This window comes from Desulfohalobium retbaense DSM 5692 (assembly GCF_000024325.1).
GTDB classification, from domain to species: domain Bacteria; phylum Desulfobacterota; class Desulfovibrionia; order Desulfovibrionales; family Desulfohalobiaceae; genus Desulfohalobium; species Desulfohalobium retbaense.
This window is the reverse complement of sequence record NC_013223.1, coordinates 1671021-1901706: the sequence shown is the minus strand read 5'-3', so window position 1 is coordinate 1901706 and position 230686 is coordinate 1671021. Positions and strand designations below refer to the sequence as shown.

Below are 230686 nucleotides of genomic sequence, written 5' to 3'. Positions count from 1 at the left end.
GGTCCATCACGCCCGGCTGGTGCACACGGCTACGGAGATCAAGTTTCAAGTCTCTCAGGCCCATATCTGGCTGGAAGAGGGACTTCTCGGTGACCCGACGGTAGAGCGGGACACGTTTATGACCCATCTGGACCAGGCCGAGGCCCTGGCGGTAGCCATGCTCGAAGGGGGAATGGGGGCCGGGGAGCCGTTGCGCCCGGTCCAGACTGCCGGACTCCGCCGGGAGATCCGTTCCCTGAGGGGCTCGCTTGCGCAGTACCGTTCCCAGTCGCTGGAACGCTGGGCCCTCCGGGAGCAGGGCACGGCCCAGGTGGGGTCGCCGAGGGATCAGCGCCTCGACAGCGTCTATCAGGAGGTCGTCGAGAGCAATCAGGCCATGATTGAGGCCTTGCACAGCAAAATACGTTTTGATCTGGCCCAATTCTATTGGACGCTTTTCGGTATTCTGGTGTTTGTCACCGTTTTGGCTGTATTGAGCTGGTATTCTCTGCGCCGGTATATAGGCCAGCGCAACCGGGCAATTGCCTCTTTGAGCCGAAGTGAGGAGGATCTGCGCACGACCTTGATGTCCATCGGCGACGGCGTGATCAGCACGGACACGCAAGGGCGCGTTACCAGGATGAATGAGGTCGCCCAGCATTTGACCGCATGGGACGAGAAAGAAGCGCTGGGACGGCCGTTGGAAGAGGTGTTCGCTATTGCCAACGCCCTTACCGGCAAAGAGGTCGAAGCGCCGATCCATCGGGTCCTGCGGGAGGGGATGGTGGTCGGGTTGGCCAACCATACGGTCCTCACAGCCCGCGACGGGACCCGGCGTCAGATTGCGGACAGTGCTGCGCCCATCCGCGTCTGTGACGGGGAAATCACCGGAGTCGTCCTGGTCTTTCGTGACGTCACTGAGCAATACGAGCAGGAACGACGGGTTCAGGAAAGCGAAACCCGCTTCCGGGCCCTCTTTGAACTCATGGGCCAGGGAGTCGTCTTCCATGCACCGGATGGCCGGATCGTTGACGCCAACCCCGCCGCGCAGCGCATCCTGGGGCTGACCCTTGACCAGTTGCAAGCCCGCCGTCCTTTCGATCCCAGTTGGAAGTGTGTGGACAGTGACGGCCAAGATTTCCCGATGTCAGAGCATCCGGCCATGGAGGTCCTACGGACCGGTGAGGCTGTGGCCGGTGTGGTCATTGGAGTGTTTCACCCCGGCCGCCAGAAATTTGTCTGGATCCGCGTCAGCGCTGTGCCTCTTTTTTCCAGAGACAGTGGAAAACCCCTCGAGGTCTTCGCCTCCTTTGAGGACATCACGGAGCTTAAAGAGGCCGAGGAGGCCCTGCGCTCCAGTGAGGCGGAGCTCCGGTATCTCTTTGACACCGCTCCGGTGGGTATTTTCCGGACCACCTCCACGGGCCGGGTCCTCAAGGTCAATCCGAAGATGGCCGAGATCGTGGGCTGCGACTCCCCGGAACAGGCCTTGGAACGGTACCAGGATCTTTTTGTTGATCTCTATGCCGATTCTGAGCGGCGGAGTGTTTTTCTTGACCGCTTACAGCGCGAGGGCGAGATCCTGCAGTTCGAATATGAAGGATTTCGCCGCAACGGCGCCCGGCGGTGGTTCATGATGAACGCCCGTTTGAGCGGCTATCTCGAGGATGGGAGTTTTCTCATCGACGGCTTCACCTCAGACATCACCGAGCGCCGGGAAGCCCAGGAGCGTATCCAGCACCTCAACCTTGTCTTGCGGGCCATCAGGGAAGTAAACCAGCTCATCACTCGTGAGAAGGACGCCGAACAACTCCTGCGCAAGGCCAATCAACTCATGGTCGCCCACCGCGGCTACAGCAGCGCTCTGGTCATCCGGACCGACGCCAACGGGAGGCCCCAGACCTATTACCATGCCGGTGAGGATAATTCGCCGATCTTCCAACCGCTGGCAGAGCACATCGAGGCCGGCATGTTGCCGCCGTGTTGCCGGCTGCTAGATTCCAAGACCGAGGTCCTGTTCGTCCCCAAGGCCGAGGGCGCCTGCGCGGGGTGTCCCCAGGAAAACACGTGCCAGACCTTTGACACCTTGTGCGTGGCCCTGCGCTATGCAGACCGCTTTTTCGGTTACATTGCCGTGGCCCTGCCCCAGGGACGTGGCTATGATCCTGAAGAACAGAATCTCTTTCAGGAAGCGGCCAACGACGTCGCGTTTGCCCTGTATACCATCGAACAGGAAGCCCAGGTCAAGCAGGCCACGGCTGAACGGGAACGCATGGAAGATCAACTCCAACAGGCGCAGAAGATGGAAGCGGTGGGACGGCTGGCAGGCGGGGTAGCCCACGATTTCAACAATATGCTCAACGTCATCCTCGGGTATACCGACACCTCGTTATTGCAGATGGATCGTGGCCATCCCCTGTATGAAGCCATGACCCAGATCCATCTGGCGGCAGAGCGCTCCGCAGACCTGACCCGTCAACTCCTGGCTTTTTCCCGCAAGCAGATTACCCAACCGCAGGTGTTGAACCTGAATACGCTTTTGGAGAATCAATCGAAGATGCTGGACCGCTTGATCGGCGAGGATGTCGAACTGCAGTTTGTTCCGGCCACGTCGTTGTGGAATGTGCGCCTCGATCCCTCCCAACTCGATCAGATTCTGGCCAATCTCGTGGTCAACGCCCGGGACGCCATGCCCGAAGGCGGGACCATCACCATAGAGACCGGCAATGTCGTGCTGGACGAGGCCTACTCCAGCCGCCTGCTCTCCGTGGAGGCCGGGGAATATGTGCTCCTGGCGGTCAGCGATAGCGGCAAGGGGCTGCCCCCGGAGATGCAGGAGCAGATTTTCGAACCCTTTTTCACCACCAAGAGTAAAGGGGAGGGGACCGGCCTCGGCTTGTCAACGGTCTATGGTATCGTTCAGCAAAATCAGGGTTTTATTCACTTGTATAGTGAGATGGAATCGGGAACGACCTTCAAGATCTATTTGCCGCGGGTCATCGAAGAGGCTGTGCAGCCGACCCAAGAGGAGGATCACGGTCCTCTGACAGGCCGGGAAACGCTTCTGGTCGTCGAGGATGAGGAGCAATTACTGGAGTTGATCGGGTCCGTGCTCGAAGAATACGGTTACACCGTGCTCGCCGCCGGAAGCCCGCAGCAGGCGATGGACTTGGCTGCCAAGACGAAGACGCCGATCGAGCTTATGCTGACCGACGTGGTCATGCCGGGAATGAACGGCAAGATGCTGCGCGCCCGGATTCAGGCGGAGCACCCAGAGATCAAGACGGTCTATATGTCCGGCTACACAGATAATGTCATTGTCAAACAGGGCATGGTCGAGCCTGGGCTCGCCTTTATCCAGAAACCGTTTTCCATGGAAGGACTCGCCCGCAAGGTGCGCCGGGTACTCGACGCTGACGAATAAGGTCTCCTGCCCGGGGCAAGCGGCTCCAGACTGCAAGCAAGACGGTTCCGAATCACGGGGGCCGTCTTTTTTTGAGCGCAAGCGGCAATGTCTTGCTTTTCATGGGGAAATCGACTATGAGGATTTTTTCTCAAATCATACTGGAGGAGTGTCTCATGCCGATCCGCCGAATTGTTCTGTTTGTTGTCCTGCTCTGTCTTTTCAGCGCCGGTGGCGCGATGGCTGAAATGACACCGGTCCGCCTGGCCCACGCCACCTGGGTGGGGTATGGACCGTTGTATATCGCCCAGGAAAACGGGTATTTCGAAGACGAAAATATCGATATGGACCTCTTTATCATCGAGGACGAGGCCCAGTACGCTGCCGCGTTGGCCTCGGGCAATATCGACGGCCTGGGCAACGTCATCGACCGTGAAGTCATCCACTTCGCCAAAGGGACTTCGGAAGTGGTTGTCTTTGCCATGGATGAATCCGCCGGCGGGGACGGGATCATCGCCACTGAGGAGATCCAGAGTGTTGCGGATCTGGCCGGCAAGGACATCGGCCTCGACAAATCCTCGACCTCCTATTTCTTTTTCTTGAGTATCCTGGATAAATACGGTGTCGACGAGCAGTCCATGACCTTCCACGAGATGGGCTCCTCCAACGCTGGCGCGGCTTTTGTGGCCGGCAAGCTCGATGCCGCAGTGACCTGGGAGCCTTGGCTCTCCAAGAGCGATCAGCGCGAGGGCGGCCACGTGCTCATTTCCAGTGCGGAGATGCCCAAGACTATTGTCGATGTCGTGGTTCTCAACAGCGACTTCGTGGCCGAGCACCCTCAGGTCCCCGCCGGTCTGACCCGGTCCTGGTTCCGGGCCATTGACTGGTATCGAGCCCATCCTGACAAGGGCAATGCCATTATGGCCGAGGCGATGGGGCTCAGTACCGAAGAGATGGCCAGCATGGCCGAAGGGGTCCGCTTTATCGGCGAAAAGGGGAACAAAACGTTTTTTGACCCCTCGACCTCCGGCAATATTTACGAGGTGGCAGACCGGGCCCTGGATTTCTGGCGCTCGAAGGGCATTATCCAATCGCCGGTCAAGGCCGAGGAATTGGTGACCTCCGAATACGTCAACCAGGTTGCTGACTAGTCGTATGGCTCAAAGCCGCCTCTTTGCAAAACACGGCAAAAGGACAGGGTTGATCGCCCTGTCCTTTTTGGTGTTGTTGGCCCTGTGGGCCCTGGCCGCCTATAGCGGCTGGGTCAAGGAATTGTTCCTGCCCCGTCCCGATGCGGTCCTGGGGGCATTTGTGGAGATGCACCGCGAAGGGGTCCTCCTGGCCTACACCTGGGCCTCGACGTACCGGGTCATGGTCGGCTGGGCCCTGGCAGTACTGTTTGGCGTTCCCCTGGGGCTGGCCATCGCCACGTCGAAGCGCACTGCGGCGATCTGCGCACCGCTGATCGAATTCGCCAGGTATTTGCCGGTGGTGGCTCTGGTCCCTTTGACCCTGCTCTATTTCGGGATCGGTGACGCCCAGAAATTTGTGGTCATTTTTCTGGGGACCTTTTTCCAACTCGTGCTTATGGTCGTCGATTCCGTGGCTGCTGTGCCAGCGGATCTGACCCGAGCGGCGGCCACGCTGGGGGCATCCCGGGCCCAGTCCTATCGTTTGGTGCTCTTTCCCGGCGCGTTGCCTGGTATTCTGGATAATCTCCGGATCACCATCGGCTGGGCCTGGACCTACCTGGTGGTGGCCGAACTCGTGGCCGCCAATTCCGGGCTGGGGTATATGATCCTGCGGGCCCAGCGGTTTCTGGCCATCGACCGTATCTTCGCCGGGCTGATCATTATCGGTCTGCTCGGACTGGCCACGGACTGTCTGTTCAAACTCCTCACCCGGCTGGTCGTACCCTGGAGCGAGAAACAGTGATGCGCCCACTTGGAGAAGGAACCTTCGCTGACTGTTGAAAAATTCCGTATAATGCAGGTCGTTCAAAAATCCCAAGGGACGGCGACACAACGTTCAAGTTCGCAGCGTACGTATCCGTACGTGCAAGGGGGAACGTTGTGCAGCAGCGAAGCCATTGGGAGATTGTCAACGGCCTGAGAGAACCGTTCACGGATTCGAAGGAAAGGAAAGGTATGCCGCTTTTGGCTTTGGATGCGATGGGGAAGGTTTTTGACTCCGCCAAAGGGCCGGTCCACGCCCTGGAAAATATCGACCTGGAGATTGCGACCGGGGAATTTGCCGTTGTGGTCGGTCCCAGCGGGTGTGGCAAATCGACCCTGCTCAATATCGTGGCCGGACTCGAAGAGGCCAGCTCAGGCAGTGTCCGCCTGCAGGGCCGGGAGATCACCGGTCCCGGCGCGGAACGGGGCATGGTCTTCCAGTCCTACACCCTCTTTCCCTGGCTCACGGTGCGCAAGAATATCGAGTTCGGTCTCAGACTCCGGCAGGTGCCGACCGCGAAACGGCAACGCATCGCCCGGCGGTATCTGGAACTGGTCGGGCTCACGGATTTTGAAAACGCTTTGCCCAAGGAGTTGTCCGGGGGCATGAAGCAGCGGGTGGCCATTGCCCGGGTGCTGGCCAATCAGCCCCAGATGCTGTTGATGGATGAGCCTTTCGGCGCCCTGGACGCTCAGACCCGGCTTATATTGCAGGAGCTTTTGCTCGATGTCTGGCGTGAAGAGGAATCGACCATCCTGTTTATCACCCACGATATCGACGAAGCTATTTTGCTGGCGGACACCGTCTATGTCATGTCCCGCCGCCCCGGGGCGATCAAAGAGCGTATCCCGATCCCCCTGTCGCGTCCCCGTGACCACGAAGCGACGCTTTCGCCAGAATTTACACGCATCAAGCGAGAGATCATGGGGCTGTTGTGGGAGGATATCGGCTGAGGCTCCGTCCGCCCCGCAGTCTTGAAGGTCTTTGCGCGATCGCATTCAGGTGAGACACGCAGAAAGCCCCCGGCGGGAGTCGCCGGGGGCTTTCTGCGTCCAAGCAGGCGGACAGAAGTTATTCGGATTGGAAATAGGCTGAGGGCTGCGCCCCGCAGATGGGACATTTCTCCTCAGGCTGGCCTTCCATGGTGTGCCCGCAGACGCTGCAGATCCAATAATCGACCTCCGGCAGGCCCGCGGGATTGTCCAGGGCCTTCTGGTAGAGTTCGGCGTGGACCTTTTCGGCTTCATTGGCAAAGCCGAAGTAGCGAGCGGCGGCGTTTTCCTTTTCGCTTTTGGCCTGTTCGATCATTTCGGGGTACATGGTGTTGAACTCGTAGCTCTCCCCGGAAATGGCGTCCTTGAGGTTGTCTTCGGTGCTGCCGATGCCCTTGAGCAGGCGGAGATGGGCGTGGGCATGGATCGTTTCGGCCCTGGCCGCAGCGCGAAAGAGTTTGGCCACCTGCGGATAGCCCTCTTTGTCCGCCTTCTCGGCGTAGGCAAGATATTTGCGGTTGGCCTGGGATTCGCCGGCAAAAGCCGTCTTCAGATTGTCTTTGGTCTGGGACATACATGCTCCTTTGTTGGACTGGTTTCGCGGCCAGTCGTTGAGGCGTTGCGTACGTTATCGAATTAAGAGAGGAATTTCACGATCTCAGTGAGAGGTAGCAGGACTCCGGAGAGGACACAAGACGAATTGTCCGCAGGAGATCTCAAGGGGGTGAGCACCGCGTTGCACACGCTTTAAATGGCAACAGAGCGGAAAAAGTAAGCCTTTTTATGAATTTGGGTGGGAATGGGAGTACGGGACAGGCCCAAAGCAAAGCCGGGACCCGATCAGGCCCCGGCTTTGCCCGGAAGGAGGATTGCTACAACAGAGGACAGGGCCACAGTGCAGAGGGAAAACACAATTGCAGAATATCAAAGTCCTTTTAAAAAAACAAGAATCCCGTTTGTGTGAAGCGATGGTTCCCCAGAGGCGGGTACCGTATGGTTGCCCTTTCTGGGCAGCGGCCGGAACCTGGTGCCTGCGCCTGAGATCGAGACCTCCCGAATGATGCCTTGTCTTCCTGGGCGTTGTGTTGCAATGCTTATATCCAATGCCGGGCCGGCGGGGCATTGATGCAGATCAAGGCAGTGTCACGCCGGTGCGGGAAGCGGTGGACACTGCTGGAATTATTTACCAAATGGATAGACATGGTATGCAAACGGTGGACAGGTTGCGCGAGATCGCTTTTTTCCAGGACCTTGATGCAAACCAGCTGGCCCTGCTGGCTCGCGAGGCCAGGGTCAAGGTCTTCAGGCCGGGGGAGATCATCGTCAGTCAGGAGGAGCCGGTCCGCGCCTTCTATCTCGTGCTTTCCGGACAGGTGAAAATCTACCGCAGTTCTGCGGAGGGCAAGGAGCAGACCTTGTATCTGTTCGGCCCGGGGGAGCCGTTTTGTCTGTGCGCGGCTTTTGAAGAGCAGGGATATCCAGCCAATGCCGCGGCATTGGAATCCAGCGAGATTGTGATTCTGCCGGGACGGACCTTTGAAAATCTGGCCCGGGAAGCGCCGTCGCTGATTTTTCCTATGCTTCTGGTCCTTTCACGGCGGCTCAAGGAATCCATGCAATTGGTGGAAACCCTGTCGCTCAAAGAACTGCCGCAACGGGTGGCGACGTTTTTGCTCCATGCCGCGCCACGGGTGGCTGACGGGGAGACCCTGGATATCCGATTGCCCCTGACCCATCGGGAACTGGCCAAAATGCTCGGAGCTACCCCTGAAGGACTCTCCCGGGTCTTCAAGCGGTTGCAGAATCGGGGGCTTGTTTCGGTCAACGGCCGGGCCATCCGGGTCCATGACCGGGCGGGGTTGGAACGTTTGAGCCACGGAGTGGAGTGAGTCGTGTCACCCAGAAGGGGCAAAGGGGCACGGAGCTGGATGGAGAGCAGAAAAAGGAGAACACCATGCGATTTTGTCTGTTTGCGTGGATAGTTGTGGGGGCGTTATTGCTGCCCCACGGCGTGTTGGCTGCCCCGGAGACTATCGTCCTGTTCCCTGAAGGGGGACAGGTGACGGATGTCCGCGAGATCGCCGGCGAGTCTCAGGAGATTGTCTGGGAACTTCGAGGGCAGGTCGCACCGGATTCGGTGCGGGTCCGCCTCCCCGACGGCGGGACCATTGAAGGGCTCCAGACGTCGCGGGTCGAACTTGAGGCCGAGGAGGTGGCCCCGGAGTTGGTGAGCAAGGTGGAGACCGCCAAGCGCCAGTTGGAGAAGCTTCGGGTCCGTCAACAGGCGGCCGAGTCCGAGGTCGCCTTGATTCAGGGGCTCGCTGATGCCGGTGAGGTCGACTGGGAACAGAGCACGTCCTGGCGGGAGCAGCTGGAGGCGGCCTTGCACCGTTCTTCGGCGCTCGGAGAGGATATCGCCTCTATCAATGCGACCCTGACCGCGGCCCAGGACGAAATCGATCGACTGCTGCAGCAGCCGCGGTGGCGGGTGCAGGTACGCATCAGCGAGCTTCCCGCCGGTGGGGCAGAGGCTGAGCTGCATTACCGACTGAACGACTGCGGCTGGGATCCGTTGTATCGTGTTGAAGGCCTCTCCGAGCAGGGAGAGGTCCGTTTTACCTGGCGGGCTCGAATCCATCAGCAATCCGGCCTCAAATGGAGCGGCGTGGATATGACTGTGGCCACGGTACCGCCGCGGACCCGTTTACGGCCGCCCGAGGTGCCGGACTGGATCATGCGCCCCCAGCCAGAGGTGCGCCCCATGGCCAAACAGGCCGGGGAGACCGCGATGCTGGCCGCTGAAGACTCCCGCAGTGCCCGCGCTCCACACCACACGGCTGCGACGGGATTTTCGCTGTGGCACGTCGGCCGGATGGATCTCGCGGACGGTGAACAGCAGGTGGTCACCCTTGAAGACCGGACCCTGGCGGCCGAGTTCACGCGTCTGGCCCGCCCGGAGCGCAGCAACCAGGTCTTTGTCCGCGCCGCCTTGGCTTCCCCGCTCGAGCGCGATCTGCTCCAGGGACCAGGACAGTTCTTTCTCGACGGGGTTTTTCTGCGCCAGCAGCGCCTGGACGCGGTGGGGCAGGAGCTCTTTTTTGGCACTGATCCCTTTGTGCAGGCCAAAATGCGGTCGCGAACCATTCAGTCCGGCGACGAAGGGGTTCTGGCCCGACGGCAGACCCGGCGTTGGGAATGGGATATCGCCCTGACCAACAAACGGCAGCGGCCCGTGGATGTCCGGGTGGAACTCGCCGCGGCCCAAAGCCGTCACGAGGATATCCGGGTGGAACAGGAGTTTTCCACACCAGCCAAGCGCCAGGAAAATCGGTACTTCCTGGATTTGACCGTGCCGGCGCAAGGCGAGCGTGAGGCGCGAATGACCGTGCGGGCCGAGGCGCCGAAAGACATGCCGGTCTGGTGGGGCCGATAAGCCCCCACCCCGGACAGTCACCCTGGATCCACGAGCCCATTTTGTGGCAGGGGAGACATCTTGACCAATTCTGATGCACCCGAGACGGAGGTCGGACCCCTGTCAAGGAGGAAGCCATGAGCTTGGATCGTCGTACCTTTTTGAAATGGCAGGCCGCCACGGCCTTGTCGCTTGCCGGTTCCTGTGCGGCGGGCCCCCTGTCGGTCTGGGCCCAAAAGCCCCCGGACCTGGCCGTGATTCAGGGCGGCCCGGAAGCGGCAACCCGTGCGGCTGTCGAGGCCTTGGGCGGCATGGGCCGTTTTGTCCGTCCCGGACAGCGGGTGGTGATCAAACCGAATATGAGCTTTGACAATCCCCCGGAAATGGCGACCACGACCCATCCCGCCGTGGTCAGCACCCTGGTGGCCCTCTGCCAGGAGGCCGGAGCCGATACGGTCATGGTCCGCGACCACACCTTGCGCGGGGTCGAGCAATGCCTGGAGCACACCGGCATCCGAGAGGCCTGCCAACCTTTGTCCGGGAGCGACGTGCGCGGTGTCAATGTCCCGGACGGGTTCGCGCCGACTTCGATTCCAGGGGCGACTCACTATACTGAAACCGCTGTCATGGGGGAGGTTCTGGAGGCGGACGTGCTCATTGCCGCGCCGGTGGCCAAACACCACGGCAGCACCGGGGTCAGCTTGTCCATGAAAGGCATGATGGGACTTATCTACAACCGGGGTGAGCTGCATTGGCGGTACAATCTGCACACGGCTATTGCGGATCTCATGCGGCTTTTGCGGGCGGATCTGACGGTGATCGACGTGACCCGGGCCTTGACCACCAATGGTCCCAGTGGGCCGGGCGAGGTCAAGCAGATGGATACTGTGGTGGCCTCCACGGACATGGTCGCCGCCGATGCCCAGGTCGTATCCATGGTCCCCTGGTACGGCCGCAACATCACTCCGGACAAGGTCGAGCATATTCGGGTGGCCCATGAGTGGGGCCTGGGCCGTCTCGATATCGATAATCTGCATCTGCACCGGGCGGCGGTGTGAACCGGATACGTCGCTGGTCGCAGGCAGGATTTCTGATCCTTTTTCTCGCCGGTGTTGCGCTGGCGTTCGGGGCTTTTGTGCCCTGGAGCCCGCTTGCCGCGTTCATCCGTCTCGATCCGCTTCTGTTTCTGGGCCAGGCCGTGACCAGGCTGGACTGGCCGCCGGGTCTGCTGCAGGTCGGTGTCCTGGTGGGAGTCACTCTTTTCCTGGGACGGATTTTCTGCAGTCATGTCTGCCCGCTGGGCACGACCCTGGCTCTGGTGGCCTGGCTGACCCGGGCGAAGCGGGGCAAGCGGTTCCAGCCACCCGAGACGTGGCGGCGGGGCAAGTATGTAGTCCTGATCGCCTTGATCGTGGCCGCTTTCTGGGGCGTGAACCTCACCCATTGGGGGGCGCCACTGTCCCTGGCCACACGATTGTATGCCCTGGTGGTCTGGCCGTTTGTCCAATTCGTGAGCGACAACACTGTGCTGCCGGGACTGACCCCGCCGGAGCTGGTCCGGGTGGCGCATAGCGGCGCCCTGCTCGTGCTGCTTGGCGGTATTCTCGGACTCTCGGTGCTGGTACCGCGATTTTGGTGCCGCTATCTCTGTCCGGCGGGAGCGCTTTTGGCGTTTCTCGGGCGCTGGTCCCTGGTTCGGCGTGGGGTTGGGGAGCACTGCACCCATTGCGGCCGGTGCGCCCAGCAGTGCCCGGTGGGTATCGGCGAAGACGGGGCTGTGGCGGCGGGAGAGTGTCTGAATTGCGGTTTGTGCGTGGCGCAATGCCCTGAAGAGGTCATCGGTTTTCAGACCGGGGGACAGCAGCGTGCGCCGTTTTGGCCCCGGCGCCGTCAGGCGCTCGGGGCAGCGCTCGCAGGGACGGCTGCGGCCTTTTTTGCCGGGACCGGACTGTGGGCCTACCGCGGCGAGCGGGAAAAGGGCCAGCCTGTGGCTGAAACCCTGGTCCGTCCGCCGGGAGCGTTGCCCGAGGGGGCATTTCTCGATCGGTGTGTCCGTTGCGGGGCCTGTCTGCGGGCGTGTCCGACCAATATGCTCCATCCCCAATGGGGCGAACAGTCCGGACTGGGGGCCTTCGCCCCATTAGCCGTGGCCAGGCGAGGGCCGTGCGAAGCGCGCTGCACAGCCTGCGGCGAGGTCTGTCCCACCGGAGCCATCCGGTCCCTGCCGCTTACGGAGAAGCTCTGGGCCAAAATGGGCACGGCGCGTCTGCTGCCCTCCAAATGTCTGGCCTGGGAGTGGGACCGCTCCTGTCTTGTCTGTGACGAGGCCTGTCCCTTCGGGGCCATCGATCTGCGCCGGGAACCGGGGCAGAAGGTGGCCGTGCCCTATGTCCTGGAAGACCGTTGTACCGGTTGCGGCGCCTGTGAACACGCTTGCCCGGTGCAGGGGCAGGCGGCCATTCAGGTCACCCCGATGGGGGCCCTGCGCTTGGACAGCGGCAGTTTTCGCCAGCGCGGCCGCCAACTCGGGCTGGACATCAGCCGCACTCATGACAAAGACCGCGCTCTTTCCTCCGATCCTCATTCAGCGCCCGACAGCGGGCAGTTGCCGCCGGGGTTCTCCTCCTAGCTGGCCTTTACCAATCTCCCACTGGCCGCAAAGCTGCAATACGTTCAAACAGCGAGCACCGCGTCATTCCACGCTTCTTGTTTGTGAGAAATATTCTCTACGTCGTTTTGTGCGCTTTTGCCGAGAGCACGCCGTGCCCCACGATGTGATGGGCAAGTACCTGGCACGGTCTTTGTCTAGGCGGATTCGCCGTGACCGGTCTGGGTCGACAGGACGCGGTCCTTGAGCACTTTCTGGTCGTAAGCTTTGAGGACATCGTCCTTGGTCAGAATGCCGACAACGGTGTTGTCCTGGTCCACGACCGGAAACATGGAGTAGTGGTATTCCTCAAAAAGGTGCAGGGCTTTCTCGACGCTGTCGTTGCGCTCGACGGTGATCACATTCCGGCTCATCAGGTCCCCCGCGCTCAGGTGGTCCTTGTTGGCCTCGAATTGGAGCAGGGCCTTGCGCAGGTCCCGCAGGGAGAGCACACCGGCGAGTTTGTTCTGCTCCTGTTCGACCACGAAGTGGGGAAAGGCGGTTTGCTCCGTGGCCGCCACGATCGCTCCCAGGGTCGCGGTGATGGGCAGCCGGGGCACACTGCGGCGCATGACGTCGCAGACGCAGAGATTGCGCAGAATGCCGACGTCGTGGCCGCGGACAATGTCCATGCCGTTGCGCAAAAGCTTGAGTTCGTAGACGGAGACCCCGAACAACAAGCGGACCACCAGCGTCGCGCTTATGCAGGCGACCATCAGCGGCAAAATGATCTGATAGTGCAGGGTGAGTTCGAAAATGGTCACAATCGCGGTGATCGGGGCCAGTGTCGTTCCCGAAACCACCGCACCCATGCCGGCCAGGGCAAAGAAGGCCGGGTGGAGATCATGGGCCGGCCAGACCACAGTGGCCCCAAGCCCGACTACGGTGCCCAGCGCCGCCCCCAGAAAAAGCGAGGGGGCGAAGATGCCGCCGCTCATGCCCGAGCCGATGCAGATGGCGGTGGCCGCCAGTTTGGCGGCCAGAAGGACCAGTGCCATTTGCAGCGGCAGTGAGTTGGCCAGGGCGTCGTTGACCGTCTCATAGCCCACGCCCATGACCTGGGGCAGGCTCAGGGCCAGACAGCCCAAAAGCAGCCCGCCGATGGCCGGGGAGAGCCATTGGGGCAGGCGCAAGCGTTGGAAGATGTTTTCCGTGGCGAAAATGCTGCGCACAAAGACGATGGACACCAGACCGGCGAGGATCCCCAGCACGAGATAACCGAGCAATTCCGAATAGCTGCCGAGTTCAAACGGCACGACGCGGAAGGCCGGAAAGTCGCCCCAGAAGATCCGGGAGAGCACCGAGCCGGTGATGGCGGCGATCACGATGTGGCTGATGTAGGAGACCTCGATATTCATGAGGATGATCTCCAGGGCGAACAGGGAACCGGCGATGGGGGCGTTGAAGGTCGCCGCTATACCGGCGGCCGCGCCGCAGGCGAGGCAGAGGCGTCTGAGTTCCGGGCGCAGACCGAAGAATTGGGCCAGTGAGGACCCGACCGAGGATCCGATTTGGACGATGGGACCTTCGCGGCCGACCGAGGCGCCGGCAGCCAGCAGCAGGCTGGTGATCAATCCCTTGAGGAAGGTCACCCGGTGGCGGATGGTGCTCTGCCGGGTGGTTACCGACAGGATGACTTCCGGTACCCCCGGGCCCCGGGCCTCGGGGACAAAAAAGGCAATAACCGGTCCGACGACGAGTCCGGCCAGGGTCGGTACGAGCAGGACCATCCACCACGGCGCGGCCTGGACCTGTTCGACGAGGGAGGCCCCGCCGGGCCACAAAAGGAATTGGAACCCTTCGATACAGGACCGGAACAACAAGGCTCCGACCGCGGCCAGAAACCCGATGGCCACGGCAAAGCCGAGCAGAGAGATGTCCAGGGGTTGGGCCCCGGAAAACGGGGGGCGCCAGCGGGTCCACAAGGAGTGCAGGAAAGAGAGAAAACGCATGGTTGCTCGCTGAATGTGCTGTTTGCCGGCATTGCATTCGGCCGGGGGATTTGCCCTTGCGTGTGCAGTACACAGATGCTACCCGCGGAGCCTGCGTTTGCCAACGAACAAAATCCGTCAGGAGTAACGAATGATTTCAGCGCGTACGTGCCAAGTGCACAAAAAGCTTGCCATTTTCGGTGCGGCCCTGCTCGCGGTCTGCCTTCTCGGCGGCCTGAATGCCGCAGTGGCCCAAGACAAGGGTGCGGATTCGGCCCAGAAGCAGGAACTCCAGCAGGCCCAGCAACAGGCTGAGCAAGCCACAGCCAAGCTGCGGGAGATCCAGAAGGTCGTTGTCAAGAATGACTCGGCCCTGGAAAAGGAGCAGCAGGATCTGATGGCCCTGCAACAGAAGAAGATGGAGCAGTATACTTCCGAAAATGCCACCAAGCGGGAAAAGATCATGGCCCTGCTCAAGGTGCGCCGGGACAAGGAACTGCAGCAAAAGCGCCAGGCCTTCAATGAAAAGCTGGTCAAGGCCATGAAGAAAGAAGATCCGAAAACCGAAGACTACATCGCTGAACTGCGCAGCGCCCGGAAAAAGATCATGGAGATCCGCCGGGCCCAGCAGGGCGGTCAGCAGAAGATGATGCCCAAAAAACAGGCCCAATAACCGGGCCGTTGGTTGGGATGGAAAAGCCCCCGGGAGCAGGAATGCTCCCGGGGGCTTTTTTTTTTTGCATCCTCTGGCCGGATCCGGATCAGTAGCCGCCCTGGCCGGGTAGGGTGTACATGGTGGTGCTGCCGCTGGACCAGAGACTCAAGCGCCCCTCGTTGACCATCTCGGTTACCACTTTTTTGGCCTGGCGCGGCTTTTCATCCAGGATCTTGGCCAGATCGTTAAAGTAGAATTTGGACTTATTGGACGATTTTTTCTGGAGTTCGGCCTCGAGCTTGTCTTTGGCTTCCTCGCCCAACATACCGGGTACTCCTTTTCCCGCGCCCTCTGGCCAAGGCGCCAGACCCGCAGGCGCGGCATCGGGCATTTAGCTGCTAGTCCTTGAATTGCTTGGCTTCGTTTTCAGTCAGGTCTTCCATGGGCATATCGCAGCAGGTCAGGTCTCCGTCTCCAGCCTGCTTGACCTCGACGACATTGCCACACAGCGTACAGCGGTAAAATTCACCTTGAGCGGGCATAAGCTCCTCCTTATTTGAACTTTTTGGGGTTCATTGCAGGACCTAAACGGCACGCCGGACAGCGTCAACAGCAGATTTTCAACTCGGAGGATTATTGATGGGAAATACAGGTTTCTCCTCCTGAGACAGGAGACACCGTTCTGCCTTGACGAAGATCTTTTTCCAAAAGGGATAAGGCGTCTGCTGCGAGTCACGCCAGGAGCCGGTTCCCTCAAATTCCAAAGGGCGCAAATCATCGAGAGCGTGGGCCCCATGCTCTAAGCCAGACCGCGGCCAAAATTTGAGAAACAGGAGAATGAGGGAAGGTCATTTTTCATTGGGGCAGAATAGCGCTTTCCGTCAGGTACTCCTGGACCCGGCCCAAGGCGGTGCCAAACATTTTGGCCCCCACTAGCGAAGCGAAGGCGTCTTCGGAATTGCCGCAGAGTTCAGCAAACGCCGGCCCGATCACATTGACTGGTTCGGTGCCTTGCGGGGCTTGACCCATGGCCTGGAGGTAGGTGTCCAGGCGCTGCTTGAGAAGCTCGAAATAATCGAAGTCCTGTCCGGTGAACAACTCCGCGCTCTGAGACAGGGTTGTGGCAAATTCCCGAACCGGTTCCCAGAAGGAGCGCAGAATCTGCTGCTTCAGAGGGCTTTCTTCCAGGTAGTAGGCAATGGACCAGCCGACACTGATGATCTTCAAAAGCTGGAGTTCATATTCCACTGTATTGGCCGCGGTCTGTTCGGATTGGAAGACCGTCTCCACAAGCCATTTCATGTCCTCCCGGTCAACGGCATAGTTGAAAAGGTCTTCTCCGGCGGCTTCCGGAAGCGAGGGCGTCTGCTCACTGGACATACATGTTTCCTGCTGGTTTTTCGGTTTGCGGTGTGCATTCACGATGTTGGCAGTCCAAGGGACAGCGAAGGCCACCGTGTTGCGCGAGAATCTTACAGCTTCGTCCGGCATCCGACAAGGCAAAAGCCAGAGGGAACAATATGAACCGGCCGGCCCAAAAACGGACCGGCCGGAAGAAGACCCTCGAGATATTGTCGCTGTTGATGTCGTTTATTGGGATTGACTCTGGATGTTTTGCCAAAAACTGCACAAATAGTCCCCGCATTCTGAAGTATTGACCGTGGCCAGTCGAAGTTGCAGGAGCTGCTGCTGGAGAGACCCACCGCTTCGGAAGCAGATATGTCGATTGTCGTATAGGGATGCCCTGCGACTGAAGCAGTTCACTTCTCGTCCAATTTGTGAGACTAATAATTCGTGCACAAGCGAAGCGTTTTTTTGTGTGATTTTGACGCCATAGATATGGACAGGGTAGATTGTTCCACCACAATCCTGCATCAAGATGACGTTTTGATCGGTAACGTCGACAATTTTTCCTTGAAGACATTCACCGTTCGCCGATAGGGCGAATGACAGAAGCGCCCCAAGAAGAAATACGAGTCCAACAAAACTCTTTTTTGATGTCCGCATAAGCACATCCTCCCTCCATTAATGTGTCTGATATCTTGAGGGTCTTGAAAAGAATTTGCCCTGATTGAAAAAAATGCAGTGTGTAAAAACTTTTTTAGGTATTTTACAATTGATTTTTGTCATCTTTCTGGTAACAGATAGGATACTGCAAAGTGAAAAATACATTTTTTTTCAAAAAAGCGTCGAAGTGCTCTTCCGAGCTATGTGAGGGGAGAGCGCCTCCATATGCCCCGGGCGGAAGGCCCTTCGCTTTCAGGTTTCGTCATCAGGCAGCCTCTGATCAGCGATGGAACTGGAACCGATCCAAGTGCCATCAGCCCGGGGGAGAGGAGAATCATATGTGCCCGCAGGCTACCAATCAGGCGAAATTTGCCCGGCCGGCCCTGTCCCAGGTCGTGCCCCGGGCTCGCCTTTTTGACCGCCTCAGGGAGCATGGGCGGTCCTCTTTTCTTTGGATTGCCGCCCCGGCAGGCTTCGGCAAGACTACCCTTGTCGCGAGCTATCTCGAGGCGCAGGAGGTCCCATCTGTCTGGTTCCGTCTGGACGGTGGGGACGGGGATCCAAATTCCTTTTTCCTGACTCTGGAGCAGGCGGTGCGGTTGGTGTTTCCCGATGCGCCGGCATGTGTCGGGCCTCGCTTTGAACAGCCCCTGTCTTCTTTGTCCCGGAATTTTTTTTCGCACCTCTCCCTGGTCTGCGCGCCCCAGACCTATCTCGTCTTCGACAATGCTCATGAACTCGAGGACAGCCACGAATTTTGGGAAATGCTCAGCACCGGCCTTGCCTGCGCGGGTCCAGCCCTGCGGGTGGTGTTTATGAGCCGCTCCAGCCCCCCGGATCCGTTTGTCACTCTTCTTGCCAGTGACCGGCTCCGGGAACTGCCGGCCGAGGAACTCCGCCTCAATCGGGAGGAAGTGGTGGAAATGGTCAGACGGGACCCGCCCCAGGCTGGTATCGGCAGTGCACTCATTCCCAATCTTCTTGCGGCCTGCAACGGGTGGGCGGCCTGTTTGCGGCTCGTTCTGCGCCATTTGCGGTTTGCGCCGTTATCGGCCCAATGGGTTGATCTGGACCGGCCGCCACCTGAATTGGTGACCTATTTTTCGACAGAACTGTTCCAGGCCATCGACCCTGATTTACGCTGCTTTCTCCTCAATCTGGCGGTTTTTCCCTGGTTTGACGCTGACATGGCCACACGTCTGACTGGGGTGGCGGAGGCCGCGTCCATTTTGGAGCGGATGGCCGGGGAGAGTTTTTTCACCTCAGTGCACCGTTCGGCCCCGGATGCGCCTTCCATCTATATTTTCCATTCCCTGTTCCGGAATTTTCTGCGCGTCGAGGCCAGAAAGATCTTTTCTTCTGAACAGTGGCAGGACCTCTTCCAGCGCGCCGGGAGGCTGTTGGAAGAGGCTGGGGATGCAGAAGCAGCCATCAACGCCTACAGTGCAGCCGGGGACACCGAAGCCTGGGTGGCGACCGCCTTGCGACACGCTCCGTCCTTACTCGCCTCGGGGCGGCACAAGAATCTGGAGCGGTGGCTGGCTCCCTTACCGGCGCAGTGCCAAAAGCGCTGGCCGTGGACGGTTTTCTGGCTGGCCGGCAGTCGATTTCCGGAATCCATTGCCCAGAGCAGGGACCTCTACGCCCAGGCCCTGGATCTGTTTCAGGATCAGGGAGACCACCGGGGGATGCTTCTGGCCTGGGCGGGGCGGATGGCCTGTCTCATCCATGGCCAGGCGCCGCGGCCCGCTGTCGTTTCGGCTTTGGAGCTGTTCGACACCGACCTGACCACGTTCTATTCCCTGGAGAAAGACGAATGGACCCGGGCCGTGGTCGCTGCAGCGGTGTTTCTGGCCAAGGTCCTCTGTGCCCCTGAACCGGAGACCATCCGGTGGGGTGAGACCGCCCTCGGCTTCGCAGAGCGTCTTCAGGCAAAAGACCTGCTCATTCACGTCTGTTTCGGCGCTGTGTTGTATTTTTTGCCTCGCGGGGAAAACGAACGGCTGGCGGGCCTGATCACGCAGGTACGATTTCAGTGCTCCGTGCCAGCGTTGCCGGCGTTGCCAGCTGCAACGCTGCTGGCCACGGACATGCTGGGACGGATGACCCAGGCCCGGGAGGAAGAGGCCCTGGCCTTGGCGACACAAGGATTGCAGCTTGTGCGGCAAAGTGGGGTCACCCTTTTTGAGGCCTTTTTTTTGGGCTATAGTGCGGCCTGTGCCATGAATACTGGAGATCTTGAGGCGGCCGAGCGTTTTTTGGACTCGATGGCCAAGGCTTCGCTTGCGACCCGGCGGTGGGACCGTTCACTGTATTGTTTTCTCAGCGCCCGGTTGTCTCTGCTCCGGGGAGCCTATGCCGATGCTGAACGGTGGGTTCGTCAAGTGCTCGACCGGGAGGAAGACGAGGGGCCCCTTGGCACCCTTTGTCTGAGTCTGGTGGGCGCTGCCCAGATCGCTTTTTGTCTGGGATGGAGGGAGCAGGCGGAAGAACGACTCGCCCAGGCCGGCGTTTTGGCCCGCCAGTATCAGTTCACGCTTGCCGAATGGGCTGCGGCAATGGCGCAGGCGTATTGGGCGCTGGCCGAGGGCGACCGTGACAGCTGCCGCGCCGTATTGAAGCCGGCGCTCGCTCTTGGGCGGCGGAACATGCTGTACGTCACGCTTGTCGATGTCCCGGCCCAACTCGCCGAGGTCTGTGTGGCGGCTTTGGAGGAGGGGATGGAAGTCCCGTATGTCCAACGCCTGGTCAGACAACGGCGGCTGCTCCCGTCCCGTCCGCCTCTGCATGTCCAGAACTGGCCCTGGCGGTACCGGATTTTTACCCTGGGCGTGTTTGCCGTGCAGCGAAATGAGCGGGAAATGCGTTTCGGCGGAAAAGCGCCGCAGCAAACCCTCAATGTGTTGAAAGCCTTGATCGCCTGTGGGCGTGAACAGGTTCCCTGTCACCTGCTCAGTGATCTGCTCTGGGAGGAAGCGCCAGGTGACGCCGCGCACAACGCCTTGAAGACCCAGGTCCACCGACTGCGCCGGCTGTTGGGCGACCCCAAGGTCCTGACCTGGCAGGGTAAGCGGCTGAGTCTGGACCCCTCACTGGTCTGGGTGGATGTCGGGGCCCTGAGCAGCATCTTTGAGCGGTTCGGAAGCGGGGAACTGGCCCTCGCCCCAACCGATGTCGTGCGGCTGGTGTTGGATCTCTATAAAGGACCGTTTTTACCCGAGATCGAGGAGAGTTGGGTCTTTGAGCCAAGGCGGAGGTTTGCGGCGTTGTTCAGCCGCGTTGTGACCGCACTCGGCCGGAGACTGGAGGAGACGGGGCAATGGATGGAGGCGCTTTTTCTCTATAGTCAGGCCCAGGAACGGGAGGCGAATGGGGGGAGGTGGGACAAGCGGATCGAGTACGTACGGGGCAAACTCAACGGGGGAGCGCTTTGATTCGTTCCGGAAAATGCTTAAGGCCGCAACTTTTTCAGTTGGCTGCCAGGCTTGAGCTTGTGTCGCTTTGCTCTACCATGGGGAGATTGGTAACGAAGGCTAGAAACCGAGGCCGTATTTCTGATCAACGACTGCATTGGCAAAAGCGGTCCGGGCGAGGGCGTCCATTCTTCTGCCGTTTTTGCGGCACCAGTCGCAGAAAGCATCCGGATCGATAGTGACCCGCTCGACCTTGTATTGTCGTCGCGAGAGGGCTGTTGCAGCGTCCTCAGAGGCGGTCAGCCAGTCTTCATAGGATGTTTGGAATTCAGCCCCGTCATCAAAGATGTCTTTCAGGCGGTCGTAATCTTCGCGCCGATACCACGGGATGCCGATAGGGATTTGCCAGGACGACATGGCCCACCTCTGGGTTGTGAATAGCAGTTTAAAACAGGAGCACGGATATGGAAAAGAGGCGCTAGACAAAGAAAAACTCTTGTCTGCGCCCATGGCGTCCAGGATGTTTGCAATCGGGGGCAAGGTGCCAGAGCCCCCGGGGTGAAAGGCGGTGTTTTACAGCGCAACATCCCGCTCAAGACGCGCATTTTCAAAAAAGAAAAAGCAGAAAAAAAATTGTGCATCATCGGCGTGGCACACAGCTTTGTCCCCATTATGCGGACAATGAACACGACCTTGAACATAAAGTCAAGATGGATTCCACTGCTTTGGGCCATTGGGTCGCCGGACAATCGTCCTGGGGGCGGCAGGTTTTTCTCTGGATAAAAGCCCCGATTCTGCATGCGATTGCAGAACCGGGGCTCGAATGCGGTGTGTTCAATGGAAGCGCAGCGCGTTGTGCAGGCGGCTCAAAGATTCCAAACCGACCGGGAGACTCCAGGCTTTTTTGCGCCCCATCAGCGCCACTGTACCTGCAATTCCTGCCTGGGGGGAATCCGGCGGTAGGAGAAGCGGGGGACGCCGAGCATGAGAGCGCCGTAGACACGATGCCCTTGGGGAAGGTCCAGGACATCCACGAGAGGCTGATACTGCTGGGCAGCGGTCATGAAGAAGCCGGCCCAGCAGCCGCCCAGACCGAATGCCGGGGCGGCGGCCTCGATATGCGCCAGGGCAATCGAGCAGTCCTCAACCGGTTTGAGAGCCTGCTCCGAAGCATGGGCGACTACCAGGCAAGGGGCGTGGCGGTTGATCATGTCTTTGCCGTTGTCAAAGGCGTGCACGATTTCCGGGAGGAGGTTCTTGTGCCGCATCCAGTCCACGACCAGGCGCGCCAGATTGTGGATGGCCTCGTGGTCCTGGAAGACGATCCAGTGCACCGGCTGGCCGTTGCGGGCTGACGGCGCCCAGCGGGCAAGATCCAGCAGCGATTCCAATGTCGGCCGGTCCACCGCCTCCTCTTTGTAGACCCGAATGGAGCGGCGGCTGCGAAAATGGTAGAGGATCTGCTCTTTGGAAGGAGCCCATGTTCTGTCCACCGGGTCGCACCATTCAGGGCCTTGGCCGTCGAGGCTGATGGCCTCGCCAGGACAGATGGCCACGCAATGGCCGCAACCGATACACAATTCACCGGCGCCATCCACTATTTCGGGGATCCCGTCGGGGTGGTCCCGGAAGAGCCCAAAGGGGCAGGTTTGGACACAAATCCCGTCTTGCAGGCATTTTTCAGGGGTGATTTGGATTTGGTGCATGTCGTTGCTCCTTGAGGCTGAGGTTTGCAGGCCCAGTGTGGGATGGCTCGTCACGTTTTGCAATGAATAGCGTTGGCAGTGGGGTCCAGAATGGGGAAAGACCCAGCTAGCCGGTTGGTGGTCTCGCGTATACACGGTATTGGAGCAAGAGCGTATGGGACGTCTGGTGATGGCAATTGGTGTGGGAATCGTGGTTGTCGGGGCGGTACTGCATTTCGCGCCCTGGCTTTTGAACTGGTTTGGAAAACTGCCGGGGGATATCCGGTTTGAAGGCGAGCGGACCAAGGTGTTTCTTCCTATCACGTCGATGATCGTGATCAGTCTCGTGGTCAGTCTGCTGCTCAATATTTTCCGGCGCTGAGGCGGCAGGGACCCGCTTGGGCCGGGATGCGGCAAGCACAAAAAAAGGGTTTCAGCAAAGAAGCTGAAACCCTTTAATAATATGGCGGAGAGGGTGGCAACCAAAAAGGGCTTTTAATGCTTTAGAATAATGAAATAAGTCAAAGAACTTCTTTTTATGTTACTCACAAAGTTACTCACATTGGCGTGCGGCTAGTGAGTCATTTGCCCTTCCCGAGAAGTGGCTAAGGCCTTTCAAATTTCCTCCCTTCTAGTTTTTCTACGTCCTGTCTTCAAGCTCTATTTCTCCCTGTCGTTGCTTGAAATCATTCTTCTTGGCTGGTAGCAACCAATGCTGATTATCCGGAAACCCCTATTTTTTCGGAGGCAGCATGGCACAAAAGCTTGATGTACCAAGCGCTCAGACCTCGTGGGAAGATGTCGCCTACTCGAATATGATCCAGACTGAAGCTCTGGCTCAGCTTCTGGTTGAAAAAGGTATTTTGACCAAGGATGAGTTTAGTCGCAAGGTCGAAGAGATTCACGCCACCTTCATGGCTCAGCAACCCCACCCTGGGCAAAGCGAGGCCTGACATCTCAGATCTTTCCTTGGTGTATATCTGTGCGTTGCTCCATCCTCTAAGTCAGCCAAACGAGGCGCCCATGGCTCCCTATACGTACATCGATCCCCAAACCGGCCTTTTGAGATCCACCAAGCGGTATCTTGAAGCAGGGGCAATGATCCAGAAAGTCCGGCGGACCCGGAAGATGCTTCAGACCATGTCTAGAGAAGATTTGGATCTTTACGATCTCTCTGGGGTGCTGGACAGCACTCTCAAAGAGGCCCAGGAGATGCTCAAGGAGTTCAAGTATGAGACGCTTTATGGCTAATCCCCTGATTGCCTTGGGAAGATTTGTCCTTGTCTGGTTTATCATCCTTCTCTCCCCGGGCCTGGTTTTTTCCTGGACAGGTAAGGCGGTCCATATCAAAGACGGCGATACGATCGTGGTCTTACGAGACCATACTGAGGTCGACGTGCGCCTGTATGGTATCGACTGTCCGGAAAAACGCCAGCATTTTGGGACCAGAGCCAAGCGGTTTACTGCTAAGATGGTCGGTATGCAGCGCGTGGAAGTCCAAGAAATGGATGTTGACCGCTACGGTCGCGTGGTCGGCCTTGTCGCCTTGGCCGGTTCAGGGGAAAGTCTTAATGCGGCATTGCTCTATAATGGCCTAGCCTGGGTTTATCATAAGTATTGCGGACAAGATTTTTGTGGCCGCTGGATCACCTTGGAACGAAAGGCGAAGCTCGCCAAGCGGGGGCTGTGGGGGCAACCAAATCCGATCCCCCCTTGGGAGTGGCGGCATGGTGGCCGTTCTGGTAGCCAGAGTAGAAGCGGGGCTGGTGGCGACAAGGATTGTAGCGATTTTTCGACCCAGGCCCAGGCGCAGCGGTTCTTTGAGGCCCATCAACCCGGCGACCCCCACCAGTTGGACGGAGATGGGGACGGGCAGGTGTGTGAGGGGTTGCCGTGAGTCGGGTTTGGTGCGAACCTTGAGCTGTCAGCTCATTGCCGCCAGGTTCGCGACGTAGTCAAAACAGGGTGTTAGAGAGGAATTCTGGTTCTTTGACAATTGAATCGATTTTTTTGAAAAAGGGTTCGCGGTGATAGGGCCGAAAACCCGGTTGCAAAGCGAATTTCTCGGCTAAGCGTCTCAACCACACTGCAAAGTGTGGCCCCATTGAAGCTGGTTCCAGCCGCCGGGGGTGCTCCAGTTGACGAAGTCTCAACCACACTGCAAAGTGTGGCCCCATTGAAGCATCTACACGCTGTTCCACCATGTTCCGCTGCTCTGGTCTCAACCACACTGCAAAGTGTGGCCCCATTGAAGCACCGATTTCACCGCCCTGACCAATGACGGCGACAAGTCTCAACCACACTGCAAAGTGTGGCCCCATTGAAGCGACAAGAACGACAGGTCCCTGTTCAGGGCCGCCGGTCTCAACCACACTGCAAAGTGTGGCCCCATTGAAGCTGGTTCCAGCCGCCGGGTGTGCTCCAGTTAACGAGTCTCAACCACACTGCAAAGTGTGGCCCCATTGAAGCCGGCACATCGGATGCGACCCCTTGGGCCGGGGCAAACGTCTCAACCACACTGCAAAGTGTGGCCCCATTGAAGCTTCATCACTGCGTATTTTGTGGGCCGCTCCCATCGTCTCAACCACACTGCAAAGTGTGGCCCCATTGAAGCACGGTTGGCGAGTCGGTCAGCAACGGCTCTGGCGTGTCTCAACCACCACCAACATGTCTCAACCACACTGAAAAGTGTGGCTCCATTGAAGCGTCACCGGTGCGCTGCCACCTGAGCCGTGCGTGTAGGTCTCAACCACACTGAAAAGTGTGGCTCCATTGTTCCCAGGCCGTTCCGTGAACAGAGGATTTTATTCCAGCGGCTGGAATAGTCCCAAGCCAAAATGGCCCCGTGCGCCAAGCGCAAAAGGGCCAGGTACCGGTGAGTCGAATCGCAGGATGCACCCATGCCCGCGGAAGGGGCGTTCCTCTCTTTTGCCTCGGGTAAATTCCATCCACCTGATCGGCTGGGGGCCGTTCATGGTCCACTGAATCCAGTTGACCTCTTGTGGCTGTGGAAGAAAATGGAAACGGCATTCACGCTTTATCTCCCCGGTAAGCCACCCCCAATATGTCCCTCTGCCTTTGCGAAAATGCCGAGCTGTGACAAAAGGGGTAACACTAATCCAGGTTTTTGCATGTTTGGGGCGTGCGTTTTTCTGGACAGATGTCAGGATTAGGCTTGCATCTGGTTTGCCATGGGGCTGCCAGATGGAGCGCAGTCGATCCAGAGCCATCAATTCTGTGGAATCAAACGGCTCATCGGCCGTAATGAGTAGATGGTCAATTCGTCCGTCGTTGTCTTCGTCAAGGGGGAGAAAAAAGGCGTGTTTATGGTTTTCAAGCGGTAGCCCATCAAGATTTTTTCCACTAAACTTGGCTGAGACCTTTTCTGGATCATCACCCTGGGTCTTTCGGTGTATCCCCATCAATTTGGCCCTGACCCGTTCAGCAAACAAGATCGTTTCCCGGACATGAGGACGGACCTTTGAATGCACAGCGTATTTTATATGCCGGTAGTCGCGTTGTGTTCTCGCTCTGGTTTCCTCAAGGGAGGACTGGTTAAGCTTGGAGCGTTTCCGGGCATAGTCAACCCAGGCTAGGGCAGGGGGAGTACTCCAGCCCTGCTTCAACAGATCCTGCGTCGAAAGGCACAGGGCGTCAAACCAAGACACCCGTTCACTCACAGGTAGGGCTTGGTAATCCCCTTTGGGTAGTACGCAAGCGAGTTTTTCGATTTCATACTGGGGGTCCTCAGGGGCCACATCACTCGGCAGGCAATCCCATTCTGCGACTTCGGGGAGGTCCTTCAATCCTACTGATACCCAAGATTCAGACCTACCTAGATAATTGATTTCAGCCACGAGTGCTGTCAAGTCAGATCGCGTCTGTGCGTCCAACTTATGGTCAAAGGCTATGTAAAGTATTTCTTCCCGTCCTAAAGCCACAAACGAGTCGAAAATTTTTTGTTTTTTGGAAGCATCCTTTTGGTTGCTGCTCATAAAGGAACGGATATGAGCTGTTGTAGCTGGTGGCAATGTATAGAATGGCTTACCGCTGATTGCCACTAGGACGGCTTCAATCCTTGATTGGGACCAGTCAGGGAAGCGGCGTTTTTGGATGTCGATAAGCGTCCTGGCGAGCCTGTACGGCGAAGGAGGCCATTCCGCCTCACCTTCGTTGACATTGCGTCCCCATGGATTGGCGTGATATCGTCCTGCTGGAAAAGAGAATTCAAGAGCCAGCATACCTTACCCGCTCGTGTTCTGGTTAGTTTCTTTTGAGACGGTTTGCGTTGATATCTTCGTCACGGGAGGGGAAGCGAACATCTCTTTGCAATTTTCGATTTTTTCCTGAATTGCTTTAAGTAGTTCTTCAGAGGTAGGAATCACAAAATCTTTTGGCCTTGAAACAGTTAAATCGCTATTTTTGAGTTGCAAATCGCACGCCGTGCGCAGCCGCAAACCTCCCTCCAGAAAAAGCCGGATTTTGAGCAGTCCCAAAGCAATCAAGAGTTCCTCGGCATTGTCCCCGAGTTCGTACGATCTGATCATGCCCAGATCAAAATTGAAAAATACCTTTATCGCAGAGGCCGTGTACTCCATCCGCTGGTAGGGGACATTGCCATAGACGTCTTTGTCATATTCCTGAGCGCGGATTTTTCCCGAGGGATCAATGGGGTTGTTCTTCACTCCGCCGTAGACGACTTCTCTGGCATCAATGGCTTCTATAAACCCGGTAATCGCACGGGGTATTTTTATTCTGCCATCCTCGAGGTTGGCCAGAAAAACCCCATGGAGAAGCGAATTGACGTCATATTTGAAAATGGTTTTGGCGATTTTCCGCCAATCAATAGGTTTACCTTTCGCGTAATCCGCCTCCTCCTTGAAGGTCTGCTGGAACTTCGCGTCCGTAATGATAAACGGGGAGTTCAGTCGGTGGGCCTCCATCAGGGAGTTGGTTTTGGCATTACTTTCGCCCTCAAGATCAACTTTGACATAAGAAAGCCCCTTTAGCTCTTCAATAAGTTCGCCACCGGGATCTATAATAGTGTTTTCTAGTCTGTTGGCCATTGATTGAGCCGATTCTAGCAGTATCTTTCTGGTCCCATCCGGGAGTTGATAGGTTCCTGCGCCAATGTCTGGAAATCCTGTTGGCTGGAACCGATCACCTTGAACAGGCTCGAGTTCAGCCTCCATCAGTATTCGTTTCGAATTTTTTAGTTTTTCAAGCATGGGTCTCTCCTGTTATAGTTGTCCTTTCAAGAACCAAATTTTCAAGAATGTGCTGATCTTTGACTGGCAGCATCAAGCTCGCCAATAGCCGTTGTGGTTCCAATTCCTCTTCAAAGTAGATGGGGAATGGGTGGAGATTTGAGATCCGAAGGCGTTGGGTAGCTTTGTTGCAGGCTTCATCTACGCGGTGGGCCTGGAGGAGATGGGAAATGCTTTTTTCACGTTTAAAGCTGTGGCCTTTTATTTTATTTGGATGGTGTAGTAGCTTCAGCAAACACCATGTCCTTGATAAAACAGTTTGTTGGGTGGGTTTTTCCCACTTATTCCGTATTGATTGTATCCCTGACTTGCGCCAATTGATCAACGTAAATCCCCATAAGAGGTCCTCGAGCAGATCGTCCTTGGTCTCCTGGTGCAAAAAAGGCATTACATCATATGGGGAAAGTTCCAGATTTCCCATAAACGGAATATTTGACACTGATTTGCGCTCAGCATCCATGAGGCGATACGTGAGCACGTTACCTAGCTTTTCGGTGAGGTCGCTTCCAAACCAGTGCTGCTGAGAGTCTCGGTCCTCCCAGTGCCACGGCGCTTGAGCCCTGACTCCAGCCATATTGCTTCTTATGGGGCCGACTTTACCGGTGCTGTGGATTGAAGCCAGTGCAGCAGCAATCCGGGTTTCGGGGCTCCCATCATCACTTTTTATAATCCATTGCGGGGATAGGCCAAATAGAGGCTGAGGCAGTTTTGGATCTTTGTCGCGATCACGAAGGGCAATACGTTTTTCCATTTGCCCTAGCGATCTTACAATTTTGAGAAATTGCACGGGATCGGGCTGCAGAGTGCAATTGAAAATGTTTTGGTCGATTTTTTGTCGCGCCTGAAGGAAAGACGTCGGTGGTTTTTTGAAGGCGCGCAGAAATTGATCCAATTTGGAAAGTAATGGGTCAAGTTCATTTACAAGCTCCAAGGATGGCTTGAAGCGCACCGCGATTTTCCCTGCAGGTAGGGCGACCTTATTCTCCCCTCGCCGTTTCAAAAATCCATAGCGTTCAAAGGCCGTGATGCCTCTATCAACGCCCAACGTGCCAACAGCCCGGGAAAATTCGAGCCCTGATTTGGCTTGGCGCTTGCCAATTGAACAGCGACCTTCAGAGAAAAGTTGTTTGATCTCCCCGTACCTGGCTGGTTGATTCCAGAGAGGCATCCAGATTTCGGTTTCCGGACCTTCGGGTTCCGTATATACGTTTGACGTGAATCCTACAGGGGAAAACCTGACGGTAAACGGGCTCGTCAATGTTGAACCTGTTGAAACGCCTTGTCTTTTGCCCACTGAACTTGCCAGGAGAAGTGTCCCCTCAATGGTCAGGATGAAATCCCAAGGGGAGGCGGTGAAGTCCTTGGCTTCAATCCCCATGCCTTGGTTGTACCCCCCGGCACGTCCCGGGTCGAACTGCCCGATTTTCGTCTTGGGGAGCCCTTCGACCGAAGTCCCCCATAGGGACGCGGATAAAAATTTGCGAGAGGCAGATTGGTCACTTCCAAGCAACAGGGCAGAGATTTTTTTCATAAAATTGTTACCGAAGTCGAGCCGGGCGTCATTGCCTCCTGAGCCAAGAACCTGATGATACGAAATTTCACCGTCGGCGTGGATTGCACATAAGGCATCCAGCCACTCCAAGCAGGCATCTGGGAGTCTGCTCCGACAAAGGGGGAGAATGATTTTCTTTGTTTGTTCCCTGATATCCTTGGTGTATACGGTTCTGGCTTTCTTGGCGGTGTTCCAGAGCTGTTTATAAACCTCCGCCTTTTCACTGGCACGGGAAGAGAGATCCACCAACCGCATCCCCAGAGGGTCCCCGCCTTCTGTAGTTTTCACTTTTTCGGCTAGGTTGGTAATATTGTTTTGCAGCGTGAAAAGTTCATCCTGTTTTTTGCCAGGGTTGCTGGAGCTAATCATGCCTTGCAGCGCCGCCATGAGTTCCCTAACGGTATTTACGTTTTTACCCCACTCCGGCCAGCTTGAGACGGCTTCGATGGCTTCTTTGTAAATCCGGAAGCGTGAGTCCCCGGTTTGCACAATCGCCTCTAGGCCCTCAGTGTTGTCTCCGGGATAAAAACTACTTCCGCCGTTCCAGGGGGTGATGATAGGAGTTGGCGTGTACTGCTCACAAAAAAAGGAGGTGAGTTCCTCAGGGGCAAGTCTAGTGTGTACCCGGAATGTCCCTTTGTCCCACCAAGCTGTTACATCCGGGTCCTTTTGCTCAGCTACAAGCCTGAAGACTGCCAACCCCTTGAGATAGCTCCCTAAGGGCCGGGTCGAACATCCGGGTAGTGTATATTCATGCATGACTAGAGTCCTGATTCCTGCTTGCACGCCAATCGGCAATCCTGAGCAGAGCTTCAAGATATGCCAGCTTAAAAGGTCCCAGACGTTGGCTGTCTCTTAGTTTCAGCGTGCGAGACAGCCAACTTGGACCTTTAGCTCCTTCCCCCAATTCCATAACCGAGAGATCCAGTGTTGTTTCCGACATGACCGTGCCATTACCAAGCTCTGCCTCCGGTAGTACATCTCCATCCCATATCCCTTTGGCAAAGCGTTTTTCCATTTGATCGGGCTTAGTTTCGTTGGGTAGGGACCTGATTGTTAAACGGAGCTTTCCATGGTGGGCAGCAGCCAAATAAACAGCCAAGTCAGGTAAACCGTTTTCGATCATTGCAAGGGCTGAAGCGAGTTCATGCCTGAATCCTCTACGGGAATACGTTACATTCCCCAAGAAGGTTTTTCCCCAAAGCTTGTTTTGTTCTGGAGGTGTAGTGTTTTTAACCATGGCTTCCTGGAAAACTGGATGGGCTTTCCCCGAATCGTGCCAACGGGCGGCAAGTTTCAGGGCTTCTATGCTTTCATAATCATCAAGGGGTAGACAATCGAGAAGTAAATCCAATTCGTTGACCACAGCCTGAACATGGTCAGATAACGTCTGCCAGCCCATGGAGGTAATAGTGTCATCGTCATGCGCTTCGAATGGTTTTTCCCTGGTCGGTAGAGGGGCGGGCACATCATTTTTATTGCCAGTCCATCCGAGTTCAGCGCTATACCCCCCTGCGGCAGTATCCAAGAGGATGGTTAAACCAGGGTACAATTCTTCATTTCTCCATATGCGTTGCCACTCTTTTTCCAAATAATCCCATCTCCATTTTTTGAGGTCAGGAGCACTTTGTAGCGAAGTAATTGGAACATTGCAAAGCTCCTGTTTGGCGGGAGCGGGCTCGAGCGCTGAGGGTTCCTTTCCGTCCAAATAGCGCCAAAAGACTTGGAGGGAATAATCGTCTACATCCCTGATAAAGCGTGAGACATCGATATCCGCACCGGCAATGTCCGGGGTAGTATCGAAAAGGTCTACAAGGTCCTTTTTTCTCAATACGTGCAGATATTGTGGGTCGTTATTGGGGGCGGGTAGTGTGGAGGGTTTTGCATTAAGCAGACTTTCGAGAATATGGGTGGCCTTCAGAAGTTCATCTGCTTTGTAGGGAGCAGAGTGCCCCTTTTTGGTTATATCCAGACCTAGCCAGTATATTTTGGCGTCGTTTTCATGGCCATCACGGTTACAGCGTCCAAAACGCTGGATCAATGAAGCCCACGGGGCCAAGTCCGTGATCAGGGTACTAGAGCTGACATCGACACCGGCTTCAATGACTTGGGTGGTTACACAGATTGTCCCCTGCTCGTTGACCGGGGAAAGGAGTTTCTCGATAGCATGGGCTTTGTCCTGGGCCCGGAATCGCGAATGAATCAGTACGAGATCGCATTTAGGTTTATGTTTTTTGAGATGTTGGAAAAGGGCTTGGGCCCGTTTGACTGTGTTGAGAACTACCAGGGTGCGAGTGCCAGCTTTGTGGCATTCCAGAGCGAATTGCGCCAATTTTTTGGGCTCGTTTGAGCTGCACGGAGCCTTTTCAAGCGGCTTGGAGGCTTCAAGCCGCTTTGTGACAGCGCTATGTGTAAGGTCTGATTCGCTTAATGATTGAGAAACTAAAGAATCCACACGTGGAGAGAAATCAATTGTCGATAGCCAGCTTGGACGTAAGGTGGCACTCATCCAGACTGAACGAACTGGGAATGCGGACTGGAAATGCTCACGAAAGGCTTGAAGTTGTGCGGTTGTAGCCAAGCCCTCTCCCATGAGTTGGATTTCATCCATCACCCATAAGCAGTCATTGTTTAGTAATCCAAAGTGTACGGGCCAGCGAAAGCGGCTCATGGAATACCCACGGTTAAGGGCTCTGGAGAGAAGCTGATCCTGTGTGCCGATAAGTATTTGATCGCGCTCGGGCATGGCATCCCAGTTTTGATCGACGTCTCCCCCCATTAATAAATGGACCAAGGGCCGACTTGCCTCGGTGTAAATATGTTGTTCCGTCAGAGCATTGACCCACTGCTCAGCATGTGCCGCCGTTTGTTCCACCAGTACACGCATAGGTAGGCAATACACCAACCGGCGGGGTGTCTGAGGGTCTTGCTGCAATCGCTTATAAATCCAGGTTGTTATGATAGCAGCGGTTTTCCCCAACCCAGTGGGAATATCGACTATGTCCGGCCAATCTCGATGGGCAAGGGCTACCTGGTAGGGGTAGGGATGTAGATCATTCCCAACTGTTTGCTTGAAGAGTGAAGTGAAGTCCATATTAAAACCTATACTTCAGGTGTGCTGGAAAGTCTTACCATGTTTCAGATGATAACTAAGTAGGGTTGGGCAACTAGCTAGAAATAATTTTGGCGAACAACGCTGATTATCATGCCCATCTCCTTGTTCACAATGTGGGTTCAGCGAGATTTCATTTATTAGATGGGCAACATATTCCAAAAATATAAAAAAAAGAGCAAAAATATAGACTGCTGTATCACAGCAATGTTAATACAGCAAGTTGCAATTTTAAAAAATAAATAGAAATTAAATTTTTATGGCTTTAAAATAATCTTTGGAAATTGAGTTTTGTTTCATTGTCTACCAGGTAATCTTAAAAAAATAGAAAGAAAGCTATAGTTTAATTATAATCTATAAAGCATTTTGCAGACAAAGTTTGGATATTTTATTCAAGGTCAAATTCACCTGAATTTAATCTAAATTCTAAATTATCACATACAGTATCTCTTTTAGATCCCTTGTCAATAAATTTACGTGCTTCTTGCATGGCCTGTCTATCTAATAGGTCTTTCTCAGATTGAGACATGCCGCCTTCTGCTTTGATTGTATTAACTAGTTTTTTAAGTTCGGCACTATTACGCCGGTTGTATTTCTCTACAGCCTTATGAATTCCGGGGTCATCACTGTGTTTAAGACAGAGCGCTGCAGCACCTATTGGCTTAAGTGCTGTCAACATTTTGTCGTGAATCGCTTCGATCTCTGGGCTGCTTTGTGCACTAACTATTAAATCTCCCAACAGGCCACGAACACCTCTTGGATGTATTTGTCGGGCTCCTACAAAAATAAGGGCAACTATCCCAATGGCGATCCACATGAATGGCGAAGACTTTTTTGGGGCTGATTTTTCTGTGGTCATGGATTTTTCTCTTTGTAGGTTTAGCTAAAATGTGCGCGGTTTTGTGCCTCGGATCTAGTTATATGATTGTTTGCGTATCTCGGCGCAAACTAAAGGTGCCCAAAAAGTTGGGCGACGAAGGGGCGGCGCTTTTTGAGGCTCAAGTGAAGTTCCATTATTAGGCTTTTACCATAGACCTAACTCCTGCAACTCTTGTTTCAATGCTTCCTGTTCTTTTTGTGCCATTGCTGTCCAATTTTCCGATCCAGATACTTGATCGAGAAATGCTTTAGCACGATCTTCTATATCTTGATTCTTATCAATGGACGACATGTCAGGGCCTTTGTCAATTGGCCCAACACCTTGCTGCCAATCAGCTAGTTGGATATAGGCAACTTTCAAATACTCTTTAATTTCGTCATTGCCTGAGCTTTTTAGTTCCGAAATAATCGCTTTTTTTATAGTGTTTTTGGGAAAAGGCAACTTATTTTCATCTGCCACGCAACCAGGCTTAGGGGCATCGTACTCAATTGCCTTTCCATATTCCTGAATTATAGACACAATATTATTATCTTGAGACTGATTTTTTTTGTTACTTAATCCTTCTCGAGGCCAATCTTCTACATGATTTTTAGGTGGGTATTTTTTATCAGTTAAGTTTTCTTCATGATCAACTCTCTTCATATTGTCTTTGAAACCATAAGCTAGCCATCTAGACACAACGCTCACGCCTAATGCCCAGAAAAACGGTTCCCATGCCCCATCAGAAAAGATCACCATTGCGATGAAATATAAAGCTGCGAATGAAGCACATATCCATAACCATCCGAAAATGCATGCTATAATTTCAAGAATGGCGAGTTTTGGCTTTGTTTCCATAAGTATTACTCCTTTGGGCCTTAAGGCCTTGACTCAGTCGTTACTTTTTACGTTCGGCTGAAGTCTTTTGTTGAAAAAAAATGAGAAGTTAAATTGTTAAAGCTATCGGTGGTCGTATCTTTCCAATCCGCCCCACTGCGCCAGGGGATACAGTTTCCCCCATTGTCTAGACAAAATTTGGGGTCAGTTAAGATGGAAGACCCTACCGGTGGGAGGACTGTGAGATGCCCCCTAAGCTCCCCACCCCGAGGGGGTGGGGGAGGCTACCCTGAAACACCCCAGGGGGTGGTCAGATTTGCGTTATCACGCCTGATCAATTTTGGGTTGTAACTACGACCACACGCTTATGGTTGACCATTTTTCCTTTTTGCCACCGGAGCCATTGCGTTATTTTGGGGCTGCCGTAAAAAGGCGTCCGGGGGTACTGCTCGTCAATGAAACACATGAAGTGTTCGTTGCGGCTCGTGTTCCGCCGGGGCTGGTAGTAATAGCTGGATCTGTTTAGCCCTAGCAGTTCGCATTGTCGATAACCCGGAATTTCAGAGAGCCCGAGGTTAATGGCGCCGCGCTTGGCCTCAAAGTCCAATTCCAGATTTTTTTTTGAGCCAGTCTAGCTCAACCTTCAGCTAACCGATTTCCTGGTGTAGCGCATCCTGCAGGGCACTGGAATCTTTGCTTTTTTGTCTTTATTCTTGAGAAGTTCCGGTAGCTCATCCAGCAGATGCCTCTTCCAATTGGTGGTCTGAGTAGGATGAACACCCCAATTGCTGGCCAACTCGGCCATGGCCTGATCGCCTTTGACTGCCTCTAGGGCGACCTTGGCTTTGAAATTGGGGCCGTGCTTCTTTCGCTGAGCCATGTGCTCCCCCTTTTCTGAACAGGTTTTTGTTGCGGGTAGTGTCGCCTTAATATCCTGTCCAGGTTTCGGGGGGGGCTATATTTTTTGCAAAAGCACTTGATAGCGCATGGTTAATTGGCATTTGCTGACCCGTTACATCTCGAGCGTTTTTTTTCAACCATTTCAGTCTATGGTCAAGCTTGGTACCCAGTTTCATACCCAATGCGTATGGAATTGGGCATTTTTTTTGTGGAAAAGTCTGTGGAAAGCATTTCTTATTTGTGGATAAAGTATGGATTATATGCATAACTTGCACATGGCCTGCTTAAAAAATAGCCCTCCCTGAGAAACTTCCTCAGGAAGGGCTCGTTTTATGCCGCAAGGCTACACAGGTAGTTCTGCAAGCGCTGCAATAATTGGGAATCTTGTTCGCAGCGATTGAGGTTCTCCAACTGGTCCCCAATCTGGTCGGATGAGAGCTCCTTCAGACTGGCGGTGTACTTTTTCTGGAGGTATTGCTCATACTCGCTTACATGCTCAGCTAGACCTAAGGCCCGAAGCTTCTCCAATATCTGATTTATTCCCTCGTAATGTTTATCCCCCACCTCGCCCTTGAGCAGTTTGAGAATTTCAACTTCAGGTTTTTTCTGCTCATGGCCTGAGCCATCCAGCCACTGACGTAAACCTTCGCCCGTCTGTTCATGCGGTTTAAAAAAATCCCCGTCAAAAAGCCCGGTTCGGTCTTTACTGGCCACGGCGATGTGGCCCTCCACCGAGAGGTCGAGCACGGTAGTGAACTCATACTCCAGCCCGTCGCGCTGAACGGGTGCCAGACCGACCTTTACCGGCCTCACCTTTCCGGTCTTCTCATCCTTGAGCATATCGTAGTGGGTTTTGGTGCGCATGGTCACGATCAGGTGCAGACCGGATTGGAGCATGGCGTCGACCAGGGCGTTATGCTGGGGCGTGGCCTCCCGCCAAGCCGCAAAGTTGTTGCGCATGACCTTGTTGGCTTTGTCTACGATCTCTAACACCCCTCCCTGGCCGGCCCAGGCGTGGGACAGGGAGTCGATGATCAGGATCTCGTACCCTGCCGCCTCAGCTTCGTTCAGGGCGTTGATGTAGGCTTGGGGCTCAAAGGGCGGGCTCAGTTGCTGCACGTCATAGTCCACCAAATCGGCGTAAAGTTCCCCTGACCCGCGCTCGGTGTCGATCATGGCCACCTTGCCACCCAGACCCTTGGCCAACAAAAGACTGCTATAGGTTTTGCCGCTGCCTGAGGGACCGACTAAGGCCAACCGTAATTTCGCCTGCTGCCGTTTTGCTGTCCGAAACATATCGATCCTCCTTTATCTGATGTAAGCGACCTTGCGGGTATGTAAGGACGCACCGGGGATAGCCTCTCCGGCCTTCAGCGCGTTCAGGATCTCCCGCTTTCTCGCTTTGTACGTCACCACCTCTTCGACAAATTCCCGGGGGACCTCGCCCAGGCTACGGACCTGGACGGAGTCCACATTACGCAAGCTGATGGACCCCAGGCGGCCCTTGAGGCGCTGGAGCCCATTTTCCTCCATGAGCCAGCGCAGATACTCCCGAAATCCTTCCAGGCGGTTCTCTATGGCTTGCCGTCTGGCCTTGATTCGCTTCTCCTCGGTCTTGAGCCATTCGATTTCGTTTTTGCGCTTGCGAACCGCAAAGGATATCCCGTCGACCTTGGCCTCCTCCTGGATGCCCAGATCGCGCAGATAATCCAGAGCGACCTCTTGTTGCTCCCCATCCAATTCATCAGCTACGGTCAGGATGGTACTGATTTCGTGTTCAATCGCGGCGAGATTGGTCATGGTATCCTCCTTTTAAAAAAAGCCCGGGGGACGATCCCCGGGCCAGATGGTTACATGCCGGTGTAGGCGCAACTGGGGCAGACAAGGCGCCTAGCGCTTTGCCGGATGACGATGTCGTTGACCAAGGGGTGGCCCGGACACAATGTCACATGGTGCCCACAGTCGAGCTGGAGCTTGAGACCGCTGTAGGGGCGCAAGAGTGCCCACAGGGCCACGGCGCTTTGGTACTGCTGGGCTTGTGCGCTGGTCATGGCAGACCTCCTGAGAGTGGGAAGGGATGAACTACGCAGCTGGAGGCAGGGCGATAGCTCCGCCTGGGGCGGGCAAGCGATAGGTCTCGACCAAGTCGTTGATGATCCTGGAGCGGTGACTGATCTGGTTTAGGGACTGGTCCCGGATAGTCTGTGTTAGTGCCCCGTGGAAGCTGTACAGACTCTGTCCGTGGCGGCTGGCCTCATCCTCGTAGGCCTCGACAAAACGGCTGAAACGCCCTCCCGGGAAGGCGCCACGCTGCAAGGCCTCATAGGTCAAACACTGCATGTCCCGCCGGGGGAGCGGCTTTGCTTTGAGCCCCTCCTGCCACTGTTCCAGGGATTGCAGGCGGCTGATGGTCCCAAGCAGGGCCCGGTTGGCGATGGCCCGGAGTTCGTCGAGATCAAGCCCTTTGGTGTGGCGTCTGAATTCGAGGAAGTCACCGGTGAAGACCAAGTTGGAACAGACTATGGTAAACGTCCCCGCCGTAATCCCCACCGCGAATTTCTTGGCCACCGAATTACGAAACCCGATCTCCCAGCTCGAACCATTCCTGCTCTGGTCCAAGCGATAGGAGGCAAAGACGTTGGCCCCGTCTTGGGTCAGTTCGAACCGTTTGCGGACAATGCCCAACCCCTGGCGTGAGATAGCGGTTTCCACGGTATCGATGACCTGGTTGTGGGGCACTGGATTCCAGGTTGCCGTGCCGGGCACGACAGGAACGGCTCGGACTTCTGCTTCGGTTACTTGGTTGGCGCGCATAATTCCTCCTTGCAATTAAGCAGTTTCTTCCAGCAATTGGACCACCGTTGCTTCGTTTAAACCTGAGCCGCCCTGTTCACTTGCCTCGTTGCGACGCTCGCGAAGCCAGGTTTTCAGGCAATAATCATTGCAAAAGTCCAAACCTGGCTGATCGGCCGCGTGCAGCTCCACAGCGCCCTTCTCAGTGTTTTCGGCAAGGATTTGGCCGGTGACATGGATATGATGAACATCGCCCAACAGGGAGCGTCTCAGCGCATCATTTTTGAGCTCAGCACCGCATTGATCACATTTGGTGACTGTTACCTTGGCCATAGTTCTCTCCTTTGTTGATGAGGTGAAAAAAAAGCCCGGCCTTTTCATCGGCCGGGCTGGTGCGTCGTGGATGTTTGGGGTGCGGTTAAAATGGGATGTCGTCCAGTTCGCTCGAGGTGGGGGCACTGGACTGCGAGACAGGTACGGAGTCGACCGGGGGGGTGTCCATAGCAGCCGCAAAGGGATCAGAAGCCTCAGAGCCGAGGTGCTCGTGGATCTCATGGACTTTGAGCCGCTTGGCGCTGCCTATGACCGTGTACTGCTCTTCTCGTTCATTGCCTTCCTTATCGATGAAATTCCGAGTTCGAACATGGCCTTCAGCGCTGAGCCGGGCGACCATGCTGCGCTTTTTCATGGCTTCGTTGGCGTGGTCGGCCAGTTCGCCGTAGAAACGGATTTTGTGCCAGGTCACTGACTCGTCTTCATGATTGATTGCCACCGAGGTGACGTACATGGATGGCAGGACCATGTCCTCGTGCACCGGGGTCTCCGGAAAATAGAGGGCATAGTCTGGTTTGCCGGTCCAGCAATTTGTGAACCGCCGCCATGTGTAGTCGTCACGAATGATGTCCTGGCAGGATGAATAGATTGCTGTCTGCGATGTCATAAAAGCCTCCTTTTGAATAAGTGATTCAGACCTGCAAGCGGGACCAATAAAAAACGAGGCGTAAGGAAAAAGCGAAGGCGGTAGAGGAAGAGAGGGAGGGCGAGCAACGCAGACTGCCGACTGGGAGGCTTGTAACTGAAGCCGGAAGAGGGGGACGAATAAGGGTTTGACCCCCTATTTAGGGGTAAAGGGCATAATATACATGTCTCCCCGGCAACAGGTTTTCAAATTTGTATTATTTTAGTAGACAATAGTAATAATTATTGTTATTTGATAGCTAAACACAAGGCAAACACAGGAGGGGGCGCATGAGCACCAGTCCGGATACGCCAAGAAATGTGGGACGCCCACCGAGTTTTGAGAGCCCTGAGGAGATGGCCACTTCTATTGACGAGTATTTTTTGCGGTGTGATGCCGAAAACAGGCCCTACACTGTGCCTGGGCTCGCGAGGGCGCTGGGGTTTAGCACCCGCAAGTCGCTATGGGATTATGAGGGGAAGCCCGAATTCGTAAACACGATAAAAAGGGCTAAGCTCCGGATCGAGGAGCAGCGAAGTGAGCAGCTCATCATGCGGCAGAGCAACTGCACCGGGCTCATTTTCGATTTGAAGAACAACTTCGGCTGGCAGGACAAGTTTGACCAGGAAGTCACCGCCCGGGTCAGCAACTCCATCGAAGAACGGACATTGGCCTGTATGCCCCCAGAGCCCAAGGATATGAACGAGTGGCGCCAATGGTATAATGAGCAAATGGCACATCGCCCAGGAGGGCAGGAGCAAACGCCAACAGAGCCCGAAAAGGGCTTGGAATGAAGACATTGAACTAGGCGCTCTAAGGCGACCAGAGACAGCAAGGGACAGCTACAGGACGGGGCTGTTTTTCGGTAACTTTTTGATTTATTTTGATATGACAGCGGTGACGGGGAAATCCCCCTCTTTTTGGTCAAAAAAAAGAGGGGGAGGGGGAGAAGAAGGAGTGGAAAAGAGGAAAGGGTTGGGATTTTTTGCTGTCCATGCTGTCATTATTGGATTTTTACTTGTATTTACAGATAAATAAAAAGGGACAGGGGAAGAACAAGGATTGTCCTCCCCTGTCCCAGTGCTGACCCGGTTGGGTGGGTTAGAGACTCTTTTGGATTTCGATAGTTTCTCTCACTCGGTGGAGAGTTTCGATGCGAATTATCCGTTGTCCTTTTTTCCTTTGCCCTTTGTCGATTTTAACCCCAGCTTCTTCAAGTAGAGCTCGAATGAGGTTTATGTGTTGGCTAAGCTGTGCTGGGTTCTTGGGCCAGCGAGGATGTGACTTACTCGAGTCACTGGCATGGTCATTGAGCCTTTCCAGCAACTCGGTCGCTGTTCCTTCCCACACACCATCCTCATAAGCGATATCTTTTAGGTGGTATGCGACCGGGTCTTGGTCCAGCGCTATATTAGCCATGTCATTTACGTGATTTAAGTAGGTAGTGCGGAATTCCTCAGCCGTGAAGGGAATAGCCTCACTTAGGCATGCGGCATAAACCCAGCGAGCAAAATCCGCCATGCGCGGAAGCTCGTCCAGTTGGATGGCAGGCAATTTGTCGATAGCGGTCGAGGCAGCGTCACACAGTGCTCCCAGAATAAGTGGCTGCAACTTAGAGATGTTCTCGAAAAGATCCGCTTCTGTTTTGCGTTGATATCTAGGAATACGTTTCAGATGTATCCTGATCGATCTGTCGATAGCATCTTGCCGAAGTAAACTATTTTCTATACCGTTCAAAATGATTGGGCTTTTCACTGAACACGTAACTAGCTCTGTGTCAGTATACAGTTTACGGCTAAACATGCTGCCGCCGGTCACTGCTTGGCAAAGAGCATTAGATTGATCTATAGATACGCGCGAAACATTGTCAAAATTCAGTATCCGAAAGTTATAAGAGGCTCTTAAAAGTTCTGTAGGGTCTTTTGGTAAATGCATCCCATAGGATGAAGATGGGTCAATTAAGGATTGAATTGTTTTTGCAATGGTTGATTTTCCAGATCCAGGGTCGCCCTGAATATAAAGAAGTGGGGTGTTCACTTTTGGGTTTATACTCGATAATAGCCAAGATACAACCAGTATTCGTTCTTCATGACCAATATCGAGTATGTTCATCAGTTCATTGATATTGCTTCCTGAAGTTGGTACAGGGAGTGGTTTCAAGTGGTCTAATTTCCGAAACAAGACAGGGGCTGATTTCGTCATTCGCCAGCCCGTGGAGTCAATTTCAATGACTTGGCCTTGGTCGTCGCAAAGATCTAGATAAAGTTTTTCCTCATGGTGGCCAGACCTGACAAAGGTTTTTCGAGCCGCCCCTTCTGCAAAGGCTATTGCGGTGATTTGTCGGATCGCTGCGTTGAGAGCTGTTTCGCCAGGGGTGCGGCCATACTGGTCTCTGAATTTGTACGCGAGGTGGAGTTTGAAAGCCATGCTATTAACCGGTAGTATCTCAAAATGGTTTTTTCTCTCCACTCTGATGTATGTGGTCACCTTAGAGCCTTCCTCATAGAACATCTGATCGCTTGGCGGGGCGAGACTGACAAGCAGGTCTTGATCTGAAGTCCGCCGATTTCCCCGCCCCTGGCGTTGGTTCGAAGAGCGTGATCGATTTTCGTTGGCTGCTCGCCCGAGTTGGAGAGGAGTTGATACACTGTTTGGACAATCCTCGCATATTTCAGGAAATTCCTCTCGAAGCCGAGAGCATGTCGGGGGGCCGGCGTCCCTCAGCGCATGTTCAATTTTTCGCTGTGTCTCCTCGTAAGTGTATTGGGGATACGGTCTGCTGTGCTCGTGACACAAAGTTTCGCCGTCTTCGCAGCGAGCAAGGATGCCAATCAAGGGATACCAGGCCGGTTCCGGCAGGGTTTCTGCCTCGGTACATCCGTGCTGAACAAAAGAGCATTGATCGAAGATCTTTTCGAATTCAGCCGGTGAAAAATCTTCCTCATTCGCTTTAGTTGCTTGAGATGGAGATTTTTGAAATTCATCAGCGAATGTTAGGAATTCTTCAAAATCATTAGGGTTATATCGTAGCTCTTGAGATTTATCCTCAAGGATGCAAGCTTGCACAGCTGGTTCATTCTTTTGGTTGTAAGTTCCTGGAACTCGCAAGACACGATCTATGTTGCTGATTGTGTCAATTTCCCATTCTTTTTCACTTGCATACCTATGAAATGTTTTTTCGAAACTCTTCCACATATTTTTTGCACTATCTTTCTCCTTCTCACTATCAAAAATCCATGGCTCTTTAAAAAACCAGTAGGCGTGTATTCCCCCTCCTGAATGGACGATCATGGAAGGTGAGAAGTCAGGAATGGAGTATGCCAACTGAAATGCTTCGCTAGTCGTTTCCGGTAATTTTTTTTGAGCGTGTCCATCTCCTTTTATGTCAATATCTAGAGCAAATCCAAACAGTCCGACTACATCTTCTTGTGCTCCTTTTGCTTGCCTTGGCAGTCCAGGTTTCTGAAAACCAATTGGCATATATATATGGTTGCCCTGGATATTGTCCTTAATTTTTTGCTTAAGATCTTCCAATTTATCTACTTGAAACCTTTTAATATTTATTTTTTTGGTTTTGGCGTTAAATATAAAAGCATGGGTTTCAGGAATGGAGCCATCAGGCAATTCAATATCAGAGTCTGGGATCAATGCCTCTAAATAGGCGTTAAGGTGATTAGGGTTTGTTGTTTTTTGAATATCCATAATATTATCTCCGTTAAGTTGTCTTTTTAGTAACAAGGACCTAGCTAGCTCATCGGAAGTGGCTGGTCTCTTGACATTCTTTTAGCTCTGGGCCATTGATTTTTGTGAGGGATGTTTACCCCTTTTTTCTGTTAACCTCCGCCGACAGTGCCAGTGTCGGCGGAGGTTTTTTTCGTTGCCTTTCATTGGAGCACCCCCTTTTGGTCTTGAGATTTCTCTTCTGCGCTGGTCAGGCCCTCAATAAAGGCGTCAATGTCCTCTTCGCGCCAGCATGTGGTCCGCGGCCCGAGTTTAATTGGTTGCGGGAAGATCCCCTTCTTGACCCCGTTCCACCAGCTTGTTCTGCCCACGGGAACGCGGTCGAGGACGTCTTTTAGGCGCAGCAACTTGTTGCCAGTTTTCCGCATAGTTTCCTCCATTTACGATTTTTTGGGGTTTGATAAGGTGTTGGGCCTTGGCCTTCGCCGTCCAGCTTGCTTAAGTAGCTAGGGTATACGAAAGGCCGTATGGTCCGGGGGACTGTTTCCCTATTTATACTTGTTTGTTTATTTTTGTCCAAATGGTTACAACGGTTGCCGCGTTTGATCATTAAAAAATATTGATTTCGGTATGTTAAATTTTGCCCCAGCAAGGTCAACCTGTTTGGTCGGGATGGTTTTAGGTGGGGTAAGCAAGGGTATTTTGGTCAAAAACTGCCCAACTGAGACGGCTAGAGGCACCTACCCGACAGGCACCCGGCCCTGTGGCAGGTCAGGACCAGGTCAGAAGGTTCTATAGGAATGAGATTGTCATGGCTCATTGCCTGCCGAGTCCGAAAGATAGACGGTTGTTGCTTCAAAATGTGAGAATACTAGATATTCGACCAAGTGGTCGTGCGGAGCGATTGGTAAGGTTCGCACGCGACCGCTGTGTGGGAACGAATCTGTAAAAGAGGAAAATCAAGACGAGTCTGGATCTGTGGAGGACGGATGGGCGAGTAGTAATGGGGTCCCGTGCAAGAAGGGTCGGCAACCGCAAAAATGGCTGCTCAAAGAGGCTCCATTAGGGGGGCAAGGATGGCTTCATTGGGTGGACATCGATGCCAAGAGCACACGATACGGGTTGAGGAACTGGAGGCTGATGGCAGTCATGTCGCCTTTGGGCGGATGTCCGAGAGGGAATACAGTTTCCCCTATTGGGGACGGTGAAGCTCAGAGAGAAAGATCGCCTACGAGCTATAAGCTTCTCTGGACTGATTTGGATAACCAAATGCAAAGATACAAGGTATGTAGAAGGGGGACTTTAAAGAAGATCTTTATTGGTGAGTTTATCGAGATAGTCAGCCCAGGCCTGCATCATTTTGCGGCGTTCTTCCAGGTATTCTGCGTGGTTATATGCTGCACGCACTCCGTTTTTTTCGGTATGTCCCAGTTGGCGCTCGATTGCATCCGGATGCCAACCTAGTTCGTTTAGGCGTGTCGAGGCCATCGATCTGAAACCGTGAGCGGTCATTTTCTCTTTGGAGAATCCAAGTTGTCGTAGTGCGGCATTGATGGTGTTTTCCGACATGGGCTTGTTTTTATCTCTCGCAGAGGGGAAGACGTAACGACCTGTGCCTGTGAGCGGGTGGATTTCGTTAAAGATTGCGCAAGCTTGATGCGCAAGAGGGATGATGTGCGTCTTGCGAAGTTTGGTTTTGGCGGGTGGCAGGCGCCACTCTTGGTGGGCGAGATCAATTTCGTCCCATTCTGCTTTGCGTAATTCGCCGGGGCGGACAAAAACAAGGGAGGCCAGCCTGAGGGCGCAACGTGTGACAAAATGCCCTTGGTATTCGCTGATAGCGCCCAGTAGGGCTGGGATCTCAGAGGGGTTGGTGATAGCCGCGAAGTGATTTTCTTGGCGAGGTGTCAGGGCGTCTCTCAGGTCGCTTGCCGGGTCGCGGCTGGCTCTTTCGTTGGCCACTGCAAATCGGAAGACTTGACTAATAATCCCGCGCACCCGGTGGGCAAGTTCGATAGCGCCGCGATCCTCTATGCGACGCAAAAGAGGAAGTATATCGAGGGGGGTAACGGAATCTATCGGCTGAGAGCCTATCCAGGGAAAAGCATTTTGTTCGAGCCGGGTGAGGACAGTGGCTGCATGGCCCTCTGTCCACCGGCTTTTGAATTTTTTGTGCCATTCCCTGGCGACCGCCTCAAAGCTGTCATCTTTAGCAGCGTGTCGTGCTTGGCGGAGATAATTCGAGGGGTCGATGGAGGAAGCAACAAGGGCGCGCATCTCGTCGCGTTTTTCCCTTGCTTGTTTGAGGCTGATATCTGGGTAGCGGCCCAAGCTGACCATTTTGGGTTTGCCATGAAATCGGTAGCGAAAGCGCCAGCGGTAAGCGCCTTTCGGTGGGATCTCGAGATAGAGCCCTCGTTCGTCATTCAAACGATAGAGTTTTTCTCGAGGCTTAGCGGCCTGGATGGCTTTGACGGTGAGCGCCATGTGAGTAACTCGATAGCCGTTGAGTGTTAGCTTGAGTGTTACTCACATTGTTACTCACATGAAGCCTGGGCTGTCAATGGATTTCGTAGAACGTCATGGAATAAAAAATCCCAAGAAAGTCAGTGTTTGAAGCCCTTTATGGGCAGCACTGAATTTCTTGGGATAAGATATTGGCGGAGAGGGTGGGATTCGAACCCACGTGCCCCGACAAAAGGACAACCCGATTTCGAGTCGGGCGCGTTACGACCGGACTTCGCTACCTCTCCTGAAACTCTCGAAAAGTGTATTTGTCATGCCTTGCCGCGGCGCTGGCGGAAAAAATCCTGCAACAGGGCGCGGCTTGTCGCGGCGTGGGCCGTGGTCTCCCGGACCCAGAACCTGTGGTTGAGCCACGGCAGGTGCGGTCCTTCCAGCTGGGAGACGATGGCGCCGGCTTTCGGGTCCCGGGCGGCGAAAACCACCCCGGCCAATCGGGCCTGGATAAGGGCCCCAAGGCACATGAGGCACGGTTCCAGCGTCACCGCCAGAATCGCACCGGGCAACCGGTAGTTGCCGACACTTTGGCAGGCCCGGCGCAGGGCCACGATTTCGGCGTGCGCCGTGGGATCGCTGTCGGTGATGGTCCGGTTGCCGCCGCGGGCGAGAACCCGCTTGTCCGGGTCGACCAGAACCGCGCCGATGGGAACTTCACCGTGGGTCTGGGCGGCTCGGGCTTCATCCAGGGCCAGTTCCATGACCGTTTCCCAATCCGCGTCCGGAGGCAGAAGCGTATACTGGACATCAGCCATAGTGTCAACGAGCAGCCGGTTCCGGCTTATTGCCCCTGCAGGAAACGCACCCCGTTGGTGAACAGGGCGGTGCCCGGAGTGCCGGTTTCGCCGCGGGTCCAGGCTGGATGGTTGGTCGCATCGTTGTAGGCTTCCGGGTGGGGCATGAGCCCGAAGATCCGCCCGGAGGGATCGGTCAGCCCGGCGATGGCCAGAGGCGATCCGTTGGGATTGGCCGGGTAGCTCTGGGTCGGTTCTCCGGTCTCGTCCGTATACCGCATGGCGATCAGATTGTTCTCGACCAGTTCCTGCAAAAGGGCCTCGTCGCGGACCACGATTTTGCCCTCGCCGTGGCGGATGGGCAAAAACAGCCGCGGCAGATCCCGGGTGAAGACACAGGGGGATTGCTGGGGGCAGGCGAGGTGGACCCAGCGGTCTTCAAACCGGGCCGAATCGTTGTGGCCCAGACTGACCTGGCGTTCCAGGTACCGTCCGCCGGCAGCCGGGAGCAGGCCGAGTTTGACCAGGAGCTGAAAGCCGTTGCAGATGCCCAGGATCAGCCCGCCACGCTGGTGCAGATCGAGGATGTCGTCGAGCAGGAGCCGGCCACTGCGGGTCTGGGTGTGCTTGAGGCGCAACGCTGCGGCCTGGGCCGCGCCGAGGTTGTCGCCGTCGAGAAATCCGCCTGGAAAGACGAGGAAATTGAAATCGGCAATGCAAACCCGTTCGGCAACGAGATCGGCCAGATGAGCGATCTCGACCCGATCGGCCCCGGCGATGCGGGCGGCGTATGCGGTTTCCCGTTCGCAGTTGGTTCCGTATCCTGTGAGCACAAGGACATGAGCTTCTTGCATGGAGCGCCTCTATAACGAATGTTTCCCGCAGGCGGGCCGTGGTGGACACGGGTTCGCTGCGAGAGTGCGGGACAGGGCCTTTCCTTGACAAGCTGAAACGGGCTTGCGTAGAAATACGTTTTTGCTGGAATGGCTCTTACGCCGTGCCCTGGGCTGTCGTCAACTGGCGGGCCCATTTTTTATGTCCACACTTCCGAAGCCGAGGGAGGTGGCCCTGGGGCACGGTTCTTGGAAAGCAGTCCGAATTGGTATAGGTTCATTTTTTTGCAAAGTCGAACAAGGCGGGGTGTCATGCGGACCAAATATATTTTCGTGACCGGCGGTGTGCTCTCGTCCCTGGGCAAGGGACTGGCGGCGGCTTCTGTGGGAGCCCTTCTCAAGGCCAGGGGCCTGAAAGTAACCATCCAGAAGCTCGATCCATACATCAATGTTGACCCGGGGACGATGAATCCCTTCCAGCACGGTGAGGTCTATGTCACCGAAGACGGCGCGGAAACCGACCTCGATCTGGGCCACTATGAACGGTACCTCGACGAGTACATGGCCCAGAGCAACAATTACACCTCCGGCAGCATCTACCACACCGTGATCACTAAGGAGCGCCGCGGGGATTATCTCGGTGGCACCGTGCAGGTCATCCCCCATGTCACGGACCAGATCAAACAAGCTGTAACCGGCGCGGCCCGCAACGACGAGGACGTGGTCCTCATCGAGATCGGCGGGACGGTCGGGGATATCGAAGGGCTGCCCTTTCTGGAAGCTATCCGCCAATTGCGCTCGGATCTGGGCAAGGAGAATGTGCTCTACATCCATCTGACCCTGGTGCCGTATATGCGGGCCGCCGGTGAAGTCAAAACCAAGCCGACTCAGCACAGCGTCAAGGAATTGCGCAGCATCGGCATCCAGCCGGATATCATCCTCTGCCGCACCGAGGTTCCCCTGGAGCAGGACATCAAGGACAAGATCGCCCTGTTTTGCAATGTCGAGCCCGATGCGGTCTTCACCGCCATCGACGTGCGCCACATCTACGAACTTCCGCTGTCGTTTTATACTGAAGGATTGGATCAGAAGATCGCCATCATGCTGAGGCTGCCGGCCAAAAACCCCGACCTGGCGCCGTGGCGGCAATTGGTGGACAAGCTGCACAATCCCAAGGGCGAAGTCCGCATCGGCATCGTCGGCAAATATGTCGATCTCAAAGAGGCCTACAAAAGCCTGCACGAGGCGCTGACCCACGGTGGATTGGCCAACGATCTGGCCGTGGAACTGGTCTACGTCAATGCCGAGGATCTGGAAAAAACCAGTGATCCGGCTTCCCTGTTGCAGGATCTCGACGGCATTCTCGTGCCCGGCGGCTTCGGCAGCCGCGGAGTGGAAGGCAAAATCAAAGCCTGCGGCTATGCCCGGCAGAACAAGATTCCTTTTTTCGGGATCTGTCTCGGTATGCAGTGCGCGGTCATCGAGTACGCCCGCAACGTTTTGGAATTGGGCAAAGCCCATTCCTCGGAATTCGACGCCTGCACCCCGGATCCGGTCATCTATCTGATCACCGAATGGTTCGATCACCGCCAAAACTGCATGCAAAAGCGGGACAAGGACTCGGAAAAAGGCGGCACCATGCGCCTTGGTGCCTACCCCTGCCAGTTGCGCCCGGACAGCAAGGCCATGCAGGCCTACGGTCAGGAGCTGATCCAGGAACGCCACCGGCACCGGTATGAATTCAACAACGACTACGGCCCCCAATTCGAGGAAAACGGCCTGGTCCTGAGCGGGACCTCCCCGGATCATGAGTTGGTGGAAATCGTGGAAATGCGCGACCATCCCTGGTTCGTGGCCTGCCAATTCCATCCGGAGTTCAAATCCAACCCCATGCGCCCGCATCCGCTTTTCCGGGAATTCATCCGCGCGGCCAAGGAGCGCAAAGGAGTCTAGGTGACTGGAGCAAGCGATCTTTTCTCTTTGTCCCGGCGCTCTTTGTTTGCCATTGTCGGGCCATGTGCTCTGGAAGAGCTGGAACTCGGCCTGCGGGTAGCCGAACGGCTGGCCGCCATTCAGGACGAGTTGGGCATCCCTCTGGTATTCAAGAGCTCGTTCGACAAGGCCAACCGGAGTTCCGTGGACAGTTTTCGCGGTCCCGGTCTGCAGACCGGCCTCGAATGGCTGCAGCGGATCAAAGAGGCTTCCGGTCTGCCGGTGGTCACGGACATCCATGCCCCGGAACAGGCCCGTCCCGTGGCCGATGTGGCCGATGTCCTCCAGATTCCGGCGTTTTTATGCCGCCAGACCGACCTGCTTCTGGCCGCGGCCAAGACCGGGCGGATCGTGAACGTCAAGAAGGGGCAGTTTCTGGCGCCGTGGGATATGGCCAATGTTGTGGCCAAGCTCGAAGCCGGTGGGGGGGAATCCATCTGGCTGACCGAGCGGGGCAGTTCGTTCGGCTACAACAACCTCGTGGTCGACATGCGTTCGATCCCGATCATGCAGGACACCGGCTGGCCGGCGGTCTTCGACGCCACCCATTCGGTGCAATTGCCCGGCGGACAGGGAACGCGTTCCGGCGGGCAGCGGCAATTTGTCGGGACCTTGGCCCGGGCTGCCGTGGCGGCCGGCTGCAACGGTATTTTTCTCGAAGTCCATCCCGACCCGGACCACGCCCTGTGCGACGGGCCGAACAGTTTGGCCCTTGACGCGCTGGCCGGAGAACTCCGCCGCCTCCTGGCGGTACGGGAGGCTGTGCATGGAAACTAGGACACGGGCTGAACAGATTCGGATGCTGGTCCTTGATGTCGATGGCGTGCTTACCGACGGCGGCCTCTATTACTCCCAGGACGGAACCATCGGGAAGCGGTTCCATGTCCAGGACGGCCTGGGGATCAAGCTCGCCCAGGCGGCTGAACTGGAGATCGCCGTCGCCACTGGCTTGGACGCCGGAGCCGTGCACACTCGGGTCCGGGAACTTGGAATCACTGAATATTCCTTTGGGCGAACCAACAAGGTCCCCTTTGTCGAAGACATCCTTGAGCGGCGCGGCTGGCAGTGGGCCAATGTGGCTTTTCTCGGCGACGACTGGGTCGACGCCGCGGTCATGAACCGGGTGGGGCTGAAGATGGCTGTGGCCAATGCCCAGCCCGAAATCATTGCCCTGGCCGATTGGGTCAGCAGCGTTCCTGGAGGGCAGGGCGCGGTGCGTGAGGCGATTCGTTTTCTCCTCACGGCCCAAGGGCGCTGGGAGGCGTTGTGGCGGCAGTGGGCCGGCTGAAAGCAGTGGCCGCGGCCATCATCCTGATGGGCATGGCGGCCGGCGGCTGGCTCGGCTGGACATACTGGCAGAACCAGCCGTCCGAGACCACTGGCCCGAGCCTGCCCGTGGACATGGCCATGCGCTCGGTGCATCTTCAGGGCGGAGAACAGGGCCGGCAGGAATGGGATCTGCGGGCCGCCAACGCCACGTATGACCGGGACCAGGGGATGGTGGACCTGGAGCAGCCGGTGCTGACGTTGCCGATGCAGGACGGCCGGGCCGTCGTGCGGGCCTCCCGGGGCCGCTACAACCAGGATAACGGCCAGGCGACCATGTGGCCTGATGTCCAGGCCGAATACCAAAACGGCACAGTCCGGGCGCAGAAGGCCGTGTTCGTCCGCCAGGAGGATCGCCTGGACCTGGAGGAGGATGTGGTTTTCGACTGGCCGGGGCTCCATGTGACCGGGAAGTCGGCCCAGATCCTTCTGGAAGCGGAAACCGTTGTCGTTGACGGCGGGGTCCAGGCGGAACTGCACTCCCGCGTTCAAGCTCCTGACGAGGATGGAGAATCATGAGAAGACGACTATTGTTCCTTGGTATGCTGGCGGCGGTGCTGAGCATGGCCTCTCCCCTGGGAGCCCAGCAGGGCGAGCAAACCGCGCCCATCAAAATCACCTCGGATACCATGCGCTACGCCCACGCCGACAAACAGGTCCGTTTCAAGGGGTCTGTGCATGCGATTCGGGATACTTTTGAGTTGTGGTCCGAGACCTTGACCGTGTTTCTCAAGGCCGGGGCGGCAGACACCGCTGAAGGCGGCATGGGCATGGGCGGTGACCAGAGCATCGACCACCTCGTGGCCGAGGGCGATGTCCGGCTGCAGGAGGGCAACCGGACCGGCTATTGCGACACGGCCTGGTTCTATCCCGACGAGGGGATGCTGCGTCTCGAAGGATCGCCGCGCCTGGAACAGGGAGAAAACAGCATCAGCGGCAGTGTGATCAAGATGTATCTCAAGGAGAACAGGAGCGAAGTCATCGGCGGCGACTCCGGGCGTGTCGAGGCCCTGTTCTATTCCCCTGAGGAAGGCTTCGGCGATGCAGACAGCGGAAATTGAGGCCCGTGACCTTTGCAAGCGGTTCGGGCAGCGCCAGGTCGTGCGGGATATCTCCCTGCGTCTGGATCAGGGCGAGGTCGTCGGTCTGCTCGGGCCCAACGGGGCCGGCAAGACCACGACCTTCTATATGCTGGTCGGGATCATTAAGCCCACCCAGGGGCAGGTTTTTGTCAACGGCCGGGAAACGACCCAATGGCCCCTGCACGATCGAGCCCGGCACGGCGTGAGTTATTTGCCCCAGGAATCCTCTGTGTTCCGGAAGCTCACGGTGCGGCAGAATCTGGAAATCATTCTGGAATACAGCTGTTCCAGCCGCAAGGAGGCCCGCGACGAAGCTGATCGTCTGCTCCAGGAACTCGGGATCGCCAAACTCGCCGATCAGAAGGCGATGCACCTTTCCGGCGGCGAGCGCCGCCGCCTGGAGATCGCCCGGGCGCTGATCCGCAAGCCGACATTCATGCTCCTGGACGAGCCCTTTGCCGGCATCGATCCCCTGGCTGTCGACGATATCCAGCAGATTGTGGCCGGTCTCAAGAACCGGGGGATCGGGGTCTTGATTTCCGATCACAATGTCCGGGAGACGCTGCGAATCTGTGACCGGGCCTATCTGGTCTACGAAGGCCAGATCATCCTTGACGGCACTCCGGAGACCATTGTTGCCGATGCCAAGGCGAGGCAGGTCTATCTCGGCGAAAAATTTGAATTATAGTTGTCCTGCGGCGCTTTGGTGCTGTGTCCTTGCCACCGGGCAAGTCGGGACGTTACCGGCCTGGGAAACCACCAAATGTGGGCCAACCCGCCTGTCATGACGCCCCTGCCGAATTCTCCGGCCGTTCTTCGCCGCCCACTGCCCGCCCAGCCAGAAAGTTCGCGTGCAATTGCATCTCCGCGGCTTCTGTGGCACATCTGGAATTGACGGAGATGGAGGGAACTAGGCGTGCGATTCCGCCACGGGGGACATCAGAGCAATTGCTGCGATCCTCGACAGCCTGCACACAACGAGACAGCCCCATGTCAACCGACGAACGACATCCGCTCATGAACACCAGTGATTCCCTACGTTTCCTCGAGAGAGACAGATATCTCCTATGGGCTTAGAACTTCGGCAACAATTGAAACTTTCCCAGCAGCTGGTCATGACCCCCCAGCTGCAACAGGCCATCAAACTCCTGCAATTGTCACGCGTGGAGCTGCAAGAACGTGTGGAGCAGGAGCTGATGGAGAATCCCATCCTCGAACTCCAAGAAGACGAGTCCGCGCCAGACAATGCCCCTGAGACCGAGTCCAAAGGGGAGGAACACACCCCGATGGACATGGGGGAAAAGGATCTGGCGCGTAACGCCGACTGGGAAGACTATCTCGGAGTGTTCTCCACCTCTTCCGGGGCCAGTCGCGACGCGGAGATTCCTGAAGAACTGCCTTCCTACGAAACCCGCTTTTCCGCTGACCATACCCTGGAGAGCCACCTCCTGTGGCAACTCCATCTCACAGAACTCAGCCAGGAACACAAAGAGATCGGCGAGGCCGTGATCGGCAATCTCGGTCCCACGGGCTATCTGTTGGCCAGTACCGATGAATTGGCCGCCAGCACTGGGGCAACGCCTGAAGCGATTGACGAAGTCGTCGGATTTGTCCAGCGTTTTGATCCCGTAGGGGTGGCCGCCCGCTCCGCCAGCGAGTGCCTGCTGGTCCAACTCGAGACCGCTGGGGAAGAAGACCCCATTTTGCTCTCCCTGGTGCGCGACCATCTCGAAGATATCGAACGCCACCGCTTCAAGCCCCTGTTGCGCAAGTTCCGGATCACCCAGGAGGACCTGGAAACCTATATCCAGCTCATCCGGGAATTGGACCCCATGCCCGGCAGCAGTTTCGGCGGTGCCACGAGCCCGTATATCAGCCCAGACGTCTACGTCTATAAGGATGAAGACGAGTTCGTCATCCAGCTCAATGAAGAAGGGCTTCCCAACCTGCAGATCAGTCAGTACTATATGGAGGCCTTCAAAGGACGCGGCGGGCAGGAAAAGGAGTACTTCCAGGATAAGATGCGCTCGGCGGTCTGGTTGATGAAAAGTCTCTATCAGCGGCAGCTCACCCTGTACCGGGTCATGGAGAGCATCCTCAAGTTTCAGCGGGAATTTTTCGAAGACGGGGTTTCCAAGCTCAAGCCGCTCATTCTCAAGGATGTGGCCGAAGATATCGAGATGCACGAATCCACGGTCAGCCGGGTGACGACAAACAAATACGCGGCCACGCCGTTTGGTCTTTTTGAACTCAAGTTTTTCTTCAACAGCGGCCTCGGCCTTGACGGCGGTGGCCAAGTCGGTTCGGAGAGCGTCAAGGCGGCGATCAAAAAGATGGTCAGCGAGGAAAATCCCCGTAAGCCCTTGAGCGATGAGAAGATCGTCTCCGAATTGAAAAAAGAGCTCCAGATCAATATCGCGCGGCGAACGGTGGCCAAGTACCGGACAGCGCTGGGAATCGCCTCTTCCTCTAAGCGAAAACGAATGGTATAACTCCTCCCAGCTCAGGTGGGGATTGAATTTGCACAAGCGGTGCCCTCGGCATCCAAAACAAAGGAGCGCCTATGCAGATCAGATTCAATTTCAAAAGTTTCGAGCCGTCTGATCACCTCCGGGATTATGCAGAGAAGCGTTTTGATAAATTGAATAAATATATCCACGACACCGAATCGGCCGACATCCAGGTCAACCTCGAAGTTGAAAAGATTCGCCAAATGGCCGAAGTTGTTGTCAATGCTGACGGAAACAAGCTGTCGGCCTTCGAAGAAAGCGAAGATATGTACTCGACCATCGACATGGCCCTGGACAAGGTCGAGGCGCAATTGCGGAAAATCCGCGACAAGGCCAAGAAAAAGCACCGCATGGAAGACACCAAGCCGGTGCGCATGGATGTCTTTTCGTATGTGGCCTCGGAAAGCGGCGAGCAGGTTCGGAACATCGTCAAGACCGATCATTACGAACCCAAGCCAATGACCGTCGACGAAGCGGCCATGCAACTGGAAACGCTGGAATACGAATTCCTGGTCTTCTACAATGCCGAGAATGACAGCGTGAATGTGATCTACAAGCGGCGCAACGGCGATTTTGGACTGATTGATCCGGGGATGTATTAATGCAACTCAACGAGTTCCTTGAGGGGGAGCTGATTCTCCCTGACCTGACGGCCCGTGATAAGGCCGGGGTGTTGGAGGAATTGGTCACCCCTCTGGGGCATAAATGGCCGCAACTGGATCTGGAGAGCGCCAAAGCGGTGCTCCTGGAGCGGGAAGGACTTGGCAGCACCGGCATCGGCGACGGCATTGCCATCCCCCACGGCAAACTGGACGTTCTGGACGAGGTCTCCGTGGTGGTCGGGCGCAGCCTGCCGGGCGTGGAGTTCGACGCTCTGGACCAGAAACCGTGCCACATCTTCTTTCTTGTCATGGCGCCTGAACACGTGGCCGGGATGCATCTGCGCATCCTGGCCACTATTTCCAGGACGCTCAAGGACGAGGTCTTTCGGCAGAGCTTCATGCAGGCTGAGGGCAAAGAGGGCTTGTGGCAATTGTTGCAGGCGACTTAGGCTGCTGGACTTTGATCTGAGCGATCCATTCGAGGTCCCGGTCAGGCGTATTGCCTCCGGGACCATGGGGCGTTGCTCCTGTTTTGAGGGCCTTGAATTGCAACACTGAGCGAAGCGTGTATGTCTCCCTGTCGCCAAATTCCCCTTGTTTTGCTGGCCGGGCTGGCCGGAGCCGGCAAAAGTACCGGCCTCAATGTCTTTGAGGACCTGCGTTTCTTCTGCGTCGACGGCCTGCCGGTGCGGATGGTCGAACGGATGGTCCGCTTTTTTTGTAATGAAAATCCGAGAGGGTACAGGGGATTGGCGGTTGGAATCGATGTCCGCCAGAGCGACTTTGCCGCCGAATGGGAACAGCTCAAACGTACCCTGGAAGCCGAAGGTGTGACCCCGCAGCTCATTTTTTTCGAGGCCCGACCAGAGGTTCTTATCCGGCGTTACGCCACGACCCGACGCCCCCATCCGCTCGAATCCCGAGACATGGGGCTCGAGCAGGCTTTGGAGCACGAACGGGCCCTGCTCGAGCCGTTGCGCGACCGGGCGGATCTGGTAGTGGATACCTCAGAGTTTTCGGTGCACGACCTGCGCCGCCATCTTCAGGACAAGTGGCAGTTTCTGGAGGAGACCACCCACGGTCTGCGGGTCTATCTGACCTCGTTCGGCTTCAAATACGGTGTCCCCTCGGATGCTGATCTGGTTTTTGATCTCCGCTTTTTGCCCAATCCCTATTTCGAGCCGGATCTGCGCCCGCTGACCGGCAAGGACGGGCCGGTGGCCGCCTATGTATTGGACAGCGATCCGGGGGCAGGGTTTATCGAGCGGTTCATCGATTTTCTGGACTATCTTCTGCCATTGTATGCGGCCGAAGGCCGATACCGGCTGACCCTGGCTCTGGGGTGTACCGGAGGGCGGCACCGTTCGGTGGCCGTGACCGAGGCCCTGGCCAAAGCGCTGGGCAAAAACCAATACGAAGTTTCCGTGGAGCACCGGCACTGGGAACTGGGCTGAAGGGAACCAGGCAGGATCAGGATGCTGTGTGCCTGACGAAAAAAACGGTCACAGAGATGAGGAAGCATATGGTTGGTGTGATTGTCGTCACCCACCTTGATCTGGGTGAAAAGCTGCTCAAAGCGGCCGAAAATATTCTGGGACCCCAGGAGATGTGTATTACGATCAGCCTGGACAGTTCCACGGACATGGATGAATCCATGCAGGCCCTGAAACAGGCTGTCGAAGAAGTGGATGTCGGTAGCGGGGTGCTTATTTTGACCGACATGTTCGGAGGTACACCGAGCAATCTGGCCATGTCCCTGCTCGGCGCCGGTGACTATGAAGTCATCACCGGGGTGAATCTTCCCTTGCTGCTCAAGCTGCTGGGGAACCGGGAAATGGAGCTGCAGGAGCTGGCCGTGGAAGTGAAGTCCGCCGGCCGCCAAGGCATCCTGGTGGCCGGGGAAGTCTTGCGACGCAAGGTGTCCAATGGATGAGATGATGTATTGGGTTCGGATCGACAACCGCCTCGTGCACGGGCAAGTTATCGAGAATTGGCTGCCCTACACCCGGGCCAAGGCCCTGGTCGTGGTCAACGATGATCTGGCCCATGACGACCTGCGCCAGGAAATTATCGGGCTGGCCATTCCCGCAGGGATCCGCCATTTTTTCCTGACCGTCGATGCCATTCCCCAACTCATCAACGGCCAGTACCGGCTTGGCAATGCCGCGAACGTTCTTTTTCTCTTTGCTACCTGCGCTGACGCCTGGCGCGCCTTCGAACTCGGTTTCAGCTTCGATCACCTCAATATCGGCAATATCCATTACGGTCCGGGCCGGCGGCAAGTCTGCGACCACGCCGCGTTGAGCCGGGAAGACATCGCCTGCCTGCGCAGTTTTTCGGTCAAAGGCGTGGAACTCGATTTTCGGTGTGTTCCGAACACCCCGGTACAGGTCAAGGAATTATGGTAACTTCCTGCGTCTCGTTCGTTTTGGCCATGAGTTTTTTTTTGGCCTGATTTCATTGGCCCGCTTTGTGGTCAATATCGGGTTTTTGGACCGGCCGCTGTCGTTTGCTCTGTTGTGGGGCCTGGTCACCGGCCAATGGGAACTGGCCGCAGGCATCGGTGTTTTTTGTGAACTCTTCTGGCTCGATCTCTTTCCCGCCGGGACCTATATCCCCCCGCACGGTCAACTGGCCGTTGTCTATTCCCTGACCACTGCGCATTGCCTGGGCCTGTATCGTCCTTGGGACCTTCTGCCGGTCCTGATCATCGCCCTGCTCGCGGCACGATGCGGTGCCCGGATCGAGAACTGGCACCGGGGCATGCAAAATACCCATTACAATCAGTTGCTGCAGAGCGTGCGCCAAGAAAGCGGACTGTTCGCTCCCGAACGGTTCGTGCTGCGTTCCGCGATACAGCTGGTCCTGCTCAATGGGTTCTTTTTCTTTTTGATCACCCAGAGCTCTGTCCTCGGCATCGCCCGGCTGCGGGCCTGGTGGCCGGTGGCGCCGTTCGAACTCCAATGGGCTCATGTCTGGGGGGTGGCCTTGCTTGGGGCTGTGGCGGCCCTGCGGACCAAGACCGCCTATTCGCTCTGGGGTGTGGGCCTGGCGCTCATGACCATCGGCGCTCTGTTTCTTCCAGCCGTCATATTCCCTGGGCAGACCTTCTGAGTTGCCCTGTCCTCGTTGCCACTCTGGCTGCTGCTTGGCCGGGGATGCCAACGCCGCGAATGCGCTCCGTTTCCAGACAGGAACCAGAAAATGAAAAGGGAGCACAGGTATCCCTTGGCCCAGTGTCTCTTGACCGTCTCCTGATACCTGAGAGCTTTCCTTCGTGACCAGGTTTTGGTGCTGCCCTCGGAGTCCAGTGTGGGGCAACGTCAGGCTGGAAGGGAATTCAACCGCTGGGATATTCCCGAACCGGCCTGGACCAGGCATGCGCACGGATTGCGGTTGAGAAATTTTGAACACAGCCCGGCGAGCGTTGTCTGGGCGCCTCAGGGCCGGAAACCCCGGCATATCCCACGTTTGCTCAAATAGGGGTGGGGGTTTCGAATTGCCGCTGGCGACAAAACGGCCCATCTTTCACTTGGCAGCCGATTTCTTTTGTGCTATTTGGCACAAAGTTTCGCTGCTTGGGGCAAATGCCTTGGGAAGATACTGGGAAAATAACATCTTAGGAGGTTACTATGCCGGTTTATGTTGTAGGACACAAGAGCCCGGACACCGATTCGGTCTGCGCCGCGATTGCCTTGGCCGATCTGAAGAGCAAGCTTGGTCTGGAGACCGTGCCGGGCGTCCAGGGCGAGCTCAGCCCTGAATCGAAGTTCGTTTTGGACAAGTTTGGTGTCGACGCCCCGGAAGCGGTGGCCGACGCCACGGACAAACAGGTCTTCCTGGTTGACCACTCTGATCTGTCCCAGAGCCTGGACAATCTGGACAAGGGTGAACTGCTGGGCATCGTCGACCACCACAAGATCGGCGACGTAACCACGCCGAACCCCGTGGAAGTCTGGACCTGGCCCGTGGGCTGCACCTGCACCGTGCTCAAAGCCATGTATGATTTTTATGGCGTGGAAATCCCCAAAAATATCGCCGGGATCATGACTTGCGCCATTTTGAGCGACACCGTTATCTTCAAGTCTGCCACCTGCACTGACGCGGATAAGCAGGCCGCTGAAGCCTTGGCCAAGGTTGCCGGTCTGGGCGATCTGACTGAATTGGGCATGGAAATGTTCAAGGTCAAATCGGCCATCGAAGGGACCCCGGTGCGCGAATTGGTCAAGCGCGACTACAAGAATTTCGACATGAATGGCAACAAGGTCGGCATCGGCCAGTTGGAAGTCGTGGATCTGTCCCTGCTCGACAGCGTGAAGGGCGACCTGGCCAAGGATATCCAGGCCCTGAAGGACGAAGACAGCAACCATTCCGTGTTCCTCTTGTTGACCGACATCATGAAGGAAGGCTCCGAGATGCTCATCGTCTCCGACGATGCGTCCGTTGTCGAAAAGGCTTTCGGTGTGAAGCCCGTCGACGGCAAAGCCTGGCTTGACGGTGTCATGAGCCGTAAAAAGCAGGTTGTGCCGAATTTCGAAAAGGCCTTCGCCAGCTAAGGTTTCTCGGCTTCGCAGAGTGTGCTGTGTCAGCCCGGCTGGGTCCGCCCGGTCGGGCTTTTTCTATGCGGCGGTTCGTCCCCTGGTTTTTGACTTTCCTGGCAAATCCTGAACAATGGGAAGCGAGGGACGGAACCGGAGTCAGACAAGCTTCAGACGCAGCAAACCGACTGTTGAAAAAAAAAATCTTCTACCGCAGCCATTGGGAGATTCTCAACGGCCTGTTCAACGGGACAATACTATGGATACATTGGATTCTATTCTGGCGGACATCCAGGATGAGGCGGATCAGGACGCGCAGACGTACCTCGGCGATACGGCGTATGCCTTGTGGCGTAATCCGATCCATGTCGGCACTTTTTCCCAGCCCGACGGGGTAGGCGATCTGACCGGCGAGTGCGGGGATTCGATCCAGATCGAAATTTTGGTCCGGGAGGGCCGGATCCACGAGGCGCGCTTCTGGACCGACGGGTGTGGACCGAGTATCGTCAGTGGGTGTGTGGCCTGTGAACTGGCCTGCGGCAAATCCCTGGAGGAGGCGGCGTCGCTTCAGGCCGGGGAGATCCTGGAATATCTCGGCGGATTGCCCGAGGACAAGGAGCATTGCGCCCATCTCGCGGCCCGGACTCTCCAGGAAGCCGTGGATGCGTATATGCGCTCTCGCCAAGGGTAAGGCGGTACAAGCGGTGCCGAGGCACGGTGGCGCACGGGTTGAAGGGCGGCTGGTGTTGGAGTAGGAAACTGCCTGGGCGCTTTGTGTCTTGATTGTGTCTTTGCACCAGCCGGTGCATATGCCATATCCTGGACTCAGGAATGTTCGGCAGAGCCGCCAAGGCAGCCGTGTGCGTTGGGCGACGCTACCAGCTGGGGCAACGAGGTCTGCCAATCCGTGGGGATGATCTCCAAAGCGGCTTTGGTGGGGCTTTTCACCGATTCAGAAGAGAATTTTTTTTGTGATGCCGTATGAACACCTTTGAGACGCAAGCATGTCCTCCACCCGGGTGGGTGGTCTGGTTTGTCGGACTGCCCGGATCAGGAAAGAGCTCTGTCGCTGCCGCAGTGAAGGACGACCTCCAGGAACGCGGTGTGCCGGTGCGCTTATTGCAAATGGACCGCCAGCGCAAGATCTATTTCCCCTCCCCCCGGTACACTGCTGAAGAGCGGCACCGGGCCTACACCCTGTTTGCCGAGGAAGCGGCTTCCGTGGCCGCCTCGGGACTCAACGTCATCATGGACGGCACGGCGCCGGAGTTGGCCATGCGGGAGTACGGACGTTCCCTGGTGGACTATTTTGCCGAAGTCCACATCCAGTGCCGGCTGGAAACGGCCATTGCGCGCGAAAGTCAGCGTGAAGGGGGACTGGTCATGGCTGACCTGTATCGCAAAGCGTTGACGCGTCAGAAAACTGGCCAGCAATTCGAGGGACTTGGCCAGGTCGTTGGCGTGGATGTCCCTTTTGAGACCAATCCGCTGGCCGAATGTGTGGTCGAAAACGACGACCTGACCCTGGAGGAGGCCCGGGACGAGGTGCTCCGCTTTCTTGAACCGTGGCGTCTGGCCCTGACCTGCGTGAACGATTGACCCTCCAGGACGCATAGGCCGCCCGGCAAAACACCACGGCACTGCGTGCAGCCAGCCCTGTATGGTACTGACACGGGGCCTGTCCTGCTAACTGCTATCAACGCCCCAGGGGCATTTGCATACAACTGAGCACAATTCATGCGATTTCATATAATTACCCACGGTTGCCAGATGAATGTCTGTGATTCGGACTGGCTCCACCGGGCCCTGGTCGATCTGGGCGGGGAACCGGCTGATGAAGAATCGGCCGAGGTCTTTGTCGTCAATACCTGCAGTGTCCGGGAAAAGCCGGAACAAAAGGTCTACAGTTTGTTGGGACGCCTGCAGGGCTATTGGCAGCGCAATCCCAATGTCTTTGTCGCGGTCGGCGGGTGTGTGGCCCAGCAGGTGGGGACCCGTTTCTGGAAACGGTTTCCCCATGTGCGGCTGGTCTTTGGCACCGACGGCATCGCTATGGTGCCCCAGGCGGTCGACCGGTTGCGCAGCGATCCCCAGCTCCGGCTTTCGTTGCTGGATTTTGAAGAGCACTACCCCGAACGCGAGCAACTCTGGCCCGAGGCCGAAGTGCCCGCCCAGGCGTTTGTGAATATCATGCAGGGTTGCGACAATTACTGCGCCTATTGCATCGTGCCGTATACCCGGGGGCGGCAGAAATCCCGCAGCAGTGCGGCCGTCCTCCAGGAGTGCCGAGAACTGGCCCGGCGCGGGGCCAGGGAGATCACGCTTCTGGGACAAAACGTCAATAGTTATGGGCAGGATGCAAATGGCGACGGCACGTCCTTTGCCGCGCTGCTGGAACAGGTCTGCGCCATTCCCGGCATCGAGCAGGTCCGTTTCACGACCTCGCACCCCAAGGATATCGCGCCTGAAGTCATTGCCGCCTTCGGACGTTTGCCGGAATTGAGCCCGCATCTGCATCTGCCCCTGCAATCCGGATCGGACCGCATTCTCAAGGCCATGCGCCGGCGGTATACGCGGCAGCGGTATCTGGACATCGTCACGGGATTACGTCAGGCCCGGCCGGAGATCACCCTGACCACCGATCTCATTGTCGGCTTTCCAGGTGAGACCGAGGCCGATTTTGAACAGACCCTGGAGATGATGCGCGAGGTCGGTTTTGCCTCGAGCTTTTCCTTCAAATACTCGGATCGCCCTGGTGTGGCTGCGGAGCAGATGGAGGACAAGGTCCCCGAGGAGATCAAATCCCACCGGCTGCAGCGGTTGCAATCCCTGCAGGAGGAACTCACCGGCGAGGCCCTGCAGGCCGAAGTCGGCCGGCACGTGACCGTGCTCCTCAGAGAACCGGGGCGCCAGGACGGAGGCGGCGTGATCTGGCGGGGGCGTGACCCCGGCGGGCGCGTGGTCAATTGCCGCACGGAACTGGACAGTGCGCTGATTGGCTCGTATGTCGGGGTACGGGTGACAGAGGCCAAAAAACATTCCCTGTTTGGGGAAGTGGAGACAGGCCCATGGTAGAAGTCGAAGTATTTGGTCTGGCCCTGGACGAATCCTCGCAGATTCCGCTGCTCATTCTCAAGGACCGGGAGGAGCAGCATGTTTTGCCGATCTGGATCGGGGTCATGGAGGCGGTGGCCATTTCCATGACCTTGAACGAGGTGGACATGCCCCGGCCGATGACGCATGATCTTTTTTTGAACACCATCGACCAGATGGGCGGGGAATTGCAGCGGGTGGAGGTCATCGACCTGCGCGAGGGGACCTTTTATGCCGAACTTGTGGTCGCGTACGGCGAAACCGTCAAACGGGTCGACAGCCGGCCATCGGACGCGGTAGCGCTGGCCTTGCGGGCGACGTGCCCGATTTTTGTGCATGAAAATGTCTTCGAGGCCGTGGAAAAACGCAAAGGGAAATCTTACGAGGTCGGCGTCCAGGAGGAAGAGGCCGAAAAATGGACGGACATGCTCGAGAGTCTGGACCTCGATGATCTGAAATACAAAATGTAATACAGTGGTGACACGGCCCAGCTATGATAGATCTCCATACACACACCGTTTTCAGTGACGGCGAACTCATTCCTGCGGAATTGGCCCGCCGGGCCCGCGTCGCCGGATATCGTGCCGTGGCCATGACTGACCACGCCGACGCCAGCAACCTGCAGCCGATTCTCGATAATGTTGGGCGCATGGTGCGCCAGTTCGGTCCGCATTGCGGCATCGAACTCTTTTTCGGGGTCGAGTTGACCCACGTGCCGCCAGCCCTGATTCCGGATCTGGTTGCGGCCGCGCGTGACGGCGGCGCCCAATTGGTCGTTGTCCACGGCGAGACGCTTGTCGAACCGGTCGAGGAAGGGACCAATCTGGCGGCTATTGAGGCCGGTGTTGACATTTTAGCTCATCCAGGCTTGATCCGGGACGAAGAGGCGCGTTTGGCGGCTGAACGGGGCGTGGCTCTGGAAATCACCACCCGGAAGGGACACAGCCTGACGAACGGGCACGTGGCCGTCCAGGCCCGGCATCACGGCGCCAGGCTGGTGATCAACAACGACGCCCACGGTCCTTCCGATTTCGTAGACAGGGACCTGCGCCGCGGGGTCGCCCTGGGCGCCGGACTGAGTCAGGAGGAGTACCATCAGGTGGAGGAGAATTCCCGGTATCTGGTGAGCCGCATTCTGCAGGCCGGGACACGCTGAATTTTTTGATGCTTCCTCGATTCTGCAATTGTACCCCCGGCCAGTAACAACTCGCTCGAAGGCAGTGTAGGACGCCTGCCTGCCGCGGTTGGATTTTGAGTGGGGGCGGGGAAGGCAATTGGGGTCGGGCCGGCGGCAGTTTTTTTGAACTCTTTCAACCCACGTTAGAGGGGAGTATGGATATCGCGACACATTCCGGGTTTTGGGGCATGATCCAAGAGGCCACCATTGTGGTCCAATTCGTCCTGGCCCTGCTGGCAGCCATGTCTGTTACCAGTTGGGCCATTATTCTGTACAAGATTTTCCAATTGACCCAGGCCAAACGGAAAGTGCGTCAAGAAGCCGAACAATTCGCCAACGCCCGTGATCTGGCCACAGCCATGCAGCAACTCAAGCGCAACCAGAATTCGGCCCTGTATTTGGTTGGTTACGAGGCGATCAGCGAACTGCACCGCCTGGAGCGCTCTTCTCTCCAGTCCCGGCAGAAAGCGGCGGTGGCCGCGGACAATATCCGCCGGGTGCTGCGCCGCGGCGTGAGCAAGCGGATGACCCAATACGCCCAGAACCTCGCCTTTTTGGCGACCTGCGGCAATGCGGCTCCGTTTATCGGACTGTTCGGGACGGTCTGGGGGATCATGCACGCCTTTCAGACCATCGGCCTGGAACAGACCGCAGCTCTGGCGGCGGTGGCCCCCGGGATATCCGAAGCCCTGGTGGCCACAGCCATCGGTCTGGCCGTGGCCATTCCAGCGACCATCGCCTACAACTCCTTTCTCGGAGTCCTCAATGCGGTGGAAGCGGAAATGGTCAATTTCGCCGGTTCGTTTCTCAACCGGGCCCAGCGTGAGGTCTCCTGGCTGAGCCGCCGGGATATCCGTTCGTCTGACGCTGAACATACCGAGTTGTGAGCTTATGGAATTCAATCCGCATAAAAAAGGGTATATAGCCGATATCAATGTCACGCCTTTTGTGGACGTGATGCTGGTATTATTAATTATATTCATGGTTACTGCACCGCTTTTGACCCAGGGTGTCGAAGTCGATCTCCCCCAGACCCAGACGGTGGAAACCCTGCCTGAGGACAGTCAGGAAATCATCCTCACAGTCAAGAAGGACGGCAGCGTCCTGATCGACGAATACGAAGTCCCCTTGGGGGAATTGGACGCGCATCTGGAAAAGCTGGCCAAGCAGAAGGAAAAGCTGCTCTACCTGCGTGCGGACAAGGCTGTGCCCTATGGGGTGGTCGTCCAGGTGATGGCCGCAGTGAAACGAGCCGGGATAAGCAAACTGGGGGTTGTGGCCGAACCCGAAAAACAGGATCGTTCATGATCCGTTGCGGACGGGACCTCTTTTGTCCATGCGTTTGATAAGTATCCTGGCTTCTCTTGTGTTGCACGCCACCATTGTCCTTCTTGGGGTGACCCAGGTCTTCTTTCCGTCGTCGAAGCGGATCGATCTGGACAAGCAGATCTATGAGGTGAACTTGGTCCAGGCCCCGGCCCCCTCCAAGCCGGCCAAGAAGATGCCGGAACCCAAAGCCGAGTCGCCTTCGGCCCCGGAACCGAAAAAAACACCCGCGCCCCAGCCGAAAAAGACCAAATCCGCTCCTGCTCCTGCGAAAAAAGAACCTGCCGCGGCCAAGAAGATCAGCGCCAAGAAGGCCCCGCAGCCGAAAAAGAGCGCCCCCAAAAAGGCCGAAAAAGCGCAGCCGAAACCCAAGCCCAAGGCCGCTCAGTCCCAGCCGACCCCGGACAGCGTGCTTAAGGACGCCCTGAGCGACGTCGCCCAGCGGGCTGAGGACGAAAGTGGGGAAGAGACCATGCAGGCCTTGCGCTCGGAAGTCGAATCGTTGCGGGCTTCTCTGCAACAGCAGGCCGGGGACGCCGCTGCTCGTGAAGGGGCCAGAGCCGGGGCTGTCGAGGTTTACGCCGCGTTGGTGGAGCAGCGGGTCAAGGCCCAGTGGCGGTATGCCGCCCTCGGCAGTTCCCGCCAGTTGCGGGCCCGTGTGGTCGTGACCATCAGTGCCCAGGGGACGATCACCGGGGTCCAGCTCCAGGATGCCTCGGGCAACGAGGGATTTGATCGTTCGGTGCTCAGGGCCGTCGAGGACACCGAAAGTTTGCCGCCCCCTCCAGGGAAGAAGTTGCGGCAGATCAGCATCACATTCAATTTGCAAGCAAAGGGATAACCGAACGTGCGTTCCATTTACCTGGTCATAATTGCCTGCCTGCTGTGCCTCTGTGCCTTCCCGGCCCAGGCCCAGCAGCAAATCGAGATCGATATTTACGGGCCCGGTCAGCAGCAACTCAATATGTACACCGCACCCGTGGCCGCTCTGAGCGGACCGGCTCCCGGGCAGCCAGCGGAAGCCTTGCGACAAACCATTTTGGACAATCTCGGGTTTTTGCCGTTTCTGGCCCAGACGGAAAGCAGTGATGTGCTGGGCGGTACCGGCCTCAAGGGAGTCCGCAAGAAGGACATCGACTTTAAACGGTTTCGCTTGGCCCGTGTGGATTTGCTCTTGTCCATCGGCTGGAAGCCCCAGTCGGGTGGCCTCGGCTTGGTAGAACTGCGACTTTTCGATGTTTTCAGCCAACGGTTGATGCTCGGCAAGGGCTACAGAATCATGGATCAGGAGCAGGTGGATGTCGTGGCCGACCGGTTCTGCGCTGAGATCGTGGACACGCTGGCCGGCAACGGCGATGTCTTCCGCTCGCGTCTGGCCTTTGTCCGGCAAAACAGCACGGCGAAAAACATCTGGACCGTCGGTGTGCAGGGACGGGATCCCAAACAGATCACCCGCCTCGAGGGAGTGAGCATGAGTCCGGCCTGGTCCTGGGACGGCCGGCGCATGGCCTTTACCTATCTCGATGAGCGCCGCCACCGTCTTGGTCTATGGGACCGGGACGCCGGCCAGATCAAAGCCATGGTCCTGCCTGGTAACACTTTGATCAGTCCGGTTTTTTCTCCCCAGGGGCAGGTTGTTCTCAGTCTGGACCCTTACGGGAATCCGGACATCTTCACCCTGAGCGATGACTGGACCATCGAATCGCCCCTGGTGCGGCATTGGGGTATCGACATTTCCCCCCAATTTGACGAAAAGGGTGAGAAGATGGTCTTTGTCTCCAGCCGGCTGGGCAATCCGCACATCTTTGTCCGGGACATGGACAGCGGTGAGGTGGAGCGGGTCAGTTTCGAGGGGACCTACAACACGAGTCCGACGATCAGTCCGGACGGCCGTTTTGTGGCCTATTCGCGGCGCACCGACGATGGACACCGCATTGTCGTCCACGACCTCGAATCTGGTGCCAGCCGCCAGATCACGAAGGGGCCGGGCAATGACGAAGATCCGACTTGGGCGCCGGACGGCTATTTCCTGGCCTTTAGTTCGAACCGTAGCGGGACCTATAAACTGTATCTGACCACCCGCAACGGGGATACGCCCAAACAGATTCCCACTGGTCCCGGCGCCGCGACTGCTCCTGCCTGGGGCCCGCCCATGCCCTGACTGGCCCCACAGCTTCGGCTGCAATGAGTCGGCTGAAGCAGAGGCGCCCAGGGGGGCGAGCGTAATGCTCAGCGTGGGCGATCGTCTTCAGGGACTCTGGTTTCGTTCGTTTTTCGGTCCAGTGTCGTTGGGATGTGGAAGGAATGTCACGTCAGTGTCATGTTTTTTGCATCAGGTGGCAGGACAAGACCAGGGATACGGGCAAGTGGAACGCGTTTCCAGACGCTTGGGGGCAACCCCAGCCAACGGGAACTTGGAAGGTAGCACCAGAGCTCTGGTAGCAAAGCGTCCTGGATGGGTGTTGGGCACTGGGGCAGAATCTATTACTGGACCTGACCAATCGGACAGGCATAACCGTGTCTGCGAAGGTAGGTTTGCAAAGGAGGACAAGATGGACAAACGGATGATGTGGGGAGTGCTTGTTTTTACGGTCGCGCTGCTGTTGAGCGCAGGTTGCGCCAAAAAACAACTCGACACCCAAGCCGGTGAGATGGGCGGTACCGAAACGACCATGCAGGACAGCCAGGACATGGGGCCTGACGGCACCGGTCAGGACGGGATGGACATGGAGACCAGCGTGTCTGAGGAACCCAAGGACGTGGATGAGTGGGAGGCCAAGGAATCTTCCGGCGCGGCTGAAGAGGAGAAGGCCTTGTCGAATCTGCGTGAGGAAATCTATTTTGATTTCGACTCCTTTGAACTCAAGCCCGACGCCCGCGACGTGCTTCAGGACAAGGCTGCCCTTCTGGACGACAATCCCGGCTACAAAATGATTATCGAAGGCCATTGCGACGAGCGCGGTACCCAGGAATACAACCTGGCCCTTGGCGAACGGCGCGCCCGCGCGGCCTATGAATTTTTGATCCTGCTCGGCATCGATGCCAATCGGCTGCAGATCGTGAGCTATGGCGAAGAACGCCCGGCCGTAGAAGGCAGCAACGAAGCCGCCTGGGCGAAAAACCGCCGCTGCGAATTCAAGATTTACGAATAAAGACCGGTCGCACGGTCCGGAAATGGATGTCGCCCCTGTCTCAAAGAGAGACAGGGGCGTTTTTTTATGGGGGTGGGAGACGGATGATGGAACCACAGAGGGCACAGAGAGCACAGAAAAGTGGCGGAGGAAGATCCGTGCAGCTGGTGCTGGGCTAAGAAGTGGTGATCCTCTGTCCTGTATCGTAGCGCGCTGTACTGCTTCAGTTCTTGGATTGCAACAATCCCCAATTCCTGAATTCTTCAATCCCTCAGACGGATCCTGTGGATTTTTGGAGTTTGCCGTCTCTTCTGTGTGCCCACTTTCGGCCCAGTATTTTCTCAATCCCGCCAAAGGGGGGTCCTTGCCCCCTCCGGACTCTCAAGTAAAGCAGAACTCCAGGTGTCGAAGATGGCCCTTGTTGCATCGGAATCAGCCTGGGAGCATTCAGTTCACGGTCCGGTTTCCCCCTTTTGGCGGGACCAAGAAAATGTGCGGGCCTTTCGCTCGAAGCACACAGAAGAGACGGCAAACTTTTGCGTCTGAAATTTCATGCTCTGTGACGAAGAGCCCAATTGTATCTTCCTACCGCAGCACACTCTGGTACACGGAGAGAAAATGCATGACGCTTCCGGTGAGAACGAAAAGGTGCCAGATAGCGTGGTTGAAGCGGAGTCGTTTCCAGCCGTAGAAGATCGTCCCGCCGGTGTAAAAGAGCCCGCCGAGCACGAGAAAGATAAAGCCGCTGGTGGGGGTGTTGCGCAGCAGTTCGCTAAAGGCGAGCACGCACAGCCAGCCCATGCCGATGTACACGGCCAGGGAGAGACGTCGCAGTCGCCCGGTCCAGCAGCATTTGAAGACCACGCCGACCAGGGCCAAGGTCCAGATAATGCTTAGGATTGTCCAGGATAGAGGGCCGTCGACGACCACGAGCATGAACGGAGTGTAGGTCCCGGCGATGAGAATGTATATCGCAGCGTGGTCGAGTTTTCGCAGGACCTGTTTGGCTCGGGGAGAGGGCAGGCAATGGTAGAGTGTCGAGGCGAGGTAGAGCAGGATGAGCGAGGCGCCAAAGATAGTGACGCCGATGATACGGTTGGGGTCTCCAGAGTAACTGGCGCTGACCACGAGGACGATGAGTCCGACACAACTCGCCGCAATACCGAGGCCGTGGGTCAACGAGTTGGCGATTTCCTCGCCACGGCTGTATTGGCAGTGGGGATCAATATATCCGTCACGCATTCCAGCCTCCTTGTATCTCCGAGGACCGTGCCGGGTTCTTGCAGGGGCAGCTTTTCACCCGCGTTAGACCAGGAAGCGGACCACGGCCAGGCCGAGGGCCCCGTAAAGTCCAGCGAAGAGGTCATCGAGCATGACACCGTAGCCCTGGGCGAGCCAAGTCTCAGAGGCCCGAACCGGCCACGGCTTGACGATATCAAAAAAGCGAAAGAGGGCAAACCCGATCAGCAACTGCCACCAGGGCAACAGCGTGAACGGCAGCAATACCGCCCATTGCCCCAACAACTCGTCGATAATGACCTGACCCGGATCCTTGCGGCCGAGGCTTTTTTCGGCGCTTCCGGCGGCCATGCTCCCGAGGTGGAAGATGGCTACCAGGACCAGGAGCCGCAGAGGCAGCGACAGAGGCAGGAAGACGATTGGAGCGGCCAGTGTCGCGGCCAGAGCGCCCCAGGTGCCTGGGGCCTTGGGAAGGTGGCCGATGGGGCCGAGGGTGGACACGGCGAGGGCCAGGCGCTGGCTCAGGTTTTCCGGGGCGGTGAGGGGCATGTCGTGCGTATCCATTGCAGTGTCTTCTTCCGGTTTGAAAATGGTGCAACCAAGGGTTCTCTTGGGAAACGACCGGCCGGTTTCCCCGTGGGAGCCGGTTTACAATTCCACCGGTTCGGCTGAACAGGGGATCTCCACCGGGGTGATGACGCCGGTGCGCTGAAGGAGTTTGGTCAGGGCGTGCAGCGGCAAGCCGACGACATTGGTGTAGGAGCCGCTGACGGATTCCACCAGGAAACTGCCGACACCTTGGATGGCGTAGCTGCCGGCCTTGTCCAAGGGTTCGCCGCTGGCCACATAGGCCTGGAGGACGTCCAACGAATGGACGCCCATATGCACTGTGGAATGGGCGGTGAAGGTGTGGGTTTCGCGGGCATCCGGGTCGATCAGGGCACAGCCGGTGACCACCTCGTGGTCAGTGCCGCTGAGGCGTTGCAAGGTGGCCAAAGCCTCCTGGGCGTTGCGGGGTTTGCCGAGGATATCGTCGCCGAGGATGACCGCGGTGTCCGCGCCGAGCACAGGCCGATCTGGGCGCTGTTTGGCCACTTCCCGGGCCTTGAACAGGGCGGAGCGCAGGACATAATCGGCCGGAAGCTCATCCGGCTCTGGCGGTGGCTCTGGCTGAGAACAAGGGAGGATATAGAAATAGATGCCCAATTGGGTCAAAAGGTGCTGTCGCCTCGGTGAAGCCGAGGCCAGGACCAGTGGGCGTTTGGTGCGGAAGGGACCTCGCGGGGGCGCGTCTTCGTCCATACGGGGTATTCTCTCCTGTTGACGAGCACAATGGCGGGGGACGGAACCGCCCCCGCTGGGAACGACATTTTCGGACTCCGATACCAGAGCCTTCCCGGCGCGTAGGCCGGCTTTTGGGAGGCGGATCAGCTTACGTCAGCCCGCTCTGCCAGAACCGCGTCACGCAGGGATTCGTCCAGTGTCGGGTGGGCAAAAATATAACCCGGAATATCTTCTTTCGTCCACCCCTGACAGACCATGATCTCAGCAGCGGTCACCAGGTGGGAGACGCGGCAGCCCACTGCGGTAATACCCTGGAGACGGTCGCCGGACCAGATGGTCTTGATCAATCCTTGTGTCTGCCCGTGGGCCTGGGCGATGGGGTTGGCGGCCAGGGGTACCTGGGCGGTCTGGACCGGTTTTCCCTGAGCCTGGAGATCGGCGACGCTCCAGCCGACACGCATGATTTCCGGATCGGCGTAAACGCAACTGGGCGGCGGCATCTCGGCGTAGGGGGAGGCGGTCGTTGCGGTCAGGTGGCGCACGGCGTAGGCCGCCTGGTCTTCGGCCGCGTGGGCGAGCAGGGTGCGGCCATTGATGTCGCCGACGGCATAGACATTCGGCGCGGCCTTGAGATAGCCGTCCACAGTCACCCAGCCGTGTCCCTCGATTTCTGCTCCGGTGTGCTCCAGACCAAGTCCTGCGCTGTTGGGCTGCCGTCCGGCGGCGACGAGGACCATCTCTGCCTGGACAGCGGTCCCGGAATCGAGATGGAGCGTGACGCTGTCCGCGGTTTGCTCCGCCCGTTCGACCCGGCAGCCGGTATGGATCTCCCATTTGCGTTTTTTGGCCGCCCGCAGCACTTGGCGGCTCACGTCCGGATCCTCCAACGGCGCCAGTCGGTCCTGCATCTCGATAAGCGCAATGCGGCTTCCCGATGCGTGGAAGTATTCGGCCATTTCCAGGCCGATGGCACCGGCCCCGATCACCGCCAGACTGGCGGGTTGGGGGAGGGTGTCGAGAATCTGGTTGGAGTCGAGAATCGTTTCGCCGTCTGGTTTGAGCCCGGGAATGTGCTGCGGACTCGTGCCACAGGCCAGCAGGGCGGTAGTGAAGGCGACTTCTGTGGTTGCATTGTCCTCACCCTCCACACACAGTCTGTTCGGGCTGGTGAACCGGGCCTGGCCCATGATCAATTGGACGCCGGCAGCGGCGAGCCGGTCGCGCATGGCCTTGCGCGAAGCCGTGAGCACGCTCTGGATCCGTTTGCGCAACGCGGCCGGATCGACCTCCACGTTGCCGGAGACCAACCGCAGCCGGCGCAAATGGTCGGCCTCGGTTTTGGGGGCCACTGCGCCGAGCAGGAGCTTGGTCGGAATGCACCCCCAATTGAGGCAGGTGCCGCCAAGGTGCTCCCGCTCGACCAGGACCGTTTTCAGCCCGGCCGCGGCCGCGTCCAGGGCGGCTTTGCACCCGGCCGGGCCACCACCGACGATACACAGATCACTTTGCAGCATCAGCACTTGACTCCGTGTGGACAAGGTCCATTGCCCGCGCCGCGAGGACTTCGTCCAGGCGTTTCACAGGCAGATTCTGCGGGGCATGGGTCACTGACTCCGGCTCCCCGGCGGCACGTTGGACGATATCGATCAGATCCTCGACGAATTGGTCCAGGGTGGCTTTGCTCTCCGTTTCCGTGGGTTCGACCATCAGGCATTCCTTGACGATCAACGGGAAATAGACCGTGGGGGCGTAGTGGCCCTTGTCCAGCAGGGCCTTGGCGATATCAATGGCCCGGACCCCCTGCTCAGCCTGCTGGGCGGCGGAGATGACAAATTCGTGCATGCAGATCCGGTTGTAGGGGATCTCCAGATGGTCTTCCAGCCGTTTGCGCAGGTAATTGGCGGCCAGAACGGCGTTCTCGCTGGCGCGGACGAGTCCCTGGCGCCCCAGGCGCAGGATATAGGCGTAGGCTTTGAGCATGACGGCGAAGTTGCCGTAAAACGGCGCGATGTAGCCGATGGATTTCGGATAGTCGTAATCGAGGCAGTATTGTCCGTCTTCGAGCTTGACCACCCGGGAGATGGGCAGAAAGTCGAGCAGTTTTTCGCTGACTCCGACCGGACCGGATCCGGGACCGCCGCTGCCGTGGGGCGTGCCAAAGGTCTTGTGCAGATTGAGGTGCACGACGTCGAAACCGGCGTCGCCGACACGGAGCTTGCCCATGATGGCGTTTAAATTGGCGCCGTCGTAGTAGAGCAGGCCGTCCACGCCGTGGATCATTTCCACAATCCGGGGCAAGTGGGATTCAAAGAGTCCCAAGGTGTTGGGACAGGTCATCATCAGGGCGGCGACCTCATCGTCGACATATTCCTGAAGGACCTCCGGATCGATGATGCCGTCCTTGGAGGGGACGTTGACCACATCGTACCCGGCGATGGCCGCCGAGGCCGGATTCGTGCCGTGGGCCGAATCCGGGACCAGGACTTTGGTCTTCCGGTTGCCTTTATCCTTGTGGTAGGCGGCGATAAGCATCGCACCGGTCAGCTCGCCGTGCGCACCGGCCAGGGGCTGCAAGGTATAGCCGGCCATGCCGGTGATTTCCTGCAGCAGGGACTCGAGGTGGTAGATGACCTCTAAAGCGCCCTGGGTCAGCTGGCCGCCGCCCTGCAACTGCGGGATCAGCGGATGCAAGCGGGTGAATCCGGGGAGCGAGGCGATATCCTCGAGGAATTTCGGGTTGTATTTCATGGTGCAGGAGCCCAGGGGGTAGAAATTGGAATCGACCCCGAAATTCTGCCGCGAAAGCCGGGTGAAGTGGCGGACCACATCGAGTTCCCCGAGCTCCGGCAGGGCCGGCGGGCTCTGGCGCACGAATTCGGCCGGGATGTGGTCGGCAGCCGACGTCTGCGGCGCCTCCGGCATGACGCCCTTGCGTCCGGGTACGGATTGTTCGAAAAGCGTCTTCATAGGGCCCCTCCCACCATTTCTGCCATAATGCCGATATCGGCTGGTTCGGTTTTTTCTGTCACCGCCACGAGCAGGCAATCGTCCATGTTCTCGTAGTAGCGTCCGAGCGGGAAGCCCGGCACATAGCCTTTGGGCAGCAAGCGGTTGATCAGGTCGTAGGCTTTGCACGGCAACCGCACGGCGAATTCGTTGCCAAACGGCGCTGTGTTGACCATTTCCACCCCGGGCAGGGCGCAAAAGCGCTGGGCTGCGTAATGCGCCCGCTCGATAGAGGTCGAGGCCGTGCGGGTCATGCCCTCGGGCCCGAGCAGACTCATGTAGATGATGGCCTGCAAGGCACACAGGGCCTGATTGGAACAGATGTTCGAGGTCGCTTTCTGGCGCCGGATGTGCTGCTCGCGGGTCTGCAGGGTCAGGGTGTAGCCGGTCTTGCCGTCGGCGTCTTTGGTCCGGCCGACCACGCGGCCTGGCATCTGGCGCACGAGCTTTTTGCGGCAGGCGAAAACGCCCAGATATGGTCCCCCGAACGCCAGAGGCAGCCCGAGACTCTGTCCCTCGGCCACGGCGATGTCCGCGCCCATGGCCCCCGGCGTCTTGAGTACCGATTGCAACAGGGGATAGGTGGAGAGGATGCTCAAGGCTTTGTGTTTCTGGGCGGTGGCGAACAGTTCGGTGAAATCATTGATGGCCCCGAAGAAATTCGGGTTCTGGACAATGATTGCTGCGGTCTGATCGTCGATGGCCGCTGTGAGTCGCTCCAGGTCGGTCTTGCCGTCGGTGTGGGGGATCGTGACCAGCTCGAGATTGAGATTTGAGGTGTAACAATCGAGCATGGAGCGATAGATGGGGTTGACCGCCTCGGAAACGACGACCTTGCGCCGTTTGGTGACCCGAACCGCAGTCATGACCGCTTCATACAGCGCTGTGCCGCCGTCGTAGAGTGAGGCGTTGGCGAAATCCATCTCGAAAAGACGGGCGATGGCGGTCTGGAATTCGAAAAAAGCCTGCAGGATGCCTTGGGAGGCCTCCGGCTGATACGGCGTGTACGCGGTGTAGAATTCGCCCCGTCCGGACAGGGCGTTGACCGCTGCGGGCACGGCGTGGTCGTAGAAGCCGGCCCCGAGAAAGTGGTGCAAATGGATGGAGTTGCGCGCGGCAAGTTCTTCCAGTCGGCGGGTGACCGCCATCTCGCTGAGCCCCTCGGGCAGATCGAAATGCTGAGGCCGAAGGGAGGCGTCGATGGGCGCGAAGAGTTCCTCCACGCTATTGACACCGATGGTCGACAGCATGGCCTGTCGCTCTTCTGGGGTGTGTGGCACGTAGGGCATACGGACTCCTTGGCAGATCATTCCCCCGGCGCAGGGTCGGGGAGGCCGCTATTCCTGTTCGCTCAGGTGTTGGGTGTAGGCCTCGGCGTCCATCAGACCTTCCGGCTCGCCGTCGGTCTTGATGCGCACCATCCATCCCTCGCCGTAGGGGTCGGCGTTGATCTTTTCCGGGGCGTCCTCGAGATCCTCATTAATGGCCAGGATCTCGCCGCTGACCGGGGCGTAGACCTCACTTGCGGCCTTGACTGATTCCACGGTGGCGATTTCCTGACCGGCTTCAACCTGATCGCCGGGAGCCGGCAATTCAACAAAGGTCAGGTCGCCGAGTTGTTCCTGGGCAAAGTGGGTGATGCCCATCGTGACCTGGCCGTCCTCGACACGGACCCATTCGTGGGATTTCGTATACAACAGATCTTCAGGGAGCATAGTCAAACCTCCTCGCGACGCCAGGCCGCGGATAGAGAAAAGTTGGAAAATGGCACCTGCTCTGGCAGGACCTGCATTCGTAAACTCGGGTGGTGTGGACACCACTCCATTCATGGAGGCAGGAACACAAGTCCTATAAGCAGTGTCTTGCAATCCACAAAAATACGCAACACGCCACGAAAAGGCAATGGATTGCCGGCTTGACGCCTTTGTAAAATCAGGAGTAGAAAAGCGGTATTATTGAAAACATTGCCGAAAAGGGCTGAGAAATTCCTTTTTTGGAAAAAGCTTGATTGAGAGCCGTTTGGACGGAATCGTGAGACGAGGGGAAGTGCATGGGCATGTTGGGCAAGAAATGGGGACTGATCGGAATCGGGGTGCTGGGAGTGGCCCTGCTGGCGGTGGGGATCTGGATGCGGGGCCAGGGACCGCAATCACCCTCGACTGGAGCCGGGTACCAGCATCGCGCCCGCATCAATAATGCGACTCGAGGGGCAATGAACGCGACCGCCGGTCCTCAAAACGCCTCCTCGCAGGTCTCGCAGTCGGCATCAGAAGGGGATGGTCCCCAAGCGCCTTCAGTTGTTGAACGGCTCGAGTCCGGATTTCTGAAAAACGCCGCCCGGTTCGTGGTTTCGCAGTATGTCCCGGCCCAAGCGGCTGACGGCGGTTCGACGCCGTCCCTGGAATTGACCTTTCGGACCTTGAATACCCGATACGGCATCGATCTGCAGGGCGTGACCTACAGCAGTGACTCGGTGCGCAACGGCCGGACTGAAGTCCTGAGCGCCCTGTTCCAGCCCCAGGTCATCACCGCCACTCGCCATTTTCTCGGTGACCGCTTCGCGCAGCAGCTCGTCGAGGTCGGGCTGGAGACGGAAAAACGCTTTGGCAGGGGTCAGGAAGAGCCTGTCACCCGGGCCTTGAACCGCAGTGAGGTTGGCGATCTGATGCAGCGACTCGGGGACCGGCTCCGGCAGTGGGGGGCTGTCGCCGGTGTCTTTTCCCGGCAGCCCGACCTGTTCGCCAAGGTGGAGTCCTTTCAGCAAGCAGAACAGGCCGTTTTTCAGGCCAATTTTACTCTGGACAAGGTCAGCGTCCGTTACGAGCGAGCCAGCCAGTCCAACGGGGATGTTGATCTGGATAAGCTGCGTCAGGAATTGGAACAGGCGGGGGCGGCCTACAAGGCGGCGATCGCCAAGCGGGAGTCTATCCGCCGTACCCTGGTCGATTCCCTGCGCCAGGCTTTGCCGGAAAGCAGCATGCGCGAGGCCGATCTGCTCTATTTGGCCCAGTGGCTCCATCGGCGCCGGGCTGAAGGGCTTGCCAAGGACACGGTCTTGCAGACCTTGGGCGAAGCGCTACAAGACTATGGCCGGGATCTGGTCCAACGGGGAGGAGAATTGCAGCGCCAGGGCGAAGAGATTGAAGGCAACAGCGCAGAGGGATGATTGGAGAGGGTGAATCTGGCCTCCTCAGCTCTTCAATCTTGCAATTCCTCAATTTTTGGTAGCCTCACCTGATATCTGATACCTGATAACTCAAAAATCGATTTCGATCCTGATCCCGATCCCGATTTGGAGGCGGCCGGAAGGGCGTGCGCCACACGCCCCTACAATGGACAACCCAGGTACAGCCTTCCCGCACAGCGTCTTCCGTCCCCGGGACCGCGAGGCGCCTGTCTGGCTCGTATCTGGTGGAACTGGACTCTTTGTGCTTCAATTCTCCAATCCCTCGATCCCTCAATTCCCCAATTCCTTCCATGAGAAGGCATGTCAACGTCCGACGTGGCGGACCACCGTATTGCCCTATAGTCCCAAGCAAGTCGCACTTCCATACGCACTCTTCGAGGATCGTTGCCATTTGATCCGGTGTCTCAGTACTATTCGCTTGGTGGAAGCTGCCACCTCAATTGCGGCCTTGTGTGGTTTTGCCGGCAAGCAAAGAGGCCTAGGAATTTGCCGCAGTCTTCCGAATGAGACTTTATTTGGTGCTAGCGGTGGTTGACCACGAGGCCGTTGCTGGGCCCCCTGGAAAATTTATTTCTACGTGGTGAAGCGTTATGCAGCTTCGACGGTGGAATCCTTGTGGCAATAAAATGGGTGATACTCCTCCCCCGTCACCCACAGTCGGTGGAGCAAAACCGCCAGTTTGCGCGCCACAGCTACCACAGCCCGTTTCTTGGCGATCGTGCCCCCTCTCGCGGCAATGCGCTGCCCGAATCGTCGCAGCTCACTATCAGCCCCAAATGGGCCCAGGATGTAGTGAGCGACATTGACCAGCAAGGTGCGCAACTGGGAGTTACCGCATTTCGTGATGCGTAGCTGCTTGTCGGTATCCCCGGATTGGTCCCTTTTGGGAACCAAGCCTAGAAATGGCCCTACATCTCGGCTCTTGGTGAAACGGTCCTTATCTTCGAGCGTCAAAACGAACGCCAAGGCTGTGATCGGCCCAACGCCGGGGACTTGTCGCAACACTTCTGTCTCAGGGTAGTGGGTGCGGCTGAGGTGTGTCACTTCGTGCTCGTATTTTTTTATCCCTTCAGTGAAATTGGCAATTTGTTCTATCAACGGCAGCAGGGCTGCTTTGAGTTCACTGGGGATATGCTCCGGTGCTTTTTTGTGGAAGCTGGCGGCGCTGCATTTCGGCAGGCGTTCCCCGGCGCATTTTACGGTCCCTCGAACGTGGTTGATAAGAGAGGTCCTGCTTTTTACCAGCGCATCGCGGGCTTGCAGTATGGCCAGCCTGGCTTGTGCATCTGCGCTTCGGTGCTCAATGGGGCGCAAGAGTTTGGGATCCATCTTGGCCACCCGGGCCAACATCTCAGCGTCGCGAAAGTCTGTTTTGATCGGCTCCTGCCAAATGCAGCGGAGTTTGCGAGGGTTGCCAACGACAACTGCGCAACCAAGCTCTTTGAGCAGGCGGCTAATCCAGGCAGAGTGTGTCCCCGCCTCAATGGCAACAAAGGCTCCTGAGTAGGCAGCAAACCGTTTACGCATCGCAGTCTTGGTATTGGTCACCTTAAAGGTGGTGGCAATGTCCCCGTTCCAGTCCAACACGCATACGACGTTCTGCTTGTCACCGAGATCGACACCGATGGTATGATTTGCTAAATGGCACTTCATGGCTGGGCCTCCTGGTTTGCAGCATATGACTGCGTTGTTTTGGTGAGCATAGCTCTAAGCTATAGCTCGTCAGGTGGTCCAGCCTTCTCATCCTACCTCAATTTTCATAATCACTTAACACTTAAAACGTAAAACCTAAGCGGTATCTGATACCAGATAACGCAAAAATCGATTTCGATCCCGATCCCGATTTGGAGGCGGCCGGAAGGGCGTGCGCCACACGCCCCTACAATGGACAGACCAGGTACAGCCTTCCCGCACAGCGTCTTTCCTCCCCCGGGACCGCCAGGCGCCTGCCTGGCTCGTATCTGGTGGATCTGGATTCTTCGTTCTTCAATCCCTCAATTCCTCAATCCCTCAATTTCCCAATCTTTTTAATCACTTAAAACGTAAAACCTGAGCGGTCTCAAATACCAGATACCTGATACCAGATAACTCAAAAATCGATTTTGATACCGATCCCGATAGCGACCCCGATTTGGAGGCGGCCGGAAGGGCGTGCGCCACACGCCCCTACAATGGACAACCCAGGTACAGCCTTCCCGCACATCGTCCCAGATACCAGATAGCTCAAAGACCGATTTCGATCCCGATAGCGACCCCGATTTGGATGCGGACGCCTTCAGTTCACCGTCTTTGTGTCCTCAGTCTTCTGTCTTGCAATTCTTCAATTCCTCGATTCCTCAATTCCTCAATCTTTCTTAATACTTAAAACTTAACACTTAACACGTAAAACGTTCTTCCTTCCCCTCAATCCTCTTCAAACAAATAGGCGTATTCACTGGCGACGTCGTGGCTTTTGGCCACGAGGATCTTGGCCAGGGAGTCGACGGACAGGGAGTCCACGAAGCCGGTCTCGGTCTCGAGATAGTTGGCCAGGACGTCTTCGCCGTAGGAAAAGGTCCAGATCAGGGTGTAGACCGAACTCATGTACGGCCGGTCGGCGAATTCCTCTCTGGTTTTGACGATGAGCTTGATTTTTTTGCTCCTGCCGTCGGTCAGGTTGAACAGGCTGGACCGATTGAAGGCGTCGCGCATGTTGTAGGCGAGTTCGATGCCAAGGTGGTCGGTGTCTTCGTGCACCACCTGGATGGGGAAACCGGGTTTTTCCCGGGGCGCAACGCGGGTGGCGTTTTTCGGTTTCGGCGGTTGCTGAGCCTGGGTGGCGTTCGATTGTGCCAGCAGGCTGGCGGGCAGAGCGAGTAGGAGACACAAGATCGAACTGAAAAGCACAAAGCGCATGGTATCCTCCTTTGCGGGCCGACCGGCGTCGGGGTGGTGTGTGTGGGCACAGGCCGGTCAGCAGATATGCGTGAGTTCCGATTGCACCCACAACGTGTCCTGAGGGGCAAAAGCGGCTTGGAGCGGTGGAAATCGCCTCTATGACAGCAGGTTGTTTCAGGCTTCTCCGTCTCCGGCTGAACTGACTGCTGAAAAATTTCGTCTACCGCAAATCGTTTCAAGATCCCAAGGCACGGTGACACACAGGTCAAAATCGTAGCCTGCGGAGTCGGCCGTAGGAGTATGAACGTATTGCAACTCTGCTGCCATTGGGAGATTGGCCACCGGCCTGTTAGAGATGGTCCAATTTGCGCTCCCAGTCCAGGGCGGTGCGCACGATGGTCGCCACGTCGTCGTAACGGGGTTGCCACTCGAAGGTGGTTTGCAAGCGGCCAGGATCAGCGATGAGTTCGGCCGGGTCGCCTTCGCGGCGCTGGGTTTCGTGAACGGGGAAGTCCACGCCGCTGACCTCCCGCACCGTGTCCGCGATTTGCCGGACAGAATACCCGTGGCCGTATCCGCAGTTCAATGTTGCCGAGGCACCGCCCTGTTCAAGGTATTCCAGGGCCCGGACATGGACGTCGGCGAGATCGCTGACGTGGATGTAGTCCCGAACCCCGGTGCCGTCGAAGGTCGGGTAGTCCGTGCCGTAAATGGCCAGGGCCTCGCGCTTGCCCAGGGCCGCCTGACAGGCGACTTTGATCAGATGGGTGGCGTTGGGCGTAGATTGCCCCAGGCGGCCTTGGGGATCGGCCCCGGCGACATTGAAATAGCGCAAGGTGCAGTGGCGCAGTGAATCCTGGGCGGCCGCCGTGTCCTCCAGGACCCATTCGCTCATGAGTTTGCTCCGGCCATAGGGATTGATGGGGTCGAGCTGGGTCTGTTCAGAGACCGGGCTGGACTCGGGCAGCCCGTATACGGCAGCGGTGGAGGAGAAGACAAAATGCGGGATGCTGTGGGCCGCGGCCAATCGGATGAGATTGGTGGTGTTGCTCGTGTTGTTGGAATAGTATTTCAGCGGCTGCTGGACTGATTCCGGGACCACGATATGGGCCGCAAAATGGATGACCGCGCTGAATTGTTCTTCCTGCATGAGCCGGGTCAGGCGTTCGGTGTCCTCCAAATCGCCGACCACGAGGCGCGCCGGTGGCAGGACAGCGTCTTCCTGGCCGGTACTGAGGTTGTCGTAAACCACGACGCGATAGCCTTTTTCGAGCAGAGCGAGGGTGGTATGGGAGCCGATGTATCCGGCGCCTCCGGTGACAAGGATCGTATCCATGCAAACTCCGTGGAAATGACCATTTGTGTTGAGCGCCCCGGCCAGAAGGCAGCGCGGAGCGATTGTGTGCCTGCTCAGCACCCCGGCCTTCGCGCCGTGCTTGTGGTTCGCGATGGGGTGTTTTTCCTGGCGGCACAAGGTTCTGCTACGCCGGCCAATGTGTAGCTGGAAGTGCGCGGAAAAAGCAAGAGGGGCCACGAATCAGGCCGTTTGCCTTCCCGCTCCGGCATTCATGGTCTGGATCTGCTACGCGCGGCGGCCATGTGTGCCGTCGGTCAGGTTCCTCCGCAGGGCCTGTTGAAAACGTTTTTGTGCTTGCAACGCTGCCCCGGTTTGGATACCACATACGAAAGTGTAAATAAAAACAGCCGATAGGGAGAGCATATGTCCGACACCGCCAATTTTCAGCCCTTTGCGGCAAAGATGCATAATGCCGGACTGCGTCCCGAACTGATCGATTTGTTTCGGGAGTATTACCAACAATTGGCTTCGGGACACACCGGCAAACTCTCAGAGGCCGCGATCCGTCCACTGGATAAAGCCAATGATCTCTTGCACCAGGACGATCTTACTGCTGAAGCGGGAACAAATGGTCGTCATACCCTGGATCAGACAGTCATGATCAAGCTCAACGGCGGCCTGGGCACGAGTATGGGAATGCCGTATGCCAAGTCGTTACTGGAAGTCAAACAGGGCAATAATTTTCTCGACGTCATTGTCATGCAGTGCAACGGGTGTGACGGCCAGTTGCAGTATTCGATTCCGCTGGCGCTGATGGACAGCTTTGCCACGCATCAGGAGACCAACGACTATCTGCAGCAGCAGGGGATCCGCCTCGGTCAGGACGTCTTCACGTTTTTGCAGCACAAATTCCCCAAGATCCGCCAGGACACTCTCGAGCCCGCGACCTATCCCGAGGATCCGGAATTAGAGTGGAACCCTCCCGGCCACGGCGACATTTACGCTGCCCTGGAAACCTCGGGTCTGCTCAACCAGCTCTTGAGCGACGGGTACCGCTACGCCTTTGTCTCCAATTCGGACAATCTCGGCGCGGTCGTGGATTCCCGTTTGCTGGGCGCGTTTGCCGACAGTGGCACTCCGTTCATGATCGAGGTCTGCCGGCGCACCGGGGCGGACACCAAAGGCGGGCATTTGGCCCGGCACAAGGACGGGCGCCTCATCCTGCGGGAAATCGCCCAATGTCCGGATGAGGAACTCGACGCCTTTCAGGATGTCGAGCGCTTCAAATATTTCAATACCAATAATATCTGGATCGATCTCCAGCAGCTGCGGGATTTTATCGATGCTCACGGTTTTCCCCAACTCCCGATCATCGTCAATCCCAAAACCGTCAATCCCCGAGACGAGAATTCGACCCCTGTCTTCCAGATCGAGACGGCGATGGGGGCCGCGGTGGCCGCGTTTCCGGGAGCCCTGGCCGTCCAGGTCAACCGGGATCGATTCATCCCGGTCAAAAAGACGAATGACCTGCTGGCAGTGTGGTCGGATTGCTATATCTTTACCCCTGATTGCCGCATCGTCCCCAATCCCGAGCGGCGCTTGGGGACCATCGTCATCAAGCTCGATTCGACGTATTTTAAGAAGATCGAGCAGTTGACCGAGCGGTTCCAGCACGGCGCGCCTTCGTTGGTGGCCTGTTCGTCCCTGACCATACACGGCGATTTCGCCTTTGGCCCCAATGTTGTGTGTCGCGACGATGTCGTTTTAGAAAACCGCGGCACGGAGCAAGTCGTTATCCCCGAAGGTACGGTCCTGGAGGGTAAACAGGTCTGGGGGGCATAAATACCGGCAAAGCGCCCGTCGCTTTGTATTTTGAAATTGCCACACATCCCGGGGCCCGCCCCGGGATGTTTTCGTCTGGGCGGGGTGGAAAGGCCGATTTCGATCCCGATCCCGATTTGGAGGCGGATGGAAGGGCGTGCGCCACACGCCCCTACAATGGACAACCCAGGTACAGCCTTCCCGCACATCGTCTTCCGTCCCCGGGACCGCCAGGCGCCTGCCTGGCTCGTATCTGATGGATCTGAATTCTTTGTTCTTCAATTCTCCAATCCCTCGATCCCTCAATTCCCCAATTCCTCAATTTTCATAATCACTTAACACTTAAAACGTAAAACCTAAGCGGTATCTGATACCAGATAACGCAAAAATCGATTTCGATCCCGATCCCGATTTGGATGCGGCCGGAAGGGCGTGCGCCACACGCCCCTACAATGGACAACCCAGGTACAGCCTTCCCGCACATTGTCTTTCCTCCCCCGGGACCGCCAGGCACCTACCTGGCTCGTATCTGATGGATCTGAATTCTTTGTTCTTCAATTCTCCAATCCCTCGATCCCTCAATTCCCCAATTCCTCAATTTTCATAATCACTTAACACTTAAAACGTAAAACCTAAGCGGTATCTGATACCAGATAACGCAAAAATCGATTTCGATCCCGAGCCCGATTTGGATGCGGCCGGCAGGGCGTGCGCCACACGCCCCTACAATGGACAACCCAGGTACAGCCTTCCCGCACATCGTCTTCCGTCCCCGGGACCGCCAGGCGCCTGCCTGGCTCGTATCTGGTGGATCTGAATTCTTCGTTCTTCAATTCTCCAATCCCCCAATTCCTCAATTCCCCAATTCCTCAATTTGCAATTCCTCAATCTTCTTAATAATTTAACACTTAAAAACGTAACACTTCCCAAAAAGCATGTGACCAAATGCCGCCCCAAAACGTATATACCTATACAACAGCATGACAGTGGCCAAACAAGGAAGGGGAGTGTGGAACCCAACGCGCAGCAGGAGCAGGAAAAACAAGCCGTCCGACGAGTACTCGCCGGCGAACGGCGGGCTTTTGCCGTGTTGGTCGATCGGTATCAGACCCCGATCTACAACCTTTTCCTGCGTGCCACGCATTCTCCGTCCCTGGCTGCGGACCTGACCCAGGAGACGTTTCTCCAGGCCTTCCGCCGTCTGGAAACGTTCAATACCCGAAAACGATTTTTCCCGTGGCTCTACGCCATCGGCATGAACAAGGTCCGGGATCATCTGCGGCGGGAAAAACGCCAGACGACGCGTTCCCTGGACGAGGACAGCAATGGAGAGCTGGAGTGGGAGACGGCACGTTTCGACGCGGTTGCGGCCCATCTCGATGTCCTGCATCTGGAAGCGGCCCTGGCCAAATTGCCTCTGGAATACCGCGAAGCCCTGATTTTACGCTATCGTGAGCAGTGGGCCACCCATGAGATCGCCACCGCCCTGGGATTGAGCCCAAGCGGGGTGAAAATGCGCGTTCAACGCGGTCTGGCCCAATTACGCAAACTCATGGAGGACACATGAGGAAAAACACAGCGCATGCCTCGAACAACGCGACTGCAATGGCGCAGGAAACCTTTTGGGATGAGGCCTTTCAAAGCCTTGACGACGAAAGGGCGCCCTCAGGGCTGTCGCACCAGATCATGGCTGCCGTGGAGCAGGAGCCGCTTCCTGTCTGGCGCCGGGTCTGGCGCTGGGTGTGGGCGCCGCGCGAGCTGGTCATTCGTCCAGCCCTGGCTGCAGCAGCACTCGCGGCAGCGGTGGTCCTGCTTGGCGGCGTGATCTACTGGGGGCAGCCGCTCCTTCCCGGCGCCGGGCCCCTCGAAGGGGGGCAGGCTGTGGCCGAGCGCGTGCCGGTTACCTTTGTCCTGCCGGACAACGGGGATCGGATCGAGCGGGTCGCCGTGATCGGGAGTTTCAACGATTGGAACCGGGAAGGCGGCACCATGCGTTATGATCACAAGCGTCAAGCCTGGGTGACGTCCATGCGGGTTCGGCCGGGACGACACGAATATGTTTTTCTCGTCAACGGGTCCAAACGGGTCCCGGATCCCGGCTCGCCGTTTTATCGCCAGGACGGTTTTGGCGAGAAGAATTCGGTTCTTCTGGTTACGGGCGCAAGTCAGCGGAGTGCCTCGCATGTCCTGTAGGATGCCGCGTTTGGGTCCCTCCCGGTCCGTCGTCGCCGTAGTACTGACCTTGGCCTGCCTGTTCGGCCCGTTCGGCTTGGCAGGGGCTACCGCCGAGTCCTGGCAGAGCCGCTGCGATATCGAGGTCCTGCGCCAATGCGGCATGCCGCAATCCACGGCAAACCGCCTCTTGCGCGTCGTGGTCGACGACCGGTTTTCCCCGGCAGAGGCCAGGCGGGTTCTGGACCCCTTGTTTTCCGCCTGCCAGGAAGGATTGCCGGTGGCCGCACTAGCCGACAAGCTCGAGGAGGGGCTGGCCAAAGGTGTCGGCCCGGAATCTCTGTTTCACGCCCTGGACAGAAGGCGCCAGGCTTACCGTTTTGCCTATTCTCTGCTCGTTGCCGAGGGGGGCGATGGCGAACTGCCTCAGGCGCCGCTCAAGGACCTTGTCGAGGCCTTGTTTGCTGGGGTTCAGCGCAATGAATTGCGGGCTCTGGTCCGTGAGTATCCCCAGGCCCCACTGGCCATGTACGGCACCGCGGCCCTGGCCACGGCCTACCTGCGCCAGATCGATTTTGCCAGCCAGGACCTGGAGGCGGTTATCTCCACAGGCTTGCGCCGCCAGACGTTGAGTCCGGACTGGGCGTTTGTCTCCCGGGCGGTTGTTTTTCTGCGACAGCAGGACATCGGGGATCCGCGCATCCGCCGGGCCGCCGTGCAAGCCTTGGAGAATGGTGAAGGGGTCTTCCGGGTCCTTAAACGACTCGGCTTTACCGGTCGGAACCTTCAGGGAGAGGCGACTGCTGAGTCGAAGCCACTGGAGAACCCCTCCGGGGAATAGGCGCCTGAATAGCGATTGGATAAATGTCTTTCTCCACAGATGTGACCATGTTTTCTCTTGCAACGTATAATCTACACAGAGGAAGGAAAAGAATGCCCAATGCGTCGCGTTCAAAGGTCCTCGCCGGGGTGGCAATCTGCCTCGGATGGATTTTCCTGGCGGGCTGCGCCAATCTGCAAACTCGATTCGACAGTGTCCTGACCTCGTATCAGGGACAGCGCTACCTGGAAGAACACGAATACGCCCTGGGGGTCGAGGACTTGTCCCACCGGCTCAAGCAGCAGCCGGACAACGGTGCGGCCGCCTATTGGCTGGGCCGGCTTTATCTGGCCCAGGAGCACCCCAGCAAGGCCCTGCCTGCTTTACAAAAAGCGGTGGAACTCAAACCGCAATACGCAGACGCCCATTTCTGGCTCGGTGTCGCCCATTGGGCGATGATGGATTTCGAGAAGGAGCGGTTGGCCTATGAACGGGCTCTGGCTCTCGAGCCTGACCACACCCAGGCACGGGTCTATCTCGGCCACCATTATGTGGATCGGGAGCAATGGTCTCTGGCCCTGATCCATTATCGGCGTGTCCTGGATGAAGAGCCCGGCCATCCTTCCGCTCTTTTTTATACGGCCGAATGTCTGGAACAACTGGGGCGGGAACAAAGCGCCCGGCAGGCCTGGAAAGCGTATCTGGACCGCTATCCCGACGGTGGGCGGGCCCTGGAGGCGACCCGGCGTCTGAACGGGTTCGGCGACTTCAGTTATCGCAACATCATTCTCGGCAAGCGGCAGGTGACCATCGAAAAAATCCGTTTCGAACAGGGCACAGCCACATTGAAGTCCTCCAGTCTGCCCTCACTGGATCTGATCGGGGCGAACCTGGAGCGCCGTTCTGATCTCCGTTTGCACGTGATTGTCTATGTCCAGGAGGATGCAGCGCTGGCCCGGAAACGGGCGCAGGCCATTGAGGAGGCGATTGTCCAGCGCACGAGCGGAGCCGATTCCGAACAACTCCTCTTGAGCTGGTTCGGTCAGGCCGAAACGATCACAGTGGATGGCGAACGTTTCCAAGAACCGCGGTCGGTCCATTTTGTCACCGAGGCCGGGCCGGACGTATCCTGATGGCATTCAACGAATATTGTACCAGTCACTCTGTTGCTAACAGAGAAACCAAGGAGAATATCCATGCAATGTAAACGGTCCACACTGATTTCCCTTCTCGGGATCCTGGGGTTGGCCCTTGTGCTCGGTGCGAGCCCGCTCTGGGCTCAAACCTCGGATGAAGCGACACAGTCGACCACGGAGGACGCACTCGAGTCTGAGGCCACTGAAGAGCAAGCCTCTTCCGATTTGGACGCGACGGGCGAGGAGACCACCGCTGAGACGACAGAAAGCGATCCTGTCTCGGCCCTGCAAAATCCCGCCCAGGTCGACAAAGCGGAATCCCTGGCCGAAGCGAGTTATGAACAAAACGCCGAAGAAGTCGCTGAACTCGAGGCCCAGGCGAGTGAGACCGAGGATGCCGTGGCCCAGGCTGAATCGGATGTAACGAGCTTGGAGAATCAATTGGCTGAGGCCGAGGCCGACCTTGAGGCTGCGGACGAGACTGCTGATGGATACGCGGCGCTCGAGGACGAGGTGGCTCAGTTAGAAACGCAATTGGCGCAGGCGAAAACGGATCTTGCACAGGCCAAGGCGGCCCATACTGAGGCTCAGAGCGAACTGGAATCGTCTTTGTCTGATGTGGCCACTGTGGAAGGGGTCGCGGCCATGCGCCAGGACGGCATGGGCTGGGGCGAGATCGCCCATGAGCTCGGTGTGCATCCGAGCAACCTCGGACGGAGGCACGCCAAACAGCAGGGCGATGTTGCCCAGCACGCCCAGGCCCGCGGTCGCGGTACCCAACGGGATATGGTCCGGGGGCGCCCGGACACACCGGGTGTCAAAGCCGGCCATGCCAAAGGCGCGCCTGACGCGGCAATGGGACTTGGTCAGGCCAAGCAAAAGAGTGCGCAGTCCAGTGCCGGGCCCAATGGCCGCGGGAAAGGGCTCTCCCAATCTGGCGGCATGTCGTCCAATGCTGGCAATGCCCCGGGGCACAGCAATGCCGGGGGCAACGGCCGGGGCAATGGTCCCGGTGGCAATAGCGGCAACGGCAATGGAAACGGCCGCGGTAAGTAAGCCCTCTTTTTCTTGAATCTGGAACACGTTGCTCAGGCGGTGCGCGCACGCGCACCGCCTTTTTTGGGGCATTGCTGTCAGTGGACGGAGGACGGAAGCCTGAAGGCGGTGTGCGGGAGAACGATTTCGATCCCGATAGCGATCCCGATTTGGAGGCGGTCGGAAGGGCGTGCGCCACACGCCCCTACAATGGACAACCCAGGTACAGTCTTCCCGCATATCGTCTTCCGTCCCCGGGACCGCCAGGCGCCTGCCTGGCTCGTATCTGGTGGATCTGGACTCTTTGTTCTTCAATTCTCCAATCCCTCGATCCCTCAATTCCCCAATTCCTCAATTTTCATAATTACTTAACACTTAAAACGTAAAACCTAAGCGGTATCTGATACCTGATAACGCAAAAATCGATTTCGATAGCGAATCCCGATTTGGAGGCGGTCGGAAGGGCGTGCGCCACACGCCCCTACAATGGACAACCCAGGTACAGCCTTCCCGCACATCGTCTTCCGTCCCCGGGACCGTCAGGCGCCTGCCTGGCTCGTATCTGGTGGATCTGGATTCTTTGTTCTTCAATTCCTCAATTCATCAATTCCTCAATCTTTCTTAACACTTAAAACTTAAAACCTAAAACTTTCCCTCCCCCCTCCCCCTTTGCCCTTGCCGTCCAAAAACGCTACAACGCCTTGCCAGCTTTCGGTTCTCGTGGCTGGTCCCACATGGACCGCGCTGCATCGGGGCTGTCTGTCCCAGCCGGCCCAAGGCGGACGGGCATGCCTTCTCCGGCAAGAGAAGGGATCCAGCAGCCCGTTTTTTTTGCGTACCAGAAGCCGAATAAAGGATACATATCTATGAACGCCTCCACAGGATTTACCTGCCTCCGGGACACCTACGTCGACGAGATCCGGAGCCAGTGCCGAGTGTACCGCCACGACCAGACCGGTGCGGAGGTTTTGTCCGTCGAGAACCAGGACACGAACAAGGTTTTCGGCATCAGCTTCCGGACACCGCCCAAGGATTCGACCGGCGTGGCCCATATCCTGGAGCATTCCGTTCTCTGCGGTTCCCGGAAATATCCGCTCAAGGAACCCTTTGTGGAGTTGCTCAAAGGGTCCCTGCAGACCTTTCTCAATGCCATGACCTTTCCGGACAAGACCTGTTATCCGGTGGCCAGTCAGAACACCCAGGATTTTTACAACCTGATCGACGTCTATTTGGACGCGGTTTTCCATCCCCGTATCACGGAGAATATTTTCCGCCAGGAAGGGTGGCATTACGACCTGGAATCCCCGGACGACACCATGCGTCTCAAGGGCGTGGTCTACAACGAGATGAAAGGGGCCTATTCCTCACCGGACGGATTGCTCTCCGAGTATTCGCAGCAGATCCTGTTTCCGGATACGACCTACGGACTCGATTCCGGGGGCAATCCGTCACACATCCCGGATCTGACTTTCGAGCAGTTCCTTGACTTCCACCGGACCTACTACCATCCCTCCAACGCCCGGATCTTTTTCTACGGCGACGACGATCCCGAGCAGCGACTGCGCCTTATTGACGCGGCGTTGCAGGAGTACGCGGCACAAGAGGTCGATTCTGCGGTCGGCGATCAGCCTTACTGGCAGAGCCCGACACGCGAAGAACGGTTCTATGCCGCGGGACCGGATTCGGACAACAAGACCATGCTCACCGTCAACTGGCTGCTGGGACCGGTCAGTGATATCAAGACCAATCTGACACTCCAGATCCTGGAGGACATCCTGCTCGGCGCACCCGGAGCCCCGCTACGCAAAGCGCTTTTGGACTCCGGCTACGGCGAGGATATTGCCGGGGTGGGGCTGGAGGAAGATCTCAAACAGATGTTCTTCTCCACCGGACTCAAGGGGGTTGCCCCGGACAAGGCCGAGACAGTGGAAACGCTTTTGCTGGAGACCCTCGAGCGGCTGGCCGACGAAGGGCTCGATCCGGAAGCGGTGCAGGCCGGACTGAACACGGTCGAATTCGAACTCCGGGAGAACAACTCCGGGAGTCTGCCGCGCGGACTGCTGGTCATGATCCGCAGTCTGACCACCTGGCTGCACGACGGCGATCCTCTGGCCCTGCTCCAGTTTGATGGTCCGCTACAGGAAATCAAGGACGAACTGGCCGAGGGCAAGCCGGTTTTTGAAGAGAGTATCCGCCGGTATTTTCTTGATAATATGCACCGCAGTACCCTGATCCTCAAGCCGGATTCCGGCTTGAGCGAACGGATGGCGGCGGAAGAGGCTGAACGGCTCGCCGCAGCCCGGGAGGCCTTGGGTCCTGAGGGGCTGGAGCGGGCCGCGGAACAGGCCCGGGAACTGAAGAAAGAGCAGGAGCAGCCCGATCCTCCAGAGGCCTTGGCCCGTCTCCCGCGGCTGACGCGCGAGGATCTCGACCCCCAGATCGAACGGCTGCCGGCCTCGTTCCAGGTCATGCACGGCGTGCCCTGTCTCGGGCACGGCCTGGACTGTAACGGTATTGTCTACGTCGATCTCGGTTTTGACATCCGGGGCGTCGCGGAGGCGGATCTCGGATTTGTCTCTTTGTTGGGGCGGGCCCTGGTGGAGACCGGAACCGCCAGCGAAGATTATGTCCGGCTTCTGCAGCGCATCCGGCAGCACACCGGCGGTATTCATGCCCAGACCGTAACCTTGACCCAACTGGAAAGTGACGCTCCGCGAGCCCTGCTGTTCGTCCGCGGCAAGGTGGTGGCCTCGAAACTGGAGCAGTTTTGGGATTTGTGCTCAGATATTCTCTGTCGCCCGCTGCTCGAGGACAAGGACCGCTTTCGCCAGATTGTGCTTGAGGAAAAAGCCCATCTCGAACAGGCGCTTATTCCGGCAGGACACCAACTCGTCAATTCCCGGCTGCGGGCTTCATTCACCCAGGCCGACCACAGCGCTGAACAGATGGGCGGTGTGGAATACCTCTTTTTCCTGCGCCAGCTCCTCGAGCGCATCGAGACCGAGTGGGACGAGGTGGCGTCGACCCTGCGCCGGGTCTACGGCCAGGTCATCCGGCGTCAGGGACTGGTGGCAAATATCACCTCGGATGAAGAGCATATCGACGCTGCCCGGCCGGGACTCTGGCAATTGGTGCAGGCTTTGCCCGAGGCGCAGGTCGAGCCGAGTCAATGGCAGGTGCCGCAATGGGAGGGCAGCGAGGCCCTGACCCTGCCGGCGCAAGTCAATTATGCCGGCAAGGCGGTCAGCCTGTCGGAGCACGACCAGACCATCACCGGAGGGGACGTGGTCGCCTGCCGCTATCTGCGCACGAGTTGGCTGTGGGACAAGATTCGGGTTCAGGGCGGGGCCTACGGGGCGTTCAGCCTGTTGGACCGCTATTCCGGGGTCCTGTCGATGGTCTCCTACCGTGATCCCAATGTCACGGCCACGCTCAAGGTCTTTGACCAGGCGGGTGACTTCGTTCGCGGCCTGGAACTTGATGCCGGGGAGGTGGACAAGGCGGTCGTTGGCGCCATCGGGGACATGGACAAGTATCAATTGCCGGACGCCAAGGGCTTTCAGGCCATGCTGCGTTTTCTGGCCGGGGAAGGGGATGACCAGCGCCAGGAATTGCGCGACGCGATTCTGGCGACCACGGCGGATGAGTTCCGCGGCTTTGCCGAGAAACTCGATCTCCTCGCTAGCCAGGGCCGCATTGCCGTGCTTGGCGGAAGCGACCGGCTGGAGAATGAATCCGATGTCGGCTTTGTCCGGCTCACGAAGCTCTTGTAGTTGCAACGCCGCGAAGGCTTTTTGTATCGGAAATTGAGGGATTGAGGAATTGAAGAATTGAGGGATTCAAAAATTGAGGAATTTAGGGATTGAAGAATTGAAGAATTGAAGAATTGGGGGATTGAGGAATTGAAAGATTGGGTGTTTAAGAGTTGAAGAATTCAAGAAGTGAAGAGTTAAAAGGGTAAAACAATTGCAAATCTGTAACCCGGATCAGAATCACAGATATGAAATAGGTGAAAATCGATTTCGATTTCGATCCCGATCCCGATTTGGATGCGGCCGGAAGGGCGTGCGCCACACGCCCCTACAATGGATAACCCAGGTACAGCCGTCCCGCATATCATACCAGATGCCTGATATCTGATACCAGATACCAGATAACGCAAAAATCGATTTCGATCCCGATAGCGATACCGATTTGGACCCGTTCGTCTTCAGTTCACCGTCTTTCTGTCATCTGCCTTCTGACTTCCGTCCACCAACATCGGCCCACTGTCTACTGTCTTCCGTCTTCACTCCTATGTCTTCCGCCTTTCTCCCCCGGGATCGCCAGTCGCCTGCCTGGCTTTACTTGGTGGATCTCAATTCTTCGTTCTTCAATTCCTCGATTCCTCAATTCCCTAATTCCTCAATTTTTCCTTGCAATTCCTCAATCCCTCAATCTTTCTTAGCACTTAAAACTTAAAACTTAAGCGGTCTCAGATACCAGATGCCTGATATCTGATACCAGATATTAGATAACTCAAAAATCGATTTCGATACCGATAGCGATCCCGATTGGGATCTAGTCGTCCACCGTCTTCAGTCTTTAGTCTTCCGTCTTACAATTCTTCAATCCCTCGATCCCTCAATCCCTCAATTTTCAACTCAATTCTCCAATCTTCTTAATCACTTAAAACCTAAAACTTAAAACTTCTTCAACCGACTCTTGAGCCAAGCCAGCAGGCGGGGTTCCTGGCCTTGGTCCTTGGGCTGGTAGAAGCGGCGGCCCTGGAGTCCGTCGGGCAGGTACTCCTGGGAGACGAAGCTGCCGGGATAGGCATGGGGATATTTATACCCATGACCGTAGCCCCATTGCTTGTGCAGGGATGTCGAGGGGTTGCGCAGGTGCAGCGGCACAGGCTTGCGGCCGTTGTCGCGGATTTCCTTTTGTGCGGCGAGATAGGCGCTGTAGGTGGAATTGCTTTTCGGCGCCAGCGCGAGATACACGACAGTCTCGGCCAGGGGGATGAAACCTTCGGGCATGCCGATGGTCTCGACCGCCTGTTGGCAGGATACGGCCAGGGTCAGGGCCGAGGGGTCGCCCAGGCCGATGTCCTCTGAAGCCGACAAGACCAGGCGGCGGCAGACAAACCGCGGGTCCTCGCCGCTTTCGAGCATGCTGGCCAGGTAATACAGGGCCGCGTCCGGGTCGCTGCCGCGGATGGATTTGATAAGCGCTGAGGCGAGTTCATAATGGGTGTCACCGCCGCGATCGCCGCGGATGACGATTTCCGGCAGAGCGCTTTTGAGCCGTTCCGGATCACGTTGCTCCTCGGAGAGTTCTTCGGCGTATTCAAGAAGATTGAGCAGGGTGCGTCCGTCGCCGCCAGCATACGTGCAGAGCAGTTCCAGGCTCTTGTCCGGCAGGTGCAGACCGAGTTCCTGTTGCCCGCGCTGGGCGAGGTCGAGCAGTTCCTGTGGACCCAGGGGGCGCAGGCGCAGGACATGCAGCCGTGACAGGAGTTGGCGAGTGATGCTGAAGGACGGGTTTTCCGTGGTCGTAGCCAGGAGGATGATGTCGCCGGTTTCCAGAAGCGGCAGAAAAAAATCCTGCTGGGCTTTGGAAAAGCGGTGCAGTTCATCCAGAATGAGGATGTCCGTGTTCTGGATCTGTTTGCGCAGATTGGCCAGGCCGACTTCGGGTGCGCTGACCCGGAGATAGGCGCCGCCGTGGGCCTTGGCGAACATGAGGGCCAACGTCGACTTACCGCAGCCCGGGGGGCCGAAAAACAGCAGACTGGAGAGACGCGAGGCGTTTTGCAGGGCCTGGAGACGCTGGCGCAGGTGGGTCTGGCCAATGAAGTCATCCAGGGAATGGGGACGGATCCGCTCGGCCAGGGGGCGGTGTTCGTGTGTCACGATGCGGGCATTCCTTGTTCAGTCTGACAGCGTGGATCCGCTCGCCTTCCGGGCCGGGAGCGGTTGCAGGATTCACCGGAGAGGGCAGACAACGGGGCTGGTGCTGGGGCGCGGCGCTGATTGGTGATAAATTTCGTATACTGCAGGTCGCTGAACAGTCCCAAGGGACGGCGACACAACGTTCACGGTCGTAGCGTACGTATTCCTGTGGGCGAGCTTGAACGTCGTGCAGCTTTGTTCCCTTTGAGAAAAGTAAACGGCCTGTCACCCCTTGCTCTCGCCGTGCGACGAGGAACGGTCTTGTTCCAGGCTGGCGAGGATGTCTTCGACATCGAGTTCGATCTCGAGTTCCGAATTCTCGATGGCTTGGATTTTGGCAGGCGCAGCCTCCTCTGCTGGCGCATTTGCAGACGGTTCGGGGGCGTGGGCCAGCAATTCCTCAATATCCCCTGTTTCCAGGGACAGTTCCTCCTCGGAAGCCGTCTGGGAAGAGGGCGTTGGCTGCTGGGCCGGGGCCTCGGGCGCAGGAGAAACGATTTTCGTGCCCGGCGTCGTCTGCGCCGTGTACGCGGGCGACCTGTTGTCCGTAGCGGCGAACCAGGGCGCGGCCTCAGGCGTGAGCCACGTCAGCTCCAACGTTTTTTTGGCATTCGTCCAGTCGGTGCCACACTTGGGGCAGTCGTTCAGATGGTCCGAAGAGGTAAATTTGCATTTGGGGCAAAACATAATGGTGTCTTCTGTGCGTTAGAATGTGGCGACAAAAGCGGGCTGACCATGTCATACACTCCCGGTACGGGGCGTAAAAGCACGGTTCCCATGCAGTCTACGGGCAAAGATGGCTTTGTTCAAGCCGCCTCTTTTCTTTCGACCACACACGCTCTGGCTTTACCCCGCTGGCTTGGGAAATGCGTTCCTGGCAACGACCGAGGTGGATCGCCTCCGCGGCCGCGGAGTATCCTGGGGAGGCTGCCGGGAGTGCCGGAACAAATGCCGATACTCGTGCCCCCTTTTCGATCCCTGGAGCCGATACGGTTCAGGAACTGCGCTCTTTGTGCCACCAGCACAACCCCAGACAGAGCAATGCCGCGGTTTCCCAGCGCAGCACCCGGCGGCCCAGGGACACGGGGCGAACGTTGTGGGCCCGCAGGAGTTCCACCTCGCTGTCCGCGAAACCGCCTTCCGGCCCTAAAATGGCCAGGGCGCGTTCTCCGTCGGCCAACGGTGGGGGATGGAAGCCTTCTTCGGCAGTGGCGTTTTCCCATAAAAAAAAGCGGTGGTCGATGTCCGCGGTGGCTTCCAGAAGTTCGGCCAAGCCGCCGGGAAAGACCTCGAGTTCCGGGAGCCACGGATTGCCGGATTGTTTGGCCCCGGCCACGAGTTGCCCCTGCCAGTTTGCTTTGGTTGCGTCGGGAATCCGCCCCTGGCTGTGTTCGGCTTGCCAGAGGTAGACGCCGCGGGCCTCGAGTTCGGCAGCCTTTTCCAGAAACCACCCCCGGCGCAGCGATTTGGCCCAGCCCACGGCCACTACGATCTGGCTGTCCCGGCGGTCCACGGAGGTGATGGACTCCACGGTGATGCGGGCCTTTTTGCCCTGGATAGCTTCAATGCGGCCGTCGGCGACGTCGCCCCGGCCGTTGGTTAGTTGGACCGCGTCGCCCGGGCCCAGACGCAGCGCCTTGCGCAGGTGGGTAAACTCCTGGCCCTGCAGGGTCATGCCGGCAGGGTCCCATTCGGACGGGGGGAGATAGAAAAGTGGTGTATCGTGCATATTTTGGATTTTGGGATTTGTACATTGAAGAATTTGGGAATTGAAGGATTGAGGGATTAAGGGATTGAGGAATTCAGGAATTCAGAAATTGAGGGATTGAAAGATTAAGAAATTGAGGTAGGATGAGAAGGCTGGACCACCTGACGAGCTATAGCTTAGAGCTATGCTCACCAAAACAACGCAGTCATATGCTGCAAACCAGGAGGCCCAGCCATGAAGTGCCATTTAGCAAATCATACCATCGGTGTCGATCTCGGTGACAAGCAGAACGTCGTATGCGTGTTGGACTGGAACGGGGACATTGCCACCACCTTTAAGGTGACCAATACCAAGACTGCGATGCGTAAACGGTTTGCTGCCTACTCAGGAGCCTTTGTTGCCATTGAGGCGGGGACACACTCTGCCTGGATTAGCCGCCTGCTCAAAGAGCTTGGTTGCGCAGTTGTCGTTGGCAACCCTCGCAAACTCCGCTGCATTTGGCAGGAGCCGATCAAAACAGACTTTCGCGACGCTGAGATGTTGGCCCGGGTGGCCAAGATGGATCCCAAACTCTTGCGCCCCATTGAGCACCGAAGCGCAGATGCACAAGCCAGGCTGGCCATACTGCAAGCCCGCGATGCGCTGGTAAAAAGCAGGACCTCTCTTATCAACCACGTTCGAGGGACCGTAAAATGCGCCGGGGAACGCCTGCCGAAATGCAGCGCCGCCAGCTTCCACAAAAAAGCACCGGAGCATATCCCCAGTGAACTCAAAGCAGCCCTGCTGCCGTTGATAGAACAAATTGCCAATTTCACTGAAGGGATAAAAAAATACGAGCACGAAGTGACACACCTCAGCCGCACCCACTACCCTGAGACAGAAGTGTTGCGACAAGTCCCCGGCGTTGGGCCGATCACAGCCTTGGCGTTCGTTTTGACGCTCGAAGATAAGGACCGTTTCACCAAGAGCCGAGATGTAGGGCCATTTCTAGGCTTGGTTCCCAAAAGGGACCAATCCGGGGATACCGACAAGCAGCTACGCATCACGAAATGCGGTAACTCCCAGTTGCGCACCTTGCTGGTCAATGTCGCTCACTACATCCTGGGCCCATTTGGGGCTGATAGTGAGCTGCGACGATTCGGGCAGCGCATTGCCGCGAGAGGGGGCACGATCGCCAAGAAACGGGCTGTGGTAGCTGTGGCGCGCAAACTGGCGGTTTTGCTCCACCGACTGTGGGTGACGGGGGAGGAGTATCACCCATTTTATTGCCACAAGGATTCCACCGTCGAAGCTGCATAACGCTTCACCACGTAGAAATAAATTTTCCAGGGGGCCCAGCAACGGCCTCGTGGTCAACCACCGCTAGCACCAAATAAAGTCTCATTCGGAAGACTGCGGCAAATTCCTAGGCCTCTTTGCTTGCCGGCAAAACCACACAAGGCCGCAATTGAGGTGGCAGCTTCCACCAAGCGAATAGTACTGAGACACCGGATCAAATGGCAACGATCCTCGAAGAGTGCGTATGGAAGTGCGACTTGCTTGGGACTATAGGGCAATACGGTGGTCCGCCACGTCGGACGTTGACATGCCTTCTCATGGAAGGAATTGAAAGATTTAGGAGTTTAAGAGTTGAAGATTGAAGAATTCAAGAATTGAAGAGTTGGGGCGTTGGAAAGATGCAAATCTGGGTCGAAGTACAGATATTGTATAGATGAAGACCGATTTCGATCCCGATAGCGATCCCGATTTGGATGCGGCCGGAAGGGCGTGCGCCACACGCCCCTACAATGGACAACCCAGGTACAGCCTTCCCGCACATTGTCTTTCCTCCCCCGGGACCGTCAGGCGCCTGCTTGGCTCGTATCTGGTGGATCTGGACTCTTTGTTCTTCAATTCTCCAATCCCTCAATTCCCCAATTCCTCAATTTTCATAATCACTTAACACTTAAAACGTAAAACCTAAGCGGTATCTGATACCAGATAACGCAAAAATCGATTTCGATCCCGATCCCGATAGCGATCCCGATTTGGATGCGGCCGGAAGGGCGTGCGCCACACGCCCCTACAATGGACAACCCAGGTACAGCCTTCCCGCACACCGTCTTCTGTCCCCGGGACCGCCAGGCGCCTGCCTGGCTTTTATCTGGTGGATCTGAATTCTTCGTTCTTCAATTCCTCGATTCCTAAATCCTTCAATTCTTCAATTTTCTTAAATACTTAAACCTAAAACTTAAAACTTCTTTTTGCTATCCAATCCCTCGATTCCTCAATTTCCTAATTCCTCAATTCCTCCTCGCAATTCTCCAATTTTCTTAATCACTTAAAACCTAAAACTTCTTTTTATTCAATTCCCAATCGTATTAAACACTTACAACTTCATCCGCGCGGTGCCGTTGTAAAACGGCAGGCTGGTCACCGTAGCCGTCAAGGCGGCGCGTTTGGTTTGGACCGTGTACTGGTCCTGGTCTGCGGCGTCGGCCTGGATATAGGCCAGCCCGATGGCGTGGCCCAGCGAGGGGGCGAAAGAGGCGCTGGTGATGGTCCCTACCGGCGCGCCGGAGGCGTCGAGGACCGTGTCGTGGTGGTGGGCGGTCCGCCGGCCCTCGAATTGCAGGGCAACGAGCTTGTCGCGCACGGTCAGGGCGTTGTCCTTGCCGATGTACGGGGCTTGCGAGGTCAGCATGCCGGCGTATCCGGCTTCGGCCGGGGTGTGTTCGCGGTCGAGGTCCTGACCGTAGAGCAGCAGGCCGGCTTCGAGGCGCAAGGTGTCGCGGGCGCCGAGTCCAGCGGGTTTGACGTCTTCCCCGTCCAGGAATTGCTCCCAGAGGGAGACGGCCTGTTCCCGGGGCAGGTAGATCTCGTAGCCGAGTTCTCCGGTGTATCCGGTCCGGCTGACCCGCAGGGATTGACCGCCGAACGAGCTTGGACAATGCCCGAAAAATTTGAGTTCGCGCCAGGCGCCGGGCAAGACCCGTTCCAGGGCGGCGATGGAGGTCGGACCTTGGAGGTCGATCTTGGCCGTGGCCTCGGAAATGTCCTCAAAGGCCACCCCGGCGGGCAGGTGTTCGCGGAGCCAGGTGAAGTCGGTCTCCTGGCAGGCGGCGTTGACCACGAGCATGAAGTCGTCCTCGTCCAGGCAGTAGACGATGAGGTCGTCCTGGACCGTGCCTTCAGGGGTCAGAAGGAAGCCGTAGCTGCAGCGCCCCGGGCGGAGGCGTTCCAGATTGTGGGTCACGATGCGGTCCAGGCCGTCGCGGGCGCCGGGGCCGGTGATGCGGCATTCGCCCATGTGGCAGATGTCGAACAGGGCGGCCTGGGTGCGGGTGTGTTTATGCTCGGCCAGGATGCCTTCGTACTGGATGGGCATGTTCCAGCCGGCGAACGGGGCCATCTTGGCGCCGTGGTCCTGGTGCCAATCGGTCAGCGGCGTGGTCGTGAGGGAGTCCATGAGCTCGATATCCTTGTGCGTTTGAAGCGTTATGGGCTGCGAAGTATGGGGGGTGAACGATTGAAAAAAGGTGAAGGGAGGAGGCGAATTGAGGCCGGACGACGGATGACGTGGCAAAGCACGCCTTGAGGGCAGGTACCCTGTCCGATACGAAACGGTCAACCAACTCCTGCTCAAAAGGGCGTGCGCCACACGCCCCTACAATGGACAGACCAGGTACAGCCTTCCCGCACATCGTCTTCCGTCCCCGGGACCGTCAGGCGCCTGCCTGGCTCGTATCTGGTGGATCTGGACTCTTTGTGCTTCAATTCTTCAATCCCTCGATCCCTCAATTCCTCAATTTCCAACTCAATTCCTCAATCCCCCAATCTTTCGTAACACTTAAAACATAAAATTTAAAACTTCTTCTTGCTATGCAATCCCCCAATTCCTAAATCCTTCAATTCCTCAATCTTCTTAATTACTTAAAACTTAACACTTAAAACTTAACACTCTCTTCTCCCTGTCCCCCCTCCGCAGCCTTCCTGAACCCCATATTCCCCAATTTGCCCTCGTCTTCCGTCCCGTGCGGCGTGTGCCGGGCCGGTTCCTGCCGGCTCCTGCTGATGGCCCGGACTTCGTCGCAGACCTTGACCAGGTGGCCGTAGACCTTGCGCACCTCGCGGCCGTAGTCGGTCAAGCGGTCCGCGGGCGGTTCAAGGTAATGCCGTTTGAGATACCTGTTGCCGAGGACCTGATTGCACGTCTGCAAGGCGTGTTCAACGAGGTGATCAAAGTAGCTTACGAGATCGAACTTGAGTTCGTTCATGATCTCGGTCATAGCCTGGAGCATCTGGAGATAACTGATCCGTTTGCCCTTGTATTCGCGGTCGGCCAGGTCTTCGAGTTCCTTGATTTTCCGGGCCTGGCGAATATAGCTGTATTGACCGAGGACTTCTTGAAAAAGACCCTTGTGTTCGTGGAAGGCGTCGCTGTATTCGGGATTGAGCAGGAAACTGTCCAGAACCTTGACCACGTTGGTGTAGAATTCGTCGGAGTAGCCCAGGATTCGGCGTTGGTGCTTGTTCAGCCAGGCGGAGAGAAATTTGAGCCGTTTTTCGATGGTCTCTGTATTCTCCACGATCTCATGGCGCTTGTACTTGATGCGGCCCATGAATTCGCCGCGGACGATGTCGTTGAGTTTGAGAGTCATCAACGAGGTGTCCTTGACGACGTTCACGGGCGGCGATTTCTGGGCCGTGAGCGGATGGATCAGGCACTGGTCCATGACCGACATGGCCCGGTCTTCGCGGATGTTGTACGGATTGTATTTGTGCTGGCGGTAGCGCACCCGCACCAGGGCGGCCGTCTGCCCGTTGGCGCGCAGGAAATACCCCTGCTCGTCCAGCCGCCGGAGCTGCTTCGACTGCCGGGGTGAGACCGCGACCAGGGCGAGTTTTTCGACAAAGGGCCAGTTTTTGGCCTTGGGGTGGGAGTAGAGGCTGGTCACCGTGCGGTCCGACTGCCCCAGGACGCGGACCAGAAAATCCTCGCCCATCTTGAACAGCCGTCGGGCGAACAAGGCCGCCGAGGTCCGGCGCTCCGAGGCAATGGGAAAGCCGTAGAGTTCCATCAAAAATTGGTAGACGAACAGCCGGTGGCGCTCGTAGCGGACATTGTCGCCGCTTTTGAACTTGCCGATGCGCAGCCCGTAGCGCTTGAGTTCGGCGTCGAGATCCGAGGGGAACGAGGCGTAGACCCCGGCAACGTGGAAGTCCCCGTTCGCGTTCAGGGCCAGGACGTGGCCGCGGTCCATGTGCAGAATAAAGGGCAGCAGGTCGGGATAGGAAGAAAGGGCCGCGATATTCGTCTTTTCGAGTTCCTGCCGGAAAGCGGCATGCAGGTGGCGCGGCAACCGGCTGACGCAGGTCTCAAGATTGGTGTTGTGGATGGGCTGTTCGAGGAGGCATTGCGGGGAATCGCTGTCCGGTACATCGGGGCAATGCAGGATATCGAACTGGAAGATCTCCCGAAAATAGTCCAGGGGCCGGCCAAAGGCGACCAGACTGAACCCCGGCAGATGGGTGTACTCATACAGATCGGATTCGAAAGAGGGCAGCAGTTCCCGGGCATCGACCAGGGGATACCCCTTTTCCTCGAAAAACGGACGGATCAGACAGGTTTTGGCGTGCAGGAGGTCAAGGCGTTCTTTCAAGTGTTCCAAGGTACTTATGGAATTCAACGCCCTGTCCCCCGACAGGGAAAATCCGCCGTCGCGGGTCTGGCTGAAGGCCTCGTTCCAATGGGTAAGTGGTGTTGTATTCATGATTTTCCAAGCGAATATATTGAAAAATGAGGGATTTGAAAAGAGATCTTCCTGCCGGAAGTATGAATGAAATTTTCAATGAATACAAGATATTGACAGAGGCGTGCGGATTTACCTAAACAAAGCTGTTGCAACCTTGACGAGCCGGATATTTTGCAAGGAGCGGTTTTCGTATGACCAAGAAGCAAGATCAGTGCCCGAGAGTCCACGTCAACGCCAAATATTGCACATGTACTTATACCGGATGCCCCCGCCACGGTCTCTGCTGCGAATGCCTGCATTACCACCGTCAGCGGGGTGAGCTGCCGGCCTGTTATTTCACTGAGGAAGAAGAGCGGACCTACAACCGCAGCCTGGCCTTTTATTTTCAGCGCCACATGCGCTGATTCCGGGATTTTTCGCTCTGCCGTTTGCCGCAGAAAGGGACACACGCCATATTATGCCACGTCACAATTGCCTCCAGCAATTGCTGGGAATTATCTGCAGCGTTTTCGACGCCTATTCCGCGGTCCTGTTCCTGCCCGCGGCCAAGGATGAGTACGCCCTGGCCGCGTCCTTCAGTCTCGGAGACAATCTCATTTCCGGGGCCTCGGTCGGGCAGGGCAAGGGGCTGGTCGGCTGGATCATCCGCAACAACAAGCCGCTTTTGGTCAACAATTTTGATCGTGAGGGCGGCTGTCTCGGGTATTACAATCAGGAAGGGGAGTCCAAGATCAAGGCCTTTATGGGCCATCCCCTGGGACAAGGGGACGGGGCCCTGTGCCTGGACAGCAAAAAGACCTATTCCTTCACCACCAAGGACCAGAAGATCCTGGACCAGTTCTCGCGGCTCGTGGAATCGCTCTGTTCGGATTTCACGTCGGTGCAGTGCAGCCAGGAGGAGCACGCCCTGTACACCGGGCTCCAGGCGTTGCATGCCCTGCAAAGCCGGTATCCCCGCTGGTCGCAGTATATCGACCGGTTTGTAGCCACCATAGCCGAATACACCTCCTTTTCCCATTGTTTTCTGGCCGCGCGAGACGAAAACGGCAGCAGCTATTTTCTTGAAGGCTGGAACCAGCCCCTGTTCGCGGCCGAAAGCGAGCACCACCAACAGTTCAATATCAAAAGCGGTCTGATCGGCTGGGTCTTCAAACACCAATCCATCGTCAGCTCCGGGTCGGCCGCCGAACCCATGTCCGCGCCGGTCTTTGGCCGCGACGTCCAGGCCCCGGATTTTTCCAGCGTCATCTGCCTGCCGCTGGTGGTCAACAAGATCACCCGGGGGGTGCTGGTTCTGGCCGACGAAGAGGTCAAACCGGTCAGTGACCAGTTGCGGACCTTCCTGGAGATGGCCTCCGGGCAGCTCGGCCTGCTGTTGGAGAACCTGTACCTCAAAAGCCGTATCCACAGACAGCAGGTCCAGGCGGAGAAGAGCGAGCAAAAGCCGGGTTCCTGAAGCCGGAACAACGCTTCTGCGTGGTGAACAGGACCACAGCTCGCAGGCTGCCCGCAGTTCCAGCCGCTTTGCAACCATTATCCACCCTGTGCGACCTGTGTTGCGCCCCGACGTGATACCGTGGGCATACGAACCTGACAAACAGCGCCTTCCCGCTGCTCGGACGCGGCACCAGGCAGGAGATGGCTCTTCGTCACAGGGCATGGAATTTCAGACGCAAAAGTTTGCCGTCTCTTCTGTGTGCTTCGAGCGAAAGGCCCGCACATTTTCTTGGTCCCGCCAAAAGGGGGAAACCGGACCGCGAACTGAATGCTCCAGGCGGATTCCGATGCAACAAGTGCCATCTTCGACACCTGGTGTTCTGTTCCACTTGAGAGTCCGGAGGGGGCAAGGATCCCCCTTTGGCGGGATTGAGAAAATACCGGGCCGAAAGTGGGCACACAGAAGAGACGGCAAACTCCAAAAAATCCACAGGATCCGTCAAAGAACCGCAGGAGATGGGTGTTTCCGGTAGCGCCTGGTCACAGCGATTGCGCCGGCAGGAGAAAAGGCTGCGAAGGTATTCGAGCAGCCTCCAGAGTGCTGTCACAGCCCAGAAAACGTGGTTTCGGCCTCAACCACGGGGGCGTGTGAAAAGAAGAACTTTTGAAACTGAGGCGTGGCCTTGAAGTCCATTGAAACCGTTTCAGTCCTGGTGTAGGCTTCCCCAACGCCCGCGGTGTGCGGGGCGTTTTGTCCTGAAAGGGAAGTGGTGACGGGAGGATACCTCCGGTTACACCATTTCGGGACGGACCGGTCGGGCGGCTGGGGAGTGCACGCGGAACACAAGACAGGGAAGGCGGGGGAACGAATGATTTTCGACAGATTGCTGCGATTCTTGGGCAAAGATCTGGCCATGGATCTGGGCACGGCGAACACTTTGCTGTTCACTTCGGCCGACGGCATCGTTCTCGATGAACCGTCGGTCGTTGCTTTGGACGCCCGCAAAGGGGATGTCGTGGCCGTGGGCAAAGAAGCCAAGGAATTTTTGGGGCGCACCCCGGACCGCATCCGGGCCATCCGCCCGCTCAAAGACGGGGTCATCGCCGATTTCGAGGTCACCAAGGCTATGATCTCCTTTTTCATCCGCAAGGTGATCAAGGGCATGAGCCTGGCCAAACCGAAAGTCGTCATCGGTGTGCCAACCGGAATCACCCAGGTTGAAAAGCGGGCGGTCATCGAGTCCGCCCAGCAGGCCGGGGCCCGGGAGGTCATGCTCATCGAGGAACCGATGGCCGCGGCCATCGGAGCGGGGCTGCCCATCGAGGAGCCCAAAGGCAATCTCGTCGTTGATATCGGCGGAGGGACCACCGAAGTGGCGGTCATTTCCTTGTCGGCCGTGGCCTATTCCGAATCCGTGCGCGTGGCCGGCGACGAACTCAACGAGGCCATCCAGCGCTACCTCCAGGACGAATTCAAGCTCCTGGTTGGCGAGAATATGGCCGAGCGGGCCAAGCTCGAACTGGGGTCGGCCGTCCCCTTGGCCGAACCGCTGAGCATGTCGGTCTCTGGCAAGGATATTCTCGACGGCCGCCCGCGGACAGTCGAACTGAGCGACAGCCATGTCCGTGAAGCTATCCAGGAGCCGGTGCATACCATTATCATGGCCGCGCGCCGGGCGATGGAGAAGACGCCGCCGGAGCTGGTCGCGGACATCGCCTCCAACGGGTTGCTGCTCGCCGGCGGCGGCGCGCTTTTAAAGGGCCTGGATACCTTGATCAGCGACACGGTCCAGGTCGCGGTCCATGTGGACGAGGAACCGTTGACCACGGTGGTGCGCGGCGTGGGACGGACCATCCAGGAGCGCAAACGCTACGATGCCGTGTATGTGAACTAAACCGCCGACCGGGGCGTGGCAGGCACCGGTCTGGCAGGTGGAGCGGTCTCGGCACGGCAGCGTGCCGGGCAGCCGCAGTCTGTCCATTTCTTTTTCACCTCCCCCCATAACGAGTAAGCCCCATGCCATTCCAGCGCAATCAGGTCGATGAGTTGTCCAGCAAAGGTGAGGCCATTGTCCGCCGGGCCGGAGAGATTGTCCACAAGCATTGGGACCGGCCCAAAAATGTCCAGTACAAGGGCCGCATCGATCTCGTGACTGAGACCGACACCGCGGTTGAGGACTACCTGACCCGGGAACTCTCGCTGCTTTTGCCCAAGGCGCGCATTGTGGCTGAAGAAAGCGCTGCTGACGTTGATCCCGGGGATTTGGCCTGGATCATCGATCCTCTGGACGGAACGACGAATTTTGCCCACGGCCTGCCCCATGTGGCCGTGTCTGTGGGGCTCTGGGGCAAGGGGCGGATGATCATGGGCTTTATCCATGTCCCGAAGCTCAACGAATTTTTTTCCGCTGTGCGCGGCCGGGGGGCCTTTTTGAACGGCCGCCCGATCACGGTTGCTGACGCGGCGCGTCTGGATGCGACGGTGGTTGCCACCGGTTTTCCCTACAGTGTGGCTGAGGATCTGGAGCAGATTCTTCCGCCGCTGGGGCGGGTGCTGGAAGCGACCCGGGGCATCCGCCGCCTCGGCGCCGCGGCTGTGGACCTGGCCTACACCGCCTGCGGCCGGTTTGGCGGCTTCTACGAATACGGGCTCAAACCGTGGGATACTGCGGCTGGCTGGCTTTTGGTCGAAGAGGCCGGCGGCAAGGTGACCCGCACGGACGGCACGACCCCGTATGGGTTCGACAGTCCCGGCATCCTGGCCACGAACGGCACCCTCCACGCGGCGCTGGCTGAAGCGGTAGAAGGGGAAGTGTTGGGGAAATGAATGGGAAGAAGTTTTAAGTTTTAGGTTTTAAGTATTTAAGAAAATTGAAGAATTGAAGGATTTAGGAATCGAGGGATTGAAGAACGAAGAATTCAGATCCACCAGATAAAAGCCAGGCAGGCGCCTAGCGGTCCCGGGGACAGAAGACGATGTACGGGAAGGCTGTACCTGGGTTGTCCATTGTAGGGGCGTGTGGCGCACGCCCTTCCGTCCGCCTCCAAATCGGGATCGCTATCGGTATCGAAATCGGTCTTTGAGGTATCTGGTATCAGATATCAGGCATCTGGTATGATATGCGGGAAGACTGTACCTAGGTTGTCCATTGTAGGGGCGTGTGGCGCACGCCCTTTCGTCCGCCTCCAAATCGGTATCGGGATCGGGATCGAAATCGATTTTTATCTATCTCATTTCTGTAATTCAGCCCAGCTTTGCAATTTTTCGACGCCCCAACTCTTTAACTTTCAAATTTTAAAACTCTTCAATATTTTAATTCCTCAATCCCTCAATTCTTCAATATTTCAATTTTAATATCCCTCAATTCCTGAATTTCCGAATTCCTCAATTCCTCAGCTGATTGTTGAAGATTTCGTATACTGCAGGTCGTTCAAAAATCCCAAGGGCAAGGCGCAAAAAACGTTCAAGGTCGCAGCGTACCCATTCGTACGTAAGAGTTTGAACGTATTGCAGCAACGCAGCCAATGGGAGATTTTCAACGGCCTGCACGCTTTTACTTCGAAAACAGCACCCCTAACCGCCAGAAATAATACAGGGCCGGCGTGACGTACTCGGTGAATTGATTGCAGAGGCAGTCAACTTCGTCGGGATCGAAGAACCCGCCGCCTTGGAGTTCAGCCGGGTTGGGCTGCGGGGTTTGCTGGGTCCGGCCAGCGGAGTAGAGGGTCACGAATTCAAAGTTCGTCTGCGGGGAGGCCGGCAGGCGGAGGACTTCCTTGAGCTGGCTGACTTGCAGCCCGATCTCTTCCTCGACTTCCCGTGTCGCCGCATCGAACCGGGATTCGCCGGGCAGAATATGGCCTGTGGCCGAGAGGTCCCAGCACCCGGGAAACGCGGACTTGCGTTCGCTGCGGTGCTGGAGATAGAGCTTGTGCTCCGGACTGTAGACCACGACAAGGACCGAGCGCATGAACAGGTGTTGCGCCTGGGCCGTGTGCCGGGGCATGACCAGCAGCGGACGTTCGCTGCGATCCACGATCTCGACGAATTCGACAGGGTCCGGGCGGGATCGTTTTTTTTGGGCTTGACGAGGATGTGCCATGCTTGATGTATCTGTGGTAGGGTTAGAGGTGTCGGACATTCCCGACTGGGAACGTCTGGAACGCTCCTGTTTTGCCCAACCTTGGTCCGCAGCGCAATTGGAAAGTGGCCTGACCCAGGGGAGTCTGGCCGGGCTGGGGGCGAAGCGCGACGGCGTTTTGCTCGGGTATCTGGCCTATTATCTGATCTGCGAGAGTCTGGAGATTTTGAACATCGCCGTGGCACCGACCGAGCGTGGCCAGGGTATCGGAGCGCAGCTTCTGGCAGCGGTGCTTGCCCAGGCCAGCGCGCACGGCGCCACCCGGGCCGTTCTTGAGGTCAGCGCCGGCAACCAAGCGGCCTTGGCCCTGTATTCCCGATTTGGGTTCGTCGAGGTCGGCCGCCGGCCCCGGTATTATCCGGAAAGCGGGGCCGATGCGATTTTGATGGAGAGGGGGGTGTGAGTTTGGGGATTGTGGAATTGAGGGATTGCATAAGAAGAAGTTTTAGGTTTTAAGTATTTGAGAAAATTGAAAAATTGAAGGATTTAGGAATCGAGGGATTGAAGAATTGTATAGCAAGAAGAAGTTTTAAGTTTTAAGTTTTAAGATAGATTGAAGAATTGAGGAATTGGAGGATTGAGGAACGAAGAATTTGGATCCACCAGATATGAGCCAGGCAGGCGCCTGGCGGTCCCGGGGACGGAAGACGATGTGCGGGAAGGCTGTACCTGGGCTGTCCATTGTAGGGGCGTGTGGCGCACGCCCTTCCGGCCGCATCCAAATCGGTATCGCTATCGGAATCGAAATCGTTCTTTCACATATCTGCTATTTGTATCTTGATGTAATTCTTCAAATTTTCGATTTAAAATTCTTTAATCTTTTAATTCTTCAATTCCTTAATACCTCAATCCCTAAATTCCTCAATTCTTCAATTCCTTAATCTTTATATCAAAAGCTTTATCATCTTCTTAAAACTTAAAACCTAAAACTTAACACTTCCAAAATACCAACCAATCTCATCCCAAAGGAGTGATCCCCATGCGCAGTATTGAGGATATCGAGGTCGGCGGAAAAACAGTCCTGGTCCGGGTGGATTTCAACGTCCCGGTGGATGCCCAGCAGCGGATCACGGACGACAACCGCATCCGGGCCACGCTTCCCACGATCCAGGCCTTGGTCGACAAGGGCGCCAAGGTCGTCCTCATGTCCCACATGGGCAAGCCCAAGGGCAAACGGGTTCCGGAACTCTCCCTGGCCCCGGCGGCGCAGCGCCTCGGTGAGCTGCTCGGCCAGGATGTCGCCCTGGCCCCGGACTGCATCGGCGACGAGGTCGCGCCGCTGGTCGACGGCCTGGCCCCGGGCGGCGTGCTCCTGCTGGAAAACCTGCGCTTTCACGACGGGGAGACCACAAACGATCCCGAGTTCAGCCGCGAACTCGCCCGCTGGGGCGAGATCTACGTCGATGACGCGTTCGGTGTCGCCCACCGCGCCCACGCCTCGGTGGTCGGCGTCACCGAGCACATCGACACCTGCGTGGCCGGTCTGCTGTTGAAAAAAGAAGTCGACTATCTCGGCACGGCCCTGGACAACCCGGCGCGTCCCTTTGTCTGCATCGTCGGCGGGGCCAAAGTCTCCTCCAAGCTCGGCATCCTGGAAAACCTCATGGGCCGCGTGGACCGCTTCATCGTCGGCGGGGCGATGGCCAACACCTTTTTGAAGGCCCAGGGCTATAACGTCGGCGCTTCTCTGGTCGAGGACGATCTGCTGGACACGGCCCGGGACATCATGGAGCGCGCCAAGGCAGCGGGCGTGAGTTTCTACCTCCCGGTGGACGGGATCCTGGGCACTGGACCGCAGGGCAAACTGGCCAGCGGGGTTTGCCCCTTCCAGGACATCCCCGATGGGGAAATGGTCCTCGATATCGGACCGGCCACGCACACCCTGTTCGCCGAAGTCCTCAAGGACGCCAAAACCGTGGTCTGGAACGGTCCGATGGGCGCGTTCGAGAACCAGGCCTTTTCCCAGGGCTCGGTCGGGTTGACCCATTTCGTGGCCGGATTGGAGGCGATGACCATCGTCGGCGGTGGCGATACCGACGCCCTGGTCCATCTGTGCAAGATGACCCACAAATTCAGCTTTATTTCCACCGGTGGCGGCTCCTTCCTTGAATTCATGGAGGGCAAGAAACTGCCGGCGCTGCAGGTACTGCAGGGCTGACGGTCTGCGTGAGGATACTCCAAATCGAAATCGAAATCGGGATCGCTATCGGGATCGCTATCGGGAGCGAAGAGATATGGCGCTTGGACACGAGAAACTGGTCAAGATGTGCTGGTTGTCGGCAAGGCGCAGGATACGATACAAAGCTGGAAGCGAGAGGATGAAGCGGCCTCCAGCGTCGATTCCGATCCCGATAGCGATTTCGATCCCGAAGAAAGAAAATCCCAACAAGCGGATGCACTGGACGCGCATTCTTCGCCCCAGTGATCCTCAGCGTGTATAGATTTGGCCAGAACTTCCCCTGTCTCAAACGCTGCCGAAGGAGAAACCCCATGCCCAAACCCCTCATGGCCGCCAATTGGAAGATGTTCAAGACGAGCACCCAGGCCCTGGAGTTTTTTGAAGACTTTTCCGAGACCCTCGACAGCACGGTCCTCAAGGACCGCGACGTGCTTTTTCTGCCGCCGTTTACCTCCCTGGAAGCCCTGTCGGATCCAGTGCGTTTCGCGGGCTTCAGCATCGGCGCCCAGAACTGCTACCCGGCCGCCGAAGGCGCCTTCACCGGGGAGATTGCCCCGGGGATGCTTTTGGATCTCGGCTGCGACTATGTGTTGACCGGCCATTCCGAGCGCCGCCACGTCCTCGGCGAATCGGACGAATTCGTGGGCCAGAAGACTGCCTTCGCTCTGGACCAGGGGCTCGGGGTCATCCTGTGCATCGGCGAGACACTGGAGCAGCGCAAGGCGGGGCAGGTGGAAACCGTCCTCAAGCGTCAGCTTGAAAGCGGCCTGCGCGACGTTCCCAATGACGTGCCCGCCGAAGCCCTGACCATCGCCTACGAACCGGTCTGGGCCATTGGCACCGGCGAAGTCGCCCAGGACGAGGACATCCGCGAGGCCCACGCCACCGTGCGCGGCCTTTTGGCGGACCGGCTCTCTGCGGCCGCGGATATCCGTATCCTCTACGGCGGCTCGGTCAAGCCGGCCAATTGCGCCCAGATCCTCAGTCTTGACAATGTCAACGGAGTCCTGGTAGGTGGCGCAAGTTTGCAGGCCGCGAGTTTTGTGGACATCGTCTCCGCAGGACTGTAGTGTTTCGGTTTTGATTATGCGGCTGGCAACATCCAATCCAGCATCCAGTATTTGATCCAGCGAGGAGTACTCACTTGAACGCCTTGATTCTCACGGTGCATATCATCGTCTGTGTTAGTCTAGTCACCCTGGTCCTGCTCCAATCCGGTAAGGAGGGCATGGGGGTTATTTTCGGTGGCTCCAGCGGCACGGTCTTCGGGAGTTCCGGAGCCGGCGGCCTGCTGTCCAAGCTGACCGCGGGGGCGGCCACCATTTTTATTATTACCTCCCTGGCCTTTACCTATATGAGCGCCCAGGAACGCCAGGCGCCGCGGGAATCGGTGGTTCTGGAACAACCAGCCCAGCAGCAAGCACCGGCTACGGCGCCGGGAACGGAAAAAAGTGCTGGACAAGAGGGCTCGAAGGCTGTAAATAGCTCCTCTGCCGATTAAGAGCGCTCCGCGCTTTTGATCCTTGAAATACAAAATGAATCCGGGAGCTTTTCATACGCTGCCGATCATTCATACGCCGAGGTGGTGGAACTGGTAGACACGCAGTGTTGAGGGCGCTGTGGGCTAGTCCCGTGGGGGTTCGATTCCCCCCCTCGGCACCACAAAAAATAAAAGCCTTGTAATCGTTCGCGATTGCAAGGCTTTTTTGCGTTTGGCGCCCGCTTCTTCCGAATCCCCGAATCCCAAAATCCCCCCAATTTCAGCATCTTCCAATCTCCCTATCCAAGTGTTTCTCGTTGCCTCTGAACGAGGAGTCTGGTACCCACTGTTGAGCCCCGGTGTAAACCGAGTCTGTAGTGTTTTCACATACTTTTTGGACGACTTGGACGCCAGTCTATGGGCCACGTAGCGCAAGAACACTTTCGGACACTATGTTGGCCAAAATTGTTTGCAGCAATACCCTTTGTCGTAGAGAATAGCGCGGCTGTGGTAAAAGTCAGCACCGGGCTTGAAGGCCGCGTAAGTCGACTGGAGCGCAGCGATAGCCGACGGAAGCGCATACTTTATTCAAGCTATGCCGCAAGCGTCTGTGGATATTGGGGGCGAAAGAATGAAAGCCTTTGTCGGAATAACAGACAACAATTGGTTTGAACTCCTCCAAAGCCAGCCGCAATTGGAAGAGGTGAACTTTTGGCAACCTTCTGGTTCCAGACAATTTCGTGCCCTGCAACCCGGGGAGTTGTTTTTATTCAAGCTCCACAGTCCTAATAACTATATAGTTGGCGGTGGCATTTTTGCCCATGCAACGCGGTTGCCGATAAGTCTGGCCTGGGAATCCTTCGGCATAGCCAACGGGGCGTGGGATCTGCCGCAAATGCGATCCAGAGTCGCCAGGTACAGGCGACAAGAGGAAGACAGGCGAGCAGATTATACCATCGGCTGTATTCTTCTCGAGCAGCCCTTTTTTCTTGAGAGGCCAGCGTGGATACCGGTCCCGCATGATTGGAAGCCCAACATCGTCCAGGGCCGGAGCTATGACCTCATCCTTGAACCCGGCCTTTCGCTTTGGCGGCAAGTTCAATCTGCCCTTTCCATATCCCAGCGTATGCATGACGAGATACCCCAATACGGAGAGCCGCAATTGGTGCGCCCACGCTTGGGGCAGGGAACATTCCGGGTGCTCGTGACCGACGCCTATGAACGTCGATGTGCCGTGACGCAGGAAAAGGTCCTTCCCGCCCTGGATGCGGCCCATATCAGGCCTTTCAGCGAGGGTGGGGAACACAGCATTACGAATGGCTTATTGCTCCGGTCCGATGTGCACAGGCTTTTCGATCGAGGGTATGTCACCGTGATCCCTGAGAACCATTTTGAGGTCAGTCGTAAGGTCCGAGAAGATTTCCACAATGGGCGCGACTATTATGCGTTGCACGGGAAAAAAATATGGACACCTTCAGATACTGGTTTCCAACCGAACAAAGACCATTTGGCGTGGCACAATGAAAAGATTTTTAAAATTTAGATAACTGCTTGCTGGCCGAGCGTTTTGCGTTTTTCCTAATTCAGTGTCTCTGGAGAAGGTATGCCCAACAATTCCCTTTCCGAACGTGATATCTGCACCAAGTATATCACCCCTGTCCTGTTAAAAGAGTTTGCTGGGCGTATTTTAAAGCGCTGAGTGTCCAATCATACAAACCCCAGGCTCGAAGGGCTAAATAGCCTTTTTCAGGCGGCCAAATCCCGAGCCCGACGCTCTAGGAATGAACGAACTTTCATTACCATGATCTATCTCATCGCTGCCCCGGTTAAGGACCTCCTCAAGGGAGCTAAAAGAGGGTCGCTCGTTATGTAGTGGCTAAAAGAAATTCCATAGCTTGCGTCGAAGAACCAAATTAGGTGTATAAATTTTCTCAGGATTAATGGATTTTATTGTACCTATGTCCTCAAAAATCTTCTACCAAAGCCAGGCCCAGGCTTATTTTGAGCAGACCTTTGGGGTTGATCCCTCATCATTTTTGCAGCCCCTTAGCAAGTATCTACAGCCAGGGACCTATATCCTGGACGTTGGCTGCGGTGCAGGCCGGGACATGCTCTGGCTGCAGAAAAGGGGCTTTAATTGCACTGGGCTGGATAGCTCCCCGGCTCTGGCTGAGCTGGCCCGGCGGCATACAGGGCTTTCGGTAATCGAAGCTGATTTTGAGAGCTTTGATTTTCAAAGAATGGATATGGATGCCCTGCTCTTGGTCGGGGCCCTGGTCCATGTGCCATATGAGCGTTTTCAGCTCATATTTTCACGCATACTAAGGGTTCTCAAACCCGAGGGACATGTGCTCCTGACTATGAAGCAGGGGCAGGGCGCGCAAAACAGACCTGATGGACGGGTCTTTTACCTGTGGTCAAAAGATGATCTTATGCATATATTCGAAGATTTCGGCTTGAATTGTTTGGAATATTTTGAACAGCAGTCCAAGATCCGGGCCAGTGATATCTGGATGAGTTTTGTGCTCCAAATTCAGGCGTAACATGTTGTTTTAAATGAATGTAAAATAAGTATTTAATTCGATCAGAGAGTGAAAGGAACAGCAAGCATCCCTATGCCAAACGACTCAGGCTCACATCCTATCTATTACCATAAGCTTGTCCGGGACAAGATTCCTTCCATCATTCGGGATAACGATCACCAACCTACTGTCTTAAGTCTTTCGGGCCAGGATTTGACCCAGGCAGCAAGTCAAAAGCTTTTGGAAGAGGCTTATGAACTGTTCACAGAGGTTCAGGTGGGAGAGAAGCCCTCTGTGCTTAAGGAGTCAGCCGATGTCCTGGAAGTTGTATTAACCATCCTGAAGCAGTTGGGCTATAGCTTTGATGACCTGATTTCTGAAATGGAACTACGACGGGAGCAAAGAGGCGGTTTTGAGCAGGGCCTTTTTCTGGAAAGCGTTGACGGGCAGTTTCTCAGTCACAGATTACAGCAGAGCCCGAGTTATGTATGTTCTCACTTGGAAATAGACTCCTTATTGGATCTTTTTCGAGGAGAAATGGAACGTAGTGACAAGGTTTGGATAGCATCGGCCTTTTACTCCCCGGCAATAACCAATATTTTGATCAGTGAATTTGAACGCTTTATCTGCAAAGGAGGAGAGGCCAGAGTCATCTTGTCTACAATGAACGGTTTTATTAAGCCCGAGTATCTGACCCATCTGCGTGATCATGTGCCTTACTTGAATGTTAAGGTATTCCATCCCCCTGATATCCCTTTTCATATCCAGCCCAAGCGAGATTTTCATGTCAAAGCCTATATATTCAAGCACAGAACTGGCAAAGGCTCGGCTATCATTGGATCTTCCAACTTATCTCAGGGTGGGTTTTCCGATAACATTGAATGGAACTATTACTCAGCCGGGGAGATCAACCTTCCTTTTGAAAATAAGCAGACTCCATGGGAAAAGATAGTTCATGAGTTTGAATCCCTGTGGGCCAATGAGTGTGTGCATGTTACCGATGATTTTTTGGCCGGTTACAGGAAGCGACACAGGGATGTTTTTCAGGAAAGAGAGAAGCCGTCTGATGCGTATGGAAGCGAGGAGCAAAGCCCAGTTCAGCCGGGCATTGGGGCAGACAGCGCTGCTGCATACGGGAAAAGAAAGCAATCCAAAAGTGAATCAGAATCAGTGAGCCCCAACATCGCCCAAGGTGAGGCTCTGGAAGGGCTTTTGAAACTCAGAAACAGAAAAGCCAGGTCCGGAGCGGTTATTGCAGCCACCGGGGTGGGCAAGACCTATTTGGCTGCATTTGACTTCATTCAAAGCGGCAAAGACAAATGCCTTTTTATCGCCCACAGAGAAGACATCCTCAGAAAAGCCAAGGAAAGTTTTTCCCATGTCCTTGGCCCAGAGGGGTTGGAGATCTTCAGCGGCAGGAGCAAGGAGATCTCACATGGGTCAAGGGCTGTTTTTGCTATGATCCAGACCTTGGGACGGCAGGACAATATGGAACGTTTTCATCCCGAGGAGTTTGACTACATTGTCATGGATGAGTTCCACCATGCCATGGCTGCTACCTATCGCAGGGTCTTGGATTATTTTCAGCCCGATTTCCTGTTAGGTCTCACAGCTACTCCTGAGCGCATGGATGGACGGGATGTCCTCTGGCTATGCGATTACAATATTGCATATGAAATGAGGCTTTTCCAGGCCATTGACAAAGAATTGCTGGCCCCTTTTCAGTACTTCGCTGTCCATGATCCGACTGATTATGCCCAGATTTCCTGGAAACGAACAGATTATGATCAAGAAGAACTGACCAAGGCCCTGGCAAATGACACCAGAACAACCATTATTGCCAATAACTTGAAAAAATTTCTCCCGTACCAGGGTAAGATAAAGGCCTTGGCATTTTGTAGCTCAGTTGACCATGCCCAGTATACAGCTGCGCGTTTGACCCAGGAGCATGATTTTGAGGCCATGGCTTTGGTAGGCGATTCTTCGCAGGATCAAAGAGAAGAAGCCGTGGCCAGGCTTGAGGAGGAAAATGATCCTCTCAAGCTTATATGTTGCGTGGATATCTTCAATGAGGGCATCGATATCCCTAAGCTCAGCCATGTACTGCTCCTTAGGCCTACCCAGTCTTTTACAGTCTTTCTCCAGCAACTTGGCCGAGGGCTTCGAAAGATACAGAGCGAAGATGTGGAAAAGCATCTTGTGGTCATAGATTTTGTCGGTAATTTTCGAACTGCACATGTAGCGCCCTTGGCCTTGGCCGGCTATACCTCAATTCAAGAATTTACCCAGGATAGTGAAGGTTCAAAGGAAAGCAAACTTGATTTAAGCAATCCGCCTAAGGGATGTTTTGTTTCACCTGATCTGGAAGTGCAAAGAATATGGGAGAGTAAGCTGAGGGAGATTGCTCCCATGTCCAGAGCAGAGCAGTTACGAGCCCTTTATGACGAGGTGGTACAGGATTTAGGGCTTATTTCTCCAGGACTTTGTGAATTTTATGCCGATCCCCAAAAAGCAGACCCCCATGCATTCATTAAGTATTTTGGAAGCTGGATTAAGACCAAAAAAGCATTTAAAGACCTGTTGGATTTTGAACAGAACTTATTAGGAACTCAAGGCGAGTCGTTTCTGGAGTATCTGGAAAAAGATTTGAACCCGGTCAAGTCTTATAAGATGGTTGTTCTCAAAACATTGCTCTCATTTGAGGGAGTCTCATGGAATGTCTCTGAAATTGCTCAAGGGTTTTTAAGTTATTACCTTAATCACCCTGAATATCTATCAGATTATGATGATTTGGATAGGAAAGAGAACCCAGAGGAGATTTCTCTGCAAAGAGTAGAAAGGCATATCATGAATATGCCTTTGAAGTACTTGAGCAATAAAGGCAAAGACTGGTTTGTATTAGATAGAGAAAAAAAAGTCTTTTCAGTAAAAAATGATCTTATTGATTATTGGAGTGCAGCATTCTATAAGCAACTTATGCTCGATAGAGCTGATTATGCATTAGCCAGATATTTTTATCGGAAAACACAATAGTAAACTTTATAGATTAGAGCTGATTAAAAATTATAAAGCAGCGTGTTTATATATCAATGTGGAATAAAGGGACAGACGAAATTTGCATTTCGTGTTGTTGGGCCAGTCGGCGAAGGTTCCGCCTCGCGGTATTCTGCTGCTTTGGGGTTTTTGGGTTCCTCACACAAATCTGTGCATAATTTGGGGTTCAGGTAGCCCGCCCATGCAATGGTACAGATTCCGGATGTAGTTCTTGGCCGACCTGAACCCGTATGCTCTGTGACTAATGACTTTAGCCTTATTGTTGAGGCCTTCCACCGAGCCATTGCTGATGGGCATGTCGAAATAACTGAGAATATTTTCTTCTTTGCGGCGCAGCATCCAAGCAAAATTTCGCATTGGCTTCAGCCTGGAATGCGTCGCCCACCAGAACCACTTGTCGAGGAAATCTTTGGCTGAAGTCCTGCACTCATACGACCAGAACTGGCGAAATGATTCCTTGAGTAAATACGCCCTGTTGATTTTGAGATTGAGTTTTTCCAGTGCACTCAACCGAGATGCCTGCTTGTCAGTCAGGTTCCACGGGTTCTTGAGCCAGATATATCGGGTGTCTTTAACCAGATCCTTGTGCTTTTGGCCCTTCTCCCGGATCTCGTCTCTACGGACCTGGTCAACGGCTTCATTGAGATGCCGGACAATGTGGAATTTGTCGAAGACCATCGTCGCTTTCGGGGCCTTGTCTTGAATGACCTGGGTATACGGCTCCCACATGTCGCAACAGACCCCTTCAAGCTTATCGATCTTGCTAGGGCCAAGCGAGGTGAAGAAGTTGGTAATTGTTGCCTTTGTCCGTTTTTCCCCGCTCCATACGAGTCTGGAGGTATTCAGGTCGTAGACATTGGTTAGGTATACTTGGCCCTTTTCTCGGGAGATTTCGTCAATCCCAATGTGCGTCAGATTCGAGAGATCTTGATGGGCCAGACCATACTCGACAATCTGGTCAACAGCAGCGGCCACGGTACCCCAGGAGCAACCAAAAAGCTGTGCTACATGTTTCCAGGGCAGTAACCGGGCCCACGAAGCCAGGAAGTGGGCAAAAGCCGTTGTGAACCGATGTTTGCCTGTGCTCCAGGGGAAATACTCCACCTTGACGCCACAATGTCCGCACCGAACTCTGCGGGGGCTGTACCGGAGCCATACAGGGATCCCCCAAAGAGGGACATGGCGAAAATAGCGACTTGTAAGGGTATCCCGATACTTGGCAGCGCTGCCGCAGCGGCTGCAAAAGAGCAGATGACGCCGGTCTGGGGCTATATCTACGGTGATCCCGCTCGTATCACCTTGAACCCGACCGACACGAAATCCTTGAATATCCAGCGTCAATTTGGTTAACTGGGACACGAGCATGAGTTCCTCCTGGGTGATAGGTTTGTGTGGTAACTACCTAACTACCCGAGAGGGCTCATGCTTTTCAAGTTTTTGGCCTCAAGTCAGGCACAGATTTGTGTGAGGAACCGGTTTTTGCTTGTCCTGCTCAAGCCAGAAATCCATAACCTCCGAAAAGCCCTCTAACGCCGGGATCGGTTGATACTTCTTGGTTCATAGCTGCAGTGTTCGTTGCGAAAGTCCGTCTGTATCGTTTTTCGTGCACCCCTTATTTTCCTGGCGATTTTAGATATAAGCAAGTCATATATACGATAGCTGTGACGGATACATTCAAATTGTTCTACCTTAAGCATATCTCCTTGCCTCCATTTTGGAATGGAGTGGTTTTCCCAAGATGAAAAGGGGTGCTGGAGGTGTACAGCTTCACCTTTTTGTTTAGACAGTAAAAGTAACTTGGTCCGGGTTACAGTTTTGTTGGACACTGATTTGGGACAATGGCACCACCGCCTCAAAACCAAGGAGATGTCCTTATGTCGCAACAGTCTTTTCGGGGTCGGACCTGGCCAATTCTATGGAATCGCTAAAAAAAGTAAGACAAAAAGGCCTTGTGTGCGGCCTTAGAGCCGCCATTTTGTGGGCAAAAACATAGCGCCAAAGATGCAACTACAGAGGGCACAGAGAGCCGCACGGGGCCAGTGTATTTTCCTGAAACGCGCTGGCTGTGCGCATTGGCCGCTTTCTCGGTTCCCAGAGGAGGCACCGTGGTCGAGGCAAACGAGCACGAATTAGGGGCTACAGAGGTGGCTGGAGCGCGCCACAACGGTTGTGTCGTTGATCCAAATCGAGAGGCAGCAAAACTGGAACCCGGACCACAAGCTTTCAGCAAAATGGAAAAAGGCAGGATATGGCTTCCACATTCGCCTGGCTTGATTACTGTGAATCGGAGCGACGGAAGGCCCTGGATGTCATCCAGGCCTTCGGTGACCAGGGCACATTGGATGAGCTGGGGATTGGCACCACCCGTGATGCTCTGTCCGACCTCCTTTTCCCCGGCACCTCGACCATCCAGACCCGTGCCAAGTACCACCTGTTCATTCCCTGGATGTATCAAGAGCTGGAACGTGAGTGCGCCCGTGGGCGGCTCGCTTCTCAATATGCCATTGAGCAGGAAGGCCGGTCCAAGGAAGTTGCCCTGATCCAGGCCCTGGCCAGCTCCAGCGACCCTGTCGGGACCATCGGAGTTGAAGCCAAAGCAAAGCTGCGTAGACTCCCCAGTTCGGTCTACTGGAATGGTCTTGGCCACTGGGGCATCCGACTCTTTTCTGGGACGCAGGACCAATATCACGAAAGCCTGGCTCTCGCTTCGGAAAAGTGCTGCAACCATGCTGCTGCAAACGAATCAGAGCCTTTTCCATCCGCTTGGCATCCTGGACTGCCGCCCCGGCCAGACGACTTCCCCCGCCAGGCCGAGTTTGCCCTAAGCTTCCAGCAAGCCGAGTACTTGCAGGACCGGGTCATGGCCCGCAATCCGGGAACGTTTTTGGCCTTCCTTGTCGAACGCGGCCACCCGTCAACCTCGATCGACTTCCCCTGGAACCACCCCCAGTACGCAGAGGTGCCGCTGCACTTGCAGGATCAACTCCGGCACAGTCGAAACTTTTCCGAAATCATTCACGGTGCGGCCTTGCTGTATAATCTGATGCTGGCTGAAAAACTGCCCTCCGAAAAGCTTCAGGACGATTACCGCGACGGCTTGAGCCAGTGGGCGGCCATGATCGACGGGCGAAGAGACGAGCTGGCCACGTGGGACCTTGAAGCACTCTGGTCCATGGCCGAGGCGGACGACCCTCGGGTGCCGGAGCACTCCAAGCGCTTTATCCGAGACTGGCGTCATTTGGTCATGGACAAGGACGATCCGGCCAAGATCATCGAAAATCAGCAGGCTAGGGTTCTGCTCAGCAACCGGGAGCGCTCCCTGAAGAAGAACCTGGCCAGGCTGCATAACCCCCGGGCTCTTGAGCTATGGAGTGGCAAGTCTGGGACGGATCGCCTCGACTTTCGCTGGAAGGTGGTGCAGCAACTGATGGAGGATATCCGCAGGCCTCTTATGGGAGGTGAGGGATATGCTTAAGCCGGGCAATCGGACGCTACTCCTGGAATCGCTTCGCCCGCCGCCTGGGTTTGAACTGGACCGCTGCCTGGGAACGACCTACTCCCTGGATCTGCAAGCCCTCTTAACAACGCCGTTGGCCTTCACCATCTTCGAACGTGAGGACTCGCAGGGCAGACCGAACAGTGATCCTATGGCCATGCTCGAATCATTGCGGCGTTTCGCCGGTCGGATGCACATCTTCTGCCAGAGCGGCCGGATACAGGTCCCCAAACCCCAGGAACGGCTCTTCTCGTACCTGGAGGAGTCGGTCATCCAGGTCAATCCTCAGGGCGGCGGCGTCTTCCATCCCAAGCTCTGGCTGCTCAGGTACATCTCTCCAGCAAACACCGTTTTCTATCGCCTCCTGTGCCTGAGCCGGAACCTGACCTTTGACAGGTCCTGGGATACCGTTCTCTGCCTGGACGGCCAGAAAACTGAAGGCGATCGGCAAGAGAACAGTCCACTAGCGAACTTCTTGAATGATTTGCCTTCTCTGGCGGTTTATTCCCTCTCAAAGACTGCCTTGGATTCGATCGCCCTCATCAGCCGGGAACTTGCCAATATCAACTTCGAGCCGCCAAACGGGTTCGAGCAACTGGCCTTTCATCCCTTGGGAACGCCCCGGGCCGTCCCCTTTGCCTTTCCCCAGACCGGGGAGCAATTCCTGATCGTTTCACCTTTCCTGACCCAGCAGACCATGGCTGAATTGCCCGCTAAGTATTCCAGCAGCCTTCTGCTGACCAGGCTGGAATCGGTGCAAGGTATGCCTGCCGAGAGTCTCCGCGATTTTGACAAGGTCTTCATTCTTCCTGAGGAGGCGAGCCCGATAGCAGACGATCAGGAAGCGGATCATGCGGGGGCGCCGGAGTTGCTTTCCGGCTTGCATGCCAAACTCTTTGTCCTGGATGAAAAGGGGCAGAGCAGGCTCTGGACTGGTTCGGCCAATGCCACCGAGGCCGCTTTCCATTCCAATATCGAGTTTTTGGTCGAGCTACGCGGTCCGCGAGAGCAGGTGGGTATCGAGGGCATCCTCGGCCGGGCAAGTGAGAAGGATTCCCTTTGGGGGATGCTTCAAGAGTTCACACCTTCAGATACGTCTCAAGACGAAACCGACGCTGAACAGCGTCGGCTTGAGAACGAGATCGATCAGGTCATCTGCCTCCTCGGTCGGACCGCATTCCGGGCTCAAGTCTCTGAATTGGAAAACGAGGCCTGCAATCTTTCCCTTGCCCCAGCCGAAAACGTCGAGGACATTCCCGACGATCTCCAGGTCCAATGCTGGCCGATCACAATTCCGGAAAATCGCAAACAGATAGAGTCTGATCGGAATCTCAGTTTCAATTTTTCCGTCAGCCAGCAGGCCATGACCGCCTTTTTCGCCTTTGCCGTTACCGGCCAAAGAAATGGCTGCAGCGCTCAGGCCCGCTGCGTGATCAAAGCCGAGCTTCTCGGCGCGCCAGCCGACCGGTACGAACATTTACTGCAGTCGCTCCTGCACAACCAATCCCAGGTCTTGCGTCTCCTGCTCCTGCTGCTCAGCGACAAGGATAGTTTAGACAGTATGAACATGGGGGGCTTGCACTACGGCAAGTCGAAAAGACAAGCCGGCGACCCCGGCAACGTGCCCCTCTTTGAATCCATGCTCCGGTCCCTGCACCGGGACCCGGGTAGGCTTGATCGCATCGACAGGTTGGTCAAGGATCTCTGCCGGACCGATGAGGGCCGCAAGCTCCTTCCGGATGGTTTCTTGGCCATCTGGGAGGCAGTCTGGCAAGCTAGGCAAGGAGTCCTGAAATGATTGAAAAGCCGGACTGCCAGACCATCCTTAACGGATTGAAGCCCTTTCAGCGGGACACGGTGGAGTATGTCTTCGATCGACTCTACCTGAATCCCGGAAGCCGTCGGTTTCTAATCGCTGACGAGGTCGGCCTGGGCAAGACACTAGTGGCCAGAGGAGTTATTGCCAAAGCCATTGAGCATCTCTGGGGGGAAATTGACCGCATCGATGTTGTCTATATCTGTTCCAACGCAGACATCGCCCGACAGAACATCAACCGCCTGAACATCACCGGGCGCAAAGACTTCGCCCACGCCAAGCGCATCACTTTGCTGCCCAGGTACCTACACAGCTTGGATTCCAAGCTCAACTTCGTCTCCTTTACTCCGGGAACCTCCTTCCAACTTCGGTCCAGCCTGGGCATTTGGGAAGAGCGTGTGCTCTTGTACTGGCTGCTCCGCTCAGCCTGGGACGTCGATCTCCGGGGCCTGGATCTCCTGATGCAGGGCTGGGTGGAGAACCGGGACTTCTGGCTGAACCAACTCCGCAGATTCCATAGGGAGCAGTGCTTCGATCACAGCCTGGCTTCGGATTTTTGCCAGGCCCTGGAACGCGTGGACCGACAACAAGCGGGTCGAATCCAATCCGGCCTGAAAGAGCGCTTCAAACGTATCTGCGTTGAATATTCTTCCATTGGCAATCCCAAGCAGGTTCCCCAGGACATCTCCCGGGAGCGGAACCAGCTTGTCGGCCAAATCCGGGCCGTGCTGGCCAGAACCTGCATCAAGGCCTTGGAACCTGACCTGGTCATCCTGGACGAGTTCCAGCGCTTCAAGGACCTTTTGGACGGGGAATCCGAGGCCAGCCGTTTGGCCCGGGAGCTCTTCGAGTACGAAGACGATACCACCCAAGTCAGGACTATGCTCCTCTCGGCCACACCTTATAAGATGTACACCTTGTATCAGGAGGATGAAGACCACCATCAGGATTTCCTACGCACCGTCGAGTTCCTTGAAGATGACTCCGCACGGACCGCCGAGCTGCGCCGTTTGCTCAAGGATTATCGCCGCTGTCTGTATCAGGATGTCCAGGGCAATTCCGAAGATCTTTTCCGTTTGAAAGAGGACATCGAGTCCAGACTCAGACAGGTCATGGTCCGCACCGAACGCGAGACCGGTCAGGGCGGTCACGGCTCCATGCTTAGCGAGTGTTGTCTGGAAGTCATGCCGCAGGACGGCGAGATTATGGACTACCTGGCTGGCCAGAAGCTTTCCGACCTCCTCGGCGCGGGCGACTTTCTGGAATACTGGAAGGCTTCGCCCTATCTTCTTTGCTTCATGGACGGCTACAAGCTCAAGGAGCAAATCAAGTCAGCAATCAGGAACGGGCAGTCCGGTCAAATCGCCGGGCTGCTTACAAACAGCCCCTGGTTGAGCCTTCCTTGGAAAGACATCGAACAGTTCAGACAGCTCGATCCGCGGAACGCCAAATTAAGGCAGCTCAAGAAGGAGACCCTGGAGCAGGGCCTGTGGAGACTGCTCTGGCTGCCCCCGACGCTGCCCTATTACCGTCCCGAAGGGATCTATGCCGAGCACAAGGACCACAATCTGACCAAGCGAATGATTTTCTCTACTTGGACGGTGGTGCCTAAGACCATTTCAGCCTTCCTAAGCTACGAGGCCGACCGGCTGGCCTTCTCCTCCTTTGAGACTCAGCCCAAGAACACTCCAGCAGCGAGGGGCGAGTATCGCCGCCTTCTCGACTTTCGCAGGCAAGACGGCGTTCCTGCCGGCATGCCTGTCCTGGCTATGCTCTATCCTAGCCCAACCCTGGCCCGAGTGGGAGACCCCTTGCCCGTGTTGCAGCAGGCCGTGGCCAATGGGCTTGAGTCACCGAACCTTTCGGATCTCTTGTCTCGGCTCACAGCCAAATTCGAGCGGTTGCTCCAGAACCTGAACCTGCCCCATGATAATACCGGTCAGCCAGACACGGCTTGGTACTGGATCGTGCCGATCCTGTTGGATCTCCAGGAGGATGGTGAGAGAACTCGGGATTGGTTTGGCCAAAAAAAGCTGGACCGAATCTGGATGGGCGAAAACGATGAAGAGCATAGCTCTGAGCAGGCTTCTGGCTGGCATGAGCATGTCCACAAGGCTCAAGAACTGGTCTTCGAAGGCTTTGGCGACCTCGGCCGGCCGCCCAGGGACCTTGCCCAGATCCTGGCCCTGCTGGCCCTGGCCAGCCCAGCGGTTTGCAGCCTGCGCGCATTCGGGCGAATCCGGTCCACAAATAAGGAGGTTCTATCTCTGGAAACTCGCAACCAGGGGGGGCGGACAGCCTGGGCCTTCCGGCGGTTATTCAACCAGACCAAGAACCAGGCCCTCCTCCGGGGCCTGGACGACAGCAGGCCCTACTGGAAGAACGTCCTGGAATACTGCGCCGAAGGCGGCCTTCAGTCCGTCCTGGACGAATATGTGCACATCCTGAACGAGTATTTGGGTGTTACAGGAAATGAATATCCCGAGGCGGTTTCGGAAATCGGTCAGGCCATGCGCCGGGCTTTGTCCTTAAAGACGGCCCGGGTCGAAGCGGACGATATTCAGTTTGGCGGCAACGGCGATATTACGATCAAACGCAAAAACATGCGCAGCCATTTTGCTCTGCGCTTCGGGCAGCAGACTTCAGAGGATGGGACTTCGGCCGCTAGAGAGAACCAGGTCCGCGAGGCCTTCAACTCGCCTTTCTGGCCCTTTGTCCTGGCCACGACCTCGGTGGGGCAAGAAGGTCTCGACTTCCATCCGTACTGCCACTCGATCACCCATTGGAACCTGCCGTCCAATCCGGTGGACCTGGAGCAGCGAGAGGGGCGCATTCTTCGATATAAGGGGCATGCGGTCCGCAAGAACGTGGCTATAGCCTATATTTCCTCTCTGGCTAGCGGGTCTGGCCGAGATCCCTGGCAAACTCTCTTCGAAGCCGGGGATCAGGAGCATCGCGTAGCAAGCCGGGGGCTGGTGCCTTTTTGGGTCTTTTTCACGGAAAACGGGGCGACAATCCAGCGTTGCCTGGCTTCTTTGCCACTGTCCCGGGAGCAGCATTTCTATCAGGCCCTGAAGCAGTCCCTGGCTGTTTACCGCATGGTCTTCGGCCAGGCTCGGCAGGAGGATCTGATTGAATATCTACTGCAGCACCTGCCGGCAGACAGAGTCGACGCCCTGGCCAGGAAGTTGCAAATGGACTTGTCTCCTCCGAGATATCATGGTGGTAAAAAAGTCTGGTAAATGGACGAGTTCGATGTGTGCGGGGTCGGGCCACGCCAACAGTTTAGAATTATATAATAATTCCTCTGCGAATGGTCTTTCAGGGGCCCTATAAAGGCTATTTGGGGTCCTAAATGGTTTGTTTGGTGGACATTGACAACTGAACCATAGAGGGCACAGAGGGAGTGATTGGCCAGCCGGCGAAAGATCCACCTCACGGAATGCCGCTGCTTTACGGGCCTTTGCGTGTCCTGCTCAAGCCAGGAATGGATGGCCTCCGCAAAGCCCTCTAATGCCGGCATCGGGTGCTGCTTCCTGATGGCATAGCCGCTGTGCTCGTTGCGCAGGACCTTGCGTATCGTGGTTCGTGAGCGCCCGGTTTTCCTGGCGATTTCAGATATGGACAGACCATAGACACGATGGCTGGTACGGATAAATTCAAATTGTTCCACATTCAGCATACCTCCTTTCCTCCATCTTGGATTGAGTTGGCTTTCCCAAGATGAAGGGGTTGCTGGAGGTGGGCTAATTTCGGTGATCACACCCCGGGCTATCTGGGCATTTTGGGTTATCGCAATCACTGATCTAGGTTTTGAGCCAGGTTCAATTCAGGATACAGACTTAACGAAAATTTTATTCGGGATGTTTATGTTGTAGCTGGAATTGGTGCATTTAGAACACATGCCAGCTCCGCTCATGGAGAAGGGCGTAAAATCTATAATTTAAAACCGCGACATGCGCGTTTTACCATCCATGCTGCACATGCAATAGCGCTATTTGTATTAGAAAATTGGAATGAGCGAAAATGTTGTTAGAAGTACAAAAAAGTTTTGTTACTGTGACGCTGATTTTGTTTCGATCTAGGCTTTATTTAACGGGCGCGTTGGGTGGAAAAATATCTATGCGCAAAGACTAAGCAGGGGACACTATGACTAAAATATATAGGTCTTCTTTCTCTGATCAAAAATCAAAGATGCTCAGGGAGAGACCAGCCGACCAGTGTAATGTAAAATTTGATCCTGAGTTTGCCGCTTTAGGTATGGAGATGGCCGCGTTTCACATAGAGGCTGGGTCGCGAGGCTTCGCGGATTTAGCTCACCATATGGTTCAGGATTTAGGCTTCCGTGTTGTTCCTTATTTGCGTTCATTCTATAAAGCAGCCAGGTCCATGCCAGGCATGGAAGAGTTGGCTCAAGAAATGGATACCGATCAGTATGTAGACGCTTTCAATCTCGACAAATTTCTTCAGGTTACCCGGTTGAAGAGTAATTTTGAGAAATGAAAGGTATTGGACGCTCATTCTTCGCGCCAGTGATCCAAACGTTAGCTTAATCGAAGGCAAAGCAAATATATTACGGGAAGTGGAATGATTGAAGAAGTTGTCGGGAAAAAGGTTTATGGCACATGGATAGATATGCTGCAAAAGTTGGTGCCTGAGGGGATAACGCATAGGCTTGCTGTTGTTATTGCAGGTATGCTTCGCTACGCTGAAATTGTTTCGCACGAAAAGCAGGACAAGAGTCTAAATGCAAGAAAGCTTGCAGAGTTTTTTGAGTTGTCGTATGAGCAAATTATGGAAGATGATATTGAAGGAATACTCTCCTTAACTGAATATTTTTTGAAAGATGCAAATGTAAGCTATAAGCGGTTCAATGCAAAGGGCGATGAATATAGCATTGCAGAATCAGCAGTTTATGAATTTTTTAGTTGGGAAAATATGCCATGGAAACGATAATAATCGATAGAATACATCAATAGTTTTAATTTTGGGTTGTCACTACGATGCCCCCCGGAGGATCTCAACCAGGAACTGCTGCACCTGGACAAACTGGACTGGGAAAACATGGATGGAGAACATCTTGGTGATTTACTGTTGCGTGCGCGACAGCACACTCAAGTGACAAGTATGTTTTCGGACGAGATGTCAGCGTCAACTCCTCCGGATGAGGCAGAGGACAATGACACTTTTCAAGAATCCGAGTAGAGATGTTGTCCGCCAGAAGTATTTTTTTGATTTTTGAGGACTACCGCGATGTCAATTGATTCAGCAAGGATTGTCTGCACTGGGTGCGACTACGAAACACGCGAGATGTACCGTCCTTTTCGGGTTCGCTATCAAACATCGAGCGGTGAGATCGTCGAGACGGGCCGTTTCAAAGGGTGGTGTTACGACTGTGCAGGCTATTCCGATATCGAAAAGATGCATCGCAGCAAATTGCACCACGAGTTGGATTCGAAAGAGCGCAGGCGGCTTGAAGCACGCCGTCGCCAGCGAGAGTTGCATCGGGGGCTTTTTGCCAAATTTCGGCATCGCGAAGAGAAGAGGCATTTGGAGTCGGAAATTCGATGGCTGGATAAAGCTATAGCCGAACTCAGCGCATTGCTTGAAATTGCGAAGAGGCGGAAATCGAACGCTCGGTGTCTCACATGCTGGTCTGAACGGACCGCTCCGGTCACATTCGATCCTGAAACCAACATTGCATATGATTTTACGCACGAGTGCGGCGGGCATTTGCAGATTATTCACGACCAGTCAGGGCCACGATTTTACTTCCGCATGGTGACGTTTGTTTTGAACGAAGAGGGGGAGTTTCTTCGGGAGGAGTTTCACGATTGACAGATTCCGGTGTTGCTTTTCGCTGTGTGAGTTGACCGAAGATGGGGGTGCGCCACACGTCCCGACGAGCGGGATCGGGGTGGTGTTGCGTATTTCTGGCCTCGGTGCAAAGATTCAACCACAGAGGGCACAGAGAGGATACAGGGACAGGCTGGATTTGCTTGTATGCAATCGTATCCAAAACCCACCACTCTTGATTTGGATAAGGATGTCTTCATCCACTTTTACATCCTAAAACCGGCGGACGCGGACGAGGCGGCTCTCTAGGCTTTCGTGACATTCCCTTATATTTCAATTCCTTGCAGTAAAAAAACTTACGGATGGATGAGCCTCATTTTCAAATGGCCGAACGACAACTTGCAACGGGACGCTCATACTTCACGCCAGTGATCCAGACGTTAAGCAAAACCATCGAAAACCCAAGGGAAATCATGAATATTGAAATCGACGGGCATATATTTCGGGCTGATTTTGAAGATCAGAAGTCACCAGAAACATGCAAAGCATTTCGTAAAGCTATGCCATTTGTGGGGAACATTGTCCACGTTCGCTGGAGTGGTGAGGGAGTATGGATCCCATTGGGAAGCATGGATTTTTCGTTAGGGTACGAAGATGCTACTTCCTACCCATCACCCGGACAAATATTGCTGTACCCAAAAGGAAAAAGTGAAACTGAAATATTAATCGCTTATGGATGCGTACATTTTGCATCCAAGGCTGGCGTTTTGGCAGGCAATCATTTTGCCACAATTACGAATCAACTTGAAAAGCTTAGAGAGATTGGCATCTCCACGCTTTGGGAAGGGACAAAGAGTATAAAGTTCGTTGCATAAAAAAATTCTGACACATCCCGCCAACGCGCACTTCGGCTAGTTCAGCGTCGCTGAGCTTCGTCGGTATTTATCTCTTTTCTGATAAACGCTGAAGCCCTCACCAGGCCGCGAGATTTGATCTGCATTCGTCCGTAGGGTCGTCTTTTTCAGGGCAAAATCATAGAACCAAAGATTTAACCACAGAGGGCACAGAGAGAACAAAGAAACGGTGGGGCCAGAGTTTTCAGACCACCATGTCAGGGGCGAAGTTGGGCGGAATGGTGTGGAGAGACCGAAGACGGGCGTGCGCCACACGCCCCTACAAGTATGATTCATTTGGTGCCGGGGAGTGGCGGTTTCGGCTGGCCGGGGCATGCGCGGATGCGTGGTGGGGCGATTTTTAATAGTGCGGCTTGCTGGGCACGCGTGGGGGCACTTGCCAGTGGGAATGGGCGTTGCCGTGGTCGAACACTGTAGGGGCGCATGACGTGCGCCCTCTTGTACGTTCGGACTGAAGACGGGCGTGCGCCACACGCCCCTCCACGTATGATCCGTTTGGTGCCAGGGAGTGGCGGTTTTGGCTGGCCGGGGCACGCGTGGGGGCACCTGCCAGTGGGAATGGGCGTTGCCGTGGTCGAACACTGTAGGGGCGCATGGCGTGCGCCCTCTTGTACGTTCGGACCAAAGACGGGCGTGCGCCACACGCCCCTACAATGGACAACCCAGGTACAGCCTTCCCGCACATCGTCTTCCTCGTAGAGGGCGCATGGGGATTGGGTTTGCAAGATAGGTGCGATGGCGCTGTTTGTCTTTTTTGTAAGACATGGGGTATTTTGCGGCTTATTTATACGACTCAGGAGGGCGTGATGGCCAAGCCCAAATTCCGCACCTGTTCCCGCTATACCTCCGGCAGACGGTCACCTTATTGGGACTTTTGATCCGGACCCCGCGCCTTGAGCAAAGGATTCTTTTAGCGGGGTCGGGCCACGCCAACAGTTTAGAATTATGCAAGAATGCCTCTCTGGATGGTCCTTCAAGGGCCCTATAGAGGCAATTTGGGGGGCTCAATGGTTCGTTTGGTGGGCATTGACAACTGAACCATAGAGGGCACAGAGAGCACAGAGGGAGTGATGGAGAATTATTTGTTGAGCGACCAAAGGCATTTGGACTGAGTGGTCACCCTCGCGTGTACTGGACGGTCATTTTGCGTGAAATACACAAAGATGAAGGGGTTGCTGGAGGTGGGCTAATTTCGGTGATCACACCCCGGGCTACCTGGGCATTTTTGGGTTGTCACTACGACCATCGATATCATCAAGATCGATAAGCAGTTCGTGGACGGCCTGCCGGGAAACAATAATTCCGTTACCCTGGTGCAGACGATCATCATCATGGTACACAATCTGGGCAAGGAGGTCCTGGCCGAAGGTATAGAGCGTGAAGAGCAGAGGCAAAAACTCCTTGAGCTTGGCTGCGATTATGGCCACGGTTTTTGTGGAGCCGTCCGATGCCAGTGGAAAATAGTACATTAATGTGGAGTTGAGCTCTATCCAACAACGGAGGTCTTGATGAAAAAAGAAATGCAGGAAGAGCTGTCAAGAATGGCAGTGTCCGAGACTAGTGCTCACGCCTATCATGAGCACTTGAGCTTTCTCCTGGACCGGGTGAACAAAAAGATGGTCTCCCGGCAAGATCTCGAGGATTTGATCGGCCAAAACCCCATGAACATAATGTTTGACAATCACCGCAATCACGCGGTGTTCATGGACAATGTCTTTCAATTGGGCTTGTTTTCTCTCCTGGTCAACATTGTCCCCTGGGTCTATCGGGCCTACTGCAACCACGGATTTTCCGCGAACTATTTCCCGGTCCATCTCAGGGCCTGGAAAGAAACGCTGGAGGAAACCTTCAGTCCTGAGACCTCGGAGCCCCTATTGCGGGTATACGACTGGATGCTTTCCCATCACGAAGATTTTTTTGCGCTGTCCGAGGCGCCGGCTTCTACAAATGCCGCCTCATCTGCTCCAGAGAGTGAGGACAAGGATCGGTTGCTGCAAGCTCTTATTGACGGAGACCGTAGGACCGTTTTGCGAATAGGTCATGAAAACGCGGAAACACCGAAGGATCTAAAGTCCTTTTATCACAATCTCTTGCAGCCGGTTATGTATCGGATCGGTGAATTGTGGGAGCAAGGTGAGATTTCCGTTTCCCGAGAACATCTGGCCTCTGCTCTGGCCAATACGGCAGTGTCCAGCCAGTATGTCCGGGTCATGTCCGATGTTGAACCGTGGAAGGGAAAGATCCTTGTCTCGGCAGCCTCAAATGAGTTCCATGTCCTTGGGGCCCAGATAATTGCCAATTGCCTAGAGGCCGAAGGATGGGAAGTGGACTATCTCGGGGCGAATACCCCTTCAGAAGATCTTGTGGGCTATATCCGGGATCAACGTCCGGATGTAGTGGCCCTATCTGTGACCATGCCCTTTAACCTTATCCAGTGCAAGGATATCGTCGAGCACGTCAAGAAGGAGTTTCAGGAGTCCCGGCCCAAGATCCTGCTCGGAGGTCTTGCCTTTGCGACTCATTCGGAACTCGTCCAGCGGATCGGCGGAGACGGATACGCCGAGGATTGCACTCAGGCAATCGAGCTTGTTGAACAATGGAGCGGAGCCCCATATGTCCGTGAGTGACCTTATTGCACGTTATCCCGATCTCATGGCCCGATGCCTCAATCTTTCCGGAACGACCATCCTCATTACAATAGATGAAGAATACAAGATCACCTTCTGTACAGACTCTCTTGTTCAGCAGCTGCATCTTCTCCACAAGCCCACGGGAACACATCTTGGATCTGTCTTGTGTCCCCTGGAAGAGGCAGAATTTTTTCTCACCATCTCTAACTCGTCGAAAAAGTTTCTTCCCCAGCTATTCAGGCTCTGCGAATCGAACGACCTCTACCGTTGCTACACATTCCCGATTGATACGGGCTACCTTGTCTGGGGCGACAAGATGGGAAGCACGGAAAATGAAATTCTGGAGAGCATGTCCCACCTGAACAACGAACTTTCAGACATGAGCCGGCAGCTCAGCAAGGCCAACCGGGAGCTCAACAAGAAAAACCAAGAGCTGGAGTGGGCCAACGAGAAGATCACCCGAATTTCGCGAATGGATTACCTTACTGGCTTGTCCAACAGAAGCTATTTCCAGGAACGCTTGAAAGAGATATTCGCTTTAACCAAACGGCACGGGCTAGAATTTACCATCCTTCTTGCCGACCTGGATCACTTCAAGCGAATCAACGACACCTACGGCCACGACATGGGGGACAAAGTGCTACAAGCCTTCGGAACCCTCCTTGCCAATGAATGCCGCACAGAAGATCTGCCTGCCAGATACGGAGGGGAGGAGTTTATACTTGTGTTTCCCAAGACACATGCGTCCGGGGTTATAACTTTTTATGAACGTATTCGGAGAGAACTCATCCATAGCGACCTCCTTCCCGACCCGGACTTTGTCACTTTCAGCGCCGGAATAACCGAATATGAGGAAGGGGGCACCGAAATTTCGCTACTTAAGAAAGCGGACGACGCATTATATGAGGCAAAGAAGAACGGACGGGACCGTTACGTCATATCTTCGTGATGAGTATTTTTCAGGATACAGAGTGTAGCTTCCCAGTTTTGCGTTTTGCGGGGTCGTGTTGCGCTAACATGCTAGAATTATATAATAATTCCCCCGCGAATGGTTCTTCAGCGGCCCTATAATGGCAATTTTGGGTGTTAAATACTTCGTTTGGTGGACAGTGACAACTGAACCACAGAGGCACAGAGAGCACAGAGAAACGGAGGGGCCAGAGTTTTCAGACCACCATGTCAGTGGCGAAGTGGGGCGGAATGGTGTGGAGAGACCGAAGACGGGCGTGCGCCACACGCCCCTACGAGTTTGATCCGTTTGGTGCCGGGGAGTGGCGGTTTTGGCTGGCCGGGGCACGCGCGGATGCGCGGTGGGGCGGTTTGTGTATGTACCGTTGCTCATAAAGTTCGCAACAGGAGGAAATATGCCGTACGGCGCTGAAGGCGTGGGAATACTGGGACTTGTAATTGCCTTGTCGATCCTGCTCATTTCAATATGTATCACCATCGCCCCGCTTATTATTTGGCGCAACGGGAACCGGACCAACCGGTTGCTTGCGCTTATCGCGGTGCAAGTGGGCGTGCCGGTGGAGACGGTCAAAGAAACCTTCCATAGAGGAGGTGGCGGGCTGCCCCCGATCATGGCCGGAGTGAATCGCTACCAGGGCGCAGCGGATCGGAAGGGCCGCGATGCTGAGTAGTTCCTTCGAGTTTGATGTTCGGGGGGGCCTCCGAAGATACCATGCATCATCGCATGCAAGACACCATGCATGATACCCGGCATGTACCCCCCAAGTCGCCCCGCAAGTTACCCCGCATGATACCCCGCAAGTCGAAAAGCTGTTTGAAAAATGTATCCCGGCAGCGCTCTGAAGCGACAACTCGCCTGACACATGGGGGGTCAGACCTGCCCAATTTTATGGAATCGCTGCAATAATGGGCTAAAAAAGGCTTTTATGTATCCTTAGAGTCGCCATCTTGAGGGCAAAATCATATTCAAAGATTGAACCACAGAGGGCACAGAGGGCACAGAGCGGGGCAAAGATCAGGCTACGCCAACCATTTGAGTGTTGATTATGACCAGGGGGCTGCATGGGCAAATCGTCGCTTCCACATCAAGCACTTGGCCTGGGTTTCTGGCTGGGCGTCACCGGTCTGGCCGCAGCAGTGGCTGGAGCCGGATCCGTCAGCGCCCCGGCCTTGTATGCTCGGCTGGCCCTCCCTGCTTGGGCGCCGCCGGGCTGGGTCTTCGGGCCTGTCTGGACTGTGTTGTATGCCCTGATGGGCATCTCTGCCTGGGTGGTCTGGAGAGCTCGCGGTTTTTCCGGAGCCCGTTTCGCTTTGCTACTCTATATCCTGCAACTGGCCGTGAATGTGCTCTGGAGTTGGCTGTTCTTTCATTGGCAGTTCGGTTTCCTGGCTCTGACCGATATTTTGCTCCTGCTGGGACTTCTTCTTGCGACCCTGACCGCTTTTTGGCGCATTCACCCCCTGGCCGGTTGGCTTCTGTCCCCCTATCTGCTCTGGGTGGGCTTTGCAGCAGCCCTCAATCTTGCCATCTGGCAGCTCAACCCCGAAATTCTGGGCTGAATAAACCCTGGTGTGTTCATTTTTGGGGAAGAAAGGAGGCGCACAGGGACAGTCTTGGGGATCCACCTGGTCAATTTTGGGTTGTCACTACCAGGGGCTCCATTTGCGGGGCAAAATGGGCGTTCTAAGGTCCAAAATGGGGATCGTGAGTGCGTGTTTTTCTTTGGGCGCGGGGGGGGGGGTGCGTCGGTCGGACCCAGTGAATCTCCGATACCAGATACTTGAAAGATCGATTTCGGTCCTGATTTGGGGGCGGCCGGAAGGGCGTGCGCCACACGCCCCTACAATGGACAACCCAGGTACAGCCTTCCCGTACATCGTCTTCCTGTTTACCGTCTTCCGTTTCCGGCGCCTGGCGTTCCAAAGAAGGGCAATCTGGCAATCGCGGTTTGGCGATCTCCGATACCAGATACCTGAAAGACCGATATCGATCCCGATTTGGGGGCGGCCGGAAGGGCGTGCGCCACACGCCCCTACAATGAACAGCCCAGGTACGGTCTTCCCGCACATCGTCTTCCTCGTAGAGGGCGCATGGCGTGCGCTCGATTTGTATGATCGAGCCGCAGGACAAGACGCGCCGAGGCGATTGTCGCGGGCAGCCGTCAGTGAAGCAGCAGTGCGATGGCGGGCACGGGATATTTGATTGCGAGTCCATGGGAACGGTGGCAGGAGTGGTTTCAGGCTGTATGCAAACCCCGGAACCGGATTGTATGGAGAATTTTTACGAATCCTCATTGGAGACCATATGCCTCATTGCCACACTTCGGGCTCATCCTCGCAAGCGAGTACCCTCCAGGCCATCCTGGAAACCGCTGTTGACGGCATTGTCGTCATTACCCCCCAGGGGACCATCCAGGCGGTCAACAAGGCCATCAGCACCATTTTTGGGTATTCCCGAGAATGGCTCCTCGGCCAGCCGGTGTCTGTGCTTATGCCCGAGCCCTACCGGAGCACACATCAATCGTTTATCCAGAGGTACCTGCAAACAGGCGAAGGCCATATTTTGGGGGTTGGAGGCCGCGAGGTGCCCGGGCGCACATCCGACGGCTCCATTATCCCCCTTGAGTTGGGGGTCAGCGAAATCACTTCTGGAGACGACCATCTCTTTGCGGCAATTTTACGGGATATAACTGAACGCAAAGCGAGCCAACAGGCCCTCATGGAAAGCTACCTGGAGTTGGAAAATAAACAAAAATTGCTGGACAAAGATCTGGAGGCGGCGGCCAATATTCAACTCAGTCTTTTACCGTCCAATTTTTCCCCTCTCCCGGGGCTCGACGTGGGGTGGGTCTTTGATCCCAGTCTTGAAATCGGCGGAGACATTTTCAACCTCGTTCCCTTGCAAACGGGGCATTTGGGGATGTACATCCTGGACGTCAGCGGCCACGGGGTCCCTGCGGCTTTGGTAGCCGTTTCCGCGGCCCAGGCCATGTACCGGCACACCCTGGTGCGCAGCGAATCTTGGCCGGGACGGGAAGGGCCCCCAACTCCTCCGGCAACAGTGCTGGAACAGCTGGACGCCGAGTTTCCCTTGGAACGCTTCGACACCTATTTTACCATGTCCTATGTGGTAATGGACCTCGAAAGTGCAACGTTGCACTATTCCAACGCCGGGCATCCGGCTCCGCTCTTGATCCGCAATTCAGGGGAGGTGGTCTCGCTGGAGACCGAAGGAACGCTCATCGGGCTCGGGGGGCTCCGTCCTTTTACCACCGAACAGGACACGTTGCACCCTGGTGATGTCTTGGTCCTGTATACCGACGGGATCTACGAGCAGCGCAATCCTGCCGGAACGCCGTATGGAAGGGAGCGCATGGTCACGGTTTTGCGCCAAAACCGGAACTCCTCGGCCCAAAATATGGCCGCGGCTCTTCATGAATCCTTGCGCACTTTTGCCAAAACTGACGCGTTCGAGGACGATGTTTCCCTGTTGTGCGTCAAATCCCTGCCGACAGCAGCACATGAAGATAATTGACATAGAAGCAAGAACGAGAGTATACGTTCTTGCGTTATATTGTATTCCCGATGACTCACAGGCTCTATCTTTCAGATAGCTCGCTCCATGCAAATACTTATCGCTTTATGTCGATGTCTTCTGGCCTGAAAGCAAGGCGTTTCTCTGAGGTCGCACTGAGCTAAAACAACGATACCCACCATTTTTTTGAGGTTTTGCATGGACATCCAGGAAACACAACACAACGCCGTCACCATACTCTCTCCCCAAGTACATCGTATAGAGGCTTCCAATGCCCAGACATTCAAAAATACGCTTATAGACGTCATTAGCCGTGGCAGCACTAAGATCGTCTTGGATTTGCATCATGTTGATTTTATGGACAGTTCGGGGTTGGCGGCTTTGCTCGCGATCTTAAAACGCCTGGGTCAAAATGGGCGAATAGCCCTTTTTGGGGTCTCAGCCAACGTGCGTAAGCTGTTTGCGATCACCCGTCTGGATAACGGTATTTTCGCCATAGCCGATACTGAAGAAGAGGCTATCCAACTCCTCGAAAACGCTTCCGGTGCCCATGAGTGACCCCCAAAAAGCTATCACCTTGCGCATCGAAAGTCGCTGGGAATGCGTTCGTCTGGTGGGGTCAGCCTTACGCGGTATCTGCCTGGAACATACCCAGGACCCGGAGATCGCCTCCTGTATTGAGTTGGCTGTCTGCGAAGCCATCAATAATATCATTGAACACGGCTATGGTGGAGAATCCGGTCACGCCATTGTGGTAGAGGTCCATCTTGAGCTTGGCCGAATAGGTATCCGCACCAAGGATACGGGCAAATCTTTTTCTCCTGAAAGGGCTGGAGGCCGGGTACCAGCTTCGGCATGCGATTGCAGCGAAATCCGCCTCCGTGGCCGGGGATTGCACATCATCACGTCAATCATGGACACTTGGTCCTACGAAACACATTCTGACGGGACCAATTTTTTGCAGCTCACAAAATATATCAGATCTACGGTATGAGCCTGCCCCAATCCCTTCTCCGCCCCAAAGTCAGACAGCACCTGATTTTCTGCGTTTGTCTTGTTCTTCTCGCCATTGCCTTGCCGTTTGCATACCAGACCTGGCAGCGGGGCCAGGTATTGTTGCATCAGGGCCAAAAGGCTCTTGCGGCCGAGAATTATGCGCAAGCTGCTACCTATCTGGAGCGGGCCCACCGCGCAGGCCTTGATTCTGTGCGACTCTTGCACCAACTGGCGCAGGCCAATGTCCAGATAGATTGCTGGGATCAGGCCGAAGAGGTTTACCGGAAGATTGTCCATAACAATCCGGACAAACTCGAATTCCAATTGGAGCTGGCCCAGGTGCTTTTCGTTCGCGGCCATTTGCAACAGGCAATGCAGCGAGTGCAATCCATTTTGGCCCAGCGGCCAAAGTGGTCCCAGGCCCTGTATCTCAAAGGCAAAATATATACGAGTGCTGGGGACTTTGAAGCGGCTATTGCAGTTTATCGAAAGATCTTGGGAGAAACCACATGAAGACAATGCACGTACGGGCCATGCTCGCAGGACTTGCCCTGGTATTGTGTGCGCTTCCGGGCCTTGCCGCCCCTGAGGGAACACCGCAGGGGAAGCAGGCGCGGCAACTCAGCTCACAATTGTCGCCAGAGCAATCGGTCCAGGGACAAGGGCAAGAGACGTTTTCCTTTAGCCAAAAATTGCCGGAATGGAAGGCACGCTGGGAATTGGCCCGGCTCCTGAGTTACACGCAGCGCTACGAGGCTTCAATTGCCGAATACGAAAAGGTACTTGAAGCCAAGCCTGATCTCATCCAGGCAAAACTGGAAATGGGGAAAGTTCTGGCTTGGCACGGGCAGCAAGAAAAGGCGCAAAACATCCTGGAATCCTTTTCTCGAGAAGCACTCGACCCCGAAAGCCGTATCGAATTGGCCGATATCTATGCAGCTAAAAAAGACTACGATCGGGCCATTTCCATTTATACTACCTATCTCAGCGACTATCCGGACCAGGACCGAGTGAGGCTGAAATTGGCACAAACCCTGAGTTGGGCAGGGGAATATGAGGCCTCTTTAAGACACTATGAACAGTTGGTGGACATGCATCCGGACGATGTCCAACTGCGTCGCCAATACGCCCAAGTCTTAACCTGGGCCGAGCGCTACGAGCAGGCCATTCAGCAATACCGCACTTCCCTGCAGGACAAGTAAGTAGCCATGTCACTGCGTTTGCGTTGTTGCACAGTGCTCGTATGCATAGGCCTTCTGGTCTCTTCTTTGCCGGTGCTGGCGCTTACTCCGCCAGGGTCGGAGCCGTTCGCCCCCGGCACCCAGCCCATTGCCCCGAACGAGCATGCCATGAAGAGCCTTGTTCCCGCCAAGCAACATATAGATACGGGCAAAACGAAATTTTTCTTGGCGCGCCTTTTGGGGTGGACCCGCGATTATGAGGGCTCTCTGAACCTCTATCAGGAGCTTTTGAGAACATACCCGGATTGGGATCAAGCCCGCCGAGAAGCGGCCAGAACAGCCTACTGGGCCAAGAAAAACGAATTGGGTGACCGACTCTATCAAGAGCTCTTTACCCCCACGGTGGATACATTACTGGCCCGCGAACTGGAGACCGCGGCTTCCAGGGAGGGGTCCAAGGCCCTCTCGCAACGTTTGCGGGAATATATTCCCCCCGACCCTGAAAGCACGGTGTTCACCGGCTATGAAATACTGCGGCAAACGCAGTCTCAAGCCAGTGCTACAGGTCCGTTGCCCGCCAAACTGCAAACGATCAGGCGCCAACTCCGGGCTGAATACGTGTTTCAAAAGCGGGTCTGGTTGGAATACAAGGCCAAACAGGCCATGTGGAATAAACGCTTTATCCGGGCCAAACGCCGTCTGCAAAAGCTTGTCCAACTCGAACCGGAAAACCGGGAGGCCTGGTTCGACTTCGCCCAAAGCCAATGCGCTCTCGGGCTTTGTGGCCAGGAGGCGGAAACGTATCGCCAGCTCTTAGCCATAGATCCCAAACACAATTTGGCCCAACGGGCCCTTGAGCGTCAGAAAACGCGATCGAAGCCCGCAATCCAGGCCCGATATAGCGCATGGAGGGAAAAGGGTCGGGGCAACCTCGCCCGGATGGGGCGTCAGCAAGCCGATATACGCGTGGATGTCCCCGTGGCCTGCCAGCACGGCGTGACCTTGACCCACAGCCGATTTTGGGAAAACCCCGACTATGGTCCGTCATCCACGGCGCAGGGGCTCGGTGTCCAGGCGCGGCTGAGGCCAAACGCCTTTTGGTCCGCAACCCTGGCCGCTCGGTTCAAGGACTATTTGGACGGGGCCTACGAAGACCAAAGCACAGGGGAATTCGGTCTGCGTTTCAACGCCTGGGACTTGGCCCATGTGGATTTCCAGTATGCACGGGAAAACGTTCTGCCCAACGGTTACGCTTTGGAGCAGGGAATCCAAAAAGACCGCTGGAGAGCCGAACTCGCCCCTATCATTACCCATTCGCTCTCTGGGCATGTGGGGGCGGAATATAGCGATTATAATGATCAGAATGCCGGCTCACGCCTCGATGCCGCCCTCGGTTATGTGTTGACCGACCACCCTCGCCAGTTGGAGGTCACGCTTTCCGGAGAATATCGGGACACCCAGCACGCTAGCCAGGAAACACCGCAAAATATTACCCATCCGTACTGGACGCCCCAGAACTATCTGGGCACGGCCGTGACCTTGCACTGGCAACACGACCTGTCCCGATTCCAATTTTGCGGCAGCCGCAAAAATATCTACGACCTTCAGCTCACGTTCGGAACCGATTCCGATTCCAATCCCTCTCTGGCCTTGAAAGGAAAATACAAACTGGATTTCAAAGATCATTGGGGGCTGGAGTTGGAAGGCATGATCCATGAATCTCAGAATTGGGACGCCAGATCACTGCAGATGAGTTTGACTTATAGTTTCTAACTGCACGGGGTTTGCATGTTCACATCGCGCCTGTGGCAACATATTAAAACCACTATTTTCCCACTGGTCCTTGTGGCCACAATGCTCGCCATTTGTCTGTATCTCACCGGGCGTATCTCCTTATTCTTGATCACTGACTATGCCTGGTATGAAAAGATACTGGCCTCCGGTCTTTTGGGAGCAGAAATATTTCTCATGATCCACGGTTTGGGATATTTTTTAAATGTGTACCGTGTTCTTGGACCCCAAAAACCGGCTCGATTTGACTCCCGAAAAACTCCGGAATTGACCTCGTTTCCTGAGGTGGCCATAGTGGTGTCTTCCTTTAAAGAGCCTCTTTCCGTGGTTGAAGATACGCTGGTCTGCTTTTATAATCTTACCTATCCGAATAAGCGCATCTATTTCTTGGATGATACACGATATGATCAAACCGGATGGTCGCACGAAGAGAACATCGAGTACAAAAACGCTATCGATGCCATGTGCTCGCGTATCGGGGTCGATCTCTTCCGCCGACAGTGGCGGGGGGCCAAAGCCGGAATGATCAACGATTTTCTTGATTTTTTGGACGGTACACCACCCGAAGGATTTCAATTCACTACGAATGCCATTCACGGCCAACCGGGGCAGGAAAAATACATCATCGTCTTTGACGCGGACATGAACCCTCTGCCCAATTTTGTTGAATCTCTCCTGGCGCACATGGAAGCCAACCCTGACCTGGCCTTTATCCAGACCCCCCAATACTATATCAATTATGATCACAACCGAGTGGCTAAAGGCTCCGGCCTCCAACAGGCGGTTTTTTACGAATACATCTGCGAAGGCAAGAGCCAGCAGGATGCCATGTTTTGCTGTGGGACCAATGTCATATTCCGTCGCGAAGCCCTGCGCCATGTCGGCGGCTTTGACGAATCCTCGGTAACCGAGGATTTTGCCACTTCCCTGAAATTTCATGCCAACGGCTGGCATTCAGCCTATATCAATTCGGTATTGGCTTTTGGCTTGGGCCCTGAAGATCTCGGTGGGTATTTTAAACAACAGTTCCGGTGGGCTCTAGGTACGGTGGGCTTACTCCGGCCCATTTTGAAACATTTTTTGCACAATCCTCGAGCGCTGCCCGTAGTGAAGTGGTGGGAATATTTCCTGTCTGGAACGCATTATTTTATAGGGTGGGTGATGTTCATCTTATTCCTCTGCCCTATATTGTATCTTCTTTTCGGGGTTCCGTCCTATTTCGCCAGTCCAGAAGTCTATTTCATGCTCTACTTTCCGTATCTCGTTCTTTCAATAACTGTTTTCTCTTGGACTTTAAGCCAGCGCAGTTATCGAATGCGTGAAATTCTTTCCGGAATAGTTCTCCAGGCCATCTGTTTCCCGGTGTATATGTGGGCTACTTTATTAGCCGTTATTGGCATCCGCGGTAGTTTTAAAGTCACCCCCAAGGGGCACAACAGCTTTCTACCGCTCTGGCAAATTTGGCCCCAGCTCAGCATATGCTTTTTGTGTTTTGCCTCCATGGTCTGGGGTGGATTGCGTCTGTATTATGAACAAGAACCATTTTACGCCTTAGTTGTGAATTCAATATGGTCTCTGTACCATTTTACTATTCTCTCTGCAGTTCTGTATTTCAACCACCCGTATCTCACAAAGCGATAACCGATATGCTGTTTCGCAATATTCCATATGTTGTGGGACCACTACTCGGAATACTTCTCGCCCTCAACACAACTGCGCTCGCCCAGGACACGCGCGTCCCCTTCCTGTTTGGCCTTACACTCCAAGGATTGCCGCTCACCCAGGAACAAATACGCAGCGAGGAAACGGCCGCGGGCATTCCCGCCCGAATGGTGACCTTGTATCTGCAATGGCCGGCGACGCCGCAGAGGGGTTTTTTTCCCCGAAAAAGTCTGGAAGCAATTCGAAAATTGGGCGCAGTGCCCTGTCTCACTTGGGAACCCATGTTCCACGAACAGGGGCGTGAACGCATGGTGCAGGCTGAGGCCATTTTCCAAGGAAAGTATGATCCCTATCTTCGCGCATTCGCCCAATCCGCTGCTGACTGGGGGGATCCTTTTATTCTCAGATTCGCTCATGAAATGAACCTCGCACGCTACCATTGGGGCACGAGTCGGCAGGAGTACGGGCCCGAAAGTCCGCGTTTGTACCGCAAGATATTTCGGTATGTAGTCGATGTTTTTCGGGAGCAGGGCGCGGAGAACGTCCTTTTCGCGTTTTGCCCTAATGCGGAATCCGTACCCAATGCGAGCCACGACCCCGCAGCGGCTTGGAACACCATTGCCGCCTATTATCCCGGACATGAGTATGTTCAGGTTTTCGGTGTCGACGGCTACAACTGGGGACGCACCCAGAAGAAGCAAACCCATGGCTGGACCAGTACGTGGCGCAGTTTCCGGGATATTTTTGTCCCGGCCTTGCGAGAATTACGTGGGATCCATGACCAGAAACCCTTGATTATATTTGAAACCGGCTCGGCCCGGGATGGCGGGGATAGGGATCAATGGTTGGTCAATGGCCTGCAGGTGGCGCAGGAATGGGGCATTCAAGGCCTGAGTTGGTTTCAGGTGGACAAAGAAGTCAATTGGCGGTTGGAGTGGGGGGACATTCCTGAATCCGGGCCGTTGCTTCGTCAGCTCACCGCTCCGGCTTGGCCGTGGATGGAGGGATTAACAGCAGGAAAGACAAAGATGCCCCGCGAGATGGAGCAACCTACGCACACCTGTCCTGACAGGGCATCTTCGCCGGAGAACCGGGGTGGAAGTTCCGAATAAGATTCTGGAGATAGAGCATGATCAGTGTATTGTAGTTGATAAACAATTTTTGTTCCAACGCTTTGATCGCTTTGAGATACAGATCCACTTCCTCCACACTGAGTACGCGGGAAAAAAGTTCGATAGCGACTTCCGGGGTCATTAGTCTGTTTAAATCATCCAAATCGAGGATATGGGAAAAGACTTCCTCCTGGTTTTGGGCATCACGGACGCGTGCATAGAGTTCCATAAGGGCGTTATAATTGGTCTGCACCTGCGCCATGATTTCTTTAAGCACGACGTCGCTAAACGTTGCATACTCTTCTCGAGTGATCACAGCAGTGCGGTAAAAATACGCGTCGAGATGGCGTAAATAGATGCCGAGCCCCTGTTTGACCAAGGCGCTGTCACCCAGAATCTGTACCAGTAAAGGCTCAATCGCGGCGAAATCGTGCAGCTCAACATTGATTGCCCGCGATTCCAATGAGATATGTACTGGATAAACAAGGGGAGTCGGGGCGTCTAAGGCGATCCCGCAGATTTGCGCTTCTGTGGCCGCATCCCATTTTTGCCAAGCTACCACGCCGGAGGCGTGCATTTGTTTCTCGAATTGGAAAGGGACCTGGAGATGGATGGATTCTCCAGGGGTAAGAATATCCCGGAAGACCGCCCATCTGGGCAGGGCGATTTTGAGACCCGTGGCGCTAATATCCTGAATCAGGTACTGAAACGGTTGATAATCGCTGGCCCTGTTGCCCAAAAACGGTAAGACTGCTGAGGTTATACCGTGCCGGGCTTCTCGGCGTTGCTCAGTTTCATTCGTCATATTTTGCGCCTGCACTGTGAAAAAAAGATCGGGGGGTAAAAATGATTGCTTCCTCCCGGGGCCGCTTGGGACGATCCGGAGCATTCGTATTGCCCGAACCGGATACCAATTTCCCCCTCATCGCGCAACAGCACGTTTCCCAGTGCTGCTGTGCTGGGTTCAATTTTGCCAAGTGATATATCCTATGCGACCATATATAATACACCGCCGGCTGACTTGTGTTTTGCAAGCCATTCTGGCCATCGAAATCGTCTTTGCTATCTGGGAGCAACAATGGCTCACAGCGGTAATCACGCTGGGGATCAGCGGTATTACCCTCGGCCCGTTTTTTGTGCGTAAATTTTTCCGCGTCTGTATTCCCCCTGAATTCGTCCTTCTGGGGATTACCTTTGTTTTTGCCTCCCTTTTTTTGGGCGAAGTCCACGGATACTATTCACGCTTCTGGTGGTGGGATATCGCTCTGCATTCCGGGTCGGGATTCGGTCTCGGTATTATTGGCTTTCTCTTGGTTTATGTCCTGAATGAAAACGAGAATATCGGGGTGCACATGAACCCCGGTTTCGTGGCCCTGTTCGCGTTTCTTTTTGCCGTGGGTATCGGCGCGTTGTGGGAAATATTCGAATTCAGCATGGACAGTCTCTTGAAGACAAATATGCAAAAGGCCATGCTCGGCGACCCCTCCGGGCTGACCGACACCATGTGGGATTTGATCGTGGACACCTTGGGTGCGCTGCTTATCTCGGTGCTCGGGTATGGGTACATCAAGACGGCCCAAAGCGAATCTTTCCTGGAACGCTGGATACACGCCTTTATCTCCAGCAATCCCCACCTGTTTAATAAGTCCCGCTAACGCAACAAGACGCACCGCTTGGCAACGACGACGCTTTTGGACGTTGTGTGGCCACAGGGACCTGTACAGCCCTGGGGGCACAACATAGGAACCGGGATCAAGTGTCCAGGGAGGTGTTCCCTCTTTCGGGGGGCGGATAGTGGAGGGCGCATGGCGTTCGCCCTTTCGTGTGGGTGGACCGAAGAGGGGCGTGCGCCACACGCCCCTACGGGTGGGATCGGGTGGTGCTGCGTTTGCTGCGGGGGCGGATCACGCCAAGGTTTGAGGCTCCACATGCACATCTGTGCAGAATGTGGGCGCAGGCAGCTAATGGGGCAGCTTTTATTCCGCCTTGGTGGCCAGATAGAGCCCATCTGACTCGATCCTGACGCGGCGGGCTTTGTACAAGGCCCCAACGGCCTGTTTGTAGGTCTTCTTGCTGCACCCAAAAAGGCTTTGGATGCGCTGCGGGGAGCTTTTGTCCGTGACCTTGAGAACGCCGCCGTTGTGTTCCAGAACACGCACAATGGTTTCCTTGGCTTCAAGCACCTTGTCGTAGCCCGGTTTCTGGAGGCTGAGATCGATTTTGCCATCCAAGCGCAGTGATTTGACGTACCCTTTGATTTGCTGCCCAATTTCGAGGGGCTCATAGACTTCATTGGCATAGAGCAGACCGAAGCAGAGTTTGTTGATCACAGCCCTGTACCCCACCTCGGAGCGGTCGGTAATGACCAGATCCACCTGCTCTCCTTCCTGAACACCAACCTGCAAGGCGCTGAAATAGCGATCCAGTTTCGTGGAGGCGAAAATCCGGCGTCCGGAGGTATCCAGGTCCACATAGACCAGGTAGCTCTGCCCCTTGCGCATGGGTTCCTGCTGTTCGTTTTTGGGAACAAGGAGGTCCTTCGGCAGCCCCCAGTCCAAAAACGCTCCCACCGGATTGACATCAATCACTTTGAGCCGGGCCAGGTCCCCGACTTGGGCCAGGGGGGTCGTGGTTGTGGCAATCAAGCGGTCATTGGAGTCGTTGTAGAGAAAGGCCTGGACCTGGTCCCCGACATGGCACTCCTCAGGCACCTCCCGGGAAGGAAGGAGGATTTCGCCGAGGCCCCCGCCGTCGAGGTAGACGCCAAAGTCAACGTGTTTGAGCACGGAAAAGGTGTTTATTTGTCCAATATTCATCAGTAATTTCTATTCCTTTTTGGTTCTGCTGGCAATGCGGGCAGCCCCTGCAGCCAAGCAGGGTTCTGGGCTGCAGGGGTAAGAAAAAACGTTCCCGGTTTGCCCAGAAGCTCTGGTGGAGAGTCCCGGCAAAAAGCTTGGCCTTTATACGCACTTAGCACAGTGGGCTAAGGTAATTGTCATTATTCAACCACCCCTTGCGTCCCCTCCTTGCTAAGGAGGTGGGTTCGTAACCGTCTGATTTAACGCTAAATATTCGATTCCGGTCGTTGGCACACAGGATAGGTGTACTGTTCATTGAACAAATACCCTCGGTTTTCTCCATTCCCCTCCTTGGCAAAGGAGGTTGGGGTGATGATTCTGAAACCTTATATTTTCAGTACGTTATAGCGCCACTGTGTTAAGAGTGTGCCATGCTCAGGTCAAAAAGAGGGGAGGTACTACCGTCTTTCGGGTGGTGCCTGCGTGCTGCGTAAGAATTTTCCAACAGGTCATCAGGTCCCGCAAAACGTAGCCTGGACCATCTCCTCCGGTCTGGGAGCTGCTCGGTAGCTGCTGCGTCCCTCTTGTTCGTGAAATGGGGTTTGCAGTACCTCGTTCATCTCATGAAAGGGGCTGAAGTCACCCCTCCGGCCAGCTTCAATAACCTCTTCGATCTTGTGGTTTCTGGGAATAAACACGGGATTTACCTGGTTCATTCGTTCCTGTATGGCCGTGACTTCCAGGTCCTGCTGGTGAAGGCGCTCTTGCCAGAGGTTGTAAAACTCCTGGAAGGCCTCGGTCTTTTTGAAAGCCCCCCAGCCTGCCTCCTGGTCCACCAGGGGCGCCAGGGCGCGAAAGCTCAAGGTGTAATCGAGATGCTCGGCTTCCAGATAGCGGAGCCACTTTTGGATAAGCTCGCGGTCGTTGGGGCGTTCGTAGTCAAATATCCCCAATTTTTCCAGCATCTTTATTGTATGCCTGTGTTCGAAAAGGTCCTGAAGGGCTTCCAGTTCCTGGTTCCATTTCCGGAGTTCGTCTTCTGATATGTCCTGGTGCAGAAGAAGCAGGCAATTGCCGAATCTGGAGAGGTTCCAGAGCGTGATCTGGGCCTGGTTGGAGTAATTGTACCTGCCGAATTGGTCGATGGAGCTGAAGACCTGATCGAACCGGAACTGGTCCATGAAGGCGCAGGGCCCGAAGTCGATGGATTCTCCGGCGATGGACATGTTGTCCGTGTTCATCACCCCGTGAATGAAGCCCAGCGCCATCCAGCCGGTCACCAACTCGACCTGGGTCTGTCCCACGTTGCGGAAAAAGTGCAGATCGGCCTGAGGATCGTTTTGAATTTCGGGATAATGCCGTTGGATGGAGTACTCGGTCAACCGCTTGAGATTGTCCACGTCCTGTTTGAAAGCAAAGTATTCGAAGGTGCCGATCCGGATATGGCTTGAGGCGACCCGGGTCAGGATAGCTCCGGGAAGCGGGGTTTCCCTGCGTACCGTTTCCCCGGTCTTGACCGCGGCCAGGGAACGAGTGGTGGGCATGCCCAGATGGTGCAGGGCCTCGCTGACAATGTATTCCCGCAGGACGGGACCAAGGGGGGCCTTGCCATCGCCGTTTCTGGAAAAAGGGGTTCTCCCGGAGCCTTTGAGCTGAATGTCAAACCGGTGCCCGGCAGGACCCACCACTTCTCCCAGCAAGAGCGCCCGGCCGTCTCCGAGTTGGGGCACGAAGTTGCCGAATTGATGGCCGGCATAGGCCATGGCAATGGGCTCGGAGCCAGGGAGCAGGCGTTGGCCGCTGAAGATCTCCGCCAATTGCGTGTCTGATTGGTTTGTGTCCTGGGCCCCTAATTGTCTGGCCAAATCGCTGTTGAAGGTGATGAGTTCCGGTTTGGGGACCTGGGCCGGACTCACCCGTGTATAGAAGGGGTGTGGAAGACGTGCGTAGCTCGTATCAAATTGGAACATGCCCTGCTCACTTATTATATGGTTATCCATCGTTTGTCAGGTAATCATGAATGGTCCTCCCGCAACTGCTTGTTGGGTTCTTTTATGCTAAGGCCCTGGAAAGATGAATAAAAAAAGTAAGAATAGTTCTCAGGTTTATTGAGGGAGTTCATTTTCCGTGGACTGCACAGGATACCTGTCTGTGCACGTGTTTCAAGTCCAGTTCGAACACTGTAGGGGCGCATGGCGTGCGCGTGGGATGGCAGACCGAAGACGGGCGTGCGCCACACGCCCCTACGAGTATGATTCGTTTGGTGCTAGGGAGTGCCGGTTTCGGTTGGCCGGGGCACACGCGAAGGCGGGATGGTGCGGTTTTTAGTGGTGCCGTTTGCTGGAGCACGGGTTGCCCCGGTCGGTGGGATGGGCGTTGTCCTGGTCGAACACTGTAGGGGCGCATGGCGTGCGCCCTTTTGTTCGGTCGGGCCGAAGACGGGCGTGCGCCACACGAGGGTGACTGGGGGTGGCGCTGCAGAGAGGGATTTCGGCGGCCTCGCATTTCCTGCGCTCGTTGGCAATGCCGGTTTTTTGAGCTGCGGGTGGTGCTGGTGCTCTGGAGTACCATCCATTTTTCTGCCCACCCGGTGTTCAATTTCATTTATAGATTCCGGGGAGTAAAAAATGGGCGTATAATTTTTGGTTCGTTGACCCTGCAAATGCATTTCGTGTAATGGCTATGAATGCGGAGATGGCAAAAAAGTTTTGCGATGTTGGGACCGGGGAGAGTGGAATTATCTGGGCATCGAAAAACCGATTGCCAAGGAGTGGATTCGATGAAGGCAGGTAATCCCGTGCAACAGGGGAGGGCCTTGGACACACTCAGATCAGCTTTGGCCCGAGTCAGCGTCGGCGCCATGATTACCGATGCCCAATTGGAGCCGACTGGCCCCTGCATCGTCTACGTCAATCCCGCTTGGGAACGGCTGACCGGGTTCTCCGCTGAGGCGGTAGTGGGCAGTACGCCGCACATTCTCTATGGTCGGGAAACTTCCGCCAATGCCCTAGATGATTTACGCGCCTCATTGAAGGAAGATGGGACAGCCCAGTCCGAGACGGTCATATACCGGCGTGATGGGACGCGCTTGAACATGGCTGTCTCCATTTCCCCGCTGTGCCTCTGCGGTGACGGGGTTGACCATTACTTGGCCCTCCAGTGGGATGTGACCGCCCATCGTGAGACTTGCGCCCGGAATCGCGATCTGGAGGCTCTCACTCGGCTTCAACGAGCGGTGATTATGGAGAATCTGAACATCGATTCTCTTCGGCAGCGAGTAGCGAATGGGGCTCTTGAGGTTACTGGCGCCCACGCAGCTGTTGTGGAGGAGGCCGAAGAAGGGGAAATGGTCTATCGGGCCGTGGCGGGGATGGCTGAAGGGCAGCTGGGTCTGCGTTTACCTATAGACCAGTCAGCCTCAGGGCTGGCCTATCGAAGCAAAGAACCTGTTCTGGTCAGGGATGTGGACCGCGACGATCGCATCCAACTCAAGGCCAAGGCCCGAGAGATCGGCTTTCTCTCCGGTATTATGGTGCCTCTTGCCCAAGCTGGGCGCATTTTTGGGGTGCTGAAGGTCTACGCTAACCAGGCGGATCATTTTCATGAGCGGGATCAGTATTTTCTGGAGGTGGCCTCAGGAGTTCTGGCCGCCAATTTGCACAAGGCGGCAGAGTACGCCTCCTCGGAGCAGCGCCGCACCTTGTTGCTTGACGCCCTCCCAGCGATGATCTCCTATGTGGATTCGGATCTTCGTTATCAGGAAGTTAATGCGGCTTACGAACGTTTTTATGGCCTGGGAACGGAGAGGATTTTGGGCCGTAAAATTGAGGATATCCTTGATCCCGAGATCTTTAGCAACTTCCGGCCGTATTGGGACGCGGTCCTGCGTGGTGAGACGGTAAGCTATGAGCGGGAGATTGTTACCCCAGCGGGAGAACGCCGTATATTTCAGGGGGACTACCACCCCCATCAAGATCATCAAGGCGAAGTGTTTGGCTTCTACGCCATCGTCCGTGACGTCACAGATCGCCATCAGGCCCAGACGGATTACCTGACCGGCCTCCCTAATCGGCGGAGGCTCGAGCGAGATGGTTTCCTCCAACTCACCCAGGCGCATCGCTACGATAAGGATTTGAGTTTCATGATGATCGATTTGGATGACTTCAAGAGCTTCAACGACCAATTTGGTCATCTATACGGGGACGAAGCGCTGAAAGCCGTAGCCGAACTTCTCCGGTCGGCAAGCCGGGACGCTGATATTCCCGCCCGCTGGGGCGGTGAGGAGTTCGCGTTGCTGCTTCCTGAAACTGATCTGGACGGAGCCAGGGAGGTGGCGGAACGTTTGCGAGCCCGGGTGGCGACCCTTGATTTTGGCATGGGCCGATTTGTGACCGCGAGTTTGGGCGTGGCTCAGGCCCGGGCTGAAGACGATCTTTCTGCACTCCAGGACCGGGCAGATCAGGCCTTATATAGAGCTAAGATGGCGGGGCGAAATCAGGTAGCTGCCGAGATCAAGGCGGGCTAAAGGCGCCCCAGATACTTTTGCGGTCGCTATGCACCCGTAGTGAGAAAGCCAAGTAAACAGCGTCATCAAGGGAAGTAGCCAGGCCGGCTCCTGGCGGTCCGAAAGAATGCCAGTGGAAGGCTTTGTGTTGGTGGCCAGAATGGTCATATCGCGCAGCTCGGCTCGATATCGGGATCGCAATGGGTGTTCACTTCTCTGTCTTGGATTTTTCGTCCTGCTTCCTGGTTTCATTTAACTGATACCTGCAAGATTTATTTTCTCGAATTTCCCCCTCCTGACGCTGTCCTCACAGCGTTTTTTTCCATTCTTTATACGAGGCGAGGTCTTCGCCGGCCATATCCAGGGCGAGTTTGATGACCAGGGCGTCATCGATATAGCCGAGGCCGGGGATAAAATCCGGGATGAAATCGATCGGGCTGACAAAATAGATCACAGCTGCGACCACGGCAGCGATGATTTTCCACGGCACGGCTTTGTAGTTGCCGTTTCGATAGTCCCAGATGAGTTGGATCATGGTCTTGATATCATCCCAGAGCTTTTCCAGGGCGCCAGGCGGATCCCCGTCCAGGCTGTCGACCTTCTTGCGGCCTTTCTTGGAGGCATATTCGAGATCGTTGCCGTCCACATTGTCGATGTCCTCGTAAAACCGTTGCTTGGCTTTATCCTGTTGTTTCTGAGTCATTCCCATAACTGTCCTCCGGCTCTATGGCGTGGGATGAAGAGGTTTCCGGTTTTGAGAGTGGCCTGGTCCAAATGCGGCTCTAGGTCCGTCGTAGCCGGTAGCAACACGAGGGGGGAGCGCGCCTGGCTGGTGGCACCACTGCCAAGACACTTTTCGCACGACAGCGCCTTTGGCTCAAGCGTCAGGGGAGGCTGGAATCCCTCGGGTCGCGAGGGCTGCCGTTCGGGGCCGGAAGATTCAACCACGGAGTTGGAAGATTCAGCCATAGAGAGCACAGAGGGAATGCCAACGGCTTCTAGTTAAGGTCGTCTGCGGTAAGCTGCAGTATTACAGGGCCCGTAGGATCTGGGCCAGCCATTGCAGCGGTCCGACCATGACCAGGGCGGGCAGCAGGTTGGCGATGCGGATTTCTTTGATTTCTAGGATAATCAGGCCGATGCCTACAATGAGCAGTCCACCGGTGGCCGAGAGCTGATCGATAAGGGTCGTGGAGAGCACGTTTTCCAGTGAACCGGCGCCGATGGTGATGGTGCCTTGATAGATCAGGACCGGGAGAGCGGAAAACAGGACCCCTGACCCGAATGACGAGGCCAAAGCGATGCTGGCAAAACCGTCCAGGATGGCCTTGGTGTATAAGATAGTCGGGTTGTTGCGGATGCCTTCCTCGATGGAGCCCACGATGGCCAAGGCGCCGATACAAAAGATGAGCGAGGCCGTGACCAGGCCGTCGGTGAATTTGGGATTGGCCGAACCGAGCCGCTTTTTCACGCTGTTGCCGAGGCGGTCAAACAATCTGTCCAGGCGCAGGAGTTCGCCCAGAATACCGCCGAGCAGGATACTGAACAGTACGACGATGATGTCCTGGACCTTGAAGGCCATCTGGAAGCCGAGCAGAAGCACTCCGAGACCAAGACCCTGGAAGACGATACTTCGGAACCGCTCAGGAAACCGGCTGTGCAGGGCGCATCCGATAAGCGAGCCGAGCACGATCGCTCCGGCATTCACGAGTGATCCGATTGGAAGCATGGTGTCCTCTTGGGGCGTTGTTGAGGGGGGGGGAGATGGTCTGCATGGGCGCGAGAAACTCCTCCGAGAGGCTCTCGGCCGGGGACCGTTGCCGCTTGTGTCCATACGTGAGGGTCAGGGCGAGTGCAAGGGGAAGAGGGTGAAGATGGAGGAGGGGAGACTGACACCGGAAGCCCGCGGCGACAAGATATCCAAATCGGGATCGGGATCGAAATCGATTTTTGAGTTATCAGTTATCAGTTATCAGTTATCAGATTTCTGAGACCGCCAAAACGCAATTCCTGGATTGTCCTTCTATGGACGCCAGGCGACTGAAATTGGGAAGTGTTACGTTTTATGTTTTAAGTATTAAGTAATTAAGAAAATTGAGGAATCGAGGAATTGAAGAATTAAGGGATTGGAGGATTGAAGAACGAAGAATTCAGATCCATCAGTCAAAAGCCAGGCAGGCGCCTGGCGGTCCCGGGGAAGGGAAGACGGAGGACAGAGTACAGTAGACGGAAAACAGGAAGCAGAAGGCAAAAAACAGCACATGGCCTGGAGGATTGTAAAAAATGCAAATTTTTTCGTGAACAATGCCGTTCGAGTCCAAATCGGGATCGGGATCGATTTTGCATCCGCGAAGTCTTCCAGTTTCCCCCCATTGTCTAGACAAAATTGGGGCCCAGTTCAGATCGAAGCCCTCTAGCTCTGGGAGGGGGAGAGAGCCTCCCGGCAACTCCCCACCCCACGCTCTTAATTACGTATAAGTGTCTGATACAGCACGTAGTACTTGTTGATATTGCTCACATACCGCACTGTTTCCTGCCCGATGATCCGCAAGGCCGCGAGTTCCACATTGCGGAACCATCTATCCTTATTGAGCCCCATCTCCGCAGCCAGGCGGCGTACCTTCCGGATTTTGGCCGGCCCGGCATTGTACGCGGCCAGGGCAAAACGGATCCTGTCCCGCGGGCGAAGGTCCCCGTCCGAATAGTACCGGTCGATGAGAAACCGGAGATATTTGACGCCAGCGTGGACGTTGTTGTTGAGATTCTGGACGTTGGGAATGTCGATTTTCGGATCACTGGCCGTGGAGGGGAGTACCTGCATCAAGCCCACGGCTCCGGCGTCGCTTCGGGCGTCGTGCTCGAGTCCGGATTCTTGAAAGGCGAGTGCGAGGAGTAAGACCCAGTCGAAATTGTATTTGTCCGCGTAGTTCTGGATGACGGACTTGTACTGTTTGACCTTGTTCCACTGCTCGATCTCGATGGGATTCTTCAGTTGGTCAGCCTTGCTGTAATAGCGGTTGAAATAGATGTTGCCGAGCAGGGTCCCTTTTTTGTGGTCCTTGAGGTAGGCATTCAGGCTTTGTCGCAGTTTGGGGTTCTCCTGGCGCACCATCCAGGCGATCTGTGCTCCCTCGCGCAGGACGAGATCCTCGTGGATGCGGATGTCTGGCAAGACTTTGGACCAGGCCTGGGCGATATGGCTGTCGGCCACGGTTATGCCCAGCGCGCCGCTGTTGACCATTTCCAGGATGCTTTCGGTTTCCAGATTTTCGCTCAAGGCGGTGATGTCGACCAGCTTGCGAGCGTCTTCTTTGAGCCTGTCGTTGAGGCGCTGCAAGCTTTGAAAATAACTGCTGCTTTGGCGAACAAAGACTTCCTTGCCGCTCAGGTCGCTGAGGTGTTCAAGATCCCGGATGGACGCATGGGTGACCACGACCTCGTCAATACCGGAGAGGTAAGGGGTAGTGAAATCGACCTTCCCACTTCGCTTTGGGGTGACGGTCAACCCGGCGGCAGCGATATCGCCATAGCCTTCCCGGAGTCCGGGGATCAATTCATCCCGGGCCACGGGAATGAATTCCAGGACGATCTTCAGGTCCCGGTTGTCGAGATTGCTGTTCAGGAAATCCTGGTACCCTTTGAGCAGGGCATATTCGTAGCCGACGAGGTGCCCCTCGGCGATAAAGAAATTGGTGCGGTTCACCGTGGTCAGGACGCGAATGTACCGCTTGTCGATAAGGCCGGGCAGATCGTCTGTGGAGGTTTCCTGTATGTGGGCGTCGAGGGGAAGCGTGGCCTGCGCAGTCTCGCTGGTGTGTTGCGGTGGGCCGCTTTTATCAGCGTCCTTTGTACTGAGAACATACGTCAGGCCGCCGAGAAGCAGAACACCAAGTACAATCCAACCAACTTTCATCTTCGGCATTTTTGTTATTTTCATAGTTGAACGTATAGCGGATTCTACCGTGGGAGGCAAAGCCGCAAGACAGTGCCGGCGGATGGGTTGTAAGGCTCAGCAATTCCAATCGAAATTGATTTGAGGGTTTCCGATCCCCCATCACGAGGAGAAGAGCTGTGACGGTGTTTGGCGGTCCGAAAGATGCCATCCGACGACGGGGCGGTGGGCGGAGCTCCATAACCGAGCAACCCCGGTTGAACTCCACATCGAGGTCGGAGTCGGCTTTGAAGCCACTGCTCCAGATATTTTCTTGGACCCCGATTTCCGATATCTGCTACCTGAAAGATCAATCCTGGTTTCGATTCCGATCTCGATTTGGAAACGATGCTAGCTTACCGAATTGTACCCAATGTCTAATGGGCACTGTCCTTAGTCATCCACCACCTGTCCCCGTGCGGTTCCTCCTTATTGGTTTCTGATAGGACAGGGAGTACCCAGCGTGCTTGTTCATTTAAGCACAAAATGAATACAGCGTTGCTGTCACAGGAGATGATTATCCAAGCTTGACAGCGTGGGGATGTGGCCCATAAATCCGACCAAAATACTAGGAAAATAACGGGGATGCCGGAGCTAAGAAAAAATATTCTTGGGCCGCTTTGTGCTAAACTTCTCAAAGTTGAACACCGAAACCATGAGAGAGGGTTTTTTTCAGGACTCACAAGCCGGTTTCAGGCCGGGCGCAGATTTTGGGCGAAGAAGGAGCGCTGCGCCGAAGATGTGTGCCACGCCGGGAGGTGCAAGCCTTTGAGCAGGCCGTTGCAAATCTGCCAATGGCAGCAAAGCTGCAAAACGTCCAAACTCGAACGAACTGGTACGTTCGCTGCGACCTTGAACGTTTTGTCGACGTCCCTTGGGATTTTTGAACAACCTGCACTTGAAGGATTTTTTCACCATGCAGTTAGGAAGACTGCAATAGAGAGTTACGTGACATCGACAGCCAGGCAACGAGGGAGGGAGCATGGCAAGTACGTCAACGGTGGGGCAGCGCGTCGGCAGAGGGTTCGGCGTGGTCATACTGGTCCTGATTGTATTAGGAGTGTTTGCATTTACAGGAATCTCCGGGCTGGTGGACGACGCCCGGGAGATGATCTTCGGGAACAAACTGCGGGCGGTGATGACGGAGAAAGAGGTCGACCATCTGAATTGGACCGCCGCGGTCAGTACTTTTCTCACGAATTCCAAGGTCGACTCGCTGGAGGTCCAGACCGATCCGCACCAGTGTGCTTTGGGGCAGTGGCTTGACAGTGCGCAACGGGACAAAGCCGTAGAGGCTGTGCCCGGCCTGGAGCAGGTCTTCAACGACATAGCGGGGCCGCACCAGACGTTACACACCACGGCGGTGGATATTTCCAAAAAATACACTGAAGTGGATCCCAAATTGCCGGCCTTTCTGGTGGAAATGCAGACCGCGCACATGCGTTGGGCCGACGAGATCCAGGACACGCTGCTGGCCAACGAAGTTCGCATCGAGGTCCAACTTGATCCCACGCAGTGCACCCTGGGGCAGTGGTTGCAAAGCGACGCGGCTCAGACCGCGTATACGCGTGGGAGTTCTTCGTTTCAGGCCACCTGGGACGAGCTGGTGGCGGCCCACAAACGATTGCATGAGTCGGCCAGGGAGTTGACCGGGATGTATGCCCAGGTTCACCCTGGCCTTGAAGAATTGCTGCTTGAAAAGAAAAGCAAGCACCTGGAATGGGTCGGCACTTTGTCCTCCAAAATCGTGCGCCTGGATCCGCATCTCGGGCTGCAGACCGATCCGGAGCAATGCGGCTTTGGGCGGCTGCTGGACTCCGAGCGCTGGGACACATTCGTCGAGTCGTTTCCAGAGCTGGAGTCGATTTTTGCCCCGGTTCTGAGCGCCCATCAGGATCTGCATGCCTCGGCGCAAGAAATTGCTGCTATCCTGGAGGACGACGCGCTCTCGGATCAGGCCCGTTTGCGCAAAGCCCAGGCGGTCTTCGAAGACGTCAGCCAACCCTCCATGACCCTTGTGGCCCGGGCCTTTGACCGGGCCATCAGCCAGGAGGACAAGCTGGTTCAGGCCCGGCGGAAGGCGGAGGCGTATTTTTCCAGCCAGGTTTTGCCGCTTCTGAACACGGTGCTTGGGGACCTGCGGACGCTTCAGCAGAAGGCCGAGGCTGAGTTGGCCGGTTTGCGCGAGGCCCGTCGACTTTTCGCTCAAAAGGCCATGCCGGCCCAGCACGAGGTGGTTACGCATCTGCACGAAGGAGAAGATCTGATCGCGGCCAACCTGATGACCGAGGCCGCTTTACTGGGCAAGGCCCGTGATAACAAGGTTCTGCTCGGCAGCATTGTGGTCCTGGGGATTGTATTGGCCATCGTGCTGGCTGTTTGTATCGTCCGCGGTGTGGTGCGGGCCCTGCGACCGATCACGACGCAGCTGGCTCACGCCGGAGCGCAGACCGAGTCCGCGTCGCGCCAAGTGGCCTCGGGGAGCGAGTCCCTGGCCCAGGGCGCCAGCGAACAGGCCTCCAACCTGGAGGAGACCTCCTCGAGTCTGGAGGAAATGTCGGCTCAGACCAAGCACAACGCCGACAATGCCGATCAGGCCGTGAATGCGGTCGAGGAGACCATACAGAGCGTGGATAACGGTGTGGCCTCAATGGAACGGATGAACTCGGCCATCAACCAGATCCAGGAATCCTCGATCGAGACATCGAAGATCATCAAGACCATCGACGACATCGCGTTTCAGACCAACCTGCTGGCACTTAATGCCGCGGTGGAGGCGGCCCGTGCCGGCGAGGCGGGCAAAGGATTCGCCGTGGTGGCCGAGGAGGTGCGCAATCTGGCCAGGCGGAGCGCTGAGGCGGCCCAGCACACCGGAGACCTGCTCAAGAAAGCCCAGGAACACGCCTTGAACGGTGTGGGCGTGGCCGATGAGGTTTCGGAGCAGTTGGAGTCGATCAAGACCAGTTCTCAACGGGTCAATGAATTTGTGACCGAGATTGCCTCGGCCTCCAAAGAGCAGGCCCAGGGCATCGATCAGGTCAACACCGCAGTGGCGGAGATGGACACCGTGGTTCAGCAAAATGCCTCGGATTCGGAAGAGTCGGCGAGCGCCGCCGAGGAGTTGGCCACTCAGGCCGAGGAATTGCAGCGTATAGTGGGCGATTTGGTGGCTCTGGTGGGCACGAAGGGTGAAGGAAGCGGGGCCCCGACTGGCAAACGGTCCCGTTCAACCGACGATCCTGCTTTGCAAGCAACACCACGTCAGTCCCAGAGGAACCCCCGTTCTCGGCATGCGCATGCTGAGCAGGACTCCGATTCCCTCATTTCCCTTGAGGATAAGGACCTGCAGGACTTTTAGCAGGCTGGTACAAATCTCCCAATGGCAGGAAAGCTGCAATACGTTCAACCCCGTACGAACACGTGCGGGGTTGAACTTTTCGGTTCTTTGACGGATCCTGTGGATTTTTGGAGTTTGCCGTCTCTTCTGTGTGCCCACTTTCGGCCCGGTATTTTCTAAATCCCGCCAAAGGGGGATCCTTGCCCCCTCCGGACTCTCAAGAGGAACAGAACTCCAGGTGTCGAAGATGGCCCTTGTTGCATCGGAATCCGCCTGGGAGCATTCAGTTCGCGGTCCGGTTTCCCCCTTTTGGCGGGACCAAGAAAATGTGCGGGCCTTTCGCTCGAAGCACACAGAAGAGACGGCAAACTTTTGCGTCTGAAATTCCATGCCCTGTGACGAAGAGCCAACTTTTTTGTGCCGTCCCTGGCGGGTGGTGCACGACCTGCGTTATATGGGTTTTTTGAACAGGGAGTTCGGAGTTGGGTGATTTAACCATAGAGTTGGAAGATTCAACCACAGAGGGAACAGAGGGCACAGAGTGGGGAATAGATTAGGCTAAGGGAATAAAGAAGGGCAGGTATCCACGTCGCAGCGCAACACAAACGGCCGGAGAACCACGTGGTTTTCCGGCCGCTTGCGTATGGCAGGAGGACGATCATTGTCCGGTGTAAACCTGTTCCATGTTCATCATCTCCAGTTCGTCGTCGGTAAAGGGCTCAGCGTAGACCGCCATCTGGACCAGCGGTTTGGCTGGCGGCTCAAACGGCGTCCACTGTTCCCCGGCTTTCTCCAGAAAAGTCCAGTTGATCTGGTCGGGAACCACCGGGATGACCCCCTCGAAAAAACTGAGTTTCCCGTCCTTGTAGGTGGAGGCATTGAACGACTTGCCCGCAGCCAACTCTTTGAGGGCCTTGGAGGAGTGGCAGCTTTCGCATTTTCGCCCCTGCTCGGTCACTGAATGGGTGAAATAGGGAACGTAGGCCACGAAGGGGTAATTATCGGGGCCAACCAGCGTCTGCATGGTTCCACTCATGAATTTGCCGTTATATTTGACAAGCAGCAGGAAATCCTTGGTTTTGGTGACCATGCTTTTTGGTTTGCTCTTGGTCTTTTGCAAAACACCGAAATGGCAATTGTAGCAGGTCATGGAGTTTTCCACGTGGCAGGCTGTACAGTCGAGTTTGCCGCTGTGGACCATATGCGATTCGGTCGGGGGGATGGCCGGATAGGTGGTGCTGTCCTCGGTGTGGCAATTTGTGCAGGCCGTATCCATTGCCCCTGGCGCGCGCATGCTTTCATAGCAGGTTCCATCACCGTGGACTTCCCTGGCTGAATGGCAATCCGCGCATTGCATGCCGGCCTTGATATGAACGCCGAGGGAGTTTCTGGCGGTGTCGATCCCGATGGTGGCCTTCTCCCGGGCGTGACATTTGAGACAAGTCGAGGATTGCCGTGCCTTGGCCGTGGAGTACGCAAAGCCCTCACCGGATTTTTCAAGATGGCAATCGTTGCAGGAGGTGGCATGGCAATTTTTACATCCCAGGTCCTTGTAGGGGACATTGGTGATGGCGCTGAAACCGTTGTCCGCGTCATACCAGGTGGCCATGCCGCGGGTGGTGTGGTGCAGGCTGGTTCTGAAGCAGTCCTGCTGCTGGTCGGACTGCACCGGCCAGACACACAAGAGGAGAATGCCGCAGGCCAGAATAAAGATCGATTTGCCTTTCATATTTCCTCCTTTGTGTGAACACGGTCTTGTGTGGCGGCTTACGGCGATCCGCCTTCAGGAAGTATACAGTTGGGATTCCAAGAATCATGCCGTGTACGGCACCGGTCTGGTGTTTTCGAATATTCTGAAAATACAGTGAAAATTTAAGTAGCGGAAAGTATGGGGCGTTCAAGGAAAGCGAATCGGCGCAGGTTTGCGACGGCATGTCGCGCAACAGGCACTCGAGTTGAAACAAAATGTTTTGCCCTCTTGTGGTGCTGTGGTAGAAGGAGACAACTCAAAGAAACGTTGTCGGTGGTGGTTTTCGGGGCTGCACATGGAGCGCAGCAGCGCTCCGGTTTCGGATTGTCCCCATCACTGTGAGGCGGGGCAGGTCTATGGCTGATGCAGCGCATCCGGAAACGTCGTACCAGTGGATATTGAATAGCCTGGCTACAGGGGTTTTCACCGTGGACGACAGGTTCCGGATCACGTTTTTCAATACCCAGGCGGAGACTTTGACCGGCTATTCCCGGGACGAGGCAGTGGGCAAGCTGTGTTGGCAGGTTTTTCAGACCAGTCATTGTCAAAACGGGTGCAGCCTGAAAAGGGCAATGCAGGAGGAAACCCGGATTTACAGCACTCGGCTGCAGATGAAGAGCAGGGACAATATCCAGATCCCGGTCGCGGTGACCGCTGCCGTGCTCCAGGATGATGTGGGCCGGGTCATCGGAGGAGTGGAGTCGTTTCAGGACGACCGGGAGCGGGTGGCCTTGGAAAAGGAGGTCACTGGGGCGTTTGGGCTGCAGGATTTCATCACCGCCCATCCCCCCCTGCGCAAGCAGTTGCAGCGTCTGCCGGTCCTCGCCGACGCGGACAAGCCCCTTCTCATTCAGGGGGAGACCGGTGTGGGCAAGGATTTTCTGGCCCGGATCGTTCATAATATCAGCGTGCGGCGCCAGGAGCCGTTTCTGAAAGTCAATTGCGCGGCCATCCCGGAAACAATGCTTGAGTCGGAACTCTTTGGCTGCAAGCGGGGCGCCTTCACCGATGCCAGGGAGGACCGGCCGGGGAAGTTCCGTCTGGCCCAACAAGGGACGATTCTCCTGGACGAATTGGGGGAATTGAGCCCGGCCATGCAGGCGAAGCTGCTCCAGGTCATTGAAGAGAAAGAGTATTTTCCGCTTGGGGCGACCCGAATGGAGACTGTCCGGGCCCGGGTCGTGGCGACGACGAATTGCGATCTCCAGGAAATGGTCGCTGGCGGACGTTTTCGCAAGGATCTGTATTATCGGTTGAAAATGTGTGAAGTGATCATCCCGCCGCTACGGCAGCGAAGCGAGGACCTTCCGCTACTGATCGAATGTTTTCTGGAACGCGCGGCCCGGCTCAATCGGCGGCGGTGCCCCCGGCTGACCGGCAAGGTGCAGCGGGTGCTGCTGTCGTACAGGTATCCGGGCAATGTGCGGGAGATCAAAAATATCATTGAATATGGTGTGCTGCTCTGCGGCGAGGCGATCACTCTTGAGGATCTGCCGGAATATATCCGGGAGGGGGGCAGTGAGAGCGCTGAGACCGGTGGCGATGTCGCGAATGGAGCCGGCCAGCTCGCTTGCGCGGAGAAGACCATTTTGTGGAACGCGTTGCAGGAACACCGCTGGCAGATCCAGGCCACGGCTCGGAGTCTGCGCATGAGCCGGGCGACGCTGTGGCGGAAAATGAAGAAGTACGGGTTGTCCAAGAAATAGGGGGGAAGAGAGTGGTAAGTTTTAAGTTTTAAGTGTTAAGTGTTAAGTTTTAAGAGTTTAAGAAAATTGAAGAATTGAGGGATTGAAGGATTGGGGAATTCAAGAACAAAGAGCTTAAATCCATCAGATGAGAGCCAGGCGTGTAAATGTTCCTGGATGATTTTGAGTTTTAGGGGTTTAAAAAGATTGAAGAATTGAGGTAGGATGAGAAGGCTGGACCACCTGACGAGCTATAGCTTAGAGCTATGCTCACCAAAACAACGCAGTCATATGCTGCAAACCAGGAGGCCCAGCCATGAAGTGCCATTTAGCAAATCATACCATCGGTGTCGATCTCGGTGACAAGCAGAACGTCGTATGCGTGTTGGACTGGAACGGGGACATTGCCACCACCTTTAAGGTGACCAATACCAAGACTGCGATGCGTAAACGGTTTGCTGCCTACTCAGGAGCCTTTGTTGCCATTGAGGCGGGGACACACTCTGCCTGGATTAGCCGCCTGCTCAAAGAGCTTGGTTGCGCAGTTGTCGTTGGCAACCCTCGCAAACTCCGCTGCATTTGGCAGGAGCCGATCAAAACAGACTTTCGCGACGCTGAGATGTTGGCCCGGGTGGCCAAGATGGATCCCAAACTCTTGCGCCCCATTGAGCACCGAAGCGCAGATGCACAAGCCAGGCTGGCCATACTGCAAGCCCGCGATGCGCTGGTAAAAAGCAGGACCTCTCTTATCAACCACGTTCGAGGGACCGTAAAATGCGCCGGGGAACGCCTGCCGAAATGCAGCGCCGCCAGCTTCCACAAAAAAGCACCGGAGCATATCCCCAGTGAACTCAAAGCAGCCCTGCTGCCGTTGATAGAACAAATTGCCAATTTCACTGAAGGGATAAAAAAATACGAGCACGAAGTGATGATTGTGATAACCCAAAACTGACCAGGTAGCCCGGGGTGTGATCACCGAAATTTGACCACCTCCAGCACCCCCTTCATCTTGGGAAAGCCAACTCAATCCAAGATGGAGGAAAGGAGGTATGCTGAAGGTGGAACAATTTGAATTTATCCGTACCAGCTATCGTGTCTATGGTCTGTCCATATCTGAAATCGCCCGGAAAACCGGGCACTCACGAAACACGATACGCAAGGTCCTACGCAACGAGCACAGCGGCTATGCCGCCAGGAAGCAGCAACCGATGCCGGCATTAGAGGGCTTTGCGGGGGCCATCGATTCTTGGCTTGAGCAGGACAAGCAAAGGCCCCCAAAGCAGCGGCATACCGCGAGGCGGATCTTTCGCCGGCTGGTCCATGAGCACGGTTTCCAAGGCTCAGAGCCGGCAGTACGGCGCTATGTGCGCCAAGCAAAAACTCGAATCGGTCTTGGGGCAAAGGGGGCTTTTGTCCCCGCAGAGCCGGACGCGGGCCTGGAAGCCGAAGTGGACTGGGGCGATTTCAAAGCCTACATCGCCGGAAAACTGACCCCGCTCAAGCTCTTCTGCATGCGCTCCAAGTATTCCAGCACAAGCTTTGTGCGGGCCTATCCAGTCGAGCGGCAGCAGGCCCTTATTGATGCCCACATGCAAGCTTTTGCTTTTTTCGGCGGTGTTTTCCCCACGTTGATCTATGACAACATGACCGCTGCGGTCCAAAAGATTCTCAGAGGCAAAAAGCGCATTGAACAGGACGGCTTTGCCAAATTCAGAGCCCACTATACCTTTGATGCTGTCTTTTGTAATCCTAGGGCAGCGCATGAAAAAGGCGGTGTTGAAGGCCTCGTGGGCTACGCCCGACGTAATTTTCTCACCCCGGTGCCTGATGTTGATTCTCTCCAAGAACTCAATGAGTCACTGTTGAGCCAGTGTCTCCTCTATAAAGAGCAGCATATCGTCTCCGGGCAGGAATATACCGTTGGTCAGCGTTTTGAGCATGAAAAGCACCGGCTCCTGGATCTGCCTGCTCAGCCCTACAGCAACACCATTTCACAGTCGGGCAAAGTAAACCATTATGGCACAGTCATATCGGACAAAAACCACTACTCCGTGCCCTCCCGGTATGCGGGGCTGAAAGTCCACCTGAGCCTCGGCGCGCAAAAGGTCGAGGTATTTTACGATGGACGCCGCATTGCCTGCCATGACCGCGTTTACGGGAACAACAAGTGGGTGCTTGACCCTGATCACTACCTGGATCTGTTGCAAACGCGTCCCAGCGCCTTTAGCTCGGCCAAGCCCATCAAGCAGTGGCGTGCTGAGTGGCCGGCAAGCTTTGAACGGCTCCTCCAGCGCTTACGGCAAGCACAGGGGATAGGCAAAGGCACCAAGGACTTTATCAGTGTGCTCAAGCTCTACCGCGAGCATGCATCCGAGGACGTCGAGCGGGCTGTCCAGCGCGCTCTGGAGGCGGGCGTTAGCAGCGGCGAAGCCGTGAGGCACCTTCTCCGGCCACAAATCCCTGAGCCTGTTAGCGGCCCCGTTCCAGGGTGGAGCAGCTTTGTCCCTGCGGATATCTCAGTGTATGGCGAGCTCGGAGGTGTATCATGAACCCCGCGGTCAGCGTCACCCTCAAGGAGAACCTCCAGAGCCTGAACCTCTCCCAGATGGCCAAGGAATTGGAGTCCTTTCTGCGGCAGGCTCGCGAATCGGGCATGGACTATGCCGAGCTGCTTTTGCAGATGACTGACCATGAAATGCGGATTCGGGCTGACAACCGGCTCAAGCGCCGCCTCAAAGAAGCCAAGTTCCCTTTGATCAAGACCATAGAGGGGTTTGACTTTGAGATCACTGCCGACCTGGACAGGCGGCTGATCCGGGAGCTTTGCAGCGGCGAATATGTCAAAGAGCACAAAAACGTAATCTTCCTGGGCAAAAGCGGTACAGGCAAAACCCATCTGGCCACAGCCCTTGGTGTGGAGGCCTGTCGCCAGGGAGTCCGCACTCGATTTGTCACAGCCTGCGGCCTGGTCAACGAACTCATCGAGGCCCGGCAGGAAAAGGATCTGCAGCGCATCCTCAAGCGCTATGGTCGCTATGGGCTGCTCATCCTCGATGAGCTGGGGTACATACCCTTTTCCCAGGAAGGGGCGGAACTGCTGTTTCAGGTGCTTGCTGAGCGCCATGAACGCGGTTCTGTGATCATCACCAGCAATCTCGGCTTTGGGGACTGGACCCAGGTTTTTGGCGACGCCAACCTGACAGCAGCCCTTCTTGACCGGCTCACCCACAAGGCCCACATCATTGAGTGTTCTTGGCAGAGCTACCGGCTACAGGAGGCGCTGCAAGGCCAGGCAAACAACTAAGACCGGCCGCTTCCCCACCCCCGGGGGTGGGGAAGGCTACCCTGAAACAACCCCAGGGGGGTGGTCAAATTTGCGTTATCACGCCTGGTCAATTTTGGGTTGTCACTACGAGCTAGCACCAAATAAAGTCTCATTCGGAAGACTGCGGCAAATTCCTAGGCCTCTTTGCTTGCCGGCAAAACCACACAAGGCCGCAATTGAGGTGGCAGCTTCCACCAAGCGAATAGTACTGAGACACCGGATCAAATGGCAACGATCCTCGAAGAGTGCGTATGGAAGTGCGACTTGCTTGGGACTATAGGGCAATACGGTGGTCCGCCACGTCGGACGTTGACATGCCTTCTCATGGAAGGAATTGAAGAATTGGGGCATTTCAAAGAACGGGGAAAAACCCAAGAAAGAAGGTGGATAAAAGACTGTACCTGGGTCGCCTATTGCAAGGGCGTGTGGCTCATGTCTTGTTTGATGAATCCAAATCGGGATCGCTATCGGGATCGGGATCGTTCTTTCACATAGCTGATATTTGTGTATCGATCCAATTCTTCAATTTTTTCAGTAAATTGATGTCTAAAGCCAGGGAACGATTTCGATAGCGATCCCGATTCCGATTTGGATGGACTTGTCCTTGATACAGTTTCCCCCATTGTCTTCGGATCGTCGGGCGCCGTCTTCTGTCTTCCGCCTTCTGGCAGACAGCTCTTTGAACGCCACATTCCCATGCGGTTGGCCCTTTTTGTCCGACAGGGGCGCCAATGGGATTGGGCTTTACATCAGCGGGGTGTCCCGGCACGAAGGAGGGGAAATCTCGAAAGAAGTTTTCCACTGTTGTTGGAACAGGAAAAAACGATGACTCGCGCAGAGGCGCGGAGGCGCAGAGGATGACGGAAAACGAGATCGGAACGCGGGTGATTGAGGCGGCGATAGCCGTAGACCGCGAACTGGGGCCAGGACTTCTGGAAACGGTCTACGAAGTCATCCTGACTCGCGAACTCGGCGACCGGGGGCTCCAGGTAGAACGCCAAGTTCCTGTGCCGATCCAGTACAAAGGCATCCGGTTCGACGAGGGTTTCCGGGCAGACTTGATTGTCGAGGCCAAGGTAATCGTGGAACTCAAGTCCGTGGAACACGTCAGCCCCGCCCACAAGAAGCAGGTGCAGACCTACCTGCGACTAACGGGCTACCAATCCATTCACCCGACCTCGGACCTCGGCGGGTGATGGCGGCGTTGGCATAGGATACCAAGACGTAAGGAGCGGGATGATGCCCAGCTTTGACTATGATGTGGGGATTATTGGCGGCGGCGCGGCCGGTTTGACAACGGCCTCGGGATCAGCCCGTTTGGGGGCCAAGACCTTGTTGATCGAAAAAGAGCCGGCTCTGGGCGGGGACTGCCTGCACTACGGCTGCGTTCCGAGCAAAACCCTTCTGCATACCGCCAAACTCTACCACCAAGCCCGGACCATGCACCATTTCGGGCTCCCGGAAGTGGAATTGCCGCCGGTGGATTTTGCCCAAGTCGCCGAACGGATCCAGAGTGTTATCGACACGATCCAGAAACACGATTCCGTGGAGCGCTTCTGCCGTCTAGGGGCTTTGGTCGAATTCGGCAGCCCGGAATTCAAGGACGAGCACAGTATCCGCCTTGAGGGACGGACCATCAGCGCCAGAACCTGGGTTGTCGCGACCGGTTCTTCGCCCGCGGTGCCTCCTATCCCCGGTTTGGTGGAAAGCGGGTATCTGACCAACAAGGATCTGTTTTCCCTGCCGCAGTTGCCGAAATCGCTGGTCGTGCTCGGCGCCGGTCCAATCGCCGTGGAGATGGCCCAGGCCTTCACCCGGCTCGGTACTGAGGTCCATGTCCTGCAACGCAGCGGGCAGATTTTGTCCAAAGAGGACAAGGATATGGCGGATATGGCCCTGTCGCGGCTTTTGGCCGAGGGCGTGCGGGTGCATCTCAATGTCGCTGTGCAGCAAGTGGAAAAGACGGGTGACGGTCGGGTTGTGCACTTCACCAATTACGACGGTGAAGCGCAACGCCTCGAGACCGAGAATATCCTGGTCGCCCTCGGCCGGCGTCCCAATGTGGAAGGCCTCGGACTGGACAATGCCGGAGTCGTCACTTCAGCCAAAGGAATCGAGGTCGACGATCGGTTGCGCACCGCCCAGAAACATATCTATGCGGCCGGGGATGTCACCGGCCGGCATCTTTTCACCCACGCCGCCGGTTATGAGGGCGGCATCGTTGTCTCCAATGCGGTTTTCCATGTGCCGCGTAAGGTCGATTATTCTTTGCTCCCCTGGTGTACCTACACCGACCCCGAACTGGCCAGTATCGGCTACAATGAAAAGCGGGCTGCGGCGGACGGGATGGAATTTACAGTCCACCGTCAGGAATTCGCGGCCAACGACCGCAGCTTGGCCGAGGGCGAAGAAATGGGACAGATCAAACTCCTGGTGGACCACAAGGACAAACCGCTCGGAGTGCAGATTCTCGGGCCGCACGCCGGGGAATTGGTCGCGGAGTGGGTTGCAGCGCTCAACGGCGGGGTCAAGACAACGACTCTGGCTGGCGCGATCCATCCCTATCCGACTTTGGCCGAAGTGAACAAAGGTGTCGTCGGCAAGCTCCTGGAACCGAAACTCTTTTCCGAAAAGATGCAGAAAGCGTTGAAGTTCTTTTTCCACTTCAAAGGCCGGGCGTGTGGAATTGATGGGGTACATGATTGAGGGGTTTGTGGATTGAGGAATTGGGAAATTGAGGAATTGAAGGGATGAAGGATTAAGGTGTCAAGGTGTTGAAGAATTTTGAATTATAGATTTTTATACGTAAGGCATTTATAGATTTTTTCTTTGCAGATGTTCCATAAAAATAATGTGGAGTTTTATGTATATGGTATTTGGTAATGGTGAGTGAGTTGGCTTTTTATTGTTTCCTGGTAGTAATTGTGTGTTTTGAAAATTTACTTTTTCAGGTTGATGGACTCTAATGTTGTTTATAGGGTGTTAAAGGTAAAATTTTTTGATGTGATTTGTTTTAAAAATGCGTTCGCGATTAGCTGATGATAAAGGTTGATTGGGGCGGTATCCTGAGCAGATTTGCAAAGAGGGGCCCTTGCTCTGAGTTTGGCGATTCGTTATACTTACAAATAAGCTGGTGTAGGGTGCGTATTCTAGCTATGAATGCAATGTGGAAAAGCAGGGGTTTTTCGTTTTATTTATGAAAGAATCAATAAAATATTTGATGTTCAAATATAAATATATCTTTGTGGCCGTGTTGTTCGGGGTGATGCTCTTTTTTTATTGGCATACATACCAAGATGTTGTCGATCTGATCCGGTCGTCTCACCGTACAGAACGCAGTATGGTTGAAGAGAATGTCTTCGATGAATTGCGCCATGTTGATACGAGTTATAAGATACTTGAAAAATATCTCAATGAAGATATGCGAGAAATATCTTTGCAAATGAGAAATTACTATACAAGGCATGGCGGTATAGAAAGCATTGACTTGGCATATTGGAAAAAGAAGTATCCAGACTATGATTTTTATGTCATCAATGAAGAGCTAGAGGTGGTCGATGCAACTTTGGGTCATGACATAGGTCTTAATTTTAGCAAATTTCCTAGCTTTTCAAGATTGTTGAAGCGGCGTATGCAGGGTGATGCGTTTGTCGCCGATCGCATGGATGCTTCGGTCAAGACGGGAAAGATTAAAAAGTATAGCTATATACCTACTCCTGACCATAAGTATTTGTTAGAGCTTAGTATTGATATCCAGCAGGCCAATCCGGTCGCCAAGAAACTGGATTTATATTCGTATGCCAAGTCGTTGATCCATAAGCATGCCATTGTTGATGCTATTCAAATTTTCAAGATCAACGAACAAGGGACCAATTCGGGGTTGGTGACTATTGGCAAAGGAACGTCGTTGGATACGGATATTGCTCCGGAGGTGAAACAAACTATTGAGCGTGTCGTGCAGTCCCGGCAGCCTAAGACAATTACAGCAGCTCCACGCAACAAAGTCTACAAATATAGGCCCTACCTTTCTGATACGGAGGGGGGCGAACTGGATTGGTGGAATTCGTATGTCATCCGGCTGACCTATAATACCGCTCCGCTGAAGAGTGAGTTGGCGCAGCAAAGGAGTCTGTTCGGGGTTAAAATTGCTCTTCTCGCTTTTGCCTTTCTCCTTTTTCAGGCGACGATGATGTACCTCTTCCGCCATACCGAGCATGTGGCTTCGGTTGATCCCTTGACCCAATTGCCGAATGTCAAGCATTTTAAAATGCAATTTCGCAAGGCGACATTGCGCCAGGCCGTCAGGAGCGAGACAGAAAAAGCAGTTGTCTTGTTCGTAGATCTCGACAATTTTAAAGAGATCAACGACACCTATGGGCATGAAACTGGGGATATTGTCCTGCAGAATGTGGCTTCGGTGTTGCGATCGACGTTGCGGAAGGACGATACAGTCGTGCGAATCGGAGGAGACGAATTCCTGGTCCTGCTTCCAGACATGGCCTCGGACGCGGATATCAGCACTGTGGTTGCGAAAATAAGCCGGGCCCTGCAGTTTTTCCTCCCGGTTAATGGCCAGTCTATCGCCATTCAGGCCAGTATCGGCGTCAGCCTTTATCCGGACAGCGGTCACGCCCTGGACGATTTAATCCGCAAAGCAGATACGGCCATGTACCGGGCCAAGAACGCTGCCCACGCCGACAGCAATTGGGTGGTCTATTCGGAGGGGTAATGGGTGATGCATTTGGAGATTGGGGAATTGAGGTATTAAGATGTTGAGAGCCTGTCGCAATACCCATAGATTAATTCTTGCCTTAAATACAGTGATTTGCTAATGAGTAATGTAATTTCAATGCAAATTACATTACAACTTGGAGCTAAAAATGGCTAGAGGGTTTATTAAAGGGCATCGAGATCAACTCTACCTGTTGCCACCTTCAATTGATGACTGGATATCAAAAAACCACAGTGTCAGGTTGATCGATTCTTGTGTAGAAAATATTGATTTATCAATTTTTTATGAAAGCTACTCCCACGAGGGGAAGCCGCCTTATGACCCTGCTATGATGATTCGTATTCTTATTTATGCATATAGCAAAGGAATACGCTCTTCTCGGAAAATATCTGCTTTATGCGAAGAAGATATTGCTTTCCGGTGGCTTACCGGAAATATAATTCCTGATCATTCTGCTATTTGCCGCTTCCGCGCTAAGCATAAAGAAAATTTTAAGCAGCTTTTTCGAGAAACAATCCGTTTGGCCGCTGAATCCGGTGCGTTAAAAATAGGCAGTCTTTTTCTTGATGGAACTAAGGTGAAAGGCTCGGCTTCCTTGGAAGCCAATCGTAATCTCGAGCATATTAAGCAAGACATTGAACGCATCGTGGACGAAGCTGAGGCAGTCGATGCCAGTGAGGATAAGCAGCTCGGCGAAGATAACCGGGACGATGTTTTGCCCCCTGAGCTTGCTGATCCCAAATCCCGGTTGGAGCGACTCAAGGCTGCCAAGGCCAGGCTGGAAGCTGAAAAAGAGGCTGCGGCGAAAGAGTCTCGAGATGACGACGACTCAAATGGTCCTGGAGCTGGCACCGGTGATGAAAAAACGGCCACTGGCAACAAAGAAAAAGCAAATATCACCGATCCTGACAGCAGAATAATGAAAACACGGAACGGCTGGGTGCAAGGGTATAATTGCCAAGGAGTTTCAGACGAAAATCAGTTTATAGTCGCCAACGCAGTTACTCAAGACTGCAATGACGCCCACCAACTCGAACCAATGCTTCAAGCGGCTCAAGACAACTTGTCCAAGATAGAGACAGGCCAGAACACCGAAACCTTTTCGGCAGATGCCGGTTACTGGGCTGAGGGACTTGATATTTCAAAGATCGAGAGCAATGGCCCAGAGGTGATTGTGGCTACCCGCAAAGGCTGGAAGCAGCGAAAACAAAACCGTGAAAAGTCCCCACCTCGAGGGCGGATCCCCAAAGGGTTATCCCAGCGGGAGTTGATGGAACGAAAGCTACTGACCCAAAGAGGCCAGCGGATCTATGCCAAGCGCGGACAAACGATAGAAGCTATTTTCGGTCAACTCAAGGAATGCCTTGGATACAGGAATTTTCTATTGCGTAGCCTCAAAAAAGTTCAGGGTGAATGGGACCTCCAATGTGCAGTGAGCAATATGCTCAAGCTGTTTCGGTTGTCAGGGGCCACCACCAGTCAGTAGGTTCCCAAAGATAGGGGAAAAGCGCACCCCTTAAAGTCAAAGCTCGATCTTGGGACCCTAAATACCTGTTCACTACTTTTTGGGTTAGTCGAGTTTTACAACAGTCTCTTGAGGGATTGGGGGATTGAGGAATTAAAAGATTGATAAATTGCAAGGTAGAGAATTTAGAAATGCAAAAGACAGGGCATTGAAAAATTACTAAAGAATTTTGATATAGCTATATATTTTGCTTTGGGGTTCTTTTTTAAAATATGCGTAGTAATATCGATTCGTACAAAATTTGTGCAGTTGTAGTTTCTGCTGGGTGCGGTTGTTTGCGCTGTTTTGTGTGGTGTGAACGGGAAGATGCGATAGGCATATACAAAAGCCCCCTGGATTTTTTCAGGGGGCTGTTGTGTGGAATCGGGTCCTGTTTATTCGGCCGTTGAAAATCTTTCAATGGCAGTAGAGCTGCAATACGTTCAAATTTGTACGTACGGATACGTACGTTGCGATATTGAATCTTGTGTCGCCGTCCCTTGGGATTTTTGAACGACCTGCATTGTACGAAATTTTTCAACAGTCAGTTATGGATGTCTGGCGTCAGGTATCGAAAAGATCGGACCAGACAGTATCTCCGTTGGTTCCTTCCTGCATGGCCTTGGTGATTGTGCGGAATGGTTTGGTATCGCCCAGGAGAATAGCGCCGATGATGTGGCGTTCAGCGTCGAAAACGAGTTTGGTGTAGTGGGCTTCGTCGGCATGGACTTTGGCGGCTGAGTGTCCCTCGGCGTCGATGTCCCCGGCGGAGGCGAGATCGATCCCCACAACCTTGAGGGTGTTGGCCATGACCGTGCCCTGATAGGTGACCGTTTCCCCTGCCAGATTTTGTCCGGCCAGACGCCCCTGGTCCATTGCCGCTGTCCATATGCCGTAGAGTTGTCCCTGGCATTCGGCTACGTCGCCGGCAGCGAAGATATCGGGATTGCTGGTCTGGAGGTGTTCGTCCACGACAACGCCCTTGTCTGTGTCCAGGCCGAGCTGCTGGGCGAGGTCCAGATTGGGCCGGACACCGGCGGAAATGAGCACCAGGTCTGCCGACAGCTGTTCACCGCTGTCCAGGTGGACAGTCTGAACACCATCGTTGCCCGTGATGGCAGTCGTTTTGCTGCCCAGGCGAAAGGCAAAGCCCATGCCCTCGAGCATGGTCTGTAATCTGGAGGCCCCGTCTGGATCGAGCTGGCGTGGCAATAAGCGGGGAAAGAATTCGACGACCGTGACCTCGGTACCGCGTTTGCGCAGGCCGTTGCCGGCTTCCAGGCCGAGCAGGCCGCCGCCGATGACGACCACGTGTTTGGCCGTATTCGCGGCCTCACGCAGGGCCAGGGCATCGTCCATATTCCGTAGAGTGAAGACCCCGGAACGTTCGGCTCCCTTGATCGGGGGGACGAAGCTGTGGCTTCCGGTCGCCAGCAGGAGACGGTCATAGCTGAGGGAAGCACCGGAAGCGGTGGTCAATGTCTTGGCAGCGGAATCGGCAGAGGTGATCGTGGTCTGCAGGTGGAGGTCGATGCGCTGTGTGTCGTACCATTCCGGTTTCTTGGCCAGCAGATCCTCGGGCGCGAGTTCGCCAGCCACCACTTCGGGGAGCCGGATGCGGTAGTACAGCGGCAGGGCTTCGTTGCTGATCAGGGTGATGCGGGCGTCGGGATCTGTTTTGCGGGCGGCTTCGGCCGCAGTGGTCCCGGCGATGCCGGCGCCAAGGATGATATAGTGGGACATGGGCGTTCCTTTGGTTGGTATCAGAAAGCAGGTATCAGTTATCAGGAAACAGGTGTCGGTTTGTTGGGATGTTTTAGGTTGTCAGTGTTCGGGATGATTTAGGAATTAGGACCTGCTGGGATTTGGGGATTGCGGGGGGAAAGAAGTTGGAAGACAGCGGGCCTGGTGGACGGAGTGGCAAAGCAAGGAGGTCGTTTCCCGATTTGGTATTCGGCGGACTGCAGGGCGTGCGCCACACGCCCCTACAGAATTCACCGCGGGCAAAGCTGTGGTTGGACTATGGGGAATTCCCGAAATGTTTTGGTGTGCGGCTTTGTTGAAGAAGGGGAACGCTGTATTTTTTTCTTGCCGTGTCACCTGATCCCTGATTCCAGATACCAGATAACTGAAAGATCGATTTCGATCCCGATCCCGAGGTGGAGAGATGTGCTGTTTTGTTTTTTCCTGTCTTTCCCTTCTTCAATTCCTCGATCCCTCAATTTCTCCAATCTTTATTGCTACTTCAAACCTGAAACGCAACACTTCTTTCCTTCATCCCGCCCAAGAGGCCCCGTTCAGGCCGATGGCCGCCAAATCGACCCCGCTCCGGGCGCAGGCGGCGAGCAGGCTTTCCTGTTCCACAGCCGTGCCGAGGGCAGCGGCTTGGTAAGCCAGATCCCGAACTTCGGCAGTCGCATAGCGATCCGGCTGGAACGCCTGGTGGGCGCGCCATTGCGGTAGATGCTCCCGCAGGTGTTCAAGAGCCCGGGGAGAGGGACAAAAGCGCCCCTGGCGTCCGCTTTTGTGCACCAGGTCCTCGAAGATGGCCAGGCCGGCGGGATCCAGATCGCCGAAATGGTCCCAGACGCATTCCTGTGGCAACGCGGCCAACCAAGCAGCAAGGGAGCGCGAGGCGAAGCCCTGGGAATAGATAAGCAGGCCGCTGTCCAGCGTGAGTTGGCGAAACGGGGTCAGGTTTTCACAGGTCAGCACCCGGTCCAGGCCGCGCAGATCAAAATTTTCGGGGCCTCTGGCCACCGATGCGTCCAGTACGGCGCTGCCCAGTGAGGCGGTCACTGCAGCCAGATCAAGCCCGCTGGAGTGCTGGGGCAGGGGGCTGAAGGCTTTGAGTCGCAGTTCACCGCGGGCGCCCTGGCTGCGCAGCCACTGTTGCCAGATCCGTTTTAAAATCGCAGTGCGGGCAATGTATTTGGAATCCCCGAAGCAGGACGCACTGAGCTGTTGCTGGGTGTGCGCGTCAGGTGGTGCGTCTTCCAGCACGCTGAGCAGGGTCAGGCAGTCGTCGGCGTGGGCGGTGACGGAGATTTCGAGCCCGAGAGCGGCAGCCGCGTTTTCGGCCTGCTTTTGCCGGTCCAGCGGCTGACGGCAATGCTGGTTCATCAGTTCCGCGAGGGCCTCGGGTTCGTCGAGTTGGACCTTGCCCTTGGCCGTGTGGGCGTAGCCGGCCTGAATGAGCCCTTCCAGGGCCGGATGGACCGGAGCACTGCCTTCGGTCAGCAACCGCTGCCAGGCCAGGCACAGGGGCAAGATGTCCTCGTTCATGCTCCATGCTCCTGTTCAGCGTGGTAGACTGAAATATGGGTCACACCTTGGGGCAGGGGCGTGAGCATGTGGCAGACTGAAGAGGGGACTTCGATGGTCCGCGGCAACGCGACCACCAATTGGCAGGCCACCTGGTCCAGCAAGCGGCGGATGGTGCCCATGGCCTGATTGTCCAGGCGTTCGGCCTCGTCAAGGGCCATGAGCAAGACGCCCTGCCCCCGGCTGGCCCCCTGCTCCTGGCCAAAATAGAACAACAGACTGAGGCAGATGGCTAGATTGATGCCCAGTCCTTCGCCTCCGGAAAAACTGCTGTCGCGACGATTGCCCTCTTCGTCCTCGATATCCCAGGTCAGTCGGATATAGCTGCGATAATCCAGGATCTGGTCCTCACTCAGGCTGGTCTTGCCGTGGCGGTAAATGGTCTGCCGGATCTGCTGGACAAAATCCTGCAGGGAGATCTCCTGGCCCATTTGCAGCAGGCTGAGTTGGGCACCGCGCAGGTTCTTGAGCCCTTCATAGGCTGGCAGGTTCTGACGCTTGAGACGGATGCGGGCGATCTTGCCGAAGTGCATGCTCTCCAAAATGGCGTTGACCCGATGCAGTCGGCGGTCGAGATATCCGATTTCCTGGTCTACATGTTTGCGAATCTGTTCGACATAGGTTCGGATTTGTTCTTCGACCCCTTTGAGTTCGCCGCGCAGTTCCTTGAGTTTGTCCTCCTGGTTGGTGAGGTCGATGTCGACAGGCATGAGATTTTCCAGGAGATAGGCTGTCCATTGGTCGGGTTCCTGGTCCTGGGGCAGGGTGAGTTCGTACTGCCGGGCGAGGTCCTGCAAACGTCGGGTGAGAGCGTGCCGGAGCTGTTCCCAGGCCGCGGCCGCCTTGAGTCGGTCGTTTTCGTTCTGGCCCTCCAAGTTGGGCAGATCGTGGTCCGGATACTGGGCGATAAAGGCCTCTTTGGCCTGAGCGGCTTCCGCTTGGGCGTTTTCCAGGTCCCGCGATGCGGTGGCCGCGGTTTGGCTGAGCTCTGCGGCTTCGCGTTTGAGTCCGCCACGGGTGTCTTTGTCCCCATCCAGCTTGGTTTCCAGGTGCTGCGCCTTTTGTTCCAGGCTTTGAATGTGGTCTTGCAGGGCTTCGGCACGGCTGAAATCCATCCGGCCCTCGAGGACATCCAGGGGCTCTTCCTGGCGCAGGGCCTCGCATTTGGATTCCCAGCCGTTTTCCTGGCGTTGGAGGTCGTGTTGCTGTTCCTGGAGCCGGGTCAGGGTTTCCTGCAGGGTTTTCCGAGTGGCCGTGAGCTCGCGCTGTCTGGTCTGAAGCGTCTGTTTTTCGGACTCGGCCTGCTGGCGCCTGGTGCTGACCTTATCAAGTTCTCCCGGAGCGTGCTGAAAATCAAAGGCGTGGGCCTGGTGCAGCAGGGTCTGCAAAAGCCGTTGCTGCTGTTTGAGTGAGGGACCCTGGGCTTCGAGTTCGGCGACTTCTTGGGCCAGACGCGAGTGGGCGCCCGGACTTTCGGTATCGGTGTAAGCGGCGAAGCGGTGGAGCAGATCCGCAGCCAGATTCTGTTTGGTCTGCAAGGCCTGGATTTGTTGTTCTTGTTGGGCCAGATGGGTTTCAAAGCGTTGCAGCGCCTCCTGCAAGCTCTGCATCTGCTGCGCCCTGGCCTGCGCCCCGAGCCAGACCGGACCTTGCGGGGTATACCAGGCCAGACCGGCGCGTCCGGCAAGCACCCCCTCATCTGTTTGGGCCAGCCATTCCCATTGCGCGGCATCCGGAGCGCCAGCCTCCGGAATGAGAAAAAACGGTTTGTCGCCGCGGGCCAGATCTGTGGGAGCCGTGCCGGAGGCGGGTTCCAGGGCCTGGGCCAAGGGGCCGAGTCGGTGTTGCCAGTCGGCGGCCTCTTCCAGGGCCATGTGTTCGAAGCGGTTGGCAAAGGGGACGGCCAGCCCGTCCTCCACCAGGCGCGCGGCACTCTCAGGCAGGGGCGGACGTCCTTTGGCCAGCTGCTCCCATTGGGTCTGGAGTTCGGTTTTCCGCTCCCGGTCCACGTGTTGGCGTTCCCACAGGGCGTAATGCTCATCTTTCCATTCGGAGAGCCGTTGTTCGAGCCGGGAGTGGTCCATTTCCGTGTCATCGAGTTCCGGGGCTGTGCTGCGAAGCGTCTGGGCCGTTTGCAGGGCGCGTTGGTGCTCGTTTTTGCGTTTTTCCAGGCTGGCGAGTTCCCGTTTTTTGCTCGGCAGGGATTTGTACTGACTCCAGGTGTCCTGGAACTGGTTCCAGACGGTGTTCAGTTCCCGGCGTGAGCCGATGGCGGGCTGGAACTGCTCCTCCCATTTTTGGAGCTGGACCTGCAGGTCGTGCCACGCCTGGGCTTCTTGCCGCAGCTGCTTTTCCCGCTCTCGGGCCACGGCAATATCCTGCTGCAATGCCTGGAGCTGTTCAGCCGCGGTCTCCAATTCGGTTTCCACCCCACGCAATTTTTCCTCGGCCTCGCTAGATTGGCTGGCGATCTCGGTTTGTTGCTGGCGCAAGGGGGGCACAGCCTGCAAGGCCTTTTGGTACTCGGTGTAGTGGCGGTATTTGGTGTTCAGGTCAGTCTGTTGTCCGAGGTATTTGTCGCGCTCCTGGCGGGTGGTCTGGAGCTCTTCGGTCCGCGCGGCAATGTCGCTGTCCAGGCGGTGCAATTCCTGGGCGATCTCCTGTTCCCGGTTTCTGGCGGTCTGTAGCCGGAGCCGGGTGGTGTGGATGCGGGCGTCGGCCAGAGAGACCCCGAGAGCCAGGGCGGTGAACCGGGCCTGGTCCAGGCGCTGGGTCTGGTCTTCAAGTTCCTGGCGCAGGGCCCGGAAATGTTCAAGCCGTTGTAAGAGCCGTTCAATGCGCTGGCGGTCCTTGATGAGCCGGTCCACGGTGTCGAAGCCGAGTTTTTTGGTCTGGCTTGGCGGGCAGAGCATGTATTCCAGGAATTGCCGTAACTTATCCAGCCGTGGCTGGCTGACCTGGCGCCAGAGGTCGGCGAAATGGCTCTTGCCAGAGCCGCTGAGATCGATGGGAAAGAGCCCTTCGCGGTGCAGGAAGCGGTGGTAGTTGTCCACGGAATCGAAGGGCTGGACCTGGGCTGCTGGCGTGGGAGCTGTTTTGAGCACACGCTGGCCAAGGTGCTGCATATCGGGAGTGATGTAGCCGGATTCCTGGTCCAGGAACAATTCCAGGCCAGGCGCGAGGTGGTGGAGCACAAAAGGGGAGAGTTCCACACCCTCTCCGCCAGGTTTTTGGCGTAACCGCACGCCGATGCCCTGGACGACCTCGTGACCGGTGATCTCCACGCAGGCCCAGGCCACCGGACCGCCCAATTGGCCGGTCAGGTTGCGGGTACTGTGCCCTGAAGCGACGTTGAGATGGATATGTTTGAGATGACAGACGAAAATGGTCTGCAAAGCGTCGAGGATGGTCGTCTTGCCGACAGCATTATTTCCGGAGAGCACGGTCATGCGCGGATGCAGCACCATTTCCGTGGCCGGGAAGAGGTGGTAGCCGACCAGGAACAAACGCTGGGCGGTGATTTCCTCCAGGGCGAAAAACTCGTCAGGCAGGGGCATGGCTGTTTCCTTCGTCCTCGCCTGGCAGGTCCGCATCGGCAAGGGGGCTGTCCGTCTCGTCTTCTGTTTCCGCTTCCGCTTCGGGTTCAAAGGCGTTCCAGACCCTGGAGATCGAGGTGCTCAAATCGACAGTTTCAGGGGATTCGCCAAGGGCCAGGGCGTCACGGGCCAAATCCCAGAAGCGTTGCAGCCCGGGAAGGCGGTAGACCATCAGTTCCTCCCATTGGGTGCGCTGGGTGGGACCGAGCTGGATGTAGCGCAGGCGGTGCAGCTCGTTCAGTCCAGTACGCAGCCACCCCTTGAGATTTTCAAACTGCTTGCGGCTTTCCTGACGCTGCCGAGTCTTGCCTTTCTGGATGGGGTTGAAGACCGTGATGAGCATGGTGAAATCAAAGCTGGCGGTCAGGGTCTCTGCGAGTTCACGGGCTGGGACATGGTCCATGCGTTCCATGCCCTGGCTCATGAAATACCAGGAAAGGTAGAGGCCGAGAAACGTGCTCCCGCGGCCGAGACGGCTGGTGGACACGACCGCGGCCTGGGGGGTGAGGTAATAAAAGGGTTCCCCCCCGAGCTCGCTGCGATGCAACGCGTAACCCAGGCGGCTGAAAAATTCGCGCCATAATTCCAGGTTCCATTCCAGGTATCTGAATTCACTGCCCAAATGTGCGTCAAGGCACACCCCGGCCTGGAGCTTGTGCACAATGGACCGCGCCAGGGAGGCATTGTGGTCCAGGAGTGCATCGATGGTCTCCGGGACGTCCTGAGAAGGGGAATGGTCATGCATGCGAACGCGTCTCCTCGCGCTGGCGTGAAAGGGGGTCGGTATCTGTTGCGGGCCGGTTCGCCTCACCGGGCAGCAAACGCACCGGCATCAGCCGGCAGGCGGGAGTGAGCGCGCTCCAGGGGCCGTCTTCAAACCGCACCCGGACTGGCGGCTCCCATTGGGGCCAGTCCTGCAGGAGATACCACAGACCGAGCAACGGGAACTGGTCGGCATCGGGGAATGGGGCCAGGAGTTCTTGTAACCACGAAGCCAGATCGACGCCGCTGGCGGAAACGGCGCGCCATTGGGAGCGGGCGTGGTCCACAAACGCCTCTTTCCAGGGTGCGTCCTGGCGGCGAACCTCTTGGGGCACGAAGTCAGACAGGGCCTGCAAGGCGTGTTGGTCCGCATACGCGGGGCGGTTCTGGGCTTCGGCCGACCAATCCATGGCCAGGGTCTTGCACCGGGGGGTGGCGAGGGTCGGCATATGGGCCGGGTGGTTGAGGGCTTGTTTGAGCAACGCCTGTTGCAGGGCGCAAAGACGATCCCGAGTGGACAGAGAACCGATGATCGTCTGGTAGTTCAAGCATTGGTGGATGAAATCCACAACGTGGACCAGGAGTTGGTCGACCTGTTCGCTGATGCCGTGCAGGAAATCGAGACTGCGATCGACAAGCGCCAGCAAGTGGGGCTCGTTCAGGTGCGCTTCGCGGCATTCGGTCAAAAGGCGCTGCAGAGGAAGAAATGACGACCCTTCCTGGATGGCGGCCACAAGTTCCTCGACATAGGCGCGGTTGGCCTGGATGGCCTGAACGGCCTGGTCCAGTGCTTCCTGGTCCTTGCCGCCAGCGAGTTCCTTGATCCGCTTTTCCAGAGTCAAAATCCCTTCTTCAATGCCCTGGAGCTTGTATTCGATGGCTTCCCTGTTGGCGCCGAGGAATTGGTAGGCCAAGAAGTGGGGCAGATCGGACTGGTCGCGGCGGCTGGTGATTTCCTTGAGACCGGTGAAGGCGTAATTGATCAGCGCGCAGAGATCTTCGGTGCCGAACTGGACTTCCTCAAGCAGGTCGCGGGCGAGATTGCGTCCCAGGCGGGTCAGGCAGTATTCGTGCCGGGCGCTTTGGCTGATGGCGTTGCGCAAAAGGCGGAAATGCATCAAGCGCTCGATGATGGTCTTGGGGGCCGAGGCCTCGTCGCCAAGTCCGAGCAAGTCCACAGCGCGACTGATCTGGATGGAGAGTTCGCGGTCGGTGATGGTTTGCCGGGCGGTCTGTTCCTCCCAATGCCGCAACCAGCCCAGAACAGCCAAGTGCTGGGGGGCAAGACCCAGTCCTTGGGGGAATCGGTTCAGGACCTGACGGAGGTTGAGCAGGAGATTGTGGCCGGCGTCATTGGGTTGTGAGGTGCCCATGCGCCGGGACATTACACTCTGGACGCTGTGGAAACAAGGTGTTCCACTGCCTCGTCCCGGGCGTGAAACGTGGTGGCAGGAGCAATCGCTTGCGAAAGGCCGATTTCTCAGATATGAAATCCTGTTTCTTTCAAGGGCACGAAAGCGCGAGATCGCCCTCGCTCTACCCATTGTCCCGCCTGATTTCTTTCTTGATTCCTTTGCTTCGATGCTGCGGCGCGACCGCTTTTGTTCCGGCATACACCGTTTGCGCAGTGAGCGGGAACGTTTGGGGCAGGAACAGGCGGACGGCAAGCCGGTGGCCCTTTTCCAAGGGAAGTATGGCGGCCCAAGGTTGCCTCCCTTTGGGAGCGATCAAAGACGCCCCGTTCTCGAAGAGGTAGGCGCTATGCCTTGGGAGTTTATAGCAGGCGGGGCGAGACGGTGATTTTGAACAGTCAGAAAACCCATTTTTTGCCATAACCACGGATTTGTATGAGCGATTCCCATTTTGCACGACAACTGCAGCGCGAAGTCCGGCAGCGGCGGACCTTCGGCATTATCAGCCACCCGGACGCCGGGAAGACCACGTTGACCGAAAAGTTCCTCCTCTTTGGCGGAGCCATTCAGCAGGCTGGCGCGGTCAAGGCCAAGAAGGCCACCCGTCACGCCCGGTCGGACTGGATGAAGGTCGAGCAGGACCGCGGTATTTCCGTGACCTCATCGGTCATGAAGTTCGAATACGGTGATTGCGAACTCAATCTCCTCGACACCCCCGGCCACCAAGACTTTTCCGAGGACACCTACAGGGTGCTGACCGCTGTGGACTCAGCCTTGATGGTCATTGACAGCGTCAAGGGCGTCGAGAGCCAGACCGAAAAGCTGATGCAGGTCTGCCGCATGCGGTCCATTCCGATCATGACGTTTATCAACAAGCTCGACCGCGACGGCCGCGAACCGCTGGAACTTCTCGACGAAATCGAAGACAAACTCGGCATCCAGGCCGTGCCCATGACGTGGCCCATTGGCATGGGCAAGCGTTTTCAGGGGGTCTACGATCTCATCAACGGCGAGTTGCGGTTTTTTGAGACCGCGGAGAACAAAGGCGCCCGCCCGAGGGAGGCCACGGTGGTCAAGGATCTCGAGAGCGAGGAGCTTGACAGACTCCTTGGAGAGACCGCCGCCAATGAACTCCGGGAAGATGTCGAACTTCTGAGCGGCGCCGGGTATCCCTTTGACCACGAGGCCTACTTGGCCGGAAAACAGACCCCGGTCTTTTTCGGCAGCGCGGTCAACAACTTCGGGGTCCAGGAACTGCTGGACAATTTTGTTCGCTTGGCGCCGGCGCCCAAAGCGCGGGAGGCCGAGACCCGAATGGTTGCCCCTGAAGAGCCGGAATTCTCTGGTGTGGTCTTTAAGATCCAGGCCAATATGGATCCCGACCATCGAGACCGGATCGCGTTCATGCGTATCTGCTCCGGGAAATTCGAACGCGGTATGCGGGTGCGGCACCACCGGCTGAAAAAGAATATGCAGCTCGGCAACGCGATCATCTTCATGGCTCGGGACCGGGCCGGAGCCGAGGAGGCGTGGCCCGGGGACATTGTCGGACTTCCCAACCACGGCACGCTCAAGATCGGCGACACCCTGACGAGCAAGGAAGAGCTGAAATTTCTGGGTATCCCGAATTTTGCCCCGGAGTTTTTCCAGCGGGTTATCCTCAAGAACCCCCTGAAGTCCAAGCAGTTGGAAAAAGGGCTGGCCCAGCTGGCTGAAGAGGGGGCGATCCAGTTTTTCCGGCCCATCACCGGGCGGGAGTTTATTCTTGGGGCCATTGGCGCCCTGCAGTTCGATATCACCGCCGGGCGGCTGAAAACCGAGTACGGGGTCGAGGCGACCTACGAGCCGGTCCAGATCTACGCCGTGCGCTGGGTGGAATCGGAAAACAAGAAGCAACTCCAGGAAGTGCGCAAGAAGTACCACAATTCTCTGGTGGAAGACGCCCAGGGCGCACCGGCGCTGTTTTTTCCCACCCGTTGGCGGCTGGAAAAAGCTGAGGAAGATTGGCCTGAGGTGCGCTTTACCCATGTGAAGGAGCATTGAGGCTGGTAGTGGGCCGTTCGCATCAGGGCCGGAATCGCTATCGGGATCGCTATCGAAATCGAAGTGAAATCGTATTTTTCGGCTGCAATAGCTTGGAATGATTGAGGAATTGAAGAATTTAGGTATTGAGGGATTGGAAGAGGAGGAAGGCGGGGGCGTTTGACGGGGAGAGTCGGGAGATCGTCCGTCCATTCAGGTGCCTGGAACGATTGAGGAATTGAAGAATTTGGATATTCAGGGATTGGAAGAGGACGAAGGCGGGGGCGTCTGACGGGGAGCAGTGCGGAAGCCCATATTTCCATCGGCAGGAAAAGAATCGATTCCGACCCCGATTTGGATGGCGGTGGTATCCAGTTTTCCGTTGGCTGTGCTCTGGCCTCAGGCCTCGCGCTACGGGGATGGCTGGGCTGGTGCTGCAAGCCTAGTGAAATGCCTGATCAAATTTTTTTGCCTGTTTGGCCAAGAAAGTTCTTGACTTCTGCGCTTGAAAAGCAGAATTTGTGATTTCAGCGCATCCCGAAAGGGGCGGTTGTTTGTTGGCCGGCGCTGGGTTGGAAACAACATGGTTGGCAGGGAGCTTCGTGCGCAACTTGTACAAGCTTCCTTTTTACGTGGGGCGCTGCGGCGCCAGTTTCGCATTATTTTATTTTTTTGGAGAATTTGTCCATGTCGAAGAACATCTATGTCGGCAATCTGCCCTTTTCCGCCACCGAAGACGAAGTCCGCTCTGCTTTCGGCGCCTACGGTGAAGTAACTTCCGTAAAATTGATCGAGGACCGTGAGACCGGTCGCCCCCGTGGCTTCGGTTTCGTAGAGATGAGCGATGGTGGCGAGCAGGCCATTGAAAACCTTGATGGCCAGGATTTTGGCGGGCGGACATTGAAAGTCAATGAAGCCCGGCCCCGTCCCCAGCGTCCCCGCTGGTAGACCCGGGTTTTCCATACGCTTCGCAAAGCCCGCTTCCCTTGGGAAGCGGGCTTTTTTGCGTTTTCAGGCAGGGCCCGGGAGAAGATGCCTGCGGCAACTGGGGCAGTTTTGCTGGATAGCCCGGTAACAGAGGCATGTGACGTACTGGCCATGCCGCGGGCCGGGCAATGACGGCAAACGCGCCGAATATGGCGAACATGCAGACCGCCCCACCCGTGAGGAGACACCACGTACCCGCCGTTGTTCGGATCTGGTTAGCTGCCTCAAGACGGAGCGCGCACGCTCCGGAAATCTTGTTGTGGGCTGCTGAACCGAAGTCAGGACCTCGCCCCTGCCTGAGTGGTCAGGTCCATTGGCAGATACGTTATTTTTGTGTTCCGCCAAACGGAGGGCGCTGGAACAGGGCTCCGGCCTGTTCGTTGCCAGCCAGTGGCTGGGACGGTGCGTGGTCATACAGGGCCTGGAGTTGGGCGACTTGGTCCCAACTGCCGGCTGCACGGCAATGCCGCAGGCGGTCCAGATCCAGACTGACGATGGTCGCAGTGGGTCGCTCACCGGCCTCGAAGATCCGTTGCCCCTCGGGAGAGACCACCAGGGAACCGCCGGCAAGGTGGTAGTGGCCGTAGTCGCAGGCCCCGTTCATGTAGATATAGTAGGCCTGGTTTTCGATGGCCCGGGCGTATTTGATGTGCTGGTAGCTGTCCGGAATGCTGTCGGGATCCATTGAGAGCTGGATGAGGACCTCGGCGCCCATGAGGGTCAGGGTGCGGCTTATTTCCGGAAAGTCGGCGTCGAAGCAGATCTGCAGGCCGAAGCGGACCTGGGGTTTTTCGATGTCAAAAACGAGATAGTCCCGGCCCGGCAGGGTGCCTTTTTCCAAATCAGTGTCCCAGGGGACCATTTTCTTGTAGGTCCCAGCGAGTCGGCCGTCTGGGGCGAAGACCGGTGCGGCGTTACTGAAGCCGCCACCGGGTTCGGCCAGTTTCAGACTCCCCGGCACCAGCCAGACCCCGAGCCGGGCAGCGAGCCGGGAGAGACGCTGCATGGCCGGTCCCTCAGGATCTTCGATATGGTGCGGGGCGATGCCGAACTCGACGCCGATGATCAGCTGCGGGCGACGCGGGTCGTTGCACAGGGCTTCGGCCTTGGCTTCGAGGGTATCGATATTGGTCTGCGTCTCAGGGCTGATTTCCATCTGGATCAGCCCGACGTGAAGGGGTGTGGACATGGGAACTCCTTGCGCGTCTGAATACGTGGTTTCAATCGCCACTGGTGGTCCTGCGGCACAAAAGCGACCACCTGTTGCAGCCGGATTGGCAGGTTGCGACCTGGATTTTGGGCCGCAGGGTGTTGGGATTTTTGAACAGGCTGTCAGAGACGCCTGGTGCAGTAATCAGCCAACGGGGTTTTCCTTGGGGAGGGCCTCTTTGCCACAGCAGGACGGCCCGGTCAAAAAAAGTGTCTCACCTGTCTCAGGTGTCGCAGGGTAAAGAGCGAGGGAGAGTGCCGTTGACACATGTTCAATGAGAAGACACCGGCAAGGCAAATGCGTGCCCAGGGAGACGTCCTGCGGTGCCTCTTGCGAGGCGCAACGGGCCGCGAGATACCAAGGTTCGCTCCAGATAGGCCTGTTTGCAGGCGGCGTGGGGATCGATTTTTTCAACGTGGTCTGAGCGGCACCTGGAGCAACCAATTGCGAGGACAATCCCCTTTATTCAGGATCGGTTTTTGCGTATATCTGCCTGCACTGCAAGAGGTCAGAATGAAAATCCGGGACGCTGAGCGTCTCAAACGTTTCAGGGGCAGATATGCGAGGAGGACGACGCTGGGGAATTTTGCCGTCGACACGCCGTTTTTGGCGCGAAGCCAGGCGTGAGCCGCACTTTCAACTCCGTGAATGGCTGCACGGCTACGTCTACGGCCGCTGGCCGTATTTGTATATCGGGCTCGGGACCGGGGAGCATCCATTGACCAAGGCGGTTTTGCCGCCTTTGCGCTGGTTGTGCCAACGTCTCGGGCTGTGGGAGCCGAGAAATCCGGACAGCGGTCCATCCGCGGGCGCGAAATCCTTTGCCGACAGCTACCACGGCAAGGTCGTGCCATTGGACAACGCCCAGAGGTTGGTCAGCGTCCAGCGCGATCTCGAGATCCGGAATTTGGAACGGATCATTCCCTACACCACAGCCCGGGATATCGTTCTGCGCGATCCAGAGCACATCGCGGTGCTTCGCTGCCCGTGTCGGGCGTCCCGCCAGGACCCCTGCGAACCCCTGGATGTCTGCCTGATCGTCGGGGAGCCGTTCGCCGGATTCATCACCGAACACCATCCGGACCGGGCCCGTATGATCAGCCAGGAGGAAGCACTGGAGATCCTTGAGGGCGAAGACCGGCGCGGCCACGTCCATCACGCCTTTTTCAAGGAGGCGATGATGGGGCGATTTTACGCCATCTGCAATTGTTGCTCCTGTTGTTGCGGGGCAATGCAGGCCCAGCGCAATGGTGTGCCCATGCTGGCCTCTTCCGGCTATATCTGCCGTGTGGCGGAGGACAGCGCCTGCACCCAATGCGGCCAATGCGTCCGGAAGTGCCAGTTTGCGGCCATTGTCGAGAATGTGGCAGGGACGGTAACGGTCGATGCTGAGAAATGCATGGGTTGCGGGGTTTGCGTGAATAATTGCCCTACAGGGGCGCTGGTGCTGGAGCGGGCCCCGGAGAAGGGGGAACCGCTGGATATGGGGGCCTTGATGGAGCAGGAACTGCAGCGCCTCTCCCGGCCGGCATGACGACTCTGAGGGCTAGCACCCAACCTGCGGACTTCCAGGACAGACTGTGGTTGAATCTGCGGAAACAGTCACGGTGTGACGTGTGTGCTCAGGTCAGCCCGGCCCGGGAAGGGACTCACGGCCGGCCCGGTTGCAGCCCTGCAGGAAGGAAGAGGACCAACGATGATCAAACTCCAGCTCATTTTCCGTGATCGGGTGGGCATTATCGCCGACATCACCGCCATGCTCGGTGAGGATTCGATCAATATCCTGTCCATGGAAGTCGACGCCAGCGGTGATCGGACCTTCGTCTATTTCGAAACCCAGGCCGAAGACCTGTGCTCCTCTGATGATCTCATGCGGCGATTGAAAGAGATTCCGGGCCTGCTCGAGATTTCGACCATCCGGACCATGCCCCAGGAAAAACGGGAGCGGAGCCTGGAGGTCATCCTCAACAGTGTCAGCGACGGGATTGTGGCCATCGACGAGCACCGGCGGATCATCGTCGCCAACCGGGTGGCCCGGAATATTTTCGGGTGCAAGGACCCGGAGATTATCGGCAGGCCGATCCAGGCGCTGAATCTGCCGGATTTGTCCATGCTCGAATGTTTGCGGGGCAAGCGGTACCATAATGTCCCGCGCAAATGTCAGACCCCGGCCGGCCTGTTCCATTTTTTTGCCTCGGCCCAGCCGTTCAAGGATTCCAACGGCCGGATCGTCGGGGCTGTGGAAGTCATGAAGGACATGAAGGAAATCAAACAACTGGCCAATTTTGTCGCTGACCCGGCCCGGATCACCTTCGAAGATATTATCGGCAAAAGTCCGGCCATCACGTCGGCCATCGCCTTTGCCAAGCAGGTTGCCCGCTCGAACGCGGTCATCAGCATCCGCGGGGAAAGCGGGACCGGCAAAGAACTCTTTGCCCAGGCCATCCACCACGCCTCGGGCCTAAGCGGGCTTTTTCTGCCCATCAACTGCGCGACCCTGCCGGAACAGCTCCTGGAGAGCGAATTGTTCGGATATGAGGGGGGGAGTTTCACTGGAGCGGACAAACAGGGGAAGGTGGGGCTGTTTGAAAAGGCCAAGGACGGTACGATTTTTCTCGACGAGATCGCCGAGATGCCCCCGAACTGCCAGGCCAAGCTGTTGCGCGTCATCCAGGAGCGGCGGGTGCGCCGTATCGGCGGCAGCGCCGAAATCCCCATCAACGCCCGTATTGTGACCGCCACGAGCAAGAATCTTGAAAGCATGGTCCGGGACAACCTCTTCCGCGACGATCTCTACTACCGGATCAACGTCCTGCCCATCTATCTGCCGGCGTTGCGGGAACGCTTGGAAGACATTCCGCTTCTGGCCGAGCATTTTCTCTTTCAACTCAACTACAAGTTGAACAAGGGCCACCAATTGCTGACCAAAGGGGCGCTGGAAAAACTCAGCGGACACGCCTGGCCCGGCAATATTCGCGAACTGCGCAATGTGATCGAGCGTGCGGCCATTCTCGGCGGGGCCAATCAGATCAGCCAGGAGTGCATCCTGTTCAGCTTCGAGGTCGGCCAGCGCCAGGAGGACCCCGGGGGGGTGTATCCCAGTTGCTCCGTGGAAGGGCTGCGTGATCAGCTTGACTCCCTGGAGCGCAAACTCCTGCAGCAGGCCCTGGACCGTACGGCCAGCATCCGTCAGGCCGCGCGGCAGCTCAGGATTTCCCATTCGGCGCTTTTGAACAAGATGCGCAAACACAAACTCGGACTGGTTCAGAAATAAACCACTGGTTCTGTTGTGAACCATTCCTGCTTATGTCAATTATGTAAGTTATTTACCTGAAAGGCTCTAAAGCGGGTGGTTCTTTTGCGTACCACTTTTGCTGGACGCGCTTTCGAGGTCTCCTGCCTGGTCCAGAATCTCTGCCGGGTGCACTTCCTGGCACCGGCCATTTCACCGGTCTCCATTTCGCGTTTCTCGATTTCCCGATTTTTTGGCAAAGTTTGTGCATACAGTAAGCAGTGCTCGTCGGGGGTCCTGTCTTTTGGGGCGGGGGGCCGAGGACGGGACCGCCCGGTTGTATTGACAAAACCTGGGCAGATACTCGGTTGTACCCGCTGCGGCGAGAGACACCGCCTTTAGGGCCGGTCTCGCCTCGCAAAGCGGCTGTATTGTGCCACAAACTTTTGGAGGAGATGCAAGATGCGTATTGGTGTGCTCAAAGAGATCAAGGTCGAAGAAAACCGTGTGTGCATGACTCCGGCCGGGGTCGAAGTCATGAAGGCCAACGGCCATACGGTGCTGGTGGAAAAAAATGCCGGCGTGGGCAGTGGCTTTTCCGATGACGACTATATTACTGCTGGTGCGGAGATCATTGATACCCCGAAAGAAATTTTTGACCAGTGCGATATGGTCATGCACGTCAAGGAACCTCAGCCCTCGGAATACGAACTGATCCGGGAAAACCAGATCGTTTTCACCTACTTTCACTTTGCCGCTGATGAAGAATTGACTCGGGCGCTGATGAAGACCAATTCCATCGCCATTGCTTACGAGACAGTTGTCGGCACCCACAATGACCTGCCTCTGCTGACTCCAATGAGCGAAGTGGCCGGCCGTATGGCGACGCAGGAAGCCGCCAAGTTCTGCGAACGGTCCATGGGCGGACTTGGGATCCTCTTCGGCGGCGTGACTGGCGTGGCTCCGGCCAAGGTGCTGGTTATCGGCGGCGGGATTGTCGGCACCAATGCCGCGCTGATGGCCGCCGGCCTGGGTGCGGATGTGACCATCCTCGACCTCGATCTGGATCGTCTGCGCTACCTCTCGGAGATCATGCCCGCCAATTGCCGGCCGCTGAAATCTTCCCCGGCCCTGCTGCGTGAACTGGCGCAGGATGCCGATGCTGTTATCGGCGCGGTTCTGGTCACCGGCGCCAAGGCTCCGAAACTCATCACCCGCGAGATGCTCAAGAGCATGAAGAAAGGGTCGGTCCTCGTGGACGTTGCCATTGACCAGGGCGGTTGCTTCGAAACCTCCCGTCCCACGACCCACACCGACCCGGTCTTCGAGGTCGAAGGGGTTATCCATTATTGCGTGGCCAATATGCCCGGTGCCGTCCCGGTTACTTCGACGATGGCCCTGACCAATGCCACCCTGCCTTATGCCGTGCATCTGGCCAACAAGGGCTGGCGCCAAGCCTGCAAAGATGTGTTCGGCCTGAAGGAAGGCGTCAACATGGTCAACGGCAAAATTACCTACAAAGGGGTTGCCGACGCCTTCGGTCTGGATTATACGCCAATCGACGAGGTCCTGTAGGTACCCGGAAGCGTTATCAAAGCCCGGTGTCGATGGACACCGGGCTTTTTCATACCTCGCGCTGTTCACGGGCCGATTTTTTTTGCAGCGGGGAGCCAGCGTATGTCGTGCCGCCCAATATGGGCCGAGATCGATCTCGAGGCTATAGCTCACAATATCAGCGAAATTCGCAACGCCGTCGGTTTTGGGCCCCAGATCATGGCTGTGGTCAAGGCCAATGCCTACGGCCACGGCGCCGTTGAAGTGGCTCAGGCCAGCTTGCGAGCCGGGGCGTCCTGGCTTGGAGTGGCCAGGGTCGCCGAAGGCATCGAACTCCGCGAAGCCGGCATTGCGGCGCCGATCCTCGTTCTGGGTACCTCGCCCCCGGAATGCGCTTCGGAACTGCTGGCCTGGGATCTGCGCCAGACGGTTTCCGGCCTGGACGACGCCCGGGCGCTTGCCCGCCATGCTCGGAACCAGGACAAGACGTTGCAGGTGCATCTCAAAGTCGACACTGGCATGGGACGGCTCGGACTTCTGGCCGGGCCGGAACTCGGCGGCGACTTTGATGCGGCCGGGGAAGAAGTCGTGGCGATCCAGCAGCTCTCCGGGATCGCGCTCGAGGGCATTTTCACCCACTTCGCCTGCGCCGACAGCCGGGACAAATCCAGCGCCTCCCGGCAATGGCAGCGCTTCACCGACTTCCTCGAGACCCTCGATACCCGCTCCCTGCCCAGAATTCCCGTCCGCCACGCTGCCAATAGCGCCTCCATCATCGATCTGCCGCGCACCCATCTCGACCTGGTCCGAGCCGGGATCATGCTCTACGGCCTGTATCCGTCAGCTGAAGTCGACCATGCCGGTGTCCGTCTCAAGCCGGCCATGACGGTCAAGGCCCGCATCAGCCAGGTCAAAGATGTGCCCGCGGGGTTCTGCGTCAGCTACGGTTCTACCTATACGACCCCTGCGCCAACGCGGATTGCCACGGTGCCGGTGGGCTATGCCGACGGCTACACCCGTTTGCTCTCCTCGCAGGCGCACATGGTGGTCCACGGACAGCGGGTGCCGGTGGTGGGCCGAGTCTGTATGGACCAGACCCTGCTTGATGTCGGCGGCCTCCCGGAAGTCGCTGCAGGAGACGAGGTCGTCCTTCTCGGCAGCCAGGGTGAGGCGTGCGTCAGCGCGGACGAACTCGCCGAACTGACGGGGACGATCAACTACGAAATCGTTTCCACGCTCATGGCCCGTGTCCCGAGAATTTTTCTGCCTGCCGTAGCGGGGCGTCACAGAGACTGACCCCGCTGGCGAGACCACGCATCCCCCGCCGGACATTGGGGGCCTGCGGCAACTGATTTGTGACCGTCCCCTGGTTTTTTTAACGGTTGCTAGGTGCGATGGGTTTGACGGCCACTCGCGACGCCATACTCCGGCGCGTATGTCCCCTGAGCGGACCGTCTTTCGTCATCAGGCCCAACCGAGGTTGACCAGACGCCTCCCGGGCCACGTTGTCTCTGTCTTGAGTCTGGTCCGTTTTCCTCTCCTCGTCGGAATGCCCCGGATGACCATCCCAGAACAGGCCACCAGGGCTGGCGGGTTCTCCCGCCCCGTTTATATGGCAATGGCCCTGTTGGCATGTCATTTTCAGCCTAACCTCGCAGCTGTGGCTACAGGTGTATCGGTTTTCATCTTTTTCCAGTCGAGGAGGGGGTATGGACGCATTACTATCGTTTTTCAGCACGCTCAGCGGATATGTTTGGGGGCCGCCGTTGCTGATCCTTCTGGTGGGCACAGGGGCGTGGCTGACCCTGTGCTTGAGAGGCTTGCAATTTTCGAAATTGTGGCACTCGCTGTATCTGGCGCTGATCAAACGTAAGGAAGAGGGGGCTGAAGAAGGGGACATCAGCCACTTTCAGGCCCTGATGACGGCCTTGTCCGCCACTGTCGGGACCGGGAATATCGCCGGTGTGGCTACAGCGGTGGCTATCGGCGGTCCCGGAGCGTTGTTCTGGATGTGGATCACCGGTCTGGTCGGGATGGCCACCAAGTATGCTGAGGCTGTCCTGGCGGTCAAATACCGCATTGTGGACGCTCGCGGCCAGATGAGCGGTGGTCCCATGTACTATATCGAGCGCGGCCTGGGCTGGAAATGGCTCGGTGTTTTGTTCGCCCTGTTTGCGGCCGTGGCAGCGTTCGGTATTGGCAACATGGTCCAGTCCAACTCTATGGCCGATGCCTTGAATTCGACCTTCCAGGTCCCCCACATAGCCACCGGTATCGTGCTCATGCTCGCCACCGCGGCTGTTATTCTGGGCGGGATCAAGAGTATCGCCCGGGTGACATCGGTCCTGGTGCCGATCATGGTTGTTTTCTATATGGGCGGAGCGCTGTTGATTATTCTGCTCAATGTGGCCCAGGTGCCGGCGGCCTTCGCGCTGATTTTCAAGCACGCCCTGAGCCCGACCGCGACAACCGGCGGTTTTGTCGGTGCCTCGATCATGCTGACCATCCGCATGGGTGTGGCCCGCGGTGTGTTCTCCAATGAATCCGGTCTCGGCAGCGCCCCTATCGCGGCTGCGGCGGCCCAGACCAAACACCCCGTAACCCAGGCCCTGGTGTCGATGACCCAAACTTTTATCGATACCATTATCGTGTGTACCATGACTGGACTGGTTCTGGTCATTACCGGATTGTGGTCCAGCGGTGAAAACGGTGCGGCCCTGACGAGCCAGGCCTTTGGCGCTGGAATGCCGGGCGGGGAGCTGATCGTCACCCTCGGCCTGATCCTTTTTGCCTACTCCACCATCCTGGGCTGGTGCTACTACGGCGAAAAATCGATTGAATACCTGCTGGGGGAAAAATCCATTGTACCCTATCGGGTGCTGTTCGTTATTTTCGTCGGTGTGGGCGCGGTTCTCAAGCTCGATCTGGTCTGGGCCCTGGCCGATGTCTTCAACGGACTGATGGCCTTCCCCAACCTGATCGCTCTGTTGGTCCTGACACCGGTTATTGTCAAAGAGACCCGGAATTATTTTAACAATAAGAAATAGCCGGCAGGAGCCGGAGGTCTACAGCGGGGTGTCAAGCGGCACCCCGCTTTTTTTTTGCAGCAGGGGACGGTTGCAGGTCTTTCGGCACCCGGAGGAGTCGCGCAGGTGGTCACGTTTTCCCACCTTGGATCGCCATGCAAACCGAGCGCGTGACACGAAAACAGTATTCACGAGCCAGATTCGAAAGAAGCGGGTGCAGTGGAATCAGCCGGGGTGGACAAAATTTATCCCTTCTGTATACCTTGAGATACGATAGAGAGTGATCAGGCTGTTGCCAGGAGCCGGCAACGTTCTTGTGTTCATGCTCAGGCACTGATCACCACACATGATGAGTCGAGCGGCTTGAGGAGGAGTTGGTTATGGATGTCAGTATTGTCCAAATGCCTGCTGGGAAAACCAGGGAAGCGCTCTCTCTGGTGGCCTCGGCAGGACTGCATACCTCGGATCTGACTACGGATATGCTCCAAGATTTTCTGATCGCCTTGGACGAGAAACAGCATGTGCGGGGCGTGGTCGGTATGCAGGTCCTGGGAGAGGTCGGATTGCTCCGGGCCTTGGCGGTCGCTCCCGATTGCCAGGGATGCGGGGTGGGCAAACAATTAGTTCGGGGATTGGAAGTCCACGCCGAACGCAAGGGCGTCTCCGAGTTGTACCTCCTGACCCTGACCGCGGACTCGTTTTTCCGCAACCTCGGGTATCAACCGACCGAGCGCTTGGCTGTGCCGGATTGTGTGGCGTATACCGAAGAGTTTCAAACCTTGTGTCCGGCATCAGCGGTCTGTTTGTGCAAACAACTCAGTTGTAGACAGACTGGCACCGCCTGACGCGAGGGGCTCCCGACGGTGGACAGCAGGCTCCTCGGATTTGCCGGAAGACTGGCAGAGGCCATGCTCCCCGGTTGGGAGGCTCGCGCAAGTCTGTGAGGGTATGTGGTGTTCAATCAGACACGTTTCTGGAAATGTATTGGTATGGTAGGGCTCGTGCCCCTGTTGGGAATCGTTTTGGGATGCGGCACTGACCAGCGGATCGACGCTTTGCCCCCCGGACGCCGTGCTGGTCGCCTTTGGCAACAGTCTGACCGCAGGCACCGGTGCCCCGCAGGGGGCTTCATACCCTTCCGTTTTGGCGCAATTGACCGGATACACTGTGCACAACGCCGGCGTTCCCGGCGAACTCTCCAGAGAGGGACTCCAGCGCCTGCCCCGGGTCTTGCAGCGGTATGAGCCGGATGTGGTCCTCCTGTGTCATGGCGGAAATGATCTCCTGCAGAATCGGTCCACTGCCGAACTCAAAAAGCACCTCCGGGCCATGATCCACCAGATCCGTGGAGCAGGCGCACGGGTGGTCCTTCTCGGGGTTCCCCGCTTTGACTTGGGCCTTTCCACTCATCCGCTGTACGGCGAGTTGGCCGAAGAATTCGATCTTCCGGCTGAACTCGATGCGCTTGACGCGATTCTTGCCACGCCGGGACAAAAAAGCGATATGATCCATCCCAATGCAGCGGGATACGCCAGACTGGCCCGGGCTGTAGCCGAGCTTTTGCCGGATTCGGCCTCAGCAGGGTAGCTGCCATCGCTTTTTCAGACGGCCTCTGCTCAAGGCAGAGTTACGGGAAATAGAAAAATCCCCCCGGGCCCTGAAAATGGGCCCGGGGGGATTTTATGTCGACTGGAATCGATCCGTCGATTCGAATATTAGCGGCGGTGCTGGCTCGGGCGGCGGCCAGAGCGGCGCGGTCCTTCGGGCTTTTTGTGCTTGCTTGAGGTCCGCATGAGTTCGGGCGGAGCCAGATGTTCCATCTGATCGATCGTCTTGCGTTCCAGACGTTTGCCCAGATTGCGCTCAATGGCCCGGACGAGGTGCATGTCGCCTCTGGCGATCAGGCTCATGGCCAAGCCGGAGCGATCGATACGCCCGGTGCGGCCGATACGGTGGGTATAATTTTCCGCGGTGTCCGGCATGTCGAAGTTGATGACCCGGGCAATGCGCTCGACATCAATACCCCGGGCGGCAATGTCCGTGGCCACGAGGATCGTGAACCGGCCAGAGCGAAACCCGGCCATGGCGGTGCGCCGTTGGGCCTGGGAGAGGTTGCCGTGGAGATCCGCGGCTTTATATCCGCTGGCCTTCAGTTTCTGGGCCAACTTCCGGGCGCCGTGCTTGGTCTTGGTGAAAACCAGGGTCAAAGCGTCCGGCTCGTCTTCCAGGATTTTGAGCAGCATGGGTGTCTTGTGCTGTGCCTCAACCGGATACAGGGCCTGCGAAATGTTGGCCGAAGGCTTTTCGTGGTCAATACGGACTTCGGCCGGATCGACCAGGAGTTTTTCGGTCAGAGCCCGGATGTCCGCAGGCATGGTGGCCGAGAAGAGCATGTTCTGGCGTTGTGCAGGCAAGTAGCTCAGAATACGGTGGATATCGGGCAGAAAACCCATGTCGAACATCCGGTCAGCTTCATCCAAAACCAGCATTTCGACCTGTTTGAGGTTGAAACTGCGGTCGGTCAGGTGGTCGAGCAGGCGACCCGGGCAGGCGACGATGATTTCGGCGCCGGAGCGGATTTTGTCGACCTGCGGCTTTTTGCCCACGCCGCCGTAGACGGCAGCGGCCTTGAGGCCGGTGTGGCGGCCGAGCTGGTTGCAGACCTGGACCGTCTGTTCGGCGAGTTCACGGGTCGGGGAAACAATAAGGGCGCGGACGCGGCGACGGGGGCCGCTCATGAGCCGCTGTAAAATGGGCAGGACAAACGCGGCAGTCTTGCCGGTGCCGGTTTGGGCGAGCCCCAAAACATCTTTGCCTTCCAGGGCCAGGGGCAGGGCCTGGGCCTGGATGGGGGTCGGCTGGGTGAAGCCGCAGGCGGCAATGCCTGTGGTAATTTTCTCGTGCAGTGAAAAGGCATCGAAATGCATTGAAGTTCCTTCTGAAAAACGTGTTGGCCGCGGTGACTGGTATCGTGTGGGGATGCCCCCGGTCCTTGTCCATGATGGACGGGACCGACGCCGGTCTCATCACCACTGCGTTGGATAGCGGCCGGAAAATCCAAACGTGCAGTCGAACACACAGATGCGCCCACGCCAAAGGAGCAGGCGCGGCCCTATGCGGGTGCGGTACAAGTGATCAGCGGGAACTCATGCAGGATCGTCGAGGCGTGGTAGAACACGCGGCAGGAAGCAGGCAAAAGAAGTGCCGGGCACTTGGAGAGCGGCAAAGAGAATTCTTTTACGTGGGATGTTCCGGCTTGGCAAGCCTTTTTTTCCGGTTCTTTGACGGATCCTGTGGATTTTTGGAGTTTGCCGTCTCTTCTGTGTGCCCACTTTCGGCCCGGTATTTTCTCAATCCCGCCAAAGGGGGATCCTTGCCCCCTCCGGACTCTCAAGTGGAACAGAACTCCAGGTGTCGAAGATGGCCCTTGTTGCATCGGAATCCGCCTGGGAGCATTCCGTTCGCGGTCCGGTTTCCCCCTTTTGGCGGGACCAAGAAAATGTGCGGGCCTTTCGCTCGAAGCACGCAGAAGAGACGGCAAACTTTTGCGTCTGAAATTCCATGCCCTGTGACGAAGAGCCTTTTTTCCCCAGGCCAGTTTGAGGGTGGATCGCTCTCATCATAGGCGATGGTATTGCCGTCCGTGTCCTTTTTCGAGTACGCTTGGGTTGAGAGTCTGTTTTCTCACAGACTGCCCTAGGCAATGCTTGGATCAGCGCATCGGCACGCCGGGCGCTGAGGTCCTTGAGACTGAAAAGGAGGGGGCTATGGCCAGAAAACTCGGTATCTGGATCGACCATCGAGAGGCGGTCATGGTAGTCGTAGACAACGGGGATGTGCGCATCAAACGCCTGGAGTCCAATGCGGAGAGCAACGTGAATCCCTCAGAGGGGTGGAAAGGGTCCGGCACCGGAGTCCCCCAATCCATTTCCCAGGAAAAAAAGGCCCAAGGCCGGCGGAGGCACCAATACCGCGCCTATTACCAGAACGTTCTCAAGGAGATCCGGAAAGCGGAGCAGGTCTACTTGCTCGGGCCGGGAGAGGCCAAGCGGGAACTGAAAAACGAAATGGACAAGCACAAGGACCAGCAGGGCAAGCTGTTGGCGGTCGAACCATGCGACAGAGTTATTGAAAGCCAGCTGATCGCCAAGGTCAAAACATTTTATCGGGTCTGACAGGCCGTCAAAAATTCTTTGCAATAGCGTCACCTTTTGACGGCACTCCTTTCCAGGGCGGGGCAGGCTCGCCACACATTGTGCTCATTAGTTGAGATCCTGGACAAAAGGCCCTTTCTTGCGCCGGTCCGAGGGGATCCAATTGAAGTCGTCCTTTTGCAGTAGCAAAAGCACTGGACGCCCACCCCAGAGCCGGGGACGGATACCATAGCTGGTGTCCACGTATTGGTCGTCGTGCGGGACTAATCCCTTACGGACGGCGGCCACCGGTTCGATGCCGCGCCGCCGCAGCTCGCCGATGGGAATCTCCGGCGGCAGAGAGCGGATGTCACCGAAATCGATGAAGCTGCCCCCCCAGCCGGACATGGTCAGTCCGACCCCGGCCAGGGCCCCGATGATGCCGTCATTGGTGCCGCCGTGCCCGGAGAGGTGGATCGGGCGGGCGATGGCATAGGCCTCGTCCTGGGAAACAATGCGCGAACTGCAAAGACGGCCGAAGTTTTCGATATCCGCGCAGCGGTTCGTTTCACACGCGAGACAAAGTCCGGGATCACTGCCGTCCTGGAAATAGTTCTGGATATGGCCCACAGCCGCTTCTCTGAGCCGATCGACATCTGCCGTGCTCTCGACCTCGACAATGACACAGGCGGAGCTGTTGTGGGTCGTAAACGGGATATCCGGTAACTGAGGGAATTGCTGCCGCACGACACCGGTGACCGGGAAATCCGCCTGGATGCTCTGGGCAAAATAGCGGGCGTATTTGCCGGTACCGAGGTCCGAATGCAGGGTGTCGGTGTCGTCGAATCCAATGTAGCACTTCATACCATTCTCCTCGCGTTATTTGAAAACAGGAAGTAGCCCGTGGGCCCGCAATCGTTTGAGAACCGGCGGGACCAGAAGGCTGCCGAGGACGGCAAAAAAGAGTCCTCCCACAGCTTTGATCGTTGCGTGGAGCAAAAGCACCCCCATATCCATACCCACCAGCCAGTCGATAAAGACGTTGGCCAGAAATTTCCCTGCCCCGGCAGCGAGCCCGAGCAGGGCGCATCCCCACACCGACCCGGCCCAGCGCGGCACAAGCGTGCCTCCGAAATCCACGGCCAGGGCAGGGAAAAGGTATTTGGTCAGTTGAAGCGGCCCCCCTTTGCCTAACCCCAGAACCACGACCATGAGTCCGGCCCAGAGCCCGACGGTGGACGCGGCCCACCGTTTCGGGACCACAGCTTTGGCCAGGAGCAGGAAAAAGGCGATAAAGAACATGGAATGGCCGGAAATGTTCAGATGCCAGCGGAAAAAGAGCTTGGCTGCCACAATCAATACGGCGCAAAACCCCAAAAAAAGGGCGTTTTGCAGCGAATCTACAGAGTGAGTGCGTCTAATCATACGGCCAGATCCGTTTGCGTGCCGGCCCTGGAAAACCGCGGAGTCTGGCGGCCAGAGCGAGTTCGTGGGCTGTTTTCAGGCATTGGAAAACAGTAGGAAACAGCAAGCTGTGCGCCAGATCCCGCCATCCGGCCGGGGAGAGCATGTCCTTTGGTCGGAGCCGGGCGCCGCGCAGGAGTTGAACCCGGTAGATTTCACGGCATTCCCGCAGGAGCATGGGCACAAACGTCACTGCGGTGCACAGGGCGAAGGCGGTCTGCTGTGGCAGGAGCAGATGCGCCAAACGCCTGGCCTGAGCCCAGGACAGACTGTGGTAAAGCACGATTCCGGGGAGAAAAGCGAGCCAGATCTGGAGGGCGACCCTGGCGCCTTCGCTGATAACTCCCGGGCTTGGCCCGAGGCGGAGTATATACAGGCCGACAATAAGCACAAATTGGGGGCCGAAAATCCAGAATTTGCGGGCAACGTCCCGCAGTCGCGGCCGGCAGACCAGGAGAAAGACGGCTTCGCATCCCGCGCAAACAGCCACCAAAAACCAGGAACGGGAAAGCAAAGCAAAGCCGGCCAGAGCGGTAGCGATGAGCAGCTGGAGCCCGGCCCGGAGAAGGGGGGCCGTGCCCGGGGCCGCAAAGTGGTTGTGAATGGGATCAGTTGGCGCGGACAAGACGGCCTCCCTGAATACGTATATGGGTGTAGGCGTTCTCAGCCGCGGTAAAGGGCATATCGTGCGCGGTCCAGATCACGCCCAGTCCGTTATCGGACCGTTCCTGGTCCAGAAGCTCGAGGATCGTGCGCTGATAGGCGGTGTCGAGGCCGGCACCGGGGTCGTCGAGAAGGACAACTTCCGGGGCAAAGGCCAGGGTGGTGGCCAGGGCGAGCAGCCGTTTTTGCCCGTAGCTTAAGGCAAACGGGGGAATTTCCTGCCTGTCCTGCAGGCCGATGCGAGCCAGCCACCTTTGGGCCCGCCGGGTACGTTCCGGAGCCGGAATCCCGAGCCGTTTCAAGGCAAAAAGCATTTCTTCGCGGATAGTGGTCTCAAAGAATTGCCGTTCCGGATTTTGGAGAACCAGCCCTATCTTGCCGCGTGTCTGGTCCGGCCTGGGAGGCTGGCCTTTGAAAAAGATCCGGCCCGCCTGAGGCCGACCGAATCCGGCCAAAGTCTGCAGGAGCGTCGATTTGCCGGCACCGTTGGCCCCGGTCAGCAAAACGAGTTCCCCGCTGTGCAGACTGAGATCGCCGTCTTGGACAAGGGGAGGACACCCTTGGGGAGCCAGAGTCAGGCCGGTGCAGGTCAAAAGCGGGGGCGTCGAGCCTGGAGAGGGGGCGGCATTCGGCTGGAGCGGCGGCGCAGAGGGCGGTTTGTCTGCGGCACAGAGCGTTCCGTTTTCCAGGCGCCAATACCCATCGGCCACTGAAGCCAGAACCCCGGGATGCTGTTCGAAAAGCACGGCACTGCCGCCGTTTTGGGTGTGCCGCTGAATGTGGACGGCCAAGTGCTCCCGACCCGGGGCATCGAGTTGAGTCCCTGCTTCGTCGATCAAGAGCAGTCGGGGCGCGGCGGCCAGGAAGGCGGCCAGGAGCAGGCGGTATTTCTGCCCCATAGAAAGGCTGCGGGTCGGCGTGGACAGGGACTGGGTCAGGCCCACACCATCGAGAGCCAAACGAACTGTTCGCTGCATGACCTCTAGATCCCAGCCGAGGTTTTCAAGATAAAAGGCGCATTCTCCTCCGATCGTGGCGGCCAGGAGCTGCGTTTCCGGGTTTTGGAGAATGACCGCCGGACGGGGATCAGCGACTTGGATACGCCCCTGGAGGCAGGCATCGGGCAGCAGTCCCGCTGCCGCCTGCAAGAGCGTGGATTTGCCGCTGCCGGTGGGGCCGGAAACGATATGGCATTCACCACCAGGAATGGTCAGGGCGACGTCCTGCACAAAAAAGGGGCTGTCCGGTGTGGCACGCAGCCCGAGGCGTTCAGTGTGTAAAAGGGGCGTGGACGCGGTCATGGGCTGCCAGGGGTTGTGATTTGCGGGGACGGGAAAAGCGCCCCTGCCTTTTTCGCGAAAAAGGCAGGGGCGCATCTGGTCTAGAAGCTGTATTCCACACCGCCGTACACGGTGCGTCCGGGACGGGGCAAAGCGTAGTTCTCGGCGTAGGCCTCGTCAAAGAGGTTGTCCACACCGGCATAGAATTCCCACCCGGTCTTCGGCAGGGGCTTGGACAGCTTGAGGTTGACGACCTGGTAAGGGTCGAGGGTGATGGTCTTGCCAGGACTGTCTTCATCCTTGGAAAAGTCGTACCGCTCGCCCACATAGAGGTAGGAGCCTGAGATTTTGAGGTCCCAGGGGCAGGTGTAGGTCGCCTTCAGCGAAACCTTGTTTTCCGGGCGGTTCTGGAGTTTGTCCGAATCTCTTTCGTCGGAGCGGTTTTCCGATTGGAGGTAGGTGTAGGCCGCCTCCAGGCGGAGATTGTCCACGGATTCGTTGGCCAGGGTCGCCTCGATGCCCTGGAAGCGGTATTTGTCCTGGTTTTTATAGGGTTCATCCCCAATTTTTTCGATAAAATCTTCGGCGTCGATGTGAAAGAGGGTCAGGCCGAGCTTGGTCTGCCACCCGGGGATATCCTGTTCCACGCCAGCCTCGTAGTGCCAGGTGACTTCGGCTTCCAGGTCCGGGTTGGCGTCATCGCCCTCATACAGGCGACGCAGGGAGGGAAAGCGGATTTTCCGGGCGTGGTTGGCCTTGAGGCGAGTGGTTGCGGTCAGATCGTAGTGACCGCCGAGTTGGTAACTGAAGTCGGCTCCGGTACTGCCGTTGTGCTTTTCCTGTTGGTGCCAGCCCGCACCGGCGACAAGACCGAGGGCATTGGTCGGGGCGACCTCGTACTGCAAGGAGGTGGAATAGATGTTGTTGTTCTTGTCTATTTCATTGAGTTCATCAATGGCCCCTTTTTCATACTTCTCCTCCCGGCTGTCCCAATTCCCCTGCTCTGCAGAGGCAGCGAGGGTGGCCACGCCGAGACGGTGGAGATCCAGGGCCACCTGGCCGGCCAACCCGTAGCGCGAGGTGGTGCTTTCCGTGTGCCGCCCTTTGTCCTGGGTCGTGTAGGTCTTGTCGTCGAAGCGATCCACGGTCTGCTCGAGTTGGGTGGCGTACCCCCAGGTCTTGAAGGAAAGCGGCCCGGAGAGGTCATGGCTCAGGGCGAGTTGGCCGCCGATGCTGGAGCGGTCAGTGACCCGCTCGAAGGTGAGTCGTGTGGGGTCGTCATTTTCGTATTTTTTGTCCGTGAATTCATCGACCAGGACTTCATGGGGTCGGCCGTATTCGCCCTGCTGCATTTCCAGGTTCAGGGCCAGGGTGGTTTGGTCCGTGGGCGTGAGTTCCATGCTGGTAAAGAGGTGGCTGCTTTCGCGGTCGCTGTTTTCCCGCTCGTCACCGCCTTCGAGACGGGAATCGACGTCCGCGCCGTCGGCCAGGGGAAAGTATTCCTGGTTGTAGGTGCTGCCACTGATGAAGATGTTGCCGTTTTCATTGCGCGCGGACAGGGTGCCGCGGCCGAGGTAGGCGTCGCCCTGGGCGGCTTCGCCGTTGAGCGAACCGTGGACGCCCTCGGCGCCGCGTTTGGTAATGATATTGATCACCCCGGCGTTGCCCCCGGAGCCGTAAAGGACCGAACCGGCCCCGCGGGTGACCTTGATCCGGGCGATGTTCTCGACCGGAATGAAACTGGGGTCAAACTGATTGTCGTAACTGGAATTGATGGGGATGCCGTTGAGAAGCAGCTCAATCTGCCGGGTGCGCATGCCGCGCATGTCGATCCGCGGGACGCCCTTCTTGCCACGGCGGACATAGATGCCAGGGACGAGATCCAGGGCTTCGTCCAGGGTTCGGGCATTGTCCTCTTTGATGTCCGCGGCGGTGATGACATCGACGCTGCCAGCGGCTTCGACCTGGGAGGCCGGGCTGGAGACAACGATCTCCCCGAGTTCAAAGACTTGGTCGTTCGCCGGAGTCTCCTGGGCTCCGGCCACCCCAATGCCGGCCCAGAGGCAAACCCCGAAGGCCATGAGCGCGATCTTGCTCAATCGTGAGTGCATACCTTCCTCCTATCCCACTGAATTTATAGATGCATCATGATTACGGCTCTTATGAGCATAAGTCAATGCGTGCATAGGAAAAAAGGAGGGAGTGTTCAGTTGAGGGTTGTAAGTGTTGAGGAAGACAAGAGAATTGAGGAGGGAGGGGGCAGGTATCAGGCACCAGTTATTGGTTAACGGGGAGGGATGCCGGCGTCGAGCTTTGGTTGGATACCAAAAGACCCGCCTTGCAAGGCGGGTCTTTTGTCTGGCTGCGAGGGCCGTCCCAGGCTGGAATAGGTATTGTCAGTCAGGTGTCCGCGTTAGGCGCCCTGCTTCCAGGCTTTGACCTTTTCCGGATTCTCTTCCACCCAGCGTTCGGCCGCTTCTTCCGGAGTGGAATCCTCAATCCAGAGCATGACCTGCTGGCATTCGTCCAGGGTCCATTCAAAGTTTTTGAGGAAGTTGTAGACTTTGGGCATATCGTTTTTCAGTTCCGGACGCACCACGGTGGCGATGTATTCGGCTTGACCAAAAGTGCCCTTGGGATCCTTGAGATATTTCAGATCCCAGCGGCTGAACATCCAGTGCGGGGTCCAGGCGGTGACCACAACCGGCTCTTTTTCCTCATAGCGGTTCTTGAGCACGGCGGTCATGGTCGCGCCGCTACCGGCAACGAGTTCCATGTTGTCCATGTTGTATTGGTCCAGGGCTTTTTCTGCCTTGCCCATGATGCCGGCGCCAGGGTCGATGCCGATGATTTCTTCCCGGAATTTCTCGGCATTGGCGTTGAGTTCGGCGATGCTGTCGATCTCGACGTATTCCGGAACGGCCAGTCCGATTTTGGCGCCATTGAGGTTTTTGTTGATGACTTCGACCTCGTCCTTGAGTTTTTCATGGTATTCGCCTTGAGTGACAGGCAGCCAGCCGCCGGTGAATCCGTCGACGTCGCCGGTGGCGGTGGCCTGCCACATGGCGGCGGCACTCACTGGTGTGATCTCGACATCATAGCCCATATCTTCCAGAACGGTTTGGACCACGTTGGTGCTGGCCACGGTTTCCGCCCATTCCACGTAGGCGAGTTCTACTTCAGGCTGGGCCTGGGCTACGGCCGGACAAACGAGAAAAAGAGCGACGAGAACACCGATGAGATTACGCAAGCGCATGCTTTGCCTCCTGGATTATGGTTGCAACTTCGGGCGATGGACGGGATCGATCCCGACGCTATCTGCGCCGGGTCTTCAGAAACGGAAACCGCTGGCTGGTCGGTTCCCGTTTCTGACCCGGCTCACCCAAACCTAAGAAGGATTCCGTGAACCGGACCACGTATCGGTCCGGAAGAAATCCAGAGGCATGCCTACCGTCTGTTCCCGCTTTTTGGCTAATGAATTCTCGTGATAGGCGGTATCACGATCTGTTATCCATCCAGGAACCGTTTATTGGGCGGCCCGGGCGAGGTCACCAAGGCGCTGCAACCCGTGCTCGATGGTTGCGTCCCAGACGCCGCCGCAACTCAAGCGGATGAAATGGCTGAAATTGTCCTGGGTGGAAAAGATCGGACCCGGAGCGATACTGATCCCGTTTGCGACTGCCCGGGCAAAAAAATCGACGGCATCGATGTCTCCAGGCAATTCCACCCAGAGGACACTGCCGCCGCGGGGGTGGGTCATGCGCGTGCCGGCAGGGAAATACCGCCCCACAGCCCATTGCACGGATTGCATCTGGCGCGACAAAGCCTGGCGCAAACGGCGCAGATGACGGTCGAAATGGCCGGAACGCAGATAGTCGGCGACCGCCATCTGCGTTGGGGTTGCTGAGGAGATGTTTGAGGTGGCCTTGATCTCGTAGGCCTTGGCCAAGAAACGACCGGGCATGAGCCAGCCGACTCGGTAGCCTGGCGAAAGGGTTTTGGAAAAGGACCCGCAGGAAAGCACCAGGCCTTCTGCGTCCGCCGCCTTGTAGCAATGCGGCCGCCTGGAGCCGAAGAACAGGTCGCCAGCGACGTCGTCTTCGATCAGCGGCACTCGCCGTCGGGCCAGAATGTCGACAATCTCCCGCTGGGCCGCCTCCGGGGTCTGTCCGCCGTCGGGGTTGTTGTAGTTGGGCGCCAGGATGCAGGCGGTGATGTCGAAACGGTCTACAGCCCGGCGCAGATCGGCCGGATTGACGCCGTGTTCGGGATGGGAGGGGATCTCAACGGTCCGCAAGCCGCAGTTTTCCAATAACTGGAGAAAACAGAAGTAGGTCGGGGATTGGATGAGGACATTGTCGCCAGGAGTGGTCAAGCTCCTGATGGCAATGGACAGGGCCTCCATGGCACCGGTGGTGACGAGAATCTCGTCGGGATGGACCGCGATCCCGGCTTCCATGGCGTGCAGACAAATCTGTTTGCGCAGTCCGGCGTTGCCCTCCACTTGTTCGTAGGCGACCGCGCTATGGGGATGGTCGCGACAGACACGGCCCAGGCAGCGGTGCAGCGCGGCGGTGGGCAGCAACCGTTCATCGGGACAGATGATACTCAAGGGGATGAGATCCTTGTTGCCGACTCCCTTGAGGACCTCCCGTATCAGCTGATTGCGGGTGGCGGGGCGTGAGGCCAGATCCGGGCGGGGTGGCGCTGGAGGCGGGGGCAATTCCTGGACGTGGTCAAGGACAAAATACCCGGAGCGGGGACGGGATTCGATGATCTGTTTGCGTTCGAGTTCCTCGTAGGCCCTCGTGACCGTGGCGATACTGCTTCGGGTCTGGCGTTTGAGTTCGCGAAGCGAAGGGAGCCGGTCACCGGGCCCGATGGTCCGCGTGGCGATGAGTTCGAGGATGTGCTCTTCAATATCTTGATATTTGGGCTTGTTCATCTGTACCGTATCTGATTTGTCGAAATTGTATCTGTCTCAGGTGCAGTTCGCGTGCTACCTATATCCCCGCAGTCGAAACGGTACTGGTGGGGGCTGAAATCGCGCCCGCGGTGTGGAAAAAGGGCGTGGACGCCCTTGGGTGTGCCCCAAAGAAGTTGCCTATGGGGTCCTGGAGACGCCAGGGAGGGGCCAGGTCATAGGCGAGAGCTCGAGGCACCGGAGCACGGATAACAGGGTGGTACTCCATCCGTGAGCGTGGTTCAACCATGGTGCAGGCGCCGGAGTAAAGCGGTGCCAGACCGAATTCTCTGCCGGCTGGGAGCTGAGGATTTTGGCGTACCCGGCTGGGGTCCCGTTGGTCGTTTTTTCCTCAATCTGATAAGGATCTGTCATGTTTTCAGACTCTATGGCCCAGGCCGGGGGGAGTACCGAACACGCCTCGTCCCGGTTGAGCGCCTTGCGGCGCGCCTTCCAGCGCACCCTGCCGATCGTCCTCGGCTATCTTCCGGTCGGTTTCGCTTATGGGGTCCTGGCCCAGAAAACCGGCCTGAGCACCTTGAATTCGGTGGCCATGTCGGTCCTGGTCTTTGCCGGATCGGCCCAATTGATTGCTGTGGGGCTTTTTGCCGGCGGGGCGGGCGCGGCCTCGGTCATTGTGACCACATTCATCGTCAATTTGCGCCATTTGCTCATGTCCGCGGCCCTGGCGCCGTACGTCAGGGCCTGGACCAAGAAAGAGCAGGCCGTCTTTGCCTTCCAGCTCACGGACGAGACCTTTGCCCTGCACGCCAGCCGATTCCCGCAACAACCACCGGTGAAGAGCGAAGCATTCGGGGTCAATGTGATCGCGCAAAGCGCCTGGATCGGCGGCAGCGTCTTGGGGGTTCTAGCCAGTGGATTGATCGCTGACGTGAAGCCCATCGGTCTGGATTATGCCCTGCCGGCCATGTTTATCGCCCTTTTGGTGGCCCAGGTCGATTCCTGGGCCAAACTTCTGGCCGGAGTGACGGCCGGAGCGGTTTCAGTCGGGTTGGTACTGGCTGGAGTAGAGCAGATGAATGTCATAGTGGCCACGGTGGTGGCAGCAAGCATTGGATTGGGAGTGGAGTCATGGATCAGCACGCGGTCTTCCTGATTATTCTGGGCATGATGGCGGTGACCTATCTGCCCCGGGCCCTGCCGATGACGGTGTTGTCCTCGTTCAGTCTGCCCGATTGGGTGGTTCGCTGGCTCGGATGCGTCCCCGCGGCGGTCCTGGCCGCCTTGTTGTTCCCGTCGCTTTTGCTCCGCGATGGCGCTGTCAGCCTGGGGCTGGAGAATATTTTTTTGTGGGCCGCTGTGCCCACGTTTGTGGTCGCCAAATGGCGGGGGAGCTTTGTCGGGGCTATTGTGACCGGGATGGGCGTGGTAGCCCTGGCCCGGCTGGCAGTCTGAGGGCAGCTGGGTCTCGCTGGTTCCGGGTGTGGAGCACACACTTGAGCCGAGTAGAGACACCGTTTCAAACAGGGCTTGTCTTGACGGTCTGCGGCTCTGGGATTTTGAACCCGGCCCGCAAAAACTCGCTCGCGGGCAGCGTACCACTCCTGCCTGCCGCGGATGGCCTTTTCTCCGCGCGAAGGCGCGGCAATACGCAATGAACGTTTTTCGCTGTACTCGCCGAGTATCTGCACTTGAGTTGGCAGGAGTGAACGCTGCCTCGTTCGCTCAGACAGTTTTCGGGCCGGGTTCAAAACCCCCAGAGCCGCGATTGCGAACAAAACCCTTGGAATTCAGTGGGTGGGGGAGCCCGCAAAAACTCGCTCGCGGGCAGCGTACCACTTCTGTCTGCCGCGGATGGCCTTTTCTCCGCGCGAAGGCGCGGCAATACGCAATGGGCGTTTTCGCTGTACTCGCCGAGTATCTGCACTTGAGCTGGCAGGAGTGAACGCTGCCTCGTTCGCTCAGACAGTTTTCGGGCCGGGTTCAAAACCCCCAGAGCCGCGATTGCGAACAAAACCCTTGGAATTCAGTGGATGGGGGGAGCCGCCAGGGACGGCAAAGCCTTACAGCGCTTGCGGGGTCCTGGGGCTAAAGCACATGCCTGGATCATCAAGATCCCGGCTGTAGCCGGTCCAGGCAAAGGCGAGCAGGCAGGGCTCGTAGCTGTCGACCGTGATCCGGTGGCGCCGGCCTGGCGGGTTCAAAATCAGCGACTTGGGGCCGAAGACCCCGACATCGTTTTCAGAAAAGGCCCCGCTGAGGCCGATATAGGATTCGGTGATCGTCTGGTGGGCGTGGGTGGGGTAGGTGGTGCCTGGCGCGAGCAGGACCAGCCCGAGAATCAGACGCTCGGAGACCACTGGCCCGCGCGGCCCCACACATTCGGCATAGGCGTATTTTCGGGCCAGATGGGCGGGCAAGCGCTGGTAGCCGTATTCCCAATGCAAATGGGGCCGCAAGGAATGCAGCGTGGTGACCACCCCGCGATCGGCAGCCGGAGCCTGGTCCAGGGCGCGTTGCAAGTAGGCGCAGACCGGCTTTTCGGCGGGTTCGCGGTGCACTACCGGCGTTTTCGGGTGCATGGTCTGGCTGATGCGTTCGCGAACGTCGCGTTTGTGGCGCCGGATGGGCTTGCTGCCGCCGGCGGACAGGGTGCGGTAGAGCAGGTAGTATTCGCGCAGCAAGTAATACCAGTTGACGGCGTCGGACAGCTCCATTGTGCATCCCTCCAGAATACGGGGCCTCAGTCCCCTTTCCATCCAAAGATAATCCCCTCCGGGCTCACTCTGGCCTGCTTGTCCCCGGGAAATTGCACTCTTTTCCCTGATTTTTTCTCTGTATACAAGGCGTCGAGAGCACCCAGGTTGGCGGACAGGGCCTGTCCGGGGCCCATGCGGTCCAGGATCTCCTTGTACCAGCGCAATCTGAGGGCCGCAGGAAGGGATTCCAATTCCTGTCGTGGGGCAAGCAAGCCTTGTTTCACCACGCGCTCCGCCTGTCTGGCCGCGGTCAGCATCGTGTCAAATGCGGCGGTGTCGGCTTGGGCTTGGCGCCAGGTCTGGGCAATGGTCTCCAGAAAATTCGGATTCTCTTTGATCAGCAGGGGCAGAATCTGGTGGCGAATCCTGTTGCGCTGGTAGGCGGGATCGCGATTGGAACTGTCTTCTTCCCAGCAGAGCCCGGCTGCCTGGACCAGCGCATGGAGGCGGTGTTTGGGCGTGAGCAGAAACGGGCGCAGGAGGCGGCGGCCGGGGTCCCAGGCCGCCATGCCCGCCAGGGCCGGCCAGCCGGTGCCGCGGATAAAGCGCATCAGACTGTCTTCAGCAAGGTCGTTGGCGTGGTGGGCGGTGAGCAGGTAATCGCAACCGCGGCGGTGGGCGATGCCCTCAAGATACCGGTAGCGCAGAAGGCGCCCGGCTTCTTCGATCCCGAGTTGGCAACGTTGGGCGTAGCGCCGGGTCTCGCTGCGACCGGAAAAACATGGGATAGCGAGCTGGTCGCAAAGGGCGTGGACACGCTGGCGCTCCTGCGAGGATTCGGGGCGCAGGCCGTGGTCGAGGTGGGCACAGAAGAGTCTGGCCCCCCATTTGTCGCGCATGGCAGCGGCCCAAGCCAGCAGGGCCACGGAATCGACCCCTCCGGAGACGGCCAGCATCACGTGGGTCCCAGCTAAGGAGATTGTGAGCTCCTCCCGGACGAACCGGTCGACTTCAAGACAGAAATGGGCCTGCCTGGGGGGGAGAGTTTGGAGGCGCAGCATGGCTCCTCAGACCGGGATATCCAGCTCCTTGAGCATGGTGTCGACGGTTTCCACGGCGTAGGCGCGCTGTTCGGGTTCGGCGTAGGCAATGCACGAGCAACGCAGGCGACTGCGGGCTCGGACGAGCAGTTCCAGATTGATCCATTCCGGACCGCATTCCAGGGTCATGACGTAGGGCCCGCAGCTTTCGAAATGGTCGGCCTGCTCTTCAGTGAGCAGGTCGTGGGGCACTTCCAACCAGTAGATGTCCTCCAGGCTGCCCTGGAAGCCGTTGTTCTTGAGGTGCTTGGCAAACCGCTTCAGCGCTTCGGGATCGAGTTCGTCAATATAGTAGTTGCGCATCAGTCGTTTCCTTGTTTGTGCCGAAAGGCGTGGCTTTCCGAGGGCACAGATTCGTTATCCAGGTTGAACAGCCGCCGGGTCAAGGAAATGAATTCCTGGGCCGACTCTTCTTCCCGCGCCCGGCGCTTGAGAAACGTGACCGGCTGGTGGAGCAATTTTTTGGACAGGGAATGGGCCATGGTTTCCAGAGCGTGTTCCACTTCGGGCGTGGCCTGGTCTCCGAGATTTTTCAAAGTCCGCCGGATTTCTTTCTGGGCCAGGGATTCGGCCTGATCGAACAGGTCGACGATGGTCGGGTTGAGTTCCAGGGAGCGCAACCAGAGCTGGAACTTGTCCACCTCCTCCTCGATGATCTCCCGGGCGCGTTCGGCTTCGTCCTGGCGCTGGGCGATGTTTTCCTCGACGACTTCCTTGAGATCGTCGATGTCGTAGAGGTAGACGTTGTCCAATTGGTTGACGTCCGGATCAATATCCCGGGGCACGGCGATATCGATGAAGAACATCGGCCGGTTTTTGCGCTTTTTGAGGATGGTTTTGACCTCGCGGGCCTGAACCACGGTTCGTGTCGCGCCGGTGGAACTGATGATGATGTCCACCTCTGGCAGATGGTCGAACATGTCCTCAAAACAGACCGCCCTGGCCTGGGTGCCGAATTGCTGGGCGAGTTCCTGTCCGCGGCTCAAGGTCCGGTTGGCAACCAGAATTTCATCCACACCGGTGGCCAGCAGATGTGTGGCCGCCAGTTCGGCCATTTCACCGGCGCCCACGAGCATGGCCTTGCGTCCCTGGAGATCGCCGAAAATATGCCGGGCGAGTTCTACGGCCGCGTAACTGATGGAGACCGCGGCGTTGGCGATGCGGGTCTCGGTGCGAACCCGTTTGGCCACGGAAAAGGCCTTATGCATGAGCCGGTTGACCACGGTGCGGGTCAGCCCGCAGTCCACCGCGGTTTTATAGGCGTCCTTGAGCTGGCCCAGAATCTGGGGTTCACCGACAACAAGCGAGTCCAGGCTCGAAGCGACAGTGAACATGTGGCGGATGGCGTCCAGGCCACGGTAGGAATAGATGTAGGGGCGGAGACGTTCGGGATCGCGCTGACAATAGCCGGCCCAGCATTGCAGGGCCTTTTCTTCTCCGGAACCGTCGGCGGAGCCGACAAAGAGGAGTTCGACCCGGTTGCAGGTGGACAGGAGCAACCCCTCACGGATGTCCTCCTTGCGGTCCACCAGACCGAGTTGGTCCGGGGAGGCATTTGTCAGGGCGAATTGTTCCCGGATTTCCACCGGTGCTGTCTTATGGTTGAGGCCGAGAAGGTATATTGTTTTATCCATACAACATTCGCTGTGGTGGTCTTTTTCTGGCACAAGAGAGGTCGGCATGACGCGGGCGGGTGTCCCTGCAGCAGACCCACAACACGGCCGAGTTCCCCAGATTATGGTTGCAGACTGTGGTGGGTGGGCAACAGAAAATTGACCCCCCACAGGGACAGAATCGTGAGCACGAAGATCCAGATGGCCAGTTTCGCCGGTTTCCGCCCGGTCCAGTTCATGGCCAGGCGCTGGTGGAACAGATAAGCGAAAAGAAACCAGATCAGCAAGGAAACGATTTCTTTGGGATCCCAGGAAAAGATCCGGCCCCAGGTAAAGCGGGCCCAGGCAAACCCGGAAAACAGGCCCAGGGTATACAGGGGAAACCCGAGCATGACCGCCCAGCGATTGGCCTGATCCACGCTGGTCAGCGCGGGCATGTCCTTGTTCAAAGAGCTCAATTTGGCCTTGGTTTTGATCTTTTTATCCACGTACAGATAGACGATGCCGGCCCCGAACGCCATGGCCAGCAAGGCGATGCTCAGGAAAAAGGTCCCGACGTGCAGGCCGAACCACAACGAACTCAATTTTGCGGGTACGGCCAGTCGTTCAGTGGTGACGGCCATGGATGAGGTAAAAAGGATCAGGGCCAGTGGGGCGGCGGTGAGGGCCAGAAATTCCAATCTCAGCTTGCGCCAGAGCAGGAAATAGATGGCCAGAAAGGTCCAGGCCAGAAGGCTGATATAAAATTGGCCCTGGACGATCGCCGGCGCTCCCGGGCGGAAAAAGACCAGACCGAGGTCAAGGGTGTGCAGACCGAAGCCGGCCACGGCCAGGGTCTGGGCCAGCTGTTTGAGCCGGTTCCGTTGCCGGATAACCCCGGTGAAATAGAGGATGGTGGCCAGCAGATAGAGGGCTATAATGCAGAGCTCAAAGGTCCTTATAAAAGGCATACAAGTCTCCTACGTGCTGGTGGAGTGCTTGGGGTAGACGTGCTTTGAGGGAATTTTCGCATTTTGTCCAGTCTCTGTCGCGCAGGGCGTCCAGGAGCTCCTCGTCCACCAGGGAGCGGAAAATGTCCCGGTTTTCCGGCTGGGACAGTTTCAAGCCCAGAACCAAGGGCCGGAGGTAGCCAAGCAGGCGACACAAGACGGCGTATTCCCGGCCGAAGGAGGCTTCCAGCTTCTGCCGGGCATGCCGGGCGAGAGCCGGACTGGCGCCTCCAGTGGAGACGGCCAGGACGAGATCCTCCTGACAATGGACCGCCGGGAGGATGAAGGTGCCGTCTTCGGGCTTGTCTGCTACGTTGCAGGGGATATTGCGTTCCCGGCAGCGGTTGACAAGGGCTCCGTTTGCTTCCCGGTTGCCGCTGGCGGCAAAAGCCAGGACCACGCCGTCGAGATCAGCATCGCTGAGGTCGCGTGAGTACCAGCTCAACCCCGGCGTTGCGGCCAGTTCCGGGTCTTCGTCAGGGGCACTGAAGGGATCGACCAGGATGACATGCGCCCCGGCTGAAAGCAATGTGCGGGCCTTGCGGCGCCCGACCCCGCCGGCGCCGAGGACGAGGCACCGTGCGTTCGCGATATCGAAAAAGACAGGGTAATAGCGCATGAGCGGTTTTTACCCGAAAGCGCACGGCTCGTAAAATCAAAATCATCTCTTGCAACCCCCTCTCGGTCTTGCCATTCCTGGATGCCTCGGCTAGCACAGGCGGCAAGGAAGACCGCTTACGGGTAATAGCGGATGGTGAGGGGCATACGCCCGGTGGCATTGCCTGTCGCGCTCTTCCTTCCTCCAAGGTGAGATGGAACAGCAGAAAACAGTGGTGGAACACGGATTTTTTCCCTGTCAGTCGGCATGCCCGGTTTCAGGTGGGGTGCGCTGGAGAGGGTGTAAGGGCGAAGGAAACAGCGATGCACCGTTTTGACGCGATAGTGGTTGGGGGTGGTCCGAGCGGGTGTGCGGCCGCCAAAGGGATAGCTGACGCAGGCGGGGAAGTGCTGCTTCTGGATAAGGCGGCCTTTCCGCGTCCGAAGTTGTGTGCCGGGGTGATCACCGCCAAAACAGTGGCGGTTGTAGAGCGCGTTTTCGGGCTCGACACGGCGAGTCTGCATGCCTGCGGAGCATTGAAGGCAGCGACGCCGCGATATAGGGTCGTTACCCGGCAGCGGGTCCTTTTGGAGGACAGCGCGCCGGACCCGTTTCGCCTTGTGGAACGTCGTTCTTTTGATCATCTGCTTTTGCAGCGCGCAGCGGCAGCGGGGGCGCGGTGTGTGACCGAGACTCCGGTTACGGGAATTGATCCCCGGCGGGGTGAGGTCAAAACAGCCGCCGGAGAGACGTTCCAGGCCAGGGTCGTTATCGGCGCTGACGGCGTGCATAGCCGGGTGCGGCGTCACCTCACCCCCCGGGTCCAGGCCCGGCGCTATTGGCGGCAACGGCTGGCCCATTGCGTGGAGATTGTCGCTCCCCTGCAGGATTTGACCCATTCCCACACCAGCCTCGGGCTGCACCTGGGGTACGTCCGTCACGGCTATGCCTGGAATTTTCCACGCGGCGAGGATATTATTCTCGGCATGTGCGCCTTGCCCTGCCGCGGGGAACGGCTGGATCACGCCTTTCAGGAATTTCTCGGTGATATCGGCTATGTGGGGGCGGCCCCGTTCAAAGGACACCCGCTGCCGTACGGCAATTTTTTGGACACCCCTGTTCAGGATCGGGTCCTCTTGACTGGAGACGCGGCCGGCCTGGCCGACCCGCTGCTCGGCGAGGGATTGTATTTTGCCCTGCGCAGCGGCGAACTCGCCGCACAGGCCGCTTTGTCCCCCGAACACGGTTTTTTTGCCTATGACAAGGCCCTGCATTCGGAGATTTACAGCGATTTCTGCTGGGCGCAACGGTTGCGCCGCACCGCTTTATTTCTGCTCCCGGTGGCTTCGGGACGCCTTGTGGCCGGACTGGCGCAGTGGGCCAGGCGCCCTTTGGAAGAAATGGTTCACGGCTACCGGCGGTATTCCGGACGCCGGGTTGGCGCCCAGGGGTTCGGGGTGGCCGAGTCCAAACCGTGATTGAGACAACGAGCCTGTCCCACCTGCCTTTTCAAGGGCCAGGGACAAATGCGGTAAGGGGCCTGGACCCAGAAGCCTCTCCACAGTCGAAAGGAAAACACTATGCAGAAGCCATCGTGCGGAGTGAGCCTGGAGGGCTTGCCATTTCTCGGTTTTACGGCGCTGACGACGCTGGTACTGGCCATCTTGGGCTGGTGGCACGTCAGTCTTGTCGCGCTTATTGCCACGTTTTTCATCCTCCATTTTTTTCGCGATCCGGAGCGGGTGGTCCCGGACGACCCGGGCGTGGCCGTTTCACCGGCCGATGGGAAAATCATTGCTGTGGATTTCCATCCCGATCCGATCACCGGCCAACGGCGACAACGGATCTGCGTGTTCATGAATGTGTTCAATGTGCACGTGAACCGCATGCCAGTAGCCGGCACGATTCAGAAGATCGTCTATTATCCCGGCAAGTTTTTCAACGCCTCCCTGGACAAAGCCTCCGCAGACAATGAGCGCAACGTGGTCCAGATCCGCGACGCAGAAGGCCTGGACTGGACCTGTGTGCAGATCGCCGGCCTTGTGGCCCGGCGGATTATCTGCTGGGCGGAAACAGGCGACGGCCTCGCCCGGGGGCAGCGGATGGGGTTGATCAAGTTCGGCTCCAGGGTTGACCTTTACCTGCCCGAGGGATATGAAAGTTCTCTTAGAACGGGAGACATCGTCCATGCGGGCCAATCCGTTCTCGCCCGCAAAACCTGATGCACAGACCATCGTAATGGAGAGCGCCGCGCCCGCGCCAACGGCTCACACCGAGCGTATCCCGGGCGCATCTGACATATGCCGGAACACATTGGACCTCGCCACAAAGGGTACTATCTGTTACCCAATCTGCTGACCACAGCCAGCCTGTTTTCAGGTTTTCTGGGCTTGTTGTGGGCGGTGCAGGGGGACTACATCTCCTGTGCCCTGGCGGTCCTGGCGAGCTGTTTCTTTGACGGCATGGACGGCAAAGTGGCCCGGCTGACCCGCTCGAGTTCGGATTTCGGCGTCCAATTGGATTCCTTGGTCGATATGGTCTCCTTTGGAGTCACACCGGCCGTGCTGGTCTATCTGTGGCAAACCCATGTCTTCGGCCGTATCGGGCTCATGGCCTGTTTTTTGTACATGGCCTGCGGCAGTCTGCGTCTGGCCCGTTTCAATATCCAGAGCAGCCGGGTCCCCAAAAAATTCTTTATCGGCCTGCCTATTCCCGCAGGGGCATGCACCATTGCCACCCTGGTCCTGTTTGTCATGTACCTTCCTGAAACGTGGCAGACTTCCGCCCTGCCGGTGGTAACTCTGATTTTGATGTACCTCCTGTCGTTTCTGATGATCAGCAAGGTACGCTACGCGTCGTTCAAGGAAACGGCCCTGGTGCGTTCCCACCCCTTTACATCGTCCGTGGCGGCGATCATGGTTTTCGTTCTCGTGGCCTCGGAACCCCGGTTTCTGGGTTTTCTCTTTTTTCTGGCCTACCTGATCTCGGGCCCCGTCTACACGTATTTGTACCGTCCGCTACGTTCCGCTTCCTTGCTAGGGAGTTCCTCGCGACAGGAACTCTCATAATATTCATTTATCCTCATATCTGCCGACCTTGAGGGCATCTCTTCCCCCACCATATGCTGTGCAGGTAAAGTCGGGTCGCCAATACTGCCCGTCTTGACCACGCTTGGACAGAATACGTGTATGCAATAAACCGCCTGACCGGACCGTGTGTCTCTGCTGCCGAAAGTCCACTCGAAGCGAGGGGACAGGAACCGGACAGGCACAGGAGCATAACAAATGGCTGAAAAATTGATCATTTTTGACACCACACTGCGAGACGGAGAGCAATCCCCTGGCGCGACCATGAACCACCACGAAAAGGTGCGTCTGGCCAGGCAATTGGACAAGCTCGGCGTTGACGTTATCGAGGCGGGATTCCCCGCGTCCAGCCAGGGCGATTTCGAGGCGGTCCAGGCCATCAGTCGCGCGGTGACCAACTGTCAGGTGGCCGGGCTCTGCCGCTCGGTCCTCTCTGATATCGACCGCGCCTGGGAGGCGCTTCAGGACGCGCCCAAGGCCCGGATCCACACTTTTATCGCCACCTCCGACATCCATATGGAACATAAGCTCGGCAAAAGCCGCAGCGAGGTGTTGGACATGGCCCGTAAGGCGGTCAGCCACGCGGCCTCGTATACATCCAACGTCGAGTTCTCCGCCGAGGACGCCTCCCGCTCCGACTGGGATTTTCTGGTCCAGGTGGTTCAGGTGGCTGTGGATGCCGGCGCAACGACAGTGAACATCCCGGATACGGTCGGGTATTCCCAGCCTCAGGAGTTCGCGCGTTTGGTCCGGTATCTGCAGGACAATGTGCCGGCTTTAGGCAATGAGGTCGTGTTGAGTGTGCACTGCCACAATGATCTGGGCCTGGCGGTGGCCAATACCCTGGCAGCGGTCGAGGCCGGAGCACGGCAGGCCGAAGTGACCCTGAGCGGCATCGGTGAGCGCGCCGGCAACGCCTCGGTTGAGGAAGTGGTCATGAACCTCAATGTGCGCAAGGACTACTTCCAGATCGAGACCGGCGTGCACACGGAACAGCTCTTTCCCTCCTGCCGGCTGCTCTCGCTGATCATCGGGCAGCCCATCCCGCCCTACAAACCGGTTGTCGGCCCCAATGCCTTTGCTCACGAATCGGGGATCCACCAGCACGGCATGCTCAAAAATCGCCAGACGTATGAGATCATGACCCCGGAATCTGTGGGCCGCGCCGGCACGGACATGGTACTGGGCAAGCACTCGGGCAAGGCCGCCATCAAGGCCCGGCTGGAGGAACTCGGCTACAGCCTGACGGACGAGCAGCTGGTGACCGTGGTTGAGGCCATCAAACGGCTGGCGGACAAGAAAAAACGGCTCTATGTCGAGGATCTGGAGGCCGTGGTCCTGGAAGAGATCTACCGCCTGCCGGATAAATTCAAACTCAACTACCTGAATACCGTCTCCGGGAATATGGCCCTGCCCACGGCGGCATTGGAATTGACCATCGACGGTGAGGAGCACCGGCTCGCGGATTTCGGAGTCGGTCCCATCGACGCTGTTTTCAACACCATCGCGAAATTGACCAAGCGCTCACCCAAACTGGTGCGCTATTCGGTCAACGCCATCACCGGCGGAACAGACGCTCAGGGCGAAGTGACGGTCCGGCTTGAAGAACATGGCCGCAGCGCGGTCGGCCGCGGCTCGGATCCGGATGTGATCATGGCCAGTGCCCGGGCCTATCTCAACGCCTTGAACCGCTTGGCGAAAAAGGAGGAAGAAAAGATATGCGCCACACTGTAGCGGAGAAGATTTTACAGCAACACACACAGGATACGGTCAGCGAGCCCGGACAGATCGTTCGCTGCGAGATTTCCCTGGCCCTGGCGAACGATATCACCGCGCCCCTGTCCATCCGGTCTCTGGAGAAAATGGGCGCGACCCGGGTCTTCGACAAAGACCGGGTCGCCCTGGTCTGTGACCATTTTACGCCCAACAAGGATATCGATTCCGCCGAGCAGGTCCGCATCGTTCGCGAATTTGCGCGCAAGATGGGCATTACCCATTATTACGAAGGCGGTGAGGTCGGGGTGGAACACGCCCTGTTGCCGGAACTCGGCCTGGTCGGTCCCGGGGATATCGTTGTTGGTGCGGACAGTCATACGTGCACCTACGGCGGTCTCGGTGCCTTTGCCACCGGCCTCGGCAGTACCGACGTCGCCGGGGCAATGGCCCTGGGAGAAACCTGGTTCAAGGTCCCGCCCACCATCCGGGTCGATGTCAACGGCGACCTGGGGCGCTTTGTCGGCGGCAAGGATATCATTTTGCATTTGATTGGCACCATTGGAGTGGACGGAGCGTTGTACAAGGCCCTGGAATTCGGCGGCGGCACTGTCAGGGATCTCGATCTCGAGGCCCGGTTGACCATCGCTAATATGGCCATTGAGGCCGGCGGCAAGGTCGGCCTGTTCCCGGCGGATCAGACAACGCTGGATTACCTCCAAGCCCACGGGCGCAGCGGCGATACCTTTCTGGAAGCCGACGAGGGGGCAGGATATGAGCGCCGGGTGGCCATTGACGCTGCCTCCCTGCAACCCCAGGTCGCCTGCCCCCATTTGCCGGAAAATGTCCATCCCGTGCGCGATGTAGGGGATATTCCCCTGGACCAGGTGGTCATCGGTTCCTGCACGAACGGCCGGATCAGCGATTTGCGCGAGGCCGCGGAACTGCTCAAGGGCAAAAAGGTGGCCAAGGGGCTGCGTCTGATCATTCTTCCAGCTACCCCGGGCATTTATCGCCAAGCTCTGGAGGAGGGACTGATGACCACGTTCATGGAAGCCGGGGCCATTGTCGGCCCGCCCACCTGCGGTCCCTGCCTTGGTGGGCACATGGGGATTTTGGCCCAGGGCGAGCGGGCTCTGGCGACAACGAACCGCAATTTCCGAGGACGGATGGGCAGTCTGGAAAGCGAAGTCTACCTGAGCGGGCCGTCGGTGGCGGCAGCCAGTGCGGTGACTGGACGGATCAGCCATCCCGAAGATCTCTAGCAGCGCGTTGCCAATCTCCCAATGGCAATGCAATGCTGAAAGGATGCCTTGGGAGTATTGAACGGGCTGGACTGCAACGAACATTTCCCAGCAGTCAGCCTCCAGGCTCATAGACAACGCGTCGAAAACCTGATGCCGTTTGAGCGGCGGCATCGCGCAGGAGTTTTCCAAATGCATTATACAGGTAAGGTTCATAAGGTTGGAGCCCATATCGATACCGATGCCATTATTCCGGCCCGCTATCTGGTGACCGCCGATCCCGAAGAATTGGGGGTCCATTGCATGGCCGGGTTGGAAGAGAACTGGATTGATCGGGTCAACAAGGGCGATATCATCGTTGGCGGTCCGAACTTCGGTTGTGGGTCATCTCGGGAGCACGCCCCTCTGGCCATACTTGGCGCGGGGATTCCAGTGGTGGTCGCACACAGTTTCGCCCGTATTTTCTATCGTAACGGGTTCAATATGGGACTGCCGCTTTTGGAGGTCGGTGACGCCGTGGAACGGATCAGCGACGGCGACACCCTGACCGTGGACGTCCAGCAAGGGACGGTGACCAATGCAACAACAGGCGACGTCATCACCTGTCCTCCTGTGCCGGAGTTCATGCAGGAACTGCTGGCCAAGGGGGGGCTTATCCCCTACGTTCGAGACCGGTTGCAGAGCGCCGGGGCATAAGCGGTTCCCGGCCGTTTCCACCGGCCTGCAAGGCCTGGGCGAACAACTTCGACCGCACGGTATCCAAGCGCCAGCCAACCAGAAGGGTTGGCTGGCGCTTCACAATTGGACGCTGCGACGGCTTGCAGCGGGTAGCCCGTGGCCCTTTTCTTGCTCAGGCCTGGGGGAACAGACTGGATATTGAAACTTTCAGAGATGCTACTGGCTCTTGCTGCATGGATTCGGTAGACACCGGCTCCAGCGCACAGGGAGACAATCCGGACGGGAGATATGGCCAAGACAGAACGAGCCGACCAGCTTCTGGTCGAGCAGGGATACGCTGAAGACAAGGACCGGGCCGCCCGGTTGATCATGGCCGGCAGTGTCAGCTGGCAAAAGCGGGAAGGGGTCTGGCTGCGGGTGGAAAAGGCCGGAGAGCGTCTGCCGCGAGCTGCCAGGCTGCATTGCGCCGGACAAGACCGTTTTGTGAGTCGCGGTGGATATAAATTGCTCACCGCCTTGGAAAATTTTGAGGTTGACCCTTCCGGGAAGGTGGCTCTGGACATCGGCGCTTCCACCGGCGGCTTCACCGATTGTCTGCTCCAGCACGGGGCCCGGCGGGTCTATGCCGTGGATGTGGGCTATGGTCAGTTGCATTGGCGGCTGCGACGGGACCCGCGAGTGGTCAACCTGGAACGGATCAATTTCCGGCTGGCTCCTGCGGATTTGCTTCCTGAGCTGGTCGACCTCGTCGTAGCGGATTGTTCGTTTATTTCCCTGCGCTCCATTATTCCTCCGGCGCTGCCGTTTTTGCAGGTTGGCGGCAGTATCATCGCCCTGGTCAAACCCCAGTTCGAATCAGAGGCCGCGAAACGCGGCGACGGGGTCATTCGTGACGCCGATCAGCAACAGCGTATCGTTCAGGAGGTCAGCAGTTCGCTGTGTCAATCGCACGGTCTGCGCCAGCTCGGTGTGGTGCCGGCAGCAGTGACCGGTCCGAAGGGCAATCAGGAATTTCTGCTCTGGCTGGAGTGCTGAGAGCCCTTTCCAGGCCGTGGAGGCAGCACTCGGAAGCGGCTTGGCTTTTTCCGAATACGCCGGTTCTTGGACACCAACGAGAGACCAGCAACCGTGAATTGGTATCGCCTCCCTGGAAAAAGCCGGGAGTTGCCTTTAGGGGGGAGACGCGGGTACATGTGCTTGAGGGCAAGCGCCGTTTTTGTGCTGGACTGAGTGCTGTGTGGGCATCAGCAGCAGGAAAACAGGATTCAGCGCTTTGTGGATGATCTGAGGGCTGACGACAAGGAGGGCGAGATGACCAGGATCTTGATTCTGTATTACAGCATGTACGGTCATGTGGAGACCATGTCCCGGGCGGTGGCCGAAGGAGCCGGCCTTGTGGACGGATGTGAGGTGGTGACCAAGCGCGTTCCGGAACTTATTCCCGAGGACACGTTGCGCCAATACGGGGCTAAAATGGACCAGGAAGCGCCGGTTGCCACTGTTTCGGAATTGCCGGAATACGAGGCGATCATTTTCGGAACCCCGACCCGTTTCGGCAATATGTGCGCCCAGATGCGAAATTTTCTCGACCAGACCGGCAAGCTCTGGCTCAGCGGCGATCTGGTCGGCAAAGTCGGCAGCGTGTTCACCTCGACAGCCACGCAGCACGGCGGGCAGGAAACGACCATCACTTCATTTCACTCCACCTTGCTCCACCATGGCATGATTCTCGTCGGTGTCCCCTATTCCTGCCAGGAACTGCTCAATATGCAGGAGATCACCGGCGGGACCCCGTATGGGGCCAGTACCCTTGCCGATGCGGACGGCAGCCGGCAACCCACACAAAACGAATTGCGCATTGCCCGCTTCCAGGGAGAGCACGTGGCGAGCATCGCTGCCAAATTGTCTGCCTGACGGCTGTGGCTGGGGAGAAACCGTTTCGGCGAGGTCGATAATGGTGGGTCCCCTTGCCGCCGTTCCCAAAACCCCCTTCTTTGCCTTGGTGGAGGAGGGGGTGTTTTTGAGTATGTCTGGTGCGACCCCAAAGATCTGAGCAGATGGATCACGAGGGGCTGCGGCATTCAAAATGGTGGTTGAACGGATCCTCAGGGATCTCTCGAACGGTGACCTGGGTGAACCCGGCTGTTTCAAGCATGCGCAGCGCTGTTTGCCGGCCCCACATCATGCCCAGCCCGGCTCCATTGCCGACCAGGCCGACTGGCATGCAGTGCATGAGACTGACCGTGTACAAAAACGGCCCCATCGGATGGACCTGATTTCCGGCCAGATCGCTTTCAGCGGCGATGTCCACCAGAGAAAAGACCCCGTTTGGGGCGAGCATGTGCCGCACGCCGCGCAGGGCGTGATCCGGATGGGGCTGGTCGTGGATGGCATCAAAAGCGGTCACGTAGTCAAAACAGTCCTGCCAGTCGGCGGCGTCCTCCAGAACGGCGGCGTCGCGGCAGACAAACCGGACATTGGTGAGCCCCCGAGCCGCAGCTGTATTTCGAGCCAGGTCTACGGTTGCGCTATCGATGTCCAGACCGACAAATGTGCTACGGGGAAAGGCTTCGGCCATGAGGAGAACCGCGGTTCCCCGGCCGCAGCCCACATCACAGACCCGGATGCCATAGTGCAGTCTGTCCTGGATAGCGCCCTGGGCGACCGAGGGGAGGAAGGTGGTGAGCAGAGTCTGTTCGTGTTTGGCGTCGGCGAGTTGGGCCATGAAGGCCTGGAAATCGGGGTATCGCTCGTATCCGACCCCTTCGCCGGTGGCGAAGGCCGCGGCAACGGCATCATAGGCGGACTGGGCCAGCAGGGGGAGTTCCTGTGTGTAGACCCCCATGTTGGATGAGGAATCCCGGGTCAGGAAAGCGGCGTGTTCCGGGGGCAGGAAAAACAGGTCCTCGCCATTCGTGTCGTGGCTGAGTTCCACGATCCGGCCGCAGGTCATTACACCGAGCCATTCACGGATATAGCGCGGGTCCAGAGCGGCGGCTTCAGCTATTTGGGAAACACTGGCCGGGGCCGCCAAGCGGCACAGGACGTCGAAGAGCCCGAGACGGTATCCGACCCCCATGGCCAGATTGAGGGCCCCGTGGTTCAGGATTTCCGACATGGTATGGGCGAATTCGCGGCGTTTGGCCTCGGATGGCGTGGACATGCATGCTCCCTGGGCTCAAATGATGAGATCTCTGGATATGCCAGTCTTCCCTCTAGCAGGCCGTTGACAATCTCCCAATGGCAGACATCTGCAATACGCTCAACCTCGTACGTACGGATACGTACGCTGCGACCGTGAACGTTGTGTCGCCGTCCTTTGGGATTTTTGAACGACCTTCATTAGAGGGAATTGTTCACCAGTCAGCTAGCATTTCCGGCCCCTCGACGCCAGGTTCCTCCAAGCCAGGGAGCGGGGGTGGGTCAACGCTGAGGCAACCGCTGCCAGGACGGGGAAAGAGACCTTTGGGTGTCGCTGTCGAGCCAGTCAGCAAATTCCTGGACTGCGGCTTTGATCGTGTCGCGGATTTCGCGAACGGCCTGGCGTTGTTCTTCGTGGGTGCCGGTGACCGCGGCCGGGTCCGGGAACGGGAGGTGCAGGCGGTGCGTGACGCCGGGATAGATCGGGCATTGTCCTTCGCGGCTGTCGTCGCAGACCGTGATGACGTGGGTGAAGATGGCACCGTTTTTGAATAATTCAAAAACAGATTGTGTCGTTTTGTCGCTCAGATCGATTCCCTCTTCGTGCATGACTTCGACAACCAGGGGGTTGAGAGTCGTGGGCTCGAATCCGGCGCTGGTGACCCGGACATTTGTACCGGCGACCTGGCGCAGATACGCTTCGGCCATCTGGCTCCGGGCGCTGTTGTGGACGCAAATAAACAAGACGTTATGCATACAGACTCCTTAGTCCAAACCCAGGAAATGTTTGTTATATGGGGGGGCACTCGGGTGGCACGGACTATAGAAAAGGATTGTGGCAAGGCAGTGACAACGAGAACATTCGAAAAAAAACCGCATTTGCCGGTTGTGCGGTTCGTGACGGTGCTGGCCCGGATTTTTGCGCCGGACCCGAGCCCGTGCTCTCCTGGCCTGCTGTGTGCCGTGTTCGCGTCCCAGGGGAGAAATGGGTTCAACGAGGCTTCCAGCCCCTGGAACCGGTTGGACAGATTCAGGGCAGCGAAAGAAAAGAGATGAGACATGCAAGTGGAGCAAAATGCGACATCGCCAATGGAGGGTGGTATTGGGGTCTTTGATTCTGGAGTGGGCGGCCTTTCGGTCCTGAAGGAGATCGACCGTGTTCTGCCCCATGAAGATCTGTGGTATGTGGCCGACTCGGCCGAAGCCCCGTACGGCGAAAAAAGCGAAGAAGAGATCCGGCAACGTTCGCTGGAATTAGCCCGTTTCCTGGTCCAGCGAGGGGCCAAGGCGCTGGTGATTGCCTGCAATACGGCGACTGCCGCGGCCGCCGAGGAATTGCGTGCCCAATGCCCGGTGCCGGTGGTGGCGGTGGAGCCGGCGGTCAAACCTGCGGTGGCCCTGTCCTGCTCGGGGTGCATCGGGGTCCTGGCCACGACTGGGACATTGCAGAGCAAACGGTTTCAGGCGCTTTTGAAGCGGTATGCCGGGTCAGCCGAAGTCGCGGTCCAGGCGTGCCCGGGATTGGTGGAGCGCGTGGAGATGGGCGACCTGGACGGTCCGGTGACACGGGTGCTTTTGGGCAGCTATGTCCAGGCCCTTGCCGAACGGGGCGCGGACACCCTCGTGCTGGGCTGTACCCATTATCCGTTTTTGCGGCCGCTGGTGCGCGATTGCATCGGAGAGACCATGCCGGTTCTGGATACCGGCCTGGCTGTGGCGCGGCACCTGCACAGCGAACTCAGACGCCTGGAGCTGGAACGGCCTGCGGCGCGTCAGGGGCAGCGGCGGTTTTGGACCACCGGAGAGCCCGCCCGGTGTGAAAGCGTCCTCGGTCGGCTCTGGGGGCGGGGAGCGATCGTTGTGGAACATATCGCCCCGCGTCCACTGTCGTTGTTGTGACCTCTGCCTGAGCGAGGTGCCCCTGGAGAGACGAGAAGCGTCAGCGGCGTTCCTGGTGGCCTTCGCCCAGCGGTTCGCGGATCGGAGTCAGCGTCAAAGCGCGGGCGTCGGTTTTGCTCCGGCGGGGAACGCGACTCGCCACCGCATAGAGCATGGCCTTGGGCTGTTGCTCGGCCTGCTCGCCGTTGTCATCTTCCGGGCCGAACAGGGCGCGTAGACGTAATTGGTGGTACAAGTCGTGTTTTTTGAGTCGCCCGACGACCTCGCGGACCTCGGTTGCGGTCTCGAGCCGGCGCCAGCCGAGGTGGCCTGCGGGCAGATCCCACGGGGTTTTTTCCTCCCGGGGAATGAAGAGCAGGGCTGCGGGGTTGGCCTGTTGGGGGCCGGAAAAATAGACATCGAAAGCATCGAGCTCCTCGAGCAGATCATCGATGCGCAGGTCGAAACCGGCGCGAGAGGCGAGTTGACTTCGACCTCGTCCAGTGGAGGAGGTCACTCGCCAAATCAGCAATCCTACGATTACGGCCGCAGCCAGGACAACTATCCAGGGCATACAAACATCCTTATCCTGTTAGAACAGCTCAGCATATCCTTCTCTGCGTTTTTATTCCTTGTGTATTGGCAGTATCTGGACGAAAAGTCCACACCGTCAGAGCTGGCGGTGTGGACTTTGGTCTGGAATGGTTACGAGTTAGTTGAAGAGCCCTCGCCGGGGCTCGATGATTTTACGCAAAGGGTCCCGGACCGGATGGAGGGTGAGTGCCTTCGGATCACGGGTATCGCGCAACGGCACGCGGGCCTCAATGGCGTAGAGGAAGCCAACAGGTTCTCCGGCAGGCGCGAGGCCTTGTGGGGCGTAGAGTGTGCGTAGCCGAAGCTGACGCAAGGCGTCGTCGGATTTCAGGCGGCGCAGGATCTCCTTGGTGCCGGCGCTGGTTTCGACCCGCCGCCAGTCCGGATAGCCGGTCGGCAGGTTCCACAGGGACATCATATCCCGGGGAATAAAGAGCAGAGCTGCTGGCCGGGCTGGATTGGGACCGGAGTAAAACGGGGTGAAGGTTTGCAGTTGTTGAACAATGTTGTCGACCGTCATGGAGGCTGACTCAGGGCTGCCGAGAACAGCGCGTCCCCGGTTTTCCGGCGATAAAGAGGCACAGGCCACGGCGAAGAGGCAGGTCAGGAACAAGGGCAAAAGGGCGTTGCGAAACATGGGCACCTCCTGCAATGGTGGGGCTCACAAAAGTGGTGCTAGATCTGCCGCGATTGTTCCGGACAGAAGCGGGCTCCCTCCCGGTATCCAAGGCAGTCCTTCAGGTCGGGGCCGCATTGTGGCGCAAAGGCTTGGACAAGCCGGGGGCCCTGTGGGCCATGTTTGCCCCGCGCCGAGAAATGACGTATGGATCAGTCACAGTGTGCGGTAACCTGCGATGTGGGAACACCGTCCGTTGGCAAGAGCTGGAGCAATATTGCGCCGGCTCTCTTTTCGTTGAAGACTCTTCGGATTGAAAGATGTTTCAACAGCGTGCCGAATCAGAAGCACACGGAGCGTTCATGCGATTGCAGCCTTTCAAATTGGAACGGTATTTTGCCAAATACGAATTCAATGTCCGCCATCTATTGAGTTCTTCGGATTGCGAGTCCATGACCGTGGCGGACTTGCTGGACCTGGAGCCCGGCGCTGCAGAGCGTTTTCACAATGTCTGGCTCGGCTATACCGAATCCGAGGGCAGTCCAACTCTGCGCGAGACGATCGCTTCCATGTACAATGCGCAGCAGGCCGACGACATTCTGGTCCACAGCGGTGCGGAGGAAGCGATTTTTTTGTTCATGAACGCGGTCCTGGAAGCCGGGGACCACGTCGTTGTCCACTGGCCGTGCTACCAATCCCTGACTGAAGTGCCGCGGTCCATCGGCTGCGAGGTCGATCTCTGGAAAGCGCGGGAAGAGGCGCAGTGGGGCTTGGATCTCGAGGAATTGGACGAACTGCTCAAGCCGAACACCAAAGCCATTATCGTCAATCTTCCGCATAATCCCACAGGATATCTCATGGAGCCCGAAACGTTTTCGCGGCTTTGCCAGTTGGCTGAAAACCGGGATATCCTCCTGTTTTGTGATGAGGTCTATCGCGAATCGGAATACGATGTCTCGCGCCGTCTGCCCGCTGTCTGTGACTGCTGCCAGACCGGTGTTTCGCTTGGCGTGACCTCCAAGACCTACGGGCTGCCCGGGTTGCGGATCGGCTGGCTGGCCACACGCCGTCGGGATGTCCTGGCCGCAGTGGCCCAGTTGAAAGACTATACGACGATCTGCAACAGTGCGTCGAGCGAATTTTTGGCTGAGTTGGCCCTGCGCCACCGGGAACACCTTGCCGAGCGCAGTGTGCGCTTGATACAAACAAACCTTGCTTTGCTGGACGGGTTTTTTGCCCGGCATGCTGAGCGATTCGAATGGCGACGTCCCCATGCCGGTCCAATCGCGTTCCCGCGTTTGCGTGATGAAGACGCGGACGATTTTTGCCACCAAGCGGTGGAGCAGGCGAGTGTCCTTTTGTTGCCGGGATCGCTTTACGAGTATCCCGGCGGTGCATTTCGCATTGGCTTTGGCCGGGCCAGTCTCCCTCAGGCCTTGGAAGCCCTTGAAAATTTTCTCCAGCGGTAGGTTCAGCGAAAACCCCGTTGCACCGACCGGTCGTCTGGGGTGCCTGACGCAGGGTGACCCGCGAAAAAGTTCCTATTCGGACCGAAAGGAGGAGCAACGGCAAACCGGTCCACCAATGGCGGTCAATCCGCTCAAGCGAAAAGGCAGAACGATTTATGCAATACAGAGTCATGGGACGCACCGGCGAACGCGTAGCCGCTTTAGGTCTCGGATGTATGCGTTTTCCGGTCGTTGATGGTGACGACGGCTGCATTGACGAGCCGCGGGCGACCGTGTTGTTGCGCGAAGCCATTGACGCTGGAGTGAATTATCTGGACACGGCATACCCCTACCACAAGGGGGCCAGCGAACCTTTTGTCGGTCGCGCTCTTCAGGGAGGCTACCGGGACAAGGTCCATCTAGCGACGAAATTGCCCTCCTGGGCCATTGAAAGCGCCGAGGATTTTGACCGCTACCTGGATGAACAATTACAACGTCTCCAGACCGGGCACATCGACTTTTATCTTTTGCACGCCTTGAAAGGGGAGTGGTGGCGGAAACTGCGTGATCTGGGCGTTCTGTCTTTTCTTGACCGGGCCGTTGCCGATGGCCGGATTAAGTACGTCGGGTTTTCCTTTCATGATGAGTGGGCGCAGTTTAAGGAGATAGTCGACGCCTACGAATGGGATTTTTGTCAGATCCAGTATAACTACATGGACGAAGATATTCAGGCCGGCAGTAAGGGTCTTTATTACGCCGCTAACAAGGGACTGGGCGTTGTGGTCATGGAGCCGTTGCGCGGCGGGAGTCTGGCCTCGACTGTACCAGAGCCGGTCCAATCTATTTGGGATGAGGCCGAGCCGAAACGGACACCGGCGGAATGGGCTTTGCGCTGGGTCTGGGACCATCCTGAAGTTTCGGTGGTCTTAAGCGGTATGAACAGCCGGGCGCAGCTCCACGAGAATTGCCGGGTCGCCGACGAAGCTACGCCCGGCAGCTTGTCGACCGACGATTATGAGCGCATCGGCCGTGTTCGACAGATCTACAGGGAACGCATCCAGATCCCGTGCACGAGCTGCGGTTATTGTCTGCCCTGTCCGAGCGGGGTGAATATTCCGCGGATCTTTTCGATCATGAACGACAGGTTCATCTACGACGCCACCCATTGGTCGCAGGTCATGTATAATGTGGCGACGAACAGCGATGAAAACGCGGCCAATTGCGTTCAATGTGGGGCCTGTGAAGAGGTGTGCCCACAGCAGATACCGATTATGGCCAAATTGCAGGAGTGTCACGAAACATTGGCACAGGCGGAGGAATCGGACTGATTCTGACGGCGCAGGGTCCTGATCTCGTGAGGCGTATCGCCCGGGGGGACCCGGGCGATTTTTTTTCCGGAACCATAGTCAGGTTTGCGACCTGGAGTCGTGAAGCTGGTATTCTACCAGTGGCCTTAGTGTGAACCAATTCGCCTAGAGGCAACGTACTCTGGGCATACATTTTTTCTAATGGGTAAGGGAGGCGTCACCGGTGTGCATTGGGACCGGGATGCAGACAACACGGGGAACTAAGAGGTCAAGGACAAAGCACAATGTTGAATGCACTCAAGGATTGCGTCGGAGAAACGTTTTTGCAGGCCCAGATAACGGTCCTGCGCCAGTTGGGGCCCAAGGCTGGGAAGCAGCGTACGGCAGTACTGCTCGCTTCGCTTTTACGTTCGGCTCAGGAGAATTGCCGCGGGGAAGAAGGGGCAGCCGGAGAAATCGCTGAATTGTTGGACCTCGTTGTGGATGACCCGTCCGTCCTGGTCGAGGAGTCCCATGAAAGCGAATTGCTTTTTGATCTTGTGGATGCCATTTGCCGAGAGGCCGGATTGATGGCGTTTGCCGAAAGCGATGATGAGGAAGGGCTGGCTGAAATGGCCTTGACCGAGTTCGTGGCCTGGGCCCGCGGCATCGACGTCTGATCAGCGACGGCATTGCTAGGCCCAGCTTGGACGCTTTAAGCTGGCAACAAGGTTTCAGTCGAGCATCACCTACCGAAGAGAAGGAGAGCACGTATGGATACAATTCCCATTTCTGTTGAAGGATTTGAAAAGCTGAAGCAGGAACTCGAAAATCTCAAGAAGGAACGTCCCGAGGTCATCCAAGCCATCAAGGAGGCTCGGGAGGAAGGCGATTTGCGCGAGAATGCCGGCTATGACGCCGCACGGGAGCGTCAAGGCATGCTTGAGGCCCGGATTACCTACATTGAATCCCGGCTACCGCAGTGCAATGTCATCGATCTTGACACCATGGGCGGCGACAAGGTCGCCTTCGGGGCCACGGTGGAGATCGAAGACATGGAGACTGAGGAAGTCAAGCGCTATACCTTGCTCGGTCCGGACGAGGCCAATGTGGACCAGGGGAGCATCTCAGTATTTTCTCCCCTGGCCAAGGCCCTGCTGGGCAAGCGCGTCGGTGACGAAGCCATTGTTAATGCCCCGCGCGGGCGGATCGAGTACGAAGTGCTTTCTATTGAATTCAAGGGAAAACAGGACAGCTGACCCGCCCACCGCTGTCAGTCGCCCCGTTTGCCGACATGGTTAGCGACGACAAAAAGGCCTGGACCTTGATACAAGGTCCGGGCCTTTTGACATTGTGCTTTCTGGGGCACGGGAACACGGCAAAACGGTTCCCGTCAGCGGAGGCGTTTCGTGCAGGGCAGGCCCGGGAATCAGCCACCGGCGATTTTCACTGTATATCCCTGGGCGCGGAGTTGCTGAGCCAATATGTCCCGGTGCTCTCCCTGGATTTCGATGACGCCGTTTTTCACAGTGCCGCCAGTGCCGCATTTTTGTTTCAAGGTCTTGGCCAACTGCTTGAGGGCTTCTGCTTCAAGGGGTACCCCGGTGATCAGTGTCACCCCTTTGCCCTTGCGGCCCTTGCTTTCGCGCTTGAGGCGAACAATGCCGTCGCTTTCCGTGGCGGCAGCACTACCTTTCTTGTTTTTATGACAAACGCAGCGGGCGGCCGACTGACCGCATTGCGGGCAGAGGCGACCATCGTCCGTGGAGTAGACGGCGCGCGAATTGTGTGGTTTTTTAGGTGCCATAACCGTTCTCTTTTGCTCTTAGTGGATGCTTGGCAATAAGGATCGAGTATCTTCCCAGCCCAGGAGGTGTTAGCCTGCGTCAGAGCAAAGCCCCTGTCAACAAAGACCGGGAAATGCAGAAAGGCTGCGGAATCAACGCATACCCCAAGGAATCGGTCTGTGGTCCAGGCTTTTCTGGGGGCTTGTGCGGGCCCGGTCCCGGAATGTTGCCCTCGGCCTGGAAAAATAGCGTAGGCGTACTCCTGGTGCGTTCAGTCCATGACCGGCTTGCGGGATTGCGGAAGACTCGGCGTCTTGGGGCGCTCGAGGCAGCTTCCAGGCCGCGTTCAACATCCCGGGACCGGTCTGTGGCCCAGGCGTTTCTGGGATGGAGTCTCGGAATTTTTTTTCTGGTTTATAGAGATGTATGGCGGTGTTCGACAGCGTCCGGAGCGCTCTTGCGGGATGCTTGGCACGTGGTTGAGATGGTCTATTCAGGTCCACAGGAGGCGTTATGAACAAAACAGAGGACAGGATCGCCGGCGCTATTGTCGGTGGGTTGGTCGGCGATGCCCTGGGTGTCGGGCCGCATTGGTATTACGATCTCGATGCCCTGCAGCGGGAGTACGGAGCCTGGATCAGTGATTATACCGAGCCAAAACCCAGCCGGTACCATGCCGGCCTGCGAGCAGGGCAAAATTCACAGACAGGCCAAGTCTTTCGCTTTCTCCTCGATTCTCTGGTGGACAACGACGGCTACAATCAGGCCGATTTTACGGCCCGCCTGGATGGCCTGCTCCAAAAGCTCGACGGACGCCCAGCTTCCGGCCGGTATACGGACCAAGCGATGCGCGACGTCTGGAAGGCCCGGCAGCAGGAAGCCCGGAGTTGGGAGGAGGCTGGAAGTTTTGCGGATACGGCTGAAGCGGCCATCCGGGCTCCGTTGACCGCGCTGCGGTTTCTCCAGGATCCGGAGCAGGCCGTGGTCACAACCGTGGCCCAGACCGGTCTGACCCATGTGGACCCCTTCATCCGCGGACAATCCGTGGCCTTTGGCCTTCTTGTCGCCGCCGTAGCCAGGGGCGGCGGGCTCGAGGCCATGCCCCAACCGGTCCTTTCCTGGCTCAAGCCGGTCCAAGGGCTCTTGGCCGTGCCGGACCCCTGCGGCGGGGCGCCTGTGAAGTTCTTTGACGCCCTGCTCCAACCCGGCTGGTCGGCAGCGGCTGCGACCGACCCGGCCATTCGGATTTTTCCACCCCAGAAGGCGTGCCGTCTTTTCGGTCTGGCCTGCACGTTGGGGTTCATGCTGCCGGCGGCCTATTATTTTGTGGCCCGATTCGCGTATGATTTCGAAAATGCGGTTTTAAGCGCCGTGAACGGTGGCGGGAACAATATGGCCCGGGCGGCTTTGACCGGTGCGTTGTCCGGAGCTCAGTGCGGACTGTCTCAGATCCCGCTACGATTCATCGAGGGACTTGAGGCTGGAAATGCGGTGGCAGACAAGGCCCGGACTGTTGCCGAGGCCGCCACACGAGGAATGAAGGAGGTCTAGGCGTGGGAAAAGTGCTTGTTGTTCTGGCGCTGATCGTGTGTGCAGCCGGGGGAATGTTGTTGGCCCTGGCCTTGCTCTCGCATTGGCGAACCCCTTCATTGGGCGGTCCCGAAGCCGGCCTCATGGCCTGTCCTTCGCAGCCCAATTGCGTCAACAGTCTGACCGGGGAGGACAGGCGTGCAGTGGCCCCGTTTGCCTATCAGGGACAAGCGGACCAAGCCTGGGACAGACTGCGCCGCCTCGTGCAGTCCGTGGGCGGAGTGGTCCAGCAGGAGACAGAAGGGTATCTCTGGGCGACGTTTCGCAGCCCGGTGTGGCGGTTTGTGGACGATCTCGAGTTGTATCTGGATCAGAAAAACAAGCTGATCCATGTCCGGTCCGCTTCCCGTGTGGGGTACTCGGATCTGGGAGTCAACGCCAAGCGGGTCGCCCGATTGCACGCCTGTTGGGCAGAGGAACGGGCGAATTGTTCAAAATAGGCGGGGTTCTCAGCTAAGGGAGCATTGGACGCAGTCTCGACCGGCATCCTTGGCTTTGTAAAGATATTGGTCCGCAGACAACAATAGGGCGTCGGTAGACAGGCACTCCATGTCTTCGGTGCAGGCGCATCCGGCGCTGACAGTGAGCGGTATCTCGAGGTCCTCATAGGGGACCGGAGTCGCGGCCACCGCTTTGCGCAAACGCTCGACGATCTCGAAACCGGACTTCAGGGAGGTCTCTGGAAGAATAACGCAGAATTCCTCTCCGCCATACCGACCGACAAGGTCATACTGGCGGAGCATCGATTCCAGGCGCTTTGCGGTGTGGATCAGGACTTGGTCGCCGCAGAGGTGGCCATAGGTGTCGTTGACCACTTTGAAGTGGTCCAGATCCAGGATGGCTACCGTGACCTGGGAGCCGCTGCGTCCGCAGCGCGAGAGTTCCCGGGACAGGCTTTCCATGAGGTGACGCCGGTTGGCCAGGCCGGTCAGCGGATCGAGGCGGGTCATTTCTTCGAGCTGGCACCTGGCTTCTTCCATGCGCTCCCGGGCCAGGACAGTGTCAGTTTCGTCGGCCACTTGGACACAGACATGCGAGACCCGGCCTTGATCGTCGCGCAATGGGGCCAGACTCACGCTCTGTTGCATGTAGTCGTGGTTGGTGTCGAGGTATTTCTCGGATTTGAAGGGGAAAATATAGCTGTGGACATTTTGGGCGAAGAAACTGAAATGGCCGAGCTTGAAGACGCTGTTGACCTTCCAGAAAAAGGCTTTGGAATCCAGTTCGGGAAAGAAATCACGGATCGGACGGCCGAAGACTTCGGCGCGCGTCAACCGGCTGTGCTCCTCCATCCAGGCATTCCAGAAGACGATGCAGAGCTCGCGATCGAGCACAACGATACCCTGATTGAGGATGTCGAAGATCTGGGTTTGGTCAAAAGAGGTGTTGGCCGGCATAGTTCTCTGGAGTTTTTAGAAAAAATCGTTGTGCTATCCTGTCCGTAGCCTGGACGCGACTCTTCTGGGGTCCAGCGCTTCGTCACAGTGGTGTCGGTCTTGGCGAGACCCTGGGCTAATCGAGCCGGTCGAGAAAGGAATCGATTTCCTGGAACAGCCATTCATGGCATCGGGTGGACAGCAGAAAAAAAAGATAGCCGTAAATTTCACGGCCCGCGACCTGGAAGTGGGTCTGGACCATCAACACTGAACCGTCGTGTTCGGTGACTTCACGCTGAAAATGGCCGGACTCCAGCGGTTCGGTGAAGACTTGGGGCGGTTTGAAGGACACCCGGGTCTGGAGGAGTTCGGCGAATTGGCCCAGGCTGGCGCCGATGACCAGGTTGCCGATTTCGAGCAAGGCCTCTTTTTCAAAATTATCAGACTCCATATCCGGCTGGAACCCCCAGTCCTCGCTGAGCATGACCGCGAGTTCCCGGCTGGACTGGCGAGGAAAGGCGAGTACGGCCTCCCCGAGAAAGTCCCCGTAGAAGGCTTCCTGGACAAGGCTGACCTCTCCGTCCTGGCCGAGGCTTTGGATCAGGAAATCGACGACGTCCCGGGGTTGGATGGAGAGGACCTCGGGAACATTCATCTCGAGCCGGGTGTGCAGAACGTCGGCGATGGAAGCGACTGCCCTGCCAAATCCGATATTGACGAGTTCTCCGATGGCTTCGCGGCGTTCTTCTTCAAGATGCATACAGCGCCCTACACGCAGCTCTCGATGAGTTGACGCAACGCATCGGCTTTTGGCGGTTTCATCAGAAAATCCTCGGCCCCAAGGGCGAAGGCTTTTTCTCTGGACGACTCCTGGACATCGGCCGACTGGATGACCACCCGGGCCTCAGGATCCAGCTCCTTGAGGCGGGTCAGGGTTTCGAACCCGTCCATGTCCGGCATGGTCAGGTCCAGCAGGACCAGGTCCGCCCGATGGGCCTGATACTGCTCCAGCCCCTCGCGGCCGCCTCCAGCCTCGGCGATGGTGTAGTCTCCCGGCGGGAGATTGGCTTTGATCATTTTGCGCGAAATGGCGGAATCGTCGATGAGCAGGAGATGCCCAGCCATGCGTTCTTCCTTTACAGGGAGTTCTTGGTGATTCGGGGGCCAAACGGGACCCAGGGTCAGAGGTCGCGGCACAGAAACGGGGCGTCAGCATCCCAAACTTTG

The 230686-nt window shown here is 56.8% G+C and carries 195 protein-coding genes, 2 tRNA genes and 1 CRISPR repeat array (1 of these 198 running past the window's edge); of the genes, 119 read left to right on the top strand and 78 right to left on the bottom strand.

Annotation, left to right across the window (positions count from 1 at the left end):
- From DRET_RS13030 to DRET_RS08190, 4 genes are all read left to right on the top strand, one after another.
- Positions 1-3403, top strand: the 3' portion of a protein-coding gene (locus DRET_RS13030; RefSeq protein ID WP_015752075.1) for a PAS domain S-box protein. 128 nt of this gene lie to the left of the window's left edge; 3403 of the gene's 3531 nt are visible here — the last part of the coding sequence; the start codon falls outside the window, past its left edge; its stop codon occupies positions 3401-3403.
- Positions 3404-3558: 155 nt separating this feature from the next.
- Positions 3559-4533, top strand: coding sequence for an ABC transporter substrate-binding protein (locus tag DRET_RS08200; protein WP_015752074.1), 975 nt, complete (start codon positions 3559-3561; stop codon positions 4531-4533).
- 4 nt (positions 4534-4537) lie between these two features.
- Positions 4538-5317, top strand: coding sequence for an ABC transporter permease (locus DRET_RS08195; protein ID WP_015752073.1), 780 nt, complete (start codon positions 4538-4540; stop codon positions 5315-5317).
- 212 nt (positions 5318-5529) lie between these two features.
- Complete coding sequence (locus tag DRET_RS08190) at positions 5530-6291, top strand: ABC transporter ATP-binding protein (RefSeq protein ID WP_015752072.1); 762 nt, start codon at positions 5530-5532, stop codon at positions 6289-6291.
- Positions 6292-6409: 118 nt separating this feature from the next.
- Here DRET_RS08190 and DRET_RS08185 read toward each other — a convergent pair whose 3' ends face one another.
- On the bottom strand, positions 6410-6904 hold the full coding sequence (locus DRET_RS08185) for a rubrerythrin family protein (RefSeq protein ID WP_015752071.1): 495 nt from the start codon (positions 6902-6904) through the stop codon (positions 6410-6412).
- 631 nt (positions 6905-7535) lie between these two features.
- Between DRET_RS08185 and DRET_RS08180 the strand changes: the two genes are divergently transcribed.
- The 4 genes from DRET_RS08180 to DRET_RS08165 all read left to right on the top strand — a co-directional run bounded on the left by DRET_RS08180 (position 7536) and on the right by DRET_RS08165 (position 12371).
- Complete coding sequence (locus tag DRET_RS08180; protein ID WP_015752070.1) at positions 7536-8219, top strand: Crp/Fnr family transcriptional regulator; 684 nt, start codon at positions 7536-7538, stop codon at positions 8217-8219.
- 65 nt (positions 8220-8284) lie between these two features.
- Complete coding sequence (locus tag DRET_RS08175) at positions 8285-9763, top strand: DUF4139 domain-containing protein (RefSeq protein ID WP_015752069.1); 1479 nt, start codon at positions 8285-8287, stop codon at positions 9761-9763.
- 116 nt (positions 9764-9879) lie between these two features.
- Positions 9880-10800 carry a DUF362 domain-containing protein gene (locus DRET_RS08170; protein WP_015752068.1) on the top strand — a complete coding sequence of 307 codons (921 nt, stop codon included), beginning with the start codon at positions 9880-9882 and terminating at the stop codon, positions 10798-10800.
- Entirely contained in the window at positions 10797-12371 is a 1575-nt protein-coding gene (locus tag DRET_RS08165; RefSeq protein WP_015752067.1) for a 4Fe-4S dicluster domain-containing protein, read from the top strand. Before DRET_RS08170 ends, DRET_RS08165 begins: the two co-directional genes overlap by 4 nt.
- Positions 12372-12547: 176 nt before the next feature.
- Here DRET_RS08165 and DRET_RS08160 read toward each other — a convergent pair whose 3' ends face one another.
- Positions 12548-14341: a chloride channel protein gene (locus DRET_RS08160; RefSeq protein WP_015752066.1), complete on the bottom strand. Its 1794-nt coding sequence runs from the start codon at positions 14339-14341 to the stop codon at positions 12548-12550.
- Between the two features lie 130 nt (positions 14342-14471).
- Between DRET_RS08160 and DRET_RS08155 the strand changes: the two genes are divergently transcribed.
- Positions 14472-14993 (top strand): hypothetical protein, encoded by a 522-nt coding sequence (locus tag DRET_RS08155; RefSeq protein ID WP_015752065.1) that lies wholly within the window; start codon positions 14472-14474, stop codon positions 14991-14993.
- A gap of 88 nt (positions 14994-15081) precedes the next feature.
- Here the strand turns inward: DRET_RS08155 and DRET_RS08150 are convergent, their stop codons facing one another.
- From DRET_RS08150 to DRET_RS08140, 3 genes are all read right to left on the bottom strand, one after another.
- Positions 15082-15300, bottom strand: a complete 219-nt coding sequence (locus DRET_RS08150) for a dissimilatory sulfite reductase D family protein (RefSeq protein ID WP_015752064.1) — start codon at positions 15298-15300, stop codon at positions 15082-15084.
- Between the two features lie 73 nt (positions 15301-15373).
- Positions 15374-15517: a desulfoferrodoxin FeS4 iron-binding domain-containing protein gene (locus tag DRET_RS08145; RefSeq protein ID WP_015752063.1), complete on the bottom strand. Its 144-nt coding sequence runs from the start codon at positions 15515-15517 to the stop codon at positions 15374-15376.
- 313 nt (positions 15518-15830) lie between these two features.
- Positions 15831-16355 (bottom strand): hypothetical protein, encoded by a 525-nt coding sequence (locus DRET_RS08140; RefSeq protein ID WP_015752062.1) that lies wholly within the window; start codon positions 16353-16355, stop codon positions 15831-15833.
- 965 nt (positions 16356-17320) lie between these two features.
- Here DRET_RS08140 and DRET_RS08130 point away from each other — a divergent pair.
- Positions 17321-20416 carry an AfsR/SARP family transcriptional regulator gene (locus DRET_RS08130; protein ID WP_015752060.1) on the top strand — a complete coding sequence of 1032 codons (3096 nt, stop codon included), beginning with the start codon at positions 17321-17323 and terminating at the stop codon, positions 20414-20416.
- A 99-nt stretch (positions 20417-20515) separates the two neighbouring features.
- On the opposite strand, the gene DRET_RS08125 is transcribed toward DRET_RS08130, so the two are convergent.
- Both DRET_RS08125 and DRET_RS08115 read right to left on the bottom strand, forming a co-directional pair.
- On the bottom strand, positions 20516-20812 hold the full coding sequence (locus DRET_RS08125) for a hypothetical protein (protein ID WP_015752059.1): 297 nt from the start codon (positions 20810-20812) through the stop codon (positions 20516-20518).
- 497 nt (positions 20813-21309) lie between these two features.
- Positions 21310-22101, bottom strand: a complete 792-nt coding sequence (locus DRET_RS08115) for a nitroreductase family protein (RefSeq protein ID WP_015752058.1) — start codon at positions 22099-22101, stop codon at positions 21310-21312.
- A gap of 154 nt (positions 22102-22255) precedes the next feature.
- Here DRET_RS08115 and DRET_RS08110 point away from each other — a divergent pair, with 154 nt between their 5' ends.
- The 4 genes from DRET_RS08110 to DRET_RS08095 all read left to right on the top strand — a co-directional run bounded on the left by DRET_RS08110 (position 22256) and on the right by DRET_RS08095 (position 23977).
- Complete coding sequence (locus tag DRET_RS08110; protein WP_015752057.1) at positions 22256-22462, top strand: DUF2905 domain-containing protein; 207 nt, start codon at positions 22256-22258, stop codon at positions 22460-22462.
- A gap of 370 nt (positions 22463-22832) precedes the next feature.
- Entirely contained in the window at positions 22833-23033 is a 201-nt protein-coding gene (locus tag DRET_RS08105; RefSeq protein ID WP_015752056.1) for a hypothetical protein, read from the top strand.
- A gap of 70 nt (positions 23034-23103) precedes the next feature.
- Positions 23104-23331 (top strand): hypothetical protein, encoded by a 228-nt coding sequence (locus DRET_RS08100; RefSeq protein WP_015752055.1) that lies wholly within the window; start codon positions 23104-23106, stop codon positions 23329-23331.
- Positions 23312-23977 carry a thermonuclease family protein gene (locus DRET_RS08095; RefSeq protein WP_015752054.1) on the top strand — a complete coding sequence of 222 codons (666 nt, stop codon included), beginning with the start codon at positions 23312-23314 and terminating at the stop codon, positions 23975-23977. Before DRET_RS08100 ends, DRET_RS08095 begins: the two co-directional genes overlap by 20 nt.
- Before the next feature lie 177 nt (positions 23978-24154).
- Positions 24155-24859: a CRISPR direct-repeat array (repeat unit 37 nt; unit sequence GTCTCAACCACACTGCAAAGTGTGGCCCCATTGAAGC).
- Positions 24860-24884: 25 nt separating this feature from the next.
- On the opposite strand, the gene csb2 is transcribed toward DRET_RS08095, so the two are convergent.
- The 13 genes from csb2 to DRET_RS08030 all read right to left on the bottom strand — a co-directional run bounded on the left by csb2 (position 24885) and on the right by DRET_RS08030 (position 38340).
- The gene (gene csb2 / locus DRET_RS08090) at positions 24885-26321 is read right to left on the bottom strand and encodes a type I-G CRISPR-associated protein Csb2 (protein WP_015752052.1); all 1437 of its coding nucleotides are present in this window, start codon (positions 26319-26321) and stop codon (positions 24885-24887) included.
- Between the two features lie 3 nt (positions 26322-26324).
- On the bottom strand, positions 26325-27308 hold the full coding sequence (cas7g, locus tag DRET_RS08085) for a type I-G CRISPR-associated RAMP protein Csb1/Cas7g (protein WP_015752051.1): 984 nt from the start codon (positions 27306-27308) through the stop codon (positions 26325-26327).
- Complete coding sequence (cas8g1, locus tag DRET_RS08080; protein WP_015752050.1) at positions 27301-29658, bottom strand: type I-G CRISPR-associated protein Cas8g1/Csx17; 2358 nt, start codon at positions 29656-29658, stop codon at positions 27301-27303. The genes cas7g and cas8g1 overlap by 8 nt, the downstream gene beginning before the upstream one ends.
- On the bottom strand, positions 29651-31993 hold the full coding sequence (cas3g, locus tag DRET_RS08075) for a type I-G CRISPR-associated helicase/endonuclease Cas3g (RefSeq protein ID WP_015752049.1): 2343 nt from the start codon (positions 31991-31993) through the stop codon (positions 29651-29653). The genes cas8g1 and cas3g overlap by 8 nt, the downstream gene beginning before the upstream one ends.
- Before the next feature lie 406 nt (positions 31994-32399).
- Positions 32400-32870, bottom strand: a complete 471-nt coding sequence (locus DRET_RS08070; RefSeq protein ID WP_041281958.1) for a hypothetical protein — start codon at positions 32868-32870, stop codon at positions 32400-32402.
- A 165-nt stretch (positions 32871-33035) separates the two neighbouring features.
- A complete protein-coding gene (locus DRET_RS08065; protein ID WP_015752048.1) occupies positions 33036-33728 on the bottom strand; it encodes a hypothetical protein in 693 nt (230 codons plus the stop codon).
- Between the two features lie 622 nt (positions 33729-34350).
- On the bottom strand, positions 34351-34587 hold the full coding sequence (locus DRET_RS08060) for a transposase (RefSeq protein WP_015752047.1): 237 nt from the start codon (positions 34585-34587) through the stop codon (positions 34351-34353).
- 350 nt (positions 34588-34937) lie between these two features.
- Positions 34938-35903 carry an ATP-binding protein gene (locus DRET_RS08055; RefSeq protein ID WP_015752046.1) on the bottom strand — a complete coding sequence of 322 codons (966 nt, stop codon included), beginning with the start codon at positions 35901-35903 and terminating at the stop codon, positions 34938-34940.
- A gap of 12 nt (positions 35904-35915) precedes the next feature.
- Positions 35916-36407, bottom strand: a complete 492-nt coding sequence (locus DRET_RS08050) for a siphovirus Gp157 family protein (RefSeq protein ID WP_015752045.1) — start codon at positions 36405-36407, stop codon at positions 35916-35918.
- Positions 36408-36457: 50 nt separating this feature from the next.
- Positions 36458-36658, bottom strand: coding sequence for a hypothetical protein (locus tag DRET_RS08045; RefSeq protein ID WP_015752044.1), 201 nt, complete (start codon positions 36656-36658; stop codon positions 36458-36460).
- Between the two features lie 31 nt (positions 36659-36689).
- The gene (locus DRET_RS08040) at positions 36690-37421 is read right to left on the bottom strand and encodes a hypothetical protein (protein ID WP_015752043.1); all 732 of its coding nucleotides are present in this window, start codon (positions 37419-37421) and stop codon (positions 36690-36692) included.
- Between the two features lie 15 nt (positions 37422-37436).
- Positions 37437-37733, bottom strand: coding sequence for a hypothetical protein (locus DRET_RS08035; protein ID WP_015752042.1), 297 nt, complete (start codon positions 37731-37733; stop codon positions 37437-37439).
- A gap of 85 nt (positions 37734-37818) precedes the next feature.
- The gene (locus DRET_RS08030; protein ID WP_015752041.1) at positions 37819-38340 is read right to left on the bottom strand and encodes a single stranded DNA-binding domain-containing protein; all 522 of its coding nucleotides are present in this window, start codon (positions 38338-38340) and stop codon (positions 37819-37821) included.
- 308 nt (positions 38341-38648) lie between these two features.
- On the opposite strand from DRET_RS08030, the gene DRET_RS08025 reads away from it, so the two are divergent.
- On the top strand, positions 38649-39152 hold the full coding sequence (locus DRET_RS08025; protein ID WP_015752040.1) for a DNA-packaging protein: 504 nt from the start codon (positions 38649-38651) through the stop codon (positions 39150-39152).
- A 307-nt stretch (positions 39153-39459) separates the two neighbouring features.
- On the opposite strand, the gene DRET_RS08020 is transcribed toward DRET_RS08025, so the two are convergent.
- The 6 genes from DRET_RS08020 to DRET_RS07995 all read right to left on the bottom strand — a co-directional run bounded on the left by DRET_RS08020 (position 39460) and on the right by DRET_RS07995 (position 46147).
- Entirely contained in the window at positions 39460-42060 is a 2601-nt protein-coding gene (locus DRET_RS08020; protein ID WP_015752039.1) for a hypothetical protein, read from the bottom strand.
- 182 nt (positions 42061-42242) lie between these two features.
- On the bottom strand, positions 42243-42467 hold the full coding sequence (locus DRET_RS08015) for a helix-turn-helix transcriptional regulator (protein WP_015752038.1): 225 nt from the start codon (positions 42465-42467) through the stop codon (positions 42243-42245).
- Positions 42468-43341: 874 nt separating this feature from the next.
- Positions 43342-44526 (bottom strand): tyrosine-type recombinase/integrase, encoded by a 1185-nt coding sequence (locus tag DRET_RS08010; protein ID WP_015752037.1) that lies wholly within the window; start codon positions 44524-44526, stop codon positions 43342-43344.
- 171 nt (positions 44527-44697) lie between these two features.
- Positions 44698-44792 (bottom strand) — tRNA-Ser (locus DRET_RS08005).
- Positions 44793-44816: 24 nt separating this feature from the next.
- Positions 44817-45314 carry a nucleoside deaminase gene (locus DRET_RS08000; RefSeq protein ID WP_015752036.1) on the bottom strand — a complete coding sequence of 166 codons (498 nt, stop codon included), beginning with the start codon at positions 45312-45314 and terminating at the stop codon, positions 44817-44819.
- A gap of 26 nt (positions 45315-45340) precedes the next feature.
- Positions 45341-46147 carry a phosphoribosylformylglycinamidine synthase subunit PurQ gene (locus DRET_RS07995; protein WP_015752035.1) on the bottom strand — a complete coding sequence of 269 codons (807 nt, stop codon included), beginning with the start codon at positions 46145-46147 and terminating at the stop codon, positions 45341-45343.
- 291 nt (positions 46148-46438) lie between these two features.
- On the opposite strand from DRET_RS07995, the gene DRET_RS07990 reads away from it, so the two are divergent.
- From DRET_RS07990 to pal, 24 genes are all read left to right on the top strand, one after another.
- Positions 46439-48079, top strand: a complete 1641-nt coding sequence (locus tag DRET_RS07990) for a CTP synthase (RefSeq protein WP_015752034.1) — start codon at positions 46439-46441, stop codon at positions 48077-48079.
- Complete coding sequence (gene kdsA / locus DRET_RS07985) at positions 48080-48895, top strand: 3-deoxy-8-phosphooctulonate synthase (protein ID WP_015752033.1); 816 nt, start codon at positions 48080-48082, stop codon at positions 48893-48895.
- On the top strand, positions 48885-49406 hold the full coding sequence (locus DRET_RS07980) for a KdsC family phosphatase (RefSeq protein WP_015752032.1): 522 nt from the start codon (positions 48885-48887) through the stop codon (positions 49404-49406). The genes kdsA and DRET_RS07980 overlap by 11 nt, the downstream gene beginning before the upstream one ends.
- Positions 49385-49963, top strand: a complete 579-nt coding sequence (gene lptC, locus DRET_RS07975) for an LPS export ABC transporter periplasmic protein LptC (protein ID WP_015752031.1) — start codon at positions 49385-49387, stop codon at positions 49961-49963. The genes DRET_RS07980 and lptC overlap by 22 nt, the downstream gene beginning before the upstream one ends.
- On the top strand, positions 49960-50505 hold the full coding sequence (locus DRET_RS07970; protein ID WP_015752030.1) for an LptA/OstA family protein: 546 nt from the start codon (positions 49960-49962) through the stop codon (positions 50503-50505). The genes lptC and DRET_RS07970 overlap by 4 nt, the downstream gene beginning before the upstream one ends.
- Positions 50486-51214 carry an LPS export ABC transporter ATP-binding protein gene (lptB, locus tag DRET_RS07965; RefSeq protein ID WP_015752029.1) on the top strand — a complete coding sequence of 243 codons (729 nt, stop codon included), beginning with the start codon at positions 50486-50488 and terminating at the stop codon, positions 51212-51214. The genes DRET_RS07970 and lptB overlap by 20 nt, the downstream gene beginning before the upstream one ends.
- A 379-nt stretch (positions 51215-51593) precedes the next feature.
- Positions 51594-53018, top strand: a complete 1425-nt coding sequence (gene rpoN / locus DRET_RS07960; protein WP_015752028.1) for an RNA polymerase factor sigma-54 — start codon at positions 51594-51596, stop codon at positions 53016-53018.
- Positions 53019-53089: 71 nt separating this feature from the next.
- Positions 53090-53638, top strand: a complete 549-nt coding sequence (gene hpf, locus DRET_RS07955; protein WP_015752027.1) for a ribosome hibernation-promoting factor, HPF/YfiA family — start codon at positions 53090-53092, stop codon at positions 53636-53638.
- Positions 53638-54087 carry a PTS sugar transporter subunit IIA gene (locus DRET_RS07950; RefSeq protein WP_015752026.1) on the top strand — a complete coding sequence of 150 codons (450 nt, stop codon included), beginning with the start codon at positions 53638-53640 and terminating at the stop codon, positions 54085-54087. The genes hpf and DRET_RS07950 overlap by 1 nt, the downstream gene beginning before the upstream one ends.
- 120 nt (positions 54088-54207) lie before the next feature.
- Positions 54208-55092, top strand: coding sequence for an RNase adapter RapZ (gene rapZ, locus DRET_RS07945; protein WP_015752025.1), 885 nt, complete (start codon positions 54208-54210; stop codon positions 55090-55092).
- 68 nt (positions 55093-55160) lie between these two features.
- Positions 55161-55571: a PTS sugar transporter subunit IIA gene (locus DRET_RS07940; protein ID WP_015752024.1), complete on the top strand. Its 411-nt coding sequence runs from the start codon at positions 55161-55163 to the stop codon at positions 55569-55571.
- Positions 55564-56046 carry a PTS sugar transporter subunit IIB gene (locus DRET_RS07935; RefSeq protein ID WP_015752023.1) on the top strand — a complete coding sequence of 161 codons (483 nt, stop codon included), beginning with the start codon at positions 55564-55566 and terminating at the stop codon, positions 56044-56046. Before DRET_RS07940 ends, DRET_RS07935 begins: the two co-directional genes overlap by 8 nt.
- On the top strand, positions 56006-56752 hold the full coding sequence (locus DRET_RS07930; RefSeq protein ID WP_015752022.1) for a hypothetical protein: 747 nt from the start codon (positions 56006-56008) through the stop codon (positions 56750-56752). Before DRET_RS07935 ends, DRET_RS07930 begins: the two co-directional genes overlap by 41 nt.
- Before the next feature lie 518 nt (positions 56753-57270).
- Positions 57271-58194 (top strand): manganese-dependent inorganic pyrophosphatase, encoded by a 924-nt coding sequence (locus DRET_RS07925; protein WP_015752021.1) that lies wholly within the window; start codon positions 57271-57273, stop codon positions 58192-58194.
- Positions 58195-58435: 241 nt separating this feature from the next.
- On the top strand, positions 58436-58867 hold the full coding sequence (locus DRET_RS07920; protein ID WP_015752020.1) for an iron-sulfur cluster assembly scaffold protein: 432 nt from the start codon (positions 58436-58438) through the stop codon (positions 58865-58867).
- A gap of 290 nt (positions 58868-59157) precedes the next feature.
- Positions 59158-59775, top strand: a complete 618-nt coding sequence (locus DRET_RS07915; protein ID WP_015752019.1) for an adenylyl-sulfate kinase — start codon at positions 59158-59160, stop codon at positions 59773-59775.
- A gap of 138 nt (positions 59776-59913) precedes the next feature.
- Positions 59914-61251, top strand: coding sequence for a tRNA (N6-isopentenyl adenosine(37)-C2)-methylthiotransferase MiaB (gene miaB, locus DRET_RS07910; RefSeq protein WP_015752018.1), 1338 nt, complete (start codon positions 59914-59916; stop codon positions 61249-61251).
- Positions 61245-61739, top strand: coding sequence for a bifunctional nuclease family protein (locus tag DRET_RS07905; protein WP_015752017.1), 495 nt, complete (start codon positions 61245-61247; stop codon positions 61737-61739). The genes miaB and DRET_RS07905 overlap by 7 nt, the downstream gene beginning before the upstream one ends.
- 23 nt (positions 61740-61762) lie before the next feature.
- Positions 61763-62425, top strand: a complete 663-nt coding sequence (locus DRET_RS07900) for a histidinol phosphate phosphatase domain-containing protein (protein ID WP_015752016.1) — start codon at positions 61763-61765, stop codon at positions 62423-62425.
- A gap of 176 nt (positions 62426-62601) precedes the next feature.
- Entirely contained in the window at positions 62602-63333 is a 732-nt protein-coding gene (locus DRET_RS07895; RefSeq protein WP_015752015.1) for a MotA/TolQ/ExbB proton channel family protein, read from the top strand.
- Between the two features lie 4 nt (positions 63334-63337).
- Positions 63338-63754, top strand: a complete 417-nt coding sequence (gene tolR, locus DRET_RS07890; RefSeq protein WP_015752014.1) for a protein TolR — start codon at positions 63338-63340, stop codon at positions 63752-63754.
- Between the two features lie 28 nt (positions 63755-63782).
- The gene (locus DRET_RS14015) at positions 63783-64613 is read left to right on the top strand and encodes a TonB family protein (protein ID WP_015752013.1); all 831 of its coding nucleotides are present in this window, start codon (positions 63783-63785) and stop codon (positions 64611-64613) included.
- A 6-nt stretch (positions 64614-64619) separates the two neighbouring features.
- Complete coding sequence (locus DRET_RS07880; protein WP_015752012.1) at positions 64620-65933, top strand: PD40 domain-containing protein; 1314 nt, start codon at positions 64620-64622, stop codon at positions 65931-65933.
- Positions 65934-66324: 391 nt separating this feature from the next.
- Complete coding sequence (gene pal / locus DRET_RS07875; protein ID WP_015752011.1) at positions 66325-66924, top strand: peptidoglycan-associated lipoprotein Pal; 600 nt, start codon at positions 66325-66327, stop codon at positions 66922-66924.
- A gap of 564 nt (positions 66925-67488) precedes the next feature.
- On the opposite strand, the gene trhA is transcribed toward pal, so the two are convergent.
- From trhA to gcvH, 7 genes are all read right to left on the bottom strand, one after another.
- Positions 67489-68145: a PAQR family membrane homeostasis protein TrhA gene (trhA, locus tag DRET_RS07870; protein ID WP_015752010.1), complete on the bottom strand. Its 657-nt coding sequence runs from the start codon at positions 68143-68145 to the stop codon at positions 67489-67491.
- Positions 68146-68208: 63 nt separating this feature from the next.
- Positions 68209-68706, bottom strand: a complete 498-nt coding sequence (locus tag DRET_RS07865; RefSeq protein ID WP_244147906.1) for a phosphatidylglycerophosphatase A family protein — start codon at positions 68704-68706, stop codon at positions 68209-68211.
- Between the two features lie 84 nt (positions 68707-68790).
- A complete protein-coding gene (locus DRET_RS07860) occupies positions 68791-69444 on the bottom strand; it encodes a Maf family protein (RefSeq protein ID WP_015752008.1) in 654 nt (217 codons plus the stop codon).
- A 125-nt stretch (positions 69445-69569) separates the two neighbouring features.
- Complete coding sequence (locus DRET_RS07855; protein WP_015752007.1) at positions 69570-70940, bottom strand: dihydrolipoyl dehydrogenase family protein; 1371 nt, start codon at positions 70938-70940, stop codon at positions 69570-69572.
- Entirely contained in the window at positions 70927-72393 is a 1467-nt protein-coding gene (gene gcvPB, locus DRET_RS07850; RefSeq protein WP_015752006.1) for an aminomethyl-transferring glycine dehydrogenase subunit GcvPB, read from the bottom strand. The genes DRET_RS07855 and gcvPB overlap by 14 nt, the downstream gene beginning before the upstream one ends.
- Positions 72390-73721: an aminomethyl-transferring glycine dehydrogenase subunit GcvPA gene (gene gcvPA, locus DRET_RS07845; RefSeq protein WP_015752005.1), complete on the bottom strand. Its 1332-nt coding sequence runs from the start codon at positions 73719-73721 to the stop codon at positions 72390-72392. Before gcvPA ends, gcvPB begins: the two co-directional genes overlap by 4 nt.
- A gap of 48 nt (positions 73722-73769) precedes the next feature.
- Positions 73770-74147: a glycine cleavage system protein GcvH gene (gcvH, locus tag DRET_RS07840; RefSeq protein WP_015752004.1), complete on the bottom strand. Its 378-nt coding sequence runs from the start codon at positions 74145-74147 to the stop codon at positions 73770-73772.
- 335 nt (positions 74148-74482) lie between these two features.
- Here gcvH and DRET_RS07835 point away from each other — a divergent pair, with 335 nt between their 5' ends.
- On the top strand, positions 74483-75598 hold the full coding sequence (locus DRET_RS07835) for a hypothetical protein (RefSeq protein WP_015752003.1): 1116 nt from the start codon (positions 74483-74485) through the stop codon (positions 75596-75598).
- 609 nt (positions 75599-76207) lie between these two features.
- Here the strand turns inward: DRET_RS07835 and DRET_RS07830 are convergent.
- The 3 genes from DRET_RS07830 to galE all read right to left on the bottom strand — a co-directional run bounded on the left by DRET_RS07830 (position 76208) and on the right by galE (position 79832).
- Positions 76208-77272, bottom strand: coding sequence for an IS110 family RNA-guided transposase (locus DRET_RS07830; protein WP_015751989.1), 1065 nt, complete (start codon positions 77270-77272; stop codon positions 76208-76210).
- A 750-nt stretch (positions 77273-78022) separates the two neighbouring features.
- Positions 78023-78514, bottom strand: a complete 492-nt coding sequence (locus DRET_RS07825) for a hypothetical protein (protein WP_015752002.1) — start codon at positions 78512-78514, stop codon at positions 78023-78025.
- A 331-nt stretch (positions 78515-78845) separates the two neighbouring features.
- The gene (gene galE, locus DRET_RS07820; protein WP_015752001.1) at positions 78846-79832 is read right to left on the bottom strand and encodes a UDP-glucose 4-epimerase GalE; all 987 of its coding nucleotides are present in this window, start codon (positions 79830-79832) and stop codon (positions 78846-78848) included.
- A gap of 384 nt (positions 79833-80216) precedes the next feature.
- Between galE and DRET_RS07815 the strand changes: the two genes are divergently transcribed.
- The 7 genes from DRET_RS07815 (at position 80217) to DRET_RS07785 (ending at position 90550) form a co-directional block, all read left to right on the top strand.
- A complete protein-coding gene (locus DRET_RS07815; RefSeq protein ID WP_015752000.1) occupies positions 80217-81635 on the top strand; it encodes a UTP--glucose-1-phosphate uridylyltransferase in 1419 nt (472 codons plus the stop codon).
- 988 nt (positions 81636-82623) lie between these two features.
- Positions 82624-83181, top strand: a complete 558-nt coding sequence (locus DRET_RS07810) for an RNA polymerase sigma factor (RefSeq protein WP_015751998.1) — start codon at positions 82624-82626, stop codon at positions 83179-83181.
- On the top strand, positions 83178-83807 hold the full coding sequence (locus DRET_RS13025) for an early set domain-containing protein (protein WP_015751997.1): 630 nt from the start codon (positions 83178-83180) through the stop codon (positions 83805-83807). Before DRET_RS07810 ends, DRET_RS13025 begins: the two co-directional genes overlap by 4 nt.
- Positions 83797-84627 (top strand): hypothetical protein, encoded by an 831-nt coding sequence (locus DRET_RS07800; protein ID WP_015751996.1) that lies wholly within the window; start codon positions 83797-83799, stop codon positions 84625-84627. The genes DRET_RS13025 and DRET_RS07800 overlap by 11 nt, the downstream gene beginning before the upstream one ends.
- A 92-nt stretch (positions 84628-84719) precedes the next feature.
- Positions 84720-85739: a tetratricopeptide repeat protein gene (locus tag DRET_RS07795; RefSeq protein ID WP_015751995.1), complete on the top strand. Its 1020-nt coding sequence runs from the start codon at positions 84720-84722 to the stop codon at positions 85737-85739.
- Positions 85740-85802: 63 nt separating this feature from the next.
- Positions 85803-86798 (top strand): TolC family protein, encoded by a 996-nt coding sequence (locus tag DRET_RS07790; RefSeq protein ID WP_015751994.1) that lies wholly within the window; start codon positions 85803-85805, stop codon positions 86796-86798.
- Positions 86799-87643: 845 nt separating this feature from the next.
- On the top strand, positions 87644-90550 hold the full coding sequence (locus DRET_RS07785; RefSeq protein WP_015751993.1) for an insulinase family protein: 2907 nt from the start codon (positions 87644-87646) through the stop codon (positions 90548-90550).
- A 909-nt stretch (positions 90551-91459) separates the two neighbouring features.
- Here DRET_RS07785 and DRET_RS07780 read toward each other — a convergent pair.
- From DRET_RS07780 to DRET_RS07770, 3 genes are all read right to left on the bottom strand, one after another.
- Positions 91460-92674 (bottom strand): replication-associated recombination protein A, encoded by a 1215-nt coding sequence (locus DRET_RS07780; RefSeq protein WP_015751992.1) that lies wholly within the window; start codon positions 92672-92674, stop codon positions 91460-91462.
- Between the two features lie 264 nt (positions 92675-92938).
- On the bottom strand, positions 92939-93400 hold the full coding sequence (locus DRET_RS07775; RefSeq protein ID WP_015751991.1) for a hypothetical protein: 462 nt from the start codon (positions 93398-93400) through the stop codon (positions 92939-92941).
- A 307-nt stretch (positions 93401-93707) separates the two neighbouring features.
- Positions 93708-94442: a 16S rRNA (uracil(1498)-N(3))-methyltransferase gene (locus DRET_RS07770; protein ID WP_015751990.1), complete on the bottom strand. Its 735-nt coding sequence runs from the start codon at positions 94440-94442 to the stop codon at positions 93708-93710.
- A gap of 213 nt (positions 94443-94655) precedes the next feature.
- On the opposite strand from DRET_RS07770, the gene DRET_RS07765 reads away from it, so the two are divergent.
- Positions 94656-95720, top strand: a complete 1065-nt coding sequence (locus DRET_RS07765; RefSeq protein ID WP_015751989.1) for an IS110 family RNA-guided transposase — start codon at positions 94656-94658, stop codon at positions 95718-95720.
- A 1069-nt stretch (positions 95721-96789) separates the two neighbouring features.
- Here DRET_RS07765 and gcvT read toward each other — a convergent pair.
- Positions 96790-97869 (bottom strand): glycine cleavage system aminomethyltransferase GcvT, encoded by a 1080-nt coding sequence (gene gcvT / locus DRET_RS07760; RefSeq protein ID WP_015751987.1) that lies wholly within the window; start codon positions 97867-97869, stop codon positions 96790-96792.
- A gap of 478 nt (positions 97870-98347) precedes the next feature.
- The gene (locus DRET_RS07755; protein WP_015751986.1) at positions 98348-100174 is read right to left on the bottom strand and encodes a hypothetical protein; all 1827 of its coding nucleotides are present in this window, start codon (positions 100172-100174) and stop codon (positions 98348-98350) included.
- Positions 100175-100347: 173 nt separating this feature from the next.
- Between DRET_RS07755 and DRET_RS07750 the strand changes: the two genes are divergently transcribed.
- The 4 genes from DRET_RS07750 to DRET_RS07735 all read left to right on the top strand — a co-directional run bounded on the left by DRET_RS07750 (position 100348) and on the right by DRET_RS07735 (position 104420).
- A complete protein-coding gene (locus tag DRET_RS07750) occupies positions 100348-100560 on the top strand; it encodes a DUF6485 family protein (RefSeq protein WP_015751985.1) in 213 nt (70 codons plus the stop codon).
- A gap of 53 nt (positions 100561-100613) precedes the next feature.
- Positions 100614-101612 carry a GAF domain-containing protein gene (locus tag DRET_RS07745; protein WP_015751984.1) on the top strand — a complete coding sequence of 333 codons (999 nt, stop codon included), beginning with the start codon at positions 100614-100616 and terminating at the stop codon, positions 101610-101612.
- A gap of 850 nt (positions 101613-102462) precedes the next feature.
- On the top strand, positions 102463-103488 hold the full coding sequence (gene mreB, locus DRET_RS07740) for a rod shape-determining protein (protein WP_015751983.1): 1026 nt from the start codon (positions 102463-102465) through the stop codon (positions 103486-103488).
- 122 nt (positions 103489-103610) lie between these two features.
- On the top strand, positions 103611-104420 hold the full coding sequence (locus DRET_RS07735) for an inositol monophosphatase family protein (RefSeq protein WP_015751982.1): 810 nt from the start codon (positions 103611-103613) through the stop codon (positions 104418-104420).
- 727 nt (positions 104421-105147) lie between these two features.
- Here the strand turns inward: DRET_RS07735 and DRET_RS07730 are convergent.
- A complete protein-coding gene (locus DRET_RS07730; protein WP_015751981.1) occupies positions 105148-105696 on the bottom strand; it encodes an NUDIX hydrolase in 549 nt (182 codons plus the stop codon).
- Between DRET_RS07730 and rimI the strand changes: the two genes are divergently transcribed.
- The 8 genes from rimI to DRET_RS07685 all read left to right on the top strand — a co-directional run bounded on the left by rimI (position 105695) and on the right by DRET_RS07685 (position 114949).
- A complete protein-coding gene (gene rimI, locus DRET_RS07725; RefSeq protein ID WP_015751980.1) occupies positions 105695-106138 on the top strand; it encodes a ribosomal protein S18-alanine N-acetyltransferase in 444 nt (147 codons plus the stop codon). The genes DRET_RS07730 and rimI overlap by 2 nt on opposite strands.
- 576 nt (positions 106139-106714) lie before the next feature.
- Positions 106715-107893 carry a phosphoglycerate kinase gene (locus DRET_RS07720; RefSeq protein ID WP_015751979.1) on the top strand — a complete coding sequence of 393 codons (1179 nt, stop codon included), beginning with the start codon at positions 106715-106717 and terminating at the stop codon, positions 107891-107893.
- Between the two features lie 332 nt (positions 107894-108225).
- Positions 108226-108984: a triose-phosphate isomerase gene (tpiA, locus tag DRET_RS07710; RefSeq protein WP_015751977.1), complete on the top strand. Its 759-nt coding sequence runs from the start codon at positions 108226-108228 to the stop codon at positions 108982-108984.
- A gap of 74 nt (positions 108985-109058) precedes the next feature.
- Positions 109059-109415, top strand: coding sequence for a preprotein translocase subunit SecG (secG, locus tag DRET_RS07705; protein ID WP_015751976.1), 357 nt, complete (start codon positions 109059-109061; stop codon positions 109413-109415).
- Positions 109416-109490: 75 nt separating this feature from the next.
- Positions 109491-109576 (top strand) — tRNA-Leu (locus DRET_RS07700).
- Positions 109577-110025: 449 nt separating this feature from the next.
- Positions 110026-110937 carry an HNH endonuclease gene (locus tag DRET_RS07695; protein ID WP_015751975.1) on the top strand — a complete coding sequence of 304 codons (912 nt, stop codon included), beginning with the start codon at positions 110026-110028 and terminating at the stop codon, positions 110935-110937.
- 415 nt (positions 110938-111352) lie between these two features.
- Positions 111353-111937: a class I SAM-dependent methyltransferase gene (locus DRET_RS07690; RefSeq protein ID WP_148214079.1), complete on the top strand. Its 585-nt coding sequence runs from the start codon at positions 111353-111355 to the stop codon at positions 111935-111937.
- Positions 111938-112009: 72 nt separating this feature from the next.
- Entirely contained in the window at positions 112010-114949 is a 2940-nt protein-coding gene (locus DRET_RS07685; RefSeq protein ID WP_015751973.1) for a DEAD/DEAH box helicase family protein, read from the top strand.
- Between the two features lie 159 nt (positions 114950-115108).
- On the opposite strand, the gene DRET_RS07680 is transcribed toward DRET_RS07685, so the two are convergent.
- Complete coding sequence (locus DRET_RS07680) at positions 115109-116335, bottom strand: ISL3 family transposase (RefSeq protein WP_015751006.1); 1227 nt, start codon at positions 116333-116335, stop codon at positions 115109-115111.
- An 883-nt stretch (positions 116336-117218) separates the two neighbouring features.
- Here DRET_RS07680 and DRET_RS07675 point away from each other — a divergent pair.
- From DRET_RS07675 to DRET_RS13385, 21 genes are all read left to right on the top strand, one after another.
- Complete coding sequence (locus DRET_RS07675; protein WP_015751971.1) at positions 117219-118445, top strand: DUF6361 family protein; 1227 nt, start codon at positions 117219-117221, stop codon at positions 118443-118445.
- Positions 118438-120264, top strand: a complete 1827-nt coding sequence (locus DRET_RS07670) for a phospholipase D family protein (RefSeq protein WP_015751970.1) — start codon at positions 118438-118440, stop codon at positions 120262-120264. The genes DRET_RS07675 and DRET_RS07670 overlap by 8 nt, the downstream gene beginning before the upstream one ends.
- A complete protein-coding gene (locus DRET_RS07665) occupies positions 120261-123524 on the top strand; it encodes a helicase-related protein (protein WP_015751969.1) in 3264 nt (1087 codons plus the stop codon). Before DRET_RS07670 ends, DRET_RS07665 begins: the two co-directional genes overlap by 4 nt.
- Before the next feature lie 614 nt (positions 123525-124138).
- Entirely contained in the window at positions 124139-124318 is a 180-nt protein-coding gene (locus DRET_RS14045) for an abortive infection family protein (RefSeq protein WP_208595909.1), read from the top strand.
- Between the two features lie 113 nt (positions 124319-124431).
- Positions 124432-124785 (top strand): hypothetical protein, encoded by a 354-nt coding sequence (locus tag DRET_RS07655; RefSeq protein WP_015751967.1) that lies wholly within the window; start codon positions 124432-124434, stop codon positions 124783-124785.
- Positions 124786-124869: 84 nt separating this feature from the next.
- Complete coding sequence (locus DRET_RS07650; RefSeq protein ID WP_015751966.1) at positions 124870-125238, top strand: hypothetical protein; 369 nt, start codon at positions 124870-124872, stop codon at positions 125236-125238.
- A gap of 297 nt (positions 125239-125535) precedes the next feature.
- Positions 125536-126120, top strand: a complete 585-nt coding sequence (locus tag DRET_RS07645; protein WP_015751965.1) for a hypothetical protein — start codon at positions 125536-125538, stop codon at positions 126118-126120.
- A gap of 341 nt (positions 126121-126461) precedes the next feature.
- The gene (locus DRET_RS07640) at positions 126462-126953 is read left to right on the top strand and encodes a DUF3830 family protein (protein WP_208595893.1); all 492 of its coding nucleotides are present in this window, start codon (positions 126462-126464) and stop codon (positions 126951-126953) included.
- A gap of 1313 nt (positions 126954-128266) precedes the next feature.
- On the top strand, positions 128267-128464 hold the full coding sequence (locus tag DRET_RS14040) for an EAL domain-containing protein (RefSeq protein WP_167317798.1): 198 nt from the start codon (positions 128267-128269) through the stop codon (positions 128462-128464).
- A 75-nt stretch (positions 128465-128539) separates the two neighbouring features.
- Positions 128540-129619: a cobalamin B12-binding domain-containing protein gene (locus tag DRET_RS07630; RefSeq protein WP_167317797.1), complete on the top strand. Its 1080-nt coding sequence runs from the start codon at positions 128540-128542 to the stop codon at positions 129617-129619.
- Positions 129606-130571, top strand: a complete 966-nt coding sequence (locus tag DRET_RS13020; RefSeq protein WP_015751959.1) for a GGDEF domain-containing protein — start codon at positions 129606-129608, stop codon at positions 130569-130571. The genes DRET_RS07630 and DRET_RS13020 overlap by 14 nt, the downstream gene beginning before the upstream one ends.
- 415 nt (positions 130572-130986) lie before the next feature.
- Entirely contained in the window at positions 130987-131262 is a 276-nt protein-coding gene (locus tag DRET_RS07620; RefSeq protein WP_015751958.1) for a hypothetical protein, read from the top strand.
- 391 nt (positions 131263-131653) lie between these two features.
- Positions 131654-132151, top strand: a complete 498-nt coding sequence (locus tag DRET_RS07615) for a TspO/MBR family protein (protein ID WP_015751957.1) — start codon at positions 131654-131656, stop codon at positions 132149-132151.
- Between the two features lie 745 nt (positions 132152-132896).
- The gene (locus DRET_RS13015) at positions 132897-134126 is read left to right on the top strand and encodes a PP2C family protein-serine/threonine phosphatase (protein ID WP_015751955.1); all 1230 of its coding nucleotides are present in this window, start codon (positions 132897-132899) and stop codon (positions 134124-134126) included.
- Between the two features lie 198 nt (positions 134127-134324).
- Entirely contained in the window at positions 134325-134684 is a 360-nt protein-coding gene (locus DRET_RS07605) for an STAS domain-containing protein (protein WP_015751954.1), read from the top strand.
- Positions 134677-135120, top strand: a complete 444-nt coding sequence (locus tag DRET_RS07600) for an ATP-binding protein (RefSeq protein WP_015751953.1) — start codon at positions 134677-134679, stop codon at positions 135118-135120. Before DRET_RS07605 ends, DRET_RS07600 begins: the two co-directional genes overlap by 8 nt.
- Positions 135117-135635 carry a tetratricopeptide repeat protein gene (locus DRET_RS07595; protein ID WP_015751952.1) on the top strand — a complete coding sequence of 173 codons (519 nt, stop codon included), beginning with the start codon at positions 135117-135119 and terminating at the stop codon, positions 135633-135635. The genes DRET_RS07600 and DRET_RS07595 overlap by 4 nt, the downstream gene beginning before the upstream one ends.
- A complete protein-coding gene (locus tag DRET_RS07590) occupies positions 135632-136324 on the top strand; it encodes a tetratricopeptide repeat protein (protein ID WP_015751951.1) in 693 nt (230 codons plus the stop codon). Before DRET_RS07595 ends, DRET_RS07590 begins: the two co-directional genes overlap by 4 nt.
- 147 nt (positions 136325-136471) lie before the next feature.
- The gene (locus DRET_RS07585) at positions 136472-138076 is read left to right on the top strand and encodes a hypothetical protein (RefSeq protein WP_041281953.1); all 1605 of its coding nucleotides are present in this window, start codon (positions 136472-136474) and stop codon (positions 138074-138076) included.
- A 15-nt stretch (positions 138077-138091) separates the two neighbouring features.
- Positions 138092-139735, top strand: a complete 1644-nt coding sequence (locus tag DRET_RS07580; RefSeq protein ID WP_015751949.1) for a glycosyltransferase family 2 protein — start codon at positions 138092-138094, stop codon at positions 139733-139735.
- A gap of 302 nt (positions 139736-140037) precedes the next feature.
- A complete protein-coding gene (locus DRET_RS13385) occupies positions 140038-140868 on the top strand; it encodes a glycoside hydrolase family 26 protein (RefSeq protein ID WP_167317796.1) in 831 nt (276 codons plus the stop codon).
- On the opposite strand, the gene DRET_RS07570 is transcribed toward DRET_RS13385, so the two are convergent.
- The gene (locus DRET_RS07570; protein WP_015751947.1) at positions 140807-141673 is read right to left on the bottom strand and encodes a PilZ domain-containing protein; all 867 of its coding nucleotides are present in this window, start codon (positions 141671-141673) and stop codon (positions 140807-140809) included. The two genes, DRET_RS13385 and DRET_RS07570, sit on opposite strands and share 62 nt — an antisense overlap.
- Before the next feature lie 184 nt (positions 141674-141857).
- Here DRET_RS07570 and DRET_RS07565 point away from each other — a divergent pair, with 184 nt between their 5' ends.
- Positions 141858-142523 carry a DUF2238 domain-containing protein gene (locus DRET_RS07565; protein WP_015751946.1) on the top strand — a complete coding sequence of 222 codons (666 nt, stop codon included), beginning with the start codon at positions 141858-141860 and terminating at the stop codon, positions 142521-142523.
- 321 nt (positions 142524-142844) lie between these two features.
- Here DRET_RS07565 and DRET_RS07560 read toward each other — a convergent pair whose 3' ends face one another.
- The gene (locus DRET_RS07560; protein ID WP_015751945.1) at positions 142845-143684 is read right to left on the bottom strand and encodes a CvfB family protein; all 840 of its coding nucleotides are present in this window, start codon (positions 143682-143684) and stop codon (positions 142845-142847) included.
- 494 nt (positions 143685-144178) lie between these two features.
- Positions 144179-145636, bottom strand: coding sequence for a protein adenylyltransferase SelO (locus tag DRET_RS07555; protein ID WP_015751943.1), 1458 nt, complete (start codon positions 145634-145636; stop codon positions 144179-144181).
- 809 nt (positions 145637-146445) lie between these two features.
- Here DRET_RS07555 and DRET_RS07550 point away from each other — a divergent pair.
- Positions 146446-148191 (top strand): sensor domain-containing diguanylate cyclase, encoded by a 1746-nt coding sequence (locus DRET_RS07550; protein ID WP_015751941.1) that lies wholly within the window; start codon positions 146446-146448, stop codon positions 148189-148191.
- A 286-nt stretch (positions 148192-148477) separates the two neighbouring features.
- Here the strand turns inward: DRET_RS07550 and DRET_RS07545 are convergent, their stop codons facing one another.
- From DRET_RS07545 to DRET_RS07530, 3 genes are all read right to left on the bottom strand, one after another.
- Positions 148478-148873 carry a YkvA family protein gene (locus DRET_RS07545; protein ID WP_208595892.1) on the bottom strand — a complete coding sequence of 132 codons (396 nt, stop codon included), beginning with the start codon at positions 148871-148873 and terminating at the stop codon, positions 148478-148480.
- A gap of 327 nt (positions 148874-149200) precedes the next feature.
- Positions 149201-149899: a DUF554 domain-containing protein gene (locus tag DRET_RS07540; RefSeq protein WP_015751938.1), complete on the bottom strand. Its 699-nt coding sequence runs from the start codon at positions 149897-149899 to the stop codon at positions 149201-149203.
- A 735-nt stretch (positions 149900-150634) separates the two neighbouring features.
- Positions 150635-152092, bottom strand: coding sequence for an MltF family protein (locus DRET_RS07530; RefSeq protein WP_015751937.1), 1458 nt, complete (start codon positions 152090-152092; stop codon positions 150635-150637).
- A 991-nt stretch (positions 152093-153083) separates the two neighbouring features.
- Here DRET_RS07530 and DRET_RS13010 point away from each other — a divergent pair.
- Entirely contained in the window at positions 153084-155459 is a 2376-nt protein-coding gene (locus DRET_RS13010; protein WP_015751936.1) for a methyl-accepting chemotaxis protein, read from the top strand.
- Positions 155460-156096: 637 nt separating this feature from the next.
- Here DRET_RS13010 and DRET_RS07520 read toward each other — a convergent pair.
- The gene (locus DRET_RS07520; protein ID WP_015751935.1) at positions 156097-157167 is read right to left on the bottom strand and encodes a cytochrome c3 family protein; all 1071 of its coding nucleotides are present in this window, start codon (positions 157165-157167) and stop codon (positions 156097-156099) included.
- A gap of 377 nt (positions 157168-157544) precedes the next feature.
- Here DRET_RS07520 and DRET_RS07515 point away from each other — a divergent pair, with 377 nt between their 5' ends.
- The 8 genes from DRET_RS07515 to DRET_RS07480 all read left to right on the top strand — a co-directional run bounded on the left by DRET_RS07515 (position 157545) and on the right by DRET_RS07480 (position 168416).
- The gene (locus DRET_RS07515; RefSeq protein WP_015751934.1) at positions 157545-158894 is read left to right on the top strand and encodes a sigma-54 interaction domain-containing protein; all 1350 of its coding nucleotides are present in this window, start codon (positions 157545-157547) and stop codon (positions 158892-158894) included.
- A 295-nt stretch (positions 158895-159189) separates the two neighbouring features.
- Positions 159190-159825: an IS110 family transposase gene (locus DRET_RS07510; protein ID WP_015751933.1), complete on the top strand. Its 636-nt coding sequence runs from the start codon at positions 159190-159192 to the stop codon at positions 159823-159825.
- Between the two features lie 97 nt (positions 159826-159922).
- Entirely contained in the window at positions 159923-161422 is a 1500-nt protein-coding gene (gene istA, locus DRET_RS07505; RefSeq protein ID WP_015751455.1) for an IS21 family transposase, read from the top strand.
- Positions 161419-162177, top strand: coding sequence for an IS21-like element helper ATPase IstB (istB, locus tag DRET_RS07500; RefSeq protein ID WP_015751454.1), 759 nt, complete (start codon positions 161419-161421; stop codon positions 162175-162177). Before istA ends, istB begins: the two co-directional genes overlap by 4 nt.
- An 878-nt stretch (positions 162178-163055) precedes the next feature.
- Positions 163056-163394 (top strand): GxxExxY protein, encoded by a 339-nt coding sequence (locus DRET_RS07495; protein WP_015751932.1) that lies wholly within the window; start codon positions 163056-163058, stop codon positions 163392-163394.
- Positions 163395-163437: 43 nt separating this feature from the next.
- Complete coding sequence (locus DRET_RS07490; RefSeq protein WP_015751931.1) at positions 163438-164904, top strand: dihydrolipoyl dehydrogenase family protein; 1467 nt, start codon at positions 163438-163440, stop codon at positions 164902-164904.
- A 460-nt stretch (positions 164905-165364) separates the two neighbouring features.
- Entirely contained in the window at positions 165365-166927 is a 1563-nt protein-coding gene (locus DRET_RS13005) for a GGDEF domain-containing protein (protein WP_167317795.1), read from the top strand.
- Between the two features lie 151 nt (positions 166928-167078).
- Complete coding sequence (locus DRET_RS07480; protein WP_015751929.1) at positions 167079-168416, top strand: transposase; 1338 nt, start codon at positions 167079-167081, stop codon at positions 168414-168416.
- Positions 168417-168998: 582 nt separating this feature from the next.
- On the opposite strand, the gene DRET_RS07475 is transcribed toward DRET_RS07480, so the two are convergent.
- From DRET_RS07475 to DRET_RS07455, 5 genes are all read right to left on the bottom strand, one after another.
- On the bottom strand, positions 168999-170177 hold the full coding sequence (locus tag DRET_RS07475; protein ID WP_015751928.1) for an NAD(P)/FAD-dependent oxidoreductase: 1179 nt from the start codon (positions 170175-170177) through the stop codon (positions 168999-169001).
- Between the two features lie 531 nt (positions 170178-170708).
- Complete coding sequence (locus DRET_RS07470) at positions 170709-171719, bottom strand: Wadjet anti-phage system protein JetD domain-containing protein (protein WP_015751927.1); 1011 nt, start codon at positions 171717-171719, stop codon at positions 170709-170711.
- Complete coding sequence (locus DRET_RS07465) at positions 171716-175315, bottom strand: SbcC/MukB-like Walker B domain-containing protein (RefSeq protein WP_015751926.1); 3600 nt, start codon at positions 175313-175315, stop codon at positions 171716-171718. Before DRET_RS07465 ends, DRET_RS07470 begins: the two co-directional genes overlap by 4 nt.
- On the bottom strand, positions 175302-176099 hold the full coding sequence (locus DRET_RS07460; RefSeq protein WP_015751925.1) for a condensin complex protein MksE: 798 nt from the start codon (positions 176097-176099) through the stop codon (positions 175302-175304). Before DRET_RS07460 ends, DRET_RS07465 begins: the two co-directional genes overlap by 14 nt.
- The gene (locus DRET_RS07455; protein ID WP_041281947.1) at positions 176092-177489 is read right to left on the bottom strand and encodes a hypothetical protein; all 1398 of its coding nucleotides are present in this window, start codon (positions 177487-177489) and stop codon (positions 176092-176094) included. Before DRET_RS07455 ends, DRET_RS07460 begins: the two co-directional genes overlap by 8 nt.
- Positions 177490-177963: 474 nt before the next feature.
- On the opposite strand from DRET_RS07455, the gene DRET_RS07445 reads away from it, so the two are divergent.
- Together DRET_RS07445 and DRET_RS07440 are read left to right on the top strand one after the other, a co-directional pair.
- Positions 177964-179571 carry a peptide chain release factor 3 gene (locus DRET_RS07445; protein WP_015751923.1) on the top strand — a complete coding sequence of 536 codons (1608 nt, stop codon included), beginning with the start codon at positions 177964-177966 and terminating at the stop codon, positions 179569-179571.
- Between the two features lie 666 nt (positions 179572-180237).
- Entirely contained in the window at positions 180238-180498 is a 261-nt protein-coding gene (locus DRET_RS07440) for an RNA recognition motif domain-containing protein (RefSeq protein WP_015751922.1), read from the top strand.
- Positions 180499-180862: 364 nt separating this feature from the next.
- Here the strand turns inward: DRET_RS07440 and DRET_RS07435 are convergent, their stop codons facing one another.
- Positions 180863-181726, bottom strand: a complete 864-nt coding sequence (locus tag DRET_RS07435) for a carbon-nitrogen hydrolase family protein (protein ID WP_015751921.1) — start codon at positions 181724-181726, stop codon at positions 180863-180865.
- Between the two features lie 580 nt (positions 181727-182306).
- Here DRET_RS07435 and DRET_RS07430 point away from each other — a divergent pair.
- The 7 genes from DRET_RS07430 (at position 182307) to DRET_RS07400 (ending at position 191146) form a co-directional block, all read left to right on the top strand.
- Positions 182307-183281 carry an ATP-binding protein gene (locus DRET_RS07430; RefSeq protein WP_015751920.1) on the top strand — a complete coding sequence of 325 codons (975 nt, stop codon included), beginning with the start codon at positions 182307-182309 and terminating at the stop codon, positions 183279-183281.
- 162 nt (positions 183282-183443) lie between these two features.
- Positions 183444-185021, top strand: coding sequence for a sigma 54-interacting transcriptional regulator (locus DRET_RS07425; RefSeq protein ID WP_015751919.1), 1578 nt, complete (start codon positions 183444-183446; stop codon positions 185019-185021).
- 420 nt (positions 185022-185441) lie between these two features.
- Positions 185442-186554 carry an alanine dehydrogenase gene (gene ald, locus DRET_RS07420; protein ID WP_015751918.1) on the top strand — a complete coding sequence of 371 codons (1113 nt, stop codon included), beginning with the start codon at positions 185442-185444 and terminating at the stop codon, positions 186552-186554.
- A gap of 102 nt (positions 186555-186656) precedes the next feature.
- Positions 186657-187829 carry an alanine racemase gene (alr, locus tag DRET_RS07415; protein WP_015751917.1) on the top strand — a complete coding sequence of 391 codons (1173 nt, stop codon included), beginning with the start codon at positions 186657-186659 and terminating at the stop codon, positions 187827-187829.
- A 413-nt stretch (positions 187830-188242) separates the two neighbouring features.
- Complete coding sequence (locus DRET_RS07410; RefSeq protein WP_015751916.1) at positions 188243-189580, top strand: alanine/glycine:cation symporter family protein; 1338 nt, start codon at positions 188243-188245, stop codon at positions 189578-189580.
- Between the two features lie 359 nt (positions 189581-189939).
- The gene (arsN2, locus tag DRET_RS07405) at positions 189940-190404 is read left to right on the top strand and encodes an arsenic resistance N-acetyltransferase ArsN2 (RefSeq protein ID WP_015751915.1); all 465 of its coding nucleotides are present in this window, start codon (positions 189940-189942) and stop codon (positions 190402-190404) included.
- A 226-nt stretch (positions 190405-190630) separates the two neighbouring features.
- Positions 190631-191146, top strand: a complete 516-nt coding sequence (locus tag DRET_RS07400) for an arylesterase (protein WP_052293284.1) — start codon at positions 190631-190633, stop codon at positions 191144-191146.
- 128 nt (positions 191147-191274) lie between these two features.
- On the opposite strand, the gene DRET_RS07395 is transcribed toward DRET_RS07400, so the two are convergent.
- Positions 191275-192486 carry a DEAD/DEAH box helicase gene (locus DRET_RS07395; protein WP_015751914.1) on the bottom strand — a complete coding sequence of 404 codons (1212 nt, stop codon included), beginning with the start codon at positions 192484-192486 and terminating at the stop codon, positions 191275-191277.
- 840 nt (positions 192487-193326) lie between these two features.
- Between DRET_RS07395 and DRET_RS07390 the strand changes: the two genes are divergently transcribed.
- A complete protein-coding gene (locus tag DRET_RS07390; protein ID WP_015751912.1) occupies positions 193327-193734 on the top strand; it encodes a hypothetical protein in 408 nt (135 codons plus the stop codon).
- A gap of 87 nt (positions 193735-193821) precedes the next feature.
- On the opposite strand, the gene DRET_RS07385 is transcribed toward DRET_RS07390, so the two are convergent.
- The 7 genes from DRET_RS07385 to DRET_RS07355 all read right to left on the bottom strand — a co-directional run bounded on the left by DRET_RS07385 (position 193822) and on the right by DRET_RS07355 (position 202044).
- Positions 193822-194556 carry a hypothetical protein gene (locus DRET_RS07385; protein WP_015751911.1) on the bottom strand — a complete coding sequence of 245 codons (735 nt, stop codon included), beginning with the start codon at positions 194554-194556 and terminating at the stop codon, positions 193822-193824.
- Between the two features lie 15 nt (positions 194557-194571).
- Entirely contained in the window at positions 194572-195117 is a 546-nt protein-coding gene (locus DRET_RS07380) for a hypothetical protein (protein ID WP_015751910.1), read from the bottom strand.
- Positions 195110-195781 (bottom strand): energy-coupling factor transporter transmembrane component T family protein, encoded by a 672-nt coding sequence (locus DRET_RS07375; protein ID WP_015751909.1) that lies wholly within the window; start codon positions 195779-195781, stop codon positions 195110-195112. The genes DRET_RS07380 and DRET_RS07375 overlap by 8 nt, the downstream gene beginning before the upstream one ends.
- Positions 195765-197120, bottom strand: a complete 1356-nt coding sequence (locus DRET_RS07370) for an ABC transporter ATP-binding protein (protein WP_167317794.1) — start codon at positions 197118-197120, stop codon at positions 195765-195767. The genes DRET_RS07375 and DRET_RS07370 overlap by 17 nt, the downstream gene beginning before the upstream one ends.
- A gap of 80 nt (positions 197121-197200) precedes the next feature.
- The gene (locus DRET_RS07365; protein ID WP_015751907.1) at positions 197201-199210 is read right to left on the bottom strand and encodes a TonB-dependent receptor plug domain-containing protein; all 2010 of its coding nucleotides are present in this window, start codon (positions 199208-199210) and stop codon (positions 197201-197203) included.
- A gap of 302 nt (positions 199211-199512) precedes the next feature.
- Positions 199513-200355 carry a glycine betaine ABC transporter substrate-binding protein gene (locus DRET_RS07360; protein ID WP_015751906.1) on the bottom strand — a complete coding sequence of 281 codons (843 nt, stop codon included), beginning with the start codon at positions 200353-200355 and terminating at the stop codon, positions 199513-199515.
- Between the two features lie 270 nt (positions 200356-200625).
- On the bottom strand, positions 200626-202044 hold the full coding sequence (locus DRET_RS07355) for an aminotransferase-like domain-containing protein (protein ID WP_015751905.1): 1419 nt from the start codon (positions 202042-202044) through the stop codon (positions 200626-200628).
- Between the two features lie 391 nt (positions 202045-202435).
- Here DRET_RS07355 and DRET_RS07350 point away from each other — a divergent pair, with 391 nt between their 5' ends.
- Positions 202436-203179 carry an AzlC family ABC transporter permease gene (locus tag DRET_RS07350; RefSeq protein ID WP_015751904.1) on the top strand — a complete coding sequence of 248 codons (744 nt, stop codon included), beginning with the start codon at positions 202436-202438 and terminating at the stop codon, positions 203177-203179.
- Positions 203155-203478, top strand: a complete 324-nt coding sequence (locus DRET_RS07345; RefSeq protein WP_015751903.1) for an AzlD domain-containing protein — start codon at positions 203155-203157, stop codon at positions 203476-203478. The genes DRET_RS07350 and DRET_RS07345 overlap by 25 nt, the downstream gene beginning before the upstream one ends.
- A gap of 608 nt (positions 203479-204086) precedes the next feature.
- Here the strand turns inward: DRET_RS07345 and DRET_RS07340 are convergent.
- From DRET_RS07340 to DRET_RS13380, 6 genes are all read right to left on the bottom strand, one after another.
- Positions 204087-204740, bottom strand: coding sequence for a dimethylsulfonioproprionate lyase family protein (locus tag DRET_RS07340; protein ID WP_208595891.1), 654 nt, complete (start codon positions 204738-204740; stop codon positions 204087-204089).
- Positions 204741-204766: 26 nt separating this feature from the next.
- Positions 204767-205783, bottom strand: coding sequence for a tRNA lysidine(34) synthetase TilS (gene tilS / locus DRET_RS07335; protein ID WP_015751901.1), 1017 nt, complete (start codon positions 205781-205783; stop codon positions 204767-204769).
- Between the two features lie 6 nt (positions 205784-205789).
- Positions 205790-206125 (bottom strand): hypothetical protein, encoded by a 336-nt coding sequence (locus DRET_RS07330; protein ID WP_015751900.1) that lies wholly within the window; start codon positions 206123-206125, stop codon positions 205790-205792.
- Positions 206125-207456: a glutamyl-tRNA reductase gene (hemA, locus tag DRET_RS07325; protein WP_015751899.1), complete on the bottom strand. Its 1332-nt coding sequence runs from the start codon at positions 207454-207456 to the stop codon at positions 206125-206127. Before hemA ends, DRET_RS07330 begins: the two co-directional genes overlap by 1 nt.
- A 101-nt stretch (positions 207457-207557) precedes the next feature.
- Positions 207558-208385 (bottom strand): cytochrome C assembly family protein, encoded by an 828-nt coding sequence (locus DRET_RS07320; RefSeq protein ID WP_015751898.1) that lies wholly within the window; start codon positions 208383-208385, stop codon positions 207558-207560.
- Positions 208363-209043, bottom strand: a complete 681-nt coding sequence (locus tag DRET_RS13380; RefSeq protein ID WP_015751897.1) for a precorrin-2 dehydrogenase/sirohydrochlorin ferrochelatase family protein — start codon at positions 209041-209043, stop codon at positions 208363-208365. The genes DRET_RS07320 and DRET_RS13380 overlap by 23 nt, the downstream gene beginning before the upstream one ends.
- A gap of 302 nt (positions 209044-209345) precedes the next feature.
- Between DRET_RS13380 and DRET_RS07310 the strand changes: the two genes are divergently transcribed.
- The 8 genes from DRET_RS07310 (at position 209346) to wrbA (ending at position 217657) form a co-directional block, all read left to right on the top strand.
- A complete protein-coding gene (locus tag DRET_RS07310) occupies positions 209346-210500 on the top strand; it encodes a geranylgeranyl reductase family protein (RefSeq protein ID WP_015751896.1) in 1155 nt (384 codons plus the stop codon).
- A 102-nt stretch (positions 210501-210602) separates the two neighbouring features.
- Entirely contained in the window at positions 210603-211244 is a 642-nt protein-coding gene (locus DRET_RS07305) for a phosphatidylserine decarboxylase family protein (protein ID WP_015751895.1), read from the top strand.
- Between the two features lie 78 nt (positions 211245-211322).
- Positions 211323-212090, top strand: a complete 768-nt coding sequence (pssA, locus tag DRET_RS07300) for a CDP-diacylglycerol--serine O-phosphatidyltransferase (protein ID WP_015751894.1) — start codon at positions 211323-211325, stop codon at positions 212088-212090.
- Positions 212091-212306: 216 nt separating this feature from the next.
- Positions 212307-213842, top strand: coding sequence for a 2-isopropylmalate synthase (locus tag DRET_RS07295; RefSeq protein WP_015751893.1), 1536 nt, complete (start codon positions 212307-212309; stop codon positions 213840-213842).
- Complete coding sequence (gene leuC, locus DRET_RS07290; RefSeq protein ID WP_015751892.1) at positions 213827-215086, top strand: 3-isopropylmalate dehydratase large subunit; 1260 nt, start codon at positions 213827-213829, stop codon at positions 215084-215086. The genes DRET_RS07295 and leuC overlap by 16 nt, the downstream gene beginning before the upstream one ends.
- Positions 215087-215257: 171 nt before the next feature.
- Positions 215258-215761, top strand: coding sequence for a 3-isopropylmalate dehydratase small subunit (locus DRET_RS07285; protein WP_015751891.1), 504 nt, complete (start codon positions 215258-215260; stop codon positions 215759-215761).
- A 270-nt stretch (positions 215762-216031) separates the two neighbouring features.
- Positions 216032-216778: a TlyA family RNA methyltransferase gene (locus tag DRET_RS07280; protein ID WP_015751890.1), complete on the top strand. Its 747-nt coding sequence runs from the start codon at positions 216032-216034 to the stop codon at positions 216776-216778.
- A gap of 276 nt (positions 216779-217054) precedes the next feature.
- Positions 217055-217657: an NAD(P)H:quinone oxidoreductase gene (gene wrbA / locus DRET_RS07275; protein ID WP_015751889.1), complete on the top strand. Its 603-nt coding sequence runs from the start codon at positions 217055-217057 to the stop codon at positions 217655-217657.
- A 148-nt stretch (positions 217658-217805) separates the two neighbouring features.
- Here the strand turns inward: wrbA and DRET_RS07270 are convergent, their stop codons facing one another.
- Both DRET_RS07270 and DRET_RS07265 read right to left on the bottom strand, forming a co-directional pair.
- A complete protein-coding gene (locus DRET_RS07270) occupies positions 217806-218906 on the bottom strand; it encodes a class I SAM-dependent methyltransferase (protein ID WP_015751887.1) in 1101 nt (366 codons plus the stop codon).
- Between the two features lie 260 nt (positions 218907-219166).
- The gene (locus DRET_RS07265) at positions 219167-219640 is read right to left on the bottom strand and encodes an arsenate reductase ArsC (protein WP_015751886.1); all 474 of its coding nucleotides are present in this window, start codon (positions 219638-219640) and stop codon (positions 219167-219169) included.
- Between the two features lie 303 nt (positions 219641-219943).
- On the opposite strand from DRET_RS07265, the gene murI reads away from it, so the two are divergent.
- On the top strand, positions 219944-220783 hold the full coding sequence (gene murI, locus DRET_RS07255) for a glutamate racemase (protein ID WP_015751885.1): 840 nt from the start codon (positions 219944-219946) through the stop codon (positions 220781-220783).
- A 40-nt stretch (positions 220784-220823) separates the two neighbouring features.
- Here murI and DRET_RS07250 read toward each other — a convergent pair whose 3' ends face one another.
- Together DRET_RS07250 and DRET_RS07245 are read right to left on the bottom strand one after the other, a co-directional pair.
- Positions 220824-221336, bottom strand: coding sequence for a hypothetical protein (locus DRET_RS07250; protein WP_015751884.1), 513 nt, complete (start codon positions 221334-221336; stop codon positions 220824-220826).
- Positions 221337-221474: 138 nt separating this feature from the next.
- On the bottom strand, positions 221475-221993 hold the full coding sequence (locus tag DRET_RS07245) for a hypothetical protein (protein ID WP_015751883.1): 519 nt from the start codon (positions 221991-221993) through the stop codon (positions 221475-221477).
- Between the two features lie 341 nt (positions 221994-222334).
- Between DRET_RS07245 and DRET_RS07235 the strand changes: the two genes are divergently transcribed.
- The 4 genes from DRET_RS07235 (at position 222335) to greA (ending at position 225965) form a co-directional block, all read left to right on the top strand.
- Complete coding sequence (locus DRET_RS07235) at positions 222335-223441, top strand: aminotransferase class I/II-fold pyridoxal phosphate-dependent enzyme (protein WP_015751881.1); 1107 nt, start codon at positions 222335-222337, stop codon at positions 223439-223441.
- 155 nt (positions 223442-223596) lie between these two features.
- Positions 223597-224748, top strand: coding sequence for an aldo/keto reductase (locus DRET_RS07230; protein WP_015751880.1), 1152 nt, complete (start codon positions 223597-223599; stop codon positions 224746-224748).
- A 263-nt stretch (positions 224749-225011) separates the two neighbouring features.
- Positions 225012-225386 (top strand): hypothetical protein, encoded by a 375-nt coding sequence (locus tag DRET_RS07225; RefSeq protein WP_015751879.1) that lies wholly within the window; start codon positions 225012-225014, stop codon positions 225384-225386.
- Positions 225387-225479: 93 nt separating this feature from the next.
- The gene (greA, locus tag DRET_RS07220) at positions 225480-225965 is read left to right on the top strand and encodes a transcription elongation factor GreA (protein ID WP_015751878.1); all 486 of its coding nucleotides are present in this window, start codon (positions 225480-225482) and stop codon (positions 225963-225965) included.
- 170 nt (positions 225966-226135) lie between these two features.
- Here the strand turns inward: greA and DRET_RS07215 are convergent, their stop codons facing one another.
- Positions 226136-226513 (bottom strand): translation initiation factor Sui1, encoded by a 378-nt coding sequence (locus tag DRET_RS07215; RefSeq protein ID WP_015751877.1) that lies wholly within the window; start codon positions 226511-226513, stop codon positions 226136-226138.
- A gap of 493 nt (positions 226514-227006) precedes the next feature.
- On the opposite strand from DRET_RS07215, the gene DRET_RS07210 reads away from it, so the two are divergent.
- Together DRET_RS07210 and DRET_RS07205 are read left to right on the top strand one after the other, a co-directional pair.
- Positions 227007-228044, top strand: coding sequence for an ADP-ribosylglycohydrolase family protein (locus DRET_RS07210; RefSeq protein WP_015751876.1), 1038 nt, complete (start codon positions 227007-227009; stop codon positions 228042-228044).
- Positions 228045-228046: 2 nt separating this feature from the next.
- Positions 228047-228523: a DUF1499 domain-containing protein gene (locus DRET_RS07205; RefSeq protein WP_015751875.1), complete on the top strand. Its 477-nt coding sequence runs from the start codon at positions 228047-228049 to the stop codon at positions 228521-228523.
- A gap of 9 nt (positions 228524-228532) precedes the next feature.
- Here DRET_RS07205 and DRET_RS07200 read toward each other — a convergent pair whose 3' ends face one another.
- From DRET_RS07200 to DRET_RS07190, 3 genes are all read right to left on the bottom strand, one after another.
- On the bottom strand, positions 228533-229480 hold the full coding sequence (locus DRET_RS07200; RefSeq protein ID WP_015751874.1) for a sensor domain-containing diguanylate cyclase: 948 nt from the start codon (positions 229478-229480) through the stop codon (positions 228533-228535).
- Between the two features lie 115 nt (positions 229481-229595).
- Positions 229596-230219, bottom strand: a complete 624-nt coding sequence (locus DRET_RS07195) for a chemotaxis protein CheC (protein ID WP_015751873.1) — start codon at positions 230217-230219, stop codon at positions 229596-229598.
- An 8-nt stretch (positions 230220-230227) separates the two neighbouring features.
- Positions 230228-230584: a response regulator gene (locus DRET_RS07190; RefSeq protein WP_015751872.1), complete on the bottom strand. Its 357-nt coding sequence runs from the start codon at positions 230582-230584 to the stop codon at positions 230228-230230.
- Positions 230585-230686 lie beyond the last annotated feature (102 nt).

Excerpts from the sequence above, each read along its gene's own strand:
- DRET_RS08200 (WP_015752074.1), top strand. The coding sequence starts at position 3,559 with ATGCCGATCCGCCGAATTGTTCTGTTTGTTGTCCTGCTCTGTCTTTTC.
- DRET_RS08195 (WP_015752073.1), top strand. The coding sequence starts at position 4,538 with ATGGCTCAAAGCCGCCTCTTTGCAAAACACGGCAAAAGGACAGGGTTG.
- DRET_RS08190 (WP_015752072.1), top strand. The coding sequence starts at position 5,530 with ATGCCGCTTTTGGCTTTGGATGCGATGGGGAAGGTTTTTGACTCCGCC.
- DRET_RS08185 (WP_015752071.1), bottom strand. The coding sequence starts at position 6,904 with ATGTCCCAGACCAAAGACAATCTGAAGACGGCTTTTGCCGGCGAATCC.
- DRET_RS08180 (WP_015752070.1), top strand. The coding sequence starts at position 7,536 with ATGCAAACGGTGGACAGGTTGCGCGAGATCGCTTTTTTCCAGGACCTT.
- DRET_RS08175 (WP_015752069.1), top strand. The coding sequence starts at position 8,285 with ATGCGATTTTGTCTGTTTGCGTGGATAGTTGTGGGGGCGTTATTGCTG.
- DRET_RS08170 (WP_015752068.1), top strand. The coding sequence starts at position 9,880 with ATGAGCTTGGATCGTCGTACCTTTTTGAAATGGCAGGCCGCCACGGCC.
- DRET_RS08160 (WP_015752066.1), bottom strand. The coding sequence starts at position 14,341 with ATGCGTTTTCTCTCTTTCCTGCACTCCTTGTGGACCCGCTGGCGCCCC.
- DRET_RS08155 (WP_015752065.1), top strand. The coding sequence starts at position 14,472 with ATGATTTCAGCGCGTACGTGCCAAGTGCACAAAAAGCTTGCCATTTTC.
- DRET_RS08150 (WP_015752064.1), bottom strand. The coding sequence starts at position 15,300 with ATGTTGGGCGAGGAAGCCAAAGACAAGCTCGAGGCCGAACTCCAGAAA.
- DRET_RS08145 (WP_015752063.1), bottom strand. The coding sequence starts at position 15,517 with ATGCCCGCTCAAGGTGAATTTTACCGCTGTACGCTGTGTGGCAATGTC.
- DRET_RS08140 (WP_015752062.1), bottom strand. The coding sequence starts at position 16,355 with ATGTCCAGTGAGCAGACGCCCTCGCTTCCGGAAGCCGCCGGAGAAGAC.
- DRET_RS08130 (WP_015752060.1), top strand. The coding sequence starts at position 17,321 with ATGTGCCCGCAGGCTACCAATCAGGCGAAATTTGCCCGGCCGGCCCTG.
- DRET_RS08125 (WP_015752059.1), bottom strand. The coding sequence starts at position 20,812 with ATGTCGTCCTGGCAAATCCCTATCGGCATCCCGTGGTATCGGCGCGAA.
- DRET_RS08115 (WP_015752058.1), bottom strand. The coding sequence starts at position 22,101 with ATGCACCAAATCCAAATCACCCCTGAAAAATGCCTGCAAGACGGGATT.
- DRET_RS08110 (WP_015752057.1), top strand. The coding sequence starts at position 22,256 with ATGGGACGTCTGGTGATGGCAATTGGTGTGGGAATCGTGGTTGTCGGG.
- DRET_RS08105 (WP_015752056.1), top strand. The coding sequence starts at position 22,833 with ATGGCACAAAAGCTTGATGTACCAAGCGCTCAGACCTCGTGGGAAGAT.
- DRET_RS08100 (WP_015752055.1), top strand. The coding sequence starts at position 23,104 with ATGGCTCCCTATACGTACATCGATCCCCAAACCGGCCTTTTGAGATCC.
- DRET_RS08095 (WP_015752054.1), top strand. The coding sequence starts at position 23,312 with ATGAGACGCTTTATGGCTAATCCCCTGATTGCCTTGGGAAGATTTGTC.
- csb2 (WP_015752052.1), bottom strand. The coding sequence starts at position 26,321 with ATGCTGGCTCTTGAATTCTCTTTTCCAGCAGGACGATATCACGCCAAT.
- cas7g (WP_015752051.1), bottom strand. The coding sequence starts at position 27,308 with ATGCTTGAAAAACTAAAAAATTCGAAACGAATACTGATGGAGGCTGAA.
- cas8g1 (WP_015752050.1), bottom strand. The coding sequence starts at position 29,658 with ATGCATGAATATACACTACCCGGATGTTCGACCCGGCCCTTAGGGAGC.
- cas3g (WP_015752049.1), bottom strand. The coding sequence starts at position 31,993 with ATGGACTTCACTTCACTCTTCAAGCAAACAGTTGGGAATGATCTACAT.
- DRET_RS08070 (WP_041281958.1), bottom strand. The coding sequence starts at position 32,870 with ATGACCACAGAAAAATCAGCCCCAAAAAAGTCTTCGCCATTCATGTGG.
- DRET_RS08065 (WP_015752048.1), bottom strand. The coding sequence starts at position 33,728 with ATGGAAACAAAGCCAAAACTCGCCATTCTTGAAATTATAGCATGCATT.
- DRET_RS08060 (WP_015752047.1), bottom strand. The coding sequence starts at position 34,587 with ATGGCTCAGCGAAAGAAGCACGGCCCCAATTTCAAAGCCAAGGTCGCC.
- DRET_RS08055 (WP_015752046.1), bottom strand. The coding sequence starts at position 35,903 with ATGTTTCGGACAGCAAAACGGCAGCAGGCGAAATTACGGTTGGCCTTA.
- DRET_RS08050 (WP_015752045.1), bottom strand. The coding sequence starts at position 36,407 with ATGACCAATCTCGCCGCGATTGAACACGAAATCAGTACCATCCTGACC.
- DRET_RS08045 (WP_015752044.1), bottom strand. The coding sequence starts at position 36,658 with ATGACCAGCGCACAAGCCCAGCAGTACCAAAGCGCCGTGGCCCTGTGG.
- DRET_RS08040 (WP_015752043.1), bottom strand. The coding sequence starts at position 37,421 with ATGCGCGCCAACCAAGTAACCGAAGCAGAAGTCCGAGCCGTTCCTGTC.
- DRET_RS08035 (WP_015752042.1), bottom strand. The coding sequence starts at position 37,733 with ATGGCCAAGGTAACAGTCACCAAATGTGATCAATGCGGTGCTGAGCTC.
- DRET_RS08030 (WP_015752041.1), bottom strand. The coding sequence starts at position 38,340 with ATGACATCGCAGACAGCAATCTATTCATCCTGCCAGGACATCATTCGT.
- DRET_RS08025 (WP_015752040.1), top strand. The coding sequence starts at position 38,649 with ATGAGCACCAGTCCGGATACGCCAAGAAATGTGGGACGCCCACCGAGT.
- DRET_RS08020 (WP_015752039.1), bottom strand. The coding sequence starts at position 42,060 with ATGGATATTCAAAAAACAACAAACCCTAATCACCTTAACGCCTATTTA.
- DRET_RS08015 (WP_015752038.1), bottom strand. The coding sequence starts at position 42,467 with ATGCGGAAAACTGGCAACAAGTTGCTGCGCCTAAAAGACGTCCTCGAC.
- DRET_RS08010 (WP_015752037.1), bottom strand. The coding sequence starts at position 44,526 with ATGGCGCTCACCGTCAAAGCCATCCAGGCCGCTAAGCCTCGAGAAAAA.
- DRET_RS08000 (WP_015752036.1), bottom strand. The coding sequence starts at position 45,314 with ATGGCTGATGTCCAGTATACGCTTCTGCCTCCGGACGCGGATTGGGAA.
- DRET_RS07995 (WP_015752035.1), bottom strand. The coding sequence starts at position 46,147 with ATGCAAGAAGCTCATGTCCTTGTGCTCACAGGATACGGAACCAACTGC.
- DRET_RS07990 (WP_015752034.1), top strand. The coding sequence starts at position 46,439 with ATGCGGACCAAATATATTTTCGTGACCGGCGGTGTGCTCTCGTCCCTG.
- DRET_RS07980 (WP_015752032.1), top strand. The coding sequence starts at position 48,885 with ATGGAAACTAGGACACGGGCTGAACAGATTCGGATGCTGGTCCTTGAT.
- DRET_RS07970 (WP_015752030.1), top strand. The coding sequence starts at position 49,960 with ATGAGAAGACGACTATTGTTCCTTGGTATGCTGGCGGCGGTGCTGAGC.
- lptB (WP_015752029.1), top strand. The coding sequence starts at position 50,486 with ATGCAGACAGCGGAAATTGAGGCCCGTGACCTTTGCAAGCGGTTCGGG.
- rpoN (WP_015752028.1), top strand. The coding sequence starts at position 51,594 with ATGGGCTTAGAACTTCGGCAACAATTGAAACTTTCCCAGCAGCTGGTC.
- hpf (WP_015752027.1), top strand. The coding sequence starts at position 53,090 with ATGCAGATCAGATTCAATTTCAAAAGTTTCGAGCCGTCTGATCACCTC.
- DRET_RS07950 (WP_015752026.1), top strand. The coding sequence starts at position 53,638 with ATGCAACTCAACGAGTTCCTTGAGGGGGAGCTGATTCTCCCTGACCTG.
- rapZ (WP_015752025.1), top strand. The coding sequence starts at position 54,208 with ATGTCTCCCTGTCGCCAAATTCCCCTTGTTTTGCTGGCCGGGCTGGCC.
- DRET_RS07940 (WP_015752024.1), top strand. The coding sequence starts at position 55,161 with ATGGTTGGTGTGATTGTCGTCACCCACCTTGATCTGGGTGAAAAGCTG.
- DRET_RS07935 (WP_015752023.1), top strand. The coding sequence starts at position 55,564 with ATGGATGAGATGATGTATTGGGTTCGGATCGACAACCGCCTCGTGCAC.
- DRET_RS07925 (WP_015752021.1), top strand. The coding sequence starts at position 57,271 with ATGCCGGTTTATGTTGTAGGACACAAGAGCCCGGACACCGATTCGGTC.
- DRET_RS07920 (WP_015752020.1), top strand. The coding sequence starts at position 58,436 with ATGGATACATTGGATTCTATTCTGGCGGACATCCAGGATGAGGCGGAT.
- DRET_RS07915 (WP_015752019.1), top strand. The coding sequence starts at position 59,158 with ATGAACACCTTTGAGACGCAAGCATGTCCTCCACCCGGGTGGGTGGTC.
- miaB (WP_015752018.1), top strand. The coding sequence starts at position 59,914 with ATGCGATTTCATATAATTACCCACGGTTGCCAGATGAATGTCTGTGAT.
- DRET_RS07905 (WP_015752017.1), top strand. The coding sequence starts at position 61,245 with ATGGTAGAAGTCGAAGTATTTGGTCTGGCCCTGGACGAATCCTCGCAG.
- DRET_RS07900 (WP_015752016.1), top strand. The coding sequence starts at position 61,763 with ATGATAGATCTCCATACACACACCGTTTTCAGTGACGGCGAACTCATT.
- DRET_RS07895 (WP_015752015.1), top strand. The coding sequence starts at position 62,602 with ATGGATATCGCGACACATTCCGGGTTTTGGGGCATGATCCAAGAGGCC.
- tolR (WP_015752014.1), top strand. The coding sequence starts at position 63,338 with ATGGAATTCAATCCGCATAAAAAAGGGTATATAGCCGATATCAATGTC.
- DRET_RS14015 (WP_015752013.1), top strand. The coding sequence starts at position 63,783 with ATGCGTTTGATAAGTATCCTGGCTTCTCTTGTGTTGCACGCCACCATT.
- pal (WP_015752011.1), top strand. The coding sequence starts at position 66,325 with ATGGACAAACGGATGATGTGGGGAGTGCTTGTTTTTACGGTCGCGCTG.
- trhA (WP_015752010.1), bottom strand. The coding sequence starts at position 68,145 with ATGCGTGACGGATATATTGATCCCCACTGCCAATACAGCCGTGGCGAG.
- DRET_RS07865 (WP_244147906.1), bottom strand. The coding sequence starts at position 68,706 with ATGGATACGCACGACATGCCCCTCACCGCCCCGGAAAACCTGAGCCAG.
- DRET_RS07860 (WP_015752008.1), bottom strand. The coding sequence starts at position 69,444 with ATGGACGAAGACGCGCCCCCGCGAGGTCCCTTCCGCACCAAACGCCCA.
- DRET_RS07855 (WP_015752007.1), bottom strand. The coding sequence starts at position 70,940 with ATGCTGCAAAGTGATCTGTGTATCGTCGGTGGTGGCCCGGCCGGGTGC.
- gcvPB (WP_015752006.1), bottom strand. The coding sequence starts at position 72,393 with ATGAAGACGCTTTTCGAACAATCCGTACCCGGACGCAAGGGCGTCATG.
- gcvPA (WP_015752005.1), bottom strand. The coding sequence starts at position 73,721 with ATGCCCTACGTGCCACACACCCCAGAAGAGCGACAGGCCATGCTGTCG.
- gcvH (WP_015752004.1), bottom strand. The coding sequence starts at position 74,147 with ATGCTCCCTGAAGATCTGTTGTATACGAAATCCCACGAATGGGTCCGT.
- DRET_RS07835 (WP_015752003.1), top strand. The coding sequence starts at position 74,483 with ATGGGCATGTTGGGCAAGAAATGGGGACTGATCGGAATCGGGGTGCTG.
- DRET_RS07830 (WP_015751989.1), bottom strand. The coding sequence starts at position 77,272 with ATGAAGTGCCATTTAGCAAATCATACCATCGGTGTCGATCTCGGTGAC.
- DRET_RS07825 (WP_015752002.1), bottom strand. The coding sequence starts at position 78,514 with ATGCGCTTTGTGCTTTTCAGTTCGATCTTGTGTCTCCTACTCGCTCTG.
- galE (WP_015752001.1), bottom strand. The coding sequence starts at position 79,832 with ATGGATACGATCCTTGTCACCGGAGGCGCCGGATACATCGGCTCCCAT.
- DRET_RS07815 (WP_015752000.1), top strand. The coding sequence starts at position 80,217 with ATGTCCGACACCGCCAATTTTCAGCCCTTTGCGGCAAAGATGCATAAT.
- DRET_RS13025 (WP_015751997.1), top strand. The coding sequence starts at position 83,178 with ATGAGGAAAAACACAGCGCATGCCTCGAACAACGCGACTGCAATGGCG.
- DRET_RS07800 (WP_015751996.1), top strand. The coding sequence starts at position 83,797 with ATGTCCTGTAGGATGCCGCGTTTGGGTCCCTCCCGGTCCGTCGTCGCC.
- DRET_RS07795 (WP_015751995.1), top strand. The coding sequence starts at position 84,720 with ATGCCCAATGCGTCGCGTTCAAAGGTCCTCGCCGGGGTGGCAATCTGC.
- DRET_RS07790 (WP_015751994.1), top strand. The coding sequence starts at position 85,803 with ATGCAATGTAAACGGTCCACACTGATTTCCCTTCTCGGGATCCTGGGG.
- DRET_RS07785 (WP_015751993.1), top strand. The coding sequence starts at position 87,644 with ATGAACGCCTCCACAGGATTTACCTGCCTCCGGGACACCTACGTCGAC.
- DRET_RS07775 (WP_015751991.1), bottom strand. The coding sequence starts at position 93,400 with ATGTTTTGCCCCAAATGCAAATTTACCTCTTCGGACCATCTGAACGAC.
- DRET_RS07770 (WP_015751990.1), bottom strand. The coding sequence starts at position 94,442 with ATGCACGATACACCACTTTTCTATCTCCCCCCGTCCGAATGGGACCCT.
- DRET_RS07765 (WP_015751989.1), top strand. The coding sequence starts at position 94,656 with ATGAAGTGCCATTTAGCAAATCATACCATCGGTGTCGATCTCGGTGAC.
- gcvT (WP_015751987.1), bottom strand. The coding sequence starts at position 97,869 with ATGGACTCCCTCACGACCACGCCGCTGACCGATTGGCACCAGGACCAC.
- DRET_RS07755 (WP_015751986.1), bottom strand. The coding sequence starts at position 100,174 with ATGAATACAACACCACTTACCCATTGGAACGAGGCCTTCAGCCAGACC.
- DRET_RS07750 (WP_015751985.1), top strand. The coding sequence starts at position 100,348 with ATGACCAAGAAGCAAGATCAGTGCCCGAGAGTCCACGTCAACGCCAAA.
- DRET_RS07745 (WP_015751984.1), top strand. The coding sequence starts at position 100,614 with ATGCCACGTCACAATTGCCTCCAGCAATTGCTGGGAATTATCTGCAGC.
- mreB (WP_015751983.1), top strand. The coding sequence starts at position 102,463 with ATGATTTTCGACAGATTGCTGCGATTCTTGGGCAAAGATCTGGCCATG.
- DRET_RS07735 (WP_015751982.1), top strand. The coding sequence starts at position 103,611 with ATGCCATTCCAGCGCAATCAGGTCGATGAGTTGTCCAGCAAAGGTGAG.
- rimI (WP_015751980.1), top strand. The coding sequence starts at position 105,695 with ATGCTTGATGTATCTGTGGTAGGGTTAGAGGTGTCGGACATTCCCGAC.
- DRET_RS07730 (WP_015751981.1), bottom strand. The coding sequence starts at position 105,696 with ATGGCACATCCTCGTCAAGCCCAAAAAAAACGATCCCGCCCGGACCCT.
- DRET_RS07720 (WP_015751979.1), top strand. The coding sequence starts at position 106,715 with ATGCGCAGTATTGAGGATATCGAGGTCGGCGGAAAAACAGTCCTGGTC.
- tpiA (WP_015751977.1), top strand. The coding sequence starts at position 108,226 with ATGCCCAAACCCCTCATGGCCGCCAATTGGAAGATGTTCAAGACGAGC.
- DRET_RS07695 (WP_015751975.1), top strand. The coding sequence starts at position 110,026 with ATGAAAGCCTTTGTCGGAATAACAGACAACAATTGGTTTGAACTCCTC.
- DRET_RS07690 (WP_148214079.1), top strand. The coding sequence starts at position 111,353 with ATGTCCTCAAAAATCTTCTACCAAAGCCAGGCCCAGGCTTATTTTGAG.
- DRET_RS07685 (WP_015751973.1), top strand. The coding sequence starts at position 112,010 with ATGCCAAACGACTCAGGCTCACATCCTATCTATTACCATAAGCTTGTC.
- DRET_RS07680 (WP_015751006.1), bottom strand. The coding sequence starts at position 116,335 with ATGCTCGTGTCCCAGTTAACCAAATTGACGCTGGATATTCAAGGATTT.
- DRET_RS07675 (WP_015751971.1), top strand. The coding sequence starts at position 117,219 with ATGGCTTCCACATTCGCCTGGCTTGATTACTGTGAATCGGAGCGACGG.
- DRET_RS07670 (WP_015751970.1), top strand. The coding sequence starts at position 118,438 with ATGCTTAAGCCGGGCAATCGGACGCTACTCCTGGAATCGCTTCGCCCG.
- DRET_RS07665 (WP_015751969.1), top strand. The coding sequence starts at position 120,261 with ATGATTGAAAAGCCGGACTGCCAGACCATCCTTAACGGATTGAAGCCC.
- DRET_RS07655 (WP_015751967.1), top strand. The coding sequence starts at position 124,432 with ATGACTAAAATATATAGGTCTTCTTTCTCTGATCAAAAATCAAAGATG.
- DRET_RS07650 (WP_015751966.1), top strand. The coding sequence starts at position 124,870 with ATGATTGAAGAAGTTGTCGGGAAAAAGGTTTATGGCACATGGATAGAT.
- DRET_RS07645 (WP_015751965.1), top strand. The coding sequence starts at position 125,536 with ATGTCAATTGATTCAGCAAGGATTGTCTGCACTGGGTGCGACTACGAA.
- DRET_RS07640 (WP_208595893.1), top strand. The coding sequence starts at position 126,462 with ATGGCCGAACGACAACTTGCAACGGGACGCTCATACTTCACGCCAGTG.
- DRET_RS13020 (WP_015751959.1), top strand. The coding sequence starts at position 129,606 with ATGTCCGTGAGTGACCTTATTGCACGTTATCCCGATCTCATGGCCCGA.
- DRET_RS07620 (WP_015751958.1), top strand. The coding sequence starts at position 130,987 with ATGCCGTACGGCGCTGAAGGCGTGGGAATACTGGGACTTGTAATTGCC.
- DRET_RS07615 (WP_015751957.1), top strand. The coding sequence starts at position 131,654 with ATGGGCAAATCGTCGCTTCCACATCAAGCACTTGGCCTGGGTTTCTGG.
- DRET_RS13015 (WP_015751955.1), top strand. The coding sequence starts at position 132,897 with ATGCCTCATTGCCACACTTCGGGCTCATCCTCGCAAGCGAGTACCCTC.
- DRET_RS07605 (WP_015751954.1), top strand. The coding sequence starts at position 134,325 with ATGGACATCCAGGAAACACAACACAACGCCGTCACCATACTCTCTCCC.
- DRET_RS07600 (WP_015751953.1), top strand. The coding sequence starts at position 134,677 with ATGAGTGACCCCCAAAAAGCTATCACCTTGCGCATCGAAAGTCGCTGG.
- DRET_RS07595 (WP_015751952.1), top strand. The coding sequence starts at position 135,117 with ATGAGCCTGCCCCAATCCCTTCTCCGCCCCAAAGTCAGACAGCACCTG.
- DRET_RS07590 (WP_015751951.1), top strand. The coding sequence starts at position 135,632 with ATGAAGACAATGCACGTACGGGCCATGCTCGCAGGACTTGCCCTGGTA.
- DRET_RS07585 (WP_041281953.1), top strand. The coding sequence starts at position 136,472 with ATGAAGAGCCTTGTTCCCGCCAAGCAACATATAGATACGGGCAAAACG.
- DRET_RS07580 (WP_015751949.1), top strand. The coding sequence starts at position 138,092 with ATGTTCACATCGCGCCTGTGGCAACATATTAAAACCACTATTTTCCCA.
- DRET_RS13385 (WP_167317796.1), top strand. The coding sequence starts at position 140,038 with ATGTTCCACGAACAGGGGCGTGAACGCATGGTGCAGGCTGAGGCCATT.
- DRET_RS07570 (WP_015751947.1), bottom strand. The coding sequence starts at position 141,673 with ATGACGAATGAAACTGAGCAACGCCGAGAAGCCCGGCACGGTATAACC.
- DRET_RS07565 (WP_015751946.1), top strand. The coding sequence starts at position 141,858 with ATGCGACCATATATAATACACCGCCGGCTGACTTGTGTTTTGCAAGCC.
- DRET_RS07560 (WP_015751945.1), bottom strand. The coding sequence starts at position 143,684 with ATGAATATTGGACAAATAAACACCTTTTCCGTGCTCAAACACGTTGAC.
- DRET_RS07555 (WP_015751943.1), bottom strand. The coding sequence starts at position 145,636 with ATGTTCCAATTTGATACGAGCTACGCACGTCTTCCACACCCCTTCTAT.
- DRET_RS07550 (WP_015751941.1), top strand. The coding sequence starts at position 146,446 with ATGAAGGCAGGTAATCCCGTGCAACAGGGGAGGGCCTTGGACACACTC.
- DRET_RS07545 (WP_208595892.1), bottom strand. The coding sequence starts at position 148,873 with ATGACTCAGAAACAACAGGATAAAGCCAAGCAACGGTTTTACGAGGAC.
- DRET_RS07540 (WP_015751938.1), bottom strand. The coding sequence starts at position 149,899 with ATGCTTCCAATCGGATCACTCGTGAATGCCGGAGCGATCGTGCTCGGC.
- DRET_RS07530 (WP_015751937.1), bottom strand. The coding sequence starts at position 152,092 with ATGCCGAAGATGAAAGTTGGTTGGATTGTACTTGGTGTTCTGCTTCTC.
- DRET_RS13010 (WP_015751936.1), top strand. The coding sequence starts at position 153,084 with ATGGCAAGTACGTCAACGGTGGGGCAGCGCGTCGGCAGAGGGTTCGGC.
- DRET_RS07520 (WP_015751935.1), bottom strand. The coding sequence starts at position 157,167 with ATGAAAGGCAAATCGATCTTTATTCTGGCCTGCGGCATTCTCCTCTTG.
- DRET_RS07515 (WP_015751934.1), top strand. The coding sequence starts at position 157,545 with ATGGCTGATGCAGCGCATCCGGAAACGTCGTACCAGTGGATATTGAAT.
- DRET_RS07510 (WP_015751933.1), top strand. The coding sequence starts at position 159,190 with ATGAAGTGCCATTTAGCAAATCATACCATCGGTGTCGATCTCGGTGAC.
- istA (WP_015751455.1), top strand. The coding sequence starts at position 159,923 with ATGCTGAAGGTGGAACAATTTGAATTTATCCGTACCAGCTATCGTGTC.
- istB (WP_015751454.1), top strand. The coding sequence starts at position 161,419 with ATGAACCCCGCGGTCAGCGTCACCCTCAAGGAGAACCTCCAGAGCCTG.
- DRET_RS07495 (WP_015751932.1), top strand. The coding sequence starts at position 163,056 with ATGACGGAAAACGAGATCGGAACGCGGGTGATTGAGGCGGCGATAGCC.
- DRET_RS07490 (WP_015751931.1), top strand. The coding sequence starts at position 163,438 with ATGCCCAGCTTTGACTATGATGTGGGGATTATTGGCGGCGGCGCGGCC.
- DRET_RS07480 (WP_015751929.1), top strand. The coding sequence starts at position 167,079 with ATGGCTAGAGGGTTTATTAAAGGGCATCGAGATCAACTCTACCTGTTG.
- DRET_RS07475 (WP_015751928.1), bottom strand. The coding sequence starts at position 170,177 with ATGTCCCACTATATCATCCTTGGCGCCGGCATCGCCGGGACCACTGCG.
- DRET_RS07470 (WP_015751927.1), bottom strand. The coding sequence starts at position 171,719 with ATGAACGAGGACATCTTGCCCCTGTGCCTGGCCTGGCAGCGGTTGCTG.
- DRET_RS07465 (WP_015751926.1), bottom strand. The coding sequence starts at position 175,315 with ATGCCCCTGCCTGACGAGTTTTTCGCCCTGGAGGAAATCACCGCCCAG.
- DRET_RS07460 (WP_015751925.1), bottom strand. The coding sequence starts at position 176,099 with ATGCATGACCATTCCCCTTCTCAGGACGTCCCGGAGACCATCGATGCA.
- DRET_RS07455 (WP_041281947.1), bottom strand. The coding sequence starts at position 177,489 with ATGGGCACCTCACAACCCAATGACGCCGGCCACAATCTCCTGCTCAAC.
- DRET_RS07445 (WP_015751923.1), top strand. The coding sequence starts at position 177,964 with ATGAGCGATTCCCATTTTGCACGACAACTGCAGCGCGAAGTCCGGCAG.
- DRET_RS07440 (WP_015751922.1), top strand. The coding sequence starts at position 180,238 with ATGTCGAAGAACATCTATGTCGGCAATCTGCCCTTTTCCGCCACCGAA.
- DRET_RS07435 (WP_015751921.1), bottom strand. The coding sequence starts at position 181,726 with ATGTCCACACCCCTTCACGTCGGGCTGATCCAGATGGAAATCAGCCCT.
- DRET_RS07430 (WP_015751920.1), top strand. The coding sequence starts at position 182,307 with ATGCGAGGAGGACGACGCTGGGGAATTTTGCCGTCGACACGCCGTTTT.
- DRET_RS07425 (WP_015751919.1), top strand. The coding sequence starts at position 183,444 with ATGATCAAACTCCAGCTCATTTTCCGTGATCGGGTGGGCATTATCGCC.
- ald (WP_015751918.1), top strand. The coding sequence starts at position 185,442 with ATGCGTATTGGTGTGCTCAAAGAGATCAAGGTCGAAGAAAACCGTGTG.
- alr (WP_015751917.1), top strand. The coding sequence starts at position 186,657 with ATGTCGTGCCGCCCAATATGGGCCGAGATCGATCTCGAGGCTATAGCT.
- DRET_RS07410 (WP_015751916.1), top strand. The coding sequence starts at position 188,243 with ATGGACGCATTACTATCGTTTTTCAGCACGCTCAGCGGATATGTTTGG.
- arsN2 (WP_015751915.1), top strand. The coding sequence starts at position 189,940 with ATGGATGTCAGTATTGTCCAAATGCCTGCTGGGAAAACCAGGGAAGCG.
- DRET_RS07395 (WP_015751914.1), bottom strand. The coding sequence starts at position 192,486 with ATGCATTTCGATGCCTTTTCACTGCACGAGAAAATTACCACAGGCATT.
- DRET_RS07390 (WP_015751912.1), top strand. The coding sequence starts at position 193,327 with ATGGCCAGAAAACTCGGTATCTGGATCGACCATCGAGAGGCGGTCATG.
- DRET_RS07385 (WP_015751911.1), bottom strand. The coding sequence starts at position 194,556 with ATGAAGTGCTACATTGGATTCGACGACACCGACACCCTGCATTCGGAC.
- DRET_RS07380 (WP_015751910.1), bottom strand. The coding sequence starts at position 195,117 with ATGATTAGACGCACTCACTCTGTAGATTCGCTGCAAAACGCCCTTTTT.
- DRET_RS07370 (WP_167317794.1), bottom strand. The coding sequence starts at position 197,120 with ATGACCGCGTCCACGCCCCTTTTACACACTGAACGCCTCGGGCTGCGT.
- DRET_RS07365 (WP_015751907.1), bottom strand. The coding sequence starts at position 199,210 with ATGCACTCACGATTGAGCAAGATCGCGCTCATGGCCTTCGGGGTTTGC.
- DRET_RS07360 (WP_015751906.1), bottom strand. The coding sequence starts at position 200,355 with ATGCGCTTGCGTAATCTCATCGGTGTTCTCGTCGCTCTTTTTCTCGTT.
- DRET_RS07355 (WP_015751905.1), bottom strand. The coding sequence starts at position 202,044 with ATGAACAAGCCCAAATATCAAGATATTGAAGAGCACATCCTCGAACTC.
- DRET_RS07350 (WP_015751904.1), top strand. The coding sequence starts at position 202,436 with ATGTTTTCAGACTCTATGGCCCAGGCCGGGGGGAGTACCGAACACGCC.
- DRET_RS07345 (WP_015751903.1), top strand. The coding sequence starts at position 203,155 with ATGGATCAGCACGCGGTCTTCCTGATTATTCTGGGCATGATGGCGGTG.
- DRET_RS07340 (WP_208595891.1), bottom strand. The coding sequence starts at position 204,740 with ATGGAGCTGTCCGACGCCGTCAACTGGTATTACTTGCTGCGCGAATAC.
- tilS (WP_015751901.1), bottom strand. The coding sequence starts at position 205,783 with ATGCTGCGCCTCCAAACTCTCCCCCCCAGGCAGGCCCATTTCTGTCTT.
- DRET_RS07330 (WP_015751900.1), bottom strand. The coding sequence starts at position 206,125 with ATGCGCAACTACTATATTGACGAACTCGATCCCGAAGCGCTGAAGCGG.
- hemA (WP_015751899.1), bottom strand. The coding sequence starts at position 207,456 with ATGGATAAAACAATATACCTTCTCGGCCTCAACCATAAGACAGCACCG.
- DRET_RS07320 (WP_015751898.1), bottom strand. The coding sequence starts at position 208,385 with ATGCCTTTTATAAGGACCTTTGAGCTCTGCATTATAGCCCTCTATCTG.
- DRET_RS13380 (WP_015751897.1), bottom strand. The coding sequence starts at position 209,043 with ATGCGCTATTACCCTGTCTTTTTCGATATCGCGAACGCACGGTGCCTC.
- DRET_RS07310 (WP_015751896.1), top strand. The coding sequence starts at position 209,346 with ATGCACCGTTTTGACGCGATAGTGGTTGGGGGTGGTCCGAGCGGGTGT.
- DRET_RS07305 (WP_015751895.1), top strand. The coding sequence starts at position 210,603 with ATGCAGAAGCCATCGTGCGGAGTGAGCCTGGAGGGCTTGCCATTTCTC.
- pssA (WP_015751894.1), top strand. The coding sequence starts at position 211,323 with ATGCCGGAACACATTGGACCTCGCCACAAAGGGTACTATCTGTTACCC.
- DRET_RS07295 (WP_015751893.1), top strand. The coding sequence starts at position 212,307 with ATGGCTGAAAAATTGATCATTTTTGACACCACACTGCGAGACGGAGAG.
- leuC (WP_015751892.1), top strand. The coding sequence starts at position 213,827 with ATGCGCCACACTGTAGCGGAGAAGATTTTACAGCAACACACACAGGAT.
- DRET_RS07285 (WP_015751891.1), top strand. The coding sequence starts at position 215,258 with ATGCATTATACAGGTAAGGTTCATAAGGTTGGAGCCCATATCGATACC.
- DRET_RS07280 (WP_015751890.1), top strand. The coding sequence starts at position 216,032 with ATGGCCAAGACAGAACGAGCCGACCAGCTTCTGGTCGAGCAGGGATAC.
- wrbA (WP_015751889.1), top strand. The coding sequence starts at position 217,055 with ATGACCAGGATCTTGATTCTGTATTACAGCATGTACGGTCATGTGGAG.
- DRET_RS07270 (WP_015751887.1), bottom strand. The coding sequence starts at position 218,906 with ATGTCCACGCCATCCGAGGCCAAACGCCGCGAATTCGCCCATACCATG.
- DRET_RS07265 (WP_015751886.1), bottom strand. The coding sequence starts at position 219,640 with ATGCATAACGTCTTGTTTATTTGCGTCCACAACAGCGCCCGGAGCCAG.
- murI (WP_015751885.1), top strand. The coding sequence starts at position 219,944 with ATGCAAGTGGAGCAAAATGCGACATCGCCAATGGAGGGTGGTATTGGG.
- DRET_RS07250 (WP_015751884.1), bottom strand. The coding sequence starts at position 221,336 with ATGCCCTGGATAGTTGTCCTGGCTGCGGCCGTAATCGTAGGATTGCTG.
- DRET_RS07245 (WP_015751883.1), bottom strand. The coding sequence starts at position 221,993 with ATGTTTCGCAACGCCCTTTTGCCCTTGTTCCTGACCTGCCTCTTCGCC.
- DRET_RS07235 (WP_015751881.1), top strand. The coding sequence starts at position 222,335 with ATGCGATTGCAGCCTTTCAAATTGGAACGGTATTTTGCCAAATACGAA.
- DRET_RS07230 (WP_015751880.1), top strand. The coding sequence starts at position 223,597 with ATGCAATACAGAGTCATGGGACGCACCGGCGAACGCGTAGCCGCTTTA.
- DRET_RS07225 (WP_015751879.1), top strand. The coding sequence starts at position 225,012 with ATGTTGAATGCACTCAAGGATTGCGTCGGAGAAACGTTTTTGCAGGCC.
- greA (WP_015751878.1), top strand. The coding sequence starts at position 225,480 with ATGGATACAATTCCCATTTCTGTTGAAGGATTTGAAAAGCTGAAGCAG.
- DRET_RS07215 (WP_015751877.1), bottom strand. The coding sequence starts at position 226,513 with ATGGCACCTAAAAAACCACACAATTCGCGCGCCGTCTACTCCACGGAC.
- DRET_RS07210 (WP_015751876.1), top strand. The coding sequence starts at position 227,007 with ATGAACAAAACAGAGGACAGGATCGCCGGCGCTATTGTCGGTGGGTTG.
- DRET_RS07200 (WP_015751874.1), bottom strand. The coding sequence starts at position 229,480 with ATGCCGGCCAACACCTCTTTTGACCAAACCCAGATCTTCGACATCCTC.
- DRET_RS07195 (WP_015751873.1), bottom strand. The coding sequence starts at position 230,219 with ATGCATCTTGAAGAAGAACGCCGCGAAGCCATCGGAGAACTCGTCAAT.
- DRET_RS07190 (WP_015751872.1), bottom strand. The coding sequence starts at position 230,584 with ATGGCTGGGCATCTCCTGCTCATCGACGATTCCGCCATTTCGCGCAAA.